204 protein-coding genes, 4 tRNA genes, 2 rRNA genes and 13 pseudogenes (2 of these 223 only partly in view) are annotated in these 227,532 nt (G+C 61.6%); 112 read left to right on the forward strand and 111 right to left on the reverse strand.

Annotated features, from left to right (window positions below):
- The 3 genes from IHQ72_RS07930 to IHQ72_RS07940 all read left to right on the forward strand — a co-directional run.
- A 23S ribosomal RNA gene (locus IHQ72_RS07930) occupies window positions 1–2,151 on the forward strand (it extends 657 nt beyond the left edge of the window).
- 97 nt (window positions 2,152–2,248) lie between these two features.
- Window positions 2,249–2,363: ribosomal RNA gene (gene rrf / locus IHQ72_RS07935) — 5S ribosomal RNA — on the forward strand.
- 138 nt (window positions 2,364–2,501) lie between these two features.
- Window positions 2,502–2,578: transfer RNA gene (locus IHQ72_RS07940), tRNA-Met, on the forward strand.
- On the opposite strand, the gene IHQ72_RS07945 is transcribed toward IHQ72_RS07940, so the two are convergent.
- The 4 genes and pseudogenes from IHQ72_RS07945 to IHQ72_RS07960 form a co-directional block, all read right to left on the reverse strand.
- A complete protein-coding gene (locus IHQ72_RS07945; RefSeq protein ID WP_258123773.1) occupies window positions 2,535–4,226 on the reverse strand; it encodes a recombinase family protein in 1,692 nt (563 codons plus the stop codon). The two genes, IHQ72_RS07940 and IHQ72_RS07945, sit on opposite strands and share 44 nt — an antisense overlap.
- A gap of 20 nt (window positions 4,227–4,246) precedes the next feature.
- Window positions 4,247–4,639: a helix-turn-helix domain-containing protein gene (locus IHQ72_RS07950; protein WP_258121925.1), complete on the reverse strand. Its 393-nt coding sequence runs from the start codon at window positions 4,637–4,639 to the stop codon at window positions 4,247–4,249.
- A 12-nt stretch (window positions 4,640–4,651) separates the two neighbouring features.
- The gene (locus IHQ72_RS07955) at window positions 4,652–4,936 is read right to left on the reverse strand and encodes a type II toxin-antitoxin system HigB family toxin (protein ID WP_258121926.1); all 285 of its coding nucleotides are present in this window, start codon (window positions 4,934–4,936) and stop codon (window positions 4,652–4,654) included.
- Window positions 4,937–5,493: 557 nt separating this feature from the next.
- Window positions 5,494–6,240, reverse strand: a pseudogene (locus tag IHQ72_RS07960) (transposase); the annotation flags it as partial.
- A 149-nt stretch (window positions 6,241–6,389) separates the two neighbouring features.
- Here IHQ72_RS07960 and istA point away from each other — a divergent pair.
- Both istA and istB read left to right on the forward strand, forming a co-directional pair.
- Window positions 6,390–7,652, forward strand: a complete 1,263-nt coding sequence (gene istA / locus IHQ72_RS07965; RefSeq protein WP_258123774.1) for an IS21 family transposase — start codon at window positions 6,390–6,392, stop codon at window positions 7,650–7,652.
- A complete protein-coding gene (gene istB, locus IHQ72_RS07970; protein ID WP_258118938.1) occupies window positions 7,649–8,530 on the forward strand; it encodes an IS21-like element helper ATPase IstB in 882 nt (293 codons plus the stop codon). The genes istA and istB overlap by 4 nt, the downstream gene beginning before the upstream one ends.
- Window positions 8,531–8,585: 55 nt before the next feature.
- Here istB and IHQ72_RS07975 read toward each other — a convergent pair.
- Both IHQ72_RS07975 and IHQ72_RS07980 read right to left on the reverse strand, forming a co-directional pair.
- Window positions 8,586–9,182: pseudogene (locus tag IHQ72_RS07975) on the reverse strand (transposase); the annotation flags it as partial.
- Between the two features lie 507 nt (window positions 9,183–9,689).
- Complete coding sequence (locus IHQ72_RS07980) at window positions 9,690–10,526, reverse strand: AfsR/SARP family transcriptional regulator (protein WP_258121927.1); 837 nt, start codon at window positions 10,524–10,526, stop codon at window positions 9,690–9,692.
- Window positions 10,527–11,038: 512 nt separating this feature from the next.
- On the opposite strand from IHQ72_RS07980, the gene IHQ72_RS07985 reads away from it, so the two are divergent.
- The 6 genes from IHQ72_RS07985 to IHQ72_RS08010 all read left to right on the forward strand — a co-directional run bounded on the left by IHQ72_RS07985 (window position 11,039) and on the right by IHQ72_RS08010 (window position 16,842).
- The gene (locus tag IHQ72_RS07985; RefSeq protein WP_258121928.1) at window positions 11,039–12,421 is read left to right on the forward strand and encodes a radical SAM/SPASM domain-containing protein; all 1,383 of its coding nucleotides are present in this window, start codon (window positions 11,039–11,041) and stop codon (window positions 12,419–12,421) included.
- A 47-nt stretch (window positions 12,422–12,468) separates the two neighbouring features.
- Entirely contained in the window at window positions 12,469–12,702 is a 234-nt protein-coding gene (locus IHQ72_RS07990) for a hypothetical protein (protein WP_258121929.1), read from the forward strand.
- 70 nt (window positions 12,703–12,772) lie between these two features.
- A complete protein-coding gene (locus IHQ72_RS07995) occupies window positions 12,773–14,299 on the forward strand; it encodes a radical SAM protein (protein ID WP_258121930.1) in 1,527 nt (508 codons plus the stop codon).
- 11 nt (window positions 14,300–14,310) lie between these two features.
- Window positions 14,311–15,078 carry an alpha/beta fold hydrolase gene (locus IHQ72_RS08000; RefSeq protein WP_258121931.1) on the forward strand — a complete coding sequence of 256 codons (768 nt, stop codon included), beginning with the start codon at window positions 14,311–14,313 and terminating at the stop codon, window positions 15,076–15,078.
- A complete protein-coding gene (locus IHQ72_RS08005; RefSeq protein ID WP_258121932.1) occupies window positions 15,075–15,848 on the forward strand; it encodes a class I SAM-dependent methyltransferase in 774 nt (257 codons plus the stop codon). The genes IHQ72_RS08000 and IHQ72_RS08005 overlap by 4 nt, the downstream gene beginning before the upstream one ends.
- A 7-nt stretch (window positions 15,849–15,855) precedes the next feature.
- The gene (locus tag IHQ72_RS08010) at window positions 15,856–16,842 is read left to right on the forward strand and encodes an SAM-dependent methyltransferase (RefSeq protein WP_258121933.1); all 987 of its coding nucleotides are present in this window, start codon (window positions 15,856–15,858) and stop codon (window positions 16,840–16,842) included.
- A 221-nt stretch (window positions 16,843–17,063) separates the two neighbouring features.
- Here the strand turns inward: IHQ72_RS08010 and IHQ72_RS08015 are convergent, their stop codons facing one another.
- On the reverse strand, window positions 17,064–17,951 hold the full coding sequence (locus IHQ72_RS08015) for a carbon-nitrogen hydrolase family protein (RefSeq protein WP_258121934.1): 888 nt from the start codon (window positions 17,949–17,951) through the stop codon (window positions 17,064–17,066).
- 291 nt (window positions 17,952–18,242) lie between these two features.
- On the opposite strand from IHQ72_RS08015, the gene IHQ72_RS08020 reads away from it, so the two are divergent.
- The 3 genes from IHQ72_RS08020 to IHQ72_RS08030 are packed head-to-tail and all read left to right on the forward strand — an operon-like array spanning window position 18,243 to window position 21,532.
- A complete protein-coding gene (locus IHQ72_RS08020) occupies window positions 18,243–18,638 on the forward strand; it encodes a sugar dehydrogenase complex small subunit (RefSeq protein WP_258121935.1) in 396 nt (131 codons plus the stop codon).
- A complete protein-coding gene (locus IHQ72_RS08025; protein ID WP_258121936.1) occupies window positions 18,631–20,313 on the forward strand; it encodes a GMC family oxidoreductase in 1,683 nt (560 codons plus the stop codon). The genes IHQ72_RS08020 and IHQ72_RS08025 overlap by 8 nt, the downstream gene beginning before the upstream one ends.
- Window positions 20,314–20,317: 4 nt before the next feature.
- Window positions 20,318–21,532, forward strand: a complete 1,215-nt coding sequence (locus tag IHQ72_RS08030) for a ferritin-like domain-containing protein (RefSeq protein WP_258121937.1) — start codon at window positions 20,318–20,320, stop codon at window positions 21,530–21,532.
- On the opposite strand, the gene IHQ72_RS08035 is transcribed toward IHQ72_RS08030, so the two are convergent.
- Entirely contained in the window at window positions 21,529–22,665 is a 1,137-nt protein-coding gene (locus IHQ72_RS08035; RefSeq protein WP_258121938.1) for a hypothetical protein, read from the reverse strand. The genes IHQ72_RS08030 and IHQ72_RS08035 overlap by 4 nt on opposite strands.
- A 530-nt stretch (window positions 22,666–23,195) precedes the next feature.
- Here IHQ72_RS08035 and IHQ72_RS08040 point away from each other — a divergent pair.
- The 6 genes and pseudogenes from IHQ72_RS08040 to IHQ72_RS08065 all read left to right on the forward strand — a co-directional run bounded on the left by IHQ72_RS08040 (window position 23,196) and on the right by IHQ72_RS08065 (window position 27,437).
- Window positions 23,196–24,494: a hypothetical protein gene (locus IHQ72_RS08040; RefSeq protein WP_258121939.1), complete on the forward strand. Its 1,299-nt coding sequence runs from the start codon at window positions 23,196–23,198 to the stop codon at window positions 24,492–24,494.
- A 177-nt stretch (window positions 24,495–24,671) separates the two neighbouring features.
- Window positions 24,672–25,487 (forward strand): phosphoribosylaminoimidazolesuccinocarboxamide synthase, encoded by an 816-nt coding sequence (locus IHQ72_RS08045; protein ID WP_258121940.1) that lies wholly within the window; start codon window positions 24,672–24,674, stop codon window positions 25,485–25,487.
- Window positions 25,488–25,521: 34 nt separating this feature from the next.
- Window positions 25,522–25,827, forward strand: a complete 306-nt coding sequence (locus tag IHQ72_RS08050; RefSeq protein WP_258121941.1) for a hypothetical protein — start codon at window positions 25,522–25,524, stop codon at window positions 25,825–25,827.
- 11 nt (window positions 25,828–25,838) lie between these two features.
- The gene (locus IHQ72_RS08055; RefSeq protein WP_258121942.1) at window positions 25,839–26,366 is read left to right on the forward strand and encodes a P-loop nucleotide/nucleoside kinase family protein; all 528 of its coding nucleotides are present in this window, start codon (window positions 25,839–25,841) and stop codon (window positions 26,364–26,366) included.
- 248 nt (window positions 26,367–26,614) lie between these two features.
- Window positions 26,615–26,884 (forward strand): DUF982 domain-containing protein, encoded by a 270-nt coding sequence (locus IHQ72_RS08060; protein ID WP_258123775.1) that lies wholly within the window; start codon window positions 26,615–26,617, stop codon window positions 26,882–26,884.
- Window positions 26,847–27,437, forward strand: a pseudogene (locus IHQ72_RS08065) (SOS response-associated peptidase). Before IHQ72_RS08060 ends, IHQ72_RS08065 begins: the two are co-directional and overlap by 38 nt.
- 1 nt (window position 27,438) lies before the next feature.
- On the opposite strand, the gene IHQ72_RS08070 reads toward IHQ72_RS08065, so the two are convergent.
- Window positions 27,439–27,588, reverse strand: coding sequence for a hypothetical protein (locus tag IHQ72_RS08070; protein WP_258121943.1), 150 nt, complete (start codon window positions 27,586–27,588; stop codon window positions 27,439–27,441).
- Window positions 27,589–27,819: 231 nt separating this feature from the next.
- Window positions 27,820–28,287 (reverse strand): hypothetical protein, encoded by a 468-nt coding sequence (locus IHQ72_RS08075; RefSeq protein WP_258121944.1) that lies wholly within the window; start codon window positions 28,285–28,287, stop codon window positions 27,820–27,822.
- A gap of 337 nt (window positions 28,288–28,624) precedes the next feature.
- Between IHQ72_RS08075 and IHQ72_RS08080 the strand changes: the two genes are divergently transcribed.
- Window positions 28,625–29,194 (forward strand): hypothetical protein, encoded by a 570-nt coding sequence (locus IHQ72_RS08080; protein WP_258121945.1) that lies wholly within the window; start codon window positions 28,625–28,627, stop codon window positions 29,192–29,194.
- 945 nt (window positions 29,195–30,139) lie between these two features.
- On the opposite strand, the gene IHQ72_RS08085 is transcribed toward IHQ72_RS08080, so the two are convergent.
- From IHQ72_RS08085 to IHQ72_RS08100, 4 genes are read right to left on the reverse strand one after another with little or no spacing between them, the layout of a single operon-like run.
- Window positions 30,140–30,835, reverse strand: a complete 696-nt coding sequence (locus IHQ72_RS08085) for a tyrosine-type recombinase/integrase (RefSeq protein WP_258121946.1) — start codon at window positions 30,833–30,835, stop codon at window positions 30,140–30,142.
- Entirely contained in the window at window positions 30,826–31,272 is a 447-nt protein-coding gene (locus IHQ72_RS08090) for a hypothetical protein (RefSeq protein ID WP_258121947.1), read from the reverse strand. The genes IHQ72_RS08085 and IHQ72_RS08090 overlap by 10 nt, the downstream gene beginning before the upstream one ends.
- On the reverse strand, window positions 31,272–31,523 hold the full coding sequence (locus IHQ72_RS08095) for a helix-turn-helix domain-containing protein (protein WP_258121948.1): 252 nt from the start codon (window positions 31,521–31,523) through the stop codon (window positions 31,272–31,274). The genes IHQ72_RS08090 and IHQ72_RS08095 overlap by 1 nt, the downstream gene beginning before the upstream one ends.
- 60 nt (window positions 31,524–31,583) lie before the next feature.
- Window positions 31,584–31,838 (reverse strand): helix-turn-helix transcriptional regulator, encoded by a 255-nt coding sequence (locus tag IHQ72_RS08100; RefSeq protein ID WP_083918693.1) that lies wholly within the window; start codon window positions 31,836–31,838, stop codon window positions 31,584–31,586.
- A 398-nt stretch (window positions 31,839–32,236) separates the two neighbouring features.
- Here IHQ72_RS08100 and IHQ72_RS08105 point away from each other — a divergent pair, with 398 nt between their 5' ends.
- Window positions 32,237–32,482: a hypothetical protein gene (locus IHQ72_RS08105; protein WP_258121949.1), complete on the forward strand. Its 246-nt coding sequence runs from the start codon at window positions 32,237–32,239 to the stop codon at window positions 32,480–32,482.
- A gap of 468 nt (window positions 32,483–32,950) precedes the next feature.
- Here IHQ72_RS08105 and IHQ72_RS08110 read toward each other — a convergent pair whose 3' ends face one another.
- Window positions 32,951–33,418, reverse strand: coding sequence for a hypothetical protein (locus IHQ72_RS08110; RefSeq protein ID WP_258121950.1), 468 nt, complete (start codon window positions 33,416–33,418; stop codon window positions 32,951–32,953).
- Window positions 33,419–33,807: 389 nt separating this feature from the next.
- Between IHQ72_RS08110 and IHQ72_RS08115 the strand changes: the two are divergent.
- A pseudogene (locus IHQ72_RS08115) lies at window positions 33,808–34,799 on the forward strand (IS481 family transposase).
- Here the strand turns inward: IHQ72_RS08115 and IHQ72_RS08120 are convergent.
- The 7 genes from IHQ72_RS08120 to IHQ72_RS08150 all read right to left on the reverse strand — a co-directional run bounded on the left by IHQ72_RS08120 (window position 34,740) and on the right by IHQ72_RS08150 (window position 40,728).
- Complete coding sequence (locus IHQ72_RS08120; protein WP_258121951.1) at window positions 34,740–35,873, reverse strand: B12-binding domain-containing radical SAM protein; 1,134 nt, start codon at window positions 35,871–35,873, stop codon at window positions 34,740–34,742. The pseudogene IHQ72_RS08115 and the gene IHQ72_RS08120 overlap by 60 nt on opposite strands.
- A complete protein-coding gene (locus IHQ72_RS08125) occupies window positions 35,870–36,229 on the reverse strand; it encodes a hypothetical protein (protein WP_258121952.1) in 360 nt (119 codons plus the stop codon). The genes IHQ72_RS08120 and IHQ72_RS08125 overlap by 4 nt, the downstream gene beginning before the upstream one ends.
- A gap of 70 nt (window positions 36,230–36,299) precedes the next feature.
- Window positions 36,300–37,382, reverse strand: a complete 1,083-nt coding sequence (locus IHQ72_RS08130) for an IS630 family transposase (RefSeq protein WP_258121953.1) — start codon at window positions 37,380–37,382, stop codon at window positions 36,300–36,302.
- Window positions 37,383–37,709: 327 nt separating this feature from the next.
- Window positions 37,710–38,756: a CBASS cGAMP-activated phospholipase gene (locus IHQ72_RS08135; protein ID WP_258121954.1), complete on the reverse strand. Its 1,047-nt coding sequence runs from the start codon at window positions 38,754–38,756 to the stop codon at window positions 37,710–37,712.
- Complete coding sequence (locus tag IHQ72_RS08140) at window positions 38,757–39,230, reverse strand: type II CBASS E2 protein (protein WP_258121955.1); 474 nt, start codon at window positions 39,228–39,230, stop codon at window positions 38,757–38,759. It abuts the gene before it with no gap.
- Window positions 39,227–40,486, reverse strand: coding sequence for a nucleotidyltransferase domain-containing protein (locus tag IHQ72_RS08145; protein ID WP_258121956.1), 1,260 nt, complete (start codon window positions 40,484–40,486; stop codon window positions 39,227–39,229). The genes IHQ72_RS08140 and IHQ72_RS08145 overlap by 4 nt, the downstream gene beginning before the upstream one ends.
- A 20-nt stretch (window positions 40,487–40,506) precedes the next feature.
- Window positions 40,507–40,728, reverse strand: a complete 222-nt coding sequence (locus tag IHQ72_RS08150) for a DUF2188 domain-containing protein (RefSeq protein WP_441338644.1) — start codon at window positions 40,726–40,728, stop codon at window positions 40,507–40,509.
- Between the two features lie 153 nt (window positions 40,729–40,881).
- Between IHQ72_RS08150 and IHQ72_RS08155 the strand changes: the two genes are divergently transcribed.
- From IHQ72_RS08155 to dgt, 6 genes are all read left to right on the forward strand, one after another.
- On the forward strand, window positions 40,882–41,205 hold the full coding sequence (locus IHQ72_RS08155; RefSeq protein WP_258121958.1) for a helix-turn-helix domain-containing protein: 324 nt from the start codon (window positions 40,882–40,884) through the stop codon (window positions 41,203–41,205).
- Window positions 41,202–42,101, forward strand: coding sequence for an ImmA/IrrE family metallo-endopeptidase (locus IHQ72_RS08160; RefSeq protein WP_258121959.1), 900 nt, complete (start codon window positions 41,202–41,204; stop codon window positions 42,099–42,101). Before IHQ72_RS08155 ends, IHQ72_RS08160 begins: the two co-directional genes overlap by 4 nt.
- Before the next feature lie 64 nt (window positions 42,102–42,165).
- The gene (locus IHQ72_RS08165) at window positions 42,166–42,420 is read left to right on the forward strand and encodes a ribbon-helix-helix protein, CopG family (RefSeq protein WP_258121960.1); all 255 of its coding nucleotides are present in this window, start codon (window positions 42,166–42,168) and stop codon (window positions 42,418–42,420) included.
- Window positions 42,417–42,620: a hypothetical protein gene (locus tag IHQ72_RS08170; protein WP_258121961.1), complete on the forward strand. Its 204-nt coding sequence runs from the start codon at window positions 42,417–42,419 to the stop codon at window positions 42,618–42,620. The genes IHQ72_RS08165 and IHQ72_RS08170 overlap by 4 nt, the downstream gene beginning before the upstream one ends.
- A gap of 68 nt (window positions 42,621–42,688) precedes the next feature.
- A complete protein-coding gene (locus tag IHQ72_RS08175) occupies window positions 42,689–43,855 on the forward strand; it encodes an IS110 family RNA-guided transposase (RefSeq protein WP_441338650.1) in 1,167 nt (388 codons plus the stop codon).
- 671 nt (window positions 43,856–44,526) lie between these two features.
- On the forward strand, window positions 44,527–45,870 hold the full coding sequence (gene dgt, locus IHQ72_RS08180) for a dGTP triphosphohydrolase (RefSeq protein ID WP_258121962.1): 1,344 nt from the start codon (window positions 44,527–44,529) through the stop codon (window positions 45,868–45,870).
- A gap of 181 nt (window positions 45,871–46,051) precedes the next feature.
- On the opposite strand, the gene IHQ72_RS08185 is transcribed toward dgt, so the two are convergent.
- The 4 genes and pseudogenes from IHQ72_RS08185 to IHQ72_RS08195 all read right to left on the reverse strand — a co-directional run bounded on the left by IHQ72_RS08185 (window position 46,052) and on the right by IHQ72_RS08195 (window position 47,518).
- The gene (locus IHQ72_RS08185) at window positions 46,052–46,270 is read right to left on the reverse strand and encodes a hypothetical protein (protein WP_258121963.1); all 219 of its coding nucleotides are present in this window, start codon (window positions 46,268–46,270) and stop codon (window positions 46,052–46,054) included.
- 212 nt (window positions 46,271–46,482) lie between these two features.
- On the reverse strand, window positions 46,483–46,872 hold the full coding sequence (locus IHQ72_RS08190) for a hypothetical protein (RefSeq protein WP_258121964.1): 390 nt from the start codon (window positions 46,870–46,872) through the stop codon (window positions 46,483–46,485).
- A 45-nt stretch (window positions 46,873–46,917) separates the two neighbouring features.
- A pseudogene (locus IHQ72_RS37020) lies at window positions 46,918–46,989 on the reverse strand (hypothetical protein); the annotation flags it as partial.
- A 205-nt stretch (window positions 46,990–47,194) separates the two neighbouring features.
- A complete protein-coding gene (locus IHQ72_RS08195) occupies window positions 47,195–47,518 on the reverse strand; it encodes an argonaute/piwi family protein (RefSeq protein WP_258121965.1) in 324 nt (107 codons plus the stop codon).
- A gap of 121 nt (window positions 47,519–47,639) precedes the next feature.
- Here IHQ72_RS08195 and IHQ72_RS08200 point away from each other — a divergent pair.
- A pseudogene (locus IHQ72_RS08200) lies at window positions 47,640–48,080 on the forward strand (type IV secretory system conjugative DNA transfer family protein); the annotation flags it as partial.
- A gap of 140 nt (window positions 48,081–48,220) precedes the next feature.
- Window positions 48,221–48,669: pseudogene (locus IHQ72_RS08205) on the forward strand (conjugal transfer protein TrbE); the annotation flags it as partial.
- A 235-nt stretch (window positions 48,670–48,904) separates the two neighbouring features.
- Here the strand turns inward: IHQ72_RS08205 and IHQ72_RS08210 are convergent.
- From IHQ72_RS08210 to IHQ72_RS08215, 3 genes are all read right to left on the reverse strand, one after another.
- Entirely contained in the window at window positions 48,905–50,086 is a 1,182-nt protein-coding gene (locus IHQ72_RS08210) for a tyrosine-type recombinase/integrase (RefSeq protein WP_258121966.1), read from the reverse strand.
- A 306-nt stretch (window positions 50,087–50,392) separates the two neighbouring features.
- Complete coding sequence (locus IHQ72_RS37025) at window positions 50,393–50,506, reverse strand: DUF1902 domain-containing protein (RefSeq protein WP_374120337.1); 114 nt, start codon at window positions 50,504–50,506, stop codon at window positions 50,393–50,395.
- A 111-nt stretch (window positions 50,507–50,617) separates the two neighbouring features.
- On the reverse strand, window positions 50,618–51,877 hold the full coding sequence (locus IHQ72_RS08215) for a tyrosine-type recombinase/integrase (protein WP_258121967.1): 1,260 nt from the start codon (window positions 51,875–51,877) through the stop codon (window positions 50,618–50,620).
- 86 nt (window positions 51,878–51,963) lie between these two features.
- Between IHQ72_RS08215 and IHQ72_RS08220 the strand changes: the two genes are divergently transcribed.
- The 3 genes from IHQ72_RS08220 to IHQ72_RS08230 all read left to right on the forward strand — a co-directional run bounded on the left by IHQ72_RS08220 (window position 51,964) and on the right by IHQ72_RS08230 (window position 54,289).
- On the forward strand, window positions 51,964–52,320 hold the full coding sequence (locus IHQ72_RS08220; protein WP_258121968.1) for a helix-turn-helix domain-containing protein: 357 nt from the start codon (window positions 51,964–51,966) through the stop codon (window positions 52,318–52,320).
- A 184-nt stretch (window positions 52,321–52,504) separates the two neighbouring features.
- The gene (locus tag IHQ72_RS08225; RefSeq protein WP_258121969.1) at window positions 52,505–52,717 is read left to right on the forward strand and encodes a hypothetical protein; all 213 of its coding nucleotides are present in this window, start codon (window positions 52,505–52,507) and stop codon (window positions 52,715–52,717) included.
- Between the two features lie 864 nt (window positions 52,718–53,581).
- Window positions 53,582–54,289 (forward strand): carbonic anhydrase family protein, encoded by a 708-nt coding sequence (locus IHQ72_RS08230; RefSeq protein WP_258121970.1) that lies wholly within the window; start codon window positions 53,582–53,584, stop codon window positions 54,287–54,289.
- Window positions 54,290–54,482: 193 nt separating this feature from the next.
- Here IHQ72_RS08230 and IHQ72_RS08235 read toward each other — a convergent pair whose 3' ends face one another.
- Window positions 54,483–54,764 carry a hypothetical protein gene (locus IHQ72_RS08235; RefSeq protein WP_258121971.1) on the reverse strand — a complete coding sequence of 94 codons (282 nt, stop codon included), beginning with the start codon at window positions 54,762–54,764 and terminating at the stop codon, window positions 54,483–54,485.
- Between the two features lie 12 nt (window positions 54,765–54,776).
- Here IHQ72_RS08235 and IHQ72_RS08240 point away from each other — a divergent pair, with 12 nt between their 5' ends.
- Window positions 54,777–55,070: a hypothetical protein gene (locus tag IHQ72_RS08240; protein ID WP_123150685.1), complete on the forward strand. Its 294-nt coding sequence runs from the start codon at window positions 54,777–54,779 to the stop codon at window positions 55,068–55,070.
- Window positions 55,071–55,085: 15 nt separating this feature from the next.
- Here IHQ72_RS08240 and IHQ72_RS08245 read toward each other — a convergent pair whose 3' ends face one another.
- From IHQ72_RS08245 to IHQ72_RS08295, 11 genes are all read right to left on the reverse strand, one after another.
- A complete protein-coding gene (locus tag IHQ72_RS08245) occupies window positions 55,086–55,250 on the reverse strand; it encodes a type II toxin-antitoxin system antitoxin (protein WP_082982500.1) in 165 nt (54 codons plus the stop codon).
- Between the two features lie 415 nt (window positions 55,251–55,665).
- A tRNA-Phe gene (locus IHQ72_RS08250) sits at window positions 55,666–55,741 on the reverse strand.
- A 197-nt stretch (window positions 55,742–55,938) separates the two neighbouring features.
- The gene (gene yacG / locus IHQ72_RS08255) at window positions 55,939–56,136 is read right to left on the reverse strand and encodes a DNA gyrase inhibitor YacG (RefSeq protein WP_095491465.1); all 198 of its coding nucleotides are present in this window, start codon (window positions 56,134–56,136) and stop codon (window positions 55,939–55,941) included.
- 13 nt (window positions 56,137–56,149) lie between these two features.
- Window positions 56,150–56,776 (reverse strand): Maf-like protein, encoded by a 627-nt coding sequence (locus tag IHQ72_RS08260; protein ID WP_258121973.1) that lies wholly within the window; start codon window positions 56,774–56,776, stop codon window positions 56,150–56,152.
- A gap of 27 nt (window positions 56,777–56,803) precedes the next feature.
- Complete coding sequence (gene infA, locus IHQ72_RS08265) at window positions 56,804–57,022, reverse strand: translation initiation factor IF-1 (RefSeq protein ID WP_006200926.1); 219 nt, start codon at window positions 57,020–57,022, stop codon at window positions 56,804–56,806.
- Window positions 57,023–57,115: 93 nt separating this feature from the next.
- Window positions 57,116–57,523, reverse strand: a complete 408-nt coding sequence (locus IHQ72_RS08270) for an arsenate-mycothiol transferase ArsC (protein WP_258121974.1) — start codon at window positions 57,521–57,523, stop codon at window positions 57,116–57,118.
- 58 nt (window positions 57,524–57,581) lie between these two features.
- A complete protein-coding gene (locus tag IHQ72_RS08275) occupies window positions 57,582–58,067 on the reverse strand; it encodes a UPF0262 family protein (protein ID WP_258121975.1) in 486 nt (161 codons plus the stop codon).
- Window positions 58,068–58,073: 6 nt separating this feature from the next.
- Window positions 58,074–59,366 (reverse strand): histidinol dehydrogenase, encoded by a 1,293-nt coding sequence (hisD, locus tag IHQ72_RS08280; protein WP_258121976.1) that lies wholly within the window; start codon window positions 59,364–59,366, stop codon window positions 58,074–58,076.
- A 10-nt stretch (window positions 59,367–59,376) separates the two neighbouring features.
- The gene (locus IHQ72_RS08285; RefSeq protein ID WP_258121977.1) at window positions 59,377–59,811 is read right to left on the reverse strand and encodes a DUF2948 family protein; all 435 of its coding nucleotides are present in this window, start codon (window positions 59,809–59,811) and stop codon (window positions 59,377–59,379) included.
- Window positions 59,812–60,118: 307 nt separating this feature from the next.
- Complete coding sequence (murA, locus tag IHQ72_RS08290; RefSeq protein WP_258121978.1) at window positions 60,119–61,411, reverse strand: UDP-N-acetylglucosamine 1-carboxyvinyltransferase; 1,293 nt, start codon at window positions 61,409–61,411, stop codon at window positions 60,119–60,121.
- A gap of 128 nt (window positions 61,412–61,539) precedes the next feature.
- Window positions 61,540–61,800, reverse strand: coding sequence for a hypothetical protein (locus IHQ72_RS08295; protein ID WP_258124091.1), 261 nt, complete (start codon window positions 61,798–61,800; stop codon window positions 61,540–61,542).
- A gap of 229 nt (window positions 61,801–62,029) precedes the next feature.
- Between IHQ72_RS08295 and IHQ72_RS08300 the strand changes: the two genes are divergently transcribed.
- A tRNA-Thr gene (locus IHQ72_RS08300) sits at window positions 62,030–62,104 on the forward strand.
- A 736-nt stretch (window positions 62,105–62,840) separates the two neighbouring features.
- Window positions 62,841–63,140: a DUF1236 domain-containing protein gene (locus IHQ72_RS08305; RefSeq protein ID WP_258121979.1), complete on the forward strand. Its 300-nt coding sequence runs from the start codon at window positions 62,841–62,843 to the stop codon at window positions 63,138–63,140.
- Here IHQ72_RS08305 and IHQ72_RS08310 read toward each other — a convergent pair.
- Together IHQ72_RS08310 and IHQ72_RS08315 are read right to left on the reverse strand one after the other, a co-directional pair.
- Window positions 63,131–63,517, reverse strand: a pseudogene (locus IHQ72_RS08310) (transglutaminase-like domain-containing protein); the annotation flags it as partial. The gene IHQ72_RS08305 and the pseudogene IHQ72_RS08310 overlap by 10 nt on opposite strands.
- Window positions 63,518–63,555: 38 nt before the next feature.
- Window positions 63,556–64,455, reverse strand: a complete 900-nt coding sequence (locus IHQ72_RS08315; protein ID WP_258123776.1) for a transglutaminase family protein — start codon at window positions 64,453–64,455, stop codon at window positions 63,556–63,558.
- A gap of 215 nt (window positions 64,456–64,670) precedes the next feature.
- On the opposite strand from IHQ72_RS08315, the gene IHQ72_RS08320 reads away from it, so the two are divergent.
- Entirely contained in the window at window positions 64,671–64,871 is a 201-nt protein-coding gene (locus IHQ72_RS08320; protein WP_258121980.1) for a hypothetical protein, read from the forward strand.
- A gap of 148 nt (window positions 64,872–65,019) precedes the next feature.
- On the opposite strand, the gene IHQ72_RS08325 is transcribed toward IHQ72_RS08320, so the two are convergent.
- Both IHQ72_RS08325 and IHQ72_RS08330 read right to left on the reverse strand, forming a co-directional pair.
- The gene (locus IHQ72_RS08325) at window positions 65,020–65,220 is read right to left on the reverse strand and encodes a CsbD family protein (protein WP_258121981.1); all 201 of its coding nucleotides are present in this window, start codon (window positions 65,218–65,220) and stop codon (window positions 65,020–65,022) included.
- A gap of 206 nt (window positions 65,221–65,426) precedes the next feature.
- Window positions 65,427–65,690: a hypothetical protein gene (locus tag IHQ72_RS08330; RefSeq protein WP_127203582.1), complete on the reverse strand. Its 264-nt coding sequence runs from the start codon at window positions 65,688–65,690 to the stop codon at window positions 65,427–65,429.
- 219 nt (window positions 65,691–65,909) lie between these two features.
- Here IHQ72_RS08330 and IHQ72_RS08335 point away from each other — a divergent pair, with 219 nt between their 5' ends.
- Window positions 65,910–66,194: a DUF3606 domain-containing protein gene (locus tag IHQ72_RS08335; RefSeq protein WP_258121982.1), complete on the forward strand. Its 285-nt coding sequence runs from the start codon at window positions 65,910–65,912 to the stop codon at window positions 66,192–66,194.
- Here IHQ72_RS08335 and IHQ72_RS08340 read toward each other — a convergent pair.
- From IHQ72_RS08340 to IHQ72_RS08370, 7 genes are all read right to left on the reverse strand, one after another.
- Entirely contained in the window at window positions 66,151–67,152 is a 1,002-nt protein-coding gene (locus tag IHQ72_RS08340; protein ID WP_258121983.1) for a YihY/virulence factor BrkB family protein, read from the reverse strand. The genes IHQ72_RS08335 and IHQ72_RS08340 overlap by 44 nt on opposite strands.
- A 95-nt stretch (window positions 67,153–67,247) precedes the next feature.
- Complete coding sequence (locus IHQ72_RS08345; protein WP_258121985.1) at window positions 67,248–67,982, reverse strand: hypothetical protein; 735 nt, start codon at window positions 67,980–67,982, stop codon at window positions 67,248–67,250.
- A gap of 294 nt (window positions 67,983–68,276) precedes the next feature.
- Complete coding sequence (locus IHQ72_RS08350; RefSeq protein WP_258121986.1) at window positions 68,277–68,687, reverse strand: TadE/TadG family type IV pilus assembly protein; 411 nt, start codon at window positions 68,685–68,687, stop codon at window positions 68,277–68,279.
- Complete coding sequence (locus IHQ72_RS08355) at window positions 68,677–69,120, reverse strand: TadE/TadG family type IV pilus assembly protein (RefSeq protein WP_027155565.1); 444 nt, start codon at window positions 69,118–69,120, stop codon at window positions 68,677–68,679. The genes IHQ72_RS08350 and IHQ72_RS08355 overlap by 11 nt, the downstream gene beginning before the upstream one ends.
- Window positions 69,121–69,125: 5 nt before the next feature.
- Window positions 69,126–70,361 (reverse strand): TadE/TadG family type IV pilus assembly protein, encoded by a 1,236-nt coding sequence (locus IHQ72_RS08360; protein ID WP_258121987.1) that lies wholly within the window; start codon window positions 70,359–70,361, stop codon window positions 69,126–69,128.
- A gap of 187 nt (window positions 70,362–70,548) precedes the next feature.
- Complete coding sequence (locus IHQ72_RS08365; protein ID WP_258121988.1) at window positions 70,549–71,052, reverse strand: DUF2314 domain-containing protein; 504 nt, start codon at window positions 71,050–71,052, stop codon at window positions 70,549–70,551.
- An 84-nt stretch (window positions 71,053–71,136) separates the two neighbouring features.
- Window positions 71,137–71,910, reverse strand: coding sequence for an SDR family NAD(P)-dependent oxidoreductase (locus tag IHQ72_RS08370; RefSeq protein ID WP_258121989.1), 774 nt, complete (start codon window positions 71,908–71,910; stop codon window positions 71,137–71,139).
- Between the two features lie 205 nt (window positions 71,911–72,115).
- On the opposite strand from IHQ72_RS08370, the gene IHQ72_RS08375 reads away from it, so the two are divergent.
- Window positions 72,116–73,432, forward strand: a complete 1,317-nt coding sequence (locus IHQ72_RS08375; protein WP_258121990.1) for an NAD(P)H-dependent oxidoreductase — start codon at window positions 72,116–72,118, stop codon at window positions 73,430–73,432.
- Window positions 73,433–73,703: 271 nt separating this feature from the next.
- Here IHQ72_RS08375 and proC read toward each other — a convergent pair whose 3' ends face one another.
- Together proC and IHQ72_RS08385 are read right to left on the reverse strand one after the other, a co-directional pair.
- A complete protein-coding gene (gene proC / locus IHQ72_RS08380) occupies window positions 73,704–74,519 on the reverse strand; it encodes a pyrroline-5-carboxylate reductase (protein ID WP_258121991.1) in 816 nt (271 codons plus the stop codon).
- Between the two features lie 129 nt (window positions 74,520–74,648).
- Window positions 74,649–75,209 (reverse strand): annotated as a pseudogene (locus IHQ72_RS08385) (O-antigen ligase family protein); the annotation flags it as partial.
- Window positions 75,210–75,211: 2 nt separating this feature from the next.
- Between IHQ72_RS08385 and IHQ72_RS08390 the strand changes: the two are divergent.
- Together IHQ72_RS08390 and IHQ72_RS08395 are read left to right on the forward strand one after the other, a co-directional pair.
- Window positions 75,212–75,463 (forward strand): annotated as a pseudogene (locus IHQ72_RS08390) (WecB/TagA/CpsF family glycosyltransferase); the annotation flags it as partial.
- A pseudogene (locus IHQ72_RS08395) lies at window positions 75,460–76,379 on the forward strand (DUF6492 family protein). The pseudogenes IHQ72_RS08390 and IHQ72_RS08395, both read left to right, overlap by 4 nt.
- A gap of 274 nt (window positions 76,380–76,653) precedes the next feature.
- Here the strand turns inward: IHQ72_RS08395 and IHQ72_RS08400 are convergent.
- On the reverse strand, window positions 76,654–77,112 hold the full coding sequence (locus IHQ72_RS08400) for an NUDIX hydrolase (RefSeq protein ID WP_258123777.1): 459 nt from the start codon (window positions 77,110–77,112) through the stop codon (window positions 76,654–76,656).
- A gap of 191 nt (window positions 77,113–77,303) precedes the next feature.
- Between IHQ72_RS08400 and IHQ72_RS08405 the strand changes: the two genes are divergently transcribed.
- From IHQ72_RS08405 to IHQ72_RS08415, 3 genes are read left to right on the forward strand one after another with little or no spacing between them, the layout of a single operon-like run.
- On the forward strand, window positions 77,304–78,329 hold the full coding sequence (locus tag IHQ72_RS08405; protein ID WP_258121992.1) for an ABC transporter substrate-binding protein: 1,026 nt from the start codon (window positions 77,304–77,306) through the stop codon (window positions 78,327–78,329).
- A gap of 2 nt (window positions 78,330–78,331) precedes the next feature.
- The gene (locus IHQ72_RS08410) at window positions 78,332–80,614 is read left to right on the forward strand and encodes an ABC transporter permease (protein WP_258121993.1); all 2,283 of its coding nucleotides are present in this window, start codon (window positions 78,332–78,334) and stop codon (window positions 80,612–80,614) included.
- The gene (locus IHQ72_RS08415; protein WP_258121994.1) at window positions 80,614–81,690 is read left to right on the forward strand and encodes an ABC transporter ATP-binding protein; all 1,077 of its coding nucleotides are present in this window, start codon (window positions 80,614–80,616) and stop codon (window positions 81,688–81,690) included. The genes IHQ72_RS08410 and IHQ72_RS08415 overlap by 1 nt, the downstream gene beginning before the upstream one ends.
- On the opposite strand, the gene IHQ72_RS08420 is transcribed toward IHQ72_RS08415, so the two are convergent.
- The 3 genes from IHQ72_RS08420 to IHQ72_RS08430 form a co-directional block, all read right to left on the reverse strand.
- On the reverse strand, window positions 81,680–82,474 hold the full coding sequence (locus IHQ72_RS08420; RefSeq protein WP_258121995.1) for an inositol monophosphatase family protein: 795 nt from the start codon (window positions 82,472–82,474) through the stop codon (window positions 81,680–81,682). The two genes, IHQ72_RS08415 and IHQ72_RS08420, sit on opposite strands and share 11 nt — an antisense overlap.
- Before the next feature lie 169 nt (window positions 82,475–82,643).
- Window positions 82,644–83,216 (reverse strand): histidine phosphatase family protein, encoded by a 573-nt coding sequence (locus IHQ72_RS08425; protein ID WP_258121996.1) that lies wholly within the window; start codon window positions 83,214–83,216, stop codon window positions 82,644–82,646.
- A gap of 903 nt (window positions 83,217–84,119) precedes the next feature.
- A complete protein-coding gene (locus IHQ72_RS08430; RefSeq protein WP_258121997.1) occupies window positions 84,120–85,040 on the reverse strand; it encodes a LysR family transcriptional regulator in 921 nt (306 codons plus the stop codon).
- 105 nt (window positions 85,041–85,145) lie between these two features.
- Between IHQ72_RS08430 and IHQ72_RS08435 the strand changes: the two genes are divergently transcribed.
- From IHQ72_RS08435 to IHQ72_RS08460, 6 genes are all read left to right on the forward strand, one after another.
- Entirely contained in the window at window positions 85,146–86,228 is a 1,083-nt protein-coding gene (locus IHQ72_RS08435; protein ID WP_258121998.1) for a 4-oxalomesaconate tautomerase, read from the forward strand.
- A 45-nt stretch (window positions 86,229–86,273) separates the two neighbouring features.
- A complete protein-coding gene (locus IHQ72_RS08440; RefSeq protein WP_123146650.1) occupies window positions 86,274–87,275 on the forward strand; it encodes an ABC transporter substrate-binding protein in 1,002 nt (333 codons plus the stop codon).
- A 13-nt stretch (window positions 87,276–87,288) separates the two neighbouring features.
- On the forward strand, window positions 87,289–88,119 hold the full coding sequence (locus tag IHQ72_RS08445; RefSeq protein WP_095491415.1) for an ABC transporter ATP-binding protein: 831 nt from the start codon (window positions 87,289–87,291) through the stop codon (window positions 88,117–88,119).
- Entirely contained in the window at window positions 88,103–88,879 is a 777-nt protein-coding gene (locus IHQ72_RS08450) for an ABC transporter permease (protein ID WP_258121999.1), read from the forward strand. The genes IHQ72_RS08445 and IHQ72_RS08450 overlap by 17 nt, the downstream gene beginning before the upstream one ends.
- A gap of 196 nt (window positions 88,880–89,075) precedes the next feature.
- Window positions 89,076–90,359: an ATP citrate lyase citrate-binding domain-containing protein gene (locus IHQ72_RS08455; RefSeq protein ID WP_258122000.1), complete on the forward strand. Its 1,284-nt coding sequence runs from the start codon at window positions 89,076–89,078 to the stop codon at window positions 90,357–90,359.
- A gap of 12 nt (window positions 90,360–90,371) precedes the next feature.
- Window positions 90,372–93,083: a CoA-binding protein gene (locus IHQ72_RS08460; protein WP_258122001.1), complete on the forward strand. Its 2,712-nt coding sequence runs from the start codon at window positions 90,372–90,374 to the stop codon at window positions 93,081–93,083.
- Between the two features lie 105 nt (window positions 93,084–93,188).
- Here the strand turns inward: IHQ72_RS08460 and IHQ72_RS08465 are convergent, their stop codons facing one another.
- From IHQ72_RS08465 to IHQ72_RS08480, 4 genes are all read right to left on the reverse strand, one after another.
- The gene (locus IHQ72_RS08465; protein ID WP_258122003.1) at window positions 93,189–94,388 is read right to left on the reverse strand and encodes a mandelate racemase/muconate lactonizing enzyme family protein; all 1,200 of its coding nucleotides are present in this window, start codon (window positions 94,386–94,388) and stop codon (window positions 93,189–93,191) included.
- Between the two features lie 17 nt (window positions 94,389–94,405).
- Window positions 94,406–95,767 carry a mandelate racemase/muconate lactonizing enzyme family protein gene (locus tag IHQ72_RS08470; RefSeq protein WP_258122004.1) on the reverse strand — a complete coding sequence of 454 codons (1,362 nt, stop codon included), beginning with the start codon at window positions 95,765–95,767 and terminating at the stop codon, window positions 94,406–94,408.
- A gap of 63 nt (window positions 95,768–95,830) precedes the next feature.
- Complete coding sequence (locus IHQ72_RS08475) at window positions 95,831–96,997, reverse strand: mandelate racemase/muconate lactonizing enzyme family protein (protein WP_258122005.1); 1,167 nt, start codon at window positions 96,995–96,997, stop codon at window positions 95,831–95,833.
- A 53-nt stretch (window positions 96,998–97,050) separates the two neighbouring features.
- Window positions 97,051–97,761: a GntR family transcriptional regulator gene (locus IHQ72_RS08480; RefSeq protein ID WP_258122006.1), complete on the reverse strand. Its 711-nt coding sequence runs from the start codon at window positions 97,759–97,761 to the stop codon at window positions 97,051–97,053.
- Window positions 97,762–97,974: 213 nt separating this feature from the next.
- On the opposite strand from IHQ72_RS08480, the gene IHQ72_RS08485 reads away from it, so the two are divergent.
- The 6 genes from IHQ72_RS08485 to IHQ72_RS08510 all read left to right on the forward strand — a co-directional run bounded on the left by IHQ72_RS08485 (window position 97,975) and on the right by IHQ72_RS08510 (window position 104,454).
- Window positions 97,975–99,453, forward strand: a complete 1,479-nt coding sequence (locus IHQ72_RS08485) for an ABC transporter substrate-binding protein (protein WP_258122007.1) — start codon at window positions 97,975–97,977, stop codon at window positions 99,451–99,453.
- A gap of 77 nt (window positions 99,454–99,530) precedes the next feature.
- Window positions 99,531–100,490 carry a carbohydrate ABC transporter permease gene (locus tag IHQ72_RS08490; RefSeq protein ID WP_258122008.1) on the forward strand — a complete coding sequence of 320 codons (960 nt, stop codon included), beginning with the start codon at window positions 99,531–99,533 and terminating at the stop codon, window positions 100,488–100,490.
- On the forward strand, window positions 100,487–101,377 hold the full coding sequence (locus IHQ72_RS08495; RefSeq protein ID WP_258122009.1) for a carbohydrate ABC transporter permease: 891 nt from the start codon (window positions 100,487–100,489) through the stop codon (window positions 101,375–101,377). Before IHQ72_RS08490 ends, IHQ72_RS08495 begins: the two co-directional genes overlap by 4 nt.
- A gap of 10 nt (window positions 101,378–101,387) precedes the next feature.
- Window positions 101,388–102,485 (forward strand): ABC transporter ATP-binding protein, encoded by a 1,098-nt coding sequence (locus IHQ72_RS08500; protein WP_258122010.1) that lies wholly within the window; start codon window positions 101,388–101,390, stop codon window positions 102,483–102,485.
- A 32-nt stretch (window positions 102,486–102,517) separates the two neighbouring features.
- Window positions 102,518–103,681 (forward strand): mandelate racemase/muconate lactonizing enzyme family protein, encoded by a 1,164-nt coding sequence (locus IHQ72_RS08505; RefSeq protein ID WP_258122011.1) that lies wholly within the window; start codon window positions 102,518–102,520, stop codon window positions 103,679–103,681.
- Between the two features lie 23 nt (window positions 103,682–103,704).
- Window positions 103,705–104,454, forward strand: a complete 750-nt coding sequence (locus IHQ72_RS08510) for a ribonuclease activity regulator RraA (RefSeq protein ID WP_258122013.1) — start codon at window positions 103,705–103,707, stop codon at window positions 104,452–104,454.
- Between the two features lie 93 nt (window positions 104,455–104,547).
- Here the strand turns inward: IHQ72_RS08510 and IHQ72_RS08515 are convergent.
- Window positions 104,548–105,843 (reverse strand): annotated as a pseudogene (locus IHQ72_RS08515) (lipopolysaccharide biosynthesis protein).
- Between the two features lie 198 nt (window positions 105,844–106,041).
- Between IHQ72_RS08515 and IHQ72_RS08525 the strand changes: the two are divergent.
- The 4 genes from IHQ72_RS08525 to IHQ72_RS08540 all read left to right on the forward strand — a co-directional run bounded on the left by IHQ72_RS08525 (window position 106,042) and on the right by IHQ72_RS08540 (window position 112,221).
- Complete coding sequence (locus IHQ72_RS08525) at window positions 106,042–108,408, forward strand: GumC family protein (RefSeq protein ID WP_374120338.1); 2,367 nt, start codon at window positions 106,042–106,044, stop codon at window positions 108,406–108,408.
- A 123-nt stretch (window positions 108,409–108,531) separates the two neighbouring features.
- Window positions 108,532–109,431: a bifunctional methylenetetrahydrofolate dehydrogenase/methenyltetrahydrofolate cyclohydrolase FolD gene (folD, locus tag IHQ72_RS08530; RefSeq protein ID WP_258122015.1), complete on the forward strand. Its 900-nt coding sequence runs from the start codon at window positions 108,532–108,534 to the stop codon at window positions 109,429–109,431.
- A gap of 18 nt (window positions 109,432–109,449) precedes the next feature.
- Window positions 109,450–110,448: a GlxA family transcriptional regulator gene (locus tag IHQ72_RS08535; protein ID WP_258122016.1), complete on the forward strand. Its 999-nt coding sequence runs from the start codon at window positions 109,450–109,452 to the stop codon at window positions 110,446–110,448.
- Window positions 110,449–110,565: 117 nt separating this feature from the next.
- Window positions 110,566–112,221, forward strand: a complete 1,656-nt coding sequence (locus tag IHQ72_RS08540) for a vWA domain-containing protein (RefSeq protein ID WP_258122017.1) — start codon at window positions 110,566–110,568, stop codon at window positions 112,219–112,221.
- A 46-nt stretch (window positions 112,222–112,267) separates the two neighbouring features.
- Here IHQ72_RS08540 and edd read toward each other — a convergent pair whose 3' ends face one another.
- The 3 genes from edd to zwf all read right to left on the reverse strand — a co-directional run bounded on the left by edd (window position 112,268) and on the right by zwf (window position 116,352).
- Window positions 112,268–114,112 carry a phosphogluconate dehydratase gene (gene edd, locus IHQ72_RS08545; RefSeq protein ID WP_258122018.1) on the reverse strand — a complete coding sequence of 615 codons (1,845 nt, stop codon included), beginning with the start codon at window positions 114,110–114,112 and terminating at the stop codon, window positions 112,268–112,270.
- Window positions 114,113–114,184: 72 nt separating this feature from the next.
- Window positions 114,185–114,901, reverse strand: a complete 717-nt coding sequence (gene pgl, locus IHQ72_RS08550; RefSeq protein ID WP_258122019.1) for a 6-phosphogluconolactonase — start codon at window positions 114,899–114,901, stop codon at window positions 114,185–114,187.
- Entirely contained in the window at window positions 114,883–116,352 is a 1,470-nt protein-coding gene (zwf, locus tag IHQ72_RS08555) for a glucose-6-phosphate dehydrogenase (RefSeq protein WP_258122020.1), read from the reverse strand. The genes pgl and zwf overlap by 19 nt, the downstream gene beginning before the upstream one ends.
- A 310-nt stretch (window positions 116,353–116,662) precedes the next feature.
- Between zwf and IHQ72_RS08560 the strand changes: the two genes are divergently transcribed.
- On the forward strand, window positions 116,663–117,409 hold the full coding sequence (locus IHQ72_RS08560) for an SDR family oxidoreductase (RefSeq protein WP_258122021.1): 747 nt from the start codon (window positions 116,663–116,665) through the stop codon (window positions 117,407–117,409).
- Window positions 117,410–117,521: 112 nt separating this feature from the next.
- On the opposite strand, the gene IHQ72_RS08565 is transcribed toward IHQ72_RS08560, so the two are convergent.
- The 4 genes from IHQ72_RS08565 to IHQ72_RS08580 all read right to left on the reverse strand — a co-directional run bounded on the left by IHQ72_RS08565 (window position 117,522) and on the right by IHQ72_RS08580 (window position 121,857).
- Window positions 117,522–118,346, reverse strand: coding sequence for an SH3 domain-containing protein (locus IHQ72_RS08565; protein ID WP_258122022.1), 825 nt, complete (start codon window positions 118,344–118,346; stop codon window positions 117,522–117,524).
- A gap of 230 nt (window positions 118,347–118,576) precedes the next feature.
- Window positions 118,577–119,863, reverse strand: a complete 1,287-nt coding sequence (locus tag IHQ72_RS08570) for an NAD(P)/FAD-dependent oxidoreductase (RefSeq protein ID WP_258122023.1) — start codon at window positions 119,861–119,863, stop codon at window positions 118,577–118,579.
- Between the two features lie 135 nt (window positions 119,864–119,998).
- Window positions 119,999–120,316 (reverse strand): four helix bundle protein, encoded by a 318-nt coding sequence (locus tag IHQ72_RS08575; protein ID WP_244602698.1) that lies wholly within the window; start codon window positions 120,314–120,316, stop codon window positions 119,999–120,001.
- A 104-nt stretch (window positions 120,317–120,420) separates the two neighbouring features.
- Window positions 120,421–121,857: a glutamine synthetase family protein gene (locus IHQ72_RS08580; RefSeq protein ID WP_165848439.1), complete on the reverse strand. Its 1,437-nt coding sequence runs from the start codon at window positions 121,855–121,857 to the stop codon at window positions 120,421–120,423.
- A gap of 150 nt (window positions 121,858–122,007) precedes the next feature.
- Between IHQ72_RS08580 and IHQ72_RS08585 the strand changes: the two genes are divergently transcribed.
- The 5 genes from IHQ72_RS08585 to IHQ72_RS08605 all read left to right on the forward strand — a co-directional run bounded on the left by IHQ72_RS08585 (window position 122,008) and on the right by IHQ72_RS08605 (window position 126,504).
- The gene (locus IHQ72_RS08585) at window positions 122,008–122,724 is read left to right on the forward strand and encodes an HAD family hydrolase (protein WP_258122024.1); all 717 of its coding nucleotides are present in this window, start codon (window positions 122,008–122,010) and stop codon (window positions 122,722–122,724) included.
- Window positions 122,725–122,985: 261 nt separating this feature from the next.
- Window positions 122,986–123,906, forward strand: coding sequence for a metal ABC transporter substrate-binding protein (locus IHQ72_RS08590; RefSeq protein ID WP_309508798.1), 921 nt, complete (start codon window positions 122,986–122,988; stop codon window positions 123,904–123,906).
- Window positions 123,903–124,808, forward strand: coding sequence for a manganese/iron ABC transporter ATP-binding protein (locus IHQ72_RS08595; RefSeq protein ID WP_258122025.1), 906 nt, complete (start codon window positions 123,903–123,905; stop codon window positions 124,806–124,808). The genes IHQ72_RS08590 and IHQ72_RS08595 overlap by 4 nt, the downstream gene beginning before the upstream one ends.
- Window positions 124,805–125,662, forward strand: a complete 858-nt coding sequence (gene sitC / locus IHQ72_RS08600) for an iron/manganese ABC transporter permease subunit SitC (RefSeq protein WP_258122026.1) — start codon at window positions 124,805–124,807, stop codon at window positions 125,660–125,662. Before IHQ72_RS08595 ends, sitC begins: the two co-directional genes overlap by 4 nt.
- Window positions 125,659–126,504 (forward strand): metal ABC transporter permease, encoded by an 846-nt coding sequence (locus tag IHQ72_RS08605; protein ID WP_258122027.1) that lies wholly within the window; start codon window positions 125,659–125,661, stop codon window positions 126,502–126,504. Before sitC ends, IHQ72_RS08605 begins: the two co-directional genes overlap by 4 nt.
- A 10-nt stretch (window positions 126,505–126,514) precedes the next feature.
- Here the strand turns inward: IHQ72_RS08605 and IHQ72_RS08610 are convergent, their stop codons facing one another.
- The 4 genes from IHQ72_RS08610 to aceA all read right to left on the reverse strand — a co-directional run bounded on the left by IHQ72_RS08610 (window position 126,515) and on the right by aceA (window position 129,458).
- Window positions 126,515–126,958, reverse strand: coding sequence for a Fur family transcriptional regulator (locus IHQ72_RS08610; RefSeq protein ID WP_095491384.1), 444 nt, complete (start codon window positions 126,956–126,958; stop codon window positions 126,515–126,517).
- A gap of 211 nt (window positions 126,959–127,169) precedes the next feature.
- Window positions 127,170–127,559 (reverse strand): response regulator, encoded by a 390-nt coding sequence (locus IHQ72_RS08615; protein WP_374120386.1) that lies wholly within the window; start codon window positions 127,557–127,559, stop codon window positions 127,170–127,172.
- A gap of 311 nt (window positions 127,560–127,870) precedes the next feature.
- Window positions 127,871–128,113 (reverse strand): SMc00767 family acetate metabolism repressor, encoded by a 243-nt coding sequence (locus IHQ72_RS08620; protein ID WP_077379645.1) that lies wholly within the window; start codon window positions 128,111–128,113, stop codon window positions 127,871–127,873.
- Between the two features lie 55 nt (window positions 128,114–128,168).
- Complete coding sequence (aceA, locus tag IHQ72_RS08625) at window positions 128,169–129,458, reverse strand: isocitrate lyase (RefSeq protein ID WP_123146699.1); 1,290 nt, start codon at window positions 129,456–129,458, stop codon at window positions 128,169–128,171.
- 247 nt (window positions 129,459–129,705) lie between these two features.
- Here aceA and IHQ72_RS08630 point away from each other — a divergent pair, with 247 nt between their 5' ends.
- Window positions 129,706–131,160, forward strand: coding sequence for a helix-turn-helix domain-containing protein (locus IHQ72_RS08630; RefSeq protein WP_258122030.1), 1,455 nt, complete (start codon window positions 129,706–129,708; stop codon window positions 131,158–131,160).
- 41 nt (window positions 131,161–131,201) lie between these two features.
- Here the strand turns inward: IHQ72_RS08630 and IHQ72_RS08635 are convergent, their stop codons facing one another.
- A complete protein-coding gene (locus IHQ72_RS08635) occupies window positions 131,202–131,993 on the reverse strand; it encodes a class I SAM-dependent methyltransferase (RefSeq protein ID WP_258122031.1) in 792 nt (263 codons plus the stop codon).
- 254 nt (window positions 131,994–132,247) lie between these two features.
- Between IHQ72_RS08635 and IHQ72_RS08640 the strand changes: the two genes are divergently transcribed.
- The 5 genes from IHQ72_RS08640 to IHQ72_RS08660 all read left to right on the forward strand — a co-directional run bounded on the left by IHQ72_RS08640 (window position 132,248) and on the right by IHQ72_RS08660 (window position 137,666).
- Window positions 132,248–133,198 carry a DMT family transporter gene (locus tag IHQ72_RS08640; protein WP_258122032.1) on the forward strand — a complete coding sequence of 317 codons (951 nt, stop codon included), beginning with the start codon at window positions 132,248–132,250 and terminating at the stop codon, window positions 133,196–133,198.
- Between the two features lie 358 nt (window positions 133,199–133,556).
- Window positions 133,557–134,654 carry a polyamine ABC transporter substrate-binding protein gene (locus IHQ72_RS08645; RefSeq protein WP_258122033.1) on the forward strand — a complete coding sequence of 366 codons (1,098 nt, stop codon included), beginning with the start codon at window positions 133,557–133,559 and terminating at the stop codon, window positions 134,652–134,654.
- Window positions 134,655–134,728: 74 nt separating this feature from the next.
- The gene (locus tag IHQ72_RS08650; RefSeq protein ID WP_258122034.1) at window positions 134,729–135,868 is read left to right on the forward strand and encodes an ABC transporter ATP-binding protein; all 1,140 of its coding nucleotides are present in this window, start codon (window positions 134,729–134,731) and stop codon (window positions 135,866–135,868) included.
- 8 nt (window positions 135,869–135,876) lie between these two features.
- Entirely contained in the window at window positions 135,877–136,851 is a 975-nt protein-coding gene (locus IHQ72_RS08655) for an ABC transporter permease subunit (RefSeq protein ID WP_258122035.1), read from the forward strand.
- On the forward strand, window positions 136,848–137,666 hold the full coding sequence (locus IHQ72_RS08660) for an ABC transporter permease (protein ID WP_258122036.1): 819 nt from the start codon (window positions 136,848–136,850) through the stop codon (window positions 137,664–137,666). Before IHQ72_RS08655 ends, IHQ72_RS08660 begins: the two co-directional genes overlap by 4 nt.
- A 67-nt stretch (window positions 137,667–137,733) precedes the next feature.
- Here the strand turns inward: IHQ72_RS08660 and IHQ72_RS08665 are convergent, their stop codons facing one another.
- Window positions 137,734–139,584 (reverse strand): AsmA family protein, encoded by a 1,851-nt coding sequence (locus IHQ72_RS08665; RefSeq protein WP_258122037.1) that lies wholly within the window; start codon window positions 139,582–139,584, stop codon window positions 137,734–137,736.
- A gap of 272 nt (window positions 139,585–139,856) precedes the next feature.
- Here IHQ72_RS08665 and IHQ72_RS08670 point away from each other — a divergent pair, with 272 nt between their 5' ends.
- Window positions 139,857–141,839 (forward strand): acetoacetate--CoA ligase, encoded by a 1,983-nt coding sequence (locus IHQ72_RS08670; RefSeq protein WP_258122038.1) that lies wholly within the window; start codon window positions 139,857–139,859, stop codon window positions 141,837–141,839.
- 591 nt (window positions 141,840–142,430) lie between these two features.
- Here the strand turns inward: IHQ72_RS08670 and IHQ72_RS08675 are convergent.
- Window positions 142,431–146,144 carry a PAS domain S-box protein gene (locus IHQ72_RS08675; RefSeq protein WP_258122039.1) on the reverse strand — a complete coding sequence of 1,238 codons (3,714 nt, stop codon included), beginning with the start codon at window positions 146,142–146,144 and terminating at the stop codon, window positions 142,431–142,433.
- A 251-nt stretch (window positions 146,145–146,395) separates the two neighbouring features.
- On the opposite strand from IHQ72_RS08675, the gene IHQ72_RS08680 reads away from it, so the two are divergent.
- Window positions 146,396–146,845 carry a phasin gene (locus IHQ72_RS08680; RefSeq protein ID WP_258122040.1) on the forward strand — a complete coding sequence of 150 codons (450 nt, stop codon included), beginning with the start codon at window positions 146,396–146,398 and terminating at the stop codon, window positions 146,843–146,845.
- Between the two features lie 432 nt (window positions 146,846–147,277).
- Window positions 147,278–147,354 (forward strand) — tRNA-His (locus IHQ72_RS08685).
- 662 nt (window positions 147,355–148,016) lie between these two features.
- On the opposite strand, the gene IHQ72_RS08690 is transcribed toward IHQ72_RS08685, so the two are convergent.
- Window positions 148,017–148,640 (reverse strand): sulfotransferase family 2 domain-containing protein, encoded by a 624-nt coding sequence (locus IHQ72_RS08690; RefSeq protein WP_258122041.1) that lies wholly within the window; start codon window positions 148,638–148,640, stop codon window positions 148,017–148,019.
- 503 nt (window positions 148,641–149,143) lie between these two features.
- On the opposite strand from IHQ72_RS08690, the gene IHQ72_RS08695 reads away from it, so the two are divergent.
- Window positions 149,144–149,449, forward strand: coding sequence for a hypothetical protein (locus IHQ72_RS08695; protein WP_258122042.1), 306 nt, complete (start codon window positions 149,144–149,146; stop codon window positions 149,447–149,449).
- 152 nt (window positions 149,450–149,601) lie between these two features.
- Here the strand turns inward: IHQ72_RS08695 and IHQ72_RS08700 are convergent, their stop codons facing one another.
- Entirely contained in the window at window positions 149,602–151,068 is a 1,467-nt protein-coding gene (locus IHQ72_RS08700) for an ROK family protein (RefSeq protein WP_258122043.1), read from the reverse strand.
- A 16-nt stretch (window positions 151,069–151,084) separates the two neighbouring features.
- Complete coding sequence (locus IHQ72_RS08705) at window positions 151,085–151,990, reverse strand: tagatose-bisphosphate aldolase (RefSeq protein ID WP_258122044.1); 906 nt, start codon at window positions 151,988–151,990, stop codon at window positions 151,085–151,087.
- A gap of 281 nt (window positions 151,991–152,271) precedes the next feature.
- Between IHQ72_RS08705 and IHQ72_RS08710 the strand changes: the two genes are divergently transcribed.
- The 5 genes from IHQ72_RS08710 (at window position 152,272) to IHQ72_RS08730 (ending at window position 157,555) form a co-directional block, all read left to right on the forward strand.
- A complete protein-coding gene (locus IHQ72_RS08710) occupies window positions 152,272–153,177 on the forward strand; it encodes a sugar-binding transcriptional regulator (RefSeq protein WP_258122045.1) in 906 nt (301 codons plus the stop codon).
- Window positions 153,178–153,678: 501 nt separating this feature from the next.
- The gene (locus IHQ72_RS08715; RefSeq protein WP_258122046.1) at window positions 153,679–154,659 is read left to right on the forward strand and encodes an ABC transporter substrate-binding protein; all 981 of its coding nucleotides are present in this window, start codon (window positions 153,679–153,681) and stop codon (window positions 154,657–154,659) included.
- A gap of 96 nt (window positions 154,660–154,755) precedes the next feature.
- Window positions 154,756–155,808, forward strand: a complete 1,053-nt coding sequence (locus IHQ72_RS08720) for an ABC transporter permease subunit (RefSeq protein WP_258122047.1) — start codon at window positions 154,756–154,758, stop codon at window positions 155,806–155,808.
- On the forward strand, window positions 155,801–156,556 hold the full coding sequence (locus IHQ72_RS08725) for an ATP-binding cassette domain-containing protein (RefSeq protein WP_258122048.1): 756 nt from the start codon (window positions 155,801–155,803) through the stop codon (window positions 156,554–156,556). The genes IHQ72_RS08720 and IHQ72_RS08725 overlap by 8 nt, the downstream gene beginning before the upstream one ends.
- Window positions 156,557–157,300: 744 nt before the next feature.
- Window positions 157,301–157,555, forward strand: coding sequence for a hypothetical protein (locus IHQ72_RS08730; RefSeq protein WP_258122049.1), 255 nt, complete (start codon window positions 157,301–157,303; stop codon window positions 157,553–157,555).
- Window positions 157,556–157,633: 78 nt separating this feature from the next.
- Here the strand turns inward: IHQ72_RS08730 and IHQ72_RS08735 are convergent, their stop codons facing one another.
- From IHQ72_RS08735 to IHQ72_RS08750, 4 genes are all read right to left on the reverse strand, one after another.
- Complete coding sequence (locus tag IHQ72_RS08735) at window positions 157,634–158,116, reverse strand: ankyrin repeat domain-containing protein (RefSeq protein ID WP_258122050.1); 483 nt, start codon at window positions 158,114–158,116, stop codon at window positions 157,634–157,636.
- 140 nt (window positions 158,117–158,256) lie between these two features.
- On the reverse strand, window positions 158,257–159,396 hold the full coding sequence (locus IHQ72_RS08740; RefSeq protein ID WP_258122051.1) for a DmpA family aminopeptidase: 1,140 nt from the start codon (window positions 159,394–159,396) through the stop codon (window positions 158,257–158,259).
- Window positions 159,397–159,449: 53 nt separating this feature from the next.
- Complete coding sequence (xseA, locus tag IHQ72_RS08745; protein WP_258122052.1) at window positions 159,450–161,015, reverse strand: exodeoxyribonuclease VII large subunit; 1,566 nt, start codon at window positions 161,013–161,015, stop codon at window positions 159,450–159,452.
- 73 nt (window positions 161,016–161,088) lie between these two features.
- On the reverse strand, window positions 161,089–162,045 hold the full coding sequence (locus tag IHQ72_RS08750; RefSeq protein WP_258122053.1) for a LysR substrate-binding domain-containing protein: 957 nt from the start codon (window positions 162,043–162,045) through the stop codon (window positions 161,089–161,091).
- Between the two features lie 231 nt (window positions 162,046–162,276).
- Between IHQ72_RS08750 and IHQ72_RS08755 the strand changes: the two genes are divergently transcribed.
- Entirely contained in the window at window positions 162,277–162,567 is a 291-nt protein-coding gene (locus IHQ72_RS08755; protein WP_095491361.1) for a DUF1127 domain-containing protein, read from the forward strand.
- Window positions 162,568–162,733: 166 nt separating this feature from the next.
- Here IHQ72_RS08755 and IHQ72_RS08760 read toward each other — a convergent pair whose 3' ends face one another.
- From IHQ72_RS08760 to IHQ72_RS08780, 5 genes are all read right to left on the reverse strand, one after another.
- Window positions 162,734–163,609, reverse strand: coding sequence for a DUF937 domain-containing protein (locus IHQ72_RS08760; RefSeq protein WP_258122054.1), 876 nt, complete (start codon window positions 163,607–163,609; stop codon window positions 162,734–162,736).
- Window positions 163,610–163,815: 206 nt separating this feature from the next.
- Entirely contained in the window at window positions 163,816–165,189 is a 1,374-nt protein-coding gene (locus IHQ72_RS08765) for a glutamate--cysteine ligase (protein WP_258122055.1), read from the reverse strand.
- A 268-nt stretch (window positions 165,190–165,457) separates the two neighbouring features.
- Window positions 165,458–166,762, reverse strand: coding sequence for an IS4 family transposase (locus IHQ72_RS08770; RefSeq protein WP_258117880.1), 1,305 nt, complete (start codon window positions 166,760–166,762; stop codon window positions 165,458–165,460).
- 205 nt (window positions 166,763–166,967) lie between these two features.
- A complete protein-coding gene (locus IHQ72_RS08775; protein ID WP_258122056.1) occupies window positions 166,968–167,702 on the reverse strand; it encodes a 16S rRNA (uracil(1498)-N(3))-methyltransferase in 735 nt (244 codons plus the stop codon).
- A 31-nt stretch (window positions 167,703–167,733) separates the two neighbouring features.
- Complete coding sequence (locus IHQ72_RS08780; protein WP_258122057.1) at window positions 167,734–168,396, reverse strand: hypothetical protein; 663 nt, start codon at window positions 168,394–168,396, stop codon at window positions 167,734–167,736.
- Between the two features lie 87 nt (window positions 168,397–168,483).
- On the opposite strand from IHQ72_RS08780, the gene IHQ72_RS08785 reads away from it, so the two are divergent.
- Both IHQ72_RS08785 and IHQ72_RS08790 read left to right on the forward strand, forming a co-directional pair.
- Window positions 168,484–169,182: a type 1 glutamine amidotransferase gene (locus IHQ72_RS08785; RefSeq protein ID WP_258123781.1), complete on the forward strand. Its 699-nt coding sequence runs from the start codon at window positions 168,484–168,486 to the stop codon at window positions 169,180–169,182.
- A 285-nt stretch (window positions 169,183–169,467) separates the two neighbouring features.
- Window positions 169,468–169,599 carry a hypothetical protein gene (locus IHQ72_RS08790; protein WP_258124092.1) on the forward strand — a complete coding sequence of 44 codons (132 nt, stop codon included), beginning with the start codon at window positions 169,468–169,470 and terminating at the stop codon, window positions 169,597–169,599.
- Window positions 169,600–169,625: 26 nt separating this feature from the next.
- Here the strand turns inward: IHQ72_RS08790 and IHQ72_RS08795 are convergent, their stop codons facing one another.
- The 3 genes from IHQ72_RS08795 to IHQ72_RS08805 are packed head-to-tail and all read right to left on the reverse strand — an operon-like array spanning window position 169,626 to window position 172,431.
- On the reverse strand, window positions 169,626–170,399 hold the full coding sequence (locus tag IHQ72_RS08795) for a metallophosphoesterase (protein WP_258123782.1): 774 nt from the start codon (window positions 170,397–170,399) through the stop codon (window positions 169,626–169,628).
- A 35-nt stretch (window positions 170,400–170,434) separates the two neighbouring features.
- Window positions 170,435–171,571: an alpha-hydroxy acid oxidase gene (locus IHQ72_RS08800; protein ID WP_258122058.1), complete on the reverse strand. Its 1,137-nt coding sequence runs from the start codon at window positions 171,569–171,571 to the stop codon at window positions 170,435–170,437.
- 56 nt (window positions 171,572–171,627) lie between these two features.
- Window positions 171,628–172,431, reverse strand: coding sequence for a FadR/GntR family transcriptional regulator (locus tag IHQ72_RS08805; protein WP_258122059.1), 804 nt, complete (start codon window positions 172,429–172,431; stop codon window positions 171,628–171,630).
- Window positions 172,432–172,612: 181 nt separating this feature from the next.
- On the opposite strand from IHQ72_RS08805, the gene IHQ72_RS08810 reads away from it, so the two are divergent.
- From IHQ72_RS08810 to glcF, 5 genes are all read left to right on the forward strand, one after another.
- Complete coding sequence (locus IHQ72_RS08810) at window positions 172,613–173,935, forward strand: DUF3422 family protein (RefSeq protein ID WP_258122060.1); 1,323 nt, start codon at window positions 172,613–172,615, stop codon at window positions 173,933–173,935.
- A gap of 413 nt (window positions 173,936–174,348) precedes the next feature.
- A complete protein-coding gene (locus IHQ72_RS08815) occupies window positions 174,349–175,845 on the forward strand; it encodes an FAD-linked oxidase C-terminal domain-containing protein (protein ID WP_258122061.1) in 1,497 nt (498 codons plus the stop codon).
- A gap of 258 nt (window positions 175,846–176,103) precedes the next feature.
- On the forward strand, window positions 176,104–177,360 hold the full coding sequence (locus tag IHQ72_RS08820) for an FAD-binding protein (RefSeq protein WP_258122062.1): 1,257 nt from the start codon (window positions 176,104–176,106) through the stop codon (window positions 177,358–177,360).
- Window positions 177,357–177,758 (forward strand): DUF4870 family protein, encoded by a 402-nt coding sequence (locus IHQ72_RS08825; protein WP_258122064.1) that lies wholly within the window; start codon window positions 177,357–177,359, stop codon window positions 177,756–177,758. Before IHQ72_RS08820 ends, IHQ72_RS08825 begins: the two co-directional genes overlap by 4 nt.
- An 89-nt stretch (window positions 177,759–177,847) precedes the next feature.
- A complete protein-coding gene (gene glcF / locus IHQ72_RS08830) occupies window positions 177,848–179,179 on the forward strand; it encodes a glycolate oxidase subunit GlcF (protein WP_258122065.1) in 1,332 nt (443 codons plus the stop codon).
- Window positions 179,180–179,341: 162 nt separating this feature from the next.
- Here glcF and IHQ72_RS08835 read toward each other — a convergent pair whose 3' ends face one another.
- The gene (locus IHQ72_RS08835; RefSeq protein ID WP_258122066.1) at window positions 179,342–180,262 is read right to left on the reverse strand and encodes a bifunctional 5,10-methylenetetrahydrofolate dehydrogenase/5,10-methenyltetrahydrofolate cyclohydrolase; all 921 of its coding nucleotides are present in this window, start codon (window positions 180,260–180,262) and stop codon (window positions 179,342–179,344) included.
- 270 nt (window positions 180,263–180,532) lie between these two features.
- Window positions 180,533–181,276, reverse strand: coding sequence for a L,D-transpeptidase (locus IHQ72_RS08840; RefSeq protein ID WP_258122067.1), 744 nt, complete (start codon window positions 181,274–181,276; stop codon window positions 180,533–180,535).
- Window positions 181,277–181,487: 211 nt separating this feature from the next.
- Here IHQ72_RS08840 and IHQ72_RS08845 point away from each other — a divergent pair, with 211 nt between their 5' ends.
- A complete protein-coding gene (locus tag IHQ72_RS08845) occupies window positions 181,488–182,123 on the forward strand; it encodes a DNA-3-methyladenine glycosylase I (RefSeq protein WP_258122068.1) in 636 nt (211 codons plus the stop codon).
- A 168-nt stretch (window positions 182,124–182,291) separates the two neighbouring features.
- Here the strand turns inward: IHQ72_RS08845 and IHQ72_RS08850 are convergent, their stop codons facing one another.
- Window positions 182,292–182,546: a hypothetical protein gene (locus IHQ72_RS08850; protein WP_258122069.1), complete on the reverse strand. Its 255-nt coding sequence runs from the start codon at window positions 182,544–182,546 to the stop codon at window positions 182,292–182,294.
- A gap of 365 nt (window positions 182,547–182,911) precedes the next feature.
- Here IHQ72_RS08850 and hisS point away from each other — a divergent pair, with 365 nt between their 5' ends.
- From hisS to IHQ72_RS08870, 4 genes are all read left to right on the forward strand, one after another.
- The gene (gene hisS / locus IHQ72_RS08855) at window positions 182,912–184,531 is read left to right on the forward strand and encodes a histidine--tRNA ligase (RefSeq protein WP_258122070.1); all 1,620 of its coding nucleotides are present in this window, start codon (window positions 182,912–182,914) and stop codon (window positions 184,529–184,531) included.
- 174 nt (window positions 184,532–184,705) lie between these two features.
- Window positions 184,706–185,827 (forward strand): ATP phosphoribosyltransferase regulatory subunit, encoded by a 1,122-nt coding sequence (locus IHQ72_RS08860; RefSeq protein WP_258122071.1) that lies wholly within the window; start codon window positions 184,706–184,708, stop codon window positions 185,825–185,827.
- Window positions 185,824–186,525: an ATP phosphoribosyltransferase gene (gene hisG, locus IHQ72_RS08865; RefSeq protein ID WP_258122072.1), complete on the forward strand. Its 702-nt coding sequence runs from the start codon at window positions 185,824–185,826 to the stop codon at window positions 186,523–186,525. The genes IHQ72_RS08860 and hisG overlap by 4 nt, the downstream gene beginning before the upstream one ends.
- A 199-nt stretch (window positions 186,526–186,724) precedes the next feature.
- A complete protein-coding gene (locus IHQ72_RS08870; RefSeq protein ID WP_258122073.1) occupies window positions 186,725–188,497 on the forward strand; it encodes an AMP-binding protein in 1,773 nt (590 codons plus the stop codon).
- Window positions 188,498–188,658: 161 nt separating this feature from the next.
- Here the strand turns inward: IHQ72_RS08870 and IHQ72_RS08875 are convergent, their stop codons facing one another.
- Window positions 188,659–191,808 (reverse strand): efflux RND transporter permease subunit, encoded by a 3,150-nt coding sequence (locus tag IHQ72_RS08875; RefSeq protein ID WP_258122074.1) that lies wholly within the window; start codon window positions 191,806–191,808, stop codon window positions 188,659–188,661.
- Window positions 191,805–192,971: an efflux RND transporter periplasmic adaptor subunit gene (locus IHQ72_RS08880; protein ID WP_258122075.1), complete on the reverse strand. Its 1,167-nt coding sequence runs from the start codon at window positions 192,969–192,971 to the stop codon at window positions 191,805–191,807. Before IHQ72_RS08880 ends, IHQ72_RS08875 begins: the two co-directional genes overlap by 4 nt.
- Before the next feature lie 79 nt (window positions 192,972–193,050).
- Here IHQ72_RS08880 and IHQ72_RS08885 point away from each other — a divergent pair, with 79 nt between their 5' ends.
- The 5 genes from IHQ72_RS08885 to IHQ72_RS08905 all read left to right on the forward strand — a co-directional run bounded on the left by IHQ72_RS08885 (window position 193,051) and on the right by IHQ72_RS08905 (window position 198,042).
- Entirely contained in the window at window positions 193,051–193,272 is a 222-nt protein-coding gene (locus tag IHQ72_RS08885) for a cysteine rich repeat-containing protein (RefSeq protein WP_258122076.1), read from the forward strand.
- A gap of 332 nt (window positions 193,273–193,604) precedes the next feature.
- A complete protein-coding gene (locus IHQ72_RS08890) occupies window positions 193,605–194,078 on the forward strand; it encodes a VOC family protein (protein WP_258122077.1) in 474 nt (157 codons plus the stop codon).
- 333 nt (window positions 194,079–194,411) lie between these two features.
- Window positions 194,412–195,551, forward strand: a complete 1,140-nt coding sequence (locus tag IHQ72_RS08895; RefSeq protein WP_258122078.1) for a TRAP transporter substrate-binding protein — start codon at window positions 194,412–194,414, stop codon at window positions 195,549–195,551.
- Window positions 195,552–195,625: 74 nt separating this feature from the next.
- A complete protein-coding gene (locus IHQ72_RS08900) occupies window positions 195,626–196,294 on the forward strand; it encodes a TRAP transporter small permease subunit (RefSeq protein WP_258122079.1) in 669 nt (222 codons plus the stop codon).
- The gene (locus IHQ72_RS08905) at window positions 196,291–198,042 is read left to right on the forward strand and encodes a TRAP transporter large permease (protein ID WP_258122080.1); all 1,752 of its coding nucleotides are present in this window, start codon (window positions 196,291–196,293) and stop codon (window positions 198,040–198,042) included. The genes IHQ72_RS08900 and IHQ72_RS08905 overlap by 4 nt, the downstream gene beginning before the upstream one ends.
- 361 nt (window positions 198,043–198,403) lie before the next feature.
- Here the strand turns inward: IHQ72_RS08905 and IHQ72_RS08910 are convergent, their stop codons facing one another.
- Both IHQ72_RS08910 and IHQ72_RS08915 read right to left on the reverse strand, forming a co-directional pair.
- On the reverse strand, window positions 198,404–198,928 hold the full coding sequence (locus tag IHQ72_RS08910) for a hypothetical protein (RefSeq protein ID WP_258122081.1): 525 nt from the start codon (window positions 198,926–198,928) through the stop codon (window positions 198,404–198,406).
- 564 nt (window positions 198,929–199,492) lie between these two features.
- Window positions 199,493–200,401: a hydrogen peroxide-inducible genes activator gene (locus IHQ72_RS08915; protein WP_258122082.1), complete on the reverse strand. Its 909-nt coding sequence runs from the start codon at window positions 200,399–200,401 to the stop codon at window positions 199,493–199,495.
- Between the two features lie 161 nt (window positions 200,402–200,562).
- Between IHQ72_RS08915 and katG the strand changes: the two genes are divergently transcribed.
- Window positions 200,563–202,758 (forward strand): catalase/peroxidase HPI, encoded by a 2,196-nt coding sequence (gene katG, locus IHQ72_RS08920; protein WP_258122083.1) that lies wholly within the window; start codon window positions 200,563–200,565, stop codon window positions 202,756–202,758.
- 171 nt (window positions 202,759–202,929) lie between these two features.
- Here the strand turns inward: katG and IHQ72_RS08925 are convergent, their stop codons facing one another.
- Entirely contained in the window at window positions 202,930–203,598 is a 669-nt protein-coding gene (locus tag IHQ72_RS08925) for an aquaporin (RefSeq protein WP_258122084.1), read from the reverse strand.
- A gap of 229 nt (window positions 203,599–203,827) precedes the next feature.
- Here IHQ72_RS08925 and IHQ72_RS08930 point away from each other — a divergent pair, with 229 nt between their 5' ends.
- The 4 genes from IHQ72_RS08930 to guaA all read left to right on the forward strand — a co-directional run bounded on the left by IHQ72_RS08930 (window position 203,828) and on the right by guaA (window position 207,962).
- Entirely contained in the window at window positions 203,828–205,117 is a 1,290-nt protein-coding gene (locus IHQ72_RS08930) for an RsmB/NOP family class I SAM-dependent RNA methyltransferase (protein WP_258122085.1), read from the forward strand.
- Window positions 205,118–205,214: 97 nt separating this feature from the next.
- Complete coding sequence (locus tag IHQ72_RS08935; protein ID WP_095494954.1) at window positions 205,215–205,673, forward strand: PaaI family thioesterase; 459 nt, start codon at window positions 205,215–205,217, stop codon at window positions 205,671–205,673.
- A 4-nt stretch (window positions 205,674–205,677) separates the two neighbouring features.
- Window positions 205,678–206,343, forward strand: coding sequence for a 5'-methylthioadenosine/S-adenosylhomocysteine nucleosidase (locus IHQ72_RS08940; RefSeq protein ID WP_258122086.1), 666 nt, complete (start codon window positions 205,678–205,680; stop codon window positions 206,341–206,343).
- A 56-nt stretch (window positions 206,344–206,399) separates the two neighbouring features.
- A complete protein-coding gene (gene guaA / locus IHQ72_RS08945; protein WP_258122088.1) occupies window positions 206,400–207,962 on the forward strand; it encodes a glutamine-hydrolyzing GMP synthase in 1,563 nt (520 codons plus the stop codon).
- 111 nt (window positions 207,963–208,073) lie between these two features.
- Here guaA and IHQ72_RS08950 read toward each other — a convergent pair whose 3' ends face one another.
- On the reverse strand, window positions 208,074–208,268 hold the full coding sequence (locus IHQ72_RS08950; protein ID WP_258124093.1) for a hypothetical protein: 195 nt from the start codon (window positions 208,266–208,268) through the stop codon (window positions 208,074–208,076).
- 12 nt (window positions 208,269–208,280) lie between these two features.
- Between IHQ72_RS08950 and IHQ72_RS08955 the strand changes: the two genes are divergently transcribed.
- Window positions 208,281–209,534, forward strand: a complete 1,254-nt coding sequence (locus IHQ72_RS08955) for a tyrosine-type recombinase/integrase (protein WP_258123783.1) — start codon at window positions 208,281–208,283, stop codon at window positions 209,532–209,534.
- Here the strand turns inward: IHQ72_RS08955 and IHQ72_RS08960 are convergent.
- Window positions 209,515–209,874 (reverse strand): helix-turn-helix transcriptional regulator, encoded by a 360-nt coding sequence (locus IHQ72_RS08960; protein ID WP_441338645.1) that lies wholly within the window; start codon window positions 209,872–209,874, stop codon window positions 209,515–209,517. The genes IHQ72_RS08955 and IHQ72_RS08960 overlap by 20 nt on opposite strands.
- 1,595 nt (window positions 209,875–211,469) lie before the next feature.
- Here IHQ72_RS08960 and IHQ72_RS08965 point away from each other — a divergent pair.
- A pseudogene (locus IHQ72_RS08965) lies at window positions 211,470–211,655 on the forward strand (DUF6429 family protein); the annotation flags it as partial.
- Between the two features lie 115 nt (window positions 211,656–211,770).
- Here IHQ72_RS08965 and ftsZ read toward each other — a convergent pair.
- Both ftsZ and IHQ72_RS08975 read right to left on the reverse strand, forming a co-directional pair.
- A complete protein-coding gene (ftsZ, locus tag IHQ72_RS08970; RefSeq protein ID WP_258122089.1) occupies window positions 211,771–212,778 on the reverse strand; it encodes a cell division protein FtsZ in 1,008 nt (335 codons plus the stop codon).
- A gap of 264 nt (window positions 212,779–213,042) precedes the next feature.
- A complete protein-coding gene (locus IHQ72_RS08975; RefSeq protein ID WP_258122090.1) occupies window positions 213,043–213,828 on the reverse strand; it encodes an SDR family NAD(P)-dependent oxidoreductase in 786 nt (261 codons plus the stop codon).
- A gap of 98 nt (window positions 213,829–213,926) precedes the next feature.
- On the opposite strand from IHQ72_RS08975, the gene uxuA reads away from it, so the two are divergent.
- Window positions 213,927–215,111 (forward strand): mannonate dehydratase, encoded by a 1,185-nt coding sequence (gene uxuA, locus IHQ72_RS08980; protein ID WP_258122091.1) that lies wholly within the window; start codon window positions 213,927–213,929, stop codon window positions 215,109–215,111.
- A gap of 43 nt (window positions 215,112–215,154) precedes the next feature.
- On the opposite strand, the gene IHQ72_RS08985 is transcribed toward uxuA, so the two are convergent.
- From IHQ72_RS08985 to IHQ72_RS09010, 6 genes are all read right to left on the reverse strand, one after another.
- On the reverse strand, window positions 215,155–216,048 hold the full coding sequence (locus tag IHQ72_RS08985) for a sugar phosphate isomerase/epimerase family protein (RefSeq protein ID WP_258122092.1): 894 nt from the start codon (window positions 216,046–216,048) through the stop codon (window positions 215,155–215,157).
- A gap of 128 nt (window positions 216,049–216,176) precedes the next feature.
- Window positions 216,177–217,115, reverse strand: coding sequence for an ABC transporter substrate-binding protein (locus tag IHQ72_RS08990; RefSeq protein WP_258122093.1), 939 nt, complete (start codon window positions 217,113–217,115; stop codon window positions 216,177–216,179).
- A gap of 77 nt (window positions 217,116–217,192) precedes the next feature.
- Complete coding sequence (locus IHQ72_RS08995) at window positions 217,193–218,191, reverse strand: ABC transporter permease subunit (protein WP_258122094.1); 999 nt, start codon at window positions 218,189–218,191, stop codon at window positions 217,193–217,195.
- The gene (locus IHQ72_RS09000) at window positions 218,188–219,732 is read right to left on the reverse strand and encodes a sugar ABC transporter ATP-binding protein (protein ID WP_258122095.1); all 1,545 of its coding nucleotides are present in this window, start codon (window positions 219,730–219,732) and stop codon (window positions 218,188–218,190) included. Before IHQ72_RS09000 ends, IHQ72_RS08995 begins: the two co-directional genes overlap by 4 nt.
- Window positions 219,729–221,108 carry an FGGY-family carbohydrate kinase gene (locus IHQ72_RS09005; protein ID WP_258122096.1) on the reverse strand — a complete coding sequence of 460 codons (1,380 nt, stop codon included), beginning with the start codon at window positions 221,106–221,108 and terminating at the stop codon, window positions 219,729–219,731. Before IHQ72_RS09005 ends, IHQ72_RS09000 begins: the two co-directional genes overlap by 4 nt.
- Window positions 221,105–221,887 carry a DeoR/GlpR family DNA-binding transcription regulator gene (locus IHQ72_RS09010; RefSeq protein WP_258122097.1) on the reverse strand — a complete coding sequence of 261 codons (783 nt, stop codon included), beginning with the start codon at window positions 221,885–221,887 and terminating at the stop codon, window positions 221,105–221,107. Before IHQ72_RS09010 ends, IHQ72_RS09005 begins: the two co-directional genes overlap by 4 nt.
- Window positions 221,888–222,086: 199 nt before the next feature.
- Here IHQ72_RS09010 and IHQ72_RS09015 point away from each other — a divergent pair, with 199 nt between their 5' ends.
- From IHQ72_RS09015 to ggt, 4 genes are all read left to right on the forward strand, one after another.
- Window positions 222,087–223,130 carry a class II aldolase/adducin family protein gene (locus tag IHQ72_RS09015; protein WP_258122098.1) on the forward strand — a complete coding sequence of 348 codons (1,044 nt, stop codon included), beginning with the start codon at window positions 222,087–222,089 and terminating at the stop codon, window positions 223,128–223,130.
- Complete coding sequence (locus IHQ72_RS09020; RefSeq protein ID WP_258122099.1) at window positions 223,114–224,418, forward strand: FGGY-family carbohydrate kinase; 1,305 nt, start codon at window positions 223,114–223,116, stop codon at window positions 224,416–224,418. Before IHQ72_RS09015 ends, IHQ72_RS09020 begins: the two co-directional genes overlap by 17 nt.
- Window positions 224,415–225,269 carry a TIGR01459 family HAD-type hydrolase gene (locus IHQ72_RS09025; RefSeq protein WP_258122100.1) on the forward strand — a complete coding sequence of 285 codons (855 nt, stop codon included), beginning with the start codon at window positions 224,415–224,417 and terminating at the stop codon, window positions 225,267–225,269. The genes IHQ72_RS09020 and IHQ72_RS09025 overlap by 4 nt, the downstream gene beginning before the upstream one ends.
- A 117-nt stretch (window positions 225,270–225,386) precedes the next feature.
- A complete protein-coding gene (gene ggt / locus IHQ72_RS09030; RefSeq protein WP_258122101.1) occupies window positions 225,387–226,973 on the forward strand; it encodes a gamma-glutamyltransferase in 1,587 nt (528 codons plus the stop codon).
- Here ggt and IHQ72_RS09035 read toward each other — a convergent pair.
- Window positions 226,967–227,532, reverse strand: partial view of an ABC transporter ATP-binding protein gene (locus tag IHQ72_RS09035; protein ID WP_258122102.1) — the 3' portion only. Its footprint extends 238 nt past the window's final position; the window shows 566 of its 804 coding nt (coding positions 239–804); its start codon lies off the right edge, out of view; the stop codon is at window positions 226,967–226,969. The two genes, ggt and IHQ72_RS09035, sit on opposite strands and share 7 nt — an antisense overlap.

The following is a 227,532-nucleotide window of genomic DNA, read 5'->3' on the forward strand; positions in this document are numbered from 1 at the left end:
CCGGTAGGTGTAGGCGCAGCGAAAGCGAGTCTGAACAGGGCGTTCAGTTCGTCGCATTAGACCCGAAACCGAGTGATCTAGCCATGAGCAGGTTGAAGGTAAGGTAACACTTACTGGAGGACCGAACCCATAACTGTTGCAATAGTTCGGGATGACTTGTGGCTAGGGGTGAAAGGCCAATCAAACTCGGAAATAGCTGGTTCTCCGCGAAATCTATTTAGGTAGAGCGTCGACCGAATACCCCAGGGGGTAGAGCACTGGATGGGCTAGGGGTCCTCACCGGATTACCAAACCTAACCAAACTCCGAATACCTGGGAGTACTAGTCGGCAGACACACGGCGGGTGCTAACGTCCGTCGTGAAAAGGGAAACAACCCTGACCTACAGCTAAGGTCCCCAAGTTATGGCTAAGTGGGAAAGGATGTGAGGATCCCAAAACAACCAGGATGTTGGCTTAGAAGCAGCCATCATTTAAAGAAAGCGTAACAGCTCACTGGTCTAAATAAGGGTCTTTGCGCCGAAAATGTAACGGGGCTCAAGCCATACACCGAAGCTTAGGGTTCGTGAGCAATCACGAGCGGTAGCGGAGCGTTCTGTAAGCTGATGAAGCCATACCCGTGAGGGGTGGTGGAGGTATCAGAAGTGCGAATGCTGACATGAGTAACGTAAGGGGAGTGAGAGACTCCCCCGCCGAAAGTCCAAGGGTTCCTGCTTAAAGCTAATCTGAGCAGGGTTAGCCGGCCCCTAAGTCGAGGCAGAAATGCGTAGACGATGGGAACCACGTTAATATTCGTGGGCCTGGAGGAAGTGACGGATCATTGAGGTAGTCCAATCTTATCGGATTGAAAGGGCTGCTGCGTGGTTCCAGGAAATAGCTCCTCCTTATAGACCGTACCCGAAACCGACACTGGTGGACTGGTAGAGTATACCAAGGCGCTTGAGAGAACTATGCTGAAGGAACTCGGCAAATTGCACGCGTAACTTCGGAAGAAGCGTGACCCTTTTCCACGCAAGTGGAGGAGGGTGGCACAGACCAGGGGGTAGCGACTGTTTATCAAAAACACAGGGCTCTGCGAAGTCGCAAGACGACGTATAGGGTCTGACGCCTGCCCGGTGCTGGAAGGTTAAGAGGAGGGGTGCAAGCTCTGAATCGAAGCCCCAGTAAACGGCGGCCGTAACTATAACGGTCCTAAGGTAGCGAAATTCCTTGTCGGGTAAGTTCCGACCTGCACGAATGGCGTAACGACTTCCCCGCTGTCTCCAGCATAGACTCAGTGAAATTGAATTCCCCGTGAAGATGCGGGGTTCCTGCGGTTAGACGGAAAGACCCCGTGCACCTTTACTATAGCTTTACATTGGCATTCGTAGTGGCATGTGTAGGATAGGTGGTAGGCTTTGAAACCTGGGCGCCAGCTCAGGTGGAGCCACCCTTGAAATACCACCCTTATCACTATGGATGTCTAACCGCGGCCCGTTATCCGGGTCCGGGACAATGTATGGTGGGTAGTTTGACTGGGGCGGTCGCCTCCTAAAGAGTAACGGAGGCGCGCGATGGTGGGCTCAGAACGGTCGGAAATCGTTCGCTGAGTGCAATGGCATAAGCCTGCCTGACTGCGAGACTGACAAGTCGAGCAGAGACGAAAGTCGGTCATAGTGATCCGGTGGTCCCGCGTGGAAGGGCCATCGCTCAACGGATAAAAGGTACGCCGGGGATAACAGGCTGATGACCCCCAAGAGTCCATATCGACGGGGTTGTTTGGCACCTCGATGTCGACTCATCGCATCCTGGGGCTGGAGCAGGTCCCAAGGGTATGGCTGTTCGCCATTTAAAGCGGTACGTGAGTTGGGTTCAGAACGTCGTGAGACAGTTCGGTCCCTATCTGCCGTGGGTGTAGGAATATTGAAAGGATCTGTCCCTAGTACGAGAGGACCGGGATGGACGGATCTCTGGTGGACCTGTTGTGGCGCCAGCCGCATAGCAGGGTAGCTATATCCGGACGGGATAACCGCTGAAGGCATCTAAGCGGGAAACCCACCTTAAAACGAGTATTCCCTGAGAACCGTGGAAGACGACCACGTTGATAGGCCGGGTGTGGAAGAGCGGCAACGCTTGAAGCTTACCGGTACTAATAGTTCGATCGGCTTGATCGTTCTCATTCCCTATGCCCATCGCCAGCGCAATCCAAAGGATTGCGCTGAGATGGTTGGCACACAAAAACAGCTTCTCGAGCAACGTGCGCTTTGCCGACCTGGTGGTTATGGCGGAGCGGCTGCACCCGATCCCATTCCGAACTCGGCCGTGAAACGCTCCAGCGCTGATGGTACTTCGTCTCAAGACGCGGGAGAGTAGGTCGCTGCCAGGTCTGCAAAACGCACGTCGTCAAAATCCAAATCTTCTCCTTACCAACAGGCCCGCCAAACGGGAGCTCGGGCCGCGTAAGCGGCCCTTTCAGTTAGCGGAAGCTTGAACCCAGTAAGCCACGGCTTACTTCTAAGATTGACGCGGGGTGGAGCAGCCCGGTAGCTCGTCAGGCTCATAACCTGAAGGTCACAGGTTCAAATCCTGTCCCCGCAACCACTGATACCGACACTCCCGCAGCGTTCGCTGCGGGAGTGTTCTTTTTTGTGGTTTTTCCTTGGTGCTCAACCCAGTTAAGGATCGTGCCTAGCTCGCCATAAAGCATCGCTTCGATCTCGCCGCGATTGGGACCGGGGCACAATACGATCTTCTCGATCAGCGTGCGTAACGCCTCGACTGCCTCTACCCTCCCTTCCGGTCGGTTCAGCGTCTCCGTCAACTGGGCAACCTTCTTAGCGTAGATCGCCGAGGCGCTCGGTAGCAAGACAGGGGCATCCTCCGGCACGTCAGCGAGGAGGGCGGACAGCTCGGCCTTGCGTGTTTCCAGCTTCTCGATCTTCTCTTTGAGCGTGAGGGGAGGCACGCCGGCCAGAATGGCGTTGATGGCCTTCTCCAGCTCGCGCCCGGTCTTCTCAAACTCTACTCGCCATGCGTCGCCATTGGACCGGCGCTCACGGTTGAGCCGGTTCGTCTCCTCCGCATGGGCGCGCATGGCCTCGGCCGCTATCTCTGGCGACATCATCCGGTCCTTGAGGCCAGCCAGCACGCGGTTCTCCAGCTCTTCGCGCGGGATCGTACGGCTGTTGGAGCAGGATTTGTTGGCGATGTGACTCGAGCAGGCGAAGCGGCCAGCGCCACGAAGCGAGTAAGGGCCACCGCAGCAGCCGCAGAAGATCAGGCCAGACAGCAACGACTTCGGCCGGCGTGCGCCGTTCAGCTTGTTCTTTCTGTGGTGCTCGCGCACCGCCTCGGTCACATTGGCATACTTCTCGACGATGTCGCTCTGACGAGTGCGCACCGCCTGCCAGAGTTGGTCATCGACGATTCGCAACTCGGGAACCTCGGTCACGATCCGGTCAGAGTCCGGATTCACCCGCGACACGCGCCTGCCGGTGGAAGGGTCCTTCACATAGCGAAGTCGGTTCCAGATCAGCCGCCCGATATAGAGTTCATTGTTGACGATGCCGGAGCCGCGTTTCTGGTGCCCGCGGATTGTCGTGTCGATCCAGGGCTTGCCGGCGGGCCCAACAAAACCTTCGTCGTTCAGTGTCTTCGCAATGGTGCGCGGGCCGATACCGGCCGCAAACTCGCGGAAGATGCGGCGCACGACCTCGGCTTCATAAACGTCGATCTCGCGGTCACCTCTGACCAGTTCGCCGCGGTGGTCCAGCTTCTTAACGATCTTGTAGCCGTAACAAAGCCCGCCGCCGGACTTGCCGTCTTCGATTCGACCGCGCAGGCCGCGATGCGTCTTGGCGGCGAGGTCCTTTAGGAACAGCGCGTTCATCGTGCCCTTCAGCCCAACATGGAGCTCAGTGATTTCTCCTTCTGCCCGGGTGACGATCGGCACGCCGGCGAACTTCAGATGCTTGAATAAGGTGGCGACGTCGGCCTGATCGCGGCTTACCCGGTCCAGCGCCTCGGCGAGCACCAAGTCAAATTGGCCCTCCTGGGCATCCTGCAGCAGCATCTGGATGCCAGGCCGCAGGATCATGCTCGATCCGGATATGCCCGCATCCTTATAGCAAGCGACGACCTTCCAACCTTCCCGCTTTGCTTGCTCGCGACAAATACGGAACTGATCCTCGATTGAGGAGTCCCGCTGGCTTTCAGATGAATAACGGGCGTAAAGCGCGATACGGGTCATCTGGAGTGTCCTCTCGGCTTCTATCGTCCGTCACAGGCGGCTTCGTCCTGGCGGGTGGGGCGGATTAGTACCTCGGCCGAGATGCCGAGCTGCTCGTGCAGGTTACGGATCATCTCAATCGAGAGACCGCGTCGGCGGTTAAGCACCTCGGCTACGCGGCCCCGTGTTCCGATTATCGGTTCCAGATCCTTGCGGGACAGACCCTGCTGCTCCATGCGGAACTTGATCGCCTCGATCGGGTCGGGTGGGTCCATCAGATAGTTCTTTTCTTCGTAGACCTCGATCAGCGTCGCAAGTACGTCTAGCCGATCGCCCTCAGGCGTGCCGCTTTTTGCGCCCCACAAGCGCTCCACTTCGGCAAGCGCCGCCTCGTAGTCTGCCTCGGAACGGACGGGCTTTAGCTCAGTCGCCATGTTTCACCTCCGTTAGTCGATCCTGTCATAGGCCCTGTGGGTGCCGATCCACGTGATCCAGACAATGCTCTTCTCGAAGTCGACCGCCACCACCAAGCGATAGGCATTGCCCTTAATGTTAAAGACAATCCGCTCAGCGCTGACGATGCTGGCAGTCCCGTAGAGCCGCTTCACATCCGCTGAAGTCTTCCAGTCCGCCTTGCTCACTTCGTCGAACCAAGCATCTAGCGTAGCGTCACTCTGCCTCTCAAGCCTGTCGACGAACTCCCGCAAAGTGCGACGGGCAATAATCCTCATGATGCAACCCTACTTTGGTCCCGAAATGGGTGCAAGCCAAATCTGCAAAAGCCCCGGCGGGGAAGCCTCGTCGGGGCACGCAACGCGCTGCCGAAGCAGGGTTCAGGGGCGATCGGTGGACCGCGTCCTGGCCTTCGTACGCGGTTCGACTGCCAGCCTACGTTCGTACTGCTCGCGAGCGATCTGACGGCCTATTAGGCGGGCGAGGCGCACGATAGCTGCGTGTGCGATGGCCGGAGATCCGGCAGACGTCTCGGGTTCATCCGAAGTGCCGCGGACCTCGATCCTGATCCTATTTCGTTTGCCTGCCATGCCTCCAGAATCCCGTGCCGAGCATTCATCAGGGACCATCGGAAACCCATTGCAGGCAAAACGGAAGGGGCGCGCCGCCATTGTGCGGCGAATCGGATACCACGACTTAGAAAAGGGCTGGTTGGCCGGGACTCACCTGCTGAGCACACGGAGCGAATCGATTCAGCTTTCCGTCGGGGGTTGGAGTCAGAAGACCGCTACATCGCAACACCCACTATCGAGTCGACCGTGAACAATCTTGATCGCTAAGCGGCAAGCTGCTTCGACCGGTTCAGGACCGCGGCGATCAAGAGCGACAAAAAATCCTTCAGCCACCTGAGCAGGAGGGAGAAGTTGTAGCCGGCGGCGGCCAGGATGGCGTTGAGGGCGTCGCCCTGCTGGCCGGCGAGGTAGTTGCGGCCCATTCTGTGTTCGCTCTTGATGTGGCCGATGACGGGCTCGACCGCCGACCGCCGCCGCATCTGGCGCTTGATGGCTGGGGTGACGCGGCGCTTCTGGCCGGCGGTGAAGACCCTGAACTTGTGGCTCTGCGGTGCGTTGTGGCCGCGATAGCCGGCGTCGGCGAGGATGCGGCCGATCTCGTTGCCGATGGTCTTTTCCATGTCGGGGATGACGCTTGCCAGCGTGTGGCCGTCATAGGGATTGCCGGGCAGTGCTTTTGCATGCAGGGCGAACTGGCCACCCTTGGAGCGCTTCAGCGTGGTGGCCACCGACACCTTCACCCCGAACTCGTAGGGCATATGCGCCTTGCCCTTGCCGATGCATTCTACCTCGTGTGCGTGCAGGCTGTAGATCTTGCGGCCGCGCTGGCGCTGGCGTTGCTCGAGAACGGTGGCCGCCTGGTAGAGCGGCCATTTGAAGAGCGCGTCCAGCCCCGCATCGCCGGCGATCTGGCGACCGATGTCGCGGATGGTCCGGCCGAGATAGGTCTTGAGCCTGCGCAGCGCCTTGTTCGCCCGCTTGAACTGCTTGGCGTGGGCATAGCGCTGATGGCTGTGTCGATACCGGATCAATACTCCCCAGAAGTGCCGTTTGAATCTTCCCCAGTTTAGCGTTGCCGCCGGTCTTCCGGGGCGCGCCCCGGAGGACCGGCGGCACGTCATCACCGATACTGCTCTCGATGGTCGAGAGGGGAATGGCGGTGATCAAACTCGGGGAGATAGTCATGATCTTGGATATGCACCGGCAGGGGCTGTCGGTGTCAGCGATCGCCAGGCAGACCGGTGTCGATCGAAAGACAATCCGCAAATACATCAAGCGTGGCCTTGAGGCCCCTGCCTACGGACCAAGGAAGCCGCGGGCGACGGTGATTGATCCATTCACCGCCTATCTGCGTGAACGGGTTGCTGCCTATCCCGGCCTTAGCGGTCGGCGGCTCCTGCGAGAACTGAAGGATCGTGGGTACGCCGGTGGCTACACTACCGTCACGGACTTTCTCAGAGACGTTCGTCCGACCTCAGAACCCGGCTTTGAAGTTCGGTTCGAAACAGCTCCCGGCGAACAGGCCCAGGTGGATTTCGCCCAATTCCATGTCGTCTTCACCGACGAGCCGGCAACCCCCAGGATCGTCTGGCTGTTTTCTATGGTGCTGGGCTATAGCCGTCTCATCTGGGCGCGCTTTGCTATGCATCAGGATCTGCCGACGGTGCTGCGATGCCACGCCGCGGCGTTCGATGCGATCGGCGGCGTTCCGCGCGAGATCCTTTACGACCGAATGAAGACTGCCGTCATCGGCGAAGGCGAAACGGGCGGCATTGTTTATAACCGCGCTCTGCTCGATCTCGCCCGCCATTTCGGCTTTCATCCAAAGGCCTGCAAACCATATCGGGCCAAGACGAAGGGAAAGGTCGAGCGACCATTCCGCTATATTCGTGAAGACTTCTTCCTGGCGCGCTCGTTTCGCAACCTTGATGATCTTAACACCCAACTGCGGCAATGGCTGGATGTCGTTGCCAACCCGCGCGTGCACGCCACAACGCAGCGCGTCGTCGTCGAGGCCTTCGCGGAAGAGCGCCTTCATCTGCGTCCCTTGCCACTGGCTCCGTTCCGATCGGTTCTGCGGCTTGAGCGCAGGATATCCCGAGAGGGCATGGTGAGCGTTGGTGGAAACGCCTACAGCGTGCCCGACGCCACCAGAAGGCGGCTCGTCGAGGTTCACACCTTGGCCAATGAGGTTCGAATCTTCGAAGACGGCGCGCTGATTGCTGTGCATCCGGTGTTGGAAGGTCGCCATCAGCGCCGCGTCGAACCAGGACACAGAACCCTTCGCTCACCGCCGCGATCGCGATCGCGCGTCAACAATGACGAGATCATTCTTCATGGATCCGGAGACCGGGTCACACAGCGGCCGCTCGCCTTCTACGACGCCGTTGCCAGAGCCATGGCCCAGGAGAACCGCCCATGAGCGCCGCTCTCGATGCCGTGCCGTCGATGATCGACCGCATTCGCCATGACCTTGTCGGCTTGAAGATGCCACGTGCCCTTGAAGCACTCGACCATATTGTCCGCCGCCTGGAGCATGGCGAGCTGTCGGCGCTCGAAGCGATCGACATTCTCCTTTCCGAAGAGCTGACCCTGCGCGAGAACAGCCGCATAAAAACGGCGTTGAGGATGGCTCGGCTGGCAACCATCAAAACGCTCGCCGGCTTCGATTTCTCTTTCCAGCCCTCCCTCGATCGCGATCGGATCTTCACGCTCGCGCAACTGGGTTTCGTCGAAAGGCACGAGGCCGCCCATTTCCTCGGGCCGCCAGGAACTGGCAAAAGCCATCTGGCTATCGCGCTCGGCGTCGAAGCTGTCAAAGCGGGCAAGAGCGTCTACTTCTGCACCTTGGCCGATCTCATTGCAGCGCTGTCCAGGGCCGAGCGCGAGGGACGGCTGCAAGAACGCATCCGCTTCTTCTGTAGGCCAAGTCTGCTGATCGTCGACGAGATCGGTTATCTCCCGGTCATCGCCGGCGGCGGCAATCTGTTCTTCCAGCTCGTCAACGCCCGCTACGAGAAAGGGGCAATGATCTTGACGTCCAATCGCGGCTTTGCAGAGTGGGGCGATGTTTTTGGAGACGCCGTGGTCGCTACCGCGCTTCTCGACAGGCTTTTGCATCATGCCGTCGTCGTTCAGATCGAAGGATCAAGCTACAGGCTGCGACAGCATGCCGAATTGATGCCTGAACACGTCCGTTCGAAAGCCCTGATTACTCCCCCGTCCTTCGCGCCACCATCACGGCCGCGCGGTCGGCCACCGAAAAATACCCAATTCTCAATGCCGTCCGAGACGGCATAATTGGGGAATTTTACTTCGGCACTTTTGGGGAAATTTCACCCGGTATTGACAGGCTGATCAGCGCCAGCTTGCCGACCCGCACATAGCTCTGGCGCAAACGGAGCCCCTTCCTCTTGGCCAGCCGCAGCAGCCGTTCGCGCGCCCGGTGGATGAGCTTGGCGTCGGTCGGGAACATGACGTTCTTCGGCTGCACGGTCGTGTCGACGATGACCTGGCGCGTGTCGGCCGGCTTCATCGCCCCGGTCTTGACCGCAATGCTGAGGCTTTCCTGCAAAAGCGCGACGATCCGCTCCTCGCCCATGCGGCTGCGCCAGCGCGTCATCGAGGAGCGGTCGAACGACAGGTCGTGGCGGAAGAACTCCTCGCCGCACAGATACTGGAAATACGGGTTCTCGATCCAGCGTGCGCACAGCACCTCGTCCGACAGGTTGAAGGTGTGCTTGACGATGGCGAGCCCCGCCATCAGCCGGGTAGGCAGCGGCGGCATGCCGGGACCGTCCGAATAGACCGCACCGAAGCGCGCCTCCAGCACCGGCCAGTCGATGGTGCGGGCCAGCCGCACCAGCTCGTGGTTCATGTTGAGGATCTGATCAAGGCGAGCGCGGAACAGATCCTGTTCTCCAGTCTCGCGCCGCTCGCGTGGTCTGCCCATCGCCCCGATTCACTGCGATGAAAGCAGTGAATCACGCTTCGCCAGGCGGCGAAATCGCAAACTGGAATTGCAAGAAAACTATCCACAAACTGGCCGTTACCTGCAATTAGGAAGTCAGAAAAGTCGACGATTCCTATACGATATCAGCGGCTTCCGAATTCTTCACGGCCGACTATCGAAGAGGCGTTCTTCTGCTATCGGAGGCACGCGGCTTAGTCCAAAACTTTCCAATTTGGAACAGAGGCTAGCTGATGCCCTCAGAAGGCTCGTGTCAAGTCGATGGGTGACGAAATGGAGCGAAAAAAGAACTTAGAAGATCAAGGACTTACGCGAGGGTTTATACAGTCGCGGAAGTTCCGCGTAGGCATTGCGTAAGCAAGATGCATCCGTCGCTCAGCTGGATAGAGCGCCCCCTCCGAATGCGAAGCCCACGTTCGAATCGCCGACCCGCCGTTCCGTCAAGACGCCAACCTCTATGACCTTGCGTGTCCTAATCCGGAGCTCCACTCAAGCTTCCGCCACAGCATTTGACGGACACAAGGCTTCTCCCACCTTGCGCAACTCTGTGTCGAAATCGGCGAAAAGGCGACCAGTCACAATTTTTTCCCTTAAGATCGCTGCCTCTTTGAGGGGTTCGATACCAAGTTCATCGTGGAGGATATCGGAATAGTAGTTGTATTGCCGAAGCGCCGCAGCGCGCTGCCCATTAAGCGCGAGAAGGCGGATTAGGTCGCAATGCGCACCTTCGTGGAAGTGGTCAACCTCCAGTATCTTTCGCGCGCTCTCGATCGCCGGCTCTATTCTCGCACGTTTCGCGAAAAGGCGCGTGCACATCCGGTTGCCTTGCAAGTACAACTCTTCAAGTCTTGTCCGCTCCGGGCTGATCCATCCAGTGTCGTACCCCTCCAAGAAGGAGCCTTTATATGATGAGAGCACGTCGTATGCTCTACTAAGCTCGAGATCGCCCAATTCATCGAAGACTGACGCGTTGGCCCTCGACAAAAAGGACGTGACCGCAGCGGAAAACGTCACAGAATCTACCCGCGCCTCGCCGACAAAGGTCACCTCGTCGCGAGTGACGTCCAGACTTCCGATCTTCACCTTCTCCTCGAAGCGGCTCAGCTTCTTTCGAATTTCGCAAATGCAAGTATTGAGGACCTGTCGAGCATCGCCGTCCGTTCTGTCGGGCCAGAAATCAGAAAAAATCCGTGCCTTCTTAACTCGATGCCCGTTGCGGGTCAGGATGAAGGCGAAAAGCTCTCCCTCCTTGGGGCTGAGAGAAATTCTGTGACCTAAGTCGACATCGCCAACTACAAGACCACCGAGTGCGATCAGCGAAACCATTACGCTCAAATCCATCGCTAGGAATGAACTCGTGTCGGCATTGACGTCGTTGATAGGTCATTATTTTGGCAGAAGTATTCTATGCTCGTTTAGATTACTTCTAATAGTCTCCTCATCATCACCCAACGCACACGAAAAAGCAACGGACTCCTCAGGGTGCAGGGGGGTATCGGCCCTCCCATAAGTGTCCCATTCGCAAACAATCAGCGAACTCTCGGGACGTCTGCATCACGTCCGATTATGCGTCTGCCTCTGAAAGCACTGAGTTTTCCGCCGTTCCTCGCAAGCTGTGTGCGTTTGAAGGCCGTCCATGTACACATCATCCCTGCCTTCGAAGCCGAAGCAATTTCGCTCGAAATCCCTGACAGCGCTTAGTGATGCCCCATCGCCGGCTCAGTTCGGGCCGTGGCCGTGGCCATAGATCTCCAAGACACGGCATTTAATGTCGAAGCGCTGAGCCAGCCTGCGTCGTAGCGGCGATTACCGTGCGCCGCGTCCGAAAGGAGGACTCGATGGGAAATAGGATACCGTTCCAAGAGAATCTCGCGAGCGTTGTCGCGCTCTTGCCTGATGGTCGCGTGGATTTCTTTCACCCGCAGCTGGCAGACATCATCCACGACATCAACGCTGGAGTGACCAACGCGGAAAGCGTGGACTTTAACGCTTACCTATTGCGCGAGCCTTGGGTCGATATCGAACAATTCCATCTGTCCGCGCCAGCTATCGCCTTTGTTGAGATCACCAACCTTTGCAATCTGACATGCGAACACTGTTACGCATGGTCCGGCCCGAAGCGCCAAGCCGAGATCGGCACCGACGCAATTCTCGGCATCCTTGATACCTTCGACGAAATGGGAGTACTCCAGGTATTTCTTACGGGAGGCGAGGTCTTCGCCCACAAGGATGCCGTGCGCATCATCCAACACGCCCGGACAAAGTCCTTCTCGACGCAGATTTTCACAAATGGAACCCTCATCACCCGCGAAAAGCTGCAAGCGATTCCGCCGGGACAATCCTTCTTCATCAGTTTCGACACTGCGCATCCGGAGCGCACGATCAGAGGCAAGATGAACTTCCCAAAGCTGCGCGACATCTATGGCTGGATGACCGAGTGTGGCCATGTGTTGCGCACTGCAATTTCTGTCCATCGACGAAACCTGGAAGACGTCGAAGAGATCTTCGACTGGTGCGCCGAAAATGAATTTCCGCGCCCCCAATGGCTCGAAACGCACCCGATCGGACGCGCCCTTCTCAATCCTCATATCCTTCTTGAGAGGGAAGCTATCGACCAAGTTTTCGACATTTATCGACGCTGTATGGACAAGTATCAGCTGCCGCCGGCCACGATCACGCCCGGGCAAGTTCACAAAGCGCGCGACATATCTGGGGAACCTCTTGGCTTGCAATCGAGGGCCGAGATTCGTGGGGTTGAAACCATCAAGTTCTGTCAGCGCCTAGAACGCGCGACCAACCAAGAGAAGTGCGGACGCTCAGTCGTTTACGTTAACAGCCAAGGCAAGGTCTATCCATGCTCCAACTGCATGAGCAACGATATCCACCAGGCGTCGAGCATCACCGAAAAGCCATTCCACCAGATCTGGGAAGAGGACTTCGATAACTTCCGAAAAATCACCTTTGACGACTACGAGTCCTGCTCAACATGCGCGGTCAAGGCAAACGGCATCTGGTGCCAGTTCCGCTGCCCGCCCCTCGCGCTGAACGTTTCAGGTTCCGAGACCGGGTGCGGCGCGACCGAATACCTGCGCGAGTTCATGCTCCGCTCGAATGCCTACTGGGAGGAGCGCCGCCGCAGTGGCTACAAGCTCTCGCTCAAAGCGGCGCGACGTCCGGTCGATCCCTCCCAGGGCCAAGTCGCACATGCCGAGACTGCCTAAGCGGCATCGGTTCGTGCATCCCAACACTCAGAATGGAGAACGAGACCATGACTGAAAAACAAGTCTTCAAAACGCTTCCGGCCGACGGCGTAAGAGTGAGTGCATCAAAAGGCAATCGCATCTCCCGGATCAACCTCGACATGGCCGAGGATGGTATCACGCTCGCTATGGTGGGTGCGGCCAGCGCCCTGAAGGCGGGCAACCTCCACACACTCACCCTCAGTCCAGGTAAGGAGGGAATCGTCCTCTCGGTCGTAGGGGCCGCGACCGCCGCACGTTAGCGCTTTTCCTCCCCCCGAGCCATGGCGTTCGGGGGGAGCCTGCTCATCAACCAGAGTTCAGGAGAGCGACATGATGAACGAGGCCATATCCATCGACATTCAGTCGTTGGACCGCGATTTGCGATCGGACGAGCACAAGGCGCCCCGCCGTGCCCGCGCACTGCGTAGGCCACGACACGGCGCACTTGAGATTCTAGACGCACACCCGGAACTCCGGCAGGGTCAAGAAGAATACAACATCAACGTTACTTCTCAAACGGGTAACAAACTCTTAGCGGATCAGACGTTTCGCGAGATAAGGACCCATGATGGCGCGGACAAGCCCGCGCACCTCTACTTCCACGTGCCCCTCTGCGACTACGTATGCAAGTTCTGCAATTATGTGAAGAGACTGGCCCCACGCGACGATGACGGTGCGGCACTCAATCTCTGGACCAACCTTCTAATCGCAGAATCCACTCTCTATCTTGACCGATGTGAGTGGCTTGGACGGGCCGACATCCAGTCGCTATATCTAGGTGGAGGTACTGCGTCTCTCCTGCGAGTATGGCATCTCGAGCGTATCTTGGCTCATGTTCGCGAACATTACGCGCTTGCCCCAAACGCGGAAATCACGCTCGAGGGGAATCCGGACAACTTTCTTGAGGCTGAGGCTGCAGATGCAGCGCGTATTGGGTTCAACCGATTCAGCCTCGGCGTCCAGTCACTCAACGACAGAGTAACCAGCTTCACTGGCCGCAAGCACGGTGCTGCAGATTCGCTTCGCGCCATCGATAAGCTCGCCGCTACCGGGAAGCCGTTCAACGTCGATATGATGTTCGGCCTGCCGCACCAGGATGTCGAAACCGTGGTCACCGATATCGAGGAACTCGTCGCGCGCGGTGTGCCAACCATCACGATCTATCGTTTTCGCAATGCGCTCCGTCATGAAATGGGCATCGGCAACAAATCAGCTTGGAATAACGCGCAGGTTATCACTCACATGGCCAGCGAGGGCCTCTTCCCCACTCTGGCCCAGACTTACGCGATGCGCGACGCGATCACTGACGTTCTCCTTGCCAATAGCTATTACCCAAGCCCCTGCGGCTGGTGGAGCAGGTTGGGGACCTATCCCAATGGCAATATCCCACAGGTCTCACGCAACAAATGGCAGCATTTCGACACCATGATTGCCTTCGGGCCCGGAGCCTATGGCTGGCTTTCGGGAAGCCGCCACGAGGTAGTCCAGACCCATAACATTCAGGATATTGCGGCCTATCTTCAGCATATGCGCGACGGGGCGACGGAACCTCCTCTGTCTTTCGGGCGGCACCTTGATGCGCGTCAGACGGTTGCTACCGTCCTGGGCTTTGCCTTCAAGGCGAATCAACCGATTGAGCTGGCGCGCTTCAAGTCGCAATATGCAGTCGATCTACTGCACGTGGAGCCCTATTCAACTGTGCTCGGGCACCTCCTCAAAACCGGGTTTCTGGAAATGTCGGCTGATGGCCGCTCCGTCCGCCCAACGCTTGATGGTGAGACAGTTCATGAGGAAATCATCAGTCACTACCTGCACAAGACGATCGGCGATGCCGACGCTGTGGCCTGCAAGCGTTGAGGCATGGCCTGATGGGGAAATCTGTCAGTTCACATCAGCAAGGACTTGGCTGGCTGGCAGACTGGCCAGTGCTGAAAAGCGCACTGGATTGTGAAGCCCGCGCAATGGTCGTCCTGCTGTCATCGGGCAAAACACGCGATATGAACGGGACTACTCCTGACGCGTGGCTAATGCGCGCGCTGACAGAGGCGCTGGCGGTGCACGGGGTCGTCTGTATTAATCCCCGGCTACCTCTACGTGAAGATGGCCTGACCAACACCGATGAGGCTCTGATCGCACTGCGGACAGATCTGGCGAGCAAGGCTCTGCTAGAGGAACACACTCGTCCTGTCGCCGTCTTGGCAATCTCGCTCGGCACACAGAGCGCACTGGCGCTCGCTGCCCGGCGCCACACGGCCAGTCGAATCGACGCTCTCTTCCTGCTCAGCGGTGTCATTGAGAATCCCGTCGCCCCGGTAGGTCGCATCCGCAGCGTGGATCTAATTTACGGAGGTCGAGATCACGTAGGCTATCTTGGGCACGGCGAGGAGACACTCCGCGATATCGAGGGCCCTCGCGAATATGGGCCGCGTTCGCGAAATAACCTGGTCACCGGGCCAAGTACGCTCAGTGCGCTTCACATTCTGGCTGGCGCCGGCCACGGCCTCGAAACGGCGGGCAGCATCGGCCCGAACCACCGTGAGGCGGTCGCACTATTGTTGCCACTCGTGCTCCACCGACTCGGGCTGGCGACCCCTCCCGATTCAAAAGCACGCAAGACTGAGGAGATACGTTCATGAATCCGCAAGCTGCGGCCAAACGCTTTGACGGAATTGCATCGAACTACGTCACTAGCGAAGTGCATCGCGCTAGCGCCTCCATGGCCTATGTCAAGGAGCGGTTCGCGGATCGCTCGGATCTCAGACTGCTCGATCTTGCATGCGGCGCCGGCCATTTCGGTTTTACTCTTTCGCCGCATGCCTCGCACGTGACTTTCTGCGATCCATCGCCTTCTATGCTAGTGGCCGTTACCGATCGCGCCCGGAGCTTGGGTCTGGAGATCGCAACGGTAGACGGACGTGCAGAGGATCTGCCCTTCGAGGACAGCAGCTTTGACCTTGTCCTGTCGCGTCTCGCTCCGCATCATTTCTCCGATCCCGCGAAGGCAGTTGCCGAAATCGCCCGCGTGTTGGCCCCAGGCGGTCATTGCGTGATCGTTGATCTCGAAGGCGCGTTCTATCCAACCGCGGACGCACTCAACCACAGCCTCGAAGTACTGCACGATCCCACGCATGGTCGAAGCTATACTCAGATCGAATGGTGCCGCTTTCTACGGGCAGCAGGCCTTTCAATCGAAGAGATGCAGGGCGGGCTCAGTGAAAGCGAAACGGGCGTCACAATTGAACGCTGGTGTCAGATTGCCGAAACCGATGACAGCGCCCGCCGTGAGATCGAAAGTATGCTCGCAAAAGCTTCCGCTCGGGAACTTGCCGCCCTCGGGATTTGGCATGACACGTCTGGCTTCCGGATGCCCATCCGCACGGCACTCTATGTCGCCTTCAAACCATGAGGCTGCTATGCCCATTATCGACATCCACCACCCGAGACAGACCCCACCCAATGGCCTTCTTGCGTCCCTCTGCGCCGCCGTCACCGAGCTCCTCGAGATTCCGAAAGATCATTGCTGGGCCATGTGGCACCCCGTCGCTCAAGGCAACTATTGGCGCCCCGGGTGGCAAGACGCGCCAGCGAACGACCTTGCCGGTCCGCTGGTGCGGATTCGTTGCAAATCTTCCTATAGCGAAGCGCAAGCCAAGGCGCTGATCCAACTCGTTTCCAACGAACTCGCGCGCGGTCTGGAATGTTCCTCCGACAGCAATTTCATCGTACTCGACCGGGTCGAGGCGGGCCAACTTCTCGCACGCGGCAATATTTGGCCCGGAGACGAAAAGGGCGCAGTGCCCATTACACTTACACCCGTTGCCTTTGTGCGTAATGACCGCGCAGATCTTTCGGATGATTTTTGGGGCGATGTAGTATCGGAATTGGAACTTAATACCTCAGTCGTCCCCAGCCACAGCCTCGAAGGGCTAGAAAGCTTCTCACATGCAGAGGTGGTCTTTTCCTTCCACAGGGTAGCTGGCAAGCCGCTGAGCCTCAACCTGCGGTCGCCACGCGGCCTCGCCCACCTGCCTCCAATTGGCGTGCTCTCCCAGAGGGTGAAGGATCGCCCCAACTGGTTGGGCGTCTCACGTTGTGAGATTTTGGCGCGGAATGGCACCTCGCTTACTGTGCGAGGGCTCGACGCCATCGACGGCTCGCCCGTTTTGGACATCAAACCATGGATGGACGCTTTTGGCCCCCGACAAAAGACGATCGAACCTTCTTGGGTGTCTGAAGTCATGCAGGATTACTACGGAGTGGCTCGTCCCTCGCGTGAAGGTGTGGGGACTTCCAGGTCCTTAGGAATGCTCCGCCGGTTTTTCCGCAGCCTCCCGTTTCGCTGGCCCGCCTATAGCAAGGAAGATGCTGAGATCTTGCTACGCACCCCCCACATTTTGTGACGCTGGGCCACTCCGGTCCATGCTGTGGCGCCGGTGCCGTTGAAAAAATCGTCCTTTGAGTACCGCCGACGAAGGGGAAGATTTCCCTGGAGCCACCCGCCGGCGTCGCCTGGTGAGTTCACTTCTGGACAAGATCGCCGAACGGCGATAATCGGGAACAACCTCATCCCCCTACGCTCGAATTCGCGCGTCAGGCAAATGAGGAGTCTGCTGATCTAGGCCTATTGAAGCGGGATATCAAAAATCGCCATTTCTTGCTCTTCGTCGGCAACGCCACCGACCTTTCCCTGGGGGGTCGCATAGCCACTAGTCCCGCAGTACCAGGAAGGAAGAAACCGGCCGTAGGGACGTGATCCCACGGAATTGGCACCGACAACGTACGCCGATCCGAGATGTGCCGCCGCCTGCGCTGCGAAGCCCGTCGCATTGAAGCCAGTCTTGCCGCACTCTGCGGCCGATCCCGCCGTAACGCCCCAAGGAACAATGACGAGTTCTGGCCTCAGCGATTTCAGGGCATCTAACGTCGACGTGTCAAAGGTATATGCATCGGCACATACTAGCATGCTTATGCGACCAAACGGGGTCTCGACGACTTCAACATCGCTCAGCGGACCCGGTGTGTAGCTGCAACCTTGCGACCCATACTTAATCGGACACTCACTGAACGCATTTTTGATGACGTTGTGCTGGCGGTAATGCAGGACTAACCGGCCCTCCGAATCTATTAGTATGCCGGAGTCAAACACCTCGTAGATGGCCGGGTTGGAGGCAATCTTTGAACCTCTCTCTGCGAGACCCGTCGCAACCCAAACACCTGCTTGCTTAGCAATGGCCGCGAAGGCGGCCTGCGCCTGACCGGGAATTGGCTGCGCTTCATAGAACACCTTTGGATTGAGCCAGCCAAAAACCGCCTCTTCCGGATAGACTACGATCTCGGCCCCCCGGTCCTTCGCAGCCTTCGCGTAACCTAACATCGCGCCAAAGTCTCCGACCTTGGAAGAGTTTAACTGAACCACGGCCACTCGCACCGGCGGGCGTGGTTCGTCAGCCCAAAGCTGGCTACCCAAAAGGCAAAGACAGACAAGGAAGAAAAATGCAATTCGTATCATCAGTTCCCCCTCCAAGATGGCGTCTTTTTCTATTTCGGCTCCGAAGATATCAAGGGAACGCCCGCCTATCCAGTAGACTTGGCTGTAGGAGTGCGTAATGTCACAAGTAACAAAGCTGTGTCAGTCTTAGCTCGTTTGATTCAGCACTTGGGAGTGCCTGCCGCGGTGGCTAGCGCCATCTAGGCCGTGCCTCTGTGTCACATAGATGTGGACCGACAATCGGGGCGTACGGCTTGCTTCAGGCAAAAGGTAGGGAGTAGAAAATATGGTATCTTGGAGGATAGCAAGGGCGTGGCGACATTTCTAGAAATGTCGAGGTTTGTAACCGGCTACTCCGATATCGGCGGGGAGCTTGAACAGGTCTACGCCACGATCATGTCCGCGAGGCCTGACTGGGCTTCGGAGCTCGCCAGCCTCGCGATCGCTATCGATGAAGCGAAGGCCAATGCCGATCCAGAGGCGGCCTTGATCGCCACGATGGAGCAACAGCCGGAGGTTGGCCATGCGGCACGACGGCTCGCACATCTCTGGTACACCGGGCGCCTTTTAGCCGAGAATGGTGTCGAAGCTGCATTCGTTAGTGAAGAGGCGTATTTCGGGGGACTGATATGGCGCGCTGCGCGAGCCCATCCGCCGGGCCTTTCCGGCGGCTATTTTGGCCACTGGAGGTACGCTCCAGATGTCTGATGATCTTGACCGCTGCGACGTCGCGATTGTCGGTGCCGGTGTTGCTGGCGCCCTCATTGCCTACCGTTTGGCCGCCGCCAACTACCGCGTCGTGATGCTCGAGGCCGGGCCGGCGGGCGGGAACCGGCAGGATCTCGTGGCGGACTATTCGCTTGCGGCAATCAAAACACCACGTTCACCATATGCCGACAACCGGCCTCCGTCTCCAGTCTGGAGCCCCGATTCCGAAAAGGACTACATCCAGTTGGGGCCTTCACCTTTCAAAAGTACGTATCTGCGCCGGGTCGGCGGGTCGACGTGGCACATGCTTGGCAACATGCCGCGCCATGTGCCGGCGGATTTCCGATTGGCGACCTCCTATGGGGTGGGCGTGGATTGGCCCATCGATTACGACGACCTGGAGCCGTGGTATTGTGAAGCCGAGACGGAGCTCGGTGTTGCCGGTGATCATGCGGAACTCAATGGCCTGCACGGAGCACACCGTAGCCGTGCCTTCCCAATGAGCAAGATATGGCCGGCTTACGGCGATATCGTCGTTGCGAAGGCCGTCGAGGGTTTGACCTTCGAGGGAGCCGATGTCCGCGTGTCGACCACGCCCCAGGCCCGAAACTCACGACCGTATGACGGCCGGCCGGCCTGCGCCGGAAATTCGTCCTGCGTTCCCATATGTCCAATTGGCGCGAAGTACGATGCCACTGTGCATGTCAGCAAGGCTACGACCGCTGGTGCGGTTCTGCGCACGCAGGCGGTCGTGACACGGATCAAGCTTGATAGCATGACCAGACGCGTCAGTGCTTTGCGCTATACCCGGTGGGACGAACAAGGGCGGCGGGACGAGAGACGTCTCCAGGCCGTCATTTACGTCATTGCAGCTCACGCAATCGAAACACCCCGCCTCCTGTTGATCTCGAGCGACAGTGACGCGGCGCCCACCGGCGTGGCAAACGGTAGCGGTCAGGTCGGCCGCAACCTAATGGATCACCTCCAGGGCCAGATGGCTGCTGTCGTTCCGCAGCCGCTTTTCCCCTATCGCGGGCCACCAACCACAGTCGGCGTCGATACGTTTCGCGACGGTACGTTTCGGGCGTCGCACGCCGCCTTCCGACTCTCGATCGGCAACGACGGAATGGGCCGGGTCGAGACTCCGTTTGCGGCTCTTGAACAAAAGCTTGTGGACGGCTTGATCGGATCTCGATTGAGGGTCGCGTTAGGTGATCGGCTGATCCGGCAGTTCCGAATAAGCTATTCCACCGAGATGCTGCCTTCCGCCGACAATCGAGTGACACTTGCTGATGCAGTACCCGATTCGTTTGGCATGCCACGCGCCCAGCTTTCCCTGCACCTGGAGGATTACAACCGCTTGGCCTTCGAAAAGGCCGCGGCACTAATCTCGAGCATTTTCGATCGCCTCGAGATCCCAGATTCTGATCGCAAACCTCAACCGAAAGATACCTATTCCGGCGCAGGTCACATCATCGGTACAACGCGGATGGGAACTGATGCAGGTAGCTCGGTCGTAAACCAGCACTGCCGCGCTCATGAACACGACAACCTCTTTATCGTCGGCGCTTCCACCTTTCCCACTGGTGGAACAGCCAACCCAACCTTGACCGTCGCAGCCCTGGCGCTGCGGGCGGCATCGAAGATTTCCTCGTTGCTGCAAAGGGGATCGTAGATTCATGCAGGCAAGCCGATCACGCCTCATAAGCCTGCTCACGGAGGCATGCGAACTCGAACACGGCTTAGCATGCTCCTATCTGTTCGCCGCATTCTCGATCAAGCAAGACCTCGACGAGGGTGGGTTGAGCTGGAAGCAGCTTCAGGCCGTAAGGCTCTGGGCCTCAGAAATTTACATGGTCGCAGCCGAAGAGATGCTCCATCTTGCGCAAGCTTGGAACATCCTCGCGGCGGTGGGCGGATCGCCGTACTATCTGCGACCGAATTTCCCGCAACGCCGTTCGTACTACGGCTTCGATCTGCCTCTTGCTCTGGAGCGCTTTGGCCCGTCCGCGCTCCATCGCTTTGTGTCATACGAAACGCCGGCCGACCAACTCATCCTTCCTGTCGATACGCGAACCGACGATGACGCGCCGGCAGCCTATCGATCGGTCGGCGAGCTCTATGCGCTCATCCGCGAGCAGATTCTTAACCTGCCGGAGGACCAGCTTTTCTTTCAAGGCGCCCAAGGCGAGATGGGGCCTGACATCACTCACTTCCCCAACATCATTCCGATCAAAGACAGGGCCTCGGCCCTCGCTGCGATCGACATGATTACGGAGCAAGGTGAAGGGACCGACTACGACCGAGGAGACTCCCATTTTGCTGTCTTTCAACGGACATTGGCTTCACTTGTAAGAGAGAAAGAACGCGACCCCGCCTTCGAACCTGCGCGACCGGTACTTGAAAATCCTGTGCCCCGAATCCGCGGCGACTGGAACGCCCATGGAAAGATCAACCTGATCAGAGACCCGTTTGCGAGCCAACTCGGTGATCTGTTCGACGACGTTTACTCGCTGATGCTGCGATTACTGCAGCATGCCTTTGCGTCTGGCCCGGCGAGCAAGGTCGCGGAATTATTCTGCGATACTGCAATCAACGCGATGACGACGGTGATCAAGCCACTTGGCGAAGCGCTCGCCAAGATTTCATCGGGCCGAGGCGACGGCTCGCATGCGGGCGCTGCCTTCGGGCTGACGCGTCACGTCACGCTTCCCGCTCCCGAAAGTATTGCACTTGCCGTTGCGGCTGAGTGCGCTCACGAGCTCGCCGAAACTGCGGCAGAGCTCGCCACCTCGGAACATGCGCCTGGCCAACTCGGGGTAGCCGAGGCAAACCTGAAGCAGATTGCGGATGCCTTGGCGTCAGCCAGATGGCCACCGGCAAACGTGACTTAAGGATAAGGCGCCAGGAAGCTGTCAGGCAGAGGCCGCCGCTGATCGTCGACGATAGTGATCGGACGGGCTTCGAAGACGACGTCGCCCGGCTTGTAGCGAAAGGCGCCGTCGCGGCCGATAAGAGAGCCCATCGAGAACTTTCGGGCTTGGGTCCAGTCGCCATTCGCGGCGGCGAAGTCGCTTAACAGCACCACTTCCTCGTCGTTGGCTCGCATGTAGTCGAGCAATGTGCTGGCATCGTTGAGCGCTTCTCGTCGTCCGATCCAATCTACGCAGCGCCGAAAGAGCTTCGGATCGAAGCACTTCGAGCGGAAGGAATCCGTTCCTCGAATTGAGTTGGCACCGTTGTCGTCTAGATCGGTGTCACGCATAGATTTTGTCGTGCACAGCCCTGGCTCGAAGTCACGCAAATGGTTTGAAACATTGCTCCTCAACTGCGATCTTCGTCCACCGTCCGACCCATGAGCAGCGAAAAGGTCGGCGAGACGCTGCATCTCGTGCAACGTCATGCTCCCGTAGAAGGAGCAGAAAGCGAACCCCTCCGACAGAGCAGCATTGTTCAAGACGACGTCCTGCCCGTTGTGCGAAATCGCAACGTATCCAACTACCCTACCGAAAACATCTGCAGCACCGTTAATGCTGTCGGCCAGTACCTTGAGCTTTGCGGTGACCTTGACTTCAGGGTTCGCGGGGTCATACGGACCTATGCCGAGCTTCGAGCGCAATCCGTTAGCAAAGAAATCCGTACACAGCTTGCCGTACGGCTGCCGGTACGACATTTGCCGCGACATATGTTTGGCGATCCATTTGGCGTAGTCGCCATCGAACATGCCCTCGCGAAAATTTGGGGCATAGTGAGTCTCCGGCGCATCGATGCCTTGCAGACGAACTGAGAATGAACCTCCGCCGCTGCCGCGGAGAATTGCCTTGAATCGTTCTACGCCCGGCTCGTTGTCGTCCGGCTGGAAGGTGCCTCCGTGTTTGAAGTACGTGCCAACCTTAACTGGCGCGCTATCCGAAAAGTACGTCGCGGTTGTCAAATCCGGAATAAATTTCAAAGTGTCGACATCAGATACTCCATGAGGCCAATATTGAAAAACTTCTACCTCACCTAATACCTCAACATAGCCCATTGCCGCCCCCACAAACACGAGAGGAGAGTGAGACCAATATGCTTGATTTTCAAGTCGTTTCTCCCAGAGAGCGAGTCTTAATTTCAAGACTGAGATTTTGGCAAGCAAAGGAAGATCGCCGGTCTCACGTTGCTCGACCACCGATCGGAAGAGCCCCAACGTCCCACGGCTGAAATTAGACAACCAGTTTGTGCTCGAGAAGGAATCTGCAGATAGCTGCTACGCATTCAGGGTTCTGCCTGTGCCAGTTGCAGGTGTTCAAGAGCAGTTAGCTTTCCAACAGATGACGTCGGTTGGAGCCGGCAACAGCGACACGAGGACATGCAGGCAGCAGATTCGGCTGTCTTTGCTCCAGGATTGCATCGTCTGCGCTGAGACGTCGTGATTGGCCTTACGTCTCGATACTTGGATTCTCAAGTCCTCCTACACCCTTCGATTGCCGCGAGTGCCGGCTGGCTTTCAGCGGCGGAAACGCCTACGCTTCCCGCCGTTTGACAACTAACAACTGGTGCCCAACCAATTGAGTGCAGATGCCGACTCCTAAAGCGGTAGTGGACGTGCATCGCGTGGAGCATCCGCCATCCTGGAGGGCGCAGCCATTCACTGTCGATTTTATTCTCCTCGGCAGCGACTATTGCGAGGCCGATCTGATCGACATCCATCGATGGGCTTGGCAACAGGGTCTGGCAAATTCTCGCTGCATTTCACCCCAGACGCTGTCCTGGTCATCCCTGTTTCAGCCTCGCTTTTTCGAGGCCGTGCATCCGCGTCCAGCAGCCGCCAGCATGAGAATGGCTTATCCCGGTTCAGATGGCCTGATCGCAGACACGGGCGAACAAACACGATTCTGGATTCAGTCAGTCCTGTTCCTAGCGTCCGTCACAATGTCGGCCGCCATTGTGCAAGACAGGGCGTCCGATGGAACGATCGGGAGCAAGTATGACAAGCTTTGGCAAGCCGGCCTTCTTCAGGCGCAGATGCCGCAATTGGCGGAAATTGGCCTTTGCGACGCTGTAGCAGCGTTGGCAGCCCGAACGGATCGTTCAAAGGTCCAAAGGCTGCTCGACCTGCGGCAATTGTTCGATCACGTGGTCGAGCGGCTTGGCGCTTCTGTGACCGCTGAGCGAGCCAGCATCAAACAAATCGATACATCGGATCCGCGGACGAAACGTTTCGGCTTCCTCGCTGATCTGCGGGACAGCGTGAAAGGATTGCAGGCGATCATCGTATATGGCTCCAGCGTCTTGAGTGAGAAATTTGCCGACTATGACGTGGTGCTGGTGGTCGACGACGAAACGGTGACCCTGCAAAAGCTGGCCAATACTTGCCCAACCTGGGGCGGGAAGGAGCTGAACGTTGGCGTCTACACCCCTCGGCAGCTGTGGAATATGCAACTCCTCTCGGGCGATAATCTCGCCGATTATGGCCTTTGCCTGTTCGGCGAGGTGGAATTGCCGCACAAGCAGACTCCACTGCTTCTGGCGCGCAATCTCAGCTTCGGCATGGTCCGCCTGCGCCAGCAACTTGGCATGGTCGGACATGCGTTGAAGGAAAATAATTCAGATGGCAACGATCGACGAAATTTATATAGTTACTTTGTGAAAATTCCTGCCAATATTGCAAAGGGAACCTTCGGTGCGGCTGGCAGGTATTGGCCAAAAGAAAAGGTTCAGCAGTGGTTGGTTGAGCTATGCGGCTTTGATACTGTACGTCAGCAGCAGCGTGTGACGGAGCGTCCGGCAAACGCTCTGGCTGCGGCCGCCACTGCAACAGAACAGACGCTGAGGCGCCTTGACGAAGATTTTCGGATACTGCGCCCAAGTGAGTGAGAAGCAAACGTGGCAAAAGCCGCAACGTCCTTTCGATACGCATCTGAGGTGCTCCTCGATCAGTGCGCGGACCTCGAACTCCCCATAAGATTTCTAGATGGAGTGCCGGATGGTTTCACCATTGAGGGCCCGTCCGGAGAGGTCATTCCCATATGCTTGGTTGGCAGTACCCGCTCAATGCTCGAACAGGTTCTGTGCAGTCTTTCCGTTACCTTCAACGAACTGAAGCTTCTGGCGGTCGGAGAGAGCAAGGAAGTACGCCTTCTCACACCCAGAATTGCCGTCGCCAAGCTTCTGCCGTCCGTATATTCATTCACCAACAACCGGTACGGAATCGTTCCGGGGACCGAGCGCGTACGCACGAAGTTCTGTGCCGAGCTTTTCCGCGCAATGACCCGACGACCTGGCCCGCGGCATTTGTCCAATGCGTTCCTCGGCCTGGTCGACAGTGACCAAGGACTTCTTCTGGCGGAGCACGTCGTGACGCCTGGAAATCTCGAGGTTCGCGTCAAGCGATACCACATCGGCTCCCCGCTGCATCGCTATCGCTACACCGAGGGCCATGAGACTGCTTTCGGTGGAGCTCCCCTGGCGCGCTGGAGCCGTTTCGAGACGCCGGTCGTATGCTTCGACTGGCGCAATCCGCTTGAAGACGAACATGGCAAACGCTTGGCAGACGAGCCGCTGTCCGATGACTATGCCAGCATCTGGATCGACGATTGTGCGCGCGCCAAGCAACTGGCGCGCGACACGTTCGCGTGGATAGAAGAGTTGTTTGCCGAACGCGGGCTTCAGCTCATCGACATTTGCTTTTTCATCGATCGCACGGGCTCGGTCATTTTCGGGGAGATTAGTCCAGATTGCATGCGGGTGCGAAGCCGCGCCGCCGACGACAGTGACGCTTTGGACAAAGACCAGTGGCGGTCGGGCGGTGAGCCGGCCGCCGTTCTGGATCGATATGAGAAGCTGTATCAGATCATATTCGCTTCATAGTCGGTATTCGTACAAGAGAAGGAGGAGGCTGGCGATGCCCATCATGACCATTAAGAACCGGAGTTCGAAAATATCTCCCGGTGGAGTGCTGACGCTTCCACTCTCAGCGCGAAAAACTTTGCGGATGGAACCCGGCAAAGGAACGCGCGTGGCTGTGACTATGCAAAAGGATAGTGTTCTGCTCCAACCCGATTCCAGTAATTCGGGATCACGGGTATCACCAAAAGGGCAAATGGAACTGCTTGGCGAACCACGAGCGGTACTTGAGAAGGCCTCGCATCGACACTACTGGCTCGAGCTCGACGACGAGCAGCAATTGGTGCGTCTGTTGCCCTATTAGGGGTTTCCAGGTTGACTGATCGGGTAATTGCGCTGGACGGGCATGATGGAGCCGGCAAGACGACCTTGGCGAGACTGCTGGCGGACAGCGTGGGTGCGCAGTATTTGCGTCCTTTCGGCAACTCGCATGGCGCGACGCTGATGCTTGCTTACAATAGCGGCGACAGCGAAGGCGTCTTGAATGCAGGATTGCGCGGCATCGCTGAAGCGCTGGATCGTGCCGCAGGCAGGCCGGTAGTACTGGACCGAGGGTGGCTGACAATCGCTACGCTGGTACCAGCCGATTTCTTTAAGGCCCGCTGGCGGCTCTGGATGCCAACGGCACTGCTCTGGTGCGACCTACCGACGACACTCCGACGCCTGGGCCAGCGCAAAGACGAAAAGCCTGAAGCCGCCGCATGGCATGAAGATTTCCTAGTGCGCTACAAGGATAGGAGGCTTCTTTGCGAGGGGCCAACTATACGAACGGACATGAACGACCTCAATCATTGCCTTGACAAACTCAGGTCGTATTTCGGGGAAATCAGCCGCGGAGGCTAATGCGATATATTAGCCGAGGCGATAACAGGGACGTGGGAGAGGTTGAGGCCGACGCGCGCAGACGCGTCTCGGTTCTTCTGTTCGTTCTAGGCCCGGGAACCTATTGGTTCATCTCGAATTGAGTCGCGTTCGGGCTCGGGAGGATGCGTGCAAGACCAGCGGTTTGAAAAGCCTGTGCATGTGGCGCTCGGCAGGTCGAGGAACACCGTATACACCGTGGACCGAGTGGCCCAGGCAGCGGACATCTGCTGAACCGATGGCCGGCGGTAACCGGCAAACAACATGTCGCTGCCCGCAAAGCCTGCCTTGGCGTGCTCGAAGGCCTGAAAGAAGCCCGCGACGCCCGCAGGGCCTTCGTCGAGGCCGCAAAAGAGGCAGACATCCTCGTGAGCGGGATCCGTTCAGTTGAGCGCCGATCCGCTTTTCATCGTGGCCTCGATTGCCTTACTGTAAACAGGTCGCCCAGGTCCGGAGCCTCCCATGTGCAACGATTACGAACAGCATGTCCTCTGGGCTGAATATTGCCGGATGATGGCGTCACTGGCGCTCAAATCCCCAGCCACCAAACCGAGCTCGATTTGCCACAGGCAGATGACGTCCGCATCAACGACCCGGGCCGATAATGCGTGCCGGAGATGACACGATCGAACTGACATCGATGACGTTCGGATTTCCACCGGCCGGACCAAAAGGCGGGCCAGTGTTCAATTTCCGCTCCGAAGGCCGGCAATTCGGAAATAGCAAACGCTGCCTCGTTCCTGCGTCCGCGTTCTTCGAATTCACCGGCACAAAATACCCGAGGCAAAACATCGGTTCACGCTCCACGGCTCTCCATTCATGGTCGTCGCAGGGCTTTGGCGTGAGGCAGTCGGCAACAAGCCGCCCACCTTCACCATGCTGACGACCGATCCCGGACCGGATGTCGCGCCATATCACAATCGGCAGGTTGTGGTCCTTCAGCCGGAGAATTGGGCGGCCTGGATCAATCTAACAAAGCCTGAGGCCGAGCTGTTGCGGCCTCTTCCGGCCGGATCGCTCTCGGTGGAGACAGTTCGCCCCGAAAGCTCGTGATTTACCTGCGCAGGGTGTCTGGCACGCTGAGCGGACCGAGATCGAGAACCGGCGTGTATTCGCCCGTGCGGCGCCAGACGCCGCGCACCTTTCCACTCTCCCGATCCCGCCTCGGATCGAACATCAGCCCCTCGAAATGATCAAGGAACATCTCTGCTGATGCGGCATCGCTGAAGCAATGGAGCCGATAGGTTTCATATTTGCCACTCGGCCATATCGCCTGCACATGCCGCGTCTGGGTGCTTAAGCCCTCGTTCCTGGCAGAACTTCGCGATCATGGTGAAGTTCCGGTCGGTGCAGAGGTCATCCGGCAGCGCAACCTGGTGTGGCCACTCGCGGTCGATGACCGATGGCGTTGGTGAGCCCCGACTGCGTTTGACCACTATTCGAAATGCATTGACTGGCCGCGCATCATTGCCAACGTCAGCGCGATTGCAGGATTTGCCGGCGGCTTCTCCATATGCAAGGAGCCGTCGAAATCACGCCATGCCGCCATGCGCAATTCATCACCGTCATCGCTGGCCGCGGGGTCGAAAACGTGGGCATCACAAGGATCTCGGTCAATCTCGATTGTCCAGTCCTTGAGCGCCTTGCGAGCCATCTCTTCGAGCTGGGCAAGGAAGAAGGGGATACGGTCTCCATCTTCCGAAAGCGGCTCAACCCGATCCAGCGTCGGCCGCTCGGGGACCCAACCGAGAACGAAGGCGATGTCGAAATCGATCTGGCGGTCCGGACCGGTCGTGATCTCCAGCCGCTTGACGACCTCAGGGTAGAGTTGCTTCCGTTTTGGCCAGGTGTCTGGAATCGCCTCGGCTTGCAGCTTCGTGCGGGGAACGTTGATCAGTTCCATGACCTGATGGTGCGGAACTTTTTCCTCCGGCCAGCCGCACAACATGCCACCGCCGCAGCCTCGTCGGCTTCCATCCAGATTGCCGCAGCTTGGTCCTCGTCCTCGGTTGGCTGGTCGTCTTCCGGAAAGCCTTTGATATCCCACCCTTCCAACGCGAACAGCCCTTCCGCGCCTTGCAAAGCCGTAATGCCGTCCGCGCGAAGACAGCTTCGGCCGCAGCGATACCGCGTGCCAGTTCTTCGGGCGCCGCACCTTCAATGTTTAAGCGAAGTTCCATGGTTCGCCTCCTATGGCCTATCTCTGCTAATGTGAACAAAATGAGAACAAAGAGTCAAGCGTGCCCTTGACGGGAGAGGAATATGTTCTTTATTTCAGTGTGACCTGGAGCAGCAAGGATCATGGCTCGGCGTCAATCGCGCTGGCCGGCGAAGCTATGGAAAAAACAGAGGAAGACAATTTTCGGATCTTGGTCTGGGATCGCGAGGAGCAGGCTTTGTCAGAAAGCATTTCGCGTTCTCCCGATTCAACGGTGAGTCAGGCGGCTTGGCAGGCCGCCATCCGACGCCGTCCAGGCATGATGCTGATCCACTACAACAGTCGACATGTGATGGAGAAAATCCTGACACCAGGCGAGGTGAAGATCCCACCGCAGACCATCATCGAAGGCAGCGTTCACGCCGGCCTCGATGTGGCGCTCGGCGATCTTCGCGAGTGGCATGTGTTGCGGGGGCTTGGTGCAGATCCTGTTCGCACCATGCAACGGTTAAGCCAACCGGCCTCATTAAACGCTATGGCAAAGGCGCTCTGTTCAGTTCAGTCGAGCGCGCGCTTTTTTGCACGAGTTGTGACAGGGGCGGGCCTGTCAGGCTGGAAATTCACAAGCTGCCACGCAATTGAGGGGAGTTGAAGGGATGCCAAACTTCATCAGATTCTTCCAAACCAACTCGGCGCTGGTGCTCTAGCCGACCCAAGGATGTAGCTGCGGCCACGCTCCTCTATCCGCCAAGTAATTAGTCTCCGCTCTATTGGCGCAATCGGCCGAATTTTGACTACTCGACAGAGAAGGGGGAATGCTCTGAAAAAGGCGAGGGGGAATCATGGGCTTTCTTACAGATGGAGAAGCTGGGTCCTTACGATTGGCAAGAATGAGCCTGCGCATCGTCGGAGGTGACGATGATTTCGAACCACAGCCCGAACTCCCTGTCGATCATGACGATTTTTTTGCTCCAGTTTCTTCGGGAAATTGCATCTGACGGGGTCTACCGCTTCGCCGACATCTCCACGACCCGAAGCACGATCGAGACAATCGCGACCCGAAAGGTTGGTTTCCAAGAGGGGGCACAAGCGCTGGCCGCAGATTCTGCAGGTTGCATCGGGGGGTGTGAAAGATGGAGCGTTTTTCGTCTTCGAACTCGGCGTCGAGGACACTGACGTGAATATCTATGCTCTCGTAAAATATGACTACAGTCAGGCGCTTGAGATCGTCCATAAGCAAGGCGCGACAGGACTTCGAAGGATCGTAGAGGCCTTTGTCAGCAATAAGTCCGCTATCCAAAAGTCGGCGTTGGTCCGCACTCGCAGGGGAGTCGCCGAACCTCGCCTATCGACTCGCGACCGGATGGGTTCGCCCTGCACCTGTCCTTACGGAATTTTTCCGCGACTATCTGCAGGTCACCAGGGCCCACCATAACCATTAATTTTATTGCGAAAAATCGGCTTTTGCCCACGCTTTGCCCACGGCACGCACGGCGAGGAAGAAAGCGACGAAAGCCGCTTTCATAAATCGCTTCGAGGTTCTGGCTCACCGCACGACCCGCAAAGTCGCCGCCGCTTCATCTGATCGCGCTTTTCCTCACGCCGGTTGATCGCCATCGCAATGTCGACTGCAATTCTTTTTTTTGTTAGCCTCGCGTACGTAATCGTCCGTCACCGTCATGGAAGAATGTCCCATCGCTTCCATTATAGCGCGTGCCTGGATGTTGCATTCGGCGAGGTAGGTGCCGAACGTGCGGCGCAGGCCATGCAGCGTATAGCCGTCAGGAATGTCAGCCTGCCGGGCCCAATGCTGCATCATGCCTGTCAGGCTCTTCTCTGAAAACGGGTTGCCATAGCCGTTCTTCAAGACGGTTCCACCCTTCGAGCGGTCAAGTGGGTCTAGCGCTGCCGCCAGCTTGTCCACCACGGGAATGAACATCTCCCTCCCGCCATGGCGGTTACGATTCTTCTTCTGTCGGAAGGCAAACGCCTCGATCAATGCCAAGGAACCATCGAACAATTCGATCTCTTCAGTCACCAGATCATCCCATTCAAGGTCAGCGATGTCCCCTCGTCGGTTGCCGAGCCAGAAACCCAGCGCGTAGCAGGTCCGAGCGGGTGTACCGATCGGATGTCTCTCTTCATACTTTTCTCGGATCGCAATTGGCCAAGCGGGGTTCTTGGTCGATTTTGGTATGCGCACGCGGATTGACAACGATGGATCATCCTGCGGCTTTATCCATTTCTCGACTTCGATAGCCACCCAGAGGAGCTTTTTGACGGCTACCAGCATGTGTTTGGCGACGGTGCGGTTTGTCTTAAAGATACCTTCGATGATCGTGCGAAGCCTGTCGGATCCATGTACTCAACCGGCACATCGCGCCATGTCAGCACATGTTCGGGGTCGACAGGCATATTCAGGAAACGCTCTATCAAGTTGCTGTTCTTGGCTTGGGTAGCCGGATCGAAGTCAGCCCACTCCATCGTGGTTTCAAGTCGCCGTGCTGCGTGCCCGAACGAACGCGACAGGACACGTCCCGGCATGTCAATGATTTCCGATTTGCCTATGCAACCTTCGACGGCACGTCGGTAGCAGGCTTCAAACGCTTCGTCGCCCGGCTGTCCGGGCAAGGCGATCTGCCGAGCATGGCGATTTGCACGAAAGCGCCAGTACTCCTTGCCGTTGACGACGCGGGAAGAAGCCCCAGGGTAGTCAGGATGTTTAGCCATCAAACGCTCTTTCGAGGCTTCTGCTGGAGTTGCCTACCACCATGCACCTTCTCATGAATCGGATCATGCGAAACGGCCTTGCTTTCCATGGCAACGCGCAGGAGCACCGGGTAAGGGAACCCTCTGCCTTGCTCGATGCCTTCAAAGGTGCGCTTCGGTATTCCCAGCACCTTGGCCGCGGCTTCAGCAGTGAGCCCTTCCTTGCCCCGCCAGGCTTTGATTTCTTGGGCCAGTTTCTCATTCTCGTTCATGTCATGCCTATCGCAGGCAATCTCCATACTACGCCTGCGGCATATACGCAACGAGCGTATTTATCTTCTTCTTTCTCTGTCCCGCTTGCTTCTTTCCAGTAGTTCTTGAAGACCGCTACCTTTATCCGGCAACGAGGTGAAAGCTATGTCGAGGGCCACACGATCCCAAACAGCGCGGCTGTTGATGCGCTTGGGCTTCGGCATGCGCCCATCGGCAACCATTTCATCAAAAAGCGTTGTTCCGACACCGATGTAGCGAGCTGCTTCCTCACGAGTTAGACCTCGTGGGGGATATGAGATTGCATCACTCTTCACGGGCGCTGTCTCGCCTCTGAGGTGCCTAGCGTATTGGTGTCGAGCCACAAAACCGCATCCTCCTTGCCGTTCCCAGCGAGTGATCGTGCCGACTTAGAAGGAGAGGGCCTTAAGCGGAAGCGGTCTGACTAAGTTCGTTCGGCGTAAACTGGCGGCAACGTGTGAACGGGTGGATCACGGCAGGAGAGCTATCGGCGTACGGCTCCGCAATGCATTACTCCCCCCGCCTTCGCCGCCTCAACGGCGCGGGCGCGAACATTCCACAGGCTTATGAGGTCCTAGCGACATTCGCCCGCAAGAGGGCTTGGTCCAAGCCCCACACATTTGCGGAGCTTGTCGCGCAGCTGCCGGAACCCCCGCTCTTGCTCGAGGACGACCGCAGCCAGTGAGCGGAGATAATGTACCTCGCGGCAGTCAGGATCGATGCCGGCAAGTTCGGGCCATTGGCGCTGCTCGCTTACGAATCGATGCGCTCGCCTGATCCTTTCGACCGGCGGCGCTGGGCTGACACGCTTCTGCTGCTGGACAGGTATGAGGAGGCCGAGCGACTCCTTGCCGCTATCGACGACAAACCTAGCCGCAGCTTCGTCGCGCATAGCCTGTCTCGAGCGGTGCTGGGGTTGGGCCGGCAGAAGAAGCCTTAACGCTGTCCACGAGGCCATCGAAGGCGCCGTTTGAAAGAACACGACATTCCGTTGCAGTTTCCTGATCCAGCGGATCAAGACGAAGCTTGCGCTGGGACAAGATCCCTTCGGCGACATCGACGAGGCTTTACGCCTTGCTGAAAATGATCGCCAGCACGAGGAGCTTGATGTGCTGCGAAAACGCGCGAGTGGCGATACCTAGTCCTATTGCAGAACTCGCAGCCAAACAGGCGACTTCAACCCCTCAAGCCTTAACACGGCTGAACGGACGACCGCTCGGGTTGAGCCGCTTTCACGTTGAGCGACTGGAAGGCGGCGCATTGCATTAACGGCTCCACTGGGGACGTGGAACCGCTCTTCGTCAGACCTCAAGCAGCGCTCGATCCCGCATTCGTCCTTCGCGATCGAGGAAGAAACGGATGGCCGATATTTAACGCGGTTTCAGGGTTCGCTTTTGCGCCGCACGGTTTAGAGCTGTGCAGCTATCGAAGCATCGGTACCAACAATCGCTTGCGAAAGCTCGCGCGCATACTCCGCGCGGCGGATTTTCGGCTGCCGCAACGCGTAAGAGGGATGATGGAAAAAATAGACCGGGGTATTGGGTGATCGTTCAGCAGCGAGAGCTGCGAATGCGCGTTTGGCTTCCGTACCAAACGCAACGATCGCTGCTAGCGTATCGTCTCTCCAGAGCCAATGGTCACGCAGCCATGGCAACAGTTCCGCCCATGTCGGATTTCGCTCTACGCCATTCTGTCCAAATACTGGGCCGGGTATGATGTTGTCGCGCGCGATGGCAATTTCGGCTAGCGGCAAATCTTTCAACAAAGAGGCTAGGAAACTGCCCGAGCGGGATGTGGGAGCGAGCGGTGCATGCAAGCCGCCATCGGCGGTCTTTTTGGCGCACAGTCCGAGAAACAGTATCTTCTGTTCGATCATCTCGCATTTTGTAAGGCCATAATGGTGTATAAGTTCTTTCGAACCTGGTCCACAGAAACTTCTCCGAACTGAATCCCAGTCGAGAAATTGAACTCGTCGCGGCCCGCAACGGCTTGGACTCCGGGTGGCTCGGGTGAGCTATAGGCCAGCATTGCAGACGGCGAATAACCTGCGCGAAGGAGGCGGAGCCAGTCCGGGGTGCCAGGATAAGGTCTGTATTCAAAGGCACTACACCGAAAACGCCCTGAGAGGCCCTCTGTTACCGACCAAAGGGTTTCGATCAAATCCAATGTTGCGCGATGTTCTTCGCGGGTTTCGGTGGGCAAGCCTAGGTGTTTGATCCCGGGCTTTGATGGGGCATCCTTATCTTCCGAATCAAAGGATGCGCTATGGGCCAAGTTCTGCATGGGAGCGCCACAACGACAGAGGCGGTCCGTCGAGCGATACAACATAGTCAAGAGAGCCTGAGGACGCTGGCCAAGCGCTACGGGATCAACCAGAAGACGGTTGCGAAGTGGAAGGGGCGAGCTTCGGTCTCCGATCTACCAACTGGTCCGAAGGAACCGAGATCGACGGTGCTCTCGATTGAGGAGGAGGCGGTCATTGTCGCTTTCCGCCGCTACACGCTGCTGCCGCTCGACGACTGCCTCTATGCGCTTCAAGCGACCATCCCGCAGCTGACGCGGTCTTCATTGCATCGCTGCCTGCAACGCCATGGCATCGGCCGGCTCCCGGATGTCGAGGGCGACAAACCGGCGAAGAGGAAATTCAAGAGCTACCCGATCGGCTACTTCCACATCGACATTGCCGAGGTCAGGACCGAGCAGGGCAAGCTGCACATGTTCGTCGCCATCGACCGCACCTCGAAGTTCGCCTTCGTCGAGTTGCACGAGAAGGCCCCACAGCCGTATCAAGAGACTTTCTACTGCGGTTGATCGCGGCCGTGCCCTACAAGATCCATACCGTGCTTACCGACAATGGCATCCAGTTCACGACCCCCGGTGCCGGTGGCTCGGCGGTGCCGTTGATCAAGGAGGCAATCGCCAATGGCGAGATCTTCCGCGCTCACGCCTTCGAATACGCCTGCGCCAGGAACGACATCGAGCACCGCACGACCAAGGCCAGGCATCCGTGGACCAACGGCCAGGTCGAGAGAATGAACCGGACTATCAAGGACGCTACCGTCAAGCGCTTCTACTACGAGAGCCACGACCAACTCCGCACCCATCTCGCCGACTTCGTCGCCGCCTACAACTTCGCCCGCAGGCTCAAGACCCTCAAGGGTCTCACACCCTACGAGTTCATCTGCAAGGCGTGGGCGTCACAACCGGAACGCTTCAAACTCAATCCGCTCCAGCAAATGCCGGGACCAAACACCTAGGATGAAATAGCCCTTCACCGAAATGCCGGCGCTGCAGAGGCGAGTGACCACTCGGATGATCTGCGCGACGGAAATTTTCTTGTCGATGTGCTTGAGCAGTCGGTCGCTGCCAGCCTCTATACCGAGAGCAACCTCGCGGCAACCGGACGCCACCATAAGATCAATAGTGTCGTTCGGAACCTTGTCGAGGACGTTGATCCGGCCCGTCGCGTCCCAACGAAGCGGGAGATTGGCTTGGACAAAGGCGTCGAGCGTCCTGACAATGATTTTGGAGTTGGCGAGAAAGAGGTCGTCGACAAATCGTATGCGGGTAACGCCGTATCGATCGCGTATCGTGGCCATCTCGGCGATAAGATTGTCTGGGCTTCGCATGCGGATGCTCACATCAGGATTCGCGCTTACTGCGGCGCCGCAGAACGAGCAATCAAAGGGGCATCCCCGTGAAGCGACCATGGCTGATTCCAGTTCGCCGGCGTCCGGGTAAGGGTCTTGCGCCAGATACTTGCGATCCAGAAACGGCATAGCATCGATGTCCGGTGCCAGGAGGGCCTTGTCACCGCGCATCTGGGGCATGGTGAGTCCGCCACCGTTCCGCCAGCCGATTGAGGGCAGGCTGCTGCGCGACTCGATATCGGCCAAGAGAAGCGGCACCCGGGTTTCCGCTTCGCCGACAACAAGTGCGTCGATACGGGGAATGCCATGATCCTCCAGGATTTCCCGGGGCATTGCTTTTGCCTGATGACCGCCTAACATCACAGAAATGCCTGGATCCAACCCGGCTAGGATTGTGCGGCTATGGCCGTACGTCGGTGCAAGCAGGTTGAATCCCGCCCAGCGGGGTTGCGCGTCGTTGACGATGCCGACCGTCTCAGACAGACTAAGCCCTACCACTTCGCTGTCGAGAAGTCCGACGTTGAAGCCTGTTTCCGCGGCCACGGTTGCGATGTAGCCGAGCCCAAGGGTCGGCAGAGTGAAGTCGTTGACGCGGCGCGTGCGGCCGTAGTCCTTCAACGGCGAATTTACGAGCAGCAGGTCAAGGCGGCCCTCCGCGCCGAGAATGCGCGGATCATTCATGACATTGGCCACAAGCCAGTGATTAGATTCACAGCGTTCATCGCTGTCGCTTCGATGGTTCCTCCGGCATCCAAGGCGATAACGATGTGGCCTTTCGACCGAAGGAACTCCGCACTCTCGGCGAAAAGTGATATTTCTGTTTCGATATCCAATCGGTCCTTAAAGAAATCCGATCGCATGGGTCCGCGTGACAGCCTGCGTTTGGCAAGCTCCATAGCGGTGGTCTCGAGAGCAACTGTTGTAACGCCTTCAAGCAAGGGCGCGTTGCTTGCGTAGACGAAACCCTGGTCAACCCCGGAAATGGGTTGATAAACAAGGCTGGACAGCACGAACCTGTCGAGCAGAAGGTTCTCCATGTTACTTTCGATGAGTTCTGCGCGAGCTGTGGAAAGCGCCAAGCTGAGAGTCAAACCGGGTGTTGCGGAGCTAGTGGATTGATTCCAACGTTTGGAACCCGCGGTTTCGGGCGGCGATGATATCATCGGGGTTGGCTTTCCAGATGAATGGTTGCGGGTTCTCGGCATTGTATTCGCGGATGAAGCGGTTGATGGCGGCCTGAAGATCGACAACGGAATGGAAGACGCCGTGCTTGAGCCTGCGCCGGGTGAGTTTGGCGAAGAAGCCCTCGACGGCGTTGAGCCAGGAGCAGGATGTTGGGGTGAAATGGAAGGTCCAGCGCGGGTGGCGGTCGAGCCAGGCGCGGACCTTGTCTTTTTTGTGCGCGGCGTAATTGTCGAGGATCACATGGATTGCCTTGTCCGCCGGCACCTCGCGCTCGATGCGGTTGAGGAAGCGGATGAATTCCTGATGGCGGTGGCGCTGCATGTTCTGCGCGATGACCGTGCCGTCCAGCACGTTGAGGGCAGCGAAGAGCGTCGTTGTGCCGTGCCGCTTGTAGTCGTGTGTCATCGTGCCGGCGCGGCCCTTCTTCATTGGCAGGCCGGGCTGGGTTCGGTCGAGGGCCTGGATCTGCGACTTCTCGTCGACCGACAGCACCACGGCATGGGCCGGCGGATCGACATACAAGCCAACGATGGTCGTCAGCTTCTCGGCGAAGGCCGGGTCGTTGGAGAGCTTGAAGTGCCGCCAGCGATGCGGGCTGAGACCGTGGGCCTTCCAGATACCCTGCACCGTCGACGCTGCAATGCCGGCGACCTTGGCCATCGCGCGCAGCGTCCAATGGGTCGCCTCATGCGGCGGCGGAGCCTGCGTCAGGCGGACGATCTCGGCGACATGCTTCGGCGGGACCGGCGCCTTTCCAGGCGGACGGGACCGGTCGCGCAGCAGTCCATCGACGCCTTCGTGCATGAACCGCTCCTGCCAGCGCCAGACACAGGTCTTGGACTTGTCGGTCTCGGCCATGATGGCCGAGGTGCCCAGACCATCGCCGCTCAGAAGGACAATACGCGCCCGCCAGACATGCTTCTGCGGGCTTCCAGGGGCCGCGACGATCGCTTGCAAGCGCTGACGATCGCTGGCCGAAACGGTGTAGGAGATGCCATTGCGCATGCATCAAACTCGCACGCCACACCGCAAAACGGAATCCCAACATCGGACTCTTTTGATCCGATCAATCCACTAGCGAGTTTACGTATCAGCGTGTTGAGGGAGGAAGACTCCACATTGCTGAACAGCTTGTACTGCTGTCCTCGATCAGCCAATAGGGAGATGACCTGCGGCAGCAAGCTTGACTTGCCGACACCGCTGGGGCCGTCGAAAGCTACAATCGTGCGACCCATTTCGCTTGCACCCAAGCATGCGTTGCGGAAGAATCAACAGAGAATCACTACTATATACACGCATTATTAATTGAGAAAACTTGAGAAAAATAGAAGATCAGAGCTGGTCGACTTCACTCTGAAGTGGAACTGGCACATACGGATCCGTCGGTGAATGGAGGAACATTTGCTCAACCCGATGCCCTGCCGCTTCAACTAAAACCCTGGCCATCGCGGGAAGTTCGGTTCTTGCCCGGCGGTGGTCGTCGAGGGAAATGGGCGAAGGGGCTTCGGGCGCATCGATTCGCAACACGTTGTCCTTGCCAACCAGAAGATACGCTTGTCCGAGGGCATTCAGTGATTGGGCCCGCATAGAGCCAAAGTAGATGTCGCGCCATTGTAGGATCCCGCCTTTGGACTTGGCAGCGTCGACCGTGAAAGCGGTCTCTCCACAGCCGAGGCTCAGGATCTGGATATTGGCACGGTCGATGTCGAAACACGCCATCGTATCGACAAGGGCGTTCATCGTCGGGTTGTTTGCCCATAGGCCGCCGTCGACCATCGTGTAGCCGTTGTTGGGAAGGGCCTGAAAGAACGTCGGCGCCGCCGCCGTCGCAAGCCCGACCCGGACCATCCGCTCAAACCGGTCCTTTTTGTAATCGGGATGGTGAGGGGTTTTGTACAACCACGGCTCGCCATAGCGCCCCTCAAAGCTTGGGATCACCAGACGGTTGCGGGCCATCCCGAACGGGGCGTCGTCGAAAATGCGCAGCAGCTCGCTTTCGAGGTTATCGCGGTCATACGCATAGCGGCCGATGCGTCGCGCCTTGCGCAACACGCGCTGGACGGCATTGGGCGGCGGAAAAATCAGACCGCCGCGTTCGACATAGATGTCGCGGATCTCGCGCGCCGTTTTGCCGTGCGAAAGACCCAGCGCGACAATGCCGCCGGTCGAGGTGCCGGCAATCATGTCGAAACACGCAGCAATCGATTTGCCGCCAAGGAAGCGTTGCTCGAGCTCGGCGAGAATCGCTGCGGGCAGGATGCCGCAGATGCCGCCACCGTCGATCGACAGGATGCGGAAGGGCCGGTCCTTCGGCCAAGGGAGCTGTGCACGCCGTTTCTGGGCGGTGCCATCGGAGCGGCGAGGGGGGAGGTAGGTCATCTATTCACCTGCCAGGCGCGGCGGTTCGATTTGTTTACCGGTGCCGGTCCACGTTCGCGTGGCGCGCCAGCCTTCATAGGAGGTCAGCCAGTCAATCGTCCACGGCACGGTAGTTTCGGCAACCGACATGAAGGGCGACCATTCATCCGAATCCGGATCGAACATGCATAGCACCACATCGAGCGGGCCGCGGCCGATGTAATAGACGTGCGGCAGCTGGCCTTCCGGATCGCCGCGCCGTGGCCGCAGCGGCGGAGTCAGGATTTTCACCCGCGGCTGCATGCGGCGGTTGTCGAGCTTTTCGATGAGGGAAGGGGCCCGGAACGCGATCTCAACCTGGAAGGTCTGCAGCAGGGGCCGCAACGGCCCCCGCCATGTCGCGGAAGCGCCTTCACGGGTGGCTAGTACCAGCAGCGGCCAACGGTCGGCCATCTCGGCGATCTGGCGCTCGATGGTGTAGGCGGCGGCGGTCAACGCCGTTCCCCCATGTTGGTGTGGGAACTGGCAGCCACCGGCGAGGCAGCGGCGACCGAACTGATAATCGCCGGTGCGGCGGGCACGAACAAGCCGCCTTTGCGGGTGTAACCCTGCTCAAGAGCACGGATCGCATGCCCGGTCCGGTCATTGAAGGTCCGAAGCGTCTTCGAGACAACCCGGTCGCCGAACCGGTTGCGCAGCCAGTCCTGAAGGTCCTCCAACTGCACGTCTCCCTGCTTGATCGCTTGGAGCCCGTCGGCTAGGTCGCGCAGGGCGGCGGCAAATGCGTCCTGCTGCATCTTGTTCTCCGGCCAGCGGTCGGTGAACCGATCCTCATCCCACTCCGGATTGCGGACATCGAGGAGCTGCCCCTGGCGTGATGCCGCCTCGATGGCGCGTGCTGTCCAGCGCGCCTGCCGGATCACCATGTCGGAGAGCAGCATGCCCGGCAGAGCCGCCTTGCCGGCATGACACGACAGCATCACCGACGGCGGGATCCGGCCTGCGGTGGATGCGTAGAGGACATTGCGGAAGCGCTTGATTAACTGCAACGCCACCGTGGCGGTGTTCTTGACGATGAGGGGGGTCTGTGTGGGCACCAGGTGCACGTCGGCATCGGCCATGAATTCGATGCCGTCGGCTTCGTAAAGCCGCTTGTTGTAGGCAAGCGCGAACCGCTCCTCCATCGGCGTCCGCGCGTTGTACCAACGACCGAACGCCCAGGCGTTCATCATCACCGGCTTGTGCAGATGGCGCGGCTCGCTCTGCTTGGCATGGAAAATCACACTCTCACGATCCTTCGCGGTCGCGAGGCGGCGGGACGGGGTCAGGTCAACATGCATGTTGTCGGCGTAGCGCAGTGTTATGCAGCGGCTCTGGCGCTCGACCGCCTGCACTGGGTAGTCGGCGACGGCGCTTTCGAGAAGGTCAAGGACCTCCTCGGGCGACATCTCCTCGGGCACGTCGAGTTCGACCACGACATCAAGATCGTACTCGTCGTCGGTTCCCCGCGTCGAAATCGTGGCGTCGATCGTCATTGAACCCTGCGGGTAGAAGCACAAGACTCGGCCGTAGAGCGGACTTCCGGGGCGCTCGACGTGCTTGCGGATTGCTTCGTAGCGGGCGCCGGTCTTGGCATGCAGGCCTGCGGGCAGCTGGACGCTGATGGCCAGGTCGGCCAGGATTGCGTCCAGGGGATTGAGGAAGGGCTCGGCGGGTCCAAGGACCCCAGGAAATCGTGGCTGATCGTTCATTGCAGGGGTCCTTTTAGGGTTTAGCCTTTCGGCGGATACGGATCGTTGCCGTAGGAGTTGGAGTCACGGATCTGGCCATTCGGGCGGTGAGTGACGACTTCGCTGCGCTGGTTGATGGCGATGTCGCGCGCCGCGCCGATAGCGCCAGCTTGGGTGGAATGTACGGAGGTGGCCCGACTATTTCCGGCGCCGCGAACTGCCCACTGACCGTTGCGAGGTACGACATGTTGATTTTTGCCCATCAAGTGCTCCATTAGTTGACGTGTCGACAATATCGTACAGATAAATCTTACGGACGGTTGCGTCAAGTCCCATATTATGGTGTTGTAGGCTGTGAGCAGACGGCGCGGGCGCGAGAGCGGACGCGCCGCTATGACTCGTGAAAGGACTTGCAGGTGGAATTGGCGGTCAAATTGAAGCAACTGCGAATGCGGAGCGGAAAATCGCTGCAGGAAGTAGCCGACGCCGTAGGGGCATCCAAAGCCCATGTGTGGGATCTTGAGCGAGGTGCGAGCAAGAACCCGTCATTGACGCTCATCAAGAGCCTGGCCGATTTTTATAGGGTGGGTGTTGCCGACCTAGTGGGAGAAAACCCGCAAGCGCCAGAAGAAGATCCTGCATTGGTGGCAATGTACCGCAACCTCACCGAACTCTCGCCGAGCGATCGTGAAACCATCGCGCTACTGATGGAACGCCTGAAAGCCAGTCGGAAATCATGACGGTTAGCCGAATCGATCTAGCCGATGCGGCCACTCCGGAAAAACTTGTTCTGGAGATTCTCAAGAACGAGCCCGGCCTCGCGATTCCGGTGCCGATTGAGACTCTTGCCCGGCAGCTCGACATTGTCGATATCCTCCCGCTTGAAACCGACGGCTATGAGGGCGGACTGATTACGCCCGTCGACAAGTTCAACGGTTCGATCCTGTTCAACCGGGCTAGCCCGCGGAAGCGCCGCCGCTTCACGATCGCCCACGAGCTCGGACATTTCCTCATGCCATCCCACGTCCCGTCGGCCGAGGGACGATTTCTGTGCCGGTTGCAGGATATGCTAGCGTTGAAAGCCAATGAGGCCGACCGCCGTATGAAGATGGAAGTCGAAGCCAACCGCTTCGCGGCGCATATTTTGATGCCAGCGCCGCCTTTCCGAAAGGATGCGGCGGCGAGCAAGGATCCCGATCTTGGCCACTTGGTCCGGCTTGCCAACAAATACGATGTTAGCAAGGAAGCAGCCAGCCGCTCATATGTCCGCTACAGGGAAGAGCCGGTAGCGGTGATGATTACCCATCAAGGTAAGGTTCTTCGTGTGTACGGGGACTACGCCAAGTTCCCGGGTCTTTGGGCTGAACGGGCCCGGCCGGTTTCTCCCTACTCGCTGCTGCGCAGACGAACCCATCAGGAGGGAGTGCCGAGTGACATCGATGAGACCGATGCCGGGGTATGGATCGACGTGCAGCGGGGCAGCAAACCGCCTGCCCTCTACGAGCAGGTGCTGCTCCAGCGTGATGGGTTCGCGATGATCATGCTCTCGATGAACCCTCTCAATGAGGATGAGGAAGATCCGGAAGATGATTTGACCTCGGCCCAGCGCCTCAGGCGAAGACTGGATCGCTGGTAGACCGATTGCCGTCTCGCGTGCGCAGGATTGCTATCAAAGCCGGCAACCGCAGCGCCGATCGCTCGTGTATTACAAAGTTTATCCTTTATTCACCAATGGCGCTTACGCTCTTGATATGAGCAAAAAAGTCATTTCGTTTCGTCTCGCCGAAGACGACTTGGCCATACTCGATAAGACCGCTCGCCGGTTCAATATGAGTCGATCAGAAGCGCTCATCGCTGCCCTTCGTTCGTTCAATAATGATTACGTCAACGAAAACGGCACATTCGTGCGGCGCACTCCTTGGTGGCTTCAGACGCTCGGGGATGAAACCAAGTGACGAAATTGGACGTCAATAGGCTGGTCTTGGTCACTGCGCTGATCTTGCTGGTGCTGATTGCCGCGGGATCTGGGTATCGGCTGGAGATCGGACCCTATGGCTTTACTTTCGAACGGGGCAACAACGCGAACACCGATCCGTCTAGCTTGGCCGATACTCCCGCCCTGCCGTCTCAGCCACAATCACCAGGCACGCTGTAGATGCTATGGGCGGCGGCGAGCGTGTGGCACCCTCGGCGCTGTTGAGCAGCTACCCAAGGAGCGCCCCCATGTCACCATCCTTTGATGCAAGCAAATCCCTTACCACCCTTGATCAAGACAGCACGTTGGTCGCAGTGATTGAGATGAGCCAGACAAAGTGGCTCATTGCTGCGACGGTCCCTGGCTTTGAACGTAACCCTCTCAAGAAGCTCGATGCCGACCCGGATTCGGTGCTCAGGCTGTTGCGCCGCTGGCGCAGCGAAGCCATCCAGGCCGGGCGTGAAGTCCGGCGCATCGTTGTCGCCTATGAGGCTGGACGCGACGGCTTTTGGTTGGCGCGCTGGCTCCAGGCGCGCGCTGTCGAGGCTTATGTCATACATCCATCGAGCGTCGCGGTTTCCCGCGAACATCGGCGTGCCAAGACCGATCGCCTCGATACCGAACTGTTGATGCGCGCCTTTCTTGGCTGGCTGCGGGGCGAGAAGCGCCACTGCAGCATGGCAGCCATCCCAACCATCGATGAGGAGGAGGCCCGCCGTCCGAACCGTGAACGAGACAATCTCGTCCGCGAACGTACACGGATCGTCAACCGCATCAAGGCAATCCTCGCTCGCTTCGGCATTCGCGCCTTCAAACCCAATCTGCGCAAAGCTGCCGAGAAACTGGAGGCCCTGCATACCGCGGAAGGTATGCCCCTACCGGAACGAAGCCGAGCCGAGTTGCGCCGTAATCTCGGACGGCTTCACCTGTTGCGTGAACAAATCCACGAGATCGAACAGGAGCGGTTGCGGCAGCTCTCGGTGGTTCCGGACACGGAGAAGGGTCCGCTCGCAATGGTTCGCCTTCTTGCGCGGATCAGCGGTGTCGGTATCGAGACTGCGGACATGCTGGTGAATGAGATTCTCTCACGCGGCCTGCGTGATCGGAGAGCCGTCGCCCGCTATGCCGGACTTACCGGGGCGCCGGATGAGAGCGGCCAACGCAGGCGCGAGAAAGGTCTTGCGCGGGCCGGCAACGCTCGCGTCCGCTACGGCATGATCCTATTGGCTTGGCGGTTCCTCCAATTCCAAAAGGACAGCGCGCTGGCGCACTGGTTTTGCGCGAGAACGGCCGATGGCCGTGGCGGTACGCGCAAGACAATGATCGTGGCTTTGGCACGCAAGCTGCTGATTGCATTCTGGCGACTTGTCACGACCGGCGAGATCCCGACGGGAGTAGCCCTGCGTCCGGTATAAAGCATGGAGGAGCGTTCGACAGGACGAGCATTGAAGTTTGGCAGCTGCAATAGCGTCTGCCAATAACGATCCGAGGTGGTGGTGATCCCGGTCGCTCACATGGCTTACGACGCCGCGCTGTAGAATGGGCCCACTGCCCGGAGCTTCGCCGCCGATGCGTATGGCTGCATCATGGTTTTTGATCCGCGAGGATCAACCGCATACAAGCTTGCGGCGCGTTTTCGGGCGCCTGATGGCGAGCTCCCCTCGGTTTGCAAGTTGTAGACCTCTACGAACAGGGCACCTGCCGGCCTCAATGTAACGCTGCCGCCGTGCTCGTGACCATCAAGGGCAAGTCGCTTCGCGATGGGCCAGAGGCCCACCCTTGACCGTCACTGCGCGCGGCGCCCCAATGAACCCCGGAGCCAAAGCAGGAACAAATGGGCGCCACGGCTGAACGAGGAACAAGGAGACGGAACGACTGAAAGATCACCTTGACAAAGATTAGCCCATACAAGTGAGCGAGCCAACTAAATGGGGGTGAATCTAAGGCCCCTTTTTCGGGATATCTGGCTCAGTCATCTGCGGAAGTACGCGACCACGGTTCAACTCTAGGTAATTTTTCGAGTGCAGAATATTATGATTTAGGCTCGATGCTGCCGAGCCGAGTTCGGGTAGGGAGGGGAATGCTCATGGATTGGGAGCACTTGCTCAGCAGCGAACGTCTGGGAGACGTTAGTTATCAGGCGAAACCAAATCGCTCCATTTTCGTGCAGGATTACGATCGGATCGTATTCTCTGCGCCGTTCAGGCGGCTTGCAAATAAGACGCAAGTGCAGCCGCTATATGAGCACGATCACGTGCACCACAGACTTATCCACTCCGTTGAGGTTGCGAGCGTAGGCCGCTCGCTGGCGATGGCGATTGGAAACTGGCTCGAGCAGGAGAACGAGATCGAGACCGGCGAGGCGCACAGCCTCGCAAATATCGTGCAGGCGGCATGTGTCGCGCACGACATTGGAAACCCCCCATTCGGTCACTCTGGCGAGGAGGCTATGGGGGATTGGTTTGCCGATCAGTTTTCTCGTTCAAATGAGCTGATAAGCGAGGTCCCGACCGTTAGACAGCTGGCCTTCAAGCACTTTGAAGGGAATGCACAGGGGTTCAGAATCTTGTGCCGGCTGGAGATGTATCGGAACGATGGTGGAATGCGGCTTTCCAAGGCCACGCTGGGGGCGTTCACGAAATATGCTGTCACAGCATGCACGCGTGAGTCCGCAGCATCCGGGATGGCCGCGGGATATGTGGGTCTCAAGAAGTTCGGTATCTTCGATAGTGAACTCGAATCGTTCCGCAGCGCCGCCAGCACTCTGGGTCTGGTGGTCGAGAATCAAGGCGATAAAACGTGGTGGCGACGTCATCCGTTGGTGTTCGTTGTCGAGGCGGCAGACGATATCTGTTATAATATCGTAGACCTTGAGGATGCTTTTACGACTGGCGAGGTGGGGTACGATGTCGTGAGAGATATACTATACGAAGCAGCTGGGAAGCCAAACAGAGATGTTTCCGCATATACCGAGGCCGAAAACATCGCGATGTTGCGTGCTATCAGCATCGGGAAGGCCGTCGAGAGTTGTGTGGAGGCATTCAAAGAAAATTACGCCGCAATCATGGCCGGGAGTTTCTCAGGATCACTTGCAGAAATCTGCAGTATGAAATCATTATTCGAGCGGATGAAGAGGGTCTCCAAAGACGAGGTCTTTACAGCCCGCCGGAAGACCGAGCTAGAAATCTCTGGACGCAAGATCATATGGAATGTGATGACGGGGACATTGCCCGTCTATGAAGATCTCAGGCGATCCGGCTGGAAGGAGGCAGGATTGACGGCCCATTCCTGCCACTTAGTCAGAGCTTTGGGACTTGATCTGAGGAATATAAATACTTCGGAAGACGCGCTTCATGCGCTCGCGGATTTTACGTCAGGCATGACCGATCGTTACGCACTCCGCATTTCGAGGATGCTCTCAGGAACTTGACCAATTGAATGCGCGAAATTCGTCGTTTGCGACCCACCAGGAGACCGGAGCGGCTGATTGCATTTAGCTGCTGGGCGTCGGCCAGCTTCCGGCCCCGAATCGTAAGAAGCGCGTCAGGATTCAGATGCCTTAGAGCCGGGTTTTCGCGGAGACTGACGGTTCCACGGACGCCCAGTCGGTGTTAAGTTTTGCTTATTAGTGGAGCGCCCGAGCGGATCTGAACGATTTGGCCGTGTGTCGGCCGCGCTGCCTGCGATAGGTATATGCGCGAGGTTCGCTCAATACCAACCAGGTCGGTCATTTCCGGGCGCAATATCTCGTTGTCCGGTAACGCTTCGGCATCTTCGAGATCGATCGTGAACACCATCGCAATGCCGTGCATGCGCACGAGCAGGCCCAAGCAGTTTGTCATCTTCGATCATTGGCCCGATCGAAACGGCACGCCGGCCAAAGGCCCCTCATGCGCCTCTTGGATGATCGGCACGCTCAGCGCCATCAGACTGCGCGGTGCCGACGGAGCGAGTTCCGCCACGATCCGTTCTATTGGTGGCTGGTAGTCTCGGAAGCTTTGCTCGGGCGTGCGAAACTCGATCTGCGACGCGTAAAGGCTCGCTAGTCTAGTGTTTTTATCGCCCATAGCTCGAGCGCATGTCCGGAGGCAAGGAAATATCTGCTCTGGCGGGAAAGCGAGCGTCGCTGCGCATGATCGATCGCCGCCTCGATGGCGAGAAAGAACCGGATCGCATGAGCATCGAGTGGCGACAACGCGGAATTATGTCGCCGACAGAGTATCCGCGCGACAAGATTGTCCGGATAATGAGCGACTTCCTCGTGTTGCCAGGGCAATCCGCGTACTCTCAGCTCGGGCCCGTCAATGAGTCCACGCGAGATATAGTGTTCACGGCTCAGGCCACCCCCGCAATCGCGTTCGGCCGCCATATAGCAATTCGTCTGCGCCTCGCCTGATTTTGGTGGACGCGGCACAAGCGATCCGATCGTCATAGCAGGCCGCCCCCCAACCGAGAGGCAACAGGCTCCAAACTCTGCGCCGCTACCGCATGGGCATTGGTCGGTCCGCTTCCACGGAAATCCGTATCCGTTGGTGGGCGGTCTGGCCATTACTGCGCTGTCCTTTCAACGATATTCCAGTTGAGGTCGCACCTTCCGACCCGCACTCGCGACAAGCCGCGCGTGGATGTCCGCCAAAAGGTCTCCGATCAATGCCTTCCACTCGGCGCCGATATCCCGCTCCTCACCGACCATCTCACCATTCACGGCCTGGTCCTGATCGGTGGAAATCCCGTTGGTTACGAGCGTCCTGCGATCACATCAAGAGACGGTAGTCGTAATTTGCCTCCCCGAAATTCTCCATCAAGCGTCCGATGCGAGCGATCTGACCTGACGTTTCAAGTGTGGCAGGTACCTGGGTGTAAAGGTCGAAGCTGTTCCAATTCGTTTTCGACAGGCCGAGAATCTCAGTGGCCAACGTCTGCAGGTCGGTCGAGCCTGCGTGACGGCGGATGCGGAGCGGTGCCGGGATGCGGCGCTTTCCCTGATAACGCCAGTTATTGCGTATCGCCGTCGCACTGCCATGGACCCAAAGCAAGGCTTCTTGGTCGCCGATGGGAATGACGGTGCCGCGAGCCACCGCGAAACCATCGACCTCAAGGCGACCCGGCCGGGCAGACGACCGTTGACGGCAATACATAGCGAGTCATCGCATCCAATCGTAGGTGAGCCGCATTCATGATCAGGCCGGGCCGCAAGATACTAAGGTGGGCAAGGGCGTCAGGCTGGTTGTTCCAACGCTTCTTTCCTGGACCGGCTCAGCCGTCATTCACGACATTAAAGGTGAGGAGTGGCAGTTGACGGCCGGCTGGCGGTCGAAGTTCTCGTACTGCCTCCTGTTCAACCCGACCGATCTGAGATCGGCTCGCTACAATCCGCTGCTGGAAGTCCTCAAAGGTCCAAGCGAGGTCCGCGACGTCCAGAACATCGCCGACATCCTCGTCGACCCCGGGGGGGCGCTGGAACGGCACAACCACTGGGAAAAGACGAGTGATTCCCTCCTGGTCGGCGCCACCCTGCACGTGCTCTACGCCGAAGAAGAAAAGACGCTCGCCCGTGTCGCCACCTTCTTGTCGGACCCACAACGCTCATTTGCCGCGACACTGCAGCGGATGATGACCACCAACCATCTAGCCGCTGCCATAGGCCTTGGCTTACAGCAGTGGATTGCCGGGCTGGTGCTCTGGATCGCCGACCACACGCTCGCGGTCTTCGCAGCTCGCCGCGAGCCTGACTTCGCAAACGTGTTTGTCCGCCACCTTCGCCTGAAGGGTTGGCTCGCATGCTGAATCTTTCAGAATATCACGGCAAAGCCGACCGGCTTGCCGATCATCTGCCTTGGGCCGCACTCGTCGCGCGCGGCATCGTCCTCAACAAGGACGGCAGCTTTCAGCGCACCTTTCGGTTCCGCGGCCCCGATCTCGAAAGCGCGACTGAAGCCGAACTTGTAGGCATGTGCGCGCGGGCAAACAATGCGCTGAGAAGGCTTGGCTCTGGCTAGGCATTGTTCTTTGAGGCCGAGCGCATCGAAGCGCTGGACTATCCGAACTCGCATTTCCCGCCGCGGCCTCATGGCTAGTCGATGAAGAACGGCACGGCGCTTTCGAAGGCAAAGTCGCGCATTACGAGAGCAGCTATCATCTGACCTTGCTGTTCATGCCGTCGCCGGACAGCCAAGCGCGTGCGGAAAGCGCGCTCGTCGACTCGCATCATTCCGAAGGCGAGACAGACTCATACGTTCGTAGGTGAGACGATGGGACTATCGCTCGCGCGCCTCGGCGATCGCGGGAGTTCTACTGGGACGTCCTTTTCTGCCCGACGACGGTGGCGGGATGACCTACGCCCATTTGATCGTCCGGTTGGAGGATTCATCTCGGTGTTTGGTGTGCCGCCGCTGTTGGGTTCAAAGTGGACGGTCGCGATGGTGTATGAACGGCAGGCTTGCCGCGTCGCCCGATCGAGATCACTAGCGCGCTTTGCTCTCGAGTTCATCCAAATAATCTGCCCACCACTGCATCATCTTGACACGCTCTTCCCAATGCTCAGCCCGGGCGTAGGAACGACGAACGTCGTTGTTTTCGATGTGGGCCAGTTGCCGCTCTATGGCATCCGCGTGCCAATTTCCGCATTCGTTTAGCAGAGTTGATGCCGTTGCTCGAAAACCGTGCGCGGTAGCTTCCTCTTTGCCATAGCCCATACGGCGAAGGGCGGCGTTAAGCGTGTTGTCGGAAATCGGACGCGAACCCGATCGAACACTAGGAAACAACAGCGGTCCACCACCAGAGATTTCTCTAAGTGAGGTCAGGACGCTGACCGCCTGCCTGGAAAGAGGTACACGGTGCGGCCTTCGCATCTTCATGCGTCCTTCAGGGATGCTCCACACCGACCTTTCGAAATCGAACTCGTCCCATCCGGCCGCGCGCAGCTCGCCGGGGCGGGGAAACAGCAGGGCCATCAGCTTCAGGGCGGCTCGGGTTGTTGGCTGTCCGTCAAACGCATTGATCGCCCTCAGCAAGCCTCCCAAGGCCTTAGGATCGGTAACTGCGGCACGCGGCGTGACCGTCGGACCGACGAGTGCGCCCCTCAGGGCGATCGTCGGATCTACATCGGCGCGTGCGGTTGCGATTGCATATCGAAACACGCTGCCGATGGTGGAGCGCAGTCGCCTGGCCGACTCGTATCGACCCCGAATCTCCACGCTGCGGAGAGCGGCAAGAATTGTGGCCGGATCGATCTCCCTTATGCTTTTGTCCCCAAATGTTGGATAGGCAAAGTCGAGCAACCATTTGACCTTGGTGATGGTCCGGTCGGCACGTCCCTCCTTCTTCAGCTTGTCAACATAATCCTCCGCGATTGAGCGAAAGGTGTCCTCTGCCGAAGCCTTTTGCGACTTACGCTCCTGTGCGGGGTCGATGCCACGTAGGAGAAGGCGTTTGGCGGTATCGCGCGCCTCGCGCGCCTCAGCGAGGGAGATGAGGGGATAGCTGCCCAACGCCAGAAGCTTCTGCTTGCCCTCAAAACGATAGGCGAGGCGCCATAGCCGAGATCCGGTCGGCTGCACCCAAAGCTGGAGCCCGCCACCGTCAGAAAATTTCACGAGCTTGGAAGCGGGTCGGGCATTTCGGCATTTCACGTCGGACAGCGCCATTTTCGGGACCTCCATTTGGCTGCATCGATACCATCAGGATCTCCAATACCAGCGAAAATACCAGCCCTCCGCCTCGTTGGACCAACCACGCCGAAATTCCACAAAACCCGACCAACCGCGCCTTGCGCACTGAAATGACCAAAGATTTCAGCTAGTTGCCAAGACAGAAGCGTAGAAGCTTCGGCGAAAGAGACTGTCGGGAGAAGAGGGGATGGTGCCCAGAGGCGGATTCGAACCACCGACACGCGGATTTTCAGTCCGCCGTCGATAGTTGAAAACATTGAGCTTTTTGGCCCAATGTCGCGTTTATGTTGCGGTTACTTCGGTAGCGAGACCCGGGATATCGTCGCTGGTGGCGACCCACACGTTGGCCTCTTCGTCCCATTGAGCCGTAACTAGAAACTTCTTGCTCGCGGGCATAGGGGAATCTCTCCAATGTACGTCCCCACGCTGCCCTCTTGGCTTTAAGCGGTCATATGTGGCGTATATTTGGCGGTGGTTTCAATCCCGCCTCGACGATAACAGCGAGCCTTACGCGAGCAGAGCCCGCTCTGCAGCCGCCAATTCTTCTGCATCATCGCCACGCGGGAAGAGGTGGCCGTAGACGTCCATCGTCATCATGATCGAGGAATGGCCGAGCCGTTCCTGAACGACCTTAGGCGGCAGGCCCAGGCCACCATCGGCAACGCGATTGATGCACCAAGAGGCAAAGAAGTGCCGCAGGCAGTGCATCCCAGTATAGCGTGCCTTCACGATCGGCTTCCCTTCATCGTCCCTCTCGCCAGTGTCGACGACCACGCCAGCCGCGACCTGGGCAGGCATGAGCCCGCGGTTGATGATGTTCGCCAGTGATTCCACCTTGCCGAGGCCGTTAGGGAAAACAAGTTCGAGCTGCATGATCGATTCGCCATTATCATCCAGCTTGCCGGTCGATCGCTTGGGACAAACCAACTTCCATTCCCGCAAGGTATTGATGACGATCGGCGAGGCAGGGACGGTTCTTTCCCTTGCCTCTGACTTCGGCTGCCCGATCTCGTTGAAGCGGTCAGCGCGCTGGTGAACCCGGATCGCCCGCTTGTCGAAATCCACGTCGCTCCAGCGCAGCCCACGAAGCTCCGAAGCTCGCAGACCGGTGAATATTGCGGTCAGCAGCAGCGGCCTCCAGCGGCCTTCCACGGCGCCGACAATGGCCTTCACCTCTTCGCGGGTAGGAAGATCGATCCCGACCTTGATCTTGCCCTTCTGGCGCCTCTCTGCCTTGCGCTCCTTGCCCTTCCGGCGCTTGCCTCGCATATCGCGAACGACGTTGCGGGCAGTAAGGCCGCGCTCTTGCGCATCGGCGAGCAGCGAACCCAGGCTGACAAGGATCTTGCGGATCATCGCAGGGGAGCGGGGCTCTCGCCTTGGGTCTTCCGCTGGCAAGTCGCTATTCCCTCTCCTCAGTTGATCCTCAAAGCTTCGGACGGTGGGAATATTCAATTTCGAAAGCTTCTCGGCGCCGATGAACGGGACAATGTGAAGATCGAGGTGCTGCCGATATTGGTTTCGTGTCGAGCGCTCCAGGCCATCGCAAGCCTTTATCCACAAGTCGCCGGCCTTCTTGACTGTCGCGCTGTCGCTGTCGGCAATGTGGGTGCCTTCCCGGATTTCCACGGTGGCGGTGGCTTCGAAGGCATCGGCCTCTTTCTTCCTGGCGAATGTTTTCAGCCGGCGAGCGCCCTTGCCGTCGACGTAATCGACGATCCAGGCCTCGCGCTCGACTGCGGCGCCGACGGCGCCGATGGTCACCATGCTGACTATGACAGGCCAATGCAGGTCAACTGGCTATGCCGGTTGCACCATCGTGCCGTGCATAAGAAGGGGCAGGGTGGTGACTGATGGCCGAGCCCAAGCCTATCTATGCGCCGATCCCTGCAAGGGCGATGGGTGACAAGACGCTGACCGGCGAGGATTTGCGGGTGCTTATGGCACTCGCAGCCCACGACCGGCTCGGGGCGAATGGGATAGGTTGTTACGCCAGCCATCCCCGTCTTGCCGCTCTCGTCGGTTGCCACATCAAGAGCCTGTCGCGATCTCTCAGCACGCTCGCCCGCAAGCAGTACATCACAGCCGGCCCGCACCCACTCAATGGCAGGCTAAGGGTGTATCGCGTGATCTATTCCGAGTTCGACGGCCTCTATCTCAAGGCTGGAATAGTTAGCAGCCCCCGTTACCAATTCAGCATCAATAGGTAGCAATCCTGTTGCCGAAAATGGCCCGATAGGTAACAAGGTTTTTGAGAAAGCTGTTGATTATCAAGAGGATGCTGATGTAAATATATTAGGTGAAACCTATAATACATCCCGTGAAACGGTTTCAATACATCCCGTAGAAACGGCGTCATCGACGGAAGCGCCCTGGAAAAAGGGCAAGGAGCGGGTGAACCCGACAAGCGTCGGCGCCCTTCTGGCAATGGTCGAGCGCTCGTTCAAGGCCGGCGCACAGATCACCAATCTTCGAAAATGGCATGAATGGCTGGATGGGCTGGTAGGAGCCGAAGCCACGCTGGACAACAACGACTCCAATTATGGACGGGCTCAAAGGCTGTTCGAGGAGATTGGCAGTGTTCTCGATGTCGGTGGCGCATCATGACCGCCGCCGGAACCATCATTGCTGGCGGGATCGATCTGCACCAAGCGGTATGCCGCCTCGACCAGACACCGTCGCGCGCGTATCCTGCTGCAAAGCGCGGTATTCTCGGCCAGCATTTCCTCTGTGCGCTCAAGCGCGAGCTTGGTCCGGTTGATGCGCTCCCTGGCATCCGCCATCGCGCGTCCGTGGGGTTCCATGGTGTTCATCATAATTTACTAACTCATGGCGGACCGGATCGTTCCCGCCTACCAGAGCCGTCATTGGCGGCGGCAGAATGCGCCTGGCCTTCAGCGCGCTCTCACGCGGCGCGCGCAGGCCGGCCCGGGGCCGCGCATATAGTGGAGCTCTGGCCGGTAGCGGGGTGCAACGAATTCGCGAAAGGCTGATGCCAACCGAGTGATCAAAGCCCACCGCTCCATGACACAATCTCTGCAAGACGCCGCTGCAGGAGGCGGTTCATTTCCGATTTTTGTCTGGGCTATCCACGACATCATTTGTCCCAACCTCACAGGCCGGTATCGATATGGAACAGCGTGTTTTTTGCGCCCGGCATGTCTGAAACTGTGGAAGCAAGAACCGTGCCACGCTTGACTGCGCACGCTGGGCCGGTCAAAATGCGATTCTCAAGCGGAACTTTAGTAAATCCTAATGATTGTCTGTGACCAGCGGGCACGACCTCCGCTGCCTGCTGTAGATCGGGCTGCAACCCGATCGGGGCCCGCGCTCTCCGCCAGAGGCGCGGGCTTTTTCTTTCGAGCGCGGGTGGCTTTTAGTGTAAATCCTTAACCAGTAAGAAGACCGTTCCTTGACCGAACGGTTGCAACCAAGGATCATCTTTTAGTTAGCTAACTCAAGGGGGTCCCGATGCTTACTCGCCGTATTTTCTGCGGTTGTCTGCCGCTTGCTGCAGCAACCCTTGCTGCCGCCCAGGCACACGCTCAGTCGTCAGAATGTGTTGTTTACAACCGTGAGCGCCAGCAAGGCGTCAGTCCAGATGCCGCAATTGACCTTCTGAAGGCGGGTAATGAACGGTTCGTCGCGAACAAGATGATCAATTGCGATCTCTTGGCTCAGGTGAAGGCCACATCGACCGGGCAAGCGCCCTTTGCGGCAATTGTCGGCTGCATGGATGCGCGTGTGCCGCCGGAGCTCGTATTCGATCAGCGCATCGGTGACATTTTCTGCGCCCGCATCGCCGGGAATTTCGTCAATACCGACATTATCGGCAGCCTCGAATTCGCGACGAAAGTAGCCGGCTCGCGCGCTATAGTTGTGCTGGGGCATTCCGAATGCGGCGCCATCAAGGGAGCCGTCGATAACGTTCAACTCGGAAATCTCACTGCCACCCTGGCCAATATCCGGCCTGCGGTGGACGGGGCCACGAGCGACGGTGAGCGCAGTTCCAAAAATGCGCAGTTCGTTCAGGCAGTGGCGAAAATGAATGCGCAGCTCGCGGCCGAGATGCTCACTTCAAAGAGCCCGATTATGAAGGAGCTTGTTGATTCCGGGGAACTGCGCATCGTCTGGGCGATGCACGACGTGGCGACGGGGCATGTCGCCTTTTCCGTTTAAGCATGGCTTATCCGGGCGGGTGGTGCGTCGCACTGACGCCCGGACGCCAGCGACCACATCTTGGGAAGATGGCCGGCGCCACTGTGGGGGGCGTTGGGGTAGATTGCCTGTAGGGCGCCGGCCGGGCGGATTGGGGTCCGCCGTTGGAAAGTACAGATTACGGCGATTCAAGCAACTTCCGTGATCGCGGAACCTACGCGCTGCCGTCTGTTTCGCTCTCTTCATCGATTTCGCGCACAGGCAGATAAGCGTTTGTTTCGAGCCATTCGCGCAGCACGATCTGAATGAGGTCCGACCGGCCAATGTTCATTTCAGCCGCGATGGAGTTGAGAGCGTCCTCCGTTGCGGGCTCCAGCGGCACGCCGTCAGTTCGCACGGGGCGGGCGGTTTGCTCCAGTCGGGAATTCCGATTTGGAGGCCGCCATTGCACAGCTGCCCTGCGACATGCGAGTTTGTCAACCAAATGGCTCATCATGGGAGTCTCGTCATGTCCATTCGCCGGATTGCGTTGACCTCGGCAGCGGTCACGCTTGCCTTCACAACCCTCGCCCAGGCCAGGCCGGACACCCGCGCCATGACCTGCCAACAGACGCAGGCGCTAATCCAGAGCCATGGCTCGGCGGTGCTGACCACCGGCCCGAACACCTATGCCCTCTACGTCCGCCAGTACAGCAATGCGTGCGACTGGTCGTTAATCCCAGCGGTAGGGTTTGTGCCGACGCGCGATGGCCAGTGCTTGGTTCATCGATGCAGAGAGCCGCTCTACACTCCTCCCGGCTGACGGTGACGAGCATAGCTATTCTGCTGCGCCTTTCGGCAGGTAGCCCTTTTCCCGCAGATACGTGGTCAGGATCTTCTCGACCATCGATGACACAGACCGCATGTCATCCTTCGCCGCTTCCTCCAGAGCATTTTTCAACCCCTGTTCGATGCGGAACGAAATCGGAGCCGTCCTGACCATGGTGTGCGATCCTCATACAGTAGTTGACGATTGATGACATTGTATGAGATTGTGAGAGGGTAAGCAAACTAAACCACGGGAGAAACCAAATGCCGAACACCACTGTTCGGGCAGCCGCCGAAGGCATGCCCGAGAATCAACCGCCGCCGCGATGCGGGCCTCGATCGCCGACATTCGGTCCGGCATTTTGCCGAGTTCGCGCCATAGCGGCATATCGGCCAGCCATTTTCGTACGTCCTCGATTGCGCCCATTTGCCGTCCCCCCATGTCGCGTCCATGTCGCGTGGACCTGCCGATAGTGGCAGGAAACCCTTGGAAATCAACGGTAGCAGTTTGCAACATGATGCGACATGGAAAAGGCGTAAGTCGCCAAGTTGGCGACAGCATAAAGCGTTGTTTTTATTGAGGAAAGGAGTGGTGCCCAGAGGCGGATTCGAACCACCGACACGCGGATTTTCAGTCCGCTGCTCTACCAACTGAGCTATCTGGGCCTGTTCCGGCACGCGGGCAGTTCTGCACGCCGGATTTCTTGAAAGCGCCGCAGGCGCCCCTTGAAAGCGCGTGGGTTATAGCACGGGAATCCGACCTGTCCAGCGCTTAAGCGTTGATTTCAGGCGGGAAACGAACAGTTGTCTGACAGGCTGATTTATGGGGCGCGGTCGAGGCCCGCAGGCTGCTCTGAACAGCCTCATTTGGGAGGATCGTTGTCCGTTTCGTCCTCGTCGTCGCGGGCCGGAATGACGTAGGCGCCCTTGAGCCAGCGGTTGAGGTCGATGTCCTTGCAGCGCACGGAGCAGAACGGGTAGGTCTCGCGCGCCGACGGCTTGCCGCATTCGGGGCAGGGCCGCTTGGGGCGCAGCGGCGTGACCTTGTCGTCCGAGCTCATGGCCGCCCCGAGCTCATGGCCGAGCTGACTGCCGGTTGGCATGCACCTTGAAACCCTCGCCGGTCAGCAGCGCCACCGTCTCATAGAGCGGCAGGCCGACGATGTTGGTGTAGGAGCCGACAAGCTTGACGACAAAAGCGCCGGCCAGCCCCTGGACGGCATAGCCGCCGGCCTTGCCGCGCCATTCTCCCGACGCGACATAGGCATCGATTTCGGCGCGCGGCAGCCGCTTGAAACGCACCCTGGTCTCGACCAGCCGCTGGCGCAGCTTGCCGCCCGGCGTGATAAGGCAGATGCCGGAATAGACCCGGTGCGAACGACCTGACAGCAGGCCGAGGCAATTGGCGACGTCGTCGAACGTTTCGGCCTTGGGCAGGACGCGCCGGCCGACGGCGACCACCGTGTCGGCGGCCAGTACGAAGCTGGGCACATAGTCGTCTTCCGCCTGCAGCGAGGCCAGCGCCTTCTCGGCCTTTTCCTTCGACAGGCGCTTGGCCAGCGAGCGCGGATGCTCGGCGCGCAGCGGCGTCTCGTCGACACCGGTCGGCAGCACGCGGTCCGGTTCGATGCCGGCCTGCTGCAACAGTTCGATCCGGCGCGGCGAACCCGAGGCAAGCACGAGCTTCTGCAAAATGCTCATCGCGATCCCGGCCGAACTCTGACGATCTTACTTGAAACGGTAGGTGATGCGGCCCTTGGTCAGGTCGTAGGGTGTCATCTCGACCAGGACCTTGTCGCCGGTCAGCACGCGGATGCGGTTCTTGCGCATGCGGCCGGCCGTGTGGGCGATGATTTCGTGTTCGTTTTCAAGCTTCACCCTGAACATCGCGTTGGGCAACAATTCCGTGACGACACCCGGAAACTCGAGGACTTCTTCCTTCGGCATTCGATACCTTTGCTTGGACGGGGATTCCCGGCGCCCCCGGCCGGAATTTGCGCGGAACCTATATGATAATCGTGCGCTTGTGAACATGCTTAATCAGCGCGGTTTTTTGCCTTCCGGCGCCACAAAACGGCGGCCGATCCGCGCCTTCAGCCGCTCGCGCACCTCGCGGTAGGCGGCCATGATCTGCTCACGCGTGCCGCCGACGTCTGTCGGGTCCGGCATCGGCCAATATTCGACGTCGACGGCAAGCGAGCGGGTAAGCTCGAGCGCGGTGTGATGGGCTTCCGGTGACAGCGTGACGATCAGGTCGAAATAGTCGTCCTCGAGATCGTCCAGTGTCCTCGGGTGCCGCTCACCCAGCGAAAGTCCGTCCTCGGCCAGCACGGCGTCGACGAACGGGTCGCGTTCGCCGCCGCGCACCCCGGCCGACGCCACGAAAGTGGTGGCCGGAAGCAGCTGGCGCGCCAGCAGTTCGGCCATCGGCGAGCGCACGGCGTTCATGCCGCAGACAAACAGGATCGAGCGGGGCAGGATCGAGCGGGGCAGAGGGGCTGGCAGGTCAGCCTCGCCAGTGTAGCACGCAGACCAGCGTGAACAGCCGGCGCGCCGTGTCGAAATCGATGTCGATCTTGCCGGCCAGCCGGTCCATCAATGTCTGCGAGCCTTCATTGTGCAAGCCGCGCCGGCCCATATCGATCGCCTCGATCTGGCTGGGCGTCGAGGTGCGGATGGCGTCGTAATAGCTTTCGCAGATCATGTAGTAGTCCTTGACGATGCGCCTGAGCGGCGTCAGCGACAGGATGTGGGTGACCACGGCAGCGCCGTCCTCACGCGTCACCGCGAAGACCAGGCGGGATTCGGCCAGCGACAGTTTTAGCCGGTAGGGTCCGGCGCCGTCGTCATTGACCGGCTGGAAGCTGTTTTCCTCGATCAGGTCGAAGATCGCCACCGCCCGCTCATGCTCGACATCGGGCGTCGAACGGCCGATCGATTCGTCGAGTTCGACATCGATCAGCCTGGCATGGGTTCGATCGTAGTCCGACATGTCAGTCTACATGTTCAGCCGTATGGCGACGGAGCGTCCATGCGCGTCGAGGCCTTCCGCCTTGGCCAGCGCAATCGCCGCCGGCGCCAGCGCCCGCAGCTGCTCCGGCCCGAGCTTCAGGATCGAGGTGCGCTTGACGAAATCCAGCACCGAAAGTCCGGACGAGAAGCGCGCCGAGCGCGCCGTCGGCAGCACGTGGTTGGAGCCGCCGACATAGTCGCCGATGGCTTCCGGCGTGTGGCGGCCGAGAAAGACGGCCCCGGCATTGCGCATCCGCGCCAGGAAGGCTTCCGGCTCGTCGATGGCAAGCTCGACATGTTCGGCCGCGATGCGGTCGACCAGCGGCAGTGCCGCCTCGATTCGAGGAACCAGGATGACGGCGCCGAAATCGCGCCAGCTCGCCGCCGCCGTCCCGGCGCGCGACAGGTTTTTCAGCTGGCGCTCGATCGCCTGCTCCACCGCCGCGCCGAAGGCGGGATCGTCGGTGATCAGGATCGACTGCGCCGACACGTCATGCTCGGCCTGGGCGAGCAGGTCGGCGGCGATCCAGTCCGGATCGTTGCTGCCGTCGGCCACGACAAGCACTTCCGAAGGCCCGGCGATCATGTCGATGCCGACCGTGCCGAACACCTGGCGCTTGGCCGCGGCGACATAGGCATTGCCGGGGCCGACGATCTTGGCGACCGGCTTTATCGTCTCGGTGCCATAGGCAAGGGCTGCGATCGCCTGCGCGCCGCCGACGCGGTAGATCTCGGATATGCCGGTCAGGTCCGCCGCCACCAGCACCAGCGGATTGATGATGCCGCCGGGCGCCGGCACCGCCATGACAATGCGCTCGACGCCGGCGACCTTGGCCGGCACGGCGCTCATCAGCACCGAGCTTGGATAGCTCGCCGTGCCGCCCGGCACATAGAGCCCGACCGCCTCGATCGCCGTCCAGCGTGAGCCGAGCTCGACGCCGGCAGCGTCCGTATAGCGGTCGTCGTTCGGCCGCTGCCGCTCGTGATGGGCACGGATGCGGTCACGGGCGAATTTGAGCGCCTCGATCGTCTGCGGGTCGGCCGCATCGTAGGCCTTGGCGATGTCGTCTTGCGATACGGCCATGCCGAGGCTTTTCAGATCGGCCTGTTCGAATTTCTGCGTATAGTCGATGAGCGCCGCGTCGCCCTCGGCGCGCACCCGCGCGATGATTGCGCGGACCACGGCGTCGACGTCGGCGGACACTTCCCGCTTGGTCAAAAGGAACGCGGCAAAACGCTGCTCGAAATCGGCATCGGACAGACGAAGCGTAATGGCCATCTTGTGCTGCTCAGGCTCTGTGGAAGGGGCGCGACGTCGCTTCCCAGGCGCCGCCAACGTCAGCCAGCCGCGCCTCGATGCACTCGACATCGAGCATGATCGCGCCGCCGCCTGAAAAGATCAGCTCGACAATGCCGGCCGGCTTGTCGAGCGCGATGAAGCTGATCGCCAGCAGCGACAGCACCTCATCAGGCTTATCGCGGGCAATGCCGCTGGTCTTGGCACCCAGAACCCGGTCGAAATGCAGCACGCTTTGCCGCCGCTCATTGTGCTGGCGGAACAGGCCCGATTTCGCCTCCCAGACGAAGCGGCTCATGGTCATCACGAAGCGCTTGGCCGCCGGCATGTATTCGAGGTCGCCGACCTTCAGCACGGCGTCCTGGACATGGGCCGAGACGATGCTCAGATCCTGATCGTCGAGCGCGACAAGCTTGAGAAGGTTCATGCGGATTTCGCACCTGCGAAGGTTTACAATCGGCTTTCTGTTAGGCGGTCTTGGCGATCCGTGCAACCGCGCCACGGATTCTGACCAGGGCAATCGCATCAGGTTTGCGCTGCCCCTCATCGCCCTGCCGGGCACTTTCTTCCCGTATAGTGACGGGGCGAAGAACGCCTTCGCAAAGGGTTTCGCCAATATCCAGCGTTGCAGAACGGGAGCCCACGTTAAGGCCAGCCCCTTCTCCCCGTCACTATACGGGGGGAAGATGCCGGCATGCAGATGAGGGGCAGCGCCGACCTCAGGCCCGCTGCCGTTACCCCGAAATCCGCTCGATCACCGCGCCGCAGCCGGACAGCTTTTCTTCCAGCCGTTCAAAACCGCGGTCGAGATGATAGACCCGGTTAACCGTGGTCTCGCCTTCGGCCGCCAGGCCGGCGATGACCAGCGACACCGAAGCGCGAAGGTCGGTCGCCATGACCGGGGCGCCCTTCAGCTTCGGCACGCCGTCGACGATCGCCGTCTGGCCGGACAGCGTTATATGGGCGCCGAGCCGGGCAAGTTCCTGGACGTGCATGAAGCGGTTTTCGAAGATCGTCTCGGTGATGCGCGACTTGCCCTTGGCCATCGTCATCAGGCCCATGAACTGCGCCTGCAAATCGGTCGGAAATGCCGGGAACGGCGCCGTCGCCACGTCGACCGGCGCAATGCCGGCCCCGTTGCGCCTGACGCGGATGCCGGAATTGGTCTGCGTGATCTCGGCGCCGGTCTGGGAAATCACGTCGAGCGCGGTCTGCAACAGGTCCGCCCGCGCGCCTTCGAGAACGACGTCGCCGCCGGTCATCGCCACCGCCATCGCATAGGTGCCGGTCTCAATACGGTCGGGAATCACCCGGACGCGCGCGCCCGACAGCGCTTCGACGCCGTCGATGGTGATCGTCGCGGTGCCGGCGCCGGAAATCCTGGCGCCCATGGCGTTGAGGCATTCGGCGAGGTTGACGATCTCGGGCTCGCGGGCGGCGTTTTCGAGCACCGTCTCGCCCTTGGCCAGCGCCGCCGCCATCATTAGTACATGGGTCGCGCCGACCGACACTTTCGGGAAGACGTAGCGGTTGCCGACAAGACGGCCGTTCCTGGTCTTGGCGATGACATAACCGGTGTCGACGTCGATATCGGCGCCCAGCACCTGGAGGCCTTCCAGGAAAAGGTCGACCGGCCGCGTGCCGATGGCGCAGCCGCCGGGCAGCGACACCTTGGCCTCGCCCATGCGGGCAAGCAGCGGGCCGATCACCCAGAACGACGCGCGCATCTTCGACACCAGTTCGTAGGGTGCCGTGGTATCGACGATGTTGCGGGCGGAGAGATTGATGGTGCGTGAATAGCCCTCTTGCTGCTTTTCGCGGCGGCCATTCACCGAATAGTCGACGCCGTGATTGCCGAGGATGCGGATAAGCTGCTCGACATCGGCCAGATGCGGCACGTTTTCCAGGGTCAGCGTGTCGTCGGTCAAAAGCGAGGCGATCATCAGCGGCAGCGCGGCATTTTTCGCGCCCGAGATCGGAATGCTTCCGGCAAGCTTGTTGCCGCCGACAATTCTGATGCGATCCATTTAAAGAACGTCCCCTCGGCCGAAAGGCCAATTTTCAATCGGTTGAGTCTGTTGTGGCCGGTCTAGACCATTGGCCGGCTTGGTTCAAGAAACAGGATTCCGCGCCCGGACCAGCCTGTTGATATCCGTCAATCCTTTTGCGTTTCCCTTAAGGCGCCAAGCCCTTCCGGCCGCTGATCGGCGTCGCCAGTGCGCCGCGAGCGCGACTGCGCCTTGCGCTTTTGCAGATTGGCGCGCAATTGCTCGGCAAGCCGGGTCTTGCGGTCGGCCATTTTCGGTGAGCCGTCCTTTTTCGATGGACCGCCCTTGTCAGGTGGATCGGCCTTGTCAGGTGGATCGGCCTTGTCAGGTGGATCGGCCTTGTCAGGTGGAATTGTCTTGTCGTTCATGGTTCCGTCCCGGCTGGCGACTAGAGCGATGTGCGTCCGCCTGGGCGCCCATCGTGCTTTCCGAAAATCGATTCCGATTTGCGGGCCGATGCGGCCAGCCGCTATTCAGGGATAGCCAACATTGTGGCGCTGCCATGTCCGCAAAACCCGTCGGAGCGGGCTTTCGCAGATGGCTTGCGCTTGGCCTTGCGCTTGCCGGTTCGATATGGCAGAAGCCCCGCCATCGACGGCTGCGGTAGCTCAGTGGTAGAGCACTCCCTTGGTAAGGGAGAGGTCGAGAGTTCAATCCTCTCTCGCAGCACCAGTTTTCCCGAAGATTTTCAACAGTGTGCTTCGCCTGGTCATTTCTTCTTGCCGGCGCCAGCGGGCGAACGAAGGCGCAACATGGCACCAGTATCCATGGATTTTCCGCGGACTTTGTTCCCTTTGCGTTTACGAGTCGGGAACAAATCAGCCTTCCTGCTTTCCTCCGAAACGATGACATGCGCGTAGCGAGCTACTGACTTTTCGTCCTTCCACCGGCCCGTGCCAGCGAGCCCGCGCAAACCATGCCAACGTATCGACGCATTCACGTCGCCCAGGTGTGGCAAAAGGTGTGGAAGGTCACGAGATGCGTTCAGTTCCTGCGAACCTCGCCACAAATCTGGCGGCAGCCTGCCAATGCTGGGTCAATCCTAAGCGGGATCCTGCTACAATCCCCTATGGCCGCTCGAATAGTGGTTATCCTGGCGCTTCTTTCCGCCTTCGCCTACGGATTCGCAAAACTCGTGGAACGTTATGGCGACGCTGGCGACGAGCCCTCTCCGTGTGAACAATGGCCACATCCTGATTGTCCAGTCCCAAACGCGCCTCCTCCGGAAGAACCTAAGCCTTGAGCGGGCGCGTTCGCGGGCGGCCCCAAACGTCAGCGTTGAATGTGCCGTGGCAGCGGGTTCGCGCACGGCAAGTGGAACAAGAATTGCTCCGCACCGTTCAGGTAAGTAAGCAACCCGTGGCGGCAGCAATCAAGCACCGCAGCTGAAGGTTGCTTGGAGGCTATTATGGAAAAGCAACTTACATCGGCTGCGGCAGGCATCCTTCTGCTCGTTGGTGTCAGTGCCGCCGCCGCTCAGGACGTCATTATTCAACCCGAGCAGGACATTGTGATCCGGGAGTACGTGAAAAAGAAACCGGTGGCATCGCTCAACCTTCCCGGCGTGGAGCTCAACATCGGCACTGCTCTGCCCGAAACAGTCGAGCTCTACGAGGTGCCGGACGTTCAGTACCGCTACGTGATCATCGATGGCCGAACCGTCCTGGTCGATCCAGGTACCCGCAAGATTGTGAGGGTCTACGACTGACTTAACCCCTCACGCTGAAGCCCGTCATGCCGAAAGGTGCGGCGGGCTGGCGCCTTCTCAGGCTCGGCTTGGATTTCTTCCGTGATGACTTCGAAGTGAGTGAGCCGGGAAAGGCCGAAGCTCGTTGAGATGGCGACATCATTCGCATCACATCCCGTCGCCATCAGGATTCTGCCTATGCGAGGCTGGTTATGCCGTGCATCAAAGATGAACCAATGGCCGCTGAGATAGGCTTGGAACCATGCGTTGAAATCCATGGGATACGGCATCGGCGGTATCCCGATGTCGCCGAGATAGCCGGTGCAATATCGCGCCGGAATGTGCATGCAACGGCACAGAGCGATTGCCAGATGCGCAAAATCGCGACAGACGCCGGCGGGCAAACTCCGGATTGCCGCGAACAGTTCCGAGCACATTAGGATATGCTAATTCTTTTGGCATCGGCTTCCTTCACCACCTTGACCTCCACCGTCATGCCGAGAAAGCTCGACGCGCTGCCGCAGTAGCTTCCGGAAAGAGGGATGGCTTGCCCAGGATGCCTGGCCACAGCCACCCTGATCAGATCCCGGTTGCCGACAATGCCGTTGGTGGGATCGAACTCGACCCAACCCGCGCCAGGCAAATAGACCTGGCACCAGGCATGCGTCGAACCGCCGCCGAGGACAGAAGCACTGTCACGGTTCGGCACATAGACATAGCCAGTCACAAAACGCGCGGCAAAACCGAGCGAACGAACCGCTTCCATCATGAACAGGGCAAAATCCCGGCATGTGCCTCGACGCAGGTGCAAGGTCATGAGAGGCGGTTGCGTCCCTGATTCAGTCCGACGGGAATACACAAAGCTCTCGTGGATGGCGTAGCAAAGCGTCATCAACAATTTGCCCGTCTCGGTGTGGCCTCTGGCACTCACGAACTGTCGTGCCCATTTGCCAATCTCGTCGCCGTCATCGAGATGATGGCGCTCGATGGTTTGGGTGAGATCGGTTGCCTCATCGGGATCATAGGAAAAGGGATAGCTGAGCGCTGCTTCATCGATGCGGAAATCAGGCGCATGCTGCGGCGTGTGATCGAGCCGAATATCTGTCACGAAACGCAGTTCGTCACCCGAGCCCTTGAAGTCGATTACCGCAACACAGTTTCCGAAAACGTCATGGATCCAGCGAACCTCTTTCGGCTCGGGGCCCACGAACAGGGCGTGATCCAGAAGTCGCTGATCGAAACTATCGCGCGGCCTGAACATCAGCCGATGCTCACCGAACGTCACCGGTTGCGTGTAGCGATAGACGGTCGTGTGCTTGACTGAAAAAATCGGCATTGGCTTGCGTCGACCACCTGCGATATCAGCGCAATCATATAATCTTTTTCGATGTGCAGCGGACAAAATGGGGGCTTCCGCCTCGCCACGGGCCGCATCAGGCCCGCTAGGCCTTTTGCAATCTCTAATTGGTAGACTCTCTCAATGCCAGGGAAGTTAATCTTTGCGCCAAGGAGGGGCCAAGGCGAGGAACGTCGCAAACGGGAGGAAGCAAAATGAACGAAGACTACGGTCTGGCCACAGACCACGACAAGCCTTACGAAATAGCTGCTTTCGCTGAAAAGCACGGCCTTACGATACGGGCTGCCGAGCTGATCCTTTTCGCCTATAGCCCGTCCCGAGCGGCGTGCGATACTGCCGCAACGGCTTTCCTCACGGCCGTCGCCGCCCAGGCCAAGAGACAATCGGCGCGCTAGCTCTCGTTCCGAAAATCCTGGAGCGGCGGGTGGCGTAGATCACCTCGCCACCGCCGCCTACACGTCGCCCGCCGCCCATTTCGGAGCGGCAGGCTTTGGACGGTGTCAAGGCTGCACCAATCGACGGCGCAGCCTTGATTCTGAACGCTCAGGTAAGGCTTCTGGACCAGTCATCTATCTGCCGCTCTGCCTCTTCCTTGACGATTCCATACCGCTCCTGAATACGTCCTGCGAGTTGGTCACGATTGCCCTCGATGCGATCAAGGTCATCGTCGGTGAGGTCACCCCATTGCTCCTTGGCCTTGCCTTTGAACTGCATCCATTTTCCCTTGATTTGATCCCAGTTCATGGATTCCTCCTTTGTTGTCTAGAGGAAATGCAACTGGACACCACATGTTCCCGACAGCGGATCGCCCATGACGATTAATGCCCATGGCGATTATCATTGGCGACGCAGTAAAAGGCCGCCGGTCGGAGCCAGCGGGCGAATTGGAGCAGGATGGGAACGATCCGCGTCTTTGAAATCACACTCGGCAGAAACGTCCCTCAGCCAGATCAGCTGGCGCGCGCCAAGGCGATCGATATGACGTTGTCTGCGTCCGCCTCCGGTAGATCGAACAGCATCGGAAGTTGGCGGGTCATGGCCATTTCAACGATCAACTCTTCAATGGAAGCTGTCGGCAGATCGGTCTCGACACTATTCGAGATCATCGAGGCAAGCTTGTGGACTGGCACTGGTGCCGACTTCGCACGGTCGTCGAGCAACCTGCTGATTTCGATTACAACATCTGCGTCAATGCTCTTTGGCAATTCGCGCATGGCTTTTTCCTCCCTGCCCATATCATGCGCGTGCCAGAGGGCTGCGTCTCGAAAAATCGACGTATGAATTTAACCAAAGGCGTGCGTCGGTCCGATTGCTTGGCCGTGCGTTCGGGCCTGCGGCGAAAAAGCGCTTTGGTATCGCATGCGGCAACGAAATCGCCCCTTTTGCGTTGGCCAACCATACATCGTGAGCAAACGTGACAAAGGAGAGTAAGCATGACAGCCGACGCGGCAAAGCTCTATCCCCGCCACCGGGATCGGATCTCCGGCAGCGAGGATTATGTAGTAAGGCATTTTGCCCGGCAAAACGGCATCACCCCAGCGCAGGTCCATCAGTTGATCAAGAGATATGGAAGCAGCCGCGCCAAGCTGGCGGCTGCGGCGAAGGAACTTCGCACGTCGCTTCGGCCGGACGTCCCCAAGACCATGCTCGCCTCGGGGCGCCGCGCCGGACGTCTCAGCGCCGGTGTTGATGCCAGAAATGGCTTAAAACCGCGGTAAGGAGACTGCTGAAAACAATCCAGCCGACGACTTCGTTTTCGGACTTTTCAATCCTGGCCGCGGTTGCCAGCTGCTGTTCGCGATCACTTGCTTTGATGGTCGCCTCCAGATCGGACCGGCTGCCGTATCGAACCGAGTAGGCTCGTGTAAATTCGGCACCCAACAGAAAGATCTCGGACGAATAAAAGACCCACAGCAGCACGACGAGCAGCGCACCGGCTGCCCCGTATGACGATGCGACGGCGCTGGTTCCGATATACCAGCCGATCAGCGATTTGCCGATCGTGAAGAGAAACGCCGTTACTATGGCGCCGACGCCAACATCGCGCCATTGCAGCGTGCGGTCGGGCAGCACCTTGTAGATTGCCGCAAACAAGACCGCGATCAGGGCAAACGAGACGATCTCGTTGATTGCACTCAGGATTATGGTGCCGAAGGGCAGGTATGCGTTGATGATTTCGCCAAGCGCCGAAATTGCAGCGCTCGCGACCAGCGACACAAGGAGCAGGAAGCCAAGCGCCGCGACGAGCCCAAGGCTTGCGGCGCGCGCCCGCACAAGGCTGGAAATCGATGTCTTACCCGGTTTGACTTTCCAGATTTCGTTCAGCGCAAGCTGCATTTCGCCGAACACGCCGGATGCGGTAACGAACAGTGTGACGAGCCCGAGGATGGCAGCAAGCGTGCCCGCCGTTTGACGTGACGCGTTTTCGATTGTCGCTTGCAAAAGCTCCGCGCTCTGCGGACCCATCAGGCCCGCGAGCTGGGCCGAAAGGGCAAGTTGCGCCGCATCGTTTCCGAAGGCCAGGCCAGCGATAGCGACAACGATGAGCAGGACCGGCGCAAGCGAGGTCGTGGCATAAAACGCCATCGCTGCCCCGTGGCTCAAGGCATTGTCATTGATGAAGCCGACAATGCTCTCCGCAAGCAGCGCCCAGCCCTCTTTCGCCAGATTCCACATATTTTGCCTCACCTGCTTCTCAAGCAAGTAGAGGCAACACCGCAGCGGACCAGAGCATCACGTTCGAGAAGTCCTGGTCTGTTTGAATCCGCAGTTCAGGTGACGGATCTTGGGTTGTTTGGCGTGACCTGTCCCGAGGCCCTCCTTGTGAGACCAACCTGCGTTGGAAAGGCCGAGAATGCCGCGATGGCCAGAAAGATCGGAATCCCCAGTTCGAGAATTTCTTCGAACACTGTGGAGGTATAGATCCGGGTGAGGTGGATGCCGAGAAATGTGAGATTTGATGGCGCCCCGTCGATCACCTTGGAAAGGACGGCGCAGCCGATAGAAGCGGCAATGGCAACGGCAGTCGCGTCGCCGTGGCGAAGCCCGTGCACAAAGCTGCGGAGGCCGTCCTTCAGGAGCAAATAGAACGCAACGATGAGCGCAATAATGACCGTCGCGCCGATTAGCTTTTCCAACAGCGGAACGTCAGGCGAGATATAGAGGGTGGTCTTGGTGATGTTGTGGGTCGTGAAATGCGCATGGAAGTCCAGCTCGCGCAGGCACATCGCGATCGGGATGGCGACAAGGTACCACCGCTTGAGCAGCTCCCGATAGGACATTTCCCGGACAAGCGTTGCCACGACGATCAGGTAGCCGGCCGCCGAGAAGACTTCAATTGGACCGCCCTCGCTGAGGTAAAACTTCCGCATGTCTTCGGGAAGAAAAGCGAGCGGCAGGGCGATGAGAAAGACGAGCACCAGCAGCGCAAGGCCCATTTGATTGAAATAGTGGCCCTTGCCGTAACCGGCCTTTCTTTCGCTCCACGCCATATCTGTCTCGCCCATCTGTCTTGTGCCGACTCTCTGCTGATCGTGATTTCACTCAATTTGAAAGACTGGGCCGTTGTCAAGTTGCCGCGCCCGATGCCCGGCCGCTTGCCGGTGCTCTGACGGCATGACTGCGCAAGCGTGACGAGCCTGGTCCGGCCTAGCGCGGTGATGGCTGTCCTGTCCAGAAACGTGTCTTTGTAGCGACGACGACCCGTTCGCTCACGCCACCGATCGCCGCCATCTACCCTGCGGCGGTGTTAATCAATCGGCGCCCCACCGCCTGTTGCGTAAAGGCGCTGTTGGACGCTCTCACGATCCAACCAACGGGACTGTGACAGTTGTCGCATAATTGATCGGATATTGGTCGAAGTACGGGAACTCGATCACGAAAGCATATCTGGCCGTGAGATGCGCCATGCGGAAGCCGCCGCTGGGAGGGTCGATTGCTATCGTCACATCGACATCATTCAATCCCAAACTCAGCAATTTTTCTGTGGCTATGGCCTCTATTTCGGCCTCGGTCAGCGAGTTCTTCAACTGCAGCGCACGTGAGGACGTTTCCAGCGTATAGCGAACGCTGGACATGGCATTCAGAGCCCAGCCGAATGCGAAGATACCGAACAAAAGCATTATCAGAAAAGGTGCGATCAGCGCGAATTCCAGCCCAGTCCCGCCTGATGCATCACGGCTGAACGCTCTCGCGATCCGCTTAGCGGACACGGATCACCTCTTGATGGCCGATCTCGCGAGAAAGAGAAAACGCGCCAAAAATGAAGGGCGGGGACCAGGTCGCCGTCGCTTTTATTTCCACGAAGACCGAGGGAGCTTTCGTCCCCCCGTTGCACAGGCTCGATGCATCGACCACGGTGCTTCCGCACATGTATTTCCGGCCCAGTGTAACCTGTGCGCCTTCGGGATGGTTTTCCCAACTCGAAAGGGCGACGGCTTGGGTGGCCGCGTCGTCGGTTGCTCCCTCCATCACAAGATTTGCCGCCGTCTTGACGCTTGCGCGCATCGACAGCGAGCTTGATACGAAAGACCAGCCGTCAATGATGCCGAAAAGCACCAGGCAAAGGATCGGCACAATCAGGGCAAACTCCACCGCAGCAACACCCGAATCGTTCCGGAAAATCCGGCCTGACCGCCGTTCCATGACGGTTACTCGACAAGCTGAACGGATTGCGCGGCCGGAATCTCTCGCATTCCGAGGCTCGTGCAATCCTGCTTGATGCTCGTAGCGCCGGACCACTCTACCGTATCGGCGACGACCTGTGTGCAACCACCTTGGCCCGAGAAATTGCCGAGATATTTAACCTCCTGCGTTGGAAAATACAGAGCACCGGTCAAAAGCGAATCCGCCGTGCCATTAAACGAGTTCGATCCCGCCAGGTTTGCTCTGTCGCCGTAAAACAGCACACCCGAATAGGTGCCTGACGTCGGTGCGCTAAGCTTGACGGTGGCCGTGCCGTTCATGCTGACGCCGGAGCTGCCGGCCAGATAGATGATGACTCCGTCGCCGGAAATATTTGCGTTCGCGCTTGCTTTGAAATCGCCCCCCTCAACGACATATACCCCAGGCGAGAGCGTTACACTGCCGCTCAAGCTGAGCCCCTTGCAGTATGTTCCAGGTTGCAAGGTCGACTGATTGTCGTTTTGACAGGGGTTCGTGGCTGGCGGCGCCGGCAAATCGGCAAAAGGATCCGCAGCGGGCAGGGCCTGGGTAAGCGGGTTCGCGCAGACGGTTTTTACAACATTGCTCAATGAAACACCGCCTGCCGATATCAGGCAATCGGCCTCCAGATATGCCGACCCTTGAAGCTTGAGGGCGTCCGCGGCGATTGAATCCGACATGACGGAGCAGCCGGTCAGCTTGAGGTTCGAACTGCCGGAAAAGAGCGCCGCTCTCGAAGCGGAAGGATTGAGCGCCAGAACGCAGGCTTTTGACGCGTCCGTGATAAGAGCCACGGCCCTTGCCTGTGCGCCGACCGCGCTTTGACTGAATATCGATGTGAAAAATCGATCGAGCGTCTGATGGACGACTACTTCAACCGCCTTTTTTGCGACATTCGGTCCGGACGATGGAGGCGTGAAGACCTCGATTGTGCCTGTCGATGGTCCCCAGCCGTTCGTGATCGCTGACAGTGTCGCGGCCGAGACAATCGTTGGCTTGTCGGATCCCGAAACTTTTTCCAAAGCGCCGGCATAGGCTGCCGCATCCGCCACCGCCTGTAGCTTCAGGCTGCTGTAATACCAATAGGAAGTCTCGACACCGAGCCCCGCTCCGCCGACAACAATCGGCAAAGACAGGGCAAAAATAATAGCAACGTTGCCGCTCTCGCTGATTCGTCGCGGACAGCTGAAAAAACGCCTGAAGGTACCGCCAACCCATCCCATTTGCCTATTCAAGCAGCGATGCATAAAGGAATGACTAAGAATTTCACTCGATTTGTTAGCTGCGCTCCTCGCCATCCGCCGGCGCTGAACCCAAACCAGGCGCGCGCAGCGGCGTCACAAGTTCTGTTGGCGCTGGATAGAACGCGGACGTTGGCCCCAAAAAGATCTTCGTTAAGCGTGCGTTGAGTCAGGACGGCAGTGGCTCATAAACTGAAACCCAGACGTATCGATCGTATGAGCCACGATCTTTCTCAGGAAGCTTGTCTCGGGTTACGCGCAATGTGAATCCCCCTTGCAAGTGCCCCTTGGCGAGAACCATCCAATCGAAAATATCGTCGCCTTCAAATGCAAGTCTCTGCGCGGCCTGATGCCATTTCTGAAGCGCGGGTGGCACCTCGAAAAACGTACCCGAAAATAGCCGCTCCTCAGCATGATAATGCACGGCGGTAAGCCAAAGGAAAAGAAAGCTGTCCTCGCCAAGACGTTCGGACTCGTCAGGATCGCGAAACCGAAGCTTCGCAGAACACAGGGCGTCTGCATTCCTCTCTATGTGTTCGATAAATATCGGCACACTCGCAAGCGCTCGGTCGTAAGCAGCTAGTGTGGCGGGGTCTGTTTTCGAGATAGCCAGGAAGAGTGGCTCATCCCGCGGCTCGTCGAATTTACCGTTCGATTGAGATTTTTCGCTCATAAAAGACCTCTTGGACTAATCTTGAACGCTCAACGAAACCTCAGCACTCGCGAGGCGGTGTTGCAGCACCAGCCAAAGAGCCCCTCACGCCACCGACCAGCCGCCATCAACCAGTATGTTCGCGCCGGTGATCAGCGACGCTGCCGGCGAGGCCAGGAACACCACGGTGCCCGCGACATCGATCGGATCACCGATGCGGCCGAGCGGGATGTGGCCGAGCACATGCCTATGAAACTCCGGATCGGCGAGCGAGGGCCGCGTTCCGTCGGTCCAGATGAAGGTCGGTGCGACGCTGTTGACGGTGATCTTGTGCTGCGCCCATTCGGCCGCGAGGCAGCGGGTGAGGTGGTTTATCGCCGCCTTGGTCATGCAGTAGATCGCTTCGCCCTTCAGCGTCACCGTGCCGGCCTGCGAACTGATGTTGATGATGCGCCCGGATTTCTGCTCGATCATTAGCCGGCCGACCGCCTGGGTGGTGAAGAACGTCCCCTTGAGGTTGACGTTCACGGTGAGGTCGAAATCCGCTTCGGTCACGTTCTCCGCCAGGTTTTCAGGTCCAAGCCCGACATTGTTGACGAGTACGTCGATGCGGCCGAAGGCGGCGTGGGCGTCGGCGACAGCTTTTCGCACCGTCGCCAGATCGGTGAGGTCCATCTGTACCGCCAGCGCGCGCATGCCCATGCGCTCGATCTCGGCGGTGAGGTCCGCGCCGTCGGCAGCAATGCGCACGCCGACGATCACGTCGGCGCCGGAGCCGGCGCAGGCGAGCGCGCAAGCGCGTCCGATGCCGCGCGAGGCGCCAGTGACCAGCACAACCTTGTCAGCCAGATCGAATTTCGGCGTGAACTCGTTCGTCATCTCAACCTCCCCTGAAAACCCTGCGCGAGGCGCGCCGCCCGACAGGGACGGTCTCCTCAGCCCTGAACATCATCGGGGCGGATACACTACCCGCTCGCGATATGAACGCCAGTCACAAGAAATTGCCGACGAGGGCCGGTTTCGTTGGCAAAAGGTCACCGTTCCCTGCTATTCCCCCTCCAAATCAAAAGCAGTGGACTTGCGCATGACCAATGTCGCCCTGACCGGGCTTGCCCGCGATCTCGCCAAGCGCGCCGCGGAAGGCCGTCCGGTGCGCATCGGCGTCATCGGCTCCGGCGAGATGGGCACCGACCTGGTGACGCAAGGCATGCTGATGCCGGGCATTTCGGTGTGCGCCGTCTCGACCCGCCGCCCACACACGGCGCGTGATGCCGTCCGTATCGCCTATGGCGACGAGGCGATGGCACGCGAGGCCGATACGCCGTCGAAGCTCAGCGAGGCGATCGAGAGCGGAAAAATCGCCATCACCTCGAACGAGATGCTGGTCACCAATCCGCTCATCGACGTGGTCATCGACGCCACCGGCAAGCCCGGCGTCGCCGCCGATTTCGACCTGATGGCGATGGAGCACGGCAAACATCTGGTGATGATGAATGTCGAGGCCGACGTTACCATCGGCTGCTATCTGAAACAGCAGGCCGACCGGCTCGGCGTCGTCTACTCGGTCGGCGCCGGCGACGAGCCGTCGAGCTGCATGGAACTGATCGAGTTCGCATCCGCGCTCGGCTACACCATCGTCTCGGCCGGCAAGGGCAAGAACAACCCGCTCAACCATGACGCGGTTCCCGATGATTATCGCGCGGAAGCGCTGCGCCGCAACATGAACCCGCGCATGCTGGTCGAGTTCGTCGACGGCTCGAAGACCATGGTCGAGATGTGCGCCATCGCCAACGCCACCGGGCTGGTGCCGGACATTGCCGGCATGCACGGGCCCAAGGCCGATCGCGATGAATTGGCCAAGGTGCTCATCCCGCGCGCCGATGGCGGCATCCTGTCGAGAAAAGGCGTCGTCGACTACACCATCGGCAAGGGCGTGGCGCCCGGCGTCTTCGTCGTCGTCGAGGCGACGCACCCGCGCATCATCGAGCGCATGGACGACCTGCATATCGGCCACGGGCCCTATTACAGCTTCTTCCGGCCGTATCATCTGACCTCGCTGGAAGTGCCGCTCACCGCCGCGCGGATCGCGCTCTATGGCAAGCCTGACATGGTGCCGCTGCCGAGGCCGGTCGCCGAGGTCTGCGCCGTGGCCAAGCGCGATCTCGCCGCCGGCGAGACTTTCGATGCCATCGGCGAGACCTGCTACCGCTCCTGGACCATGACTGTCGAAGAGGCCCGCGCCAACCGCGCCGTGCCGGTCGGCCTGCTCGAAGGCGGCAAGGTGCTGAAACCGGTCAGCAAGGGCGAGCTGCTGACATCAGGCAATGCCGCGCCAGACACGACAACTAGGCTTTTCGCCTTGCGCCGGCTACAGGACGAGATGCTGTACGGGGCGGGGTAGTGCGGTGCAGAAATTTGATGCCGGCGGGACAGCGCCCCCTCTGTCCTGCCGGACATCTCCCCCCACTTGGGGGGAGATTGGCAGCTTGAGCGGCTCCGCTCGAGCCTTAGACGGTGGCGATCGGCGAAAGCGGCGGTGACGGCCAATCTCCCCCCTCGTGGGGGAGATGTCCGGCAGGACAGAGGGGGGCGCGAAGGATCGCTATAGAGCGTTTGCTATCATCGCTGACTGTCAACGGTCGCCGCCGACCGGCTTGCAACGCCTCACGCCGCTACTTCCCCAGTTCGATCGACCTTAGCCGTGCCGCCTCCACCGCTTCGGTGAGCAGATGGGTCAGCCGGTCCTCGCCCATCAGCACGGCCAACGCGGCGGCCGTGGTGCCGTTGGGGCTGGTCACCTGCTGGCGCAGCACGCCCGGATCTTCGCCGCTTTCGGCGGTGAGCGAGGCGGCGCCATAGACCGTCTGTATGGCCAGCAGGCTGGCGGTTTTGGCCGGCAATCCGGCCTTCTCGGCAGCCACAGTCAGCGCTTCGATGAAATGGAAGATATAGGCAGGTCCAGACCCGGACACCGCCGTCACCGCGTCCATCAGGCTCTCGTCGTCGATATCAGTCACTTCGCCGCTCGCCGAAAGCAGGTCGGCGACGAAGCGTTTGGTGTCGTCGGAAACCAGCCGGTTGGAAAACACCACCATCATGCCCTTGCCAATGGCCGCCGGCGTGTTGGGCATGCAGCGCACGACCGGCGCGCGATCGCCCAGAATGGCCTCGAAAGTGGCGACCGGCGTTCCGGCGGCGATGCTGACGAAGGTGGTACGGCCATCATTGAAGCGCCTGTAGGCGGCAGTCGCGTCGCGGATCACTTGCGGCTTCACCGCAATGACGACGAGGGCCGGAACGGCATCCGCTGAAATGCCGTCGGCGTCCGCCGCAGCACTGCAGCCCAGCGCTTCGGCGCGCTTGCGCAAATCGGAATTGGGCTCGACCACGAAAACCGCCGCGGGGGCGAGCTTGCCCGATTTCACCCACCCCGAGAGCATGGCGTAGCCCATATTGCCGCAACCGGCGAGAACAAGCCTGATCGTCATGGAAAACCTCCGCTAGAGCATCGGACCCAAAAGCGGGTACCGGTTTTGGGAAAATCCGATGCTCAAACAAAAAGATGGCTTCCCATAGACGTTCGTGGCGGGGCGGGGAAGCCCTGTTGGGACGGAGGATCAGGACGGACCACGGACCGCAATCGGCCGCAGCGACACTTGTTTGAGGCCGAACATGCCGAACACGAAGAACAGCCAGACCGGATCGGCGCGATGGAAGAAGACGCTTTCGAGGAAGGCGTTCAGCGCTGCGAACAACACCACCATCATGAAGAAGTCGCCGAGATAGATGTTTTCCCTGCGCAAGGGAATGCGCAGGTAGTCGCGCAGCGGCGCGATCAGGAATGTGTAGACCGCCACGCAGAGCGCCGGGATGCCCATCAGCACGGCGATGTCGAGATAGCCGTTATGGCCATGCACGATGGTTCTGATGTCCCAGGCCCGGTCGAAGGGCTGGTCCTGATTCAACAGCAGTGGCGTGCCCCAGAAGCTCTCGAAGCCGTAGCCGCTCCACGGCCGCTTCGCCAGCATCTCGCCGGCGAATTCCCACAGCGTCGTGCGCCCGGTATAGGTCAGGTCGGGGAAATAGATCGCCGCCAGATGCTTCACCGGCGGCAGGAAGACGATGCCCAGCGTGCCGATCGCCGAGGCGATGATGGCCAGCGCGAACAGGATCGGCGTACATCGATGCGCGTCACTGCACGCTGCCGATCGCCTTCGGCGCGCTGCTCGATTTCCTGAGCTGCACGGTGCCGCGGGCACCGCTGTGGATGGGCCGGCTCAGGCTCGAATGGCTGTTTCGGCTGTGGATCGAACCGGGCCGCCTCTGGCGCCGCTATGTGGTCGGTAATCCCCTGTTCCTGTGGCGCGTCATTGGCCAGAAATTCTTGTGCAGGCCCGCTCCTGCCAGAGCAGGCCCCGGAGCAGACCGTTGAACAGCCGGTTCGTACCGAGCCCTGCCGCCGAGGCCGATGTCCTTCGCCAGAGACCGACGGCGGCGGTCGTGACCGCAAGCTATGCGCCGGATTTGGAGCGTTGCCGCCTGCTGTGCGAGACCCTCGACCGCTACGTTTCCGGCGTGGCGCACCACTATATTCTTGTCGAGCATCGCGACGTGGCGCTGTTTCGCCAGCTGGAGAACAGCCGCCGCACAGTCGTCGACGAGCGGGACCTGTTGCCGCGCTGGCTGCCTTCGACGATCCGCTCAGCCTGTTCCGCCGGCGCATCTGGCTCAGCCTGAAGACCATGCCGCTGTCCGGCTGGCATGTGCAGCAGCTTCGCCGCATCGCGATATCAGCGCACGCCGGGGAAGACGTGCTGGTCTTCTGCGATTCCGACGTGGCCTTCCTCAAACCTTTCGACTGCAGCGCCTTCTGGCGCGATGGCAAGGTGCGGCTGTTCCGCCGCGACGGCGTGCTGTCGGGTGAAGGCCGTGAGGAGCATCGCATCTGGTCGCGCAATGCCGGCTTGGCGCTCGGTATCGAACCATCAGAGGTTTCCACCCACGACTACATTTCGACGCTGATTGCCTGGCGCCGCGAAACCGTGACGGCCATGTGCGCCCGGATCGAGAAGATCCATGGCCGCAACTGGGTCGAAATCGTCGGTGCGACACGCAGATTCTCCGAATGCATGATCTACAACCGCTATGTCGACGACGTGCTCGACGGCGCCGGCCATTTCCACGGCTCGGGGGAGTTCTGCCGCGTCCACTGGACGGGCGAAGCGCTGTCGGACGACGAGTTCCGCCGCTTCGTCGCCGCCATGGCGCCGGAACAGGTGGCCATCGGCATGCAGTCCTTCATCGGCACGGACATCGGCCGCATCCGCCGTCTGATCGGGCTGGATTAGTCCTAGGGCAAAATCCGATCACTCTAAACGAGCGGGTTCGATCTGACCCGAAAACGACTCTCACAACTCCACTCACGGAACGGCCGTTGTGCGCCGCATCTCTGCCGTAGGGATCAGGTTTGCCTCTTCCTGAAAGCAGACATCGCCAGCGACCACACTGGAGGTTATGGTTGCGCCATCTGCCGACGTTAGCGTAAAACGCGGCAGGGTCCGCTCTGTGGGCGAGATGCGGCATCCGCCGGACTTTCGCCGATAGATGTAGCCGACGGGTGGTTCAGAGCACACGAGCCTGAGTCATCGATCTAACGAGACTGGCCAGTTGCGGTTCATCGATTAGGGCCGCTGCGTCGGCCGGCGAGAGCCAGGCGCGTTGCCGCTGGGAACGCTCATTCCAGTCAGGCTGCACATCGACGACCGATAGCAGATAAACCTTGACGGTCACCCGCACGAAGTGGTCGGAAAGGCGCTTCCAATAGGTGTAGACGCCTAGTGGCTCCTTCAACGCCTCGCCAACAACGCCGGCCTCTTCCGATGCTTCGGTGACTGCTGCCTTCCTTCCGCTCATGCCCTTCATCGGCCAGCCTTTCGGCACGATGAAGCGGTTGGTCGTGTTGGAGGTGATCAGCATCTCCTTTACGTTACCGTGGCCGTCAAGCCGGAACGGAACTGCCGCAACTTGCCTGATCGGTTTGCCCTTCTTCGCCACGCGGACGATCCGCTTTTCCTTGACCATCAAATCCTGGATCTCATTGACGACGCGGCTGACTCTAACATCGACGGTCGTTGCGGGAGGATATATGGACAGCCCTGTTCCAGCCGCCACCGACTCGATTTGCAAATCGGCACAAAAGCTCCCAATCTGGTTGCCGCCGCAGCAGAGCCTTATACTTATTAGTCGGCGAAACAATGGGAGGAAATGCGCACATGAAAAAGACCTATGTCCGTCTGGCGGCAACGGCTGCAATGCTCGTCTCTGCCGCCACCTCGGCTTACGCCGACAGTCTCACCCTCTATTGCGCCGCCGACGAGGCCTGGTGCCAGCAGATCAAGACTACCTTCGAGGAAAAGACCGGCATCACTGTCGACATGACCCGCAAGAGCTCCGGCGAGACATACGCCCAGTTGCGCGCCGAGGCCGGAAACCCGAAGGGCGACGTCTGGTGGGGCGGCACCGGCGATCCTCACCTCCAGGCCGCCGAGGAAGGACTGACTGAGGAATATACGTCCCCGATGCGCGGCGAACTGCACGACTGGGCGATCAAGCAGGCGGAAGCCGCCAACAACAAGACGATCGGCGTTTACTCCGGTGCGCTCGGCTTCGGCTACAACAAGGATTTGTTGGCTAAGAGCAACCTGCCGGAGCCGAAATGCTGGGCCGATCTGACCAAGCCGGAATACAAGGGCCATATCCAGATGGCCAACCCGAACTCATCGGGCACCGCCTATACGATGCTCGCCACGATGGTTCAGCTGATGGGCGAGGACAAGGGTTTTGAGTACCTGAAGGCGCTCCACGCCAACATCAACCAGTACACCAAGTCCGGCTCCGCTCCGATTAAGGCCGCGGGTCTCGGCGAAACGACCATCGGCATCGTCTTCATGCATGACGCGGTGACGCAGACCGCAGCCGGCTTCCCGATCGTCACGGTGGCGCCTTGCGAAGGTACCGGCTATGAGATCGGCTCGATGTCGCTGATCAAGGGCGCCCGCAACCCGGAAGCAGCAAAGCAGTTCTACGACTGGGCGCTGACCGCCGAGATGCAGTCGAAGGCGAAGGACGTGAAGTCGTTCCAGTTGCCTTCGAATAAGAACGCCACCGCATCCGAACTGTCGCCCGACCTGTCGACCATCAAGCTCATCGACTACGACTTCAAGAAGTATGGATCGAGCGCCGAGCGCAAGCGCCTGCTGCAGAAGTGGGATACCGAGGTCTCGACCCTGCCGCAGTAATCATGCGCGTCCGCACTGCCACGAGCGCGCTTCACCCGACCGTCGTCCTGTGGACGGCGGTCGGCTTGGTCGGCTATACGCTGCTGCCTTGGTACGGGTTGGACGGCAACTTGTTCGCCTTGTCCTGGCTGTTGGACGGCTATCCGCTTAACTATGACGTCGCGCCGGCGCTTTTCCTTGTGCTGCAAGGCGAGAAACTCTGGCTCGCACCCCTCGGCCCGCTGCTTCTCGCACCGCTCCTGCTATGGGGGCGCCGGAAGTCCGATCCTTTCTTTGGGAATTTGCTAATCGTCGTCGGCGCGACCGGCGTCGCCTACTTCCTGCTTCAAGGTTTCGGTATTGGTCTGCGTGGTTTCCAGTGGCGATGGCTGACCTCGCTCTTTAGCGAGCTTGACGACCGCCAGTTCGGCATGGGCTGGGGAGCACTGCTGGTAGGCGGCGCGTTCCTGTTCCTGTTCACCCTCGGGCTTGCGGCGCGCGGCGCGGTCGCCGGCGACGAATTTGTCGTCGGCTCGATCGGCTTCGTCGTCGCCGTGGTCACCATCTTCATCTTCATGCCGATCGGTCAGATGCTGGGGAGCGCGCTGCTCACACAAGAGGGCGACTATTCGCTTCCGATCTTTCTCGCGAAACTCTCCAGCGACCGGCTCTGGAGTCTTGGCTGCCTCTTCGGCGGCCCGCGCTGCGGCGTCGCCTGGAATTCGCTCTTTCTCGCCATCCTCGTCGGCGTGATGACCACTGCACTCGGCTTGGTCTTTGCCCTGGTGGTGACGCGTACCGGCTTTCGCTACGGCGCGCTGTTGCGCGCGCTGACCGTGCTGCCGATCATCACACCACCCTTCGTCATCGGCCTCGCCATCATTCTTCTGTTCGGCCTCTCGGGCGCCATCAACCTGGGTTTCGCCGAGCTAATCGGCGTCCAACCGACGCGTTGGATCTATGGACTGCCTGGCCTGCTCATCGCCCAGGTGCTCGCCTTCACGCCGATCGCTTTTCTGGTGATGATCGGAGTGGTCGAGGGGGTCAGCCCGTCCATGGAGGAGGCCGCCCAGACCCTACGCGCCAATCGCTGGCAGACCTTCATCACCGTCTCTCTGCCTTTGATGCGGCCGGGTCTGGCCAACGCCTTTCTGCTCGGCTTTATCGAGAGCATGGCTGACTTCGGCAATCCGCTGGTGCTCGGCGGCAATTTCGACGTGCTGTCCACTGAGATCTTCTTCGCTATCGTCGGCGCACAATACGACCAGGCGCAGGCGGCGGTGCTCGCCCTCGTACTCCTGTTCTTTACGCTAGGGGCTTTCTACGCCCAGCGATTCTGGCTCGGCAAAAAGTCGTACACGACCGTCTCCGGCAAAGGCGACGCCGGCGTCCACCCGCATCTGCCGGCAACATTCCGCAACCTCGTCTTTGCGGTGGCCGCCGTCTGGACGCTTTTTACCTTGCTGATTTACGTGACGATCTTCTACGGCAGCTTCGTCAAGCTGTGGGGCGTCGATTTCTCTCTGACCTTTGAACACTACGTGAAGGCGTTCTCCATCGGGTGGAACGAGTTTGGCATCCATTGGCGCGGCTCGGCCTGGAGTTCGTTCTGGACCACCATGGAAATAGCGTTGATTTCAGCGCCGCTGACCGCGGCCATCGGACTCTTGACCGCCTATTTGCTGGTCCGCCAGAATTTTGCCGGCAAGGACACCTTCGAATTCGCAACGATGCTGTCCTTCGCCATTCCCGGCACTGTGATCGGCGTGTCCTATGTGATCGCGTTCAACGTGCCGCCGATCGAACTCACCGGCACCGGCATTATCCTGGTGCTCTCCTTTATCTTCCGCAACATGCCGGTCGGGGTCCGCGCCGGTGTCGCGTCGATGTCGCAGATCGACCGCAGCCTTGACGAGTCCTCCCTGACTCTCGGGGCTAACTCCTGGCAAACCTTCCGCAAGGTGGTGCTGCCGCTGCTGCGGCCGGCCATCCTCGCCGCGCTGGTTTATTCCTTCGTTCGCGCCATGACCGCCATCAGCGCCATTATCTTTCTAGTCAGCGCCCAGTACGACATGTCGACCAGCTACATCGTCGGCCGCGTCGAGAATAACGAATACGGCATCGCCATCGCTTATTCCGCCGTCCTGATCGGCGTCATGCTGGCGGTGATCGGCCTGATGCAGCTTGCGGTTGGCAGCCGCATGATCGGCCGGCGCGGTCTCGACGGCGATCTGGCGCAGTCGCGCACCAATGTCAGCCCGGCGGTCGTGGCGCGTCCACAGCGGGCGATCTCGGGAGGCGGATGATGGCCGAAATTCGCAGCAATGCCGCCTCAGTCGAATTCAGGAACGTCACCAAGATCTACGGCAGGAGCAAGGCGCCCGCCGTCAACGACATCTCGCTGTTCATCGAGGCCGGGAAGCTGGTCACTCTGCTTGGACCGTCGGGCTGCGGCAAGACGACCACCTTGCGCATGATCGCCGGACTGGAAATGGTAACGAGCGGCCAGATCCTGATCGGGGGCGCCGACGTCACCCGGTTGCCGGCTACTGATCGTGATGTCTCCATGGTGTTTCAATCCTACGCGCTTTTCCCGCACATGACCGTGACTCAGAACGTCGAATACGGCCTGGGTTTTTCCGGCTTCGGTAGGAAGGAGACGGCCGAGAGGGCCAGAGCCGGGCTTGAACTGGTCGGCCTCTCTAATTTCGGCGACCGTCTGCCGAGCCAGCTTTCGGGCGGACAGCAACAGCGTGTCGCGGTGGCGCGGGCGCTGGTTCTGGAGCCGCAGGTGCTGCTCTTCGACGAGCCTTTGTCGAACCTGGATGCCAAGCTCCGCCGGCGCGTGCGCGAGGAAATCCGCGAGATTCAGCAGAAACTCGGCCTGACGGTCGTCTATGTCACCCACGACCAGGAGGAAGCGCTCGCCGTCTCCGATCGCATCATTGTCATGAACAATGCGGTGATTGCTCAAGACGGCACGCCACGCGACCTCTACGAGCAGCCCGCAAATGCTTTCGTGGCCGACTTCATCGGCGAAGCCAACATGTTCCAATGCGAGGTCGTGTCGGTCGAGGGCGACAGCGCCACCGTGCATCTGGGATCCGCCGTCCTGAAGCTGCCGGCTCGCGGCCGCAAACCGGGGCCGGCCAAGCTGGCGGCGCGGCCGAGCCGCCTCGAGATTGGCGAACCGAATGCTCCCGGCACCTTGCCCGGCACGCTTGAAAAAGTGACCTATGTCGGCAGCCACCTCGAATTCGTAGTCGCCACCGAATTCGGCGAAGTCTTCGTGATCTCGCCGGATGTCGATACCGCGTTTCGAGCGGGGCAGCCGGTGAGCATCGGCTTTCCCGAACGCGGACCCGTGCTGATCACAGACTGAACGCCTCTTTGCAAAGCGCGTGGACCTTGTCGAACACGCCCTTACCGCCCGCGATGACCAGCGTTCCTTCCTCCAGGACCGTTTTGGGGTCGGCCGGAACGACCAATCCGCCGGCCTCTTCGACCAGAAGCATGCCGGCGAGGCAGTCCCAAGCGTTCATATGCTCCTCGACATAGGCGAGCAGCCTGCCCGAGGCGACGTAGGCAAGCATAAGCGCACCGGATGCATTGCGGAAAAACACGCCGCCCTCCTGAAGCAGGAGATCGATCAGTTTGGCGACGGCACGAGCTTCACGACGATTGGAGAAGCCGGTTCCGACCGAGCCTTGCGTCAGGCTCGTCGTCGGGCTTGTCTTGATGGGCCGGTCGTTGAGAAAAGCTCCGCCGCCGCGTCGTCCATAAAAAGTCTCGCCGGTAGACGGTTCATGGATGACGCCCACCACCGTCACACCCTCCTTGACGCAGGCGATGACGACGGTCCAGGCTGGGATGCCGCGCAGGAAGTTGGCAGTGCCGTCGATCGGATCTATCACCCAAGTGTAACCCGATCCGCCCGCGAGTGCGGCGTGTTCCTCTCCGATAACGCCGTCTTCAGGATATTGCGCCGCAAGCTCCTGCCGGATGAACGTCTCGACATTCCGGTCGGCCTCGGAGACCAGGTCCTGATGACCCTTGCTCTCGATTGTGAGTGTCTCCAGTTGCCGGAAATATTGCAGGCCGAGCTCGCCGCCGCGCCGCGCCAACGCAGTCGCAAACAGCATCCGATCGTTATAGTCACCGGCCATGGCACTCGCTCTGTGTTTGATCCACCTCTTGGTCAAAGCAGGTGCGATCGCCTTACGCTTATCAGGATCATGTCATTCACGCAGTTAATTCTGTCATTGTTTCTGCTTCCATTCGTTTCGTTAGCTGTCTGTTTGTAATCAAGGCCATTTTTGCAGGGAAAGGTTGAGATTACCGGTCGGCGATCGGCTGCCACTCGTGGATGATCTTGTAATCCGGCAACTCGAAAGTGAAGAAATGTCCTTGGAACGGTTGATCGTGACTGCGCGAAATCGGCGCATCCAATAGCTTGCAGAGCAGGAGCGTGCCGACTCCGCCGTGCGCGATGAACGCAATGTCGCCATCGTGATGGGTCCCTAGAATGCGAAACACGGCCCGCACTACCCGTTCTTGGGCATCGACCGCACGCTCCCATCCGCGGGCACTCTCATGTGGATTGGCGAAGAAGGAATCAGCAACTCGTTCGAAGTCGGCGGGTGGAAGGAAGCCTGTTGCGGAGCGGTCATTCTCGCCAAGCTGCTCATCCACCTGGACGGACAAACCCAATCCTGCGGCAAGCAGGCCAGCCGCTTCAATTGCCTTGGCCTCAGAGCTCGACCAGATGGACGTCAGGCCGGACAGCACCGCGCTCCCCGCGAAAGCCCTCATCCGGGTGACGCCACGGTCCGAAAGCCGCCAGGCTGGGACTGGCAGGGCGGGATCGACGGAAACTTCTGGGTGAGTGATAAAGAAGGCCGTCGGCATACGTTGTGCTCCGATAAAATCCTTCCGACGCCTAACAGAGCTGATCAAGCGCAGGAAGTATCAACACACACACCAACCACGTCATTGCACGGGCACTTTTCACAGCCTCAATGGATATCAGAAACAGGAACGTCTGTATCGCGCTGCCATGAGCGGACCTCCGGCCGTCAAAACCGCTACATTGTCTCCAAACTCCTTGCAGTTCATTCCGCGCACACCGGTTTGATGTCGATGGTTCCGCTGTCGATAGCACCGCCGATGCGACCGTAGCGCCATCCCAACCACCGCGATTGCGAGGAAGGCAATAAACGCGATTCACCGCGAAGCCGTGGAACCAATGCCAAGGTGGATCGGCAGGGGATACGTGTCCTGTTCGCCGGGCTCGAGCCGGGCGACCGCACACCCTACCACTCGCATCGCTTTCCGGTCACGGTCTACGTTCTGGAAGGTGCGTTCACACTTGAGCTGGACGAAGGCGAGCCCGTCAGCATCGGTCAGCGAGGTTTTCGTAGAGGCATCCGACGCGCGGAAACCGCCGAAATCTCGAAGTGGCAACCGCGACGATCTTGGTGCTTTCATGTCAGCGACTGGACAACCCGATGCCGATCCGGCCGAATGATGCTGGCGGGGAGTTGGGTACCCCCCGCAACGCCCGGGATGGGGTCGGGCCTTGCCCTTCAATTTGTCGGGAGGAAGGTCCGGGTCGGCCCATAACACGACATATCGAGACCGGCTTGTCGCGGAGAAGGCCGTTGCTGCAATCAGGCTGTCAGCAGCATTAGGCTCGCGTTCCAGTCTCGGCCATTGGCGGCAGTCAGCTGATTGCGTTTGCCCCTAGACCGGCCTCGCCGGTTTCCGCAGGCGAATTGTCGATCCGCAGGCTGCATCCGTCAAATGCTGTTTTCAGGTTGCCTTTCGAGGTGTTGAAGCTTCACCCCAGGTTTCAATCAGCATCCGCATGAACCTCTCGGCGGGCGGCGAGAGCGATGCGCCGCGTCGACGCACGACCCCGATCGTGCGCGAGATTTCGGGATCGCGGATGGGCCTTGTGACCAGGAACGGATGGTCGCCCTGCGGGGTCGCCATGCGCGGCAGGACCGATATCCCGAGACCGGCTTCGACCAGACCGAGTGACGTCGAGAGATGCGTCACTTCATAGGACCAGCGCAGCGCGAGGTTCGACTTCGTCAGCGCGGCATCCAAGAGGATCCGGTTCGCGCTCGACCGATGGACGGTGATGAGATGGTAGGGGACGAGATCCTGCCAGGTCAGGACATCCCTTGATGCCAGCGGATGCTCCTTTCGTGCGGCGAGAACGAAGGGGTCCTCGATCAGACGCTCGAAGGTCAGGTCGGGATCGGACGAACCCATGATGTTGACCCCGAATTCGACCTCCCCGCGCGCGACCGCCTGAAGCCCGTCGGTCGCCGGAAGGTCGAGAATCCGGAAGCGGATGTTGGGGTATTGCGCATCGAACTGCCGGATCACTGAGGGCAGGAAGTAATAAGCCGCCGTCGGCAAGCAGGCGATGGTGACAAGACCGCCTCGCCGCTCCCCCAGCTCGCGGAAGGCGAAGAGCGAACCGTCAAACTCCTCCAGCATCCGGCGCACCAGCGGGACCAGCTCCCCGCCGACGGCGGTGGGCGCCACATGGCGCGTCGTCCGCTCCAAGAGGGGGGCGCCGATGGAGCCTTCGAGTTTCTGAATGCGACGACTCAGCGCCGGCTGCGAGAGATTGAGCGACTCCGCTGCCCGGTGGAAGCTCGCGAGCTCCACGACGAGCAGAAAGGCGCGGAGGTCCAGGATTTCACAGTTGATGTTCATAACGCATCAAAATCTCCGATTTTAGCATTTCTCATATTAATCGGATTCGCGTAACAAACAAGACAATTGAACCGCCGAGCGCATGAAAAGGGAGGATGTCGCACGATGAACGATCTGATCCGCATTCCGTGCGCTCTTATGCGCGGCGGCACGTCCAAGGGGCCCTTCTTCCTCGCCTCCGATCTACCGTCCGATCCAGCCTTTCGTGACCAGATTCTGCTCTCGGTCATGGGGTCAGGGCATCCGCTGCAGATCGACGGCATTGGCGGCGGCAATCCGGTCACAAGCAAGGTGGCCATCGTCGGGCCCGCAAGCATCAAGGGCGCGGACGTCGATTATCTTTTCGCGCAGGTGCGCGTTGACCAGCAGATCGTCGACATCTCGCCCAACTGCGGCAATATGCTTGCGGCCGTCGGCCCCTTCGCCATCGAAGCGGGGCTTGTGCCGGTGCAGGGTCCTACGACGCTCATTCGGATTCACAACGTCAACACCGGAAAGCTGATCGAGGCAGAAGTCCCGACGCCCAACGGTAGCGTCTCCTATCTCGGCGACGCGGCGATCGACGGCGTTCCAGGCAGCGCGGCGCCGATTGCGCTTACCTTCATGGATGCCGCAGGCGCCCGCACGGGCCAGCTGTTTCCCACAGGCAAACCGAACGAGGTCATAGACGGCGTCAGCGTCACTTGCATCGACTGCGCCATGCCAATGATACTCCTCGAGGCTGAGGCCATCGGCGTCAGCGGATTCGAGACCGCCGCCGAACTCAACGGAAACAAGGCGCTGTTGGAACGGCTCGAGAGCGTGCGCATCGCCGCCGGTGAGCGAATGGGTATGGGTGATGTCAGCAACCAGGTGACACCGAAGCCGGTGCTGATTTCCCGGCCAAGGGCAGACGGCGACATCAGTGTGCGCTATTTCATGCCGCACCAGTGCCATCCTTCGCTTGCCACGACAGGTGCTGTTGGGATTGCGACGGCCTGCATCACCGAAAATACAGTGGCATCCCGCTTGATCGGCACTCGCAAACCACCGGTGGTCCTGTCGATCGAGCATCCGAGCGGCCATCTCGATGTCAAGCTTCAGGACAGGAACGGCAAGATCGTCGCGGGCATCCTGCGCACCGCCCGCCGCTTGTTCGAAGGACATGTTTTCGCAAAACCTGTCACGCAGTTCGTCTGCGCGGCATAATGACCGTGGCCGCCGGGAGGGCGCCACATAACTTGGAGGAAAATCATGCGTAAGCTCATGCTCGCCCTTGCGGCAACCGTTGCCTTTGCGGGCTCCGCCCTGGCGGAACCCGTGCGCATCAGCGTCGGTTCCTACAACCTCAACAACCTGCCTTTCCCGGTCGCAGCCGGCCTCGGCCTTTACGAGAAGGAGGGTCTGGAGGTTACCGTAGAGAACTTCGCGTCGGGCGGCTCGAAGACACTTCAGGCGCTCGTGGCTGGCTCGACGGATATCGCCGTTGGCTTCTACGATCACACGATCCAGATGCAGTCGCAGAACAAGGCGGTCGTCGCATTCATCCAACTCGCCCGCAATTCGGGCCTCGTTCTGGCCGGCGGCAAGGATAGCACCTTCGACCCGTCTAAGCCGGAAACGATCAAAGGCGCGAAAGTCGGCATCACATCGCCTGGTTCCTCGTCCGACTTCTTTGTCCGCTACTATCTGCAGCGGAACGGCCTGTCGGCCGACGACGTGTCGCTGATCGGCGTCGGCTCCGGCTCTGCTGCTGTCGCAGCCCTCGAACAGGGCAAGGTCGACCTGCTCGTCAACTACGACCCGGCGGCCACCTTCATCGAAGCAAAGGGCGTGGGCAAGATCCTGATAGACGCACGTAGCGACGAAGGTGCCAAGGAAATCTACGGTGGCATCTATCCGACATCGGTTCTCTACGCCACCCAGGACTACATCGACGCCAATCCGGAAACGGTCCAGAAGGTCACCAACGCAACGGTAAAGGCGCTCGAATGGATGGACAGCCATTCGGCCGAAGAAATCGTCGAAAAACTGCCAAAGGAATTCATCTCCGGCGACCGCGAGACCTACATCAGGGCCGTCGAAAACGCCAAGGCGATCTTCTCGACGGATGGCCTCATCAGCGAGGAGAACGTCAAAACCCCACTCGCGGTTCTGAAAAGCTTCAACGAAAAGGTCGCGGCGGCTGAAATCGACCTTTCCAAGACCTACACGAACGACTTCGTTGGCAAGGCGCCGCGCAACGTCGCCAACTGACAAGGAGGAAGTCATGGCACTGGCCGTAGTGAAGTCGGCAACAACGATGATGAGCCCGGACAAACCAAGGCCGATGGTGTCGATCGATTCGGTCACCATGTCCTTTGGCACCTTCATCGCCGTCCAGAATGTCAACCTGACTGTTGCGGATGGCGAGTTTCTGGCCATCGTCGGTCCGACGGGGTGCGGCAAGAGTACCATTCTCAACGCCATCGCCGGACTTCTGAAGCCGGCGAGCGGCACTGTCTCGATCGACGGAGCGCCGGTGCATGGCGTCCAGAACAACATCGGCTACCTTTTCCAGCAGGATGCGCTCCTTCCATGGAAGACGGCGCTCGAAAATGTCGAGCTCGGGCCGATGTTCAAGGGAACAGGCGCGAACGAAAGGCGCGAACAGTCCATGAAATGGCTCGCCAAGGTGGGCTTGAAGGGCTTTGAGCAACGCTACCCGCACCAGCTTTCGGGCGGCCAGCGCAAGCGTGTTCAGATGGCGCAGGCGCTGATTACCGGCCCGAAGGTGATCCTGATGGACGAGCCCTTCTCGGCGCTCGACATCCACACCCGCCACCTGATGCAGAACGAGCTGCTCGCGCTCTGGCAGGAGGAGCGCCGCGCGGTGGTGATGATCACGCACGATCTCGAGGAAGCCATAGCGCTCGGCGACCGCGTGGTCGTCCTCGCTGCGGGGCCTTGCAGCCACGTGATCGACAGCTTCCCCGTCGATCTCGCCCGGCCGCGCGACGTCTCGGAAATCAAACTCGATCCGCGCTTCATGGATCTTTACCGCAATATCTGGTCGTCCCTGCGCGGCGAAGTGGAGAAAAGCTATGAACGCCATGACTGAACGTATGATCCAGCTGGGACTGCTGGTCGTCATTGTCGGCGGGTGGCAGCTCGGCGTGGAAGCCGGAGTGATCGATGTCTTCTTCTTCCCTGCCCCCTTCGACATCATGAAGCAGATCGTGGCCTGGATCATCGACCCAGGCTTCTACAGGCACGTGTCGATCACGCTCACCGAGACGGTGCTCGGATACGTGATTGGTACCGCCCTCGGCGTGGCGGCCGGCGTCTGGCTAGGGCTTAGCCGTGGGGCCTATCGCATCCTCGACCCGTTCATAAAGGCGCTGAACGCCATCCCCCGCGTGGTGCTCGCTCCTATCTTTGTGCTCTGGCTCGGCCTCGGGCTGTGGTCGAAGGTGGCGCTATCGGTGACGCTGGTGTTCTTTATCACCTTCTTCAACGCCATGCAGGGCGTGCGGGAAGTCAACCCGGTGGTGCTGGCGAACGCGCGGATCCTCGGCGCCAAGCGCTCAAGCCTGCTGACCCACGTCTACTTCCCGGCCGCGGCCAGCTGGATCCTATCGTCGCTGCGCACCTCGGTCGGCTTCGCGGTAGTCGGCGCGATCATCGGCGAATACCTTGGCGCCTCCGCCGGCCTTGGCTATCTGATTGCCCAGGCGGAAGGCAACTTCGATGCGGTCGGCGTCTTCGCCGGCATTATGATCCTCGCGATGTTCGTGCTGATCATCGACCGCATCCTCGACATCATCGAGGCCCGTCTGATCAAGTGGAGCCCGCATTCGACCGAGAGCCGGGCCACCTGACGGGTGCCGAAGGCCGGTCGGCAATGATGCCGGCCGGCGACCAAGGTGACGACGGAACTGAGGCTAGCCGGGCGCTTGTTGCCGCGAGCGTCTGAGCCTAACCTGGTCGCTCCATCGACCTGGGCAAATTCGTAAATTGAGTGCCCATCAGATCAAGCGACCGAACCACGCGCCTCGGTCATTGGGGAGAACGGCTATGCACCTCAACGGCATGCTTTATGGGTCGAGGCTGCTCGGCCACGTCGACTTCCCCGCGTCCGAGGTGCACGGGCCCGACGCTGGCGAAGACGCGATCCAGGACCTGATCGCCCGCCACGGCCTGATCTTCGTCAAGCCGGTCTTCCGCGGCGGCGTCGGCAAGAAGGGCAAGGCGGGACTAATCGGCAAGGCGCGCGACCTCAAGACCGCGCTCGCCGAAAAGGAGCGGCTCTACTTCGCCGAGCACCGCCACGGCAACGCCTTCGCCAAGGCGAACGGCGTGACCTTCGAGGCCGGCATTCCCGCCGAGCACGAGGTCTATTTCGCCATCACCGACGACACGCATTTCCGCGCGCCGACCATGACGCTGACCCACCGCGGCGGCGTGGAAATCGAGGATCTCGATAAATCCGATATCGCCACTGTGCCCTTCGAGGCGCTCACGGGACTCAAGGCCTTCGTGGTGGCGAACGCGCTGACGGACATTGGCGCGCCGCGGGAGATCATCTCGCCGCTGGTGCAGCACCTGCCGAAGCTCTGGGAGCTGATGCACCACTACGGCATGACGACGCTTGAGTTGAACCCGATCCGCATGCGTCCCGGGCGCGACGGGCGGTTGACGCCGGTGGCCTGCGACTTCAAGTGCGGGTTCGACCGCGACGATCCGCGCGTGGGTCGGCTCGGGCTGCCAGACCAGCTGTTCGCGGCAGACATCTCTGCCTTCGAGCAGGAGGTGAACCAACTCCGCACCCACCAGGGCCAGTCGGACGTCTTCGTGATCAACAAGAGCGGCACCATCCTTGCCCCGACCTTCGGCGGCGGCGCCAACAGCCTCGTCACCGAGGTGCTGGGCGAGGCGGCGATCATCTCGTCGGACTTCGGCGGCAACCCGCCCTACGAGAAGATGAAGGCGGTGGCCTCGATCTGCTACCGGCACTTCCTCGCCCAGACCAACGTGCTCTTCATCATCGGCGGCAAGTCGAACAACACCGACATCCTCGAGACCTTCCGCGGCATGGGCGACGCGCTGCGCGAATATTTCGCCGCGCACGGGCCGACGCCGCTCTACGTCGTCGTAGGACGCGGCGGTCCGAACCTGGTGCGCGGTATGGGCAACCTCGCCGAGACGCTGGAGTCCCTCGGCCTGCCCTACCGCTTCTTCGGCTTCGACAGCGCGATCTCCGAGGTTGTGAACTACGCCAAGCGCGTCGACACGTGGATGCGCGCCGGCGGCCGCGACGAGATCGCCGCTACCCTGGGGCTCAAGGCCGCGGCGGCCTGAGGGAGGACGGACATGTATCACAAGGGCATTGAAGGCTTTCCCTATTTCCTCGGCCTCCGGTCACTGGCCGATATCGCGACCCGCGACGACCGGGTCTGCGTACTCAACATCCTCGGCGGCGAGTCGCGCACGGTCACACCGACCAGCCACGCCTTTTCCGGCGGCAACGTGGTCTTCGGCACCTCGCCCGGCCGCGGCGGGCAGGTGCTGAAGACGCCCGTGGGCGATATCCCGGTCTACAACAACGTGCGCGAGGGGCTCGACGCCGGCCACGCCTTCGATACCGGCGTCGTCTACCTGCCGCCGTCGGGCGTGCGCGACGGCGTGGCCGAGCTCGTGCGGGTGAACCCGGGCTTGCGCAAGATCGTCATCATCACCGAGAAGATCTCCGTGCACGACGCCCGCGAGATTCGGGCGATGGCTCAGGCGAACGGCATCGACATCATCGGCGGCAACTGCCTCGGCGTCGCCGATTCGTGGAACCGCGTGCGCATCGGCGGCGCGCTCGGCGGCGACAAGCCAGAGGAGTCGCTGCTCAAAGGTTCGGTCGCGATCTTCTCGAACTCCGGCGGCTTCACCACGACGATCGCCCAGTATCTCGCCACTGCGGGCTGGGGCACGACGACGCTCGTCTCCTCCGGCAAGGACGTTTACATCCACTACGCCGCGCCCGACTTCGCCCACGCCTTCGGCAACGACGACCGTTCCAAGGCGGCGGTGCTCTATGCCGAACCCGGCGGCTACTACGAGCAGGGCATCGACTGGACGAAGCCCGTCGTCGCCTGCGTCGTCGGCCGCTGGAAGTCGAAGCTGACCCGTGCCGTCGGGCATGCCGGCGCTATGGCCGGCTCGGGCGACAGCGCCGAGGACAAGGAGCGCTGGTTCATGGAGGTCTTCGGCGTGCCTAGCCTCTTCACGCCCGAGAACCCGGTCGTGTCCGCGAAGGGCGCCGTCGTCACCAACATCGCCGACATCCCCGCCGCCCTCACCGCGGTGATGGCGCTCAACGGCGCCGCGCCCGACTTCGCGCCGCGTGGGGACCTCGCGCTGAAGCCCTGGGTCGCCAACGACCAGGGCCTGCGGCTGCCGCCCGAACTCGCCATGCCGGCCGTCACCGCGCCCGAGCCCTACGCCGGCCAGATCGCCGCGCTCGGCGCCCAGGTCGGGGCGGTGGTCGCGCGGCAGAACATGAAGGACAAGTCCGGCGCGTCGGTCATGGACCCGAAAACCCAGGTGACGAGCGTGCACGGCCATTCAGTGCTCGATCTCGCGCTTGAGCCGCTGGAGGCGACCTTCGCCCTGCCGCTCGTGCACGAGATCGCCACCGAGAACGACCGGGCGATGCTCGACGTCGCGGTCGCAGCCGAGGTCAACCTCGTCGGCGACCCGATCCTCGTCGCCGCCGACGCGGCGCGGGAGGCCGGCAATGCTCCGAATGCGGTGATGGCAACCGCCGCCGCCATCGTCGGGCCGAAACGCGTGGAGCGGGCGCTCGGCTGCACCCGGGCACTGATCGGGCTCTTCGCCCATTCGGGCCTCAGGGACGGGCGCGACGAGGAATTCGACGCCTCCGGGATTGTCTGTGACGATGCCACCCGGGCGCTGTTCCTGGCCACCGAGGCCGAGGCCGCCGACCCGCGTCCAGAGGCGATGCTCGCGGCGATCGCAGCCCGCGGCGGCAGGTCGGCGTTCCTGAAGTTCCTTGGAGGCCTGGGCGGCCGGTTGTCGCGGGACGCAATTCTCGCGGCCATCGCCACGACGATCGCCTGGGGGCCGCTGATGCGCAAGCGCATCTCGCGCCTTACCGCCGAGACACTGCCCTGGTACCTGCGGCTCTATGGCGTCATGGTCGGCGCGACAATCCCCGGCGAGCACCACCGGTCGGGCTCGCTATGGGGCATCCCACGCGACGAGCGCTTTGGGCAATGGACGATGGCCGACCTCTGCTTCCTCGCCATGACTGGAAAGAAGCCCACCCCCGAGGAGGCGCTGCCGCTGCAGATGCTCGTCGGGCTCCTGATTTCGAACGGCCCTGGGTCGATCTCGGCTCAGGGTGCCAAGGGCGCGGTCTCGGCGGACGGGCCACAGACGCCCGCGCGCGTGCAGATCAACAAAGCGATGGTCGGCTTCCTTACCCATACCGGCTACAGCCACGGCGGCAACGGCTTCGAGGGCATGGCCTTCCTGCTCGAGCAATTCAAGGACGCCGGGCTGACCGACCCCTCCGATCCAGCCCACGGCCTCGACCTGAAGGCGATGGCGACGGCGTTCGCGCGCACGTACCGCCGCGAGAAGGCCCAGGCCAAGGAGCTCGGCACTGAGGTCCGCGCGCTCCCCGGCGTCCATCACCCGGTCTTCAAAGGCAAGCCCGTCAACCACGATCCGCGCGAGCGCTTCATCGCGGAATTCATGGCGCGGCAAGGAAAGTACAACGTCTTCCACGCCTTCTACCGCGAGCTCGTCCAGGCACTCCACGATCAGGGGGCCTCGCCTTACGTTTTCTGCGTCAACGTTGACGCGGTAATTGCGGCGCTGCTGCTGGCGCTGCTGTGGAAGGACTTCAAGTCCGGCACCCTGACCGAGCGCGACCTGGAGACCGCTGCCTTCACCGTCTTCCTATACGGTCGCATGATCGGCGCGGCCGCCGAGATCGACGACCACCTGAACCGCGGCCGCAACATGGACACCCGCACCCCCCCGCCCGCCTGCGGCTTCGTGGTCTGATGGCGACCCCGCCCGCCACCAGCCCGCGGTCCGCACCATCGCGATGCCGCCGCCAATTTTGCGTGAAGCGGTCCGCGTGGTGCAGGGTGGGGCAAGAAGGATGGTTCAGTCAAAGAAGCCCGCATCCTCTTCCCTGAGATACTTCCTGGCTGCTTCGGTGTCGATATCGAGGCCCAGCCCCGGCGCTTCCAGCAGGTCCACCATGCTGTCCTTCACGATCTGCGACGGCAGGCCGATTACGAGGTCCTCCCACCAGGGGTCGGAGGCGCTCGGGTATTCGAAGGCGATGTAGTTGGCGGGCAAGGAGGCGCAGACATTGATCAACGCGCCGAGGCCGAGCAGGCCGTTCGCCGTGCCGTGCGGCGCCATCAGGATCGAGTGCATATGGGCGTGCTCGGCTACCCATTTCAGCTCGGCGATGCCACCGACGTCGGCCGGGTCCGGACCGATGATACGGACCGCCTGCGTTTCGATCAGCTCCTTGAAATTATGGCGCAGGTAGATCTGCTCGCCGGTATGGATTGGCGTCGAGGTGGAGGTGGTCAGCTCCCGATAAGCCTGCGGATTGACCCACGGCACATAGTCGCCAGTCAGCATGTCCTCGAGCCACATCAAATTGTACTTCTCGACCGCGCGGGCAAACTTGATCGCATCGGGCAGCATCCAGCCGGGGCCGCAGTCGAGCGCCAGGCTGACCTTGTCGCCCAGCACTTCCTTCATCGCGATCACGCAGTCGAGCATGTGATTGAAACCGCGCTCGCTGATCACGCCTTGATCCATGGCGCCGTGATAGCCGGCCTTTTTCTGCGTCACGCCGTAATGGAAGCCCTCGATGGTGTCCTTCATGTTGGAGTGGAACGAGATTCCTTGCTTGATCATGAAGAAGTTCTGCGGCTGCTCCATCATCCATTTGACGTCAGCGGCGTAATCCTCCGGCCGGTCGCCAGTGCGTTTCTGGCGGATCGAGCCGTTATAGACGCGCACCTTGTCGCGCACCTTGCCGCCGAGCAGTTTGTAGGCCGGCACGCCTGCGGCCTTGCCGGCAATGTCCCACAGCGCATGCTCGATAGCGCTTACCGCCGCGCCATAGGGCTTGAAAGAGCCGCGTTGGCGGATCTTCAGCATCACGCGCTCGACGTCGGTCGGGTCCTCGCCGATCAGCGCCTCGCGAAAATGCAGGACCCAAGGCTTGAGGTAGCGCTTGGTGTACTCGACCTCGCCCAGGCCATAGAGGCCCTCGTCGGTGACGACGCGAACGATGGGGTGCTTGCCAATGACGGCACAGCGGAGATCGGTGATCTTCATCTTCGGTTCTTTTCGCCTCAGCTCCAGGTGCGATCCCAGGAATACTCGTTGTCCCAGTGATCCGTGGGCTGCCAGATGCCGGTGACACCCGGCTGCAGATGCTGAGAGATCACCTCGTCGACGACGTCGTCAATCCCCAGGCCCGGCTTGTCGGGAACAGTGATAAAGCCGTCCTTCACGAGCGGCTTGGGGACGCCGGTGACGATATCGTCCCACCAGTCGACATCGGCAGAGTGGTATTCGAGCGCCATGAAGTTTTCGGTCGCGGTCGCGACATGTGCCGCGGCCATTGCGGCGATTGGACTTTCGGCCATATGGATCGCCATAGCGACGCCGTGGTCCTGCGCCATGTCGCCGATCTTCTTGGTCTCGAGGATGCCCCCGCTGGTGAGCAGGTCTGGGTGGATAACGGAAAGGCCGCCGCTCTTGAGCAGAGGCTCGAAGCCCTCCTTGAGGTAGATGTCCTCGCCGGTGCAGATCGGCACCGTGGTGGCGTCCTGCAGTTGTCGGTACTGCTCGGTGTACTGCCATGGGATCACATCCTCGAGCCAGGCTGGCACATATCTTTCAATCCGCCTGGCGAGGCGAATACCGTTCTGCAGCGAGATGTGGCCGATGTGGTCGATGGCGAGCGGAATATCCATGCCGATAACGTCGCGAACCTCGGCAATGTACTGCTCAAGCAAGTCGAGGCCCTTGTCGGAAAAGTGGAGACCGGTAAACGGGTGGGGGACGTTATGCAAATCGTAGGCGGCGTTGCGGGCGCGTCGCTCTTCAAGAGTCTTGATCGGGCCGCGGCCGGGCTGGACGCGGTACCCCTCAAGTGAGCCGGCAGGAGACACGACCGCACCGGGTACATCGGCGATCTGCATCAGCCCCAGATCCATCTTGAGGAAGGTGAAGCCGAGCGCCATGCGCTGCTTGAGGCGCTTGCCGGTCTCGGTGCCGCTCGGCACGGTAGCGTCGGTATCGCAATAGAGGCGCACCTTCTCGCGAAACCGGCCGCCGAGCATCTGGTAGATCGGCACGCCATAGGCCTTGCCGGCGAGATCCCACAACGCGATTTCGACCGCCGAGACGCCACCGCCTTGCCGGCCGTGTCCGCCGAACTGCTTGATCCGGCGAAACAGGCGATCGATGTCGCAAGGGTTCTCGCCAAGCAACCGGCTCTTCAGCATCAGCGCGTAGGTGGCGCTGGCGCCGTCGCGCACCTCGCCAAGCCCGACGATGCCCTGGTTGGTATAAATCTTGAGCAGCGCTGAGGTGAACGGCGCGCCGACGATTTCGGCCACCCGCATGTCGGTGATGCGAAGCTGAGATGGCTTAGAGTTCGCGTTCACCCGATTGAGCGCCTCGTCGGCGCCACCCGTCTTTGGCATGACTTATCCTCGTTCTGGTCGGCGGGGCTTGTCGCCCGCACGCTGTGCCGGCATAGAGCGTTGCTAGCCCAGCTCAATCTCATGGGCCTGCAGGTAGTCGCGGTTCATCTCAATACCGAGACCAGGCCTCGACGTCAGCTTGAGGCTGCCGTTCGAATTGTCGAGTGGTCTGTCGATGAGGTGATCGTATTTGCCCAGGTTCCACTCCGACGTTTCGAGCTTGTAGAAGTTAGGAACGGTCATCATCACCTGGGCTCCCGCAACCAGGTTGATCGGCCCCGCGGCGTCATGCGGCGAGACCGGGATGTAATAGGCTTCGCATAGGGCAGAAATCTTCTTGAGTTCGGTAATGCCGCCGGTCCAGGTGACGTCAGGCATGATGTAGTCAGCGAGCCTGTTCTCGAGTACCGGCACGAAATCCCACTTCGTGTGGCCGCGCTCGCCCCACGAGATAGCGGCACTGACCTTCTCACGCACCTGCTTGAGGGCGTTAAGGCTCTCGGGCGGGCACGGCTCCTCAAACCAGTCGATCTGGCCGGCTTCCTCGAGGCTCCGACAGAGGCGAATGGCGGTGGGGACGTCGAAGCGGCCATGCGCATCGATGAGAATGTCTACATCAGGCCCCGCCGTTTCGCGGATCAGAGCCGTGAGTTCGGCGGCTTCGCGCTCGTCCTTGCGGGTCATGCTGCCATCGAGGTAGCCGTCTCGCTGTTCGCGGGGCAGGCCATCGGCGCTGCGGCCCTGGTGGGGGTAAGGATCGAACTTGAGCGCGGTGTGTCCAGACTCGACGATGTCCAAAATTTCGCGGACCACAGCCTCCTTGCTGGTGAATTTGGCCTGGTTGGGATGGGTGTAGAGTGCGATTTCATCGCGTACTGGCCCGCCCAGCAGCTCGTAAATCGGCCTACCGAGGACTTTGCCCCGGATATCCCAGAGGGCTATATCGATGGCGCTCACGCATTCGACGGCCGCGCCGCGGCTGCCCATGTAGGTGAAGCTGCGGAAAATCTTGTGCCAGAGATGCTCGATGCGCGCTGGATCCTCGCCTGTCACGGCGACACCGATCTGCCGCAGGATCGTGCAGAGAGCGCGGTTGGCGAGCTTTGTAGTAGTGGTGATCTCTCCCCAGCCACTCACCCCCTCGTCGGTCGTCACTTCGACGAACAGGAACTCTCCCCAATAAGAAGCATCGGACTTGATCAGCCACGGCCGAATGCTCGTGATTTTCATCTCAATTCCTTTATCTGAAATGGTCAGGCTAACGATGTTCGAGACTGGACATTCTATCCGGCCCGAGCGGCGTTGCGCGCACGCATCTGTTCGAGAATATGCCGGCCGGAACCCTCGACATGGCGGGAGATGAGTTCGGCTGCCTCGTCAGCACTTCCCGCTTTTACGTGCGCGATGAGTTCGCGGTGCTCGCGAATGATCGCGGCACGCCGCGCGAGCGTGAAATTGAAACGCCGGCTCACGGCTCGCAGCACTTCGCGATGCTTCCACCAAAGTTCGGCGGCATGGCGGTTATAGTGCCGCTGGTACATCACGGTGTGGAAAGCGGTATCCAGCTCACTGTGCCTGAATGTGTCGGCAAAGTTGTTCTCTTCAATCAGGCCTTGGAGACGTTCGAGTTCGGCGATGTCCTCGCCGGTCGCCATATTCACAAACCATCGCGTCAGGGCCGGCTCAATCAGAACACCGATTTCATAGATATCCCGGACAAAATCCTGATCTATGGGTCGAACGCGCGCCCCGCGGTTGGGGAGAAAGGTGACAAAACCCTCCCCGCGCAAGAGTTGCAGGGCCTCGCGCACGGGGTTGGTCGAGGTGCCGTGACGCCGGGCGAGATCGGTGACCACAAGCCGTTCGTTGGCGGCGAGCCGTCCCTCAATGATGTCTTCCCTAATCAGTTCATAAAGCGAGGCGCCCTCGCTGGAGGCCCCCATGGGGTCAGTCCCCACCGGTGGCTTGGCTTTAAAATCGCCTGTTTCGGCCAAGGCCGGGCTCCCCAAATCAATACACACATTGTTCGATATCACGCACGGTTTCCACAAACAATGTACGATCCTACGCGTTGACAGGCAATCCACGATCTGAAAACGTACAAGATGATCGAAGGGATACATAGAACAGAGAGGCGTCCCGCGGTCGAACGAGCTAGACCGCTTTGCCTCGGCGCAGGGCGGCATGGAGAACCAGGGAGGATACCTATGACGAGGATTACACTCGGCAGTGCGGTCCTGCGCGGCACTGTCGCCACTGCTTTGATGGCATCGCTGATGTCCACATCGGCGCTCGGCGCGCCGCCGGTCGACCTGAGCAAGTGGTCGCCGGAATATGTGCGCTCCATTGCCGGCACACAGGATTTTGACACGGCAGCCGATTGCGCCAAGGTCACCCCGCTCGACTACAAGGGGCGACTGACTTTCTGGTATCAGGGCGTGTTCGAGGGCGACCCCGACCTCCTGCGCCAGTACTACAAGGATTTCTTCGAGACCTTCCGCAAGACCTATCCGAACATCCAGCTCGAGGAACAAGCCCTCACCTATAACGACCTTCTTGACAAGTTCCGCACGGCGCTCCTGGGCAATGCAGCGCCGATGGCGGTCCGCCTGCAAATCCTGGGTGGTACCGAGTTCGCCTCAAAGGGCTATCTGCAGCCGCTCAAACCCGAGGATGTGGGGTATTCCACCGAGGACTTCTGGCCCGGCGCCATGAAGGCCGTGACCTGGGAGGGGGTGACCTACGGCCTTCCAACCAACAACGAGACGATGGCGTTCATCTGGAACGCCGACATCTTCAAGCGTGCGGGCCTCGATCCGGACAAGCCGCCGGCAACCTGGGACGACGTCGTCAAATATTCCAAGCAGATCCACGACAAGCTCGGCATTGCCGGCTACGGCCTCGTGGCTCGCAAGAATGCCGGCAATACGCCGTACCGTTTCATGCCACAGCTATGGGCCTATGGCGGCGGCGTCTTCGACGAAGCCACCGCGAACCCGACCTATAAGGAGGTCGAGCTCGATAGCCCGCAGAGCAAGGCAGCGCTGCAAGCCTCGTACGACATGTACGTTCGCGACAAGTCGGTTCCGGTTTCGGCACTCACCAACCAGCAGGCCGATAACCAGCCCCTGTTCCTCGCCGGCCAACTTGGCATGATGATCTCGCACCCGTCCGACTACGACGTGATGCTCGACCTGCAGAAGAAGGCGACGGGCACCGACAAGGACAAGGCGCAGACCGTCATCGACAACATGCGCTACGGCCTGATTCCGACTGGCCCTGACGGCAAGCGCGCCGTCGTGTTCGGCGGCTCGAACATTCACATCCTGAAGCCCGAATACGTTGAGGGCGGCAAGGTAGACGAGCCGGCTGCAAAGGCTATCATCTGCATGTGGACGAGCCCTGAATGGTCGCTGAAGATGGCCTACGCCGGCTCGAACCCGGGCAACCTTAACGGCTTCAAGACCAAATGGATGAAGGAACGTCTCGACAACATCGAGTTCCTCGATGTGACGACCTCGATGCTGCCATACGGCATCCCGTTCCCAGCGCTGCCGCAATCCCCCGAGATCATGAACATCATCGTCCCGGACATGCTGCAGAATGCCCTGACCGGAGCGATGACCGTCGACCAGGCAGCGGACGACGCGGCCCAGAAGGTCAAAGACCTGATGGGCGGACTCTAGTCCAAGCCTGACCTGCGATCTGACCGGCTGCGCCGATTGTGCAGCCGGTTCGTTCCGAAGAACAAGGGCACGCCACAGTGACGATCGTGACCGGCAAGGCCGAGGCTCGCCGAAGATTGCAACCCGGTAGGTCCGGCGTGCTGCGGAAGATATGGGAGCATCGCGCGGATTACGCGTACGTGCTCCCTGCGATCGCCGTGATGCTCATCGTCATCGCCTATCCGATCTACTACACGATCGAGCTGTCGTTCTTTAAGACGCCGCCTGGCCTGCAGCTCCGCGACAAGACTTTTATCGGCTTCGACAACTACACGACCATCCTCGCCAGTCACGTGTTCTGGAAAGTCACCTGGAACACTCTGATCTGGACACTGGGATCCACCCTCATCTCCTTTGTCCTGGGGTTTGCCGCCGCGCTGGCGCTCCACCGCGATTTTATCGGCCGTGGTGTCCTGCGCGCTATCCTGATCATTCCCTGGGTCATCAGCGCGGTCGCCGCCTCCTATATCTGGAGGTGGATCTACCATTCGGACTTCGGGATCATCGGCGCAGTGCTGGTCGGCCTCGGATTGGCCGACCGACCGCCGAATTTCATCGACAGCGTCAGCACGGTGCTGCCTTCCCTGATCGTCGTCAATATCTGGCGCGAGTTTCCGTTTGCCATGATCATGATGATGGCCGGCCTGCAGACAGTCCCGGAGCAGTTGCTGAGCGCCGCAAAAGTCGACGGGGCCAGTGCATGGCAGCGCTTCTGGCACGTCACCTTCCCGCATTTGCGCAACGTCTCGACAGTGACGATCCTGCTGCTCGCAGTGGCCAACTTCAATTCCTTCATCATCCCCTGGATCATGACCGGCGGCGGGCCGTCGAACGCATCGCATATCTGGATCACCCACATTTATGAGCTCGCCTTCGGCCGACAGCTCTGGGGCGTGGCATCGGCCTATTCGGTGCTCCTGTTCCTCATCCTGATGACGCTGGGCTACTTCTACGTCCGTGCGCTAAGCGGCAACGAGCGGAAAGAAGGGAGCGCATGAGCACGATTGCCGAGACAGCCCCTCGAGGTCAGACCCGGCGCCGCATGCGCGTCGACGGATGGCGGTGGGCCGGTCGCATCTTCCTCGTGTTCATGCTGCTTTACACCGCGCTGCCGATGATCTGGATGCTGATCACTTCGATCAAGTCCGGGTTCGCGGCGATGCAATTCCCGCCGCAATGGTGGCCGGACCAGCCTACCCTCGCCAGCTATCAAAAGCTGCTCGATCCGCAGAACAGCGTCGGTCAGGACTTCCTCCGCTTCTTCTGGAATAGCCTTTTCGTCTCGACCGTCACGACAATCCTTTCGGTGATCGTGGCTGTCCCTGCGGCCTACGCGTTTTCGCGCTTCAGTTTCCCCGGCCGGAACTTCCTGTTCTTCGCCGTGCTGCTGCGCAACATGTTCCCGGCGGTGATCTTTCTCGTGCCGCTGTTCATCCTGATGCGCGTGCTGGGGCTGGTGAACACGCATGGCTCGCTGATTCTCACCTATCTCACCTTCGGCCTGCCGCTGGCGATCTGGCTGCTCAAGGGCTTTTACGACAACATCCCGGTGCAGCTCGAGCAGGCGGCGCGCATCGATGGCGCAACACGGTTCCAGGCCTTCATCATGATCGTGATGCCGCTCTCGACGCCTGGAATCATCGCCACCGCGATCTATTCCTTCATCGGCGCGTGGAACGAGTACATCTACGCCTATACCTTCCTCTCCAAGAACGACCAGTTGACCTTGCCGGTCGGCATCCAGCGCTTCTTCTCGGAGAATACGACGGACTTTCCGGGCCTGATGGCGGCCAGTTTTATGATGAGCGTGCCCGTCGTGGTGCTGTTCCTCGTCCTGCAACGATACTTCGTACGCGCCCTCACAGAAGGCGCGGTCAAGCATTAGGGAGTTGCCGATGGCCCACGTGGTCCTCAAAGATCTCGTCAAGACCTATGGCAGCTTCAAAGCCGTCAACGACGTTTCGTTGAGGGTCAATGACGGCGAGTTCGTTGCGCTCGTCGGCCCTTCAGGCTGCGGCAAGACAACCACGCTCAATCTCGTCGCGGGGCTGATCCCGATCACATCGGGCGACATCGTCATCGGGGAACGAGTGGTCAACGACCTCGATCCCAAGGACCGGGACATCGCAATGGTGTTCCAGAACTACGCGCTCTACCCGCAGAAGTCGGTCTACAAGAACCTGGCGTTCCCGTTGCAGATGCGCAAACTCCCCAGGGACGAGATTGACAAGAAGGTCAAGGAAGCGGCGCGAGTGCTCGACATGACGCACTTGCTCGAGCGTAAGCCGCGCGAACTTTCGGGCGGGCAGCAGCAGCGTGTGGCCCTGGGCCGTGCCCTCGTCCGCGACCCCGCGGTGTTCCTTATGGATGAGCCGCTCTCTAACCTCGATGCCAAACTGCGCGTGCAGATGCGGTCCGAAATAAAGCGGTTCCATCAGGACCTGAAGGCGACGATCATCTATGTAACGCACGACCAGCTCGAGGCCGTGACCATGGCAGACAGGATGGCGGTGATGAACGGCGGCTATCTGCAGCAATACGATTCACCGGCGCAGGTCTTTGCCCATCCCGTCAACATGTTCGTCGCCAGCTTCATAGGCAGCCCGGCGATGAGCCTTATTCCGCTGGAGGCATCGACGGCAAACGGCAACTCTGTGTTGACCAGCGCGGAGGGCTGGAGCTTTGAGCTCTCGCCTCGCAACGCCCAGAAGGTCGCAAGGGCAACGACCAAGAAAGTCGTGCTCGGCGCACGTCACTCGACGATCAAGCTGCGCAAGAGCGCGGTCCCCGGTGCCATTCCGGCCAAGGCCTACACGGTGGAGCCGACCGGAGACGTCACCTTCGTGCAGGCGTTCCTGTCCGGCGCCATCGTCAACGTCAGCGTGCCGCCGAACATTGCCGTCGCGCCCGATGAACAGATCTGGCTCGAGTTCGACCAGGAGCGGATGCATCTGTTCGACGGCGAAACCGAAATGGCCCTCAAGGCCAACTGAGACAGGGCGGATGCGTTTGGAACGTGGCGTGGATGACTGCGAAGCTTAAGATCACCGCGATCAAGCCCTATCCAGTGTGGGTAGGAACGCGCAACCAGATGCTCGTCAAGGTCGAGACCGACCAGGGCATCTTCGGCTGGGGTGAGAGCGGCTTGAGTGGTCGCGAGAGGGCCGTGGCCGGCGCGATCGAGCACTACCGCGAGTTTCTCATCGGCCGCGACCCGATGCAGATTGGTCGGATCTGGCAGGAGGTTTATCGCAGTCAGTACTTCGAAGGTGGGCGAGTTCTGCAGGCGGCGATTTCCGCCATCGACATCGCCCTTCACGACATCAAGGGCAAGGCGCTGGGGGTGCCGGCCTACGAGCTGCTAGGCGGCAAGCAGCGCGACCGCATCCCCACCTTCGCCTCGACCGGGGACGAGGCCGAGGGCGACGTTGCCATCGAACGAGCCCGCGAGCTACGCGCACAGGGGTGGCAGGCGATCCGCTTCTTCTCCGTCGGGCAAAACAGCAGGGACATCTTCGAGCCGCGCGAGTCGATCGGCGCTACCGCGAATATGCTAAACAAGGCGCGCGAGGCGCTGGGCGACGACGTGGTCCTCGGCATCGACTATCATCATCGGCTGTCGGTGGCCGAGGCGGCGAGCTTCTGCAACAAGCTCGGCCGCGGCGTGCTTGATTTCCTCGAGGAGCCGATACGGGACGAGACACCGGAGGCCTACGAATCCCTGCGTACGATGACCGACATCCCCTTTGCCATCGGTGAGGAATTTGCCAGCAAGTGGCAGTTCCTGCCCTACATCGAGCGTGGCATCCACCAGTTCAACCGGCTGGACATTTGCAATGTCGGCGGGTTCACCGAGGCGATGAAGGTCGCTGGCTGGAGCGAAGCGCACTACGTCGACCTGATGCCGCACAATCCCCTTGGTCCGGTGTGCACGGCCGCAACCGTGCATCTCGCCGCCGCGGTACCCAACTTCGCGTGGCTCGAGACGAGGGAACCCGAAACAAAGCTGGGCTTCGACAATTCCGACTTCTTCCCGGTGCAACCACGGCTCGACGGGACCAACTATCCGGTCGGCGATCTGCCGGGGCTCGGCGTCGAGGTCAACGAGGAGGCGATCCAAGCGGAGAGTTTGCGTTTTTGGGAAGCGCCTCACCTTAAGCGCCGCGACGGTTCTGTTACGAACTGGTAGTTCCCTTTCAAACGGAGTCCATAATGACGCATACTTCCGACATCACGCGGCCGCCTAAAGACCTGATCGACGCGCTCAGTGAGATTGGCGCCGCGACCGTTGCCGGCACGCTTGGCCACATGGGCTTCCGCAATCCGCATATGGTCGGCCCGGTGGCGCAGAACCACGGGAAGTCGATCGTCGGGCCGGCGCTGACGCTGCAGTTCATGCCGCAGCGGCCGGACCTTTTCACCGAGGGAGAATATGCCGATCCAGAGACGCAACTGCACCGGCACGTGCTCTACCACGCGCAGGAGGGCGATGTGGTCGTGGTCGACGCGCGCGGCGACATGAGTTCGGGCGTCTTCGGTGATATGATGTCGACGTATTTCAAAGGCAGGGGCGGGGCGGGCATCGTCATCGATGGATGCATGCGCGACCGGCCTAATGTTGAAAAGCTCGATCTGCCCCTATGGCTGCGCGGCTGGACGCCAAATTATCATGTGCAAACCAGCATCTATCCCAATGCCGTCAACGTTCCGATTGCCTGCGGCGGTGTCACGGTGATCCCCGGCGACATCATCGTCGCCGACGACGACGGGGTGGTGGTGCTTCCCGTCGCAATTGCCGCAAAGGTGATCGAAGAATCACAGAAGCATCACGATTGGGAGGAGTTCTCACGAGTGAAGCTAATGGAGGGCGCGCCGTTGCAACGCTATTATCCGCTGCATGACGATGCCCGCGGGGAGTACGAGGAGTGGCGCAAAACAAACCGCGTGAAGAACCCAAGTTAGCGCAATGGGTTCAAAGAAAGGAAAGCTGAACTGTGTCGCCCTCGACGGTTAGCGTTACGTCAGGAGGCGGCAGCCGGGCCGATCGAGTTTTCCCTAGACCAGCTTGGCCGGTTTGCGCATCGCCGAATAGGTGAGCAGCGCCGAGGCGAGATAGAGCAGCAGGAAGACGACATTGAGCGACAGCACCAGTTCCGGCGTGTCCAGGATCGTGGTCAGCACATGGGTCAGCAGCACCGCCTTCAGCCCGGCAAGCGAGGCCAGGTTGATCGCCCGCACCAGCGTCTAACCGCGCGCGAAAAGAAGCTCGGCCTGGTATTCGACCAGATTGCGCAAGCCCGGCACGCAGATCGCCAGCGCCACCAGAGGGGCGGCCTCCGCAACATTCCTGCCCAGCGCGTTGGGGAAGAAATGCAGCACGATGCCGAGTGCCGCCAGCGCCAGCGTCGAGACCAGGAACACGCCGCCTTCGATGCCGCTCTTGACCGAAAGGCGTGACAGCAGTTCCGGCGCCCGCATCATGCGCTGCACCAGTATCATCGAGAAGGCGCGGATCGGGATCGCCGTCAGGTCGACCAGCCGCATGATGATGGCATAGATGCCGGCGAGGTGCGGCCCGCCGATCGCCAGCACCAGCAGCTTGTCGAATTCCATCTGCAGGTAGAACAGCACCTCTGCGCCAGCCACGTAGACGGAATCGGCCAGCCGCCTCAGATAGAGCTCCAGCCGCAGCCGCAGCCGCTGGCGCGGATAGAAAAATCCGAAGGCGATGAGCAGCGAGGCGGCGTTGGCGCCGATATAATACCAGGACCAGACACCTATGGTCGGCTGCGCCGCGAACATGAACAGCACGGCGCCGAGCACCCGCAGGGCCGTCGCCATGATCGTCAGCAGGGCGGCGCGGCCGAATTTGCCGAGACCGTTGTTGACGATCAGCGCCACCTCGACCGGCCGCCACAACAGCGCCTCGGCAAACACGATCGCCGCAAAGACCGACAGCGGCACGGTGCCGGCAAAGAAGACCAGGTAGACGCCGTAGGAGGCGGCAGCCAGCAGCGGCAGCGATATCACGCCGAGCAGCAGGAAGCCGGCCGTGAAGGTGCCGATCAGATTGGGGCGGATGGTGACGGTTCGGTAAAGCGCCGAGATGAAGCCGAAGGCCAGGATGCGTGACAGCATCACGCCGGCCGCCGAAGCGGTGGCGAACATGCCGAACTCGGCGATGGACAGCGTGTTGGCCAGCGCGATGAAATAGGCGAGCGAAAACACCAGCCGCCCGCCCGCGCCGCTGATCGCTGAAAGATAGTCGCGAACCAGCCCCCGTCGCTCGGCCACGAAAGCGCCGATCCGGGCGAGGGGCCGCCTTTGCGGGATGTTGCCAGCCTCAGTCATGTGTCGAGACAGCATAGGCTGGAAAGTTTAACGCGCGGTTCTGGACGCTTTTGTTGCGTTCAAGAAGGGCACAACCGAAGAGGGAAAGCTCGTCTTCAAGGCAGGGAAATTAACCTTTTGTTTCCTATGCTTGTTTAGCGTGGCTTAACGAATGGCTGACCGCGCGCGTCCAAGCCGCCAAGGGCAAGCTCCACGACAATGGTCGACAGACAAAACCGTGAAGATTGGAAGCGCGAACGGTCCTTGCTGGCGCTCGGCCAGGCGATACGCGGCGAAGAAGAACCATCGCTGGTTTCGATCGGGGATCGGGCAGACCCGTCATGGCGCGAAGACGCCGCAACGCGCCATCGTCTCGCGCGCTCACGCCGCGAGGGGCGAGGGCATCCGGAATTTTCGGCAATCCCGGAGCCCTCGGTGACCCCGGAACGCCGGATGCCCCCGGAATTCTCGGCAAACGGCGAAACAAGCCAGTTTCAAGCCGATCATGCATCCGCTTCGGCCGCCCGGATACCGCCTGAGACCCACGACGCCGTTGAAGCGGACCATGCGGACGCCAGGCCGCGGGAGGAGCCGGTTGCTGTCCATGTTTCCGAGGACCGCCGTTTCGACGCCGAACCCCGACATGCCGCGTTCGAGCCTCGACACGCTGCGTTCGATCCTCGATACGATCCTCGATCCGCCGGGTTCGAGCCTCGATATGCCGGTGACGAGCAGCGGTCTTCCCCTGAGGACGACGGCGGATGGAAGCCGTTGATCGATCCGATGCAGGTGGTCCGCGGCGTTGCCCGGTCGAAGCTGCTGATTGTTACCATGACGATACTGGGCGCCACGCTTGGCGTCGCGATCGCATTGTCGACGCCGAAGAAATACGAAGCCACCGCAGAGCTGATCGTCGACCCGCGCGACCTGAAGCTCACCGACCGCGATCTCACCCAATCGGTGGTTGCGTCCGACGCCACGCTGGCCATCGTCGAAAACCAGGTTCGCGTGCTCACCTCCGGCACCGTTCTCAACAAGGTCGTGGACAAGCTCAATCTCGTCAGCGATCCGGAGTTCAACGGGCAAGGTTCCGATGGCCTGGGCGTGATGACGCTCATCCGGTCGATCCTGTCGCGCAATGACGGGCCGGGTGCCGATGAGGGCCGCCGCCGTGCGCTGGCCGTCGCCAATCTGGCGGAGAGCCTTTCGGTCGAGCGCGGCGGCAAGACCTTCGTCATCTCCGTCAGCGCCACCACGCAAAATGGCGAGAAGTCGGCGCTCATCGCCAACACGATGACGGACGTTTTCCTGCAGACCTTCGGTCAGCTCCAGTCCGATACCGCTGGCCGCGCGACGAACGAACTGACGGGCAGGCTCGACGATCTGCGCAAGGGCGTGGAAGTGGCCGAGCGCAAGGTCGAGGATTTCAGGGCCGCGCACGACCTCGTCGACGCACAAGGCCATCTGATCAGCGACGACGAGATGCTCAAGCTCAACCAGCAGCTTGCCATCGCCCGCGCGCGCACGCTGGAACTCAACGCCCGCGCTGCGTCGGCGCGCTCGATCGACGTGAATTCGGTTCTGAGCGGCACCTTGCCGGAGGAGATCAACTCGAACACCATGAGCGAACTGCGCTCGCAATATGCGACGCTCAAGCAGGAGGCCGACCGCGCTGCGATCCGGTTCGGGCCGCGCCATCCCGAGCTCCAGGCGCTCAAAGCCCAGCTTGCCGGCTCGCGCGAGCGTATCGTCGGGGAACTGCGCCGCATCGCCTCGTCGCTGCAGGTCGACCTGAGGCGCGCCGTGCAGCTCGAACAGGATCTGGCCTCCCGACTGGCGCAGTTGAAGGTCCGCAGCGGCGACGTCAACAGCGACCTGGTTACCCTGCGCGAACTGGAGCGCGAGGCCGCCGCCAAACGCTCCGTCTATGAGCAATATCTTCTGCGCGCCAAGGAAACCGGCGAGCAGAAGGACATCAACACCGCCAATATCAACGTGATCTCCAAGGCCTTCGCCCCGCTCGAGCCGAACGGACCGTCGCGCGCCGTGACGGTGCTTGCCGGCCTGCTGGCGGGCCTCGCCTCTGGTGTCGGTCTGGGCGCCACGCGCGGCGCCTATGCGAGCCTGCGCGAAACCGCCAATTCGCGGCCGCGCCGCAGGGAACGCCGGTTTGAAGACCAGGCATACCAGGCGGCGGCACCGCGCGTTCCGCCAGTCGAGGCCACCAGGCGTTCAGGTCCGATCAGTGCGCTGCTGTCGGCGGTGAGCAGGATCCTGCCGCGCAAGGCGCGCAGGGAAGACTCTGCCACTACGTGGTCCAGTGGCTCACCGGCCAGTGGCGCATCGGCAGTTGCCGGAGGCGCAAGGCGGGATCCGGAAACTACCGGCTCCAGGCAGCCGCAAGTCCAGCAAGGCGCCTATGCTCCGCAGCAGGCGATGTACCCGGCCCCGCCTATGCAGGCGCATGCGCAACCGCCGATGGGCTATCCCTGGCAGATGCAGCCGCCGCCGGCCGGCTACCCCTATCCGCCGGCCATAGAAGCGGTTCGCGAACTCACCGAAAGCCGATCGCGGCGCTATTTCTGAGCGCCGAATAGAATAAAAGCCATCGGTTTCGAGTTAGCGGCATAAGACGGCGCTTTGACGGGATTGCCCGGTCGGGTTTTCGTGAAAATGCCGCCCGAAGTAGAACGATGTCGAGGGTGGTTCATGGCCGAGTTGATTGACGGAAAGAGCGTCGCCGAAGACGTGGTGCGGCGCGTCAAGGCCTTGACGATCGATCTGATGGAAAAGGGCGCGCACAAGCCCGGTCTTGCCGTGGTCATCGTCGGCGAGGATCCGGCGAGCCAGGTTTATGTCGCCTCCAAATCCCGCACCGCCAAGGAATGCGGCTTTCATTCGGTCCAGCACACGCTGCCGGCGGAGACCTCCGAACAGGAACTGCTTGATATCATCGGCGAACTCAACGCCGATCCCGGCATCAACGGCATCCTGGTGCAGCTTCCGCTGCCTGGCCATGTCGATGCGGGCAAGGTCATCCAGGCAATAGCGCCGCAAAAAGATGTCGACGGCTTCCACTTCATCAATGTCGGCAAGCTCGGCACCGGCGAACTGGAGACGGCGTTCGTGCCTTGTACGCCGGCCGGCTCGATGCTGCTGATCGAGCGTGTGCGCGGCAAGGATCTTTCCGGGCTCAATGCGGTGGTCGTCGGTCGCTCCAACATCGTCGGCAAACCGATGGCCAATCTTCTGCTTGCCGCCAACTGCACTGTCACCATCGCACACAGCCGCACGAAGGACCTGGCTGCACTGGCGCGCACCGCCGACATTCTCGTTGCCGCTGTCGGCAGACCCGAAATGATCAGGGGTGACTGGGTCAAATCAGGCGCCACCGTCATCGACGTCGGCATCAACCGCATCGCGGCGCCCGAAAAGGGCGAAGGCAAGACCCGTCTCGTCGGTGACGTCGCCTATGCGGAAGCGGCGAAGACGGCCGGCGCCATTACGCCGGTGCCCGGCGGCGTCGGACCGATGACCATTGCCATGCTGATGGCCAACACGCTAGCTTCCGCCTATCTCGCGGCCGGATTGAAACGGCCGTCTTTCTGAACCTGGAAAGCCTCAGCTTTGCCGAACCTCACTGTTCCCTCAGAGCGGCTGGTCACGAACGATCCCGTTCAAGGCGGCCGGCAGTTCGGGTTCCTGCTGGTCGACAAGTTTTCCATGTTCTCGCTGGCCGCCGCAATCGACACGTTCCGGTCGGCGAACCGGCTGCTCGGCCACGACTTCTATGGCTGGACGACGGTGTCGGCCGACGGCGATGCCGTCATGGCCTCCAACGGCCTGCCGCTCAAGATCGACTACGCTGTCGCCGATCTGCCGCCGGTCGATATCCTTTTCGTCTCGGTCGGGCTGACGACGGAGTTTCCCGGCAAAAGCAAGGTGCTGGCGGCGCTGCGCAGCTGGGGCCGGCGCGGCAACGCGCTCGGCGCACTGTCGGTCGGCTCCTATCTGCTCGCCGAGGCAGGCCAGCTCGAAGGCTATCGCTGCACCATCCACTGGGAAAACCGCGCCGGCTTCGTCGAGCGGTTTCCCGACATCAACTGCACCGGCAATGTCTTCGAGATCGACCGCAAACGCTACACCTGCGCCGGCGGCACCACCTCGATCGACCTGATGCTGGAAATCGTGCGCGGCGATTTCGGCTCGGGCCTCGCCAACGGCGTTGCCAACCAGTTCCAGCACGAGCGCATCCGCTCTGCCGGAGACCGCCAGCGCGTCGGTCCTGAGCGCGACCTGACCGGAAAATCGGAAAAGCTGCGCCGCATCGTCGAGCTGATGGCCGATCATCTCGACGAGCCGCTGTCGGCGGTGCAGCTTGCCAAGTCGGCCGGCCTGTCGGTGCGCCAGGTCGAGCGCCTGTTCCTGCGTCACCTCACGGTGACGCCCGGCCGCTATTACATGCGGCTCAGGCTCGAGCGGGCGCGCGAATTGCTGCGCCAGACCAACATGCCGATCCTCGACGTGGCGATCGCCACCGGCTTCACCTCGCACTCCTATTTTGCCCAGAGCTATCGGCTGCAGTTCGGCCGGCCGCCTTCCGAAGAGCGTCGCACGACGTACTGAGTCGTTTGGCGCAATCAGCCGCCAACCTCAAATGCCCGGCGTCCGGGCTTGTATCCTGACGCGGCGTCAAATAGCTTCGCCCCCCTGACTGGCAGAGACTGACTGGGGGAGATTTTCATGGCAGGACTTGCACGGAGCATCGCTGCGGCGATCCTCCTGTTGTGGATGACGACGCTCGGCCTTGCTGCCGACCGAGTCATCCTCATTCTCGATGCTTCCGGTTCGATGTGGGCGCAGATCGACGGCAAGCCCAAGCTCGAAATCGCCCGCGAATCGCTGCGAACGGTGTTGCAATCGGTCCCCGCCGATAGGGAAATCGGCTTCATGGCCTATGGCCATCGCGAGAAGGGCAGTTGCGAGGATATCGAGCTCATCGTGCCGCCGCAGGCCGGCTCGGCAGCTGCTGTTTCCGCTGCCGCCGACAGCCTGAAATTCCTCGGCAAGACGCCGCTGACATCAGCCGTAAGCCAAGCGGCCGAGGCGCTGAAATACACCGAGGACAAGGCCACCGTCATCCTGATCACCGACGGGCTCGAGACCTGCAATGGCGATCCGTGTGCGCTCGGCAAGGAACTGAAGGCTGCCGGCGTCGACTTCACCGTAGACGTCGTCGGCTTCGGTCTGAGCGCGGACGAGGGCAGGCAGGTTGCTTGCCTCGCCGACAACACCGGCGGCAGATACATCCAGGCGTCCGACGAGCAAGCGCTGCGGGACGCGCTGGTCGAAACCATCGCCGCCGCACCTGCACCCGAACCAGCCCCTGCGCCGCAGCCGGCTCCCGAGCCGGAAAAGCCGGAGTTCAACTTCATGCCGGCCGTGGTGCTCGCCGAGGGCGGCGATCCCGTCACCGACGGCAATTCCTGGGAGATCTACAAGGCAAAGTCCGACGGCACGCGCGGCGATTACGTCACCACCGAATACGGAGCCTACAAGGGCGATCTGGAGCCGGGCGGCTACATAATTGTCGCACGCTATGGCGAGGCCAGGACCGAACAGAAGATCACGGTCGAGGCAGCCCAGGTCTACAAACCCCTCCTTACGCTGAATGCCGGCACGCTCCTCATTCATCCGCGGCCAAGCGAGGGCGCGGATGTGGCCGATGGCGCGGCTGTCGTGATCGCCTATCCGGGCGTCGATACGCCCGCGACCTATTATGGCGACACGAAGGTCGTATTGCCGGCCGGCGACCAGAAAGTGACGGTCAGGATCGGGCAGGGCGAGGTCACCGAAACCATCCCGCTCGCTGCCGGCAAGGTCGTCGACAAGGATATCATCGTCGGCGTCGGCCATGTCGTTGCCAACGCCTACTACACTGCCGGCGGCGACAAGGCCGACGGTTCGGGCATCGGCTTCAATGTGTTCAAGGCAAAAAAGAAGATCGACGGGACGAGGCAAGAGGTGGCTCATGCCTATGGTCCCGACAGCAAGTTCGATCTGCCGCCCGATGATTATGTGTTGACGGCGACGGTCGACCTTGCCGTTGTCGAGCAGCCGTTCAGCGTCAAAGCCGGTGAGCATCAGGATCTGAAGATCGCCATCAATGCCGGCGTGCTGGCGATCACCGCGCCGGGGGCCTCGAAAATTGAGATCTTCGATCCGAAGAAGGACATCAACGGCAACCGCAAATCGCTCGGCTACGCCTATGACGAGAAATATCAGGCGGCGCTGCCGGCCGGCGACTACGCGGTCGTCTCGGAGAAGTCGGATAACAGCTCAAAGGAAAGCACGGTGACCATCAAAGCCGGCGAGCGAGCCGAACTGACGGTTCAATAGGGACGCAGTTAAACGCCGAAAATGGGCGGCCACGAGCCGCCCTTTTTCACTGCAGTGCGAATTCCGCTGCGTTGTTTCCGAAGGCGCTGGCGCCGTGGTCGGCACGGCCGACCATTTGCCGGAATCCAGCGAAAAGCTCGCGGCCGAAGCCGAATTCATTGCCGACAAGATCGCTGTCCGCCGCTCGCCGCAGCGCGAAATCGCCTGCTGGCACCAGCACTTCCAGCGTTCCGGCGTCGGCGTCGAGCCTGATGATGTCGCCGTCATGGATCCTGGCGATCGGCCCGTCCTCGACTGCCTCCGGCGTCACATGGATCGCCGCCGGCACCTTGCCGCTGGCGCCCGACATGCGCCCGTCGGTGACCAGCGCCACATGCTGGCCGCGATCCTGCAGCACGCCGAGCACGGTGGTCAGCTTGTGCAGCTCCGGCATGCCGTTGGCTTTCGGCCCCTGGAAACGAATGACGGCGATGAAATCGCCGGTCAATGTGCCTGCCTTGAACGCCTCGTTGAGCCCTTGCTGGCTGTCGAAAACCTTTGCCGGCGCCTCGATGATGCGCCGCTCCGGTTTCACCGCCGAGGTCTTGATGACGGCGTGGCCGAGATTGCCGGAAAGCATCTTTAGCCCGCCGGTCGGCTGGAACGCCTTCTTGAACGGCGCCAGCACCTTCTCGTCGCCGCTTTCGCGGGGCGAGGCCTCGCGCACGACGCCGCCGTCGGCGCCTAGCTTGGCTTCGACCGCATAAGGCCGCAGCCCTTCGCCCCAAACCGTCTGGACGTCCTCGTGCAGGATACCCTCGTCGAGCAGTTCGCGGATCAGGAAGCCGAGCCCGCCGGCCGCATGGAAATGGTTCACGTCGGCAAGGCCGTTCGGATAGACCCGCGCCAGCAGCGGCACGGCTTCCGAAAGGTCCGAAATATCCTGCCAGCTAATGGCGATGCCGGCCGCGGCCGCCATGGCGATCAGATGGATCGTGTGATTGGTCGATCCGCCGGTGGCGTGCAGGCCGACGATGCCGTTGACAAATGAGCGCTCGTCGATCATCCGGCCGACCGGCGTGTAGGCGTTGCCGAGCGCGGTGATCGCCAGCGCCCGCTTCGTCGCCTCCCGGGTCAGTGCGTCGCGCAACGGCGTGCCGGGGTTGACGAAGGAGGCGCCCGGCGTGTGCAGGCCCATGATCTCCATCAGCATCTGGTTGGAGTTCGCCGTGCCGTAGAAGGTGCAGGTTCCCGGCCCGTGATAGGATTTGGACTCGGCCTCGAGCAGTTCGGCCCTTCCTGCCTTGCCTTCGGCATAGAGCTGGCGGACCTTGGCCTTCTCGTCGTTGGGCAGGCCAGTCGTCATTGGCCCGGCCGGAATGAACACCGCCGGCAGATGGCCGAAGGTCAGCGCCGCGATCACCAGCCCCGGCACGATCTTGTCGCAGACGCCGAGATAGACGGCCGCGTCGAACATGTTGTGCGACAGGCCGATCGCCGCGGCCATGGCGATCACGTCGCGCGAGAACAGCGACAGCTCCATGCCGGGCTGGCCTTGCGTGACGCCGTCGCACATCGCCGGCACGCCGCCGGCGACCTGGGCAATGCCGCCGGCCTCGCGCGCCGCGTCCTTGATCAGCGCTGGAAACGTCTCGAAAGGCTGATGCGCCGACAGCATGTCGTTATAGGAGGTGATGATGCCGAGGTTCGGCACCCGGTCGCCGCCCAATGCCACCTTTTCCGAAGGGCTGCAGACGGCAAAGCCATGGGCGAGGTTGCCGCAGGAAAGCACGGCCCGGTTGGCGGTGCGGTTCGAGGCCTCGGCGATGCGGCCGAGATAGGCCTCGCGGCCTGGTCTGGAGCGCTGGCGGATGCGCTCGGTGATGGCTTCGATGTCGCGTCTCGCGGTCATGGCGTCGGTCCTTTCAGGCGAGGTCCCGCAAACACCTTCCGGCTATCTGCCGGGACCCTCGGCAAGTTGAAATCAGGGTGCCCAGAAAACCTCTACGGGCCTCTCGGCTGCGTCGAGCACGGCACGAATGGGTTTTCGCGTTTCCGATCCCATCGCGCTTTCGAAAGCCTTGCGCTTGTCTTCACCTTCGATGTGCAGTGCGAGGAAGCCGGCCCTGACGATCCGCGCCAGCGACAGCGTCAGGCGCGGCTCGCCGGCGCTTGCTGCGTGAACCGGGAGCACAACCCTTTCCGAGAACGGGTCGAGCAGTTTTTCCAGATTGTCGGCATCCGGGAAAAACGATGCGGTATGGCCATCGGCTCCCATGCCAAGCACGACCACATCGAGCGGCCAGGGCAGCGACCGCAACATCCTGCTGTCGGCCTCCAACGTATCGCCGATGCTTGCTGCCTCCTGATAGAGCGGCACGAAACGTGCGGCTGCGGCCGCGTTTTGCAAAAGATTGGCAGCGACCAGCCCGGCGTTGGAGCGCGGAGAGGAGGCCGGCACGCAACGCTCGTCGACCAGCGTCACCGTGACCTTGTTCCAGGCGATCGGGATACTCGAAAGCGATGCGAAAAATATCGCCGGCGTCGTGCCGCCGGAAACGGCGAGCAATGCCGTGCCGCGCTCAGCGATTGCATTGGTCAGGCGGCCTGCGACGTGGCCGGCAAGTGCTGCCGCCAGGTCCTGGCGTTCGGCAAACGCGTGCCAGCTATAGGCGGCGCTGTTCAATTGCTCTCGTGCCATGTCCGCCCGTCGCGTTCGATAAGCGCAATCGAAGCCGAGGGGCCCCATGTGCCGGCCGTATAGCCCTGCGCCTCTTGCCTTGCGCTTTCCCATGCGTCCTGGATCGGGTCGATCCACTTCCACGCCGCCTCGACCTCGTCGCGGCGCATGAACAGCGTCTGGTTGCCACGGATGACGTCCATGATCAGCCGCTCATAGGCATCGGGCGCGCGGCCGTCGAAGGATTGCGCGAAGCTCATATCGAGCGGGATCTGGCGCAGCCGCATGCCGCCCGGCCCCGGATCCTTGATCATGATGAATTGCTTGACGCCTTCGTCGGGTTGCAGCCTGATGACCAGCTGGTTGGCGGAGATCGGCCCGGCGCTGTCGCCGAAGATCGAGTGCGGAATCGGCTTGAATTCGATGACGATCTCCGAAACGCGCGTCGCCAGCCGCTTGCCCGTCCTGAGGTAGAACGGCACGCCCGCCCAGCGCCAGTTGCCGATTTCGGCCTTGAGCGCAACGAAGGTCTCGGTGTTGCTGTTCTTGCCGAGCTCCTCGACATAGCCTTTCACCGGCCCGCCGGCCGAGGCCCCGGCACGATACTGGCCGCGCACGGTATGCCTGGGGGCTTCATTGCCGTTGATGCGTTTCAGCGCCCGCAGCACCTTCAGCTTTTCGTCGCGCACGGCATCGGCATCCATCGACGACGGCGCCTCCATGGCGACGAGGCAAAGAAGCTGCAGCATGTGGTTCTGCACCATGTCGCGCAGTGCGCCGGCCTTGTCGTAGTAGGTGACGCGGTCTTCGAGACCGACGGTCTCGGCCACGGTGATCTGCACATGGTCGACATTGGCCGAATTCCACAGCGGTTCGTAAAGCGCATTGGCAAAGCGCAGTGCCATCAGGTTCTGCACCGTCTCCTTGCCGAGATAGTGGTCGATGCGGAAAATCTGGCTTTCATGGAAATCGTCGCCGACCAGATCGTTGAGCTCGCGCGCCGAGGCGAGATCGCGCCCGATCGGCTTCTCCAGCACGATGCGCGAGTTCGGCGTGATCAGCCCGTTCTCTTTCAGCTTATGCGAGATGTCGCCGAACAGCGCCGGCGCCACCGCCAGGTAGAAAGCGCGGATGCTGTCGCTGTCGCCGATCGCCTTCTTCAATTTGTCGAAGCCCGCGCCAGTGGTCGCGTCGGCCGAGACGTAGGAAAGCCGGGCAAGGAACGTCTTCAGCTCCGTGGCGTCGATATCGGCCGGTTTCACATGGTCGGAAATCGCCTGCCTGGCGAAAGCCTGGAATTCCTCGTCGGTCATTTTCGAGCGCGACGTGCCGATGATGCGCGTCGGTTCGGAAAACTGATGGCCGCGCTGGCGATGATAGAGCGACGGTAAAAGCTTGCGTTCCGACAGATCGCCGGTGCCGCCGAAAATGATGAAGTCGAAAGGGTCGACGGGAATGATCTGGCTGGTCATGGTCTGTCCGCTTTGACGCTGGTCGCTGTGACGCGGCTGATATAATCTAATCGATTTAGATTTTCCAGTGCCACGGCGTCACACCCAAGGCCAATCGGGTTTTGCCAATTGGCCTTGAGGTGTGGGTGCCCTTGACACTGGCGCAACCCGGCGGCTTGTCGGTGAGGTGTTCCGGGAGGCCTTCGCAGATGCAGCATAGAGCGGGATCGAAGCGAAAGCCAAAGGAGAAATTGAGCGTGTATACTGATCGTTCGGCGGTCGTCGCCAGCGACTGCCCGCGCGGTCGTCTTCAATCATGAGTGAGAAAGCCATGCGCCTGGAAAACAAAGTTGCCATCGTCACCGGTGCCGCGTCGGGCTTCGGCGAGGGCATGGCCAAGCGTTTTGCCGAGGAGGGTGCCAAGGTCGTTGTCGCCGACCTCAACGCCAAGGGCGCCGAAAGCGTCGCCAACGAGATCGGCCGGGCGGCGATCTGGACCCAGACCGACGTCTCGTTGCGTTCCGAGTTCGATGAGATGGTCTATGCCGCAAAGAGTGCCTTCGGCCGCATCGACATCATGGTCAACAATGCCGGCTACACCCATCGCAACGGCGATATGCTCGAGGTCGACGAGACGACCTTCGACCTGATCACGGCCGTCAACATGAGGGCGATCTACCACGCCGCTCTGGCGGTTGTGCCGGTCATGGACCGGCAAGGCGGTGGCGTCATCCTGACCACGGCTTCGACCGCCGGCATCAGGCCGCGGCCCGGCCTCACCTGGTACAATGCATCGAAGGGCTGGGCGATCACCGCGACCAAATCCATGGCAGTGGAGCTCGCGCCCAAGAACATCCGTGTCAACTGCCTCTGCCCGGTCGCCGGCGAGACCGGCATGCTGGAAAAATTCATGGGCGCCGACACGCCCGAAATCCGCGAGAAATTCCGCGCGTCGATCCCGCTTGGCCGGCTTTCGACGCCGCTCGACATAGCCAACGCGGCGCTCTGGCTGGCTTCGGACGAGGCGGCTTTCATCACTGGCGTGGCGCTGGAAGTCGACGGTGGACGTTGCATCTGAGCCGTCCGGCGCTGTCGGGTTCAAGTTTGACTTGATCGTTCATCGCACCCCGGGCGGCTGATTGCGGCAGCCAAATGAGCCGTGGGCAACGTCAAAGAATGGCCTGACAATCCTACGCGCCGGTCTTGACGAAGCTCTTGTAGATCCAGCCGCGTTTGCCGTTGTAGACGACCTGGCACCATTTCTTGCAGCCCATCACCTGAACCGAGGTCTTGGCTGGAATGGTGACGATGGCGGCCGCACTATTCTTCGGACCGGTGCGCATGGTGACGCCCCTGAGGATGCGTCCGGTATCTGCCGCGCTTGCTTGCTTGGCCTCGACTTTGGCCTGGGTGCCATCGTTCTGTGTCGCTGCCGGCTCTTCCGGCTTCGGGGTGGGGATGGCGGCGGTTTGCGCACCGTCCGTCGACGTCTTGGTGGGAGCCGCGACTTTGGCAAGCAATGCTGCCACTTTGGTTTTCGCTGCCGGATCGGAGAATGCCGCCGCAGTGGACGGCTTGTCTGCTTTTTCAGCCTGGCCCGCCATCTGGCCGGATGTGGTCTTCGGTCCCGATCCTGTCCAGCGAGGGTCATTGGGCGCCAGCGCCGCTATCTCGGCCTTCGCTGCAACCACCGCCGGCGAAACCGCATCGGTCTTGCTCGCAGCCTGCTGCGCCGCGGCGACCGTCGAGGCCGCGGCCGGCACGATCCTTGTTGTTTTTACCGGAATGCTTGAAACGATCTGCTCGGGACTCGCAACCGCTTGTCTCTCGGTGGCCGGCAATGCCAGCCATAGCGCCACCGCGGCGACGCCAAGCAGCGCTGCTGTGCCAAACGCGGCGATGACCAGATGCAAGTTCGACCGAATTTGCCGCCAGAACCTGGGCTGCATGTCGTAGCCAAACTGCATCGCAAAGCGCCGTCGTTCCGGCGCGCCGAAACTGAAGGGCTCTCTCACTCTTGCAACCTCCATTTGCGGGCCGACGTTCTTACGACCTGTGCCGGGAAAACCGGCATTTGGTCGGCATCGGTCCCAAACCAACGCGGGCAGGCCCGCAAAAGTCCCCGTTCAACTGCCCTGAGCGCGCATCCTTTGCCGGCGATTGTGGCATCACTGCGCCCTTGCCGGGCGGATTCTGCACCTTTGCGAGAGATTCTGCAACTTGCAAGGGATTTTGCAACCTGTGGTTAGATACGGTCTCTCAAGGCATACCAGTTGAGCGCAAGAAACAGCAGAGGCGCGCGGAAGCGCCTGCCACCGGGAAAGGCCGGGATTTTCAGATCCTCGATCAGCCTCAGCCGGTCCCGGTTGCCGGCGACGGTTTCGGCATAGAGCTTGCCGAAAAAGTTCGACAGCATGACGCCGTGGCCGGAATAGCCGCCGACCGAGATCACATTGGGAATCACCTCGCGCACGAACGGTTTTCTCGGCATCGTGATGCCGACATAGCCGCCCCAGCCATGGGTGATCTCGACGTCCTTCAGCGCTGGGTAAAGCTCGGCGATCTGCCGGCGGATGTGGACATGGATGTCTTTCGGATCGTTGACCGCGTAGATCTCGCGCCCGCCGAACAGCAGACGTCCATCCGTCGATTTGCGGAAGTAGCGCACGACGAAGCGGGAATCATCGACCGCCTCACCGCCCGGCAGCACGTTTGTGTCAGCCCCCAGCGGCGCCGTCGCGCCGATGAAGGAGCCGATCGGCATGATGTGCGCGGCGCTGATCGGCTCGAGCGTGCCGCCGTGAGCGTTGACGCCGATCAGACATTTCTCCGCTGATATCGTGCCCTTCGGCGTCGTAACCCTGACCTTGCCGCTAACGGACGCGATGCCGGTCGCCGGCGTCTGCTCGAACAGCTGCGCGCCCGCCTGCACCGCCACCTTTGCCGTGCCGATCACCAGCTTCAGCGGATGAATGTGCCCGGTGCCGGTGTCGCGGGTGCCGCCGAAGTAGCGCGCCGAGCCCAACCGCTCCGCCGTCTCCTTGGCGTCCATGAAGGTGATGTGCGGATAGCCGAAACGGTTCGCCATGATCTCGGCATGCGCCTTGTAATCGCCGACATAGCGCTGCTTGTGCGCCACCGACATCTGGCCGGGCATGTAGTCGATCTCGATCTTGTTGGCAGCGGCGAATTCGAGGAGATGCGCCTTGGCCTCTTCGGCGAGGTCGAACAGCGCCTTGGCACGGGAAAAGCCGTATTCGGCTTCCAGTTCCTCGGCCCAGGCGCGCTGGCCGGTGCCGAGCTGGCCGCCATTGCGGCCCGATGCACCGTCGCCGAAACGATGCGCTTCGATCAGCACGACATTGCTGCCGGCCTTGGCAAGGTGCGCCGCCGCCGACAGGCCGGTGAAGCCGCCGCCGACGATGACGACGTCGCATCTCCGGTCGCCGTCGAGCGCCGGGTATTCGGGCCGCGGCCCGGCCGTGTCCTCATACCAGGAGCGGCCGGGGGAGATTGGGGATTGGTAGGGCATGGTGATCGACGGCGGGTTAGGGCAGTAGGGCAGTAGGGCAGTAGGGCAGTAGGGCAGTAGGGCAGTAGGGCAGTAGGGCAGTAGGGCAGTAGGGCAGTAGGGCAGTAGGGCAGTAGGGCAGTAGGGCAGTAGGAGCTATTCAGGTGACAATTTGCGGATCAGAAGGCGCAATAGCGTCCCTACGCTCTCGCTGCGGTTCATCAAAGGTTCGACCGCCTCGTGCGAGGCGATTCCGACACGGTGCGCAATCATAAGATGCGTCTCCAGTTCCTTGAGTGATCCTTGGGCGATCCTGAGAAATTGCTGATAGGAAGCTCGGCTCTCTCGGCCGTAACCCTCAGCGATGTTGGCAGGCACGGAGGTAGCTGCCCGACGCACCTGACCTGTCATTCCATAGAGCTCGTCTTTCGGCCAAGCTCGTGTCACTTCATAGATTGATACTGCCAGGTCCATTGCCTGCTGCCAGACGATCAGATCCCTGTATGACTCGATCTTCGCCAGTACGTGCCGCCCCCTACTGCCCTACTGCCCTACTGCCGTACTGCCCTACTCCCCTCCTACACATTCAACAACAGATACTCCCGCTCCCACGGGCTGATCACTTCCATGAAGGTCTCGAATTCCGCCCGCTTGATCGCCGCATAGGTCGCGGCAAACGACTTGCCGAGCAGCGCGCAGAGTTCCTCGTCGGCTTCGAACAGATCGACAGCTTCGAGCAGGCTGCGCGGCAGGTCGATCTCTGCCTCGTTGGCGGTGGTGAGAACCGGTGGTTCGGCCTTGATCTTGTTGGTCATGCCGATCAGCCCGCAGGCAAGCGATGCGGCCAGCGCCAGATAGGGATTGGCGTCGGATGAGGGGATGCGGTTCTCGACGCGCCTGGCTGCCGGGTCGGAACGCGGGACGCGGAAGGCGGTGGTGCGGTTGTCGTAGCCCCATTTGTTGTTGACCGGCGCCGAAGCCGACTGCGTCAGCCGGCGATAGGAATTGACGTAGGGCGCAAACATCACCAGCGCGTTCGGCACATGTTTCTGCATGCCGCCGAGGAAATGGAAGAAGGCTTCGGTTTCCGAGCCGTCCTCGGCAGAAAAGACGTTCTTGCCGGTCTTCTTGTCGATGATCGACTGGTGGATATGCATGGCCGACCCGGGCTGCCCCTGGATCGGCTTGGCCATGAAGGTGGCATAGATCTCATGCTTCAGCGCCGCCTCGCGGATGGTGCGCTTGAACATGAACACCTGGTCGGCGAGCTCGATCGGATCGCCATGGCGCAGATTGATCTCGAGCTGGCCGGCGCCTTCCTCGTGGATCAGCGTATCGATCTCCAGGCCCTGGCTTTCGGAGAAATGGTAGATGTCGTCGATCAGTTCGTCGAACTCGTTGACGCCGGCGATCGAATAGCCGGCGCCACCGCCGATCGCCCGTCCCGAACGCCCGACCGGCGGCGTCAGCGGGTAGTCCGGATCGGGATTCTTGCGCACTAGGTAGAACTCGATCTCGGGTGCCACCACCGGCTTCAGCCCGCGCTTGTCGTAAGCGGCAAGCACACGCTTCAGCACGTTGCGCGGCGTGAACTCGACCGAGCGGCCGTCCTGGTGGACGAGGTCGCAGATGACCGCCGCCGTCGGGTCCTCTTCCCACGGCACCACCGTCAGCGTCGACAGGTCCGGCATCAGCTTGAGGTCGCCGTCGTCCTCCGGATAGTGGAAGCCGTTGCCGTCTTCCGGGTAGCCGCCGGAGATCGTCGTCATGAACACCGCCGAAGGCAGCGCCAGCGAGGTGTTGGAGGTGAATTTCTTCGACGGCATCATCTTGCCGCGCGCAACACCCGCCTGGTCGGGCGTGATGCATTCGATATCCTCGATGCCGCGCCACGCCAGCCAGGCGCCGACTTCCTTCCAGTTTTTCACACCACGTTGATTTTTCACGAAGGCAGGCGTGCGGATACGTCCTCCGCGGCTCGACGGACGGACTTCCTTTTTTGCAGGCGGCATCATTCACCAGATTGGGTTGCGGATTTGGGAGTATAGCCGGGGCCGGCGATGGAAGGGAAGGGGAGCCGGCCCTGCGTTCGCCTGCCCAGTTGAAAAGCGCCCAAAGCAGCTTAGGTTCGACGCAAGTTCAATGACCTCGGTCGAAGACGTCGAATGCAGAACAATCATGAGTTGACCACGATCGGCTTCGATGCCGATGACACGCTCTGGCAGAACGAGCAGTTCTTCCGCATGACCGAAAAGCGCTTTGCCGCGCTGCTCGCCGATCATGCCGAGGAGGAGCACATCTCGGCAAGATTGCTGGAGGCCGAGAAGCGCAACCTCGCCGTCTACGGCTTCGGCATCAAGGGGTTTACCCTGTCGATGATCGAAACGGCGATCGAGATTACCGAGGGCCGCGCGCCGGCCTCGGTCATCGCCGAGATTCTTGCGGCGGGCCGCGAGATGCTTGGCCATCCGATCGAGGCGCTGCCCCATGCGCGCGAAACCGTTGAAAAGCTGGCGGATGCGTATCGCCTGGTGCTGATCACCAAGGGCGACCTCTTCGATCAGGAACGCAAGCTGGCGCAATCGGGCCTGGGTGACCTTTTCGATGCCGTCGAGATCGTCAGTGACAAGAGCCCCGCCACTTATGTCAGCATCTTCAGCCGCTACGGCGATGGCGCCGAAAGAAGCATGATGGTCGGCAATTCGCTCAAGTCGGACGTGGTGCCGGCCATCGAGGCCGGCAGTTGGGGTATCCACGTGCCGCATGAGCTGACCTGGGCGCTGGAACATGTCGAGCCGCCGATCACCGCGCCTCGCTTCCGCCAGATCACCGATCTCTCGGAACTGCCCCGGCTGGTCGAAAGCATCGGGAAAGCCGGCTGATCGCGGGTCCCGGCGTCGAACCGGACGTGCGCCGCAGCGCATCGATGCCGGACATTGCGCGTCGCAATCCTTGTTGTCCGCTCCGCCAAGGGCCGCGCTGTCGCTGACCTCCATCGCGCGGCCGTGTACAATCCACGATGCAAAACCGCTTTCTATTTGCAAATCAGTCGCAATTGCAGCATATGCGACAAGCGCGGCGTCACAGTCGCATAATGGCGGCCGCCCGCGGGACATGCGAGTAAATCGCGACAGGAGATTTTGATGATCGAGAGATACGGGCGATTGGTTGTCGTCGGGTTGATGGCTACAGTGTTCGCTGCGGCAGTGGCTTCAAGTCCAGCGAAAGCGCAGGAAAAATTCAAGGCCGTGACGACCTTCACCGTCATCGCCGACATGGCGAAGAACGTGGCGGGCGACGCAGCAATCGTGGAATCGATCACCAAGCCGGGAGCGGAGATCCACAATTACGCGCCGACGCCGGGCGACATTCAGCGGGCGCAGGGCGCACAGCTCATTCTGTGGAACGGGCTCAACCTCGAACTCTGGTTCGAAAAATTCTTCCAGAACCTCAGCGACGTGCCCGGCGCTATCGTCTCCGAGGGCGTCCAACCGATGAGCATCGCCGAGGGACCCTATACTGGCAAACCGAACCCGCATGCCTGGATGTCGCCGACAAACGCGCTGATCTACGTCGACAACATCCGCGATGCCTTCGTCGAGCACGATCCGGCGCATGCCGAGACCTACAAGGCCAATGCAGAAGCCTACAAGGCAAAGATAGAGGCGGCCGTCGCGCCGATCCGCGATAAGCTTGCCTCGATCCCGCAGGACAGGCGCTGGCTGGTATCGAGCGAAGGCGCTTTCTCCTACCTCGCACGCGATTTCGAGCTGAAGGAGCTTTATTTGTGGCCGATCAACGCTGACCAGCAAGGCACCCCGCAGCAGGTTCGCAAAGTGATCGACGCCGTCAGGGAAAACAAGATCGTCGCCGTCTTCAGCGAAAGCACCGTGTCGGACAAGCCGGCCCGGCAGGTCGCGCGCGAGACGGGGGTCCATTACGGTGGCGTGCTCTACGTCGATTCTCTCAGCGAGGCGGACGGCCCGGTGCCGACCTATATCGACCTGCTGCGTGTGACATCGGATACGGTTCAGAAAGGCCTCGCCGCGGGGCTGTCGCAATGAACGAAGCGGTTCCGCCTCTTGCCCCCGCGTCCGAGGATGCGGGAGGCGGTCTCGCCGTCCGCGGCGCGACCGTCACCTACCGCAACGGCCACACGGCGCTGCGGGATGCGAGCTTTGAAATTCCGACAGGCACGATCACGGCACTTGTCGGTGTCAACGGCTCGGGCAAGTCGACGCTGTTCAAAGCCATCATGGGCTTCGTGCGGCTGGCAAAGGGAGAGATTTTTGTTCTCGGACAGCCGGCCGCGGCCGCGCTGAGGAAGAACGTCGTCGCCTATGTGCCGCAGGCCGAGGAGGTCGATTGGAACTTTCCAGTACTGGTCGAGGACGTCGTCATGATGGGTCGCTACGGCCATATGGGCATGATGCGCATTCCGAAGGCTGCTGATCGCGAGGCGGTTACCGCCGCGCTTGCGCGTGTCGGCATGAGCGATTTCCGCAAGCGCCAGATCGGCGAGCTTTCGGGCGGGCAAAAGAAGCGCGTCTTTCTCGCTCGGGCGCTGGCGCAGGATGGGCGCGTCATCCTGCTCGACGAGCCCTTCACCGGCGTCGACGTCAGGACCGAGGACGCTATCGTCGAACTGCTGCGCGCGCTCCGGGACGAAGGCCGAGTGATGCTGGTCTCGACCCATAATCTGGGTAGCGTGCCGGAGTTCTGCGATCGTGCCGTGCTGCTCCGGAACACGGTCCTTGCCTACGGGCCTACAGGACAGACCTTCACGCAGGCGAACCTGGAAAAGGCTTTTGGCGGCGTCTTGCGTCATTTCGTGCTCGGCGGCGCCGGGCTGCATGAGGACGACGACAGGCGCCGCCTTGCCGTCATCACCGACGACGAGCGGCCACTGGTCTTCTACGGAGAGAACGGAGCCATGCAGCAAAAGATGCGGGAACGCGACGAATGAGTATCCTGTTCGAGCCGTTCGGCTACGAATACATGCTCAATGCCATGTGGGTGTCCGCCTTGGTCGGGGGTGTCTGCGCCTTCCTGTCCTGCTATCTGATGCTGAAAGGCTGGTCGCTGATCGGTGACGCGCTCTCGCATTCGATCGTGCCGGGCGTCGCCGGCGCCTATATGCTGGGCCTTCCCTTCTCGATCGGCGCCTTCTTCTCCGGCGGGCTCGCCGCTGCGGCGATGCTCTTCCTCAACCAGCGCACCAAGCTGAAGGAAGACGCCATCATCGGCCTGATCTTCTCCTCCTTCTTCGGTCTCGGCCTGTTCATGGTGTCGCTGTCACCGACCTCCGTGAATATCCAGACGATCGTGCTCGGCAACATCTTGGCCATCACCCCGGAAGACACGCTTCAGCTCGCCATCATAGGCTTCGTCTCGCTCGCCATCCTGCTGGTGAAATGGAAGGATCTGATGGTGGTCTTCTTCGACGAGAGCCATGCCCGCTCGATCGGCCTCAACCCGAGCGCGCTCAAGATCATGTTCTTCATGCTGCTATCGGCCTCCACGGTCGCCGCGCTTCAGACCGTCGGCGCCTTCCTCGTCATCTGCATGGTGGTGACTCCCGGCGCGACCGCCTATCTTCTGACGGACCGCTTTCCGCGCCTGCTCGTCATCGCGGTTGTAATCGGCGCGGCCACGAGTTTCAGCGGCGCCTATGCCAGCTATTTCCTCGACGGCGCCACCGGCGGCATCATTGTCGTCCTGCAGACGCTGATCTTTCTCGCCGCCTTCTTCTTCGCTCCCAAGCACGGAATGCTGGCAGCCCGCCGCCGCGCGGCGAGGATCTTGGAGGCCAGCCCATGAGCATCCTCGATACGCTGCTTACCCCCTTCCAGTTCGGCTTCATGGTCAATGCCCTGATTGTTTCGGTTCTGGTCGCTGTGCCGACTGCGCTGCTCTCCTGCTTCCTCGTTCTCAAGGGCTGGTCGCTGATGGGCGACGCTATCAGCCACGCCGTCTTTCCCGGCGTGGTCATCGCCTACATCGTTGGATTTCCCTATTCGGTCGGTGCCTTCGCCGCCGGGATGGTCTGCGCTCTCGCCACCGGCTTCCTCAAGGATAACAGCCGCATCAAGCAGGACACGGTAATGGGCATCGTCTTCTCCGGCATGTTCGGCCTCGGCCTGGTGCTCTACGTAAAGATCCAGTCCGACGTGCATCTCGACCACATATTGTTCGGCGACGTGCTGGGCATCGGGCTGCGCGACATCGTCGAAACGGGGCTCATTGCTGCGATCACGGCCGGCATCATCGGGATCAAGTGGCGCGACTTCCTGCTGCACGCCTTCGACCCGGCTCAGGCTCGCGCGGTTGGTCTTCGGGTCAACCTGCTCCATTACGGCCTGCTTTGCCTGATCTCGCTCACCATCGTCGGCGCGCTGAAGGCGGTCGGCATCATCATGGCCATCGCCATGCTGATCGCGCCTGGCGCCATCGCCTTCCTGCTGACAAGGAAGTTCAGCGCCATGCTGATCCTGTCGGTGGCGATCGCGGTCGCCGCCTCGTTTCTCGGCGTCTATCTGTCCTTCTTCATCGACAGCGCACCGGCGCCGACCATCGTTCTCATGCTGTCCGCCGCCTTCATCGCGGCCTTCGCCGTTACCACACTCAAAGTGGGCCGAATGGAGATTGGCGAGGAACGCTAGAAACGGGCGGTCATTCTCCGGATTGACGAGAGCGTCGCGTTTTCTGGATCGGCTTCACGTAGATCTCCAGTCTGTGGCTGATGATCGTGAATCCGTGCTGTCGAGCGATTTCCTCTTGGAGCCGCTCGATCTCCGCCGACTGGAATTCGACGACGTCTCCCGTCTCGATGTTGATGAGATGATCGTGATGCTCACGGGGGACGGTTTCGTATCTGGCGCGCCGATCGCCAAAGGTGTGCCGCTCCAGAATGCCCTTTTCGCGCAGAAGGCTGACGGTGCGATAGACAGTGGCGAGCGCGATCGTCGGCTCGATGGCGACAACACGGCGATGGAGTTCCACCACATCCGGATGGTCGCTGGATTCGGATATAACACGCATGATGACGCGGCGCGGACCGGTGATGCGCAGTCCGAGTTTCCTGCAAAGCGCGGCGATGGTCTGTTCTGAGGACATGTCATGATCCGCCAATATCGACAGCCATGTCGCGAAGTCGGAACATGCCTGCGGATTTGTTCGAAGGTGCTATCCCAGATGCGTCGCAATTGCAAAAGGAGACGTAGCGGGGCTCATTGTCAGGCGACACCGAGCGGTCGCGTACTGACATAAATATCCAGATTCGATCGCAAGAAGCGAGGAAAGGCGTGTAAGCCGGATCGGACGCCGGCTAGCTGCGTGCGAGCCCGATCAGGTGGTCGATCACTGGCTGCAGCCGTTCGGTCGTGATCGGTTTGACGACCACCGCATCAACGACACTCGACAGGCCGAGGCTCTCCGGTGTGCCGTTCTTGGTCGAAAGCAGGATCACCGAGGGAAGCGATCTGCCCGAGGTGCGTCGCAGCGCATCGATGCCCGACATCAGCGCGTCGCAGTCCTGGTTGTCCGCTCCGCCATCGAGGACGACAGCTCCGGGAATGAGCGATCGCAACGTCGTTGCTGCCGTTTCGGGCGATTCCGAAATCGGTTTGAGCCCTGATCGTTCGACGATTTTCGAAACCACCACCCGGTTGACCGGCGACTTCCCGACGACGAGCACGCGGGTGAAGTCCGTGAGCATCTCGGGGTCCACATTCCGGCTCCCCAAAGTCAGGTGGCTTACGGTCCTGGGATCGCGGTTCATGGGGCGCATGAGCGTGGGGGCACTCGTCTGGTTTCAATGCAGGGTTGAAACTTTAGAAACAATTGCAGTGAGATCGCTGCCTGTGTCAAGCTGAAATGGCGGATAGCCAGAATATCGCAAGAAACGTTAAAATTTAAAGCAAGTTCTGTTCTTGCCTATATGCAAACTGGTCGTGCAAACGCAAATCACCTGCGCAGAGACTGCGCAGGTGATGCCGGAACCACCGACAGGCTTCGGCCGGATTTCAGTCAGCCGAGGCTCCGCTGGGTGACGATCACCGGGATCAGCAGGTCGCCCCAGTTGCCGTCGCCGCCATGGTGCCGTGCCGAGCGCACGAGCTCCACCGACACACCGGCCTCGACCGCCTTCATCACCGACTGGTTGAGCCTGTGCAGGTCATTCGCCAGCATGCGGATGGTCGCTTGCTGGTCGACGGTCATGGTGGTGGCCTGTTCTTCGGCCCGTTCCTTGACGCGGCTTATCGATGCCATTGGTCTTCTCCTTTATACCCCTTTTGGGGCGTTCCTCTATTTTGCTGCGTTGCGGCTATTCCGCCGCCGGTTTGAACTGGGCGTGCTCGGTCGATTCATGCATGGCCGTGGTCGAAGACCGGCCACCGGTGATCGCCATCGACACGGCGTCGAAATAGCCGGTGCCGACTTCGCGCTGGTGCTTGGTCGCGGTGTAGCCGTGAGCTTCCGCCGCGAATTCAGCCTCCTGCAGCTCGGAATAAGCCGCCATCTGCCGCGCCTTGTAGCCGCGGGCGAGTTCGAACATGCCGAAATTGAGCTGGTGGAAACCGGCCAGCGTGATGAACTGGAACTTGTAGCCCATGGCGCCGAGTTCCTTCTGGAACCTGGCGATCGTGGCATCGTCGAGGTTCTTCTTCCAGTTGAACGACGGCGAGCAATTATAGGCGAGAAGCTTGCCGGGATGGTGCCTGTGCACGCCCTCGGCGAACTTCTTGGCCTGCGCCAGATCGGGCTTGGAGGTTTCGCACCAGATCAGGTCGGCGTAGGGCGCGTAGGCGACGGCCCGCGCGATGCAAGGCTCGATGCCGTTCCTGACGTGATAGAAGCCCTCCACCGTGCGGCCGGCCCCATAGTCGACGAACGGCTGGTCGCGCTCGTCGATGTCGGAGGTGAGCAGCTTTGCCGCTTCCGCGTCGGTGCGCGCGACGACCAGCGTCGGCGTGCCCATGACGTCGGCAGCAAGTCGCGCGGCGTTGAGGTTGCGGATGTGTGCGGCGGTCGGGATCAGCACCTTGCCGCCGAGATGGCCGCATTTCTTCTCCGATGCCAGCTGGTCCTCGTAGTGGACGCCGGCAGCACCCGCCTCGATGAAAGCCTTCATGATCTCGAAGGCATTGAGCGGTCCGCCGAAGCCGGCTTCCGCATCGGCGACAACAGGCGCAAACCAGGTGTCGACCGAAAGTCCCTTGCCTTCGGAGGTCTCGATCTGGTCGGCGCGCTGCAGGGTGCGGTTGATGCGCTTGACCAGTTCGGGCGCCGCATTGGCGGGATAAAGCGATTGGTCCGGATACATGGCGGATGCGGTGTTGGCGTCGGCGGCGACCTGCCATCCAGACAGGTAGATCGCCTTCAGCCCGGCCCGGACCTGCTGCATCGCCTGGTTGCCCGACATGGCGCCGAGCGCGTTGACGAAGTCCTCTTCGTGGATGAGCTGCCAAAGCCGGTTGGCGCCCATTTCGGCGAGGCTCTGCCGGATCTGGACCGAACCGCGCAGCCGCTTCACATCGTCCGGCGAATAGGGCCGCTCGATGCCGTCGAAGCGGCCTTCCGGTGCCGAGGGGACGAGGTTGTAAAAATCGGTCATTGGTCACTCCGGATAAATCGCTGCTGGGATGGAAACGCCGCCTCATGGAGATTTCTGCGTCGTTTTGGTGTGACAGCATTTACATTTCAGTGAGAAACAGGCGAGGAAAACCAGAGGAATGGCCGGGAAATAAGAGAAAATCTGTGTTGTGTTTGACAGCTAGGCGCTGTAAATTTGTCACGATTGTAAAAGGCCTGCATGGCATCGCCATGCAGAAGTCATGTAAATTTCTGTCAAGGACAGTCGAATGGCCGATCAGAAGATATTCGCCGGGCCGCGCATCCGCCGCATCCGCAGCGCCAAGGGCCTGACCCAGACCGCGATGGCCGAAGGGCTCGGCATCTCGCCGTCCTACCTTAATCTCATCGAGCGCAACCAGCGACCGCTGACGGTCCAGCTGATCCTCAAGCTGGCATCTGTCTACAAGGTCGACCCGCATGAATTGCAGGGCGAGGCTCGGGGGTCGGTCGCTGCCTTGAAGGAAGTGTTTTCAGACCCGCTGCTGGTCGGCGAATTGCCTGGTGACCAGGAACTGATCGAGCTTGCCGAGGCGGCGCCCAACGCTTCCGCCGCGGTGATAAAACTGTTTCGCGCCTATCGCGAGCAGGCCGAGCGCCTTTCCGACCTCAACGAGCTTCTCGCGCGTGAGGGCAAAGCGACGGCACTGTCCGGCGCCCGCTTGCCGATCGACGAGGTGCACGAGATTTTCGAGCGCCGGCCGAACCATTTTGCCGCGCTCGAAGAGGAGGCCGAGGCATTCACGTCGGTGCTCGATCCCGGCGACGATCTGCTCGGTGCACTGAAGGCCTGGCTGAAGCGCGAATACGGCATCGTCGTCAAGGTGCTGCCGGTCGCCACCATGCCGAACTGGCGCCGCCGCTACGACCGCCACTCGCAACGCCTGTTTCTGTCCGAGCGCCTGTCGCCGTTCGATCAGTTGCGCGAGGTGGCGATGGAGGCCTGCCTGATCCGCATGACGGTCGCGGTGGCAGGCGAGATCCAGGCGCTGAAGCTGACCACGGATGAGGCCCGCCGGCTTGCCCGCTTCGAGCTTGGCCGCTACGCCGCCCACGCGCTGATGATGCCCTATCAACCCTTTCACGCAGCTGCGATACGCGCACGTTACGATATCGACGTACTGCGCTCGCGCTTCGGCGTCTCCTTCGAGCAGGCGGCGAACCGCCTGACCATGCTGCAGCGGCCGGGCACGCCGGGCGTGCCGTTCTTCATGCTCGAGGTCGATAATGCCGGCAACCGCTTCCGCAAGGCGGGCAGCCAGGGTTTTCCGCAAAGCCGCTTCGGCGGCGGCTGTCCGAAGCTTCCCGTGCATGCCGCTTTTACCCAGCCCGGCCAGATCTTCGTCGAGGCGGTGGAAATGCCCGATGGCGCCGAATTCCTCTGCGTCGCCCGCACGCTCGAAGGACCGCAAGGCTCGTTTTCGGAGCGACCGCGCCGTACCGCCCTTCTGTTGGGCTGCGATATCGGCTTTCGTGACGAGATCGTCTACGGCGCGGCACTGCCGTGGGCGGCCGCCGCCGCGACCGGAAAAGCCGGACAGGGCGCCAATCCGGCCACGCCGATAGGCCCCGCCTGCCGGCTGTGCGAACGCATCGGCTGCCTTGCCCGCGCCGAGCCGCCGGTGACGCGCCCGCTCGGCCTCGACGAGATGGTGACCGGACTAAGCGCGTTCGATTTCCAGTGACGGGCACAGCGTTTCCATCAAATTGCGCTCGGCGCATTGTTCTATCGCCCACCGCTGCCTATCAGAACGTCCATCTCAATCGTCAGCGGCTCTCCAACGCTCGGCGAAGCCAGCCCGCGCCAGACTTCCTCGCGCACTGTGACCTGCATGTCTGGAGGAAGCTGGACATACTCCTGACCGCTCAATGTTGCTCCTTTGGTGATTCCGCTGAAATAATCGTCGAAAGATGAGAATTTGATGGGCCGAGTTTCAAGCTGGACATAGATCTCTTGAAACCCGGCGCGGTGGAGCAAGGAATGCAAGCATGTCGCGTCAGGGATGGAGAAGAAGCGATTTAGCTTTTCAGCTTTTTCAGGTGCGCAACGGGCGATTACCGCGCCTATTCTGGCGAACAGCGAGCGCTCCGGCGTCGTCGTCACGCTAACTGCAGTCCAGCCGTTGGGGCGCAGAACCCGACGAAACTCCGAAAGCGCTCCAAGCGGGTCTGAGAAGAACATGAGCCCAAGCTGACAGATCACCGCATCGAACCGACAATCCTCGTAAGGGAGCGCATGAGCGTCAAACGTTGCGAGGGTGATTGGTTGGTTCTTCAAATTGCGTCTAGCAGATTCGAGCATGGCCGGCGAGATATCGCCGCCAGTGACAGAGCCGGATGGGCCTACCATGATCGCTGCAGCTTGCGCTGCTGCTCCTGTACCCGTTGCGACGTCGAGCACCCGATGGGCCGGCGCAATTTGCGCTGCCTTCAGCAAGGATGGGATGAACGAGTTCGTTGCGCGGGCGAACAGCGCGTCATAGCCAATCGCAGCCGTCTTGTAGAATGGCTCATCCATGGGTCGCCCTATGCATGTTATTTACGTCGGTCACGGGGCTTCTCTTGTCACGCAGTAGCCGTCCAGCCTCGCATCGTAAACTATCCCTGCCAGCTCCGCACGACCGTCTTGCCTCGTCTGTGCGCTAGTCAGTGCGCCAAACGGAATACGGCGCTGGATCACGCCCGACCTTCGTCTTTGCGTTACGCGATTAATGCACGTTTCTGTCGTCCGCTATGCATCGTGCTGCCCCGAAATCGCCGACAGTCGCACTCATGACCGATTCATCATCAGCGATAGCCGTCTCCCCTGCTGTCTCGCCGCGTGACGAGCGTGTCGGGCTCCTGTTGATATTCCTGTCGGCGCTGATGTGGAGTTTCGGCGGCGCCATCGCCCGTTTCATCGACGCCGGGGACAGCTGGACGGTGGTGTTCTGGCGCTCGGTCTGGGCCGCCGCCTTCCTCATCTGCTTCATGATCTGGCGCGACGGCTGGCACGGCACGGTAAGGTTGTTCCGCGGCATGGGCCTGCCCGGCCTTGCCGTGGCGTTCTGCTTCGCCACCGCATCGACCTCGTTCGTCGTGGCGCTTGCCTACACCACCGTCGCCAATATCCTTTTGATGCAGGCAGGCGTGCCGCTCCTGGCGGCGCTGTTTGCCTGGGTGCTGTTTCGCGAACGGGTAGCCGTGGCGACCTGGGTGGCGATTGCAGCCGTCATTGCCGGCGTTGCCATCATGGTATCGGAATCGCTCGATGGCGCCGTGTCGCCCATCGGCGACGGCTTGGCGCTGCTCATCGCTGTGATGTTTTCGATTGCCACCGTCATCACGCGACGCTTTGCCCATGTGCGCATGACGCCGGCGACCTGCCTCGGCACGATGCTTGCCGCCGCATTCGCCGCGTCGCAGGCATCGCAATTCGGCGTTTCCAGCAGCGACAGGGGCTTCCTGTTTGCATTCGGCGTGGTCAATCTGGGTCTCGGCCTTGCCTTCTTCGCCACCGGCGCCCGGCTCGTTCCAGCGGCGGTCGCAGCACTGCTCGGCACGTTCGAGCCGATCCTCGGCCCGATCTGGGTCTGGCTCATCCATTCCGAGGTGCCGTCGGGACGCACCATCATTGGCGGCGCGGTGGTGGTCACGGCGCTGCTCGTCCATATCGGGCTCGAATTCAAGCGTCAGGCGCGGCCGGTGCGGCCGGGTGTCACCGGCATGCCGTCGCCTAATTGATTGCAGCGCACGCGCCAAAGCGAGATGAGCCATTGACAATGGCGCAGCCGCGCGGGCAGGCTGCAAATACGGCAACAACAAGACAGGCTCATCTTGCCAAGTCTCCCCTCCGGCCCGACCGAGACCGGACAACATCGTCGTATCCCTGCCCGCGCCGTGGCGAGAGCCTTTGACGGCGCCGGAATGCCACCTGGATCACGACATGGGAACGGGGGACTCGGCCGCTGCACATCGAACCACCAGGGTGTCGGCGGTTCGCGCTTGTCGCTTGTCGGAAAGCCCAATAATCTGAAGCAAACGCCCAGCCGCGCAGCCCCGCGACGAGCTGGCGATGGAACACTCATCAAAGGAGACACGCATGACCCGCAAAGCATTCTGGCTTTCGGCGACCTCGGCATTTCTGACGCTTTTCACCCTCGGCGCTCATGCCCAGGACCGCGTCGTCAATGTCTATAACTGGTCGGATTACATCGACAGCTCGATTATCGAGGATTTCACCAAGGAAACGGGCATCAAGGTCACCTACGACACCTTCGATTCCAACGAGCTCCTGGAGACGAAACTGCTTGCCGGCGGCAGCGGCTACGACGTCGTCGTGCCGACCGCCAATTTCCTCGCACGCCAGATCCAGGCAGGTGTGTTCCAGAAGCTCGACAAGTCGAAGCTGCCCAACATTTCCAACATGTGGGACGTCGTTTCGGAGCGCACAGCCAAGTACGATCCCGGCAACGAATATTCGATCAACTACATGTGGGGCACGGTCGGCCTCGGCTATAACATCAAGAAGGTGCAGGAAGCGCTCGGCACCGACAAGATCGATAGCTGGGACGTGTTCTTCAACCCGGAAAAGCTGGCCAAGCTGAAGGATTGCGGCGTCTATGTCCTCGACTCTCCGAGCGACATCCTCCCGAACGCCTTCAAATATCTGGGTATCGATCCCGAGACCACGTCGCTGGACGATTTCGCCAAGGCGGAAGAACTGATGCTGAAGATCAGGCCTTACATCCGCAAGTTCCACTCGTCGGAATACATCAACGCCCTGGCCAATGGCGATATCTGCCTGGCCGTCGGCTGGTCGGGCGACGTGTTCCAGGCGCGCGACCGTGCGACGGAGGCAAATCAGGGCGTCGAGATCGGCTATTCCGTGCCGAAGGAAGGTGCCGAAATGTGGTTCGACCAGATGGCGATCCCGGCCGACGCGCCGCATGTCGCCGAGGCGCATGAATTCCTGAACTACATGATGAAGCCTGAAGTGATCGCCAAGTCGAGCAACTACGTCTTCTACGCCAACGGCAATAAGGCATCGCAGCAGTTCATCAACAAGGAGATACTCGAGGATCCGGCGATCTACCCGGACGAGGCGACGCTGGCGAAGCTGTTCACCATCGCCCCCTACGATTCCAAGACCCAGCGCGTCGTCACCCGCACCTGGACCAAGATCGTCACCGGGCAGTAAGCGCAATCAACGACCCCGGCAGGTGCTGCCGGGGTCAAGTCCTTTTGGGGATAGAACGCAGGACGGAGTGAGATATGAAATCGCTTGGCAGCATCCGCAGGGATTTCGCGCCGTGGAACGATCCGAACGCCAAGCCATATATCCAGTTCGACAAAGTGACCAAGAAGTTCGGTGACTTCACTGCCGTCAACAATTTGTCGCTGACCATATTCGAGCGCGAGTTTTTTGCCCTGCTCGGAGCGTCGGGCTGTGGAAAATCGACGCTTTTGCGGATGCTCGCCGGCTTCGAGGAGCCGACCGCCGGCCGCATCCTGCTCGATGGCCAGGATCTGCGCGGCATCCCGCCGTACCGGCGGCCGGTCAACATGATGTTCCAGTCCTACGCCTTGTTCCCGCATATGACGGTCGAAAACAACATCGCTTTCGGCCTCAAGCAGGACGGCATGCCGAAGCCCGAGATCGCGGCACGCGTTGGAGAGATGCTGAAGCTGGTCAAGCTCGAGCAGTTCGCCAAGCGCAAGCCGCACCAATTGTCCGGCGGCCAGCGCCAGCGCGTCGCGCTTGCCCGCTCGGTCGCCAAGCGGCCGAAGGTGCTGCTGCTCGACGAGCCGTTGGGCGCGCTGGACAAGAAGCTGCGCGAGGAAACACAGTTCGAGCTGATGGACCTGCAGCAGTCACTCGGCCTCACCTTCGTCGTCGTCACCCACGACCAGGAAGAGGCGATGACCATGGCCGACCGTATCGCCATCATCGACAAGGGCGAGGTGATGCAGGTAGCGACGCCGGCGGAAGTCTACGAGGCGCCGGGCTCCCGCTTCGTCGCCGGCTTTGTCGGCAACGTCAACATGTTCGAAGGCAAGATTGCGCATGGCGAGGCCGGCGCGGCGAGCATCGACGCGGGTAACGGCATCACCATACGGGCCGAGAATGCCGGCGATGCGGCCACCGGCGCGGCCGTCGCCTTCGCCATCAGGCCGGAGAAGGTCAAGATATCCTCGATGAAGCCGGCCGGCGCCGTCAATGCGATCGAGGGCGAGGTCTACGATATCGCCTACCTCGGCGACATGACCGTCTATCACGTCAGGCTTGACGACGGCCACGTGGTGCGGGCGAGCACGATGAACGCGGCCCGCATCACCGAGGATCCGCTGAGCTGGAACGACCGTGCCTGGGTGTCGTTCAGGCCAGACGCCGGCGTCGTGCTGACGCGGTAGGGGCGGTCATGTCGAATGCCGCTGTCAGCGCTGCAACAAGCTCTCAGGCCGCCGATGCGGGCAAATCCGCCCTGGCCAGACTGGGAGAGGCCTTCGTTGGCCGTCTTGTCATCATCATCCCGTATCTCTGGCTGGTCTTCTTCTTCCTCATTCCGTTCGTCATCGTCTTCAAGATTTCGCTGTCGCAGACGGCGATCGCTATACCGCCCTACACGCCGGTACTTGGCTTCGGCGATGGCCTTTCCGGTTTTTTCGCCCAGCTGAAACAGCTCAGCATCGATAATTACACATGGCTGACGCAGGACGCGCTCTACGTCAACGCCTATGTGACGAGCGTCATCGTCGCCGCCATTTCGACGGTGCTGACATTGCTTGTCGGCTACCCGATCGCCTATGGCATGGCCCGCGCGCCGGCGATGCTGCGCCCGACCTTGCTGATGCTGGTGATCCTGCCATTCTGGACCTCGTTCCTGATCCGCGTCTACGCCTGGATCGGCATCCTCAAGCCCGAGGGGCTGCTCAACCAACTGCTGCTCGCCACCGGCGTCATCAGCCAGCCGGTGATCATCCTCAACACCTATACGGCGATCTTCATCGGCATCGTCTATTCCTACCTGCCATTCATGGTGCTGCCGCTTTATTCCGCCCTCGAGAAAATGGACTATTCGCTGATCGAGGCGGCCAAGGATCTCGGCTGTCCTGCGACCAGCGCCTTCTGGAAGATCACCTTTCCGCTGTCGCTGCCCGGCGTCATCGCCGGCTGCCTTCTGGTGTTTATTCCCGCCGTCGGCGAGTTCGTCATTCCCGACCTGCTCGGCGGATCGCAGACGCTGATGATCGGCAAGACGCTGTGGAACGAGTTCTTCGCCAATCGCGACTGGCCGGTGTCGTCGGCCGTCGCCGTCATCCTGCTGTTGCTGCTGATCGTGCCGATCATGCTGTTCCAGCGGGCCCAGGCCCGCGCCCAGGAGCAGGACAAATGAACCCGACCTGGAGCCGCTTCAACATCACTTCGATCGTGCTGGGCTTTGCCTTTCTTTACCTGCCGATAGTCCTGCTCGTAATCTTCTCCTTCAACGAGTCGAAATTGGTCACCGTGTGGGGCGGCTTCTCGACCAAATGGTACGTCTCGCTGTTCCACAACCAGGGCCTCATGGACGCCACCTGGGTAACGGCCCGCGTCGCCGTCATCTCGGCCACCGTGGCGACCGTGCTCGGCACGCTGGCGGCTCTCACCTTGACGCGCTACACGCGCTTCAAGGGCCGGATGCTGTTTTCCGGCATGGTCTTTGCGCCGTTGGTCATGCCGGAAGTCATCACCGGCCTGTCGCTGCTGCTGCTCTTCGTCGCCGTCGGTCTCGACCGCGGCTTTCTCACCGTCACGCTTGCCCACATCACCCTGACCATGTGCTTCGTCGCCGTCGTCGTGCAGTCGCGCCTGATGACGTTCGATCGCTCGCTGGAAGAAGCCGCGATGGATCTTGGCGCGCCGCCGGTGAAGACCTTCTTCCAGATCACGCTGCCCGTCATCATGCCGGCGATCGTATCTGGCTGGATGCTGGCGTTCACATTGTCGCTCGACGATCTGGTCATTGCCAGCTTCACCTCAGGGCCCGGCGCCACCACGCTGCCGATGAAGATCTACAGCCAGGTTCGTCTCGGTGTGACGCCGGAGATCAACGCCGCCTGCACCATCCTGATCGCGGTCGTGGCGGTCGGCGTCATCATCGCTTCGCTCGCCAACAAGCGGCGCGAGGTACAGCGCCAGCGCGATGAGCAGGCCGCGCAGCGTGGGTGACGAGAGGGGCGGCAGCAGCAATGCCGGCAGGAAGCGCTTCTGGCGACGACCGCGGCAGCCTCGTTGCCTACCCGCCGGAAACCCCGCGGCTTATCGGCGAAATGAACGGCGTGCTCCACGTTCCGCCGACGAAGAACGAAGACTGGTTGGGACCCTGGTCATTTGTCTGCGTGGCTGGCTGGTCCGCCTGAATGATGCCGCCGGACAGCGCCAGCCCGCGCCCGGCATAGGAGGCGATTCCGGAAAGCCAGATCTTGTACTTCGCCGAATTCGCTTCGGCCTTGTCGATCTTCGCCACACCGTTCGAAATGCTCGCCTTGAGTTCGGCCCCATCGATCGGCAGTGTTCCGTCGGAGACATCGTCGAGCGCGAAGAACCCGCCCTGTTCGTTGTGTTTGAGAAACGCCGGCAAATTGAACCGGCTCAACGCGCCCTGGCCGAATTTCGCCGAAACCGAGCCGTCGGCGTTCTCGAAAATGGAATCCCAGGTTCTGCCTGGTCCCTTGAGGATGACCGAAACGGTTCCCGTGCCGATCGGCACCAGTCGCGTCATTCCGGCTGCAGTGCCAAAAGCCCCGCCATCAATGTCGGAGGCGAGCAGCCTGATCTCGACCTGCGTGCCTCCCGGCTTGCGGTCGAAACGAAGACTGCTCTGGATGTTGCCGCCAAAGGCCGATGCATCGGAAATATCGAAGACGGCAAGACCGTTCTTGACCTGGGCGGCGGCAGCGACGTCGGCAAGCTGGATGGCGCCTGCGGTGGCCTGCGCTGCCGACAGTCTGAGATCGAGATCGATCCGGTCGGCGACGCTTATGTCGATTTCGCCGGGGCCAGCGCCGCTCGTAGGCGCCAGGGGTGTGAAGGCGGAGAGAAACGACCGCAAGTCGAGCGTCTCGAAGGCGAGCGTACCGGCGATCACCGGCCGCGCCTCGCCAAAGGAGAAGTCCAGCGCACCCATTCCAGGATTGTCGTCCAGAGCGATCTCGGTGTTTTCGAATTTAATGCGGCCGGAAGTCGCCGTGACCTTGCTGGAAACGGAAACCGAGCCGATTGCCGCGCCCGGCGCGATGCCGGCCCGCGACCATTCGAGCACGCGCCTGAGCGAGGGTGCGGCAAATTTCGCCTGGCCGTCGAAATAGGCGTTCTCGGACATGCTGGCCACGCCGTCGAAGGAAAAACTGGCAGGGGCCGCCTTGAAGGAAAGCGTCATCGGCGCCGCACCGCCCCCAAACAGCACCAGCGGGTTCGACGATGCGGCATCCACGGCGACGCTTTCGCCACGCCAGATCCCGGTTGCCGACAGCGTCGCATTGCTGTTCATTGCGGCCCAGTTCGCCTGTCCGCTCAGGCTGCTCAGTATCTCAGCGTCCTTGCCATCGACGGAGGTCACCACGCGGCCGTTCCTGAACTCTACGGTGCCGAACGGATCAGCCGGCAGCTTGCTCAGGTCCGGCTTGGCTGGATTGGCGCTGACCACGGCGCGAGCGATGTCGATGGAACGCGTGATGCGTCCGCCTGAAGGCAGGGCGGGCAGGAAAAGTCCATTTGCTGCGCGTTGAACCCTGATCGTCGGCCGGATCAGCCGCGCCGTCGAGAACACCACATCGCCCTGCAACGCCGCCATGGCCGAGAGATTGACCTCGACCCGTTCGGCCTCGATCACAGGCGGCGCGTCGCTCTCTGTCCATTGCGAAAGCGTCACGTCGGACAGGATGGCCCGGAAATTCGGCCAGACCTCGATCCGCGGGGCGCCGTCGATGGTGACCCTGAAACCGCTCCATGCACTCATTTCCCAGGCGATGCGGTCGCGCACGATGCGGGTCGAGGCGACCAGTGGCAGGGCGGCAACGGCCAGCGCGATGACGAGCACGGCAACGCCGATCGCCCATATTCCGCGCCGGATCAAAGGTGATGACATGTCGCCCCGTATGCTTCCGTTCCGACAAGAATCGCCCGACGGGTGTAACCCACGGCTGACGCATTTCAAGTCTTTATGGCCCAGCGATGGCATTTGCGCACATCCACGTCGCTCGGCCGAACAAAATCTTGCTCTGCTGCGCCGCGATATGCATAAGCGATGCCAATGCATGTCGCCAAAATCGTTTTGGGATAACGCATACATAAAAACAAAAGTCTAAAGCGCGGCGCGTGAATCTCTTCAAACGTGACGTGCTTCAAGGAGGAACGATCATGGCCGGCGACGCACCGCTCTGGGCACCGACGAAAGACCAGGTCGACGCCGCGCCGATGACTGCCTTCATGCAGGCCGCCACGGCCGGATCCGGCAAGGCTTTCTCCTCCTACGCCGATCTCCATCGTTGGTCGATCGACGATCGCGAGGCATTCTGGAACCTGGTCTGGGATTTTTGCGGGATCGTGGGCGACAAGGGCGCCAGTGGCGGGATCAGTGGCGGCGAGCGCGTGCTTGTCGATGGCGAGAAGATGCCCGGCGCCGCCTTCTTTCCCGACGCGAAGCTGAACTTCGCCGAGAACCTGTTGAAGAAAACCGGGCTCGGTGATGCCATCGTCTTTCGCGGCGAGGACAAGGTCGAGCGCCGGCTCTCCTGGAATGAGCTGCATGCGCTGACCTCGCGGCTGCAGCAGCTTTTCCTGTCGCTCGGGGTGAAACAGGGCGACCGCATCGCCGCCATGATGCCCAACATGCCGGAGACGGTCGCGGCAATGCTGGCGACAGCCTCGATCGGCGCCGTCTGGTCGTCCTGTTCTCCCGATTTCGGCGAACAGGGCGTGCTGGACCGGTTCGGCCAGATCGAACCTGTCGTCTTCATCGCGCCCGACGGTTACTGGTACAATGGCAGGGCGATCGAGGTTGCCGAAAAGATCGCGGCGGTTGCGGCAAAGCTTCCCTCCGTCGGCAAGATCCTGATCGTCGACTATCTCGGCACGTCGACCGATGTGGCGGCGACCATCGAGAACGCGACTGCGCTGGACGAAGCGCTCTCATCCTTTGCCGCCAAGCCCGTAACCTTCGAACGGTTGCCGTTCGCGCATCCGCTCTACATCCTGTTTTCTTCCGGAACGACTGGCATCCCCAAATGCATCGTCCATTCGGCCGGCGGAACGCTGATCCAGCATGTCAAGGAAGAACGGCTCCACGCCGGCCTGCTCGACGGCGACCGCTTCTTTTATTTCACCACCTGCGGCTGGATGATGTGGAACTGGCTGGTGTCCGGCCTGGCGTCGGGCGCAACCCTTCTGCTTTACGACGGATCGCCCTTCTATCCCGACGGCAACGTGCTGTTCGACTTTGCCGACGCCGAGAAGATGACCTATTTCGGCACCTCGGCCAAATTCATCGATTCCGTGCGCAAGGCCGGCCTCACACCGATCAAAACGCATGATCTTTCCAGCGTCCGCACGATCTCCTCCACCGGCTCACCACTGTCGCCTGAGGACTTCCGCTTCGTCTATGACGGCATCAAGAAGGACGTGCATCTCGCCTCGATCTCCGGCGGCACCGACATCGTCTCCTGCTTCGTGCTCGGCGTGCCGACCGAACCGGTATGGACCGGAGAGATACAGGGGCCTGGCCTCGGCCTCGCCGTCGATGTCTGGGACGACGACGGCCGCCCGCTCAGGCAGGAGAAGGGTGAACTCGTCTGCACCAAGGCGTTTCCGGCGATGCCGATCGGCTTCTGGAACGATCCCGAAGGCAAGAAATACCACGCAGCCTATTTCGAGCGCTTCGACAATGTCTGGTGTCACGGCGACTTCGCCGAATGGACCGCTCATGGCGGCCTGATCATCCATGGCCGCTCCGACGCGACGCTCAACCCGAGCGGGGTGCGGATCGGCACGGCGGAGATCTACAACCAGGTCGAGCAGATGCCGGAAATCCTGGAAGCACTGTGCATCGGCCAGGATTTCGACAACGACGTGCGGGTTGTGCTGTTCGTGCGGCTGGCAGCGGGGGTGCAACTCGACGCCGAGCTGGAAAAACGCATCCGCGCGAAAATCCGCAGCGGCGCGAGCCCCCGCCACGTGCCGGCTAAAATCGTCGCCGTCGCCGACATTCCACGCACCAAATCGGGCAAGATCACCGAACTCGCGGTGCGCGACATGGTGCATGGCCGCGCTGTCAAGAACAAGGAGGCGCTAGCCAATCCCGAAGCGCTCGAGCTGTTCCGCGACCTGCCGGAACTGGCCGATTAGGTCTTCCAAGTGGGTGACATTGACAGGTTGCGGGCCTGTTTGGTGGCCATGATTTCATGGCTCGTTGAGTGAACCGTCGCAAACGTTCGAGATTGGCCGAAGCCCCTCAACTTATCCCTGGGCGTACAGGAGCGAAGCTCCGTCGCGGAGACCCTGGGATCCATGCCGTAATCTCAGCCGAAGAGTGCAGCGGAGCAGAATTTTGCACTGCTACAAGCGCTCTGCTGTCATGGCATGGATCCTGGGGTCTGCGCCGCGTCGCTCCGCTCCTTGCTCCGCCCCAGGACGACGAAGGGACGGGCGCTTCAGCTAATCTCCAAGACATGCGAACCGTCACGCACTCAAACGGCAACCGGCATGGTTAACGAAATATCTCGCTCGAATTTACCTAGATTTCATGAGTGGTACACATTGGTAAATTTTTCGCGGTGCCGGTAAGGTTTTGTTAAGGGCCGGCATCGATAGTCGTGCGTAACTTGAGGGAGAAATCCCGTTCCTCTAAATCCCCAGAGGATCTGAATTCGCTCAAGCCCCCGTTGTAACAGCAATCCAATCATTCAAGGCGTCCTGTTGGGCGCCTTTCTTTTTTAACTAATCCGCGAGCACGCGGGTCGACGGGAAAGCGACTTCGACCAGGGTGCCCTCGCCGGGGGTCGAGTTGATGGTGAACCGGGCCCGGTTCGCCTCGACCATGGCCTTGGTCAGCGGCAGCCCGAGGCCGGTGCCGTCGCCGCGCCCGCGCTTCAGCGCGTTGATCTGCTTGAAAGGCTTGAGCGCCTGCTCGATGTCGGACTGGCTCATGCCGATGCCGGTGTCGCGCACGCGCATCACGACGTCGCCGGAGATCTCGTAAGCTGTCGATACGATCACCTGGCCGCCGGCCTGCGTGTAGCGGATCGCATTCGACAGGATGTTCAGTGCGATCTGGCGCACGCTGCGCAGATCGGCCACCACCTCCGGCAGCCGTGAGGCGAAGCTGGAGCGGATGATGACACGTTCGCGGTTGGCTTGCGGCTGCATCATCGCCACCGTCTCGGCCAGCGTGTCGTTGAGAGACACCGCCTCATAGGCCATCTCCTGCTGGCCGGCCTCGATCTTCGAAATGTCGAGCAGGTCGTTGACCAGGTCGAGCACATGGTTGCCCGACCGGTTGATGTCGCGCAGATAGTCGCGGTAGCGGTCATTAGCGACCGGCCCGAATTTCTCGTCGACCATCAGCTCGGAAAACCCGATAATGGCGTTGAGCGGGGTGCGGATCTCGTGGCTGATACGGGCGAGGAAGTCGGTCTTTTGCGAGGAGGCGCGCTCGGCCACGGCGCGCGCCTGGGTCAGGTCCTCTTCGGCCCGCTTCCATTGAGTGATGTCGCGCACCACCGCGCAGAAGCCGCTGTCGTTGGGCAGGCTGCCGATGGTCATGAACAGCGGAATGAAGCGCCCCTGCGCCTCGCGTCCGATCACCTCGCGGCCGTCGTTGAGCACGCTCGCCACGCCGGGCTCGGACAGTCCGTCGAGATAGTCTCGCGCGGCGCGCTGGCTTTCGATCGCGAACAGCGAGACGAAGGGCTTGCCGGTCACCTCGTCGCTGTCGAAACCGAACAGCGCTTCCGCTGGGCGGCTGATCGAGCGGATCGTTCCGTCTCGGCCGATCAGCACGACGCCGTCGGTCGCGGTGTCGATGATGGTGCGCATCTCGGCGATGCGTGCCTTGAGCTCGGAAGTGTCCGGCTGCGTCTGGTCGTCGGCGGCGCCATGCGGAATGGCTGCTGCCTCGTCGTCGCCGGAACGGCGCACGACCAGCATCAGCGCCTTGCCGCCACGCCACGGCACCGAACGCAGAATGGCCTCGATCGGGAACTCCTGACCGTCATGCGTCTTCAACCGCAACGCGTGATCGGTTCCGTCGGAGGCGCTGCCGTCGTAAGGATCGGCAAACAGCGCGCCGAGGCCACCGGCATCCTCCAGATCGTCGAGCGTGTCATAGCCGGTCAGGCTGAGGAATTCCTCATTCGCATAGTGAAGATCGTCGCCGGAATGGATGAGCAGCGGCACCGGCAGCTTGCCGAGGATCGAAGTGTCCGGAGCCCTGTCGTCATCTGCGGTCGAAAAAGCCGATGGCACGAAGCCTTCGAGCTTGAGCGGCGGCGCCTGCAGGCGTGGCCGCTCGACCGGCGCCGGCTCTACGTCACCGGCATCGCCGATGTGATCGGTTGACGAACGGGCTTCGTCGTCATCGGACGGCGCCCAATCCTCGCTGTCTTCTGCGTCACGGAAATCGGCAGCCGTCATGCTGTCGTCGTCTTCGGCGGCGGTCGATCGACTGCCCGTGTCGGTGGGTTCGACTACCTCTCGCGCCGCCCTGTCCGGCTCCGAATGCGGCGCACCGTCGCTGTTGTCGGCGACATAGTCCCGGTCGGCGTAATCGAGCAGCGAGCCTGAGATGCCGGACACGGTTTCCGGCTGCTCGCCGTCGAGCCTTGCGACATTCTTCTCGTCTTCGGCATCCGTTTCGGTCGGTTCCGCCGCAGCCGGTATTGCAGCATCGGGCTGTTCGGTCGGGGGATTGTCCTTCTTGAGCCGCTCGCCGATTTCACGGAATGCACTGCGTTCCAGCGTCGACAGGCCTTTGTCGTTGGCCGGCTGCCTGTGCTCGGCCAACCGGATCACCTTGTCGGCAAAGCGCCGCTCCGGCTTCGGCACGATGGTCAGCGCCGGCACCTCGCCCTGGAACGGGTCGGTTTCGTCAGGCGTTTCGGCGACTTCCGGTTCGACGGCTGCGGTGGCCTCGGCATTGGGGACAAGCGCCATACCGATTGCTTCGGGATCGACCACTGCATCGCTGGTGCGGGCAACGCCGAAGCCGCGAAAACCCTCGAAGGCACGGCTGCGGCCGTAGACAGGCAGCGCCGCCAGGTCGACGGGTATCTTGAAATCGGTGCCGGCAACCGGCCATAGCACCGAGCGGCCGGACCATGTGTCGCGTCGGTCAAGCAGGCCCGCGATCTCGCCGGACGCATCGAGGTCGAAGGTGGCCGCGACGTCCCTGAAGCGCCGGCTGATCACATCGGCGGCAGGCTTGCCGACGAGTTCCGCGAATTCCGGCGACAGCGCACTGAACCTGCCTTCGGCGTCGGTTCGCCAGACGAAACGCAGGGGCGGCGCCGCGCGGTCGATCGAAGGGATGGCACGCTCAGTCGGGGAGGCGGCCCTGATGGCATCCTGTGCGGAACTTTCCGCCGAAGCATCCGCCTCGACATGTCCGGACGCATCCGGTCCCGGCTTTTGCGCCTCATCCTCGCTGGCGCTGAAATACCAATGGTCATGCAGAGGAGGCATTCCGCCGGCCGCTTCCGGACCCTGCTCGGTCGAATCAGGCTCGGTCGAATCAGGTCCGGTCGAATCAGGTCCGGTCGAATCGGGCCGGGTCGAATCGGGCCCGATGGAATCGGGAACGTCATGCTCCGCCGACACCGATGTGTCTTCGCCGGCTGCCGGGACTGTCTGCGCTGCCGCATCCGTCTTCGCGACTGCTACCGGCGCATTGTCCTGTTCTGCCTTTGGCCGGACTGCGGCATCGGCCGCCGCCGCACCGGTTGCGGTTTCCATCCCCGCGCTGCGCTCGCCAGCAGAGGCTTCTTCGGAGTCAAGCCGGTCCTCGTCGATCAACACCAGCAGGTGCCGCTCGTCCGTCAGCCGGGCGAGGCCGGCCGGATAGGAAGTGGTGCCGCCCGGAACGAGGCGTTTGACAATGCGGTCGCTCTCGTGCGCCACATCGACCACAAGCGCTGCCAGCGTTTCGGGCAAGATGCCGAGCTCCGAAAAACCATCGGAAGCGGCCTCGATGTTGCCCTTGGCGTCGACGAAGGCGATGTAATGACCGTCTTCGGTAAAGCCGCTGATGGCCCGAGCGGCGATCTCGGCGGCGCTGCGCGAGCCGGTCTGCGCCGCCGGCACCGCCAGCATGATCGCGTTCTCGCCGTCAGGCATTGTCACCGCGCTGGCCAGAAAGCCAACCGCGCGGCTGGTCAGGCCGGTTGCCAGCCGCACCGTGATGGCGCGGTCGCGGCCGATCTGTGGAAAACCGCTTGTCGCCATGATCTGGCGCCTGGCGATCAGCGGCAAGCCTGTCGAGGCGCCGATGATGGCCTCGATGTCGGGATAGCCGAACACCGCTGCCCCTGGTCCGTTTGCCCAGATCACCTGTCCGAGGTCTGCCGACAGAAGGGCGATCGCGTCGCCGGCGGCAAAGCGCTGGCGGACCGCGTCGAGCACGGCGACGTCGAGGAAGGAGTAGTTTTCGGACGGCATGCGCTTTGGGAACCCTCACAGAGCGGCAGTTTGCGGTTAACGCTTTGTTAATAAAAGCCGACGGCGCGAAGGTCCACAAGCCATAGCGTGCAACCGCCGGAATCTCTGGGCTCGTGGTTAACGCTGGGAGAGAAATTCTATGGTGCGCTGCAACAAAGATATTGCAATGCACAAAATTTGCCTTTATATTGCCATCATACATAAACGAGACGGCTTTCTGTCGAAGCCGCTGCCACTGCAAAGGATGGAATATGTCCAGGACCAAGACCGCTGAAAACATCGAATTCCCGAGCTTCGACGCTTCCAAGGCCACCGACCAGATCCGCGCTTTCGCCGAAAAGGGCGTCGAGCAGTCGAAAGAGGCCTATGCCAAGCTGAAGACCGGCGCCGAAGAGACCCAGAAGGCTCTGGAGTCGACTTTCGAGACCGCCAAGACCGTTTCCAACGACCTGTCGCTCAAGACCATCGCCGCTCTGCGCGCCAATACCGAAGCCGGCTTTTCGCATTTCGAAGCGCTGATCGGCGCCAAGTCGCTGTCGGAAGTCGTCGAGCTGCAGACCGCATTCCTGCGCCAGCGCGTCGAGATGACCGTCGAGCAGGCAAAGGATTTCCAGGCCGTCGCCTCCAAGGCGGCCGAGGACGTCTCCAAGCCGATCAAGACCGCCTTCGAGAAGGCGATGAGCGAAATTAAGGCCGCCTAATATTTGCGCATATCGCGAAGATGCAACAAAAGGTCGCATTTCTTCGAACAGGATTATGTGAGATATAGTGGTCAAGCGAATACCCGGCGGGTGGAACCTCCTCCCTCTGCTCTCCGGGGTGACCAGCCAGCACCTCCTCCCGCTGGCTCGTAACAGGAAAAGGCCGGCACCTCCTCCCGCCGGCCTTTTTCTTTGCCCGGCGAAAGGTGACGATCTTTGCCTACAGCGCCGCGCGTCCTGTTAGACGCGCAAAGGACGCTGTAGAACTTTGGATTTTGCGCATGATCCTTTCCGAAAATCGATTCTGTTTTTCGGGTCATGCGCGGCCAAAAGCCTTGAATTAAACTCCGATAGCCCGTATGGACGCATCGCCGAACGACAGAGCGGGTCCCGGAGAATGAACGGTCCATTCGATCCCGCTCGGGCAAGCGTGCCGTTGTAGCTCAGATGGTTAGAGCGCCGGATTGTGGATCCGGAGGTCGCTGGTTCGATCCCAGCCAACGGTACCATCGATTTCCTCAATGAACTCAATGTGTTGTGTAAACGACCAATTGTCGTTTGCAGGCACTTTGTGTCGCCTGACCTCGCTGGGGTCAAAGCCCAATCTCCGCCGTGTCTACCCGATAGTGCCGGCCGCTAGCCGGCGCCCAAGCTTGGCGGCATTCCGTCCCCCTTTGCCACATCGGATTGGCATCTGAATTGCCCATTGAGTCCCGCCAGATGGAAATGGGTTTAGCCGAAGACTTGTCTGATGTTGCGCTCACATTCGATTGTCCGGATTGCTCGCATCCGGCGGTAAGGAAGGGCTCTGCGCTAAGAACGATCGCGCACTTCAGATGCGACGGGTGCAACGCCAAGGTACGGATCACCTATCCGCAGAAAGCTAGCGATCTTCGAAAAGCACAAGCTATTGGCCGCCCACGGGGCGTTGCGATAACTCAACGCTGCTTTGCAGTTAAGCCCAGGCGGTTTCGCGTAAGGGTCGGTCGGCGTTGCCCTAATCCTCATCCCAGAAATCTTGCAGCGACGCGTGTCTTAGGTCTTCCTCCCGCGGAGGTGCTTCACACGAGCCTTGATGCCCGGCTTGACCCACTGCGTTGCCGGCCGCGTCTTCATGGCCTCTGGCGGGGGGCCTGGGTGTTCGTACCCGCGTCCAGTTCTGGCGCACTGCCTAAAACTCGTATCCAAATCGCTCTATGTCAGTCCTGTAGATAGTCCACACCATGTTCCTTGTCTCGGGCGTGTAGTAGTCGCGGTAGTCGGCCTTTCGAATTGACTTCTTGCTATGCGGCAAAGCGACGTTTGCTAACCCGATTCTCTCGGAAACGTGGGTGAATTCCTCACGGATCTGCTCAAAGCGCCCGACGTAATCAACGAGCAAGCTTCCATCATGGTCATCAATGAACAGGTGTTGTGCCCGCCATTGAGGATGATCGACGCGCTGGATAGCCTTCAGATACGAGCGGAAAGACATAAAGCGGGTCAGACCAAGGATTTTGCGCAAATCACGGCGCCAAGTCTTGGCGTAGAGAAACTGTGAAACGGCTTTGTCCCATGGGTTTCTGACGAGGGAAAACTTGAACATACGATCAAAAGTCTCCGCCCCTATCTCTGATCGGATTTGGGCGGCGGTAAGATGATGCAGGCCTTCTTTCTGGTGACGGTTTAGTTCTGGATTCTTCCAATATTGGTCAGCCGTTCGGCTTAACCGATCCGGCCAAATGGCATCTTCGATACTGGTGCCACCATTCTTCGGTATGTGAATAAACAAGCAGCCCAATTCTCGGCTCAGCATTTTTCCCGCCCCTCGATCCCACCGCGATCCATAGCATCGAAGACACTAAATTAGAAGTGGTGCATGACATGGCCTATAGTTCGCTCCAGCCAGCACAGCGCCTTCTCGTAAGCTCGCTGGTGGTCAAGGCCCAGCGGCCTCCAGCTGCCAGTCCCCCTGGCACCCAAGTCGCTGGGCCGTCCCGACGTGGCCAGCGATTTCATTGCCTCGCCTAAGGCATCAAAAGGCCCGAACGGGTCCAGCGGCTTGGGAAACACGCTGCTCTCGCCGTATTGTTTCATGCGAAGCGAATCGGCTTAGGCCGGCGTCGCGGGCCTTCATGACGAGATCCAGCAAGAGCAGGGCGCTCCGATGCTGGGCCCCAAATACAGCGGCCTTCACGCCCTGCGGCACTTCGACGCCTCTTGGTGCATCAACAGGCAGGAAGATGGCGGCCTCGGCTTACCCCGAAGGTGGTGAAAGAGCGCATGGGCATTCCAGTGTGACAATGACGGCTGACGTCTATGGACATCACTTCCCAAGGGGTGGTGATAGCGGGCAGATGGCAGCGGCAGCGCGCGCGCTATTGGGCTGAGCTGGGGCAGCACCAAATGTCGAAAAATGAGCCAACTGAGTTGAGCCTGCAAAAAAGAATTGAACTCCAATTCAAAGAGGACTTCCGCGTTGATCCACTGCACCCCGTCGAAAGCAGCGAGCGTTTGCGGCGGGCGTACGCGAGATATGGTCTCACTGCTTCCCTAAAACGTGCGGTCGCTGTCGGTTTTGTTCTGTGGTTCGGGGTTCTCATTTGGTTAGCCCTCCACCACTGAACGCGACATAGGCGCAACATAACGGAAAAAAGACCAGCACTTTCAAGGTTTGTATCCGGATTGTGGATCCGGGAAGTCGCTGGTTCGATCCCAGCCAACGGTACCATCGGTTTATCCGTTAAATCACTGAATTTGTTGGGCGGCCGCGCTGCCTATCTGTCAGCCGCAATCGTCGCCTGCAACCATTGCGTGATGGCATCGAACGCGATCGGTTTGGTCGTGTCGACGTCAAACAGCGGTCCGCGCCGCAGCGGCTCGGCGCGGTTGGCCAGTTCGATCAGTTCGGGGATGTAGGCCGCGCCGGGATGGCCGGCGGGACGCTGGTCGAGCCGTGCGCGATAGCGCTCGGCCAGAACCCCGCTGGGAGCATGGCACCAGATTTCGGCGGTCTGCTCGACGCCGGCCCTTCGCAGATGATCCTCGAGCATCTGGCGCGGCTGGAAGCCGAACCAGGCGTCGACGACAAATATGCTGCCCGCCGGAGCCTCGCCGACGACCGACCAGATGGCTTGGTAACTGGCGCGGCCGAGCGTACGGTTGAATTCGCGATCGCCGCCGCCGAGCACTTCGAGGAACGGGTTCTTGATCGTATCGAGCGCGAGCAATGGCCAACCCATGCGCTCGGCGATGCCGCGCGAGACGGTGCTTTTGCCGCTGGCGGGGATGCCGTTGACGAGCACGGCGCGCCGGCTGGGCACGGCGCGGTCGAGCCGGGCAGATGGCAAGGACACGGGCGCGACTGCCGCCTTCGTCGCGAGCGCTTGCAGACCGGCGCCGATGACGCCGGCGTCGTCGCCAAGTTGCGCCGCTTCCACCGGGCATTGGTACCACGGAGCCAGGGCGGGAGCCCTGGCAAGCGCCCGATGGGCCGCCAGGCCAAGTCCGCCGCCGAGCAGGACCAGGTCGGGATCGAACATGGCCACGGTCGTATCGATTGCCGCACGCAGCGGGCCGGCCCAGGCCTCCAGTATGCCGCGCGCCAAGGGATCGCCGCCCGCATCCCGGGCAAAAAGCTGATCGACCGAAACATCCGGACCGAGGCCTGCCCGCGCGATGTGACGGCCAAGCGCTGTGCCTGAGCTGGTGGTTTCAACGCAGCCGCGCCGGCCGCAGACGCATGCTTCGCCTGATATGTCGACCGTGATATGGCCGAGCTGCCCCGCCGTCCCCTTGCCGCGGACGATCCGCCGGTCCTGGACCACGGCACCACCAATGCCGGTCCCGATCGTGAACATGACGATGCTTTCATGGCCTCTGGCGGAGCCGAGAGCCATTTCCGCGACCAGTGCCATGTTGCAATCATTGTCGATCACCACCGGCTTGCCCGCCAGGCTTTCCAGTCGCTGCGCCAGGGAGATCGTGGCAAGGTTGACATAGCCTCCGGACAAGACCGCGCCAAGCCGCGCATCGACGCGTCCGGGGACGCCGATGCCGATGGCCGCAACTTCGGGAGAATCGAGCCGGCGCACCATTTCGGCGATCCGGGAGAGCACGAGCTCCGGGTCCGGCGCGCTTTTCTCGGAAATGCGGTCGAGGATTTCGCCCGTGCCGGAAATACGGGCGGCGCGCAGATTGGTGCCGCCGATATCGATTCCTATGGCCATCGAACTAAGCGGCATGACGTCCTGTCATGGACTAAGCGGCTTTCTGCCGGTAGTTTCCGATCACCGCCTGAAGCTCGCGCAATCTCGACACTGCGATGGTCTTAAGCCTTTCCCGCTGAATGTCACGGTCAAGCGAGATGCAGTCCTTCCACAGCGACCGGCCGGCGATCACGCCTGACGCGCCGTTCCTCATCGCGATCTCGACCTGGCCCAGGAACGTTGCGTGGTTGACGCCGGCGGAGAGGACCGCCCATGGCACCTCGCCAGCCATGCTGCTGATCCTGGCGCAGGCTTCCGGCGTTCCGGGATAAGGAAGCTTAAGCACCTTTGCCCCGCATTCCAGCGAAATCCGGGTGCCCTCTTCGACGAGCCAGGGGATCTTGGCTGTATAATCTTCAAGGCTTTCCCCTTCGAGCTGATAGGTCAGGAACTCGACGACGAGCAGGAGGTCCTCTTGCGCGAAGTCGGCGATGCATTGGCGCACAATGGCGACATTGTGCTCATTCGCCTCAGGTCTGTCAGCCCTGAGATAGACCATGATCTTGCCACCGGTGCCGCCGAGCTCGCGGACGCGGCGCGCGCCGATGCCGGGAGCGAGGCGCGACAGGCGGTAACCGGCGGGCGAGACGTCGAAGCCCGAGGCATCGAGGCCGATGAGCAGAGCCGTATCGCGGTTCAGCACCCCTTCATCGACAACCCGCGGCACCGCGCAGAGCGGGTCGAGCAGCACGCAGGAGGCGTGGCTGGCGAGGTATCGCGTGATGTCCGACTTGGTGTCGCCGAGCATGTCGTTGCTGATCTTGGCCTGTTCTGCAGGGTCCGACGCAAGCAAGCTCCGCATGCCGCCGCGCTGGTCGCAGGCAATGGCCATCATGGCCCCGTCCTTGCCGCATATCTGCTGGTAGCCGCGCAACTCAGCGGTCGTCATCTTTGTCATGGTCTTCTGCCCGATGTTGGCGCCCATTCACCAGGGCGCAGATCCGTGGAACAAGAAAGGGTTAGTCTTTGCCTGCCTGAGGCAGGGAGGGTCTGCCGTTTTGATGCGTTATCGAACCGAGAAATTTGGCCTTGGCTCGCAATCTGCCGTGGACGAGCCCACGTTGCGAGTCAGCCGAATTTGCGCGATAACTCCCATCGGCCATTGGCCTGTAACACATTGCTGAAAGGAATTGCAAGCTGCCTGTCCCCCCCGCACAAGATGCAGCCGCATCGCGGACGATGCTGCATACGGTCGCCAAACTGCACTATGAGGCTGACATGTCGCAGGTCGATATCGCGCGGCGGCTTGGTGTCTCCACCGCGACCATATCGCGTCTCCTGCAGCGGGCGAGAGCAGAGGGCATCGTGCGGATCGAGGTTCGCGATCTTGCAACGCCCGAAGGCATCACCACGCAACTGGTCGAGGGACTCGGACTTCGCGACGCGGCGGTCATCGAAACGCCGGCAACAGGTGCGCTGACGGCGCTCGCCGCGCCGCTCGGCGCCTTGCTCAAGCAAGCGGAACTGACGGCCGGCTCGGTGGTCGCCATTGGCTGGGGGCGAGCCATTCGCGAGGTGATCCAGGCAGGCCTGCCGCGCATTCCCGGCGTTCTTACCGTCGCTGCCACCGGCGGCATGCAGCAGCAGGCGCCGCATTTTCAGATCAACGAGTTTGTGCGGCTGGCCGCCGAAGAGTTCGGCGGGACGCCGCATTTCATCCATGCGCCGTATTTGCCGTCCTCCGAGTTGCGTGAGGTCTTCCTCGGCGATGCGGCCATCCGCGACAGCGTCGCGCTTTGGGACCGGACCGACGTTGCGATCGTCGGCGTCGGCCTGCCCCATGCCATCAATCCGCCCGAAGCGAGCGCGGCCACGCTGAGCGAACAGGCCCTGTTTCATGCGGCTGGAGACGTTATCCGCCATTATTTCGACGCCGAAGGCACGCTCATCCCGTGGGAGGGGGAGGGCCGGATGATCGCAATGTCGCCTGCCCAACTTCGAGCCGTCCCCCTGTCGATTGGCGTTGCCGCCTCGCCGGAGAAGGCGATGGCTATTATAGGTGCCGCCCGCGCCAGGCTTATCAACGCTCTGGTGACGGACACGAAGACGGCCCAGGCCATCCTCGAGGTTCTCTTGCCCCGATAATGGTGTGCACGCCCGATGCGTGACATTGGCACAGCTGATCGATTCGATCCCAAACTGATTGACACCGAGCCCGGCTCGCGAGCCCGCCGCCGCGAAATCATCAGTTGTGTCGTCAAAGCGTTGCGGCAATAGTCTGCGCAGGGGCTCTGCGGAGCAGACAGATGTTGTCCGGTTTGAAAGCGTTTCGATCCCAAAGATACCCGGTTGCAATTTCTTCTTTCAGCAAAGTGTTACAACCTTGCGGCTAGGCAAGCATGCGCGCCGAGCGGCGCTGTTCCCTGGATCTTGCGGAGGCTAGGAACGGGACTGCGCGCATCAGGCTGATCGTTTTTCGACTGGCTGATCTAACGACTGGGGGGCGCTTAGGAGGAAAGCTGCCCAAAAGAGCAAGCAGGCGAAACCCGTTTCTTGCCGTCAGCACTTCGCGTAGCCGGAACGAATTGACGGCCATTTCAATGTCGATCGCAACGGCAAATCTGCCAACACCATGAGGAGGATGTTATGAAGAAGATTGTTGCCGCCCTAGCGGCTCTCGCGATCTGCGCAACGGCGCTGGTCACGCCCGCATTGGCGCAGGACAAGAAGTTCACCATTGCGCTCATTCCGGGTCTTACCACCGACGGCTTTTACATCACCATGCGCAAGGGAGCCCAGGCGGCGGCCGATGCTCTTGGTGTGACCCTGGTTTTCCAGGGCGCCCCGGATTTCAATCCGGTAACGCAAGTCCCGGTGCTTGACGCGGTGATCGCCAAGAAGCCGGACGCGATCCTGATCGCGCCGACCGACAAGGTTCAATTGGTCGAGCCGCTCCGCAAGGCCAATGATGCCGGCATTCCGGTGATCACTGTCGACACTTTCATCGGCAGCGGCGTCTACCAGACCGGCGCCGGCGAGGCGGATTTCCCACTGTCCTATATCGCTTCGGACAACATTCTGGGCGGCGAGATCGCCGCGCGGGCATTGGCCAAGGCCATAGGCGACAAGGGCAAGGTTTACGTTTCGAACGTCAAGCCTGGCATTTCGACCACCGACCAGCGTGAAGAGGGCTTCAAGAAGGAGATGGCGGCCAACCATCCCGGCATCACCGTTCTCGAGACCCAGTTCAACGACAACGACGCCAACAAGGCCGCCTCGCAGCTGCAGGCTGTGTTCGCGCGCAATCCCGATCTCGTTGGCGTGTTCGGTGCAAATCTGTTCTCGGCGCTTGGCGCGGCGAATGGCGTCCAGCAGGCCGGGCAGACCGGCACCGTCAAGGTCGTGGCGTTCGACGCGCCGACCAGCATTGTCGACAACATCAACACTGGCCTTGTCGACGTGGCGATTGCCCAGCATCCCGCGGAAATCGGCTATTTCGGCGTCATGTCGGCCTATGCCCATCTGACGGGCCAGTCGATCCCGGTTGCGGTCGGCACCGGCTTTACGATCATGGACAAGTCAAACATCGCCGACCCGAACATCTCGAAGTACCTCTATTCCGAATAAGTCCAGCAGGTCTCCTTCCGGCTTGCCGGAAGGAGACCTGCGCCGGGTCCCTTTGACCCTGTTTGACGGAGGCCGCGCTGCGGATCGGTACCATTCATGACTTCAACATCGCCAATCGAAACGCATGTCGCTCCTCAGGCGGATCACGGTGATCCGGCCAGGAGCTGGCTCGCACGCATCGCCGAAGGGCGCGCCTGGCTGTTCCTCGCCGCCCTGATCATCTGTTTTGAGGTCTGGTCGAGGCTCTCCTTCGGCGCGACCTTCGTGCTAAACCCGTTCAACGTGCAATCCATTGCGATATTTGCCGTGGCGCCGCTGCTGCTGGCGACCGGGCAGACCTTCGTCATCATTTCGGGAGGCATCGACCTCTCGCTGGGCTTCATTATGGGTCTCGCGGCCGTGGTTGCGGCCCATGCCACGAATATGGCTGGCGTCGCCATGCCGGTGCCTCTGGCCATGGTGTTGGGCATTCTGGCGGCCGTGATCGTCGCCGGAGTACCTGGCGTCATCAACGGCTTGCTGATCTCGCGGCTTCGAATTCCACCCTTCATCGGCACGCTTGGCATGTTTGGCGTGGCGCGTGGCGCTGCGTTCCTGCTGGCCGGCGGCACAACAGTACCGGTCCAGAATTCCTGGTTCGCGCTGCTTGGCAACGGCAGGTTCTACGGTGTGCCTTATCTCGTCATCATTGCCGGCGTCTTTGTCGTCGTGATGCACTACATCCTGAGCCAGACGCGGTTCGGCCAGCACAACTACGCCATCGGCGCCAATGTGCAGGCGGCGCGTCGCGCCGGCATCGACATCAGGGGCCACATCCTGCGCCTCTACGTGCTTTCGGCGATGTGCGCCGGCCTCGGGGGCGCGCTCTATGCAGCGCGCTTCACCGCGGGCGCCGCCCAGGCCGGCGAACCCTTGCTGCTCGACAGCGTCGCAGCCGTGGTGATCGGCGGCGCCAGCCTGTTCGGTGGTTCCGGCACCATCTTCGGGACGGTCGCCGGCGCCTTGGTGATCGCGGTTATTCAATACGGGCTGGTTTTCGTCAATGTCGAGCCGTTCTGGCAGTTCATCGCCGTCGGCCTCGTCATCATTATCTCCGTCCTCATCGACCAGGCGCAGCGCCGGTTCAGTGGAGCTCGCCAAGATGAATAGTTCCGAACCAACCACCCCCCTTCTCGAAGTCCGACACCTTTCCAAGCATTTCGGTGCGGTGCAGGCGCTGAACGATTTCTCCATGGCCGTGCGGCCGGGCGAAGTGGTGGCGCTGGCGGGCGACAACGGCGCCGGCAAGACGACGCTGATCAAGGCGATATCGGGCGTCTTTCAGCCGACCGGCGGTGAAATTCTTCTGAGAGGGCAGCCGGTGACGTTCGCGACGCCGCAGGAGGCGCGCGAAAAAGGCATCGAGACCATTTACCAGGATCTCGCTCTCGCCGACAATTTGTCCATCGGCGCCAATATCTTCCTCGGCCGTGAACCCATGCGCAAGGCCTTCGGTTTCTTGCCGGTGCTCGATCGCAAGGCCATGGCCGTCGCCGCCAAGCAGACCATGGGACGGCTGGACTTCCATGTCAGCCGGCTCGACGCCCCGGTCAGCAATTTCTCCGGCGGTCAACGGCAGGCTGTTGCCATCGGCCGGGCCGTCTATTGGGACGCGCAGATCCTGATCATGGACGAACCGACCGCGGCCCTCGGGGTCCCGGAGCAGCGCAAGGTCATTTCGCTCATCCACCAGCTCAAGGCGCAAGGCCGGGGCGTGATCTTCATCTCGCACAATCTGCAGGATATTTTCGCCGTTTCCGACCGCATCGTCGTGCTGCGCCGCGGCGTTCAGGCCGGCGAGCGCAAGATCTCGGAGACCAATCATGACGAAGTCGTCAAGCTCATGGTTGGCGGCTAATGCATGTCGCCCAAAAGTGCGCAGCGGTTTTGGGACAACGACATGCATAAAAACAAGAATTTAAAGCGCGTCGCATGAAATCCCTTCAGACGCGACGCGCTTTAGGCCGAACCTTTCGATTGCTGAAACAACGCACTCCCCGAGGGGATCAGCTTCCCGGGTGGCGAGCCGGCCAAGCCGGCAATTCTCCGGCGATAAGCGACTGCGACAGGATCGCTGGCACAGCTACCGAGCCTAGCTGCTCAGCATCTCAATGCGCCCGCCCGATTTCCGGCGAAATATGCTCGCCCCCGACGATGACAAAATATGCCATCCAGATACGCTCGGCGCGGCGGAAAGAAGCAGGATGGCGAGCAGAGTCGACATTGCCTGAGGATGTCACTATATAGCGGCGGCTTTGGCCGCGTACCCTAGGATCGCGCAGCGAATGGCGCCGCAAACGTGCCACGTATTGTGACATCTATTGTCATACAAATTGACTGGATTACCGGAAAAAAGCAAGTAGAAACAATGGCGCGATCCGGGACATGATCCCAGCAAACGGTGCCAGTCTCCTCAAGAAAATAGAATCTCCTCAAGAATTTGAATGTGCTCCTTGAACCTTCGATTTCCGTCAGCCCTGTGGAGCTTGGGCAAGATCGGCTTGCCGGGTGACGGCGACTCGGTTGGAATAGGAGCGTGCATCTTTTCGGGGATGCCGGCGTTTATGATTACCAACCGGCGCAGCCGCCAGGGAACAGCAGCATGAGCGAACACGCGATCGAGTTCTTGCAGGAGTGGATCGGCGAAAAGGTCCACTGCCAGTCCTCGCTTGACAGGATCGAGGAGCAGGCCGAGACCCTCGCCAGGGAATGCGCGGCGAAGGCGGCTGAGGCCGGCATACCGCTGGAGGATATCCAGGAAGAGGTCGGCGACATTCAGGAACTTATCGCGTCGAGGCTGGAAGAGGCGGCTGAGGCCGACCAGGACGAAAAGAATTCGGACAAGCCTGCCGAGTGACACGGTCTGTTCCTGGCGCCAGCGATTTGAAGCACAGCATACGCCATTAACTGCCTGCTGAGTGAGCCTAGCGGGCCTTCAGCCCAGGAACGCGCTGATATAGTAAATTCCAATAGTCTTTGCGAGGTCTTCCGGCGAAGAGCCATGCTTGTTTTTCAGCGTTTTATCTGAGCCAGCTGAGAGAAGGAGCTTGATCAACTCGCCGCGGCCCCGTGATTCAAACACGGCACGCCACAGGGGCGTGTTACAATGAACGTCTTGGGCAGAAACATCTGCGCCGCCCTTGACTAGAAGTTCCGCCGCTTCGAGCCGATATTCACGAGCGGCAAAGTGCAGCGGTGTTTCCAGATTCTTGTCCTGCACATTCACGTTCGATCCACGCTCGATCAGTGCAGCGACGATTGCGGTGTCTCCGTCTTTTGTCGCGTAAAACAACGGCGTCCGACCGTCGCGATCTAACGCATCGACATCCTCCCCCTCTGAGATGGCCTGGATGACTTCAGGCGAGCTATGTCTCATCACCGCCTTGTGTACGGGTGCGGGACCATCTGGGTTGCTCATACTTATGGCTCCGATTGGACGATGGGTCTCTTCCAATTGATATTTGTTAGGGCCGTTTATTCGTTGAACTGCTTTTGGGTTAATCCTTCGCAGCCTCAGGGCCATTCCGGGCCGAACCCGGCGTTGCGCCGGGGAAAGTATCAACCAAGATCTACGCTGGGCCTCGCACCGAATTTGCCCTTGAGCCATGCCTTCGGCAGCGCCGGCACGAAATTGCCGTCGCGCCCGGTCATGTCGTCATTGGCGACCAGCGCATTGAGGATCGCTTCCTCCACACTTTCGATCACGGCGTCGAAGAACGGATCGATGTCGGTATCCGGGATAAAATCGGCGCTAGCGATGCGGCCTGACGGCGCCAGTGCCGCCTCGCGGTTGGCGGTCGAAAAGGCCAGGAAAATATCGCCCGAGCTATGATAGCCGAAGCCGCCGGTCATGGCGACGCCGAGCGGCGCCCGGCGGGCCAGCCGCTTCATCTGATGCGGCAGCAACGGCGCATCGGTGGCGACGATCCCGATGATTGAGCCCTTTTCGGCGCGCGGTGTGCTTTCGCGGATCGCCGGTTCCACGAGATCGGGCCTGGCGCGCAAGCCGCGAATGGTGAAATTGCTCCGCTTGCCGAAATTCGCCTGCACGAACGCAGCGACCGTGTAGCGCCGGCCGTGCCATTCGACGATGCGCGATGCCGTGCCGGAGCCTGCCTTGAAACCGAAGGCGATCATGCCGGCGCCGCCGCCGACGCTGCCTTCCTCGATCGATCCGCCGGTCGCGTCATCGAGTGCCGCGGCGACATGCTCGAACCTGAGATGGTGGCCGTTGATGTCGTTCAGGAAGCCGTCATAGGTTTCCGCCGCTACCGGCAGGCCCCAGCCGCTGTCGAGCGCGGCCGGCAGCACGCGCTGCATCCAGCGCAGCGTTCCGTCGCGTGAAACGCCGCAGGAATGCGTGTTGGTGATGGTGATCGGCAAATTGAAGGCACCGGTTTCCTTGATGATGTGCGAGCCGGTCAATTCGCCATTGCCGTTCTGGCTGAAGACACCGGCAAAGACCGGCGTGGCCAGATCGGCGCGCGGTCGGGGCAGGATGGCTGTCACGCCGGTGCGCACCGGTCCCTTGCCGACCACCAGCGCACCATCGCCCGAAATCAGCGTCGAATAACCGACCGCAACGCCGGCCACATCGGTGATGGCGTTGAACGGTCCAGGCGTGCCGTCAAAACTTATGCCGAAGGCTCGCGCGCGCGGCCTGCCGGAAGGCGTCCGGTGATGTGGATTGCCGGTCATGGGCATCCAGAAGTCATCGGGATTATGGGCGCCTGAAAATAATCATTGGGCACTTAGAACAGGGAGCCTTGATTGCCGGACTCCTTGGCTTTGGCGGCCGGCTTTGCAGTTGTTTTCGGTCTTGCGGCACCGCTGGTCGCAACCGCATCGGCGGTTCCGTCAGCGAACTCCAGCGAAAGTGCCATACCCGGCACCACATCCGCAGCTTGCTTGATCACTGCGCCGTCGGCGTCTTTCACCAAGGCGAAGCCCCGCGCCAGCACCGCCTTGTGCGACAGCGTCGCCAGCAGCCGGTCGGCCTGGGTCAGTTTTCCGCGCAAGCGTTCGAGCCGCACCGAAATCACCCGGTCCTGTCGCCGCGACAGCGCCGCCAGGGCATCGGCCTGCAATTTCTGCCGCCTTGCGATCGGCGCAGGCGACAACCGCGCCGCGGTGCGCGAAAACCGCGTTCGCCGCTCGCGCACGATGGCGAAGAACGCCGCCTGCGCACGGGCGAGATCACGGCCGGCCAGCGTGCGCGCCTCGTTCATGCGTCGCGACAGAGTGGCCGGCGTCAGCCGCTGCGCCTGAAGCCTGGCTCGCTTGCGCTGGACGCTGACGGACAGCGCCCGGCCGAGCCGGCTCGTCGCCTCGTCGAAACGCCGGCGCGGCAGCGCCAGCAACTGGTCGGGCGAGGGCAGCGCCCGGGCGGCGGCACGGACCGCCTGGCGCTTGCGCTCGAAATTGCGCGATACCGCGGCTTTGAGCCGCGCACCAAGGCCGGCAAGCGTTACTTCGAGGTCGGCGCGCACGGGCACGGCGATTTCGGCGGCACCCGTCGGCGTCGGCGCCCGCACATCCGCCGCCAGGTCGATCAGCGTCCAGTCCGTTTCATGGCCGACGGCGGAGATCACCGGAATGCGCGAGGCGGCGACGGCGCGGGCCAGCCCCTCGTCATTGAACCCCCAAAGGTCCTCGAGGCTGCCGCCGCCGCGCGCCACGATCAACAGGTCGGGGTGCGGAATAATGCCATCCTGCGCCAGTGCGTTGAAGCCGTTGATGGCGGCGGTCACTTCCGCGCCTGCAGTCTCGCCCTGCACCCGCACCGGCCAGACAAGCACATGCAGCGGAAACCGGTCCTTGATCCGGTGGATGATGTCGCGGATGACCGAGCCTGTCGGCGAGGTAACGACGCCGATGACGCGCGGCATGAACGGCAGCAAGCGTTTGCGGCCGGCATCGAACAGGCCTTCGGCCTGCAGCCGGCGCTTGCGCTCGTCCAGCAGCGCCATCAGCGCCCCGGCGCCGGCCGGCTCCAGATTGTCGATGACGATCTGGTAGGTGGACTTTCCGGGATAGGTGGTGAGCCGGCCGGTGGCGATCACCTCCATGCCTTCTTCGGGGCGGAACTTCAGCCGGGTCATCGTGGTCTTCCAGACCACGGCGTCGAGCCGTGCGCGGTCGTCCTTCAGGCAGAAATAGGCATGGCCGGAGGAATGCGGCCCGCGATAGCCTGATATTTCGCCGCGCACCCGCACATTGCCGAAGACGTCCTCGACCGTGCGCTTCAGCGCGCCGGAAATCTCGCTCACCGTGTATTCGGTGGCGTTGGTGCGTGATTCGGACACTGCGTCGCTCATTGGCCGATTGGGGGGCGGTTGTCCGTCCGCGTCAAGACGGGTGTCTCCGGTGCCGGCCAATTGCGGGGGTTTTTCACCAGCCCGGCGAGATCTGGTTCGGCCTGGTCCGCTTCGTCTTAGAGAAGGCAAATGCCGGGAAGTCGAAGCTTCCCGTATCTTCGCCGAGCGGCACGGAAATATTGTCGAGGCTTTCCGAAATGTGGCGGGCCAGCGCGTCGACGATCTCCGGCCGCGACGTCTGGCCGCGCATGATGCCGATGCGGCAATCGGGCAGGGCGCCGAACCCGTCGGCGTCGCCCAGAACCCGCATGCCGGGCCGCAGCGCGCATTCCGGCAGCACCGAGATCGCCAGGCCGGAAAGCACCGCAGCGGTGATGACTGTCGCCGAGAAGCTGGTGAACAGGATGCGGTAGTCGCGGTTCTGCCGGTCGAGCACGTCGACGGCGGCCCGCCGCCAGATGCAGTTCGGCCGGCCGAAGGCCATCGGCAACGTATCCTGCTCATGCGTCGCGTGGTTGGCCGAAGTGACCCACAGCAGCGGTTCGCGCCGCACAACTTCCGACTGGCCGTGCGCGTCACTGTGCGTCACCAGCGCCAGATCGAGATTGCCGCGCTTGATATGGTCGACCAGCCCCGGCGTCGGCTCGCAGATAACGGTCAGCTCGACGCGCGGATTGGAACGGGCGAAGCGGGCCATGATCTCGGGCAGGAAGCGGTCGGCATAGTCGTCCGGCGTGCCGATGCGGATCGTGCCTTCGAGCCGCCGGTCGTCGAAGGCGGCCAGCGTTTCCCGATTGAGAAACAGCAACCGTCTCGCGTAGGAGAGCAGCCTGTCGCCTTCCTCGGTCAGCCTGTTGGTGCGGCCGTCCTTTTCGAACAGCGGCTTGCCGATCCGTTCCTCCAGCCGGCGCATCTGCATGGACACCGCCGACTGGGTCCGATGCACCGCTTCCGCCGCGCGGGTGAAGCTGCCGGTGTCGACGATTGAGACGAAGGTCTGCAACTGATCGAGATCGAGTGGCGCTTTCATCGTTCCCATCCATCACTGCTGTTGATGCTAAAGATTAGAAACATTCGTTGGATTAATCAATCGAGCGATGGCAAATTCTCCATTGTCCACATGAAGGCAATGCATGTCGCCTAAAGGTGGTCACCGGTTTTAGGACAACGACGTGCATCTTCTATGGGAATCTGGACCGGAACGGCCGCTGTTGCCAGCGCCGATCACTCGTCTTCGCCCGTTCGAATGAAGGAGACTGACATGGCTACGTTTGATTTCGCCACCGAGACTTCGCGCATCACGTCGCGTCCGGCTATTGCGACGCGCGTGGTCAACACCATCTCCAACGTCTATCGCGCCTGGAAAAACCGCCGCGCCTTCTATCGCCTTGGCGAGATGTCGGATGCCGAACTTGCCGACATCGGCTTGACGCGCGCCGATCTCCACGTCGCCATCGAGGTGCCGTTCGGCCGCGATCCAACCGAGAGGCTTCGCGTCATCGCGGCCGATCGCGTAGACACGATCGAGGATCTTGCCCGCAAAGTGACCTGATCGCGTTGGTTGCGTGCCCTTGGGGTGCGCGGCGCTAAAGGATTTCGCAGGCTCCCACTCCCTGCCGGTTCCCCGCCGGCCCGCCTGCACACTGCCCGGTTCTCACAAGGACCGGGCATTTTTCTTTGGGCGGGGCTCAAGATCAGGTTGCGGCCGCCTCGTCGGTTTAGCGCCGATCCATGCCTCGCTTGAACTGATCGAAGATCGATTCCACGCCCTTCTGATAATCGTCGCGTTGCTGCGCGCCTGCCTCGAACATCTTGCCGAACAAATCGTCGAACGGATTGCGTGGCCTGCCGCTCGGATTGGCCTGTGGCTGCGGCGCTTCGCGCTGCTGCGGCGCTTCGCGCTGCGGCTGTTGCGCGCCGCCGCCGAACATATCCTGCAGCACCTTGCCGAGCGGATTGTCGCCATAGGGGTTTGGTGTCTGCTGCGGCTGCTGCGCGCCGCCGAACATGTCCTGCAGCACCTTGCCGAACGGATTGTCCATCGGGCCGGGCTGCGGTGCCGGGCGCTGTTGCGGTGCCGGCGCCTGTGCGCCGCCGCCGGCCTGCCGCATCATCTGCTCGATGATCTCGCCGAGCGGATTGCCGCCGCCGAATCCGCCTGCTGCCTGCATCTGATTTGTGGTCTGCTTGAACAGTCCGCCCATCACCATCGAAGCCACAGCCGGCAGCATCTGCTGCAAGACCTGCTGGCTGACGCCGCTCGCCTGCGCAGCCTGGCTGGCAACGGCGCGGGACAGCTCTTTCGAGCCGAACAGATGGCCAAGAATGCCGTTGCCTTCATCGACGCCCTGCGGCGAGAAAGCCCGGCTTGCGTCCTCGAAATATTTGGCGTGCTGGCCGCTGGCCATTGCCGTCATGAACGCGCCGAGCCCGTAGGGGTCCGAGGTGCTGCGCTTCAGCCCCTGTGAAAAGGCCGGCAGCAGCGCCTCGACCGCCGATTGCGCTTGCTGCTGCGAAAGCCCGAACTGTTGGGCCAGGGCCTGCATGCCGTTGCCGTTTTGAGCCTGCGCCAGAATGTCGAACAAGGAAGGCATTGGTTTTCTCCTCCGGGAAGGTCCTCGCAGGAGAGCCTACCGCATCGGCCCGAAAATCGGAATCGATTTTCGGAAAGCACGATGCGTAGCTTAAAGAGAGTTGGAGCGTCCTTGCGCGTTCAATAGGACGCGCGGCGCTCTAATTGGTTTCTATCACTGATTGAAGCGACTTTTCCTGAGCTGTCGACGAAGCGGATAGCGAGCAGCTAATACGCATACTCCATGAACACCGGCTCGATCGAGCCGCCCCAGCGGGTATGATAGGCGGAGAGCAGCTCCTCGGCGCTGGTCGTGCCGCGTGCGACGACTTCGTCCAGCGTGCTGAGGAACGAAGTTTCGTCGTAGCCGTCGCGGTTCTTGCGGCCGCGGTTCTTCAGCCCCATGCGCGAGACGACGAGCACGTCGCGGGCGATCTCGCGCAGTGTCGTGTTGCGGAACGGCGCCGAAATGCCCTGTTCCGGCACGGCGTTGCGCATCGCCAGCACTTCTTCATAGGTCCAGCTCGAGGTCAGCGCCTCGGCCGCGTCGAGCGCCGCCGCGTCATAGAGCAGCCCGACCCAGAAGGCCGGCAGCGCGCAGATGCGCCGCCACGGTCCGCCATCGGCGCCGCGCATTTCAAGGAAGCGCTTCAATCGCACGTCGGGAAACAGCGTCGACAGGTGGTTCGCCCAATCGCCCATCGTCGGCAGCCCGTCGGGGATCTCGTTGCGGGCCGCACCTGCCATGAACTGGCGGAAGGTGACGTGCGTCATGTCGTGGTACTGGCCATCGCGGATGACGAAGTACATCGGCACGTCGAGCGCCCATTCGACATAGTCGGCGAAGCCGAAATCGGGCGAGAAGCAGAAGTCGAGCAGGCCCGAGCGCTGGTTGTCGGTGTCGCGCCAGATGTCGCCGCGCCAGCTCTGAAATCCGTTGGGCCGGCCCTCGGTGAACGGCGAGTTGGCGAACAGCGCCGTCGACAGCGGCTGCAGCTTCAGCGACACCTGCATCTTGCGGCGCATGTCGGCCTCGCTCTCGAAGTCGAGATTCACCTGGATGGTGCAGGTGCGGTACATCATGTCGAGGCCTTTGGTGCCGACCTTGGGCATGTAGCGCGTCATGATCTCGTAGCGCGACTTCGGCATTTTCGGCGTCTCGGCCAGCGACCATTTCGGGCTGCCGCCGAGGCCGAGGAAGCGGATGCCCATCGACTCGGCGATCTGGCGCACCTGCGCCAGATGCGCATTGCCCTCGCGGCAGGTCTGGTGGATCGTCTCCAGCGGCGCGCCGGACAGTTCGAACTGGCCGCCGGGTTCCAGCGAAATCGCGCCCTGGCCGGTCGGCTCGACCAGCCCGATAATGCGGCCGGCATCCATGATCGGATCCCAGCCGAGTTTTTCCTGCATGCCTTCGAGAATGGCGCGGATGCCGTGATCGCCGCCATAGGGCACCGGCGCATTGCCGTCGACATAGAACGGGAATTTCTCGTGTTCGGTGCCGATGCGCCATTTGTCGCGCGGCTTGTTGCCTTCAGCCAGATGCTCGACAAGCTCGTCGACGCCTTCGATCGGCCGGAAATCGGTTGTGTCGCGCGCCATGAACAGCCCTCCGACGCATGACCCGAAAATCGGCATCGATTTTCGCTGGGGATCATGCGCCAAACCAAAGTGCTACAACGTCCTATGCGCGTCCGAAAGGACGCGCGGCGCTGCAGGCGGCCGGACGACCGCCGGCGCTAGATGGACGAAATGTCAGTAGGCGATCAAGCGAAAAATCCTGAGCCACAGGGTAACTGGAATTGATTGACGCTGCTCCTTCCTTCTCCCCTTGTGGGCTAGCGTGCGCACACATCTGATTTGGCGGGGATTAGTTTGGATTTGCAAGAGCGAAGCCCTCGGCGATGGCGTGGAAGCGTTTGAGGCCGTTGCTGAAGGTGACGGGACCTGGCGGCCGCTCCTTTGCGTAGCCGTTCCACCCTCCCAGCCGGGCGATGCACCAAGCGGCCCAGGCGAGCGTGTGTTGCGGATGCGGGTTGTTCTGCTTTTGGGTCTTGCCTTCGAGCCTGGCAATCAGCGCCTCCAGCACGGTGATCTCGGCGGGGCTGAAGAGGCGTGCAGCCTTGAAGGCCTGGCCGGCGGCATCGCGCCCGTGCACGAGTTGCATGACCCTGGTGGCGACGATCAGCGCGGTCGCGGCCAGCCGTTCGAGTGCCTCACCATCGGCAAGCAGGCTTTCCTCCAGATCGATGGCCTGCGACTTCACGGTTCGGAACAGCTGTTCGACGGTCCAGCGCAACCGGTAGAGATCGACCATGCGGCAAGCGTCGGCGAGCGTTTTGACCGCGTGAGTGGTCAACAGCCGCCAGATCACCGCTTCCTTGGGCGAAGGCGGATCGATCTCGCGCACTTCGACCATGTTGAGCGTGATCTCGCGCGGATCGCGACAGTCGGCACCAAGGCGCGGCTGGCGCAAGGCGACCGCGGCGAAGCGAACGGCCAGTTGCACCTTGCGCGCCGGTCGGCCGGGACGCGCCTGCAGTTCGAAGGCGGTCCGGCCGGCTTCCGGCGTTTTGGCGATCTCGCCGAACAGACGGCCGCCCTGCTCACCCAGAGCCCGGTCGCGCACGGCGCGGATGAGCACATGCGTGCGCTCGTCAGGCAGCCTTGCCAGCACTTCGTAGATGTCGGCCTCGCGGTCGCCGATCACGGTAGCCAGCGGCGTGTCGGTCAGCGCCTGGCGGGCCGCCTTGGCGGTGGCGATCCATTTGTAGCTTTCCTTGGCTTCGATCGGCAGGGCTTGGTAGTCGTGCGCCTTCTGCCCCCGGCGCCGCCAGATCGTGGCAGCCGCAAGCCCCAGCACCGAGCCGTCGGCGGCATCCACGGCCAGCGCCGGGTGGACGAACAGCCCGACATCCTTGCCGTTGCCGACATGCCCGAGGCCGCGCTTGCGCGAGGCCTTGGCCTCATAGTTGATCTCGCTGCTGTCCTCAATGATCAGCACATGGCGGCCGGCCGCCGCCTCGCCCGTTCGCGCCGCCGCCGTGCGCACGATCTCCGGCACCGTCACTTGGGGATTGCGAAACAGCCGCGTGAACGCAATCTGTTCCGCCCGCGTATCGGCCAGCCTGCGCAGGCCCGCGCTGACGCGCGTGCACATGCGCTCCAGCACCATGCTCCCCTTTTTTGCAGGCGCAGGTCGCCGAAGTATCCAAGCAGCAAAGCCATCGTCGAAATCTCCCGAATCAACAATGGCAGCTACAGAATCACACATGATTCCAACCCCACAAGCCAAACCTGCTACCCGACCAAACTCCCTTGACACCTCTCCGAAGCAGATGTGTGCGCACGCTAGCCCACAAGGGGAGAAGGGAAGTGCGTCACCAGTCCCCGATTGTTGCCTGTATCACCGCCAGTGCCGCCACCGCAGCCGTATCGGCGCGCAGGATGCGCGGCCCGAGCGGAATGGCGGTTACGAAAGGTAGCGCCCTCAGTATCCTTCGTTCCTCGTCGGAAAATCCGCCCTCGGGTCCAACCAGCAGCCCGAGTTTCTTCTCCCGCACCGCTTGCAGCGCCGGCAGAGGATTGTTGGTGGAAGCGTCCTCGTCGCAGAAGATCAACCGCCGCTCCTTGTCCCAGCCGGCCAGCAGGCGTTCGAACCTTTCCGCTTCGCGCAAATCCGGCACTGCTAGGATGCCGCATTGTTCGGCGGCCTCGACGACATTGGCACGCAGGCGTTCGATGCCGGGCCTTGCCACTTGCGTGTGCTGGGTGATGACCGGCTGCAGGACGCCGGCGCCCATCTCGACCGCCTTCTGCACAAGATAATCGAGCCGACCCTGCTTCAATGGCGCAAAGCAGTAGACGAGATCTGGCAGCGGCGGCTGCGGCCGCTGCAAGGCCAGCACCTTCAGGCGTACCGCCTTTTTTGATTTGGCGGCGATTGCCGCCGACCATTCGCCGTCGCGGCCGTTGAACAACAAGACTTCGGCGCCTTCGCCGAGCCGCAGCACATGCATCAGGTAGTGGCCCTGCTGCGGGATCGCCTCGAACTCGATGTCAGGTCCGAGGTCGTCCGGCACGAACAGCCGCTGCATCTTGTAGTTGGCGCGCATCGCCGAGGAATGGGCGAGCCAAACCTTGGCGTCAAGTCTCGGCCGAGGGATGCCAGACTGGTTCGTAGCCTTGCCTCAGCACGGAAACGGTGGTTGTCGGCGTAAGCAGGCGAAGCGGACGGCCGGCAAAACCGCCGAACCCCGCCGGATCACCATAGCCTGCGAACGACCAGCGCAGCGCCTTGCCGCCACGCATCGCGTAGGCGTCGCCGCCGTCCGCAACCATGGCGCCGTCCGGCAACCCGGCAAGCTCTCCTGTGGATACGACCGGTGCCTGCCCACCCGACGCCAGCCGCTCTTTATGCAGCCGCTTGTCGACCTGCGGTGCACGCGGCACGGCAATGCCGAAGGCCATGCCGAAGCGCCGGACGAAATCGCTCGCCCGCTCGCGCCGGCAGAAGAAGCAGGGCCGATGCCCGGCCGAAAGCGCGGTCACCTCGTCCAGGAAAAACAATTCGGTCCAGCCGGCCTTGCCACCCGATTGGCCGTCGCTTTGCCTGTTTCGGCCCATCGGCTCGCGCCGCACATCGCGGAATTGGCAGACGCAGATGATCCAGGCATGCAGCGCCCAGCGCTTTTTCAGCAGCGTCTTCGTTTCGGGGTCATGGATGATACCGCGATTGCCCATGAACAGGCCGCGCTCCGGCACGGCATGGAGGGCGCCGAACGGGTCGACCCGGTTCTGCAGTGGCATAGCTTTCTCCCTGAATGCGCATCTTGGCTGGAATGATGACGGCATGATATCGCTCGTCGCATCATTTTCATGTCGGCAGGTTTTTCGATGCGGGTGCTGGTGGTCCAGAATTTCGACAGTGAGGGCCTTGGCCAGATCGGCGCAGCGCTTGTCGAGGCGGGCGCCGATATCGACCTGCGCCGGCCCTATTGTGGCGAGACGCTGCCGCACGACAGCGCTGCGCACGACGCCATGGTCGTGCTCGGCGGCGCCCAGAATGCGCTGGACGACGAGATTTGCCCGTATTTTCCTGAACTGCTCGACCTGACGCGCGATTTCGCCGGCAAGGATCGCGCCGTGCTCGGTATCTGCCTTGGCAGCCAGCTGGTCGCGCGTGCCTTCGGCGGCGAGAACCGGATCGGCGGCGCCTCTGAATTCGGCTGGCACAAGGTCTCGCTTACCCCGGCGGCGAAGGCCGATCCGGTGCTCGCCGCGCTGCCTGAAAATTTCCCCATCTTCGAATGGCACGACGACACGTTTGTGCTGCCTGAAGGTGCCGTGCGGCTCGCCGGCAACGAAGTCGCCGAGAACCAGGCGTTTCGCGTCGGCCGCGCCGTCTATGGCTTCCAGTTCCATTTCGAGGCGGACCGGCCGATGGTCCGCGACTGGAGCACATCCTTCGCCCCGCTCATAGCCGAGCGGCACCCTGACTGGAGCGACCGGCTCGATGACGAAATGGCCCGCAACGGACCGGACGCCGATGCCGCCGGGCTGGCCATCGCCCGCGCCTGGGTGGCGACGATCTGACGGCAGTCAGTACCGACGTTGCATATTTGGCACGCCGGCAAAAATCCGCTGTGGACAGCTTGTTTCGTCCTTGGCTTGTGGCCGCCCGCCACCTTAGAAGGCACGCGCTCTGCATCTTCCATGCAACGCGATGAACCTTTTGTCTCACTCGCGCGACACATCGCCGATACAGAAACTGCCTAGAAGCGTGAAATCGTCGAAACTTTGAGACGCATTTTTTCGTTTCAACCCATTCGTAACCCGCCTCGTGCACAGATGCAGAAAGCTCAACAAGAGATGACGTCCGTGAAAGCAGCGCTTCTGTCCTTTGTCATGTTGTCGGCCATCGTGTTGTGCGGCTTCGGCACCTATGCCGGCGACGCAGCCAACAACCACAACGCCGTCGACGGCTACGGCGTCACCGCCGCGCTTCGCTAAAACAAAGCCTTGAGGCGCGACGCGCGTTAACCCCTCTCGCCTGACACCACCAGGATACGCTTGTCGGCGCCGTCGACAACGAGCGCGCTGAGGTTTCCCGTCTGGTAGGCGAGCGTGTCGATATTGACGCGGTTGACCATCACTTCCGCCTCCGGCACCGGCGTGTGGCCATGCACCACGATCTTCGGATGCAGGCCGGAATGGTTGTGGAAGACATCGCGGATCCAGATCAGGTCCTGCGTGCTCTGACTTTCCAGCGCAATGCCCGGCCGGATGCCGGCATGGCAGAAGAAGAAGTCGCCGAACGTCAGCGAAAACGGCAGCGACTGCAGGAACTCGACATGGCTTTTCGGCACGGCCTCGACCAGCGCCGCATGACCTTGCCGCAGCGCCGCGTCGGACCTGCCAAACCACGCGCCGCCGCCTTCATTGATCGCCACGCCATAGGATTGCGCGGTTTGGATGCCGCCATAGCGTATGAAAAGCCCGTCCGGATCAGGGCTATCGAGAAAGTCGAGAAAGCCGATGTCGTGGTTGCCGGCGAGCATCAGGTGGCGCGGGTCGCGTTTTCTCACTTCGATCAGGAAATCGATGACGCCCTTGGAGTCCGGGCCGCGGTCGACATAGTCGCCGAGATGGATGACACGCCAGTCGGCCGGCCGCGCCTGGCGGATCTCGGCCGCAATCCGTCGGTACATGGCGGCGAGCAGGTCGAGCCGGCCATGCACATCGCCGACCGCATAGATGCGCATGCCTTCCGGTCCGCGCGCGTCGAGAAAGTGGATGCCGGGGGTGGTCAATGCGTCCATCTCAGTGATCATGCCGTCACGGGCGTCTAACGCCAAAGCTGATCCTTGCCCATGTCGGTTACCAGACGCTTTCCGCACAGTGCCAGCGTTATGTCCATCTCCTTGCGGATGATTTCCAAGGCTTTTGTGACCCCTTCCTTGCCTAGCGCGCCGAGGCCGTAAAGGAAAGGCCGGCCGATATAGGTGCCCTTGGCGCCGAGGCACAGCGCCTTCAGAACGTCCTGGCCCGAGCGGATGCCGCCATCCATATGCACTTCGATCGTATCGCCGACCGCGTCGGCGATCTCTTCCAGCACCTCGATCGACGACGGCGCACCGTCGAGCTGGCGTCCGCCATGATTGGAGACGATGATCGCGTCGGCGCCGGTCTTGGCCGCCATCAGCGCGTCTTCCTTGTCGAGGATGCCCTTCAGGATCAGCTTGCCGCCCCAGCGCTCCTTGATCCAGGCAACGTCATTCCACGACAGATGCGGATCGAATTGCTCCGTCGTCCATGACGACAGCGAGGTGAGGTCGCCGACGCCCTTGGCGTGGCCGACGATGTTGCGGAAGGTCCGGCGCTTGGTCCCCGCCATGCCGATGCACCAGCCCGGCCTGGTCGCCATCTGCCAGATGTGTTTCGGCGTGAAGCGCGGCGGCGCCGACAGCCCGTTGCGGATATCCTTGTGGCGCTGGCCGAGGATCTGCAGGTCGAGCGTCAGCACCAGCGCCGAGCATTTCGCCGCCTTTGCCCTGTCGATGAGATTGAGGACGAAATCCTTGTCGCGCAGCACATAGAGCTGGAACCAGAACGGCTTCTTGGTCACCGATGCGACATCCTCGATCGAGCAGATGCTCATCGTCGACAGCGTGAACGGGACGCCGAATTCCTCCGCCGCCTGCGCCGCCAGCATCTCGCCGTCGGGGTGCTGCATGCCGGTCATGCCGGTCGGCGCCAGCGCCACCGGCATCGCCACCTTCTCGCCGATCATGGTCGATTCCAGCGAGCGGTTGCTCATGTCGACCAGCACGCGCTGGCGGAACTTGATCTTGTGGAAATCCTCCTCATTGGCCCGGTAGGTGCTTTCGGTCCATCCACCGGAATCGGCATAGTCGAAGAACATCTTCGGGACGCGGCGGCGCGCCAGGTCCTTGAGATCGGCGATGGTAAGGATCATGCTCATGGCTTTTCCGCTGGTTGTTCGCTAATTCGTCGTTGTTGATTGTTCTTAGCCGGCGCTCACGAGCGTTTCCTTGCCGGCTCGCTGTCGCCCGCTTCGGAGCGCTGCATGAGCCTCAGCCGCGACACCCGTTGCCAGTCTCCGCTGCGCTCGGCCTCGGCCATGGTGCGTTCGACATGGGTGATGTGGTCCATCGCCGCCTGTCGTGCGGCCGCCGGGTCACCGGCTTTCACCGCCGCGTAGATCGCTCGGTGCTGCGAAAGCAGCGCCTCGCGCGCGCCCGGCACGTGGAACACCAAGAGCCGGTTCTGGAACACGCCCTCCGACAGCAGCCGGTAGCATGAGCGCAGCGTGTGCAGGAGGATGATGTTGTGCGCGCATTCGCAGATTGCGTGATGGAACTCGACGTCGATTTCTGCCTCGTCGTCGAAGTTGCCGGTCCGGTGCGCCTCGTCCATGCGTGCCATGATGCGGTCGAGCAGCGCCAGATCGTCTGATGTGGCGCGCCGCGCCGCATACTCGGCCGCCACCGCCTCGATCTCGCGGCGATACTCCAGATAGTCGGTTGCCGCCTTGCGGTGCATGGAGATCAGGTCCGTCACCGGCTTGGTGAACAACTGGCCGATGACGTCGGCGACATGGGTGCCGCCGCCGGGCCGCGTGGTCAAAAGCCCGCGCCCCTCCAGCGCCTTCAGCGCATCGCGCAGGATCGGCCGCGACACCTCGAACCGGCGTGCCAGCTCGCGCTCGCCCGGCAGCCTGTCGCCGGTGCGCAGAACGCCTTCGAGGATCAGGCTCTCGATCTGCTGCACCACCTCGTCGGCGGTGCGGGAATGCTCGATCCTGGAGAAAATATCGCTCAACGGGGATGGCCTGGGGATTAAACCGGTGTCGCGCAGGATAAAGCCAGTGTCAGCAACTGGTCAAATTATTTATCCACTTTGTCGGTCTGGCCGGGTATATCGCTTTCGGCTAACTTGTTGTTTGCGTCCCACGGCAATAGGCCCTAGAGAGACTCGATTGCACCGAGCTCGGGGACCAGCCGTGGCAGATGACCCGTCCAATCTCGAATTTCAGCCGCGCGTCAAGGGCAGCGTCATGGGCTTTCCCGCGCATGAGGGACGGCCTGGCGCGCTCGGCGAGGTTCACGCCCGTCCGCATCCGCTGGTCGAGATACCGCGCGTGCTGGTGCAGCTTTCCTTCATGACCGAAGCTGGGTCCGGCGTCGACCAGGCCGTGCTTTCCGAATTGTCGCGGCGCCTCGGCATCGCCGCGCCTGACCCTCATGCCCGCCACCACGCGATGAAGTGGGGCAAGGGCTCGCTGCGCTGGGAACGGCACACGGAATTCTCCACCTATCTGTGGGAAGGGCCGCTCTCCGAGAGCGGCCAGCGCCAGGAAGATTCGCCTTTCGGCAACGGGTTTTCACCGCCGGGTACGGTGATTTCCGGCATCAGGCTCGAAATCCGCAAATGGACGCAGGCGAGCGAAAAGCTGATCGCCAGCTTCGACCCGACCAGCCTGTGCTATTCGCTGGTCGAGCGCGGCAACGCAGCCATCGTCACCGATTTCCGCCAGGACGGTGACGGCATGACGCGCATGCTGGTGCTCGACCGCGGCCTGACGCCGGCACGCACCGGCGCGCTGGCGCAACGGCTGATCGATATCGAAACCTACCGCACGCTGGCCATGCTTGGCCTGCCGCTGGCGCTGATGCTGTCCGGTCGCGCGCGCCGCATCGAAGACAGGCTGGCGCAAACCACACTGGAAATGAAAGTCGCCGAAACCCGCGACAACCAGACGCTGCTTGCCGACCTGACCGAGCTTGCCGCCGAGTTGGAGGCCGATGCAGCGTCCAGCCTCTATCGCTTCGGCGCCAGCCGCGCCTATGACGGCATCGTCCGCGAAAGGCTGGAGGCGCTGGAGGAAGAGGCGGTGCCCGGCTACGACACCTGGGGCGGTTTCCTGCAACGCCGCGTCGCCCCCGCCATGCGCACCTACCGTTCGGTCGAGGAGCGTCAGGCCAATCTGTCGACGAAGCTCACCCGCGCCACCACGCTGCTGCGCACCTGGGTCGACGTCGAGGTCGAGAAGCAGAACCGCGATCTGCTGGCGTCGATGAACAACCGCGCCCGCCTGCAACTGCGGCTGCAGCAGACGGTGGAAGGGCTCTCGGTCGCCGCCGTCTCCTACTACGTCGTCGGCCTCATCGGCTATGTCGCCAAGGGCGCCTCGATCTTCGGCCGTGCCTTCGCGCCCGAGATCGTCACGGCCGCCTCGGTGCCGCTCGCCATCCTGCTGGTCTGGTGGGGCGTGCGCCGTGTGCGCCGCTTGCACTCCGAACCCGCCAAGCAGGCAGCGGAGTAAAAGCCTTACCCTCCCCCTTGTGGGGAGGGTCGGCGAGCAAGCTGAGCGAAGCGAAGTTTGCGAAACGGGGTGGGGGTGCTCATAAAGCGCGTCCCTCTCGCCGACCCCCACCCGCTCACTTCGTTCGCGACCCTCCCCACAAGAGGGTGTTTGGACCGGGGACATCGCGCTCGTGTCCTCGAATGGCATCTCGAACCTCCCGGCGCAAAGCGCGCCAAACTGTTCGCGATGTCCTCGCGCACCTGTTCGCGATGTCCCGGTCCAAACAAGGGAGAGGGTAAAACTGCAGCGGCAGATTGCCACCGCGGAAGGCGGTGCAGGTGTCGGCGCTCGATTTTCGGCCAAAGCAGGATTTGCAACAGGCGCCTGCGGCTGGTAAAAGATTTTTACCAGTCGATCGAAGGAGACTGTCGATGTCCGGCCTGCTGATGCCGAAGCCAGACGACGCAACGATGCGCCGGCGCGACGAGATCGTCGCCGATATGCGCATCATCGTGCCCGGCGAAGGCGTCGTCGACGCTGCCAACTCAATGCGTGCCTTCGAGAGCGACGGCCTCACCGCCTATCGGCAATTGCCGCTGGTCGTGGTGCTGCCCGAAACGGTGGCGCAGGTTTCTCGCGTGCTGAAATATTGCAACGACCGCAACATCCGCGTCGTGCCGCGTGGCTCCGGCACCTCGCTGTCCGGCGGCGCGCTGCCGCTGGAAGACGCGGTGCTTTTGGTGATGAGCCGCTTCAACCGCATCCTCGAGATCGATTTTCCCAACCGCATTGTCGTCGCCCAGCCGGGCGTCACCAATCTCGGCATCACCACCGCCGTCGAGCAGGAGGGTTTTTACTACGCCCCCGATCCATCCTCCCAGATCGCCTGCTCGATCGGCGGCAATGTAGCGGAGAATTCCGGCGGCGTGCATTGCCTGAAATACGGTCTTACCGCCAACAATGTGCTGGGCATCGAGATGGTGCTGATGAACGGCGAGGTGGTGCGGCTCGGCGGCAAGCATCTCGACGCGGAAGGCTACGACCTGCTCGGGGTGATGACCGGTTCCGAAGGGCTGCTCGGCGTCGTCACCGAGGTCACGGTGCGCATCCTGAAGAAGCCGGAGACGGCGCGCGCGCTGCTGATCGGCTTCCCGACCAGCGAGCAGGGCGGCCAATGCGTCGCCGACATCATCGGCGCCGGCATCATTCCGGGCGGCATGGAGATGATGGACCGCCCGGCGATCCACGCGGCCGAGGATTTCGTCCATGCCGGCTATCCCTTGGATGTCGAGGCGCTGCTGATCGTCGAGCTGGACGGGCCGGGCGTCGAGGTCGATCATTTGATCGGCCTTGTCGAAGCCATCGCCCACAAGAGCGGCTCGACCACCTGCCGAGTATCGCAATCTGAGCAGGAGCGGCTGACGTTCTGGGCCGGCCGCAAAGCTGCCTTTCCGGCGGTCGGCCGCATTTCGCCAGACTATTACTGCATGGACGGCACCATCCCGCGCAAGGAACTGCCGCGGGTGCTACACGGCATGCGCGAACTCTCCGAAAAATACGGGCTCGGCGTCGCCAATGTCTTCCATGCCGGCGACGGCAACCTGCATCCGCTCATCCTCTACGACGCCAACGTGCCGGGCGAGCTCGACAAGGCGGAAAGTTTCGGCGCCGACATATTGCGGCTCTGCGTCAAGGTCGGCGGCGTGCTGACCGGCGAGCACGGGGTGGGGGTGGAGAAGCGCGACCTGATGCCGGAAATGTTCAACCAGATCGACCTCGACCAGCAGATGCGGGTCAAATGCGCTTTCGATCCCAACCATCTGCTCAACCCGGGAAAGGTGTTTCCGCAGCTGCGGCGCTGCGCCGAACTCGGACGCATGCACGTGCATCGCGGGCAGACGGCGTTTCCGGACATTCCGAGGTTTTGAAGTGATGGGGGCTCGCCTCTCCACGTCGGCGTTCCTTCGCGCGCCCCTCTGTCCTGCCGGACATCTCCCCCACAAGGAGGGAGATTGGCTGTCATTTTCGCTTTCGCCAATCGCCAACGTTGCTGAACGAGCGGCAGCGGCGAAGCTGCCAATCTCCCCACTTGTGGGGGAGATGTCCGGCAGGACAGAGGGGGGCGCGAAGGAGCTCGACTTATCCTCCTTCGAGGTGGTTATGTCGCCCGAGGCGGTTATGTCACCATGACCACCTTCACTCCCTCCACCGCAGCCGAAACCCTCTCCACCGTTGCCTGGGCCGCCGCCGAAGACTCGCCGCTCGAAATTCTTGGCCATGGTTCCAAGCGCGGTATCGGCCGTCCGCTGCAGACCGAGCATACGCTCGACCTGTCGAAACTGTCCGGCGTGACGCTCTACGAGCCGGCCGAACTGGTGCTGTCGGCGAAAGCCGGCACGCCGCTCGCCGACATCGAAAGCCTGCTTGCCGAAAACGGCCAGCAGCTGACCTTCGAGCCGCTGGATTACGGCCCGCTGCTCGGCGGTGAGTTAGGGCGAGGCACGATCGGCGGCGTGCTGGCCGCGAACCTTTGCGGCCCGCGCCGGCTGAAGGCGGGGGCGGCGCGCGACCATATTCTCGGCGTAGCGGCGGTTTCCGGTCGCGGCGAGGCCTTCAAGTCCGGCGGCCGCGTCGTCAAGAACGTCACCGGTTACGACCTGTCGAAACTCATGGCCAACAGCTGGGGCACGCTTGCCATCCTCACCGACGTCACCTTCAAGGTGCTGCCATCAGCCGAGACCGAAGTCACGCTCGCTCTGCGCGGCCTGCTCGACGATCATGCCGCCGCCGCCATGGCGCTGGCGCTCGGCTCCAGCGCCGAAGTGTCGAGTGCGGCCCATCTTCCCGAACGCGTCGCCGCGCGGGTCGCCGGCGGCAGCCTCGGCAATGCCGCGGCGACATTGCTGCGCGTCGAGGGGTTCGGCCCGTCGGTCGCCTACCGCATCGCCGCGCTGAAAGACCTGCTCGGAAATGCCGGCCCGCTCGAGGAGATTTCGGGCGACGTCTCGCATTCCGTCTGGCGCGACATCAGAGATTGCGCGCCGTTCGCCGACGGCCTGGAAAAGCCGGTGTGGCGCGTGTCGATGGCGCCGGCGCAAGGTCACCAGATGGTGCTGGCGCTGCGCATGCAGGCGGCGGCCGATGCCTTCTATGACTGGCAGGGCGGACTGATCTGGCTGCGCATGGAGCATGGCGATCCCGAAGCCGATCTTCTGCGCGGCCTGGTGAGACAGTATGGCGGCGGCCATGCGACGCTGGTGCGCGCCGCGCCTTCGCATCGCGCCGCTGTGCCGGTGTTTGAGCCGCAGGCGCCGCAACTGGCAGCGTTGTCGGCGCGGCTCAAAGCCGAATTCGATCCTAAGAATATCCTCAATCCCGGCCGTATGGCGCCGGCTGCAAGCTCTGCTACTCTTGGCACGGCAACCGAGGGAGCAGCATCATGAGCGACATCAATCCAGGCCCGACCGATTCAGGCAAACCCGCACCGCGCCAGACCGACCGCTGGCTGGAGCCCGGCCCGACCAACGCACTGGTCATCTACATCCTCTACCTCGCGGGCCTGGTGATCGGCGTCACCGGCCTTGTCGGCATCGTCCTGGCCTACATTAACCGCGGCAAGTCAGGCGGCTTCGTCGAGAGCCACTACACCTTCCTGATCCGCACCTTCTGGATCGGCCTGCTCTATGCGCTGATCTCGGTTGTGCTGATGATGGTGGCGATAGGCGTCGTGCTGATGTTCGCCGTCGCCGTCTGGTTCATCGCCCGCTGCATTCTCGGCCTGCAGGCGCTGCAGCGCGGCGAGCCGGTCAAAGACCCGGAAAGCTGGTTCCTCGGACTTTAGAGCATGATCCCGAACCGAAGGTCAGCCTAGCAAAAAGTGGGAACCGGTTTTCGCTGGAGATCATGCTCAAACAGTAAGGATTCTTTTGCGTGCAGACCAATTTCTCGCTTGCCCAGCTCGCCGACCCACATGTCGCGGAATCGGAAAAGATCCTGCGCAAATGCGTGCATTGCGGCTTCTGCACGGCCACTTGCCCGACCTATGTGACGCTTGGCAATGAGCTGGATTCGCCGCGCGGACGAATCTACCTGATCAAGGACATGCTGGAGAACGGCCGCCCGGCCGACAAGGAGATCGTCACCCATATCGACCGCTGCCTGTCTTGCCTCGCCTGCATGACCACCTGCCCGTCGGGCGTCAACTACATGCATCTGGTCGACCACGCCCGTGCCCATATCGAGGAAACCTACAAGCGCCCGCTGCCCGATCGCCTGACGCGCGCCATGCTGGCCTTGGTCCTGCCTTACCCCTCGCGTTTTCGCGCTGCGCTCAAACTGGCGAAGCTTGGCCAGCCATTCGCCCGACTGTTCGAAAACATCCCGGCGCTGAAGCCGCTGAGCGCGATGCTCAAGCTCGCTCCGGCATCGGTTCCGGCGGCCTCGCCAATGGCTTCGCCGGGCATCCATGCCGGGCAGGGCGCAACAAAAAACGGCCGCGTCGCCATTCTCACCGGCTGCGCACAATCGGTACTCGATCCCGCTATCAACGACACGACGATCGCGCTGCTGACGCGGCTCGGCGTCGAGGTCGTGGTTCCTGAGGGCGAGGGCTGCTGCGGCGCGCTGGTCCATCACATGGGGCGCGAGGAGGCAGCCCTTGCCTCTGCCAGGCGGAATGTCGACGCCTGGACACGCGCGATCGACCAGGGCGGGCTGGATGCCATAGTCATCACCGCGTCCGGCTGCGGCACCACCATCAAGGACTATGGTTTCATGCTGCGCCTCGATCCGGCCTATGCGGAAAAAGCGGCGCGGGTGTCGGCGCTGGCCAAGGACATCACCGAATATCTCGTGAGCCTCGACCTGCCCGAGCCGGTGCGCAAGCCCGGCACGATCGTCGCCTATCACTCCGCCTGCTCGATGCAGCACGGCCAAAAAATCACCCGCCAGCCCAAGGAGCTTCTGGCCAAGGCCGGCTTCGTCGTGCGCGAGCCGCGCGAGGGCCATCTCTGCTGCGGCTCGGCCGGCACCTACAACATCCTGCAATCCGAGATTTCGGCTCAACTGCGTGACCGCAAGGTCAGGAATATCGAGGCGACGGGTGCTGAAATCGTCGCCACCGGCAACATCGGCTGCATCACCCAACTCGCCTCTGCCGCCAAATTGCCGGTGGTGCACACGATAAAACTGCTCGACTGGGCCTATGGAGGACCGAGGCCGGAAGGCGTTCCGATAGACAGGTCGGTCGTGGCAGCGGAGTGATGGGACAGTTCTGAGGCGAGCCCCCTCATCCGGCCGCTTCGCGGCCACCTTCTCCCCGCTGGGGAGAAGAGGTTGGCGCTGGCGATGGTAACCTCCTCTCCCCTCGGGGAGAGGTCAGCCGAGCGAAGCGGAGGCTGGGTGAGGGGGCCTGCCGCTACGTGCCTACTCCGCCGCGAGCTTGTCCACCACGCCGTAGGTTGCCTGGTAGCGCGCGCGCTGGCGGCTGAGCGCTACCATCGTGTTGCGCAAAAGAATCGCCACGGTGATCGGGCCGACACCGCCCGGCACCGGCGTGATCCAAGACGCGACGTGCTTGACGCTCTCGGCGTCGACGTCGCCGACGATACGGCTCTCCCCGTCCGGTCCCGTCTCGGCATTGATGCCGATGTCGATGACGGCCGCACCAGGCTTGACCATGTCGGCCTTGATGAGCCGCGGCCTGCCGACCGCGACGAACAGCGCATCGGCGCGGCGCGCATGAGCAGCCACCGAGCGCGTCATGTGATGGCAGACCGTCACGGTGGCGCCCTCGCTCATCAGCAGGAAGGCGATCGGCTTGCCGACGATCTCGGAGTGACCGACGATGACGACCTCGAGCCCCTTGAGATCGAGACCGGTTTCCTTGAGCAGTTCGACCGAGGCGGCGGCCGTGCACGGCGCGAGGTCTAGCTGGTTATAGACGATGTTGCCGATCGAAGCCGGATGCATGCCCTCGACATCCTTGAGCGGATGCACCGCCGCCTGAAGGATCTTGATCGGGATATGCGCCGGCACCGGCCGCTGGATGATGATACCGGTGACGCGCGGATCGGCATTCAGGCCATGGATCGCTGCTTCCAGTTCGCCGGCGGTGATATCGGCGGCAAACCGTCTTTCCTCGAAATCGATGCCGGCCAATGCCGCCTTGGCGCGCTGGTTGCGCACATAGACATCGACTGCAGCTGTGTCGCCGACGGTGATCGATATCAGTTTGGGCGGAAAACCCTCGGCGGTCGCAGTCGCCGCATCCTCGCGCACGGAGGCGATGATGCGCTGGGCGACCGGGCCGCCCCTGAGATAGCGGTTGTCATCGGACAGGGACATGGATGAACCTTCTGTCTGAAAGTGTTGCTGCTGACATAGCAAGACTCTTTGGAAAATGGCAGCACGAAAGCGAACTGCTATGCCTGTCGCGCGACGTACCGGCGAACCTGCGAAGATTTGCCCGCCAACCGGATCCCAGCAGAAACAAAAAGGGCAGCGCGGCAAACCGCGCTGCCCTTTCGTGACTGACCGCATCCCCACACGGCCCGTCCCCCGTATCCGATGATCCAGAGTCTTCTTGGCAGATTCGACGATAAAATCAACTGCAGATTACATCACCACAACCGTCGTGCCAACATCGACCCGCTCATAGAGGTCGACGACGTCCTCGTTGCGCATGCGAATGCAGCCGGACGACACCGCGCCGCCGATCGTCCAGGGTTGGTTGGTGCCGTGGATGCGGTATTCCGTCGAGCCGAGATAAAGCGCGCGCGCGCCGAGCGGGTTTTCCATGCCGCCGGCAAGATAGGTCGGCAGATAGCGGCCCTTGGCGGCCTCGCGGGCGATCATCACCGCTGGCGGGCGCCAGTCCGGCCACACGCGCTTGTTGCTGATCTTGTGCGTGCCGGCCCATTCGAAGCCCGGCTTGCCGGTGCCGACGCCATAGCGCCGCGCCTTGCCGTTGTTCTCGACCAGGTAGAGAAAATTCTCCCTCGTATCGATGACGATCGTGCCCGGCTTCTCCGGACCGTCATAGGCGACTTGCTGCGGCAGGTAGATCGGGTTGATCTGCGGGCGTGTGACCATGCGCTTGGCTGGCGCCTGCACCGCCGCCGTGCGCAATTGATCGGGCCGCGCCTGCCGTTGAGAACGGCGCTGCGGCTTTTGCATCTCTTGCCGGTTCTGGCGGACGATGCCCGGCGCGCGGCCAAGCTGCAGCACCCAGGGCGCTGAAAGGTCGGGGCTCACCATCACCGGCGGCCTGTCGGCATAACGGTCATTGGCGCTGGAGGATGTAGCGGCAGTGGCCAGCACGGCTGCGGCGCCGAGCAGCGGGAACAAAAATGTCTTCATCGGAACGCACCTTGATCGTCGAACACGCCGGGCGCAAAAGCGTCCCCGGTTCGCGGACATTGGGCGCGGAGCAGCAACCGAAACATGAATCGGAATGCGTAAAATGCTCCATTGTCGGTAAAGCTTTCGGTGTGGTTACCGGCCGGTTCAGGAATCTGGTAAAGCCGCGGTAAAGGCAGCGCTGAGGCGCATTAACGAATGGAATTCCGCCATGGATGAGAAGACAGGCCTGCTCGCCGGACCCGATGGTATCGCGCGCTGCTTCTGGCACGGCAATCTGCCGGATTATTTGCACTACCACGATCATGAATGGGGCCGGCCGGTCACCGACGACCGCAAGCTGTTCGAAAAGATCTGCCTCGAAGGCTTTCAGTCGGGCCTGTCCTGGCTGACTATATTGCGCAAGCGCGAGAATTTCCGCGAGGCGTTCGCCGGCTTCGATATCGACAAGATCGCCGCCTTTGCCGACGAGGATGTCGAGCGCCTGCTCGACAATGCCGGCATCATCCGCCACCGCGGCAAGATTGTCTCGACCATCAACAACGCCAAGCGTGCGCGTGAATTGGCCGACGAGGCCGGCTCGCTGGCGGCCTGGTTCTGGAAGTTCGAACCCGGCCCCGACGAACGGCCCGAAATCGTCGATCTCGCCCATCTGCGCGCCAACCCGACCACGACGGTCTCTGTGCGGATTTCAAAGGAGCTAAAAAAACGCGGCTGGAGCTTTGTCGGCCCGACAACCGTCTACGCCTTCATGCAGGCCATGGGGCTGGTCAACGACCATCTCGAGGGCTGTGTCTGCCGAGAGCAGGTCGAGGCGGAGCGCAAGGCGTTCAAGAGGCCGAAGTGAGCTTTTTACCTTCTCCCCTTGTGGGAGAAGGTGGATCGGCGCGTAGCGTCGAGACGGTTGAGGGGTGTTGGACGGATCGCCGTCGCCAAGCTGGAACACCCCTCATCCGACCAAGCTTCGCTCCGCCACCTTCTCCCACACGGGGAGAAGGAAAGGGCGCTCAAAAACTCAAGCGCCGCTGGCGCCGGCCAGAAAAAGTCCGGCGACGATGGCCGCCACCGTGGCAAGGGCTGGGTAGATCACCAGCAGGCCGGTCACCAGCGCATCGCGCATGGTCGGTCCCGTACGCTCGTCGGCGGCAACCTCGAATGGTCCCGCCATTTGGCCTGCCGCTCTCGGCGCATGGCCATCGGCCGGCCGCAACTGGGCGGGCAACGCGCAGGCGCCGCTGTCGATAATGTCGAATTTCCGTGCCGTGGTCATGGCCCGAACCCCTTGTTTCGGCGCGCTTTATCGGCTGCGATTGTGTCGGTACGATGCCGCGCTCATGGCGGAATTGTTTCAGCCTCTTGCCTTCTCCCCCTTGTGGGAGAAGGTGGATCGGCGCGCAGCGCCGAGACGGTTGAGGGGTGTTGGACGGAGCGCGGTCGATGCCAAGCTGGAGCACCCCTCATCCGACCGAGCGGAGCCTGTCCTCGGGCTTGCCGAAGGCAAGACCCGTGGGCTCGGCCACCTTCTCCCACACGGGGAGAAGGCAGGGCGGCAAACCCTTGCCGCGCCAAGCCCCATCGGTTAGGACACGCCCACTCGAAATAAGTCAGTTTTTACTTAGCAAAAAGACCCATGCCATGGCCGACAAATCGGAAAAGATGAAAGCGCGGCTGCCGCGCGGGCTTGTCGACCGCGGCGCCGACGATATCCGTGCTGTCGAGAAGATGATGGCGACGATCCGCTCGGTCTATGAGCTTTACGGCTTCGAGCCGGTCGACCAGCCGCTGATCGAATACACCGACGCGCTGGGCAAATTCCTGCCCGACCAGGACCGGCCGAACGAAGGCGTGTTCTCGTTCCAGGACGACGACGACCAGTGGCTGTCGCTGCGCTACGACCTGACCGCGCCGATGGCCCGATTTGTCGCTGAAAACTTTGAGCGTCTGCCGAAACCCTATCGCAGCTACCGCTCCGGCTGGGTGTTTCGCAACGAAAAGCCCGGCCCCGGCCGCTTCCGCCAGTTCATGCAGTTCGACGCCGACACGGTGGGCACGCCGGGCGTCGCGGCGGACGCCGAGATGGCGATGATGATGGCCGACGTGATGGAGGCGCTCGGCATCAAGCGCGGCGACTACGTCATCCGGGTCAACAACCGCAAGGTGCTGGACGGCGTGTTGGAGGCGATCGGCCTTGGCGGAAACGAGAATGCCGGCCGCCGGCTGCAGGTGCTGAGGGCTATCGACAAGCTGGATAAGCTGGGAGCGCATGGGGTCTTCGAATTGCTTGGCGAAGGTCGGCGTGATGAAAGTGGGGATTTCACCAAAGGAGCAGGATTAGACGGTCGGCAAATAGATGTGGTTTTGGGCTTTTTGCTGGAAGACATCAAAACCGCTTGGCTGGCGGATCAGAGGCGTCTTCCAAAAGAGGAGTTTCTGGAGTTGTGGGGTGACGATCTTGAGCACATTTGGCTAGCTGACGTCGATCCCGACAAAGCGACTGAAAAGCTCAGCAAATTCTGTTCCGATTGGCTTGGCGTGGATTTGAACACCCCGCTGCGCGACGGGCTCCAAGAATTACAACAAATTGCTAAGCTATGTAGCTTTGCTGGTTACGAAGGTAACCGCATCCGCATCGATCCCTCGGTCGTCCGTGGCCTCGAATATTACACCGGTCCGGTCTACGAAGCCGAGCTCCTGGCCGAGATCCCCAACGAAGAGGGAAAAATCGTGCGCTTCGGTTCGGTCGGCGGTGGTGGCCGTTATGACGGCCTTGTCTCGCGCTTTCGTGGCGAGCCGGTGCCGGCGACCGGGTTTTCGATCGGCGTCTCCAGGCTGATGACTGCGCTGAAGAACCTCGGCAAGCTCGACACGTCGGACGTCATCGCGCCGGTCGTCGTGCTCACCATGGACAAGGACACTGAAAGCCTCGGCCGCTACCAGAAGATGGTGGCCGAGCTGCGCGCCGCCGGCATCCGCTCCGAAATGTATCTCGGCGGCGCCGGCATGAAGGCGCAGCTCAAATATGCCGACCGCCGCGGCAGCCCGGTCGCCATCATCCAGGGCGGCGACGAGCGCGCCAAGGGCGAGGTGCAGATCAAGGATCTGATCGAAGGCGCGCGCATGTCGGCTGAGATCGCCGACAACGCCGAATGGCGCGCCGCGCGACCGGCGCAGGTGACGGTGGCAGAAAGCGAGCTGGTCGCCGAGGTGAGGAAGATACTTGCCGCGCAGGCGGAGGAGCGGGCGCGTGGCAAGTAGGGCGCCAGTCTTCCCTTCTCCCCTTGTGGGAGAAGGTGGCCGAGCGAAGCTCGGTCGGATGAGGGGTGTTGGAAGAAACTCGACGCCACCACTCCGTCCAGCACCCCTCATCCGTCTCGGCGCTACGCGCCGATCCACCTTCTCCCACAGGGGGAGAAGGGAAGGGCGCCTGCCATGACCTCCCGCTATCCCGCCATCGCATCAGACATCGCCAAGCTCTTCGCTGCGCGCGGCACGCATGCGGTCGAGGTGGCGGTGCTGCAGCCGGCGGACCCGTTCCTCGACATGGCAGGAGAGGATCTGCGCCGCCGCATTTTCCTCACCGAAAGCGAGACCGGCCTCACGCTTTGCCTGCGGCCCGAGTTCACCATTCCGGTCTGCCTCGACCACATTGCCAGCCAGGCCGGCACGCCGCGCCGTTATTCCTATCTCGGCGAGGTGTTTCGCCAGCGCCGCGAGGGCGGCAATGAGTTTTTCCAGGCCGGCATCGAGGATCTCGGCGACGGCGACATCGCACAGGCCGACGCGCGTTCGCTGGCCGACGCGCATGCGCTGCTTTCGCTGGTGCTGCCGGACCTGGCACTGGCGATCACGCTCGGCGACCAGACCATATTCGAGGCGGTGCTCGCTGCGCTCGGCCTGCCGCGCGGCTGGCGTATGCGGCTGGCGCGCGCCTTCGGTTCGGCGGCGATGCTGGAGGCAGCGCTTGCCGACCTCGCCAACCCGCCGCGCAATGGCCAGATCGCCGGCCCGGTCGCCGCGCTTGTCCTCGATGGCGATCTGGAAGGGCTTTCGTCGCACATCGCCGGCGGCATGGAGCAAGCGGGTCTGTCGGCGTCTGCCGGGCGCTCGCCGGCCGACATTGCGCGACGCTTGATCGAGAAGGCCGAATTGCGCAGCGTCAGGCTGTCGAAAGCGGCGTTTTCGGCGCTGAAGGATTTTCTGGCGATCGATGTGGCGCTCGACGGCGCGGCAAAAGCGCTCGAAATCTTCGCGGCCGGCGCCGGCCTTTCGCTGGGTGCGGCGCTGGACAATTTTTCCGCACGTGCAAAGTCGATCGAAGCTCTTGGCCTGCCCACGGCAAAAATCCGCTACGACGCCGCCTTCGGCCGCCCGCTCGATTACTACACCGGCCTGGTCTTCGAGATCGCGGCGGAAAACGGCGACCGGCCGTTGGCCGGCGGCGGCCGCTATGACCGCTTGCTGACGCTGCTCGGCGCGAAAACGCCGATCCCCGGCGTCGGCTTTTCCGTCTGGCTCGACCGCATCGAAGCGCTGCGAGAGAAGACGCAATGATCACGCTGGCGATCCCTTCAAAAGGCCGGCTCAAGGAGCGGGCGCTGGAAGTGCTGGCCAAGGCCGGGCTTGCCGTCAGCCTGCCCGGCGACGAGCGCAAATACCGCGCCCGCATCGAAGGCGTGGAAGCCGTCGAGGTGGCGTTCCTGTCGGCGTCCGAAATATCAGGCGAGATCGGCCAGGGCTCGGTCGACCTCGGCATCACCGGCGAGGATCTGTTGCGCGAAAGCCTTGCCGATTGGGAGGCGCGTGCGGAGATCGTCGCCCGCCTCGGCTTTGGCAACGCCGATGTCGTGGTGGCGGTGCCCGACATCTGGCTAGATGTCGACACAATGGCCGATCTCGACGATGTCGCCGCCGATTTCCGCCAGCGCCACGGCAGGCGGCTTCGGATCGCGACAAAATACTGGCGGCTGACGCAGCAGTTCTTTTCGCAAAAGCACGGCATACAGGTCTATCGCATCGTCGAAAGCCTGGGCGCCACCGAGGGCGCGCCGGCGGCGGGATTGGCCGATGTCGTCGTCGACATCACCACGTCAGGCGCGACGCTGCGGGCCAATCATCTGAAGGTGCTGGCCGACGGCGTCATCCTGCGCTCGCAGGCCTGCCTTGTCGCGTCGAAGAAAATCCGCGCCGCTGCGGATGAAGCAGTTTTGCGCGACATCGCCGCGAAAATGAGCGCCATCCCTCCCCCTTGAGGGGAGGGTGCCTCGCGGAGCGAGGCGGGTGGGATCGTCTCACGTCGAGCACTGCTGCAACGACCCCACCCGTCCATCCGCCTTCGGCGGCTGTCCACCCTCCCCTCAAGGGGGAGGGATGGCGTTCCCATACCATCAACGGGATTTCCACCACCTCGGCAGGCTGATAGACTCGGCCTCGTCTGCGGAGGAGACGGCGATGCCGATCAATCTCGACGAGTTGAAGAATGCCACGAACCTGCGCGGCGGCCGCCCGCGCAATGACGGCACGTTTGTCGCGCCGGTCGACGGCAGGGCGCATGTGTCGGGCGAACGCACCGTGCCGCTGCTGCAGCAGACGATCCCGGCGTTGCTTTCGGACACCGTCAGCAAATATGGCACGCTCGATGCCGCCGTCTTCGTCGACCAGGACAAGCGCTTCACCTGGAGCGAACTTTCAGACACGGTGGACGCGCTGGCCGCAGGCTTCCTGGCGCTTGGCCTGGCAAAAGGCGACCGCGTCGGCATCTGGTCGCCCAACCGCTGGGAATGGCTGGTGACGCAATTCGCCACCGCGCGCATCGGCCTGATCCTGGTCAACATCAATCCGGCCTACCGGCTGACCGAGCTGGACTATGCGCTGAACAAGGTCGCCTGCCGAGCGCTGGTCACAGCCGTCAAATTCAAGAGCTCCGACTATCTCGGCATGATCGAAACGCTGGCGCCGGAGATCGCGACTGCGACGCCGGGCAAACTTGAGGCGAAAAAGTTGCCGGCGCTAAAAATCGTCATCCGCATGGGCGAGGAGAACTCGCCCGGCATGTTCAATTTCGCCGACGTGCTGGCGATGGCCGGGCGCGACGAGCATGACAGCCTCGACCGGATCTCCGAGGGGCTGAAGCCCGGCGACGCCATCAACATCCAGTTCACGTCAGGCACGACAGGCGCGCCAAAGGGCGCGACGCTGACCCACAACAACATCGTCAACAACGGCAATTTCGTCACCTCGGCGATCAGGCTGACCGTCGACGACCGGTTGTGCATCCCGGTGCCGCTCTATCACTGCTTCGGCATGTCGATGGGCACGATCGGCTGCGTCACCAAGGGCGCGACCATGGTTTTCCCCGGCGAGGGGTTTGATGCCGGCGCCACGCTGGAGGCGGTGGCGGGCGAGCACTGCACCGGCCTTTACGGCGTGCCGACCATGTTCGTCGGCCTGCTCGACCATCCGGATTTCGACACCTTCGATCTCACCAGCCTGCGCACCGGCATCATGGCCGGCTCGCCGTGCCCGATCGAGGTGATGAAGAAGGTGGTGTCGCTGATGCACATGGCGGAGGTGACAATCGCCTATGGCATGACCGAGACCAGCCCGGTGTCGTTCCAGAGCAGCGTCGACGACCCGTTGGAAAAGCGCGTCTCGACGGTCGGCCGCGTCCACCCCCATGTCGAGGTCAAGGCGATCGATGCCGATGGCGCCACCGTTGCGGTCGGCGCGCCGGGCGAACTCTGCACGCGCGGCTATTCGGTGATGAAGGGCTATTGGGACGACGAGGAAAAAACCCGCGAGGCGATCGATCCCGACGGCTGGATGCACACCGGCGACCTCGCCACCATCGATGCGGAGGGCTATTGCAACATTGTCGGCCGGGTCAAGGACATGGTCATCCGCGGTGGTGAGAACGTCTATCCGCGCGAGGTCGAGGAGTTTCTCTACCGCCACCCCAAGGTCAGGGAAGTGCAGGTTTTCGGCATTCCCGACCCGAAATACGGCGAGGAGCTTTGTGCGTGGATCGTGCTCAAGCCGGGCCAGATCGCCACCGAGCAGGAGATCAAGGCCTTCTGCGCCGGCCAGATCGCCCATTACAAGATCCCGCGCCACATCCGCTTTCGCACCGAATTGCCGATGACGGTGACCGGTAAGCCGCAGAAGTTTCTCATGCGCGAGGCGATGGTTTACGAACTGGGGCTGGTGACGCCGAAGACCGCCTGAGCGGGCAACGGGCTCCCGTTCGTACTTACGCGTTTCAATAACAGAGGCGTTGTCTCAATGTCGGGCGACAATGACCCGGTCGAACGCGGCGTCCCGGCTGAGATCTGCGACGACGGACCCCGAGCCAGCACCAGTGACAGGCAGCGATAATGTCGTAACTGCTACCCGGGAAGTGTAGGTGTGTACTCACGCCTCGTCTTTCGCGCGGCGCGCCACTCCTCGAATCGCTGCAGAATGACGAAGAAGGAAGGCACGAAGAGAATGGCGAGGCAGGTCGAGGCGATCATGCCGGAAAAGACCGTGATGCCGATCGACTTGCGCGCGCTGGCCCCGGCGCCTGTCGCCACCACCAGCGGCGCGACACCAAGGATAAACGCGAAGGACGTCATCAGGATGGGGCGGAAGCGCGCTCTTGCTGCCTCGATCGCCGCTTCGACGATCGGTCTGCCGGCGGCGCGCAATTCGCGCGCGACTTCGACGATCAGGATGGCGTTCTTGGCCGATAGCGCAATCAACAGGATCAGGCCGATCTGCACGTAGAGATTGTTGTCGATGCCGAGGCCGTTGAGAACCAGGACCGGACCCACCAGCGACAGCGGCGCGGCAAGCAAGATCGAGATCGGGGCCAGCCAGCTCTCATATTGGCCTGCCAGCACCAGATAGGCCAAGAGCAGCGCCAGGCCGAATACCAGATAGATCTGACTGCCGACGAGCTTTTCCTGGAGGGACAGCGCCGTCCAGTCGTAGCCGGTACCGGGCGGCAATGTGTCGGCCGCGACCCCTTCCATCAGCTTGATCGCGTCGCCGGACGAGAAGCCTTGCGCCTGCACGCCGATGATCGATGCCGAGGGATAGAGATTGTAGAGGCTGATCAACGAGGGACCGACGCTTGGCGAGATCGTCAGCAACGTGCCGAGCGGGATCATGTCGCCGCTCTGGTTGCGAACACTCAGGCGGCCGATATTCTCGGGCGTCAGGCGGAATTGTGCATCGCCCTGCACATAGATCTGGAACACCCGCCCGAATTTGTTGAACTGACTGACATAAGTCGAGCCGAGATAACCGGCGAGCGTCTGGAAGACCTGGTCCGTGGTCAGCCCCAGGGTTTGCACCTTCTCCCGGTCGAGCTCGACCGTGTATTGCGGGACATTGGCGCGGAACGGCGCCGCCACGCGCTGTATGCCCGACTGCGTCTGAGCGGTCCTGGTTACGGCCTCGACTGCTCCTTGCAGCTTGGGGAGGTCAAAACTGCTGTCACGCAGTTCGACCTGCATGGTGAACCCGGCAGCGTTGCCGATGCCCTGGATCGGCGGCGGCGGCAGCACCAGCACACGTCCGTCATCCATGTCGGACAGACCTTTGTTGAGCGTCCCATATAGCGACGCAAGATCCTCGCTCTTGCCGCGCAAACTCCAGTCCTTGAGGATGATGTAGGCAACGCCGGCGTTCGCCAGCGTCGAGTTATTGTCGAGTGCCGAGATGCCCGCGATGGTCACGACCTGATCGACGCCAGGCGTGGCCTTGGCGATCTTCGAAACCTGTTGCAGCGTCTCCTGCGTGCGGCCAAGTGCGGCGCCGTCGGGCAGTTGGACCGAAGCGAGCAGGTAGCCCTGGTCCTCGATCGGAATGAAGCCGGTGGCCACGCGCGATATGCCGTAGCCCGCCGCACCGATGATCAGCAGCGCAATGACGACCATCACCGCACTGTGACGCACCATGGAGCCGATCAGGCCGGCATAACGGTTCTCCATGCGTTGGTAGATCGTGTTGAAGCCGCGGAAGAAGACATTGCGCTGGTCTGGCGGCACCGGGCGCCTCAGCCAGGTCGCACACTGCGTTGGCTTGAGCGTTGCCGCGTTTATGGCGCTGATAACGGCAGTTGCTGCGATCACCAGAGCGAATTGCGCATACATTTTCCCTGTGAGGCCGGGCAGAAACGCAGCCGGGAGGAACACCGCCATCAGCACCAAGGTGATGCCGATGATCGGTCCGAACAGCGCTTTCATGGCGGCTATCGCCGCATCGTGGCCCGACATGCCGCGCTCCATATTGTGAGCGGCTCCCTCGACCACGACGATGGCGTCGTCGACGACGATGCCAATGGCGAGCACGATAGCGAACAGGGTCGACAGGTTGACCGAAAAGCCGAGCGCGGCCATCGCCGCAAACGCCCCGATGATCGTCACCGGCACAGTCGTGGCCGGCACCAGCATCGCCCGCCAATCCTGCAGGAAGAGGAGGATGACGATGAGCACCAGGACCGCAGCTTCGATCAGCGTCTTGTAGACCTCGTGGATCGCCTGGCTGACGAAAATCGTGGTGTCAAAGGGGATCGAGTATGCCAGGTCTTGCGGGAACTCGCGCGACAGCTCCTTCATCCTCGTCTCGACCTTGCCGGCCACATCGAGCGCATTGGCGCCCGGCGACAGGAAAACGGCCATGCCCGCAGCCGGCTGGCCGTCGAGATTGAAGAACTGCCCATAGGTCTGGGCGCCGAGCTCGACCCGGCCGACGTCGCGCACGCGCGTCATGTCGCCGTTCGCTCCGGTCTTGACGATCACGGTGCCGAACTGGCCGGGATCGTCAAGGCGGCTGGACACTTCGATCGTGTACTGGAAGGACTGGCCGTCGGGCGCCGGCGGCGCGCCGACCTGGCCTGCGGTGACCTGCTCGCTCTGCTGCCCCAGCGCCTGGACGACGTCCTGCGTGGTAAGGCCGCGCGCCTGCATCTTCTCGGGATCAAGCCAGACACGCATGGAATACTGGCCGGCGCCGAACACATTGACATTGCCGACCCCCGGTATTCGGGAGAGCTCATCCTTGAGCCGGATGGTCGCGTAGTTGGCGAGATAAAGGCTGTCATATTCCCCGTTCGGCGAAGTCAGCGTGACGATCTCGAGGATCGAGGTCGACTTCTGCTGAACGGTGACGCCTTGCACCTGCACCGCTTGCGGCAGCGCCGCCAGGGCTGAGGACACACGGTTCTGCACACGCACTTGCGCCTGGTCGAGATCGGTGCCGATCGCGAACGTGACGGTCAGGTTATAGGTGCCATCCGATGCAGCAAATGACTGCATGTAGATCATGCCCTCGACGCCGTTAACCTGCTGCTCGATCGGCAACGCCACCGTGTCGATCACCGCACGCGCGCTCGCTCCCGGATAGCGCGTCGTCACCGAAACGGTAGGCGGCACCACGTCGGGATACTGCGCCACCGGCAGGGCAAAGAGCGAGATGACGCCTATGACGACCATGAGGATGGCGATTACGTTCGCCAGGACCGGCCGCTCGATGAAGAATTTGGAGATCATTGCGCTGCGCCGTCCGTGGCGACTGCTTCCAGTTTCTTCTCTTGCGGTTCGATCTTCTGGCCAGGCACTGCCGTCAACAGGCCGGAGACCAGGACGCGGTCGTCCGCCCCGATACCCTTGGTGATCACACGCAACGCGCCGACCAGTTGGCCGATCTCAACCGGACGCTGTTCGACCACGTCGTCCTTTCCGGCGACGAGCACGTAGCGACCCTTCTGGTCGCTAGCGATCGCCCGGTCGGGAACGAGCAGCATGTCCGGCTCTACGCCCAACGGCACGCGCACACGCACGAAATAGCCAGGCAGCAGTTCCCGGTCTTCATTGGGGAGCACTGCGCGGACCGCTAGCGTGCCGGTGGCAGCGGTAACCTCTGGCGCGGCGTAGTCCAGCGTTCCCGCGTGGGGATAACCCGTCTCGCTCTGCAAGCCGACCTCGACCGGTATTTTCTTGAGATCCTGCGCGGTCATTCCACGCTTCGCCATGGCGGTGCGAATGCGCAGCACATCCTGCTCCGAGATGTTGAAATTGACGTAGATGGGTGCGGTCTGAACGATGGTCGCCAGCGTGGTGGCGCTGCCGGCGCCGACGAGCTGCCCCGTCGACACCTGGCGTGAGGTGACGATGCCCGCGAACGGCGCTTTGACCTCCGTATAGCTCAGATTGAGTTGAGCCTGTTTGACGTCGACCGCGCTCTGCTTCTGCTTGGCGATGTCGACGTCTGCTGCCGCGGCGGCCTGGTCGGCGGTCGATTGCGAGATGATTTTCTGGGACAACAGCTCCTGCTGCCGCTTTAGGTCAGCACCGGACTGCTTGGCGGCGGCATCAGATGAACCCTGCCCGGCCTCGGCTTGCTCAAGCGCCAGCTGGTAGGAATCGGGCTCGATCAGGAACAGCCGGGCGCCGGCCTTGACCTCGTCGCCGTCCTTGTAATCGATTTCCTGGATGAAGCCCGAGACGCGCGCAACCAGGGGCGTCGTGTTCACCGCCGCGGCAATGCCGGTGGCCTCGAGATAAGGGGTCACGCTCTGCTTCATCGGGAGCGCCACGTCGACCTTGGGCGGAGGTGGCGGTACGTATGTGTTTTCCTCGCTACAAGCGGACAATAGTAGTGTAACGGCGAACAAGCCTGCCGCCTGCGCGATTCTACCCGATAGGAAAAGCATTTCCCCCCTCTATATACTTCCCGGTGTATATCGCATTATATAAAAGTGAGCTAATCTACATGTTTGAGGGGAGTTTGTCATGCGGATTGCGTTGAGCGTGCTTTTCTTGTCAACTCAGTTGGCAACCACCGTGGCGCTGGCGCAGACGGCGGCCGAGCGTGAGGCCTGCCAGGCAGACTACCAGAAGTTCTGCAAGGGCGTGTTGCCGGGCGGCGGCCACGTCATCAAATGCCTGGCCGATCACATGAGCGAGCTGACGCCCGAATGCCAAAAGGTCGTCAAGGCGAACACGCCTGGATAGCACCACTGTGCCTTCCCGAGCCGCAGGTGAACATGACGTGTCGGACTGGAGCGCCGGATCGTGGCCCTGTCGTCTGGTTTGGAGTCGCAAAGCTGGTCCGCTTTGCGGATTTTCCCGAACATTCCCGACGCATTTCAGGAGCGGACCTTCGCTTATCGTCCGGAACCCGGGCCAAAGCGGACAGCGACGTTAAGGTAAGCTGCCCTTTGCGATCGCCCGGGCGAGACGGCGCTTCCGGGGGTGGAGAAAAGCGGCTGGCTAACCTATTTCGGAAGAGGGCGGATGGGGAAACAAGGCCGAAATCCTGGCCTTAAAGCGAAAGGAACCCGCAAATGGCAAAGAGTACGATTTGCCTCTGGTACGATAAGGACGCCGAGGCTGCCGCCCGCTTCTACTCCGAGATCTTTCCCGACAGCGTGGTGGGTGCCGTGCACCGTGCACCCAGTGACTACCCGGCCGGCAAAGAGGGCGACGTGTTGACGGTCGAATTCACAGTTGCGGGCCTTCCTTGTATCGGCCTCAACGGGGGTCCCGAGTTCAAGCACAACGAAGCCTTCTCGTTCCAGATCGCCACCGACGATCAGGAGGAGACCGACCGCTATTGGAATGCCATCGTCGGCAATGGCGGCCAGGAGAGCGTGTGCGGCTGGTGCAAAGACAAATGGGGGATTTCCTGGCAAATCACGCCGCGCGTGCTGACTGACGCGATAGCGGCTGGCGGCGACGAGGCAAAGCGCGCGTTTGATGCCATGATGACCATGGTGAAAATCGACGTCGCCGCGATCGAGGCGGCGCGGCGCGGTTGACGCTCCATCGCGTCTTGCGGCCAAATTGCTGCCAGAGCGTGTCAGCTCGCCACCCAAGTACGGCCGTCGCCAGCTTGCATTGCGGCGACGATCAGTCACCTACGATTGGGTAGCGCCAAATGCGGACCTCTGTATCCTTGGCGAGAGCGGTCATTCAGTAGCGAGATGCGTAACTGCTACTCGCCCATTGCTTGGGAAAATCCCAGCACCTGTCCTTAAGAGAGAACCGCACTAGTTTAGGCGATAGGACGTGCGCTGCAATTTTTGCTGGGCCGTCTTTGAGTAGTATTGTCGGACGTGGGTTTGAAAAGCCGACACCTTCGGGAGGAACCGATGACCAAAGCAAGAATCCGGAATATGAGGTCGCGCCGCAAGTTCCTTGGCGAGGCGGCCGTGGCAGCTGCGGCGATCGTTGCCGCGCCGAGCGTCGTCAAGGCACAGGGGCCGGTCAACATGCGCTGGCAGAGCACATGGCCTTCCAAGGATATCTTTCACGAATACGCGCTCGATTTCGCCAAGAAGGTCAATGACATGACCGGCGGCGACCTGAAGATCGAGGTGCTGCCGGCAGGCGCCGTGGTGCCGGCCTTCGGCCTGCTCGACGCGGTGTCGCAAGGAACGCTCGACGGCGGCCACGGCGTGCTCGTCTACCACTACGGCAAACAGACGGCGCTGGCGCTGTGGGGGTCCGGGCCTGGCTTCGCCATGGATGCCAACATGCTGCTCGCCTGGCACAAATATGGCGGCGGCAAGGAACTGCTGGCAAAGCTCTACGAATCCATCGGCGCCAATGTCGTTTCGTTCCCCTATGGGCCGATGCCGACACAGCCGCTCGGCTGGTTCAAGAAGCCGGTAGCGAAGGCCGAGGATCTCCAGGGCCTGAAGTTCCGCACCGTCGGCATTTCCATTGACGTGTTCACCGGTCTCGGTGCTGCGGTCAACGCGCTGCCGGGCGGCGAAATCGTCGCGGCATTGGATCGCGGCCTGCTCGATGCGGCCGAGTTCAACAACGCGTCGTCCGACCGGGTGCTCGGTTTTCCGGACGTCTCCAAGATCTGCATGCTGCAGAGCTATCACCAGAATGCGGAGCAGTTCGAGATCATGTTCAACAAGACGAAATACGACGCCCTGCCCGATCAGATGAAGGCAATCATCACCAATGCGGTCGAGGCCGCCTCGCAGGACATGGCTTGGAAGGCGATCGACCGTTATTCGAAAGACTATGTGGAGATGCAGACGACCGACAAGGTCAAGTTCTACAAGACGCCGGAGGCGATCCTCAAAAGGCAATTGGAGGTCTACGACGAGGTTGTGAAGAAGAAGGCTGCGGAAAACCCGCTGTTCAAGGAGATCCTCCTATCCCAGCTTGCCTTCGCACAGCGGGCGACGCGATGGGAACAGGATACCGTCGTCAGCCGGCGATTGGTGTTCGATCACTACTTCGGACAGGACGGGGTGTCGAAGGAGTTCTGACGTACAGTTCGGGCATCACCGGGCAGCGGCCCGGTGATGCTTCTGACCAAGGTATTCGTCATCCGGGGGCACGCGTGAACGTTCAGCATTTTCTGCTCAGGATCGATGCAATCAGCGTGTGGGTCGGAAAGGCCGCGGCGTGGCTCATCATCGGGCTGATGACGCTTGTCTGCGTCGAGGTCTTCAAGCGCTACATCATGAACATGCCGACCGCGTGGATCTTCGACGCCAGCAACATGCTCTACGGCACGCTGTTCATGCTCGCCGGGGCATACGGGCTGGCGCAGAATGCCCATGTGCGCGGCGACTTTCTCTATAGCTCGCTCCGGCCCCGGATACAGGCCGGGCTCGATCTCGTGCTCTACATCCTCTTCTTTCTGCCCGGCGTCGCCGCCCTCGTTTACGCCGGCTACGACTACGCGGCGCTTTCGTGGCGGATCGGCGAGCATTCGACCGTGACGGCGGAGGGCCCGCCGATCTACTACTTCAAGACGGTCATTCCGGTGGCCGGCGTCCTTGTGATGCTTCAGGGCCTCGCCGAGATCGCGCGCTGCATCGTCTGCCTCAGGACCGGAGAATGGCCGAGCCGCCTCAGGGATGTCGAGGAGATCGACGTCGTCGCCGAGCAGCTCGAGCACAGCGAGCATGTTGACGCCGAAACGCGCGAGGCCGCAATCGAACGCGCGCAGGATATCGAAAAGGCGGCGCGCCAGCGGGGAATGGGAGGAGACATGCAAACGTGAGCGACCCATTCCTCGGACTGACGATGCTGATGCTCATCGTGGTCGTCATCATCATGGGGTTCCCGACGGCCTTCACGCTGATGGGGCTCGGCATGCTTTTCGGTTTCTACGCCTTCTACAATCCGGCCGAGCACTGGATCGACAACCGCGTCTTCGATCTGATGGTCCAGCGCACCTATGGGGCAATGACCAATGACGTCCTGATCTCCATCCCGCTTTTCGTGCTCATGGGATATGTGATGGAACGCGGGGCGCTGGTCGACAAGATGTTCTACAGCATCCAGCTTTCGTTCCGACGAGTACCGGCGTCGCTGGCCATCGCTACGCTCATTGTCTGCACCTTCTGGGGCATCGCCAGTGGCCTCGTCGGCGCCGTTGTGGTCTTGATGGGGGTGATTGCCTTCAATCCGATGCTGCGCGCCGGATACGACGTGAAGCTTGCTTCCGGCGTGATCACCGCGGGCGGCACGCTGGGCATCCTGATCCCGCCGTCAGTCATGATCATCGTCTATGCGGCGGTTGCGGGCCAGTCCGTCGTGAAGCTCTATGCTGCGGCGATGTTCCCCGGTTTTTTCCTCGCCTTCCTTTATCTCGTCTACATTCTTGGCTGGGCGACAATCAATCCGAAGATCGCCCCGCCTTTGCCGGAGAATCAAACAACGGTTCCGGTGCCTGCGTGGATGCGAAGCCTTCAGACAGTTTACTCGCGCAACATGCTTGTTGGACTTCTTTCCGCCTTGTTCTCGCCGTCCAGGGCGATGGCGCTCGAGACGGAGAACGGACGCCTCACATACTGGGAGCTGTTCAAGAATTTCTGCGCTGCGCTGGTACCCCTCGCCTTGACAGCACTCACCCTCCTGCTGGTGTGGTGGTATGTCGTCATCCATCCGCAAGCATCGGCCGACGTCGAAGCTCCAGCCGGACTGGAGCAGCTCGGCGCTCCGGCAGTGGAGGAACTCGGCGCACCCGCGGTGGGCGCAGGGCCGGCAACCAGCTTCTACGCCACCTTCGGCATCATCGCAGCACTCGCCGCAGTGGTGCTCGTCCGTTACTACCGGAACATGACTGCCGAACGGCTCGAGGTTGTAAAGCTCCTGGTCTCGTCGGTCATGCCGCTGGGCATACTTACCGTCGTCGTGCTCGGCGTCATCCTGTTCGGAATCACGACGGCGACCGAGTCCGCGGCAGTCGGCGCCGCTGGTGCCTTTCTGCTGGCGTTACAGGCCCGAACGCTCGACTGGAAGCGCATCAAGGAAGCAGTGTTCCTGACGGCAAAGACCACAGCCATGGTTTGCTGGCTCTTCGTCGGCTCGGCGCTGTTCTCCGCGGTTTTTGCGATCCTCGGCGGCCAGGCACTTCTCGAGCAATGGGTGCTCGCGCTCAACCTGACGCCCTTGCAGTTCATCATCCTGTCGCAGGCGATCATCTTCATTCTCGGCTGGCCGCTCGAATGGACCGAGATCATCATCATCTTCGTGCCGATCTTCCTACCGATGCTGCGGCACTTCGACGTCGATCCGGTTCTCTGGGGCGTTCTCGTTTTCGTCAATCTGCAGGCGGCGTTCCTGTCACCTCCGGTCGCGATGTCGGCCTACTATCTCAAGGGCGTTTCGCCTCCGCATGTCACGCTCAACCAGATATTCGCCGGGATGATGCCCTACATGCTGATCGTCATCCTTTGCATGATCCTCATGTATATCTGGCCCGGCATGGCGCTCTGGCTTCCGAACTATCTTTACGGCGACTGAGAAAGACTCCGTTCTCGGACGCCTTCCGCGACCGCGCGTTTTCGGCCGCTTCGACCCACGAGATGTCCTTTTGAACGCTAAAGCAGGATCTCGGAGATACAGGCGATCGGAAGGTCTACTTTCGGGCGACAATCGGCGCGAGCGAATGACGGCTTAGGGTATGGGCGTGAACTCGGCCGAGGGCGAACGAGCTTCGGCAAAGGCTCATAACAGACTTTCCGTTGGATGGTACGACGCGCCTCATCCAGCCCGCGGATGATCTTGGCCATCTCAACACACTCGTCGTGCCGGACCTTGTTGCGCCGCTACGGCTTCGGTTCCTGGAACGGCACGATCTTCAGATCGCGCATGTTGGCAAAGGCTAAACCGCCGGTCCTTCGAGCCCGCTTCTCTCGTGCGATTTCCATAGGAACCAGCCGAGGACGGTACCGAAGAAGAATGTGTGGGCAATGAACTGCACGACCGGGCTTGCCTGCAAAAACCAGGGGAATGCGATCGGCGCGATCACATAGAAATTGACGAGCCACAAGGCGAGGCCAAAGACGCTGCCGAGACCAATGAAGGCTGCTCGCCCTCGCAGCATTGCGGCAATCTCCCCGAACACGATCCCATAGGCGATGGCCAGGATCATGTGCACGATCACGCCAGCGATGCTGGCCGTCAGGAGCGAATAGCCGGGATCGAGAGCTTCCGGTCCAAGCGCGATGGCGCCGATCATGCGCAGGGGCATGAAGAACGCTTCCGCCCCCATCATGAACGCACTCGCCGTCATTTCGAACGCCGCAAAGACGAGGCCTGCGACAATGCCCGCAACGGCCCCCTGCTGGAGTCCCCATCGGATGTCGCGCGGCGTCACTGGCGTATGGATGTAATCACGGTAAGCCATAATACTGCTCCCTGTTCTGGACGCAGATTCCTCCGTAAAATCAATGCCGGGAACGCGTCGGCGGTTCCGGGCGTTCGGTACAATTCACGAGGATTTGATTGAAGTTGATGTTTCTCACGCCGAGCGGACGCTACGTGCGGAGCCAACAGCATGCCTGCTGAATCGCCCGACCACAGCCTGGTCCGCCTGCGGGGGGCGGCCGGAAACGATCTATGTGAGCAAAGGCCCGCTTCACGTGTTTCGGCAACCAAGCCCCTGGTCGCTTACGGCAAGCTACGGGCGCGCCAAGGACATCCTAATGAGCCCGGCACCGGGGCACTGGGATATGCCAACCAGCCAATCTGATTGGCATGCGTCTTATGCCGCGGCCATCGCTTGTCGCCGCACGCACGCGCCGCCAACGCGTCTGTCGGTATGGTGGCGGCGCATCACCTTGCCGAGGTCGATCGCATCGTGCGCGGCCGCCGAGCCCGTGCGCCACCATCTGCAACAGCGTCGCTGGTCGCGCCGTAGCTTGGCCATCGCCACCGGCCGCAGACGGCCAGCGCCTGTTCGCGCAAGGCCTCACGCCGCCAGCACCGCCGCATCCAGCCCCCGAATAATCTTCGCCAGCTCCACACATTCGTCGTGCCGGACCTTGTTGCGCCGCCAGGCGAGGCAGATCGTGCGCTGGGGCATCGGCTCCTGGAACGGCACGATCTTCAGATCGCGCATGGCGCTGGCTGGTCCTGCCGCCATTTCCGGGACGAGCGTGACGCCGAGCCCGTGCGCCACCATCTGCAGCAGCGTCGTCAGGCTGGTTGCGCCATAACTCGCCATTGCAACCGGCCGCACGCTGCCGCAGACGGCAAGCGCCTGTTCGCGCAGGCAATGGCCTTCCTCCAGCAGCATCAGCCTTTCCAATGCCGGGCTTTCCGGCGGAACCGGCGGCGAGGCGAAGGCGGGGTCGCCGGCCGGCACGGCAAGGAAGAACCGGTCGGAGAAAAGCGGCTCGGTGATCAGCCCAGGCTGATCGAGGGGAAGGGCCGCGATGAAGGCGTCGAGCTTTCCCATGGCGGTGTCCTCGACCAGCGACGCAGTCACCGCTTCGCGCAATTCGAGCTGCAAGGCCGGAAAATGCCGTTTCAGCTCCGGCAGCACATGCGGCAGGAGATAAGGCGCCACCGTCGGGATGATGCCGAGCCGGAAGCGCCCCTCCATGGCGGGGCGGCCACGCCGGGCCGTAGTCTCGATTTCGCGGATGTCGGCAAGAATACGCTCGATACGCGGCAGCATGGCCAGTGCCTCGTCGGTCATCCGCACCGATTTGCCGCCGCGCTCGAACAACCGGCAGTTGAGCCGCAGCTCCATCTCGGCGATCTGTGAGGACAGCGCCGGCTGGCTGACGCCGGCCAGCTTCGCGGCGCGGCCGAAATGCAGCGTCTGCGCCAGTGCCTCGAAATATTGCATCTGCCGGACGGTGAGACCAATCATAAGGAAAAGCTATCGCAACAAACAGGAAAGGCAATTTGTTTTTATCGGCAATGCGGCCTAGTCTGGAACCATTCCAGAATGGCGTGGCTCAGGGCCCGTCCGGAAAATCAGCAAATCCCGGAAATCAGCAAATCCCGGAAATTAACAAATCGGAGAGAACGATGGACGCAAAGACCGATGACACCAGCGCGGGAAAATGCCCGGTCGTGCACACAACGGTGGCCAGAGCCAACCGTGACTGGTGGCCGAACCAGCTGAATGTCCAAGTCCTCCACCAGCAATCCGCACTGTCCGATCCGATGGGCGAGGCGTTCGATTACGCCAAGGAATTCCGGAGTCTCGACCTGAACGCCGTGATCAAGGACCTGCATGCCCTGATGACGGACTCGCAGGAGTGGTGGCCGGCCGACTTTGGCCATTACGGGCCGCTGTTCATCCGCATGGCCTGGCACAGCGCCGGCACGTACCGCATCGGCGACGGCCGCGGCGGCGCCGGAGCCGGCCAGCAGCGCTTCGCACCGCTGAACAGCTGGCCGGACAACGTCAACCTCGATAAGGCCCGCCGGCTGCTGTGGCCGATCAAGCAGAAATACGGCCGCAAGATCTCCTGGGCCGACCTGATGATTCTCACCGGCAACGTCGCCCTGGAATCGATGGGCTTCAAGACCTTCGGTTTTGCCGGCGGGCGCGCCGACGTCTGGGAGCCCGAACAGGACATCTACTGGGGCCCGGAAGGCAAATGGCTGGCCGACGAGCGCTACAGCGGCGACCGCGATCTCCAGAATCCTCTCGCCGCCGTGCAGATGGGCCTGATCTACGTCAATCCGGAAGGGCCGAACGGCAATCCGGATCCGCTGGCCGCGGCGAGCGACATTCGCGAGACCTTCGCGCGCATGGCCATGAACGACGAGGAGACCGTCGCGCTCATCGCCGGCGGCCACACCTTCGGCAAGACCCACGGCGCCGGCGATGCGACGCTGGTCGGCCCGGAGCCGGAAGCCGCCGGCATCGAAGAGCAGGGCCTCGGCTGGACGAACGCATTCGGCACCGGCAAAGGCGGTGATGCAATCGGCAGCGGCCTGGAAGTGACCTGGACGACGACGCCGACGAAGTGGGGCAACAACTTCTTCGACAATTTGTTCGGCTATGAATGGGAGCTGACCAAGAGCCCGGCCGGCGCGCACCAGTGGACGCCGAAGGGCGGCGCCGGCGCCAGCACGGTGCCGGATGCGCATGACGCAGCCAAGCGTCACGCGCCATCGATGCTGACCACCGACCTCGCTTTGCGGTTCGATCCTGCCTACGAAAAGATCTCACGGCGCTTCCATCAGAATACGGACCAGTTCGCCGATGCCTTCGCCCGCGCGTGGTACAAACTGACCCACCGCGACATGGGCCCGATCGTGCGCTATCTCGGCCCGCTCGTCCCCAAGGAAGAGCTGCCGTGGCAGGATCCTATCCCTGCAGTCGATCATGTGCTGGTCGACGAGCTGGACGTGGCCGCCCTGAAGGCGAAGACTCTCGCCTCCGGTCTTTCGGTGCCGCAGCTGGTCTCGACGGCCTGGGCGTCCGCCTCGACCTTCCGTGGCTCCGACAAGCGCGGCGGCGCCAACGGCGCGCGTATTCGCCTTGCGCCGCAGAAGGATTGGGACGTCAACCAGCCGGCTCAACTGGCCAAGGTGCTGGAGAAGCTCGAAGCAATCCAGAAGGAGTTCAATACTTCGCAGTCCGGCGACAAGAAAGTCTCGCTTGCCGACCTGATCGTCATTGGCGGCGGCGCCGCAATCGAAAAGGCCGCGAGGGACGCCGGCAACGACGTGAAGGTCCCGTTCACGCCGGGGCGCATGGATGCGTCGCAGGAGCAGACCGACGTCGACTCCTTCGCTCCGCTCGAACCGACCGCCGATGGTTTCCGCAACTATCTCAGCGGCAGGCAGCGTTTGTCGCCCGAGGAGGCGCTGGTGGATCGGGCGCAATTGCTGACGCTGACGGCACCGGAGATGACCGTCCTCGTCGGCGGCCTGCGTGTGCTCGGCGCAAATACCGACCAGTCAGCGCACGGCGTCTTCACCAAGCGGCCTGAGACGCTGACCAATGACTTCTTCGTCAACCTGCTCGACATGGGCACGGTGTGGAAGTCGACATCGGACGCCAAGGATGTGTTCGAAGGACGCGACCGGGCAACAGGTGAGCTCAAGTGGAGCGGCACGCGCGTCGACCTGATCTTCGGCTCGCACTCCCAGCTGCGCGCCCTGGCGGAAGTCTATGCGACCGCGGATGCGAAGGAGAAATTTGCCAACGACTTCGTGGCGGCATGGAACAAGGTGATGAACGCCGATCGTTTCGAACTCGCCTGATCTAGGAGCATGATCCCGAAAAGTGAATCCGGTTTTCGGGACCATGCTCAATAGAAAGACAGAGCCCCATCCCGATTCCATTGGGATGGGGCTCTAGCGCCAAGGCGCTCTGGCCACAAAAAGGCGCGGGCTTGGCCCCGCGCCTTTTTGTATTGAGGTTTCTTTCGGCCGTCAGTCCTTCTCGAAGATGCGTGTCTTGGCGACCACGCCGGCAATGGCGCCGCCGATCAGCGGTGCGACGATGAACAGCCAGAGCTGGCCGATCGCCGCACTTCCCGAAAACAGCGCCGGGCCGATCGAGCGGGCCGGATTGAGCGACGTGCCGGTCACCGGAATGATGGCGAAATGCAGTCCCGCCAGCGTCAGGCCGATGACGAGGCCGGCAAAGGCCGTCGCGTGGCTGCCGCTGGTGACGCCGAGGATCACCGTGAAGGTTCCGATCAGCTCCCACAGGAGCGCCGAGCTGACGCCCCATTTCGTCGTATCCCAGCCATTGGCGCCGAAGCCGCCGGTGTGTCCGCCGACTTGTCCGGAGACGATGATCCACAGCGCCAGCGACGCAATGATGGCGCCAATGATCTGTGCGATCCAGTACGGGATGACGTCCTTGGCCTGCATTCGGCCGGCGAGGAACACGCCGAGCGTGACCGCCGGGTTGAGATGCGCGCCCGAGATCGGGCCGATCGCATAGGCCGCCGCAATCAGGCCGATGCCGAATGCCAGTCCGATGCCTTCCTGGCCGAGCGGCAGCGCGCCGCCGAAGCCGCCCGTCACCACCGAAGCCGTGCCGATGAACACCAGTAGAAATGTCCCTAGAACTTCCGCCAGATAAGTCTTCATTGCCCTCTCCTCGTAATTTATCGTCGATCCGCTTGCAGTTATTGGCGAATCACGCAGCGGAAGACTATCGCAACTTCAAGAGTTTGAAAGCACAAGCAATGCGAGGGTCAAAGTCTCGGATGCCGACGGGGCGTTCGATCTGATATCCAAGACTCTCCCCGCTTGTGTGCGCCAGTCGCGCGCTTTAGAGCAGGGCCGGAATTAATTTGCTGGATAACGGAAGACAAAGATGAGACTGGGCGGACGGCTGGCGGCGGCCATCGAAGTGCTGGAGGATATCGACCGGCGTCATCGGCCGGTCGCCGATGCGCTGAAGGATTGGGGCCTGTCGCACCGATTCGCCGGCGGTGGCGATCGCGCCGCGATCGGCAACATCGTCTATGACGCGCTGCGCCGGAAGCGCTCGGCCGGCTTTTTGCTGGGCGAGGATACGCCGCGCGCCGTCGCTTTCGGCGCGCTCCTGCTCGAATGGAACCAGACGGCGCAGTCGCTGAACGAAGTGCTCGACGGCGACAAGTTCGCGCCGCCGCTGCTGAGCGACGACGAGTTGAAGGCGGTTGCCGATCGCCGGCTCCACGATGCGCCGCCGGCGGTACGGGCCGATATTCCGGATTGGTGCGAACCGCTTTTCGAGCAGGCCTTCGGTGCCAGCTGGGTCGATGAAGGTGCGGCGCTGGCGACCCGCCCGCCGCTCGACCTCAGGGTCAACACGCTGCAGGCCGATCGCGGCAAGGTTCTTGCCGAACTGGCCGAGACCGGCGCCAGGGCCGCACGGATCGCACCGCACGGCATCCGCATCCCGCCGATCGCGGGCGACGGCAGGCACCCGAACGTGCAGGCGGAACCGGCCTTCCAGAAAGGCTGGTTCGAGGTTCAGGACGAAGGCTCGCAGATCGCCGCCATGCTGGCTGGCGCCGAGGCCGGAATGCAGGTCCTCGACTTTTGCGCCGGAGCCGGCGGCAAGACGCTGGCATTGTCGGCGGCGATGGACAATCGCGGCCAGGTGTTTGCCCATGATTCCGAAAAGGCGCGGCTGGCGCCGATCTTCGACCGCATCCGCCGCTCGGAAAACCGCAACGTGCAAATCGTCACCAAGCCGGCGGAACTCAGCCCCCTCTCGGGCCACATGGACATCGTCCTGGTCGATGCGCCCTGCACCGGCAGCGGCACCTGGCGGCGCCGGCCCGATGCCAAATGGCGGCTGACGCAGAAGCAGCTCGATGCACGCAAGGGCGAGCAATCGGCGATCCTCGATGCCGCCAAAGCCTTCGTCAAACCCGGCGGGCTGCTGGTCTACATCACCTGCTCGGTGTTCGACGAGGAGAATGGCGAACAGGTCGCTGCCTTCCTGGATCGTAACAGCGGGTTTGCCCCAGTCGATCATCGCCAGCTCTGGGACAGCCGCTTTCCGGGCCACGAGACGGCCGCGCGAATCGGCGCAGCAGGCGGCATTTCGCTGTCGCCGGCGCTGAGCGGTACCGATGGGTTTTATGTCTGCGCAGTGCGCAAGGGCGGCTGAACGTTGCCGGCGGGCCTGATTGCTGCAGTGCAGCAATAGCGATTGCCTGCCGCTCATGCCTCTGCAATAAGCTTTTCTGACAGGAGCGTGACAAGCCATGGCAGCAGAGATCGTACCCGCCCCCAACTATGAGGATCGCGTCAGGACGTCCTTCGCGCGCCAGAACGCCATGACCACCATCGGCGCCGAGCTGACGCTGGTGACGCCCGGCATCATCGAGATCGAGATGCCCTATTCGGCGGCGCTGACCCAGCAGCATGGCTTTCTTCATGCCGGCGTCATTTCGACGGCGCTGGACTCAGCCTGCGGATATGCGGCGTTCTCGCTGATGCCGGAAAGCTCCAGTGTGCTAACCATCGAGTTCAAGGTCAATCTGCTGGCCCCGGGCCGGGGCGAGCGCTTCCTGTTTCGCGGCTCGGTGACGAAGCCTGGCCGCACGATCATCGTCGCCGACGGCCAGGCCTATGCCTTCGCCGTCGACGGCGAGGCCAAGCTGATCGCCACCATGACCGGAACGATGATGACAGTGGTCGGCCGCGATGGCATTGAAGGCTGATCCGATGCGCAAGGCAGTCAGAATTGCGGGCAGGGACGTCCTCTTCGTGATGGCGGCGCAGGCCGAGTACGGCCCGCATCTGCAGCGGCTGTTCACCCCTGTCATGACCGGCGTCGGGCCGGTCGAGGCGGGTGTCAGGCTGGGCGCGGAACTGTCATGGCTGAAGACTGAAAAGGCGCTGCCGGACCTCGTCGTCTCGCTCGGCTCGGCCGGCAGCCGGACACTGGAACAGACGGAAATCTACCAGGCCGTTTCGGTCGCCTACCGCGATATCGACGCCTCGCCATTAGGCTTCGAGAAGGGCGCGACGCCGTTTCTCGACCTGCCGGTGACCGTGCCGCTGCCGTTCAGGATTCCGGGCATAAGAGAAGCGACGCTGTCGACCGGCGCGGCGATCATTTCCGGCAGCGCCTATGATGCGATTGCGCAGGACATGGTCGACATGGAGACCTTCGCCTGCCTGCGTGCCTGCCAATTGTTCGGTGTGCCGCTCGTCGGCCTGCGCGGCATTTCCGACGGGGCTGCCGATCTCAGGCATGTCGGCGACTGGAAGGAGTATCTCCACGTCATCGACGAGAAGCTGGCGGATGCGGTCATGCGGCTGGAACAGGCGATCGGGTCCGGCGTCCTGGAATTTGGACCGTCGCATGAAGACGCGGAATCGGATTGAGACAGACACCCTTTCAACCCATTGCGCCGACTCGTTTCTTTCTCTAAACGCTCGCCATGACGATAGCCAATCATCCCGACACCGTCCTGATTGTCGATTTCGGCAGCCAGTTCACGCAGCTCATCGCCAGGCGTATCCGCGAGGCCGGCGTCTTTTCCGAGATCGTGCCGTTCCAGTCGGCCGAAGCGGCGTTCAAGCGCATCAATCCGAAGGCGGTGATCCTGTCCGGCGGCCCGGCCTCGACCAGCGACATCGGCAGCCCGCGCGCGCCGCAGATCGTCTTCGACGCCGGCGTGCCGGTGCTCGGCATCTGCTATGGCCAGATGGCCATGTGCGTGCAGATGGGTGGCGTCGCCGAAAGCTCCGACCATCGCGAATTCGGCCGCGCCTTCGTCGAGATCCGGAAGGACTGCCCGCTGTTCGAGGGCCTGTGGGCGCCCGGCCAGCGGCATCAGGTGTGGATGAGCCACGGCGACCGCGTCATCTCCCTGCCTACGGGATTCGAGGTGTTCGGAAAATCGGAAGGCTCGCCCTTCGCCATCTTCGGCAATGTCGAGCGCAAGATGTACGGCATCATGTTCCACCCCGAAGTGGTGCACACGCCGGACGGCGCCCGGCTGCTCCAAAACTTCGTCCATAAGATCGCCGGCATCGAGGGCGACTGGACGATGCGCGCCTACCGCGAGCACGCGGTCGAGACGATCCGCAAGCAGGTCGGCAAGGGCAAGGTCATCTGCGCGCTTTCGGGCGGCGTCGATTCCTCGGTCGCGGCGTTGCTGATCCACGAGGCGGTCGGCGATCAGCTCACCTGCATCCTTGTCGACCACGGGCTGATGCGCAAGGACGAGGCATCAGGCGTGGTGGAGATGTTTCGCCAGCACTACAATCTGCCGCTCATCCTGGTCGACGCTTCGGACCGTTTTATCGGCGCGCTCGAGGGCGAGTCGGACCCGGAAAAGAAGCGCAAGACCATCGGCCGGCTGTTCATCGAGGTGTTCGAGGAAGAGGCCGAGAAACTCGGCGGCGCCGATTTCCTGGCGCAGGGCACACTCTATCCCGATGTCATCGAAAGCGTCTCCTTCACCGGCGGCCCGTCGGTGACGATCAAGTCGCATCACAATGTCGGCGGCCTGCCCGAGCGCATGAACATGCAGCTGGTCGAGCCGCTGCGCGAATTGTTCAAGGACGAGGTGAGGGCCCTCGGCAAGGAGCTCGGCCTGCCCGACAGCTTCATCGGCCGGCATCCATTTCCCGGCCCCGGTCTCGCCATCCGCTGCCCGGGCGGCATCAGCCGCGAAAAGCTGGAGATCCTGCGCGAGGCCGATGCCATCTATCTCGACGAGATCCGCAAGGCCGGCCTCTACGACGCCATCTGGCAGGCCTTCGCCGTGCTGCTGCCGGTGCAGACCGTCGGCGTGATGGGTGATGGCCGCACCTATGAATTCGTTTGCGCGCTGCGCGCCGTCACCTCGGTCGACGGCATGACGGCGGATTTCTACCACTACGACATGGCGTTCCTCGGCGCCGCCGCCACCCGCATCATCAACGAGGTGCGCGGCATCAACCGCGTCGTCTACGACGTGACGAGCAAGCCACCGGGCACAATAGAGTGGGAATAAAACCGCATCATTAGCGAGCTTTCGGTAATTATCGATCAGAGTTGTATAAGCCTCTGATATAAATTTGTTTTCCTTTCTCCATCTATCGGCATCTTTCGCCTCGAAGCGGAATCATTTGGCGGTAGATTTGACGGCATGCGTTTCTGCGTTCTCTTTCATGCCATGCAATACCGTCGTCCCGCCAATTGCAAGCGTACTCACTTTTTGCCCATCCAAAGCATTGGAATACAGCGATTGTTCCCAACAGTTGACGGTAAAATCAATGACGGTAAAATTGGCGTCCGAGAACCCAATTTTGTGATCCAATCCTCTGTCATTATGTTAACCGATATAGCCCTTAAGCGCCTGAAACCAAAAGACAAAATGTACAAAGTTGCCGACCGTGACGGTATGTACGCGGCGGTGTCTCCGACTGGGCAGATTGCGTTTAGGTACGATTACCGGACCAATGGTCGGAGAGAGACTGTGACGCTGGGCCGATATGGGGACGGAGGTCTCACGCTGGCAGAGGCACGCGACCGCTGCCTTGCCGCGCGAAAAATGGTGGCAGCCGGAAAGTCGCCGGCGCATGAAAAGCAGCGCGAGAAGCGTCGCCTGTCAGGCACGGCGAGCTTCGGGGATCAAGGCAAGCGCTGGTTAAAGGAAGCGAAAATGGCGGATAGCACCCGCTCGATGCGCAAGGCCATTTTCGATCGCGACATTTTGCCGATTTGGGAAAAAAGACTCCTAGCCGAAATAACACCTGACGACTTGCGGGCGCTCTGCGCAAAGGTGAGGGACCGTGGTGCGCCGGCAACCGCCGTCCATATCCGCGATGTCGTGAAGCAGATTTATAGCTACGCCATTCTGCACGGCGAGAAGATAGCCAACCCTGCGGACGAGGTCGGACCAGCCTCAATTGCCACGTTCGAGGCGAAAGACCGCGCTCTGTCGCCTGCAGAAATCCGGATAATGCTGAAAGAGTTGGAAAACGTGCCGACGCTGCCGACGATTCGGGTCGGCCTAAAGTTCATCCTGCTCACGATGGTTCGGAAGAGTGAACTACTCGAGGCGACTTGGGACGAGGTCGATTTCGAGAACGCCGTCTGGAGCATCCCAAAAGAGCGAATGAAACGGAAGAAGCCGCATAACGTCTACCTGTCACGCCAGTCCCTCGACATCATGATCGCGCTCAAGACTTGCGCGGCGAACTCCCGATATGTGCTGCCGTCCCGCTACGATGCCGATGAGCCCATGTCGCGCGCGACCTTCAACCGGGTAACCGCGGCGATTGTCGAGCGGGCAAAGAAGCAAGACTTTCCGCTCGCGCATTTCACGGTGCACGACCTTCGGCGCACCGGCTCAACACTCCTGAACGAGATCGGATTTAATCGCGACTGGATTGAGAAATGCCTTGCCCACGACGACAGCCGGTCCTCTCGAGGTGTCTACAACAGAGCTGAATATGAGCCGCAGCGTCGTCATATGCTGCAGGAATGGGCGGACATGGTCGATGCGTGGGCGGCAGGCAAAAAGCACACGCCCACACTTCAGCCGCCTGCAGAGGCAGCGATTATCCTTGATCCGATTTGACGGGTCTTGTCTTTCGTAGTCTTACGTCAGGCGCAGGCCTGGTCTTGATTTTTCCGACAGAGGACGCATTCCGCCGCTCCTCGATCCACGCTTCGACTTCTGCCAAGTCCCAAACAACACAGCGGGCGGTGAGATTGAAGCGTCGTGGGAACTCGCCACGCTGTTCCATCTCATAGACGGTCGTATCCGAGAGGGGAACGATTTCTCGCAGCTGCGACCGGCGAACAGTTCGCACTACTCGACGCGACCCGATGTGTGGCAGAACCGGAAGCGGGTCCGGCTGCCCAATTTCGATGCCCTTGAATTTATCGACTTCGGAAGACTGCTGCCGTTTGACCATTTGCGTGACCGGGATGGGTTGCCTTGCTGGCCAACAATCGCGCAACTTTTCGAAGTTTCGTACAGCCCTCAATTGCGACCCCGTATCCTCGCCTACTGACGTGAAGACTCAAGGGTATTCCACTGCGGATTATGTCAGGACCGCACCACCAATGGGATCCATCGAGCAGGCGCTGCATAAGGTCCGACAGGCGATCCTCGCTGCCGGCTTCTCGAGGCCCGAATACCTCAAGCTGCGCGCTGGCAATGACCTTGCGCCAATTGACGCGTTAATCGGCCGGCGCGGCTAGATCGCAGCGGAGGGGAAGCGCCGCGAGATCACGCTCACAGCCGCGAGAACGCGAAGCGCCGCCGGCTTCGCAGTTACGCCGTCCCCGATCTCACCAATCATGAGAGATGCCGACATGGACAGCGAGACTCAGTCTTTGGTTCAACGGTAGCAGGCTTGGCGGTCGCGACGGCTACCTTGTCAATACTGGCATGAGAAACGTTGCATCGCCAACATCTTCATCGAAGATGTGCTCGCATATTTCGAATTCCTGCGTGTCTTAGCGTGGCTGGTCGCGGAGGTCCACAGAACAGCCGATGCCGACCGCCAAAAGGTGAAAGGCAATGAAGGCGAGCATAGTTCCTGCTCCGCTTGGTGTTTGCGGAACCGGACCGAGTGTTGGAAAATGAAAGTTGGGGACAGTGCTCGCCGGCAGTTGATTGCAGACGCATCACAATGCGTATTACTCGAACTCAACCGCGCGGGGAAAACCAATGGCAAAGAAACCCAATGAGACTACGAGCAAGAAAGTTGCTTCCACGGCATCCAAGTTGCTTCGTTCTAAGAGCTCCTCAAAGGCAGTCAAGTCGGTCGCGGGATCCGCTCTTACGCAAAGGGTGAAAAAGAAGAAATAGCGCCAGCTTGACAGACATGAAGCAGTTCTTTGGCCTCATTCAGAAACGCGCCAAGGAATTTAGTTTCCGGCGAACTGGCTGTGTCCGAAAAGGTCAACTGCGCGTTGGCGTCGGTGCCATCCACAAGCTGGAGAGCGCAGAGATTGGCGTTTGAGTGTGCCTTGATCCACCAACCGCACCGATGCAGAGAGTGAGGTCGGCTCGCGCTCAAATCAAGTTCTTAAAGTCCAGATCTTCCCTCAAGAGCACTCCACAAGGGACCAACTTGGTAGTTGATTCGTCAAGCACGAAGAACTGAAGCGATCGCGGTCCCGAACTGCGATCGTGTAACAGAGGCAAGGCTAGGGAGCGGGACCATTCGGAACGATATGGAGAAAACTGTCGATTTTTTCCCCAAAAAAGGCAACAAAATCAATACACTGAGTACGCATCCAGGCCACCACATTGATCCATGCGAAGCGGCCTGACGTGTCAAATCTCCACGACCAGCGAATGTCGGTATCGGTGGTTGCATGTCCCCGCAACCAAATACACAAAACGGCCCGCCTCGCGCGGGCCTTTTTGCGTTTGGCGGTTGATTTTGATCCTCGTCAGGGGGGCCTGCAAGGAGCGAGCCGACGCAGCGGGACAGAGAAAATCACCATCCGGTGCGGGCCTCGGCAGACGCCGTTTTCCCGTGTTAGACTGCCTGGCATGGAGATGGACACCGACAAGATCGACAGTGCCGTTCTGGGCCTGCTTTGGCTAACGCTGCATGAAGAGAGGCGCGCCTGGAAGGGGTTGGATTGGGATACCCTGGATCGCTTGCACCAGAAGGGGCTGATCGCCAACCCACAGCAAGCGTCGCGCAGACAAAATCGAGAATTAACCCGCAGGCTCATCCCGCAACAATTGCGGTTGGCAAGCGGTCCGCCCGACCACCGTCTGGCGGCGGTCTCCAGAGCGGCGGACCTTCAGTCGAAACCTGCCGCCGGCGCCGCCCATGGGGCCCGGTTCAGTTGATACGGTTTTCCGACCCCGCCGTCAGCGGTATCTCAAGCTCCCGCCGCAATCCCGTCGCAACGACCGACACCCTGAATTTTCCTGCGAGCGCCTTGTCGAAAATGGCGCCGACGATGATATCGGCATCGGCGTCGACCTCCTCGCGGATTCGGGTGGCGGCTTCGTCGACCTCAAACAGCGTCATATCAGTGCCGCCGGATATCGAGACAAGAACGCCCTTGGCGCCCATCATCGACGCTTCGTCGAGAAGCGGGTTTGCGATCGCCGCTTCGGCCGCCTTCCTGGCGCGATCTTCCCCGGTGGCTTCGCCGGTCCCCATCATCGCACGACCCATGTCGCGCATCACCGACTTCACATCGGCAAAGTCGAGATTGATCAGCCCTTCCTTGACGATGAGATCGGTGATGCAGCCGACGCCGGCGTAGAGGACGCGGTCCGCCATGGCGAAAGCGTCCGCGAACGTCGTCCTGGCATCGGCGATCCTGAAGAGGTTCTGGTTCGGGATGACGATGACGGTATCGGCGCTTTCGCGGAGCCGCTCGATGCCCTCATTGGCCGCATGCATTCGGCGGTTCCCTTCGAAGACGAACGGCTTGGTTACGACAGCCACGGTCAGTATTCCCGCATTCCGCGCGGCCTGCGCTATGACCGGTGCTGCACCAGTTCCGGTTCCGCCCCCCATACCCGCGGTCACGAAACACATATGCGTTCCCGCGAGATGATCCATGATTTCGTCGATCGATTCTACGGCCGCGGCATGGCCGACGTCGGGCAGGGAGCCTGCACCCAAGCCTTCCGTGACGTGCGCTCCCAATTGGATCAGCCGCGTTGCCTTCGACATGGTGAGCGCCTGAGCATCGGTGTTGGCAACGATAAATTCGGTGCCTTGCAGGCCTTCGGCGATCATATTGTTGATGGCGTTGCCGCCACCGCCGCCAACTCCGATGACGGATATTTTGGGCCTCATCTCCGAGATTGCCGGCCTCGTTGCGGTGTTCATTTGCCGTCTCTCCCCTTGAATGCGCTAGCGCAGCGGTCGGTGGAAGGCTTGTTTTCCGCACACTGCAAGATTTTGGACAGTGAGCGAATCAGGACAGCCCAGCGTAACCAAGGGAATCAGACCGTTGAACCGGCTGCAAGTGCAGTATGCAAACTCGCGCATGTTACGCGCCATTGGTTTGCCGTCGGTGCTTCAGTTGGCGCCCTAGCCGAAAATTGTCTGATGTCAGCGCCTCCCGGTAAGGCCGAGACCGATCTTCCTGTTCTACTTCACGCCGATGCCGGCCGTCAGGCCGCCATCGATCCTGTAGTCCGCGCCGGTGCAGAACCCGGCTTTCGACGAACACAGAAAGGCGATGAGTTCCGCCACTTCCTCCGGCTCGCCGATGCGTCCGATGGGGTGGGCTTCGCCGAAGCGCCTGTAGGCGGCCTCGACATCGGCATCGGTGCCATTCTCGCCGCGCGCCGCCTTCTCCAGGATAGGGGAGCGGATCGAGCCCGGGCTGACGGAATTGACGCGAATGCCGGAGCGCGCGTAGTCCAGCGCCAGCGAGCGCGTCAGCGTGTGGATGGCGCCCTTGGTCGTAGCATAAGCGGCGACGTTCTGCTGGCAGGCGAAGCCCTGCACCGAAGCCACGTTGACGATGGCGCCGCTGCCCCGCCTGATCATTTCCGGAATGCCGAAATGCGCGGTCAGGTAGATCGAGCCGACATTGACGGACATCGCCCGGTTCCAGGTGTCGAAATCGGTGCTAACAGCGGTTCCATACGGATGGACCGCCGCGGAATTGACGATGATATCGAGGCCGCCGAACCGCTCGACACCGGCTGCGACCGCGTCGCGGACCTGATCCGGCACGGAGACATCGACGCCCGTGACCAGCGCCTCGGCGCCGGAACTGTCCAGTTCCGCTCTCATCGCCGCGTTGGCCGCGCGGTCGATGCCGCAGGCGATGATCGCGGCACCCCCTGCCGCAAGACGCCTGGCCGTTGCCAGTCCGATACCGGTCGTCCCAGTCACCAGAGCGATCTTGCCGTCGAAATCCTTCATTGCGCAAACTCCCTCATCGGCCGTCGCAAGCCAGTTTAGTTTGACTTCCATTGTGGCCCAACAATACCTTTCTGTTTTATCGCAAAGGGAAAATCTCGATGGAACAGTGTTGGCGCTGGTATGGCCCAGACGACCCGGTGACGCTCGATCATGTCAAACAGGCCGGAGCTACGGGCGTCGTATCCGCGCTGCATAATATCTATGACGGCCGCGCCTGGCCTTTGACGGACATCCTGGAGCGCAAGCGGATCATCGAGGCCGAAGGGCTGACCTGGTCGGTCGTGGAGAGCATTCCCGTCCACAATTCGATCAAGATTGGCTCGGCGGAAAGGCTTCGCTATGTCGGCTGGTACAAGGACACGATCCGTGCGCTCGCCAAGGCTGGCATTGCGACGATCTGCTATAATTTCATGCCTGTGGTCGACTGGACCCGCACCGACCTTGCCTATCGGCTTCCAACGACGGGCTACGCCCTGCGTTTCGATGCGATCGATTTTGCCGCATACGACATTTTCGTCCTGAAGCGCAGGAATGCCGAAGCCAGCTACAGCGCGGCACGTATCGCCGAGGCGGAATCGCGACTGAAGGAACTGAGCGACGAGCAGATCGACAGGATCGAGCGCAATCTCATTGCCGGCCTGCCGGCGACCGAGCGCAGCTACGTCAGGGATAGTTTTCGCGAGGCACTGGCGGAATACGACTCGATCGGGCCGAAGGAGTTGCGCGACAATCTTGCCTGGTTTTTGCGCGAGATCATCCCGGTGGCCGAGCAGGAGGGAGTGCGCATGTGCATTCATCCCGACGACCCGCCATTCTCGCTCTACGGCTTGCCCCGGATCGTTTCGACTGCCGAGGACGCGCGTTTCATCCTCAACGCTGTCGACAGCCTGGCGAACGGCCTGACATTCTGCACCGGCTCCTACGGTACGCGCGCAGATAACGATATTGTCGGCATGGTCAAGGAATTCGCCGACCGGATCCATTTCGTCCATTTGCGCAATGTAACCATCGAGGATGACGGCTCCTTCTATGAAGCCGAGCATCTGGAGGGCGGCACCGACATGGCGCATGTCATCCTCGCTTTGATGCAGGAAGAGACGCGCCGTCGCAAGCAAGGTCGCGCCGACTGGCGGATTCCCATGCGTCCCGATCATGGCCATCTGCTCGCCGACGACATCGGCAAGACCAGGATCAACCCCGGCTACTCATTGATCGGCCGCCTGAAAGGCCTCGCCGAACTGCGTGGCATCATGCGCGCTGTGGAACGTTTTGAGCTGGCCTGAGGATCGCAAACAGGAAGGCCCGGGCGATCAACATCGGGTGGTGCTAAGGTCGATGGCTTGATGAAACAAGCTCGGCCTTGCGCCGTGCCGTCTCCAGCCCGATGGCGATGAAGCGGCGCGCATGCCGGGCCAGCTCCATATTGTCGGTCCACAGATTGCGCCAGATGGCGGTTTTCTTCGACAGGTTCTCGTCGACGATCTCCGACGAGAAGGATTCGAAGCTGAGGTCGTCGCTATAGCCGATTGCGGTGAGGGCATCGAAGATCGCGGCAAAGTCGATGTTGCCGGTGCCGAGGAAGCCGCGATGGCTCTCGCCGATATGGACATAGCCGATCTTGTCAGCCGCGTGGCGGATGGCCAGCCCGATATCGGCCTCCTCGATGTTCATATGGAACGTGTCGAGATGCAGGAAGATATTGTCGGAGCCGGTGTCCTCGATGAAGGCCAGCCCTTGTGCGGCGGTGTTGAGCAGATTGCTCTCGAAGCGATTGACGATTTCGAGGTTGAGCGTGACGCCGGCAGCCTTGGCGGTCTCCGCGACCTTGGCGAGCGTGCCTGCACTGCGGTTCCATTGATCGCGCGTCGGCGCTTGTGCCTGCAATCCGTGGCTGGTGCTGAGGATGCCGGCGACCTTCCGGCCGCCGAGATCGCGGGTGAGCGCGATCGTGTCATTGAGGATTTCGACGCCGTGCGCGGCAATCGCCGTGTCTGCGCTTGAAATGTCGCCGTCGGCGGGCAGCCCGATGCTGATCGCCACGCCGAGATCGAGGTCGGCGATGCGCTTGGCCAGCCCGCCAACATCGACATCGGCAGGGTCGAGATAGGAGAATTCGATCAGGTCGAAACCTGCCTCTTTGGTGTTGGCCAGCGTCCGCTCAAGGTCGCCTTGCGCCGAGCTCGCCGACCAGACGAAAGAATGGATTCCAATGCGCGACATGATCGTCTCCTGCTGCTCGAGAGCATCGGACCCAAAAGTGGGAACCGGTTTTGGGAAAAATCCGATGCTCAAACAAAAAATTGGTGCGGCCGGTCGTCCCGGCCGCACCAGCCCTGGGAGGCTCTAAGCTAGCGGGCCGCGGTCCAGCCCTTGTAGTCCTTCAGGTTCTCGGCCGTGATCAGCTGCGGGTCGAGCAGCACCGTCGCCTCGGCCGGCTTTTTGCCGGCAAGCACTTCGGCCGCCATCTGCAGCGACTGGCCAGCCATCACATAGGGGTCCTGCGAGGCCGAGGCCTTGATCATCGACGTGCCGGAAGAGAGTTCCTTCTCGATGTCGGGCGCGCCGTCGACCGCGGTGAAGATGAACTCCGAGCGGTTGAGCTGCTTGGCCGCAAGCTGGGCACCGATCGCCGTCGGATCGTTGATGGCGAACACCGCGTCGATCTTGTCGAAGCGGGTCAGCAGCGACTGGAAGACCTTCAGGCCGCCGTCGCGCGAGCCTTCGGCATTCTGGTCGTCGGAGAGGATCTTGATGTCCGGGTGCTTCGCAAGCACGTCCTTGCAGCCCTTCACCCGCTCCAGGATCGACGACGATGCCGGGCCGTTCAGGATGACGTAGTCGCCCTTGCCGCCGGTATGGTCGATCAGATACTGGCAGGCCGCTTCGCCAGCCTTGACGTTGTTGGTCATCACGGTGACGTCGGCGCCCGGCGCCGAAACGTCGAACGCGGCAACCACGATGCCCGCCGCTTGCGCCTTCTTCACCGCCGGTGCGATCGCCTTGGCATCGACGGCGTTGAGCATGATCACGTCGACGCCGGCGGCGATGAACGAGTCGACCTGCGAGACCTGCTTGTTGAGGTCGTAGTCGGCCGACACCGACGTCACCTCGACATTCGGGTTGATCTTCCTGGCGGCGTCCTCGATGCCCTTGATCGTGGCGACGAAGAACGGGTTGCCGAGCAGGCCGACCGAGATGCCGACCTTGTTCAGATCCTTGGCCGAAGCCGGTGCGATGGCAACGGCCGCAAGGGCAACGCCGCAGAGCAGTTTAGCGATGGTCTTCATTGTTTTCCTCCTGATGCCCCGCGCCTCTCACGGTGCGTTACATGAAACCGGTCGTTGACGCCGGCGACTAAGGTCAATCACGTTCTTGCTCCTGCCTGGAGCCTGTAGCGGTCGAGGGCGACCGCCACGATGATGACCAATCCCTTGATGATGTACTGCCAGATGTCGGAAACACCGGCCAAGATCAGCCCGTTGGAGAGCACCGCTATGATCAGGCCGCCGATCAGCGTGCCCCAGATCGAGCCGACGCCGCCGACGAAGCTGGTGCCGCCGAGAATGACCGCGGCGATGGCGTCGAGTTCGTAGGACTGCCCAAGCTGCAGCCCGTTGGCGGCATAGAGCCGGGCCGCCGACATGGCGCCGCCAAGACCGGCCAGAAGGCCTGAAACGCCATAGACGAAGAGCAGCACCAGCGGCACCTTGATGCCGGTGAGGCGGGCGGCCTCGGCATTGCCGCCGACGGCATAGATCCAGGTGCCGAGCACGGTGCGCTTGAGCACCAGCCAGGACAGCACCACGACCGACAGAGCGATGATGACCAGCCAGGGGATGCCGAACAGCGAACCGTTGCCGATGAAGTCGAACGGCAGGTCCGAGTTGAACACCGTGGTGTCCTGGCCGAGCAGGCGGGCGACGCCGCGCACGGCGGTCAGCGAACCCAGCGTAACGATGAAGGGCGGCAGCTTGATATAGGCGACGAGCAGCCCGTTGATGACGCCGAAGCCGAGGCCGACCAGAATGGCCGCCGGCACGCCGAGTATGCCCCACTCCGGCACCAGCGACACCATCACCGCCACCATCGCCGATGCGGCAAGGATCGAGCCGACGGACAGGTCGATGCCGCCGGTCAGGATTACGAAGGTCATGCCGGCCGCAAGGACGATGTTGATCGACGACTGCTGCGTGACGATCAACAGGTTGGTCTCGGTGAGGAAGCGCGGGTTCATGATCTGGAAGCCGGCCGCCAAAAGGATCAGGACCGGCAGCATGCCAAGGGCGGCGAAGGCGGTGCGCAGCCGCCGGCTCCTGCCGACAGCCTGGTCGCCCGCGCTCATCTCGGTTGCCTTGTCGGTCATCCCTTGGCCGCTCCCGTTGCAAGTTCCATGATTGCCTCCTGACTGAGCGGCTGGCCTTCGGATGCCGTCACCTCGCCAGCGATAGTGCCGTCGCGCATCACCAGCACGCGGTCGGCGACGCCGATCACCTCCGGCAGTTCGCTGGAGATCATCAGGATGGCGATGCCCTTCTTGGCGAGATCGTCGATCAGCCGGTAGATTTCCGACTTCGCCCCGACATCGACGCCGCGCGTCGGTTCGTCGAGGATGAGGACCCGCGGTTCGGTTTCGAGCAGGCGGGCGAGCAGCACCTTCTGCTGGTTGCCGCCCGACAGCGAGCCGGCATTGGCCTGCACCGACCTGGTGCGGATGGAGAGCTCGGAAACGGCCTTGGCGGCGCGCCTTTCGGCCGTCGCGAAGTCGCGCAAGCCTCCGGCCTGCGCATCCCTTGCGAGCACGCCCATGCTGATATTGTCGGAAATCGACATGTCGAGGAACAGGCCGAGTTCCTTGCGGTCTTCGGTAAGATAGGCAATGCCGGCGTCCAGCGCCTCGCGCGGCGAGCCGATGGCTATCGGCTTGGCGTCGAGTTCCAGCGTGCCTGATGTGTGCCTGTCGGCGCCGAAGATCAGCCGTGCGAGCTCAGTGCGGCCCGAACCGACAAGGCCAGCCAGCGCCAGCACTTCGCCCTTGTGCAGGTCGAAGGAACAGTCCTTCAGGAGATTGCCATCCGACATGCCGCGCACCGACAATGCGATCGCTCGGTTGCTGTCCGGCGGGCGGTGATCTTTTTTGTAGAAGGCGGACAGGTCACGGCCGACCATCATCGAAACGAGGCGCGAGGCGTTCAGATCGGCGCGATCGAGCGTGCCGACATAGCCGCTGTCGCGGAGCACGCTGACGCGGTCGGCAAGCTGGTAGACCTCTTCCATGCGGTGGCTGATGTAGATGATGGCGATGCCCTGCGACTTCAGCGTCGCAATGACCTCGAACAGCCTGTCCGTCTCGCGCGAGGTCAGCGAGGTGGTCGGCTCGTCCATGACGATGATGCGCGCGCTGGTCGACAACGCGCGAGCGATCTCGACCATCTGGCGCTCGCCGAGCGACAGGCTGGAGACAAGGGCGCGCGCCGAGAAGGAGACGCCGAGCCGCGCGATGATTTCCTTGGCGCGCCGGTTGCACTGGTCGCGGTCGACGATGCCGAACCGTCTCGGCTCGTTGCCGAGGAAGATGTTCTGCGCGACCGTCAGGTTGGGCGCCAGCGACAGCTCCTGATAGATGACCGCGATGCCGTTGGCGCGTGCCTTGATCGGGTCGCCGGTCGCGACCGGCGCGCCGTCGATCAAGATGTCGCCGCCGGGATCTGGCCGATAGGCGCCGGACAGCACCTTCATCAGCGTCGACTTGCCGGCGCCGTTTTCTCCCATCAGCGCGTGCAGTTCGCCGGCGTGCACAGTCAGCGACACATCCTGCAAGGCGCGGATCGGGCCGAACGTCTTGGAGATGTGCCGCATCTCCAGCACCGGCTGGCGCACTGTTTCGATTCGGGCAGCGGCGGTCATCGCGCGCCTCCCGCTGCCGCACCAACGATGCCTCGGTCGGCGGAAAGGCCGCGCCAGCTGTCGCGATAGCCGGCAAGCCCGGTGAAGCTTGAAGCACGAACAGGCTCCGGCGCCTCGGCGGCAAATTCGCGTCCAACACTCTCGAAAGCGAGAGCCGCCGCTCCAGTGGCGCTGCCCTCCAGCGTGGCGCCCTGCATGAAGGCTTGGCCGGGACGCAGCTGCGCCAGCAGGCTAGCGAGCAGGCCGCCACTGTTCAGCCCGCCATCGACGATTATGGTGTTGTTCGAATAGATCAGTTCGAGACACAGATCGACCATCAGCGCGACATAGAGCAGCGCTACGGCTGCGCGTTCCTCCGCGGTGGGTGCGCGCCCGATCAGTTCGCCGGGATGGCCAGGCATCGGTCCACCTGGCGCGAAGCTCGGCAGCGCCATGATGCCGGCGTCGATCACCTGCTGTACTGTGGAGCGGGCGATTGCGCCCTGCCAGCCGGCGCTGATCGTCGCGAATTCACGGCCGCCCATGAAGCGGATGGTCGGCACCGGGCCACCGTCGACATCGACATTGACCAGCATGTCGCGATCGCGATCGAGCGCGTCGAGCGGGCAGTCCGGATTGAGAACAACCACCCAGGTGCCGGTCGAGACGACAGTGACCGGCCCAAGCTCCTGGCGGCGATAGGCATGGAGCGCCGCATTGCTGTCATGGACACCGTTGTGGATGGCGATCGGCCGCGCCGCCTCGCCGAAGCGCTGCTCGCCGATCACCGCGCCGGCACGCTCGAAGGCGGGCATCTGGCCGCGCCATCCTTCGGCGTCAACCAGCGAGGAGAAATCGCGCTTGCGCGGCGCCCACAGATGCGAGTGGCAGCCGAGATAGGACACCTCCGACACCGCCCGGCCGCCAAAGCGCCAGCTCCAGTATTGCGGATAGCCGAGAATCGATTTCGCGGCAGCGTACGCGCTCGGCTGCACCGTCTTCAGCCACAGCATGTGGCGACCATAGTTGAAGCCGAGCGGCAGATGGGGCGAGAAGGTCTCGGCAAAATCCGGAATGCGGCGATCGATCTGCGCGGCAATCTCGGCCGGCGGCTCTTGCTCGTAATCGAGGATCGGATGCGTTAGCGCTGCATCGTCAATCAAGGCAAAGGTGCAGCCATGGCCCGAAACCATCAGCCTCTCTATGCCATTGATATCGACCGCCTCGCCGACGGCGCGAGCCGCCCAATCGTGAAGCGCTGCCTCATCGAGCACGCTGAAGCCGCCTTTGCGCGTCCAGTTCGGCTGGGTTCGGCGCTCGTCGAGGATCTGCCCGTTCTGATCGAAGACGAACAGCTTCGAGTTGGTCTTGCCGAAGTCGAGGACGGCCACTTTCACTGGACGGCTCCCGAGGAAGAGGCGATCCGCACCATGACGCCGGCGTCCTCCAGCATGCGCGCGTCGGCATCGGAGAGGCCGTCGTCGGTCACCAGCGTGCCGATGCGCGACAAGGGCAGCGCCACGTTGCGCGCATGGATCGACAGTTTGCGGCTGTCGGCCAGCACGACGATCTGGTCGGCGCAGAGGCTGAGTTCGACGATGGAGCGGACCAGCAGCGGATGCGATTCCAGCACGCCCTCCGGGCCGATGCCTTGCGCGCCAAGAAAGAACTTCGATGCGTAGAAAGACACCGTCTGGGTGAGCGAATGAATGATGCCAGGCTCGCGATGAAGTTCACCCCCGGCAACTGTTAGGCTGCAATGGCCGTGGTCGCTCAAATAGGCGATGAGCGGCATGGAGTTGGTGTAGAGCCGGATGTTGCGGTCGGCGAGCTTGGCGCCGAGATGGAAACAGGTCGAACCGCCATGCACGATGACGGCGTCGCCATCGCGCACCATGGTCGCAGCGAGAGCGGCGATCTGCCGCTTGGCCTCGACCGCGAGGTCGCGGTTCTCGTCGTAAGGCCGAGCATAGGCAACGCCTGCCTGCGAAGCGCCATCGAGTGCCGAGATGCCGCCATAGACCTTCCGTGCTTCGCCGGCCTCGTCGATCTTGTCGATATCGCGCCGCACCGTCGCAGCCGATACGCCGAGCCGCTCCTGCAGCTCACGCACCGAGGCGAAGGGGCGATCCCGCAACAGCTCGACGATCTGACGCTGGCGGCCGGAGTCGCTCAACGGATACCCTCCCGAAATGCCATTTTGCCACGGCAATTGGTGCAACTTACTCAACGCGGATCAGATTGCAAGCTCGATTTGATGGGATAAGATCACTATTGACGTAACTTACTCGCATCTGCGATACCAGCGTCACTCGTTATCCCGGCTACGGGATATCCAAGGCCGTGGCACGCGGCCGGTTTGTGAAGGAGTTTCGATGGCAATCAATGCGGATGCGCAGGAATTGGCTGCGTTGCGGTCGCTTTCGGCCAATATCGGGCGCGACCCGCATTTGACCCAGGCCGCGGGCGGCAACACTTCGCTGAAAGCCGGCGACACGCTCTGGATCAAGGCTTCGGGTACCTGGCTGAAGGATGCGCTCGCCGAAGACATCATGGTTCCGGTGGCGATCCCCCCGCTGCTCAGGGCTGTCGAACAGCGCGACCCGGCCGCCGATCAGCCACAGGCCTTCGCCATCGAGGCGCTCAATGCCCGCAAGCTGCGTCCTTCGATCGAGACCACGGTTCATGCGCTGATGCCGCAGCGCGTCGTTCTGCATGTCCACTGCGTCGACACCATTTCGCTTTCCGTGCAGGCCGACTGCGAGGCTCAAGTTACCAAGCGCCTCGATGGCCTCGAATGGGCGTATGTTCCCTATCGCCGGCCTGGCCTGCCGCTCGCCCAGGGCATTGCCGAGCGCCTTCGGCCTGGGGTCGATGTCCTGATCCTTGCCAATCACGGCCTGGTCGTCGCAGCCGAGACCGTCGCCGGCGCCGAGGCGCTGCTGCGCCGCGTCACAGGGCTGCTGGCGCGGCCGCCCCGTAAGGTGGCGGAGCCCAACCTTGTCGCATTGACGGCGCTCATCGGACGCACCGGCTACAGGTTGCCGGCGGATGTCGAAGCACATGCCACCGCGATCGACCCGGAAAGCTGCCGCATGGCGTCGGGGGGCAGCCTCTATCCGGATCACGTCATCTTTCTCGGCCAGGGGTCGGTCGTGGCGAGGCCCGGCGAGGACGTGAAGCGTGTCACCGAACGGTGCGGCACGGCACCGGTGGCAATCCTGTTTCCGGGGCTTGGCGTGCTGATGCGCGGCGACGCCGGCGGCGGCGCCGATGCCATGCAACGCTGCCTCGCCGACGTGACGGCGCGGGTCGACGGCGCGGCGAAGCTGAACTATCTGACCGCCGCCGAGAACGACGAACTGATCAACTGGGACGCCGAGCAGTATCGCCAGAAACTCAATGCAGCTGGCGGCTGACATGGCGCTTTCGGTCGGTCCGCTTTCGATAGGCATCGATATCGGCACGTCGGGTGCGCGCGCCGTCGCCATGCGCCCGGACTTTTCGATTGCCGCGCGTTCCGCCGTGCCACTCGACAGATTTGGCCAGAACGCCCGCGACCCCTCAGTGTGGTGGCCAGCGGTCGGCGCGGCGCTGACGGAACTGCTTTCGGGCATCGATCGCGCGGCGGTCCGGTCGATCGCCGTCGACGGCACTTCGGGCACGCTCCTGCCGGTCGACGGCGCCGGCCGGCCGCTGGCCGAGCCGTTGATGTACAACGACAAGGTCGACGACGACGCCATTCTGGCCGTGATCGCGCGCGAGGCGCCGGCAGCGAGCGCAGCACGTGGGGCGACGTCCGGTCTCGCCAAGGCGCTGTGGTTCCAGCGCCAGCCCGGGGTCGCCGCGGTGCTGCATCAGGCCGACTGGATCGCGGGAAAGTTCTCCGGCCGCTTCGATATCAGCGACGAGAACAATGCCCTGAAAACCGGCTACGACATCGAGGCGCGGCGTTGGCCGGACTGGATCGCGGCGACCGGCATGCGCATGGAATTTCTTCCTCGTGTCGTCAAGCCGGGCGACGTCACGGGAACGCTCACCGCGAGCGCAGCGGACCTGTTCGGCCTGGCGCGCGACGTCGCCGTGGTCGCTGGGACGACCGATGGCTGCGCGTCGTTCCTGGCGACGGGCGCTGCGGCAGTTGGCGACGGCGTCACCGCGCTGGGGTCCTCGCTGACCCTCAAAATCCTCTCCGACCGGCCGATCTCGGCGCCGCAGTTCGGCATCTATAGCCATCGGTTGGGAGATGCCTATCTGGCGGGTGGTGCGTCGAATTCGGGGGGCAAGGTTCTGGCGCAGCATTTCTCGCTCGGGCGCATCATCGAGCTGAGTGCGGCCATAGACCCCATGACGGAGACCGGCCTCGACTATTATCCGCTTCCCGCGGTCGGCGAACGCTTTCCGATCGCCGATCCTGCTATGCCGCCACGTCTGACGCCGCGGCCTGCGGACGACGCCGACTATCTGAAAGCGATGTTGGAGGGCATTGCCGAGATCGAGGCGCTCGGCTATCGCCGGCTTGCCGAGCTCGGCGCGCCTCGGCTGCTCTCGGTGAGAAGTGTCGGCGGCGGTGCGGCAAATCCCGCCTGGACCGCGATCCGGCAGCGCAAGCTGGGCGTCGGTTTTCTGCCGGCGCTTTCGGATGAGGCGGCCGCCGGCACGGCGCGGCTGGCGCTGATAGGCGCAATCGAAGCGGGGCTTTTGTGAGCACGAAAACAGTTGAACATCTCGACGGCATCGGAGCGCTGGTTGAGCGCTATCAGGTGTTCTTGCTCGATCAGTTCGGCGTGCTGCACGATGGTACAAATCCCTATCCGGGCGCCGTGGAGGCATTGTCGGCGCTGAAGCGGGCAGGCAGCACGATCGTGCTGGTCTCGAACTCCGGCAGGCGGGCGCGGCCCAACGAGGCCCGGTTGCTGAAGCTCGGCTTCGAACCAGGAAGCTGGGATCAATTTGTCTCTTCCGGCGAGATCGCGTGGCGGTCCTTTCACGAAATGGCGGTGTCCGGAACGCTGCGCCCAAACACAAAGTGCCTGCTGATCAGCCGCGAAGGCGACCGCTCGGCGATTGAAGGCCTGCCTTTCGCGTTGACCAGCGACGGCGACGATGCCGAGTTGGTGCTGATCGCCGCCAGCGAGGGCGATCGCTTCGACATCGATCACTATCGCAGGCTTTTTGCACCGGCAGCAGCGCGGCAGGTGCCCTGCTTCTGCACCAATCCCGACAAGATCATGCTGACGGCGGTGGGGCCCCGCTTTGGCGCCGGTCAGCTTGCGGATCTCTACGAGAGCCTCGGCGGCAGCGTCACCCGCATCGGCAAGCCCTACGCCCCGATCTTCGATGCCGCGCTGGCGCTGGCGGGCAACCCGGACCGCAGCAGCGTGGTCTGTGTCGGCGACAGCATCGAACACGATGTCGCCGGTGGAATTGGTGCCGGCGTGGCGACTGCGCTGGTCTTGTCCGGAATATTGGCAGACACCCCTGACCTGGCCGAGCTTTTCGACAGTCTGGACGCCTACCCCGATTACACCACGGATGTTTTCAAATTCGCTGATTGAGGCCGGCAGTTTCCCGGGGTCAGACGCTGCCACGGTGATCGTGCTGATTTCGGTGGCGCAGCCCTTTGGGTGCCGGTGCCAGTTCACATCTGGTTGGTTGGAGGCTATTGGTCCTGCATGCGTGATTTTCAACTCCCCGGTCGGTCGCCGGTTCGTGCGACGGAAGCGATGGCCGCGACATCGCACCCGCTGGCGACACTGGCGGCGGTCGAGATGCTGCGGTCCGGCGGCAATGCAATGGACGCAGCCGTGTGCGCGGCGGCGGTGCAGGCGGTCGTCGAGCCGCAATCGACCGGTATCGGCGGCGACTGTTTCGTCCTCTACTGTCCCAACGGCCAAGGCGAGGTTCTGGCCTTCAACGGCTCCGGCCGCGCACCTGCAGCAGCGACGGCTGAGTGGTATCTGGACAGGGGGCATGACGAACTGCCTGAGTCCGGTCCGCACGCAGTCACCGTGCCGGGCGCCATCGACGCCTGGTGCCGGCTGCTCGAGGATCACGGCAGAAAGGGCATCGACGCCGCGCTCGCACCCGCCATACGTTACGCCGAACAGGGCTACGTCGTCCAAGACCGTGTCGCCTTCGACTGGGCTGAAAGTGCTGCCTTGCTGGCCGCCGACGAACATGCCGCGCGGATTTTTCTGCCGGATGGAAAGGCGCCGCTGGCCGGCGAGCTGCACCGGCAGCCGCAACTGGCCGACACCTTGCGCCTCGTCTCGCGCCGCGGTCGAGCCGGCTTCTATGAAGGCGAGGTCGCCGACGACATGGTGTCGCGTCTGCGTGCTCTCGGTGGGCTGCATGCGTTCGAGGATTTTGCGGCCACGAAGGGCGACTATGTCAGGCCGGTCGGCACATCCTACCGGGGCTACGACATCCATCAGATGCCGCCGAACAACCAAGGGCTGACGGCACTGATCATGCTGAATGTGCTGTCGGGCTTTTCGCTCGGCTCGCTGGAGCCGAACGGCGCCGAGCGCTTTCACCTCGAGATCGAGGCGGGGCGGCTTGCCTATCAGGACCGCGACAATTTGATCGGCGATCAGAACCAAGTCCATGTTCCCGTGCAGCAGTTGTTGTCTAGATCCCATGCGGACCAGCTTCGCGCCGCGATCGATCCGGCGCGCGCGATGACGCATCTGCCGCGCCTTGAGCTTCAGCCGAGCGATACCGTCTACATCTCGGTGGTCGACCGTGACCGTAATGCAGTCAGCTTCATCAACTCGACCTTTTATTCGTTCGGCAGCGGGGTGGTCGGCCCCAAGAGCGGTGTCGTCCTGCAGAATCGCGGCAGCAGCTTCCGCCTGGCGGCGGACCACCCAAATCGCATCGCACCGGGAAAACGCCCGATGCACACCATCATGCCGGGGATGGTGACAGCCAAGGGCCGGGCGGTCATGCCGTTCGGGGTGATGGGCGGCGGCTACCAGCCGTTCGGCCATGTCCACCTGCTCACCAACATGATCGATTTCGGCATGGACCCGCAGGAGGCGCTGGATGCGCCACGTGTGTTTTACAGACAGAACACTGTGGAGGCGGAGCGTGGCGTTCCGGCCGATGCAATCGCCGGCCTGCGTGAGCGCGGCCATCAGTTGTCCATCGCGACCGAGCCGCAAGGCGGCGGCCAGCTGGTGCTGATCGACTGGGAGAGGGGTACGCTTACCGGCGCGTCCGATCCACGCAAGGATGGTTGCGCGCTGGGTTACTGACGATCGGCCGCGCCCTGCGTGCTGGTCCTGTTCAGTTTTGGCGCTGCCGCCACCAACGCCTTGCCGATCGCCGACTGCGGGGCACCGATGACCGCACGGGCGTTGCCGCTCTCGGCGACGCGGCCGGCATCCAAAATGACGACACGATGGGCGATGGCGCTGATAACGCCAAGATCATGCGAAATGAATAGATAGGCGATCCGTTCCTCGCGCTGCAGATCGAGCAGCAACTGCAGGATCTGCCGGCGCACCGATACGTCGAGCGCTGACACCGCCTCATCGAGCACGATCAGCGACGGGTTTGTGGCGATGGCGCGAGCAATCGCTATGCGCTGGCGCTGGCCGCCCGAGATCTCGTGGATGGCGCGGCCGGCGAGATCAGCGCTCAGGCCGACGCGCTCAAGCAAGGCAGCGATGCGGCGCGGGCGTTCTGATCGGGTTGCGATGCCATGGATGCGCAGCGGATCGTCGAGCACGCGCGCCACGGTGGCGCGTGGGTTGAAGGCGGCGAGCGGGTCCTGGAATACCATTTGCAAACGAGCGCGCCGGGCGCGCAAGG

The sequence above is a fragment of the Mesorhizobium onobrychidis genome (assembly GCF_024707545.1).
Classification (GTDB): Bacteria; Pseudomonadota; Alphaproteobacteria; order Rhizobiales; family Rhizobiaceae; genus Mesorhizobium; species Mesorhizobium onobrychidis.

Coding starts and splice junctions, on each gene's coding strand:
- IHQ72_RS07945 (WP_258123773.1), bottom strand. CDS start 4,226: ATGACCCGTATCGCGCTTTACGCCCGTTATTCATCTGAAAGCCAGCGG.
- IHQ72_RS07950 (WP_258121925.1), bottom strand. CDS start 4,639: ATGGCGACTGAGCTAAAGCCCGTCCGTTCCGAGGCAGACTACGAGGCG.
- IHQ72_RS07955 (WP_258121926.1), bottom strand. CDS start 4,936: ATGAGGATTATTGCCCGTCGCACTTTGCGGGAGTTCGTCGACAGGCTT.
- istB (WP_258118938.1), top strand. CDS start 7,649: ATGAGCGCCGCTCTCGATGCCGTGCCGTCGATGATCGACCGCATTCGC.
- IHQ72_RS07980 (WP_258121927.1), bottom strand. CDS start 10,526: ATGGTTTCGCTGATCGCACTCGGTGGTCTTGTAGTTGGCGATGTCGAC.
- IHQ72_RS07985 (WP_258121928.1), top strand. CDS start 11,039: ATGGGAAATAGGATACCGTTCCAAGAGAATCTCGCGAGCGTTGTCGCG.
- IHQ72_RS07990 (WP_258121929.1), top strand. CDS start 12,469: ATGACTGAAAAACAAGTCTTCAAAACGCTTCCGGCCGACGGCGTAAGA.
- IHQ72_RS07995 (WP_258121930.1), top strand. CDS start 12,773: ATGATGAACGAGGCCATATCCATCGACATTCAGTCGTTGGACCGCGAT.
- IHQ72_RS08000 (WP_258121931.1), top strand. CDS start 14,311: ATGGGGAAATCTGTCAGTTCACATCAGCAAGGACTTGGCTGGCTGGCA.
- IHQ72_RS08005 (WP_258121932.1), top strand. CDS start 15,075: ATGAATCCGCAAGCTGCGGCCAAACGCTTTGACGGAATTGCATCGAAC.
- IHQ72_RS08010 (WP_258121933.1), top strand. CDS start 15,856: ATGCCCATTATCGACATCCACCACCCGAGACAGACCCCACCCAATGGC.
- IHQ72_RS08015 (WP_258121934.1), bottom strand. CDS start 17,951: ATGATACGAATTGCATTTTTCTTCCTTGTCTGTCTTTGCCTTTTGGGT.
- IHQ72_RS08025 (WP_258121936.1), top strand. CDS start 18,631: ATGTCTGATGATCTTGACCGCTGCGACGTCGCGATTGTCGGTGCCGGT.
- IHQ72_RS08030 (WP_258121937.1), top strand. CDS start 20,318: ATGCAGGCAAGCCGATCACGCCTCATAAGCCTGCTCACGGAGGCATGC.
- IHQ72_RS08035 (WP_258121938.1), bottom strand. CDS start 22,665: ATGGGCTATGTTGAGGTATTAGGTGAGGTAGAAGTTTTTCAATATTGG.
- IHQ72_RS08040 (WP_258121939.1), top strand. CDS start 23,196: ATGCCGACTCCTAAAGCGGTAGTGGACGTGCATCGCGTGGAGCATCCG.
- IHQ72_RS08045 (WP_258121940.1), top strand. CDS start 24,672: ATGCTCGAACAGGTTCTGTGCAGTCTTTCCGTTACCTTCAACGAACTG.
- IHQ72_RS08050 (WP_258121941.1), top strand. CDS start 25,522: ATGCCCATCATGACCATTAAGAACCGGAGTTCGAAAATATCTCCCGGT.
- IHQ72_RS08070 (WP_258121943.1), bottom strand. CDS start 27,588: ATGTTCCTTGATCATTTCGAGGGGCTGATGTTCGATCCGAGGCGGGAT.
- IHQ72_RS08075 (WP_258121944.1), bottom strand. CDS start 28,287: ATGGAACTGATCAACGTTCCCCGCACGAAGCTGCAAGCCGAGGCGATT.
- IHQ72_RS08085 (WP_258121946.1), bottom strand. CDS start 30,835: ATGCTGGTAGCCGTCAAAAAGCTCCTCTGGGTGGCTATCGAAGTCGAG.
- IHQ72_RS08090 (WP_258121947.1), bottom strand. CDS start 31,272: ATGGCTAAACATCCTGACTACCCTGGGGCTTCTTCCCGCGTCGTCAAC.
- IHQ72_RS08095 (WP_258121948.1), bottom strand. CDS start 31,523: ATGAACGAGAATGAGAAACTGGCCCAAGAAATCAAAGCCTGGCGGGGC.
- IHQ72_RS08105 (WP_258121949.1), top strand. CDS start 32,237: ATGTACCTCGCGGCAGTCAGGATCGATGCCGGCAAGTTCGGGCCATTG.
- IHQ72_RS08110 (WP_258121950.1), bottom strand. CDS start 33,418: ATGATCGAACAGAAGATACTGTTTCTCGGACTGTGCGCCAAAAAGACC.
- IHQ72_RS08120 (WP_258121951.1), bottom strand. CDS start 35,873: ATGAATGATCCGCGCATTCTCGGCGCGGAGGGCCGCCTTGACCTGCTG.
- IHQ72_RS08125 (WP_258121952.1), bottom strand. CDS start 36,229: ATGGAGAACCTTCTGCTCGACAGGTTCGTGCTGTCCAGCCTTGTTTAT.
- IHQ72_RS08130 (WP_258121953.1), bottom strand. CDS start 37,382: ATGCGCAATGGCATCTCCTACACCGTTTCGGCCAGCGATCGTCAGCGC.
- IHQ72_RS08135 (WP_258121954.1), bottom strand. CDS start 38,756: ATGACCTACCTCCCCCCTCGCCGCTCCGATGGCACCGCCCAGAAACGG.
- IHQ72_RS08145 (WP_258121956.1), bottom strand. CDS start 40,486: ATGAACGATCAGCCACGATTTCCTGGGGTCCTTGGACCCGCCGAGCCC.
- IHQ72_RS08150 (WP_441338644.1), bottom strand. CDS start 40,728: ATGGGCAAAAATCAACATGTCGTACCTCGCAACGGTCAGTGGGCAGTT.
- IHQ72_RS08160 (WP_258121959.1), top strand. CDS start 41,202: ATGACGGTTAGCCGAATCGATCTAGCCGATGCGGCCACTCCGGAAAAA.
- IHQ72_RS08175 (WP_441338650.1), top strand. CDS start 42,689: ATGTCACCATCCTTTGATGCAAGCAAATCCCTTACCACCCTTGATCAA.
- dgt (WP_258121962.1), top strand. CDS start 44,527: ATGGATTGGGAGCACTTGCTCAGCAGCGAACGTCTGGGAGACGTTAGT.
- IHQ72_RS08190 (WP_258121964.1), bottom strand. CDS start 46,872: ATGACGATCGGATCGCTTGTGCCGCGTCCACCAAAATCAGGCGAGGCG.
- IHQ72_RS08210 (WP_258121966.1), bottom strand. CDS start 50,086: ATGGCGCTGTCCGACGTGAAATGCCGAAATGCCCGACCCGCTTCCAAG.
- IHQ72_RS37025 (WP_374120337.1), bottom strand. CDS start 50,506: ATGCCCGCGAGCAAGAAGTTTCTAGTTACGGCTCAATGGGACGAAGAG.
- IHQ72_RS08215 (WP_258121967.1), bottom strand. CDS start 51,877: ATGGTGACCATCGGCGCCGTCGGCGCCGCAGTCGAGCGCGAGGCCTGG.
- IHQ72_RS08220 (WP_258121968.1), top strand. CDS start 51,964: ATGGCCGAGCCCAAGCCTATCTATGCGCCGATCCCTGCAAGGGCGATG.
- IHQ72_RS08230 (WP_258121970.1), top strand. CDS start 53,582: ATGCTTACTCGCCGTATTTTCTGCGGTTGTCTGCCGCTTGCTGCAGCA.
- IHQ72_RS08235 (WP_258121971.1), bottom strand. CDS start 54,764: ATGATGAGCCATTTGGTTGACAAACTCGCATGTCGCAGGGCAGCTGTG.
- IHQ72_RS08240 (WP_123150685.1), top strand. CDS start 54,777: ATGTCCATTCGCCGGATTGCGTTGACCTCGGCAGCGGTCACGCTTGCC.
- IHQ72_RS08245 (WP_082982500.1), bottom strand. CDS start 55,250: ATGGTCAGGACGGCTCCGATTTCGTTCCGCATCGAACAGGGGTTGAAA.
- yacG (WP_095491465.1), bottom strand. CDS start 56,136: ATGAGCTCGGACGACAAGGTCACGCCGCTGCGCCCCAAGCGGCCCTGC.
- IHQ72_RS08260 (WP_258121973.1), bottom strand. CDS start 56,776: ATGAGCATTTTGCAGAAGCTCGTGCTTGCCTCGGGTTCGCCGCGCCGG.
- infA (WP_006200926.1), bottom strand. CDS start 57,022: ATGCCGAAGGAAGAAGTCCTCGAGTTTCCGGGTGTCGTCACGGAATTG.
- IHQ72_RS08270 (WP_258121974.1), bottom strand. CDS start 57,523: ATGAACGCCGTGCGCTCGCCGATGGCCGAACTGCTGGCGCGCCAGCTG.
- IHQ72_RS08275 (WP_258121975.1), bottom strand. CDS start 58,067: ATGTCGGACTACGATCGAACCCATGCCAGGCTGATCGATGTCGAACTC.
- hisD (WP_258121976.1), bottom strand. CDS start 59,366: ATGGCCATTACGCTTCGTCTGTCCGATGCCGATTTCGAGCAGCGTTTT.
- IHQ72_RS08285 (WP_258121977.1), bottom strand. CDS start 59,811: ATGAACCTTCTCAAGCTTGTCGCGCTCGACGATCAGGATCTGAGCATC.
- murA (WP_258121978.1), bottom strand. CDS start 61,411: ATGGATCGCATCAGAATTGTCGGCGGCAACAAGCTTGCCGGAAGCATT.
- IHQ72_RS08295 (WP_258124091.1), bottom strand. CDS start 61,800: ATGAACGACAAGACAATTCCACCTGACAAGGCCGATCCACCTGACAAG.
- IHQ72_RS08305 (WP_258121979.1), top strand. CDS start 62,841: ATGGAAAAGCAACTTACATCGGCTGCGGCAGGCATCCTTCTGCTCGTT.
- IHQ72_RS08315 (WP_258123776.1), bottom strand. CDS start 64,455: ATGCCGATTTTTTCAGTCAAGCACACGACCGTCTATCGCTACACGCAA.
- IHQ72_RS08320 (WP_258121980.1), top strand. CDS start 64,671: ATGAACGAAGACTACGGTCTGGCCACAGACCACGACAAGCCTTACGAA.
- IHQ72_RS08325 (WP_258121981.1), bottom strand. CDS start 65,220: ATGAACTGGGATCAAATCAAGGGAAAATGGATGCAGTTCAAAGGCAAG.
- IHQ72_RS08330 (WP_127203582.1), bottom strand. CDS start 65,690: ATGCGCGAATTGCCAAAGAGCATTGACGCAGATGTTGTAATCGAAATC.
- IHQ72_RS08335 (WP_258121982.1), top strand. CDS start 65,910: ATGACAGCCGACGCGGCAAAGCTCTATCCCCGCCACCGGGATCGGATC.
- IHQ72_RS08340 (WP_258121983.1), bottom strand. CDS start 67,152: ATGTGGAATCTGGCGAAAGAGGGCTGGGCGCTGCTTGCGGAGAGCATT.
- IHQ72_RS08345 (WP_258121985.1), bottom strand. CDS start 67,982: ATGGGCGAGACAGATATGGCGTGGAGCGAAAGAAAGGCCGGTTACGGC.
- IHQ72_RS08355 (WP_027155565.1), bottom strand. CDS start 69,120: ATGGAACGGCGGTCAGGCCGGATTTTCCGGAACGATTCGGGTGTTGCT.
- IHQ72_RS08360 (WP_258121987.1), bottom strand. CDS start 70,361: ATGGGATGGGTTGGCGGTACCTTCAGGCGTTTTTTCAGCTGTCCGCGA.
- IHQ72_RS08365 (WP_258121988.1), bottom strand. CDS start 71,052: ATGAGCGAAAAATCTCAATCGAACGGTAAATTCGACGAGCCGCGGGAT.
- IHQ72_RS08370 (WP_258121989.1), bottom strand. CDS start 71,910: ATGACGAACGAGTTCACGCCGAAATTCGATCTGGCTGACAAGGTTGTG.
- IHQ72_RS08375 (WP_258121990.1), top strand. CDS start 72,116: ATGACCAATGTCGCCCTGACCGGGCTTGCCCGCGATCTCGCCAAGCGC.
- proC (WP_258121991.1), bottom strand. CDS start 74,519: ATGACGATCAGGCTTGTTCTCGCCGGTTGCGGCAATATGGGCTACGCC.
- IHQ72_RS08400 (WP_258123777.1), bottom strand. CDS start 77,112: ATGGTCAAGGAAAAGCGGATCGTCCGCGTGGCGAAGAAGGGCAAACCG.
- IHQ72_RS08405 (WP_258121992.1), top strand. CDS start 77,304: ATGAAAAAGACCTATGTCCGTCTGGCGGCAACGGCTGCAATGCTCGTC.
- IHQ72_RS08410 (WP_258121993.1), top strand. CDS start 78,332: ATGCGCGTCCGCACTGCCACGAGCGCGCTTCACCCGACCGTCGTCCTG.
- IHQ72_RS08415 (WP_258121994.1), top strand. CDS start 80,614: ATGGCCGAAATTCGCAGCAATGCCGCCTCAGTCGAATTCAGGAACGTC.
- IHQ72_RS08420 (WP_258121995.1), bottom strand. CDS start 82,474: ATGGCCGGTGACTATAACGATCGGATGCTGTTTGCGACTGCGTTGGCG.
- IHQ72_RS08425 (WP_258121996.1), bottom strand. CDS start 83,216: ATGCCGACGGCCTTCTTTATCACTCACCCAGAAGTTTCCGTCGATCCC.
- IHQ72_RS08430 (WP_258121997.1), bottom strand. CDS start 85,040: ATGAACATCAACTGTGAAATCCTGGACCTCCGCGCCTTTCTGCTCGTC.
- IHQ72_RS08435 (WP_258121998.1), top strand. CDS start 85,146: ATGAACGATCTGATCCGCATTCCGTGCGCTCTTATGCGCGGCGGCACG.
- IHQ72_RS08440 (WP_123146650.1), top strand. CDS start 86,274: ATGCGTAAGCTCATGCTCGCCCTTGCGGCAACCGTTGCCTTTGCGGGC.
- IHQ72_RS08445 (WP_095491415.1), top strand. CDS start 87,289: ATGGCACTGGCCGTAGTGAAGTCGGCAACAACGATGATGAGCCCGGAC.
- IHQ72_RS08450 (WP_258121999.1), top strand. CDS start 88,103: ATGAACGCCATGACTGAACGTATGATCCAGCTGGGACTGCTGGTCGTC.
- IHQ72_RS08455 (WP_258122000.1), top strand. CDS start 89,076: ATGCACCTCAACGGCATGCTTTATGGGTCGAGGCTGCTCGGCCACGTC.
- IHQ72_RS08460 (WP_258122001.1), top strand. CDS start 90,372: ATGTATCACAAGGGCATTGAAGGCTTTCCCTATTTCCTCGGCCTCCGG.
- IHQ72_RS08465 (WP_258122003.1), bottom strand. CDS start 94,388: ATGAAGATCACCGATCTCCGCTGTGCCGTCATTGGCAAGCACCCCATC.
- IHQ72_RS08470 (WP_258122004.1), bottom strand. CDS start 95,767: ATGCCAAAGACGGGTGGCGCCGACGAGGCGCTCAATCGGGTGAACGCG.
- IHQ72_RS08475 (WP_258122005.1), bottom strand. CDS start 96,997: ATGAAAATCACGAGCATTCGGCCGTGGCTGATCAAGTCCGATGCTTCT.
- IHQ72_RS08485 (WP_258122007.1), top strand. CDS start 97,975: ATGACGAGGATTACACTCGGCAGTGCGGTCCTGCGCGGCACTGTCGCC.
- IHQ72_RS08495 (WP_258122009.1), top strand. CDS start 100,487: ATGAGCACGATTGCCGAGACAGCCCCTCGAGGTCAGACCCGGCGCCGC.
- IHQ72_RS08500 (WP_258122010.1), top strand. CDS start 101,388: ATGGCCCACGTGGTCCTCAAAGATCTCGTCAAGACCTATGGCAGCTTC.
- IHQ72_RS08505 (WP_258122011.1), top strand. CDS start 102,518: ATGACTGCGAAGCTTAAGATCACCGCGATCAAGCCCTATCCAGTGTGG.
- IHQ72_RS08510 (WP_258122013.1), top strand. CDS start 103,705: ATGACGCATACTTCCGACATCACGCGGCCGCCTAAAGACCTGATCGAC.
- IHQ72_RS08525 (WP_374120338.1), top strand. CDS start 106,042: ATGGTCGACAGACAAAACCGTGAAGATTGGAAGCGCGAACGGTCCTTG.
- folD (WP_258122015.1), top strand. CDS start 108,532: ATGGCCGAGTTGATTGACGGAAAGAGCGTCGCCGAAGACGTGGTGCGG.
- IHQ72_RS08540 (WP_258122017.1), top strand. CDS start 110,566: ATGGCAGGACTTGCACGGAGCATCGCTGCGGCGATCCTCCTGTTGTGG.
- edd (WP_258122018.1), bottom strand. CDS start 114,112: ATGACCGCGAGACGCGACATCGAAGCCATCACCGAGCGCATCCGCCAG.
- pgl (WP_258122019.1), bottom strand. CDS start 114,901: ATGGCACGAGAGCAATTGAACAGCGCCGCCTATAGCTGGCACGCGTTT.
- zwf (WP_258122020.1), bottom strand. CDS start 116,352: ATGACCAGCCAGATCATTCCCGTCGACCCTTTCGACTTCATCATTTTC.
- IHQ72_RS08560 (WP_258122021.1), top strand. CDS start 116,663: ATGCGCCTGGAAAACAAAGTTGCCATCGTCACCGGTGCCGCGTCGGGC.
- IHQ72_RS08570 (WP_258122023.1), bottom strand. CDS start 119,863: ATGCCCTACCAATCCCCAATCTCCCCCGGCCGCTCCTGGTATGAGGAC.
- IHQ72_RS08575 (WP_244602698.1), bottom strand. CDS start 120,316: ATGGACCTGGCAGTATCAATCTATGAAGTGACACGAGCTTGGCCGAAA.
- IHQ72_RS08580 (WP_165848439.1), bottom strand. CDS start 121,857: ATGATGCCGCCTGCAAAAAAGGAAGTCCGTCCGTCGAGCCGCGGAGGA.
- IHQ72_RS08585 (WP_258122024.1), top strand. CDS start 122,008: ATGCAGAACAATCATGAGTTGACCACGATCGGCTTCGATGCCGATGAC.
- IHQ72_RS08590 (WP_309508798.1), top strand. CDS start 122,986: ATGATCGAGAGATACGGGCGATTGGTTGTCGTCGGGTTGATGGCTACA.
- IHQ72_RS08595 (WP_258122025.1), top strand. CDS start 123,903: ATGAACGAAGCGGTTCCGCCTCTTGCCCCCGCGTCCGAGGATGCGGGA.
- sitC (WP_258122026.1), top strand. CDS start 124,805: ATGAGTATCCTGTTCGAGCCGTTCGGCTACGAATACATGCTCAATGCC.
- IHQ72_RS08605 (WP_258122027.1), top strand. CDS start 125,659: ATGAGCATCCTCGATACGCTGCTTACCCCCTTCCAGTTCGGCTTCATG.
- IHQ72_RS08610 (WP_095491384.1), bottom strand. CDS start 126,958: ATGTCCTCAGAACAGACCATCGCCGCGCTTTGCAGGAAACTCGGACTG.
- IHQ72_RS08615 (WP_374120386.1), bottom strand. CDS start 127,559: ATGCTCACGGACTTCACCCGCGTGCTCGTCGTCGGGAAGTCGCCGGTC.
- IHQ72_RS08620 (WP_077379645.1), bottom strand. CDS start 128,113: ATGGCATCGATAAGCCGCGTCAAGGAACGGGCCGAAGAACAGGCCACC.
- aceA (WP_123146699.1), bottom strand. CDS start 129,458: ATGACCGATTTTTACAACCTCGTCCCCTCGGCACCGGAAGGCCGCTTC.
- IHQ72_RS08630 (WP_258122030.1), top strand. CDS start 129,706: ATGGCCGATCAGAAGATATTCGCCGGGCCGCGCATCCGCCGCATCCGC.
- IHQ72_RS08635 (WP_258122031.1), bottom strand. CDS start 131,993: ATGGATGAGCCATTCTACAAGACGGCTGCGATTGGCTATGACGCGCTG.
- IHQ72_RS08640 (WP_258122032.1), top strand. CDS start 132,248: ATGACCGATTCATCATCAGCGATAGCCGTCTCCCCTGCTGTCTCGCCG.
- IHQ72_RS08645 (WP_258122033.1), top strand. CDS start 133,557: ATGACCCGCAAAGCATTCTGGCTTTCGGCGACCTCGGCATTTCTGACG.
- IHQ72_RS08650 (WP_258122034.1), top strand. CDS start 134,729: ATGAAATCGCTTGGCAGCATCCGCAGGGATTTCGCGCCGTGGAACGAT.
- IHQ72_RS08655 (WP_258122035.1), top strand. CDS start 135,877: ATGTCGAATGCCGCTGTCAGCGCTGCAACAAGCTCTCAGGCCGCCGAT.
- IHQ72_RS08660 (WP_258122036.1), top strand. CDS start 136,848: ATGAACCCGACCTGGAGCCGCTTCAACATCACTTCGATCGTGCTGGGC.
- IHQ72_RS08665 (WP_258122037.1), bottom strand. CDS start 139,584: ATGTCATCACCTTTGATCCGGCGCGGAATATGGGCGATCGGCGTTGCC.
- IHQ72_RS08670 (WP_258122038.1), top strand. CDS start 139,857: ATGGCCGGCGACGCACCGCTCTGGGCACCGACGAAAGACCAGGTCGAC.
- IHQ72_RS08675 (WP_258122039.1), bottom strand. CDS start 146,144: ATGCCGTCCGAAAACTACTCCTTCCTCGACGTCGCCGTGCTCGACGCG.
- IHQ72_RS08680 (WP_258122040.1), top strand. CDS start 146,396: ATGTCCAGGACCAAGACCGCTGAAAACATCGAATTCCCGAGCTTCGAC.
- IHQ72_RS08690 (WP_258122041.1), bottom strand. CDS start 148,640: ATGCTGAGCCGAGAATTGGGCTGCTTGTTTATTCACATACCGAAGAAT.
- IHQ72_RS08695 (WP_258122042.1), top strand. CDS start 149,144: ATGGACATCACTTCCCAAGGGGTGGTGATAGCGGGCAGATGGCAGCGG.
- IHQ72_RS08700 (WP_258122043.1), bottom strand. CDS start 151,068: ATGCCGCTTAGTTCGATGGCCATAGGAATCGATATCGGCGGCACCAAT.
- IHQ72_RS08705 (WP_258122044.1), bottom strand. CDS start 151,990: ATGACAAAGATGACGACCGCTGAGTTGCGCGGCTACCAGCAGATATGC.
- IHQ72_RS08710 (WP_258122045.1), top strand. CDS start 152,272: ATGCTGCATACGGTCGCCAAACTGCACTATGAGGCTGACATGTCGCAG.
- IHQ72_RS08715 (WP_258122046.1), top strand. CDS start 153,679: ATGAAGAAGATTGTTGCCGCCCTAGCGGCTCTCGCGATCTGCGCAACG.
- IHQ72_RS08720 (WP_258122047.1), top strand. CDS start 154,756: ATGACTTCAACATCGCCAATCGAAACGCATGTCGCTCCTCAGGCGGAT.
- IHQ72_RS08725 (WP_258122048.1), top strand. CDS start 155,801: ATGAATAGTTCCGAACCAACCACCCCCCTTCTCGAAGTCCGACACCTT.
- IHQ72_RS08730 (WP_258122049.1), top strand. CDS start 157,301: ATGAGCGAACACGCGATCGAGTTCTTGCAGGAGTGGATCGGCGAAAAG.
- IHQ72_RS08735 (WP_258122050.1), bottom strand. CDS start 158,116: ATGAGCAACCCAGATGGTCCCGCACCCGTACACAAGGCGGTGATGAGA.
- IHQ72_RS08740 (WP_258122051.1), bottom strand. CDS start 159,396: ATGACCGGCAATCCACATCACCGGACGCCTTCCGGCAGGCCGCGCGCG.
- xseA (WP_258122052.1), bottom strand. CDS start 161,015: ATGAGCGACGCAGTGTCCGAATCACGCACCAACGCCACCGAATACACG.
- IHQ72_RS08750 (WP_258122053.1), bottom strand. CDS start 162,045: ATGAAAGCGCCACTCGATCTCGATCAGTTGCAGACCTTCGTCTCAATC.
- IHQ72_RS08755 (WP_095491361.1), top strand. CDS start 162,277: ATGGCTACGTTTGATTTCGCCACCGAGACTTCGCGCATCACGTCGCGT.
- IHQ72_RS08760 (WP_258122054.1), bottom strand. CDS start 163,609: ATGCCTTCCTTGTTCGACATTCTGGCGCAGGCTCAAAACGGCAACGGC.
- IHQ72_RS08765 (WP_258122055.1), bottom strand. CDS start 165,189: ATGGCGCGCGACACAACCGATTTCCGGCCGATCGAAGGCGTCGACGAG.
- IHQ72_RS08770 (WP_258117880.1), bottom strand. CDS start 166,762: ATGGTGCTGGAGCGCATGTGCACGCGCGTCAGCGCGGGCCTGCGCAGG.
- IHQ72_RS08775 (WP_258122056.1), bottom strand. CDS start 167,702: ATGCGCGCCAACTACAAGATGCAGCGGCTGTTCGTGCCGGACGACCTC.
- IHQ72_RS08780 (WP_258122057.1), bottom strand. CDS start 168,396: ATGCCACTGCAGAACCGGGTCGACCCGTTCGGCGCCCTCCATGCCGTG.
- IHQ72_RS08785 (WP_258123781.1), top strand. CDS start 168,484: ATGCGGGTGCTGGTGGTCCAGAATTTCGACAGTGAGGGCCTTGGCCAG.
- IHQ72_RS08800 (WP_258122058.1), bottom strand. CDS start 171,571: ATGAGCATGATCCTTACCATCGCCGATCTCAAGGACCTGGCGCGCCGC.
- IHQ72_RS08815 (WP_258122061.1), top strand. CDS start 174,349: ATGTCCGGCCTGCTGATGCCGAAGCCAGACGACGCAACGATGCGCCGG.
- IHQ72_RS08820 (WP_258122062.1), top strand. CDS start 176,104: ATGACCACCTTCACTCCCTCCACCGCAGCCGAAACCCTCTCCACCGTT.
- IHQ72_RS08825 (WP_258122064.1), top strand. CDS start 177,357: ATGAGCGACATCAATCCAGGCCCGACCGATTCAGGCAAACCCGCACCG.
- IHQ72_RS08835 (WP_258122066.1), bottom strand. CDS start 180,262: ATGTCCCTGTCCGATGACAACCGCTATCTCAGGGGCGGCCCGGTCGCC.
- IHQ72_RS08840 (WP_258122067.1), bottom strand. CDS start 181,276: ATGAAGACATTTTTGTTCCCGCTGCTCGGCGCCGCAGCCGTGCTGGCC.
- IHQ72_RS08845 (WP_258122068.1), top strand. CDS start 181,488: ATGGATGAGAAGACAGGCCTGCTCGCCGGACCCGATGGTATCGCGCGC.
- IHQ72_RS08850 (WP_258122069.1), bottom strand. CDS start 182,546: ATGACCACGGCACGGAAATTCGACATTATCGACAGCGGCGCCTGCGCG.
- hisS (WP_258122070.1), top strand. CDS start 182,912: ATGGCCGACAAATCGGAAAAGATGAAAGCGCGGCTGCCGCGCGGGCTT.
- IHQ72_RS08860 (WP_258122071.1), top strand. CDS start 184,706: ATGACCTCCCGCTATCCCGCCATCGCATCAGACATCGCCAAGCTCTTC.
- hisG (WP_258122072.1), top strand. CDS start 185,824: ATGATCACGCTGGCGATCCCTTCAAAAGGCCGGCTCAAGGAGCGGGCG.
- IHQ72_RS08870 (WP_258122073.1), top strand. CDS start 186,725: ATGCCGATCAATCTCGACGAGTTGAAGAATGCCACGAACCTGCGCGGC.
- IHQ72_RS08875 (WP_258122074.1), bottom strand. CDS start 191,808: ATGATCTCCAAATTCTTCATCGAGCGGCCGGTCCTGGCGAACGTAATC.
- IHQ72_RS08880 (WP_258122075.1), bottom strand. CDS start 192,971: ATGCTTTTCCTATCGGGTAGAATCGCGCAGGCGGCAGGCTTGTTCGCC.
- IHQ72_RS08885 (WP_258122076.1), top strand. CDS start 193,051: ATGCGGATTGCGTTGAGCGTGCTTTTCTTGTCAACTCAGTTGGCAACC.
- IHQ72_RS08890 (WP_258122077.1), top strand. CDS start 193,605: ATGGCAAAGAGTACGATTTGCCTCTGGTACGATAAGGACGCCGAGGCT.
- IHQ72_RS08895 (WP_258122078.1), top strand. CDS start 194,412: ATGACCAAAGCAAGAATCCGGAATATGAGGTCGCGCCGCAAGTTCCTT.
- IHQ72_RS08910 (WP_258122081.1), bottom strand. CDS start 198,928: ATGGCTTACCGTGATTACATCCATACGCCAGTGACGCCGCGCGACATC.
- IHQ72_RS08915 (WP_258122082.1), bottom strand. CDS start 200,401: ATGATTGGTCTCACCGTCCGGCAGATGCAATATTTCGAGGCACTGGCG.
- katG (WP_258122083.1), top strand. CDS start 200,563: ATGGACGCAAAGACCGATGACACCAGCGCGGGAAAATGCCCGGTCGTG.
- IHQ72_RS08925 (WP_258122084.1), bottom strand. CDS start 203,598: ATGAAGACTTATCTGGCGGAAGTTCTAGGGACATTTCTACTGGTGTTC.
- IHQ72_RS08930 (WP_258122085.1), top strand. CDS start 203,828: ATGAGACTGGGCGGACGGCTGGCGGCGGCCATCGAAGTGCTGGAGGAT.
- IHQ72_RS08935 (WP_095494954.1), top strand. CDS start 205,215: ATGGCAGCAGAGATCGTACCCGCCCCCAACTATGAGGATCGCGTCAGG.
- IHQ72_RS08940 (WP_258122086.1), top strand. CDS start 205,678: ATGCGCAAGGCAGTCAGAATTGCGGGCAGGGACGTCCTCTTCGTGATG.
- guaA (WP_258122088.1), top strand. CDS start 206,400: ATGACGATAGCCAATCATCCCGACACCGTCCTGATTGTCGATTTCGGC.
- IHQ72_RS08955 (WP_258123783.1), top strand. CDS start 208,281: ATGTTAACCGATATAGCCCTTAAGCGCCTGAAACCAAAAGACAAAATG.
- IHQ72_RS08960 (WP_441338645.1), bottom strand. CDS start 209,874: ATGGTCAAACGGCAGCAGTCTTCCGAAGTCGATAAATTCAAGGGCATC.
- ftsZ (WP_258122089.1), bottom strand. CDS start 212,778: ATGAACACCGCAACGAGGCCGGCAATCTCGGAGATGAGGCCCAAAATA.
- IHQ72_RS08975 (WP_258122090.1), bottom strand. CDS start 213,828: ATGAAGGATTTCGACGGCAAGATCGCTCTGGTGACTGGGACGACCGGT.
- uxuA (WP_258122091.1), top strand. CDS start 213,927: ATGGAACAGTGTTGGCGCTGGTATGGCCCAGACGACCCGGTGACGCTC.
- IHQ72_RS08985 (WP_258122092.1), bottom strand. CDS start 216,048: ATGTCGCGCATTGGAATCCATTCTTTCGTCTGGTCGGCGAGCTCGGCG.
- IHQ72_RS08990 (WP_258122093.1), bottom strand. CDS start 217,115: ATGAAGACCATCGCTAAACTGCTCTGCGGCGTTGCCCTTGCGGCCGTT.
- IHQ72_RS08995 (WP_258122094.1), bottom strand. CDS start 218,191: ATGACCGACAAGGCAACCGAGATGAGCGCGGGCGACCAGGCTGTCGGC.
- IHQ72_RS09000 (WP_258122095.1), bottom strand. CDS start 219,732: ATGACCGCCGCTGCCCGAATCGAAACAGTGCGCCAGCCGGTGCTGGAG.
- IHQ72_RS09015 (WP_258122098.1), top strand. CDS start 222,087: ATGGCAATCAATGCGGATGCGCAGGAATTGGCTGCGTTGCGGTCGCTT.
- IHQ72_RS09020 (WP_258122099.1), top strand. CDS start 223,114: ATGCAGCTGGCGGCTGACATGGCGCTTTCGGTCGGTCCGCTTTCGATA.
- ggt (WP_258122101.1), top strand. CDS start 225,387: ATGCGTGATTTTCAACTCCCCGGTCGGTCGCCGGTTCGTGCGACGGAA.